Raw genomic sequence first — 225,423 nt, 5'->3', positions numbered from 1 at the left:
GCTTGGGGTTGATCACCGTCGAGTGGCCCTCGGGAGTAGGGGCCGACTCCGGGGGCGGGAGTTGGGCGGGAGCCTGGCGGACCGGGGGCGGCTGCGGCGCCGCCATGGCGGACACCCGGACCACCGTGGTGACCCCCCAGGCGACGACACCGAGGCTCACCACGAGCGCCGTCACGGACAGCGGCCAGAGGAGGAAGTTGCGGCCGGACTCACCGACGGGAAGGAGGACCAGCCCCACGAGCAGCAGCGCGCTCACGTGGACCACCGCGGAGGCCACCAGGACGACCGCGAGGAGACGCCTCACGAACCGGGTGTCGCGCATGGTTCCTCCAGACGGCTGCGGACGGGTTAGGCGTATTCTGCCCCAACGCGGGTTCGCACCAGCTCGACCAGTTCACGGATCCGCTCGGAATCTTCGAGGCTGGCCACCAACGTGGCAGTCCCGGTGGCCACCACGAGACAGTTCTTCAGGCCCAGCGCGGCCACCACATGGTCCGGTCCCGCGGCGTTGACCAGCACCGATCCGGACGAATCCAGGGTCACCGTCCGGCCGTCGACGGCGTTGCCGTGCTCGTCGCGCGTGAACAACTCCGCGAGCGACAGGAAACCGCCCACGTCCTTCCATTGGATGTGCAGCCCGACGCTGACCACCTCCGCGTCGGTCCTCCCCACGGAGGCGGGCTCCATCACCGCGTAGTCCACGGAGATCTTCTGGAGGGTGGGGAACAGCTCATCCAGACGCTCGGGATGCGCCACGATCTCGCGCACGGTCCGGGCCGTGTCCGGCAGTAGTTGGTCCAGTTGGCTGAGGAGGGTGTTGGCCCGCCAGACGAACATGCCGGCGTTCCACCAGTACTCCCCCGAGTTCACGTAGGCGACGGCGACGTCCCGGCTGGGCTTCTCCTTGAACTCCGCGACGCGGTGGACGCCGCTGAAGCCCTCGAGTTCGTCGGCGCGGTGCAGGTAGCCGTAGCCGGTGTGCGGCGAGGTGGGCACGACGCCGAGGGTGACCAGCGCGTTGGGGCGGGCCTCCGCGACGTCGAAGGCGAGCGACAAGGACCGTTGGAACTCGTCGACGGGTTCGATGATCTGGTCAGCCGTCACCATGGCGACCACCCCGTCGGGATCACGGTCCGCGACAACGGCCGCGGACCAGGCCACCGCGTTGAGGGAGTCGCGGCCCTCGGGCTCCCCCAGGATGTTGCCGGGCGCGAGTTCCGGAAGCTGGCGTGCCACGTCGTCGGCGTAGCTTCGGCCGGTGCAGACCAGGATGCGGTTCTTGTCGACGAGTCCGTCCAGTCGTTCGTAGGCCAGCCGGAGCAGGGACTTCCCGCCCACCATCTCCAGCAACTGCTTCGGCCTGCCCTTGCGCGAGAGCGGCCACAGGCGCGTGCCGGACCCACCGGCCATGATGACGACGTAACGCATGGAAAGACCCTAGCCGTCTAGGCTGCACCCATGCTCGTTTCCGCCCTCCAGAAGCGCGTCGCCCGGCAGGGCGCGCAGCCGCTGCTCACCTACTACGACGGAGCGGAAGGCTCGCGCATCGAACTGTCTGCGGTCACGTTCGCCAACTGGGTGGACAAGACCGCCAACCTCATCGCGGACCTCGGGCACGACGACGGCGAGCCCATCGATGTGGCGCTGGCCTCGTCGCATCCCGGCCACTGGGTGACGATGGTGTGGATCGCGGCCGCCTGGCAGCGGGGCTGCCCCGTCAACAGCGACGCGACGGGCGCGGATTTCCTGGTGGTGGGGCCCGGCGATGACCGCCGCGCGGAGATCACGGTGGCCTGCTCGCTGCATCCGCTGGGCCTGGGGTTCACCACCCCGCCCGTGGACGCCGTCGACTACCGCGAGGTGTTCGGGCAGCCGGACCTCCACGACGTGGCGCTCGACGGCAAGGCCTTCTCCTGGGACGGCGCCGCCGCCCCGGAAGTGGGCGCGAGCGACAGGCGCGTGCTGCTGCGTGACCCGGCGCCCGGGTGGGAGACGGTGGCGCGTGCGTTGGTTGCGCCGGTGCTGGGCACCGGCTCAACCGTCGTGGCCGTCAACACCTCAGACGACGAAGCCGCCCGGATCGGTGCCGACGAGCGCGTCACTCACTGAATGTCTTCGGCGCCCTCTGCCGGGTCCTGATCGTGGACGCGGTTGTCAGGATGGGTCTCGCCTTCGTTCTTCGCGCCTTCGGATGCCTCCTGGGCGTGGACGCGATCATCGTCGTCGTGCTGATGATCCACGTTCGCCGGATCTGCCTGGTTCTGTGACATGGCTGCCTCCTGGTTGTCGACCACCGCGAGCGCGGCGCCTCCACCCAGTGTGGCAAGCATCTGGCGCACATTGGACAGTTGCGCCGTAATCGAATCGCGACGCTGGGTCAGCGCCGACAGTTCGCGGTCCGAGTCGCGGCGGATCCGGTCTGCCTGCGTGCGGGCCTCCCCGATCAGCTCGTCGGCCTCGGCCTGCGCCTTGTTGCGGATGGATTCGGCCTGCGTGTTGGCGTCGGCGATCACGCGCAGCGCGTCGTTCTCGGCGCCGCGCAGGTTCTCCTCGGCGGCACTGAGCTGCTCCTCGCGCTGGCCCATGGCCAGGTTGAAGTCTGCGGTGGCGGCGTTGCGGCGTTCGGACAGCGTCCGCTCGAAGTCCGCGGCGGCCTGGGCGGCGCGGGCCTGCTGGGACTCGTAGACGGCCTCGGCCTCTTCGCGACGTGCCGCGGCCTCGCGGTCCGCGTTGTCGAGGATCTCGTCGGCCCGGCGCTGGGCGCCGGTGAGCTTCGCCTCGGCGTCGGCGTCTGCGGAGCTGCGCGTGTCGACGGCGTACCGGTCGGCCTCGGTCAGCGCGGCCTGGGCCCTCTTCTGCGCGTCCTCGACGAGCTGGTTGGCCTTCTCCTTCGCCGCCCGTTTCATCTCCTCTGCCTCTTCCTCGGCCAGGGTGAGGATGCGGCCGACGCGCTCGCCGAGATCGGTGAAGGCCGGGCGCGACACCATGGACGCGGCGCGGGACTGCTCCTCGGAGCGGCTCTTGGCGGCGGCCAGTTCCTGGGCCAGTTGCTCGCGCTCCGCGGCGGCCTCCTTGAGGCGGATGGTGAACTCACCCAGCTCTGCGCGGGCGGAATCCAGCGCCTGCTGCAGCGTGGCGATCTCGGCGTCGACCTGGGCCGGCTCGTAGCCACGAAGCACGGTGCGGAAAGTGGAGCTCATGAGTTTTCCTCGTCTTGAGTGGTGGTACCTGGTACTGACAGCGCTTCGATCACGCCGGAGAGCGAATTGAGTTGCAGGGTGATGTCGTCGCGGCGCTTCGTCAGCCCCGCGACTTCCTGCCGGGCAGCGGCCAGCATCTCGCGGGCCTGCGTGCGGATGGTCTCGGCCTCGACCCGCGCGTCGGACAGGAGGCGGACGGCCTCCTCGCGGGTGGCGCGGGTGCGTTCGTAGGACGCCTTCTGGGTGCGCTCGAGCTCTGCCGTGAGCTGCTCGCGGAGCATCTCGGAGCTGGCTTCAGCCTCCGTCATGCGCTGATCCGCCCGCTGCACGATCGCCTCCGCTTCGCGCTTCGCCCGTTCCACGGTGTCGGCAGCCTGCTGGTCCGCCTCCGCCCGGGTGCGCTGGGCGTGCTGTGCGGCGGCGGCGAGTTCGGCGTCGGCCCTGCCGCGGGTGTCGTGCGCCTCCACGTCTGCCGCGCGCAGCCGCTGGCGGGCTGCGTCCACGGAACGCTGGGTGGTGGCCGACAGCTTGGCTCTCAGCTCCGCCGTGCGGCGGGCCTGGTCGAGGTGCGCCTGCTGCTTGCGGCGCGCCACGTCCACGCGCGCGCCGTCGAGCAGCGCCGCGACGGTGGTCTGGGCCCACTCCATCTGGCTGGAGGCCGCCGCGAGTTGCGCGTCGGCCTGCCGCTGCGCCTCGGACGTCAGCCGGGCCACCTGGTCCGCCGTCTCCTCGCGCAGCTGCGTCATCTCCCGCTCCACGGCTTCGCGCTCGGCGGCGAGCCGCGCTGCGGCCTCGTCCTCCAGCCGCTGCATCTCTTCCCGGCGGGCGGCGAGTTCCTGGTCCGCTTCGCCCTGTTCCCTGGCGATGCGCTCGTCGTGCGCTGCGCGCTGGGCTGTGAGTTCGTCGTCGACGAGGGCGCGGGCGGCGTGCCCCTCCACCTCGACCTTCTCGCGCCAGGCCGACACCTCCGCCCTGATGCGTGCGGCCTCCGCGGTTGCGTCCTCGAGCTGGCGCGCAGCCCGGCTCTGGGCTTCGGCGACGATGCGCTCCGCATCGGCACGCGCTTCAGCGACGACCTCGTCGGCACCTTCCTGGGCACGTCCGCTGATGGCGCCGGCCTGCGCGACGGCGTCTGACAGCGTGCGCTGGGCGTCCGCCTTCGCCTCCTCCAGCCGACGGCGGGCGAAGGTGACCTCGCCCGCCAGTTCATCGCGCTGCTGGGTGAGTTCGACGGTTTCGGTGCGGATGCGGTCTGCCTCTGACTGGGCCTCTTCGCGCAGCCTGTCTGCCAGTCGTTGGGCTTGCAGGAGTACTTCGGTGGCAGCCCGGGAATCAGTCCCGCGCGATGCGGGCTCCGGGGTCTGCCAACTCATGGGATCCATCTTGGCACGTTCCTGCGGGGCACTCATCCCAGGGTGTCAGCGCGATCCGGCAGACCACGGACGAAGCCCGCGCCCCACGCCACGTGCATGATCGCGAGCACGAGCGGCAGGCGGGTGCGGGCCCGCGCCGTGGTCTCCATCGTTGCGGTGGCCACCGTCAGGAACGACAGGTAGACCAGCGGCGCCACGAGGAGCGCGGTGAGCAGCCGGTTGCGCAGCACGAGGCCGAGCAGACCCCCGAGGAGACCGCCGCCCATGCCCAGCACCGCGAACGGCGGGGCGAGATAGCGCAGCGAGGCGGTCTCCGGATGGCGGCGGATCACTTCGCGGCGCCACTGGCCGGTGGTGAAGAACTGCTTGGCGAGCGCCTTGTAGCTGTTGCGGGGGCGGTAGACGACGCGCAGGTCCGGGGAGAAGTAGACGAGGTGGCCCGCGGTGCGGAGCCGGTAGTTCAGCTCCCAGTCCTGAGCGCGGTGGAGCGTCTCGTCGAAACCGCCGATCTCCTCCAGCACGTCGCGGCGGAACACGCCGAGGAACACGGTGTCGGCCGGCCCGGGCGGAGTGTCGGCGAGGTGGAACCCACCGCCACCGAGGCCCAGGCGGGAGTTGTACGCGGCGGCGATGGCCTCGGAGAGGGCGGAGGTGCCCTGGGCGTCCATGAGGCCGCCCACGTTGGCGGCGCCCGTCTCCTCGAGCAGGCGCACCGCGGTGGCGATGTAGCCGGGGCTCAGTTCACCGTGCCCGTCGACGCGCACGATGACGGGGTGCCGTGCCGCGTGGATGGCGATGTTGAGCCCGACGGGGGTGTAACCCTCCGGGTTGTCCAGCACCCGGATGCGCGGGTCAGCGGCCGCCAGGTCGTCGGCGATCTCCCTGGTGCGGTCTGTGCTGGGAGCCACTGCCAGCAGGATCTCCAGTTCACCGGGATAGCCCTGGCTGAGGACCCGCTCGACGGCCGCCTCGAGGTGTGATTCCTCATTGCGGATCGGCATCACGACGCTGACGCTCTGCTGCACGCTGCGGACTCCCTTCTCCGGGGGCCACTTTAGTGGGCGCGGCTCACGGAACCGAGCAGACCAGCTCAAGGTCGCCAGCGGCACTGACCGGTTCGTCCTCCTCGCTCTCCGCTTCCGCGGCGGCGACCTCCACCGGGGCGGGATCCGCACTCTCGGTGGCCGGTTCGGCGGTGTCGGCGGCCGGCGCCTCGGAGGACGCCTCCGGAGACACCGCAACAGGGACGGCCTGCGTGGTGGCGGCGTCCGGGGACGCTGCCGGGGCAGGCGACCCCGTCGCCTCGTCGAGCGCTTCGGACGCTTGGATCTTGTCGCGGACGGTGCTGCGGATCAGGTCGAAATCCGGGTCCCCCGTGACGATCAGCGGGGGCGTGAAGTTGACCGAGACGATGCTGAGTTCCTTGGCCTGCAGGGCCAACTCGGCCAGGCGGGTGATCTCGCCCGTGCCGACGTCGGTGCGCAGCACGTCGCCGCCCGCCTTGGACAGTTCGACGAACTTCGTGGCCACCGTCATGGGGTCCAGCTGGTTCGCCATCGCCGACATCACGCACTTCTGGCGCACCATGCGCTCGTAGTCGCTGCTCTCCGCCCGGGAGCGGGCGAACCAGAGCGCCTGGTAGCCGTCGAGCCGGACGTCGTCGCCGGGCTCGATGTAGCCGTGGATGTTGCTGCCACCGCCGCCCATCGGGATGGGCTTGGCGATGTTGAGCCGGATGCCGCCCATGGCGTTGATGAGGTTCTGGAAACCGGCCATGTCGATCATCGCGAAGTAGTTCAGGTCGAGGCCGAGTGTCTCGCTGATGGCCTCCTTCATCGCCTGGAGGCCCGGGTCCGCCTCACCGGGGTAGAGATCGGCGTGCTGCTCACCCAGGGTGTAGACCCCGTTGAGCAGACAGGCGTTGTCGGGGCAGACGTAGCCCTCGGAGTAGAGGGCCCGCAGCGGGGAGGATTCCGGGAAGCGCACTTTCTGCAGGTTGCGCGGCAGCCCGAACAGGACGGTGCGCCCGGTCTCCGCGTCCACGGAGGCCACATTGATCGAATCCGGCCGCAGGCCGTCGCGGCCCTCCGCCGCGTCGACCCCCAGCAACAGCACGTTGTAGCGGCCGGCCTTCTCGTCGGTGTCGCCGCCGCCCTGCAGCACGACGCCGACGTTCCCAGCGGCCTGGAAGCCGCTGGCGGCGACGGTGGTGATGCCGCCCACGCCCAGCGCGAGCGCCAGGGTGGTGACGGTGAGGGTCAGCCGGGTGCGCTGCCCGAGGCGCAGCGGCGCGGCGAGCCGCCACGCGTCCACCAGGAGCAGCACCCAGCCAGCGAAGAGGATCCAGAGGGCCACGCGCACGACGGCGGTCGCTGCGGGGTTGAGCAGCAGCCCGACGGTGGGGCCACGGAAGAGGAGGAGGCCCAGCACCATCAGCAGCAGCAGGGCCAGGGCGGCGCCGTAGACGCGGCCGGCGACGCGACCCACCGCGCGGTTGCCGGCGAACCACTGCACCGAGCCAGGGAACAGTGCGGACATCAGGACGAAGCCGAAGGCGCGGCGGGCCTGCACGCTCTTGGCGGCTGCGGTCTTGGTGGACGGCACTGGTGATCTCCTCGGGGAAGGCTGATTTCCATCCTCACCCGCAGGTTCCCCTCAGCCCGGTAGCGCCACGCCGCGATGCCGTCGTTGGCGCACTAATGGGTACCCTTGGGCACGCTGAAAGGGGATGGCGAGTGCCACGAGGAGACGACGACATGAACTGGCTCTACCGGGACGAGAAGGACGAGGAGACCTCCGTGCTCCGTCCTGACGAGGTGGAGAGCATGCGCCGCAACGATGCCCGTCGCGAGCGCGGCGCGGGCTATCCGCAGGGCACCGCCCGGCCGCAGCCGGCCACCAAGGCCGGCCCGCCGTCGCAACCGCCCACAGCTCCGCCCGCCGCTCCCCCGGCCGGCAGGGCAAGGAAGCGCCGTCGTTTCCGGCCACTCCGTCTCCTGGGCTTCGCTCTCATCCTGTGGCTGGCCTTCCTGATCGGCACCCCGCTCTACGCCTGGACGGCCGGCACCACGGTGGACACGGCGGCGGCCGGCGAACGCCCCGCGGAGCAGCCGGGCAGCACCATCCTCCTGGTGGGCTCCGACGCCCGCGATGACCTGAGCGCCGAGGACCGGTCGAGGCTGCGCACCGGCACCACCGACGGTCGCCGAACGGACACCATGATGCTGCTGCACACCCCCGCCGAGGGTGAGCCGGTGCTGCTGAGCCTCCCGCGCGACTCCATCGTCCAGATCCCCGGCCGCAAGAAGAACAAGCTCAACGCCGCCTACGCCTTCGGCGGCGCTCCCCTTCTCATCGAGACCATCGAGCTGAACACCGGCGTGCGCATCGACGGTTACCTCGAGGTGGGCATGTTGGGCGTCGTGGACGTGGTGGACGCGGTCGGGGGGATCGAGGTGTGCCCGAAGTTCGACATCGACGACGAGGACGCCCACATCACGCTGTCGAAGGGGTGCCAGACGGTCGACGGCGTCACCGCGCTGGGCTACGTGCGGATGCGCAAGGCGGACCCGAACGGCGACTTCGGCCGGGTCGAGCGTCAGCGCGAGACCATCGGCGCCATCATGAAGAAGGTCGCCAACCCCCTCACCGTGCTCAATCCGATGCGGTACTGGAAGGTCAACATGGCGGCCTCGAAGTCGCTCGCGCGCGGCGAGGACACCGGCCTGGGATCCATGGCGCAGGTGGGAACGGGCTTCTTCAGTGTGATGACCGGTTCCGGGCTCAGCCTGACCGTCCCCGGCAGCGTGGCGAACACCAGCGTCGGCTCCTCCGTCATCTGGGACGAAACAGCTGCTGACGAGATCTTCGGGGCGATGGCTGTCGGCAATACGGCCGACTTGGAGAAGTACCGGCAGTAGCGGTCACTGGTCTGCGGTGGACCTATCCTCGAAGCACACCCCTCGACTGCGCGCAGGAGAACACCGTGACCCAGAACCCACCGCCCGGCTGGCAGCAGAACGGCCCACAGCCTCCGCAGCCGCAGTGGGGTCCCGCCCCGCAACAGCCGCCACAGCAGGGTCCGCAGGCTCCGCCCCGGCCTCCGTCCTTCCAGCAGCCCCGCCCGCAGCAGCCGGCGCCGTGGGGCACTCCTCCGCCGCAGCAGGGGCAGTGGGGCACGCCCTCACCACCGCAGGGCCAGTGGGGCACTCCCCCGCAACAGGGCCCGGGCCAGTACCAGCCGTACGCGGCTGCCCCGGTGAAGAAGAAGTCGAAGGCCCCCGCGATCGTCGCCGGAGCCCTCGCACTCGCGTTGGTGATCGGTGGCGTGGCCTTCGGGCTGACGTTCTTCCGGGGCGCCACGCCCGCCGCGGCCAAGGGCCTCCCCTCCACCGTGGTGATGGCCGTCGAGCTGAACCTGGCACCGGCTCCGGCAGACCAGTTGAAGCTCGCGCGCATCATCAACAAGTTCCCGGTGGGCGAGGAGATGTCGGAGACCACAGATTACAAGCGGGCGCTGTGGGATCTCATCCCGGACGATTCCGGGGACAAGCCGGCCTATGAGGAGGTCGAGCCGTGGCTGGGCGACTCCGTCGCCCTCGGGTTCCTGGGCTCGGCACCGGACCGCGCCTCGGGCTTCGGCGACCAGGTCGTGGTGGCCGTCGAGACCACCGACAAGGAGAAGGCCGAGGCGTTCGCTGCGGCTCAGGCCGCCGCCGAGAACGAGTACTTCTTCGTCGACGATGTGCTGGTGATCACCAGCGCGGACCTCGGCCTGGACGCCGCGGCGATCAGCGAGTCGTCGCTGGCGGATGACGAGGACTACAAGGCCGACATGGCCAAGCTCGGCACGGGCAGCCTGGCCACCTTCTGGGCAGGCTCCGAGGCCATGGACATGCTCATCAGCCAGAGCGGGCCCGGCCTCTACCCCATGAGCGACGTCGAGGCCCTCCGCGGCTCCCACGGTGCGGCAGGCCTCAAGGTGGACGATGACCGTGTCATCCTCGACGGGCAGTTCTCGGCGCCCAACTACCCGCAACCGGAACTCGACGACATGCGCGCCTTCGCGAGTGGACTTCCCGGAGACGTGCTCGCCGCCGTGGCGGGCGCCGGCTCCACCGAGGCGTATGAGCAGTCCTGGCGGTCCTTCGAGGCAGCCGGCCTGACCCCGGACCTCGAGTCGCTCGGCATCATGTCAGCCGCAGACCTGCAGGCCCTCCTGGGCCGCCAGATCGGCGTGACCGTCGGCACGGACGCCCAGGGCCAGCCCGTGGTGGGAGCCAAGTTCATCAGCGATGATCCTGCCCGCCAGCTCGAGCTGCTGGACAGCGTCAAGCAGGTCCTGATGCCCGAGGGGAGCTTCGAGGGGCTCACCGCCGAGCAGGACGGCGACACCGTCTACCTCGCGTACGGCCAGGGCATCGACGACATCCGCAGCCCTGCCACCACCCTGGGGGATTCCGCCGGCTTCAAGGACGTGATCCGTCAGGACGCCAGCAGCCTGAGCTTCGTGGACCTCAACGCCGTGAAGAGCATGCCGCTCTACCAGGAGATGGCGGCCAGCGAATACTCTGCCGGCTTCACCCAGTGGCTCGAGCCTGTCAGTGCCCTCGGCATGGCGGTTGAAGCCGCAGACGACGGCGACAGCACCGTCCGGCTCGAGGTGGTGTTCAACTAGGAACCGCTGGCTTCGCGGACGACGGCGCCCTTCGCGTGCGCCGCGTCCCGGAGCTGGTCCTGGAAGTCGAGCATCCGCTCGAGCAGGGCATCGTCACCGACGGTGAGCATCCGCACCGCCAGCAGGCCGGCGTTGCGGGCGTTGCCGATGGCGACGGTGGCGACGGGGACCCCCGCCGGCATCTGCACGATCGAGAGCAGCGAATCCATGCCGTCGAGGTACTTCAGGGCAACCGGTACGCCGATCACCGGCAGCGGCGTCAGCGACGCGAGCATGCCCGGCAGATGCGCCGCCCCGCCCGCGCCGGCGATGATCACCTTGATGCCGCGCTCGTGCGCCTCGCGGCCGAAGCGCACCATGTCCTCCGGCATCCGGTGGGCGGACACGACATCCGCCTCGTAGGCGACGCCGAACTCGGCCAGCGCGTCGGCCGCGGCCGACATCGTGGGCCAGTCCGAATCAGATCCCATCACGATCGAGACGAGCGGCTCAGGCATCGGGGTCTCCCATCAGGTAGTGAGCGGCGTGCCGGGCGCGACGACGCACGTCGTCGAGCGAGGCGCCGAAGCAGGTGACGTGCCCCACCTTACGGCCGGGCATGACCTCCTTGCCGTAGAGGTGCACGCGCACCTCGCGGTCACGGGCGAACACGTGCTGCAGCGCTCCGGTGAGGTCATCCTCGGCGCCGCCGAGCACGTTGGTCATCACGACGACGTCTGAGCGCATGGCGGGTGAGCCGAGCGGCAGGTCGAGGGCGGCGCGGATGTGGTTCTCGAACTGGCTCGTGAGCGCCCCGTCGATGGTCCAGTGCCCGGTGTTGTGCGGCCGCATCGCCAGCTCGTTGACGACGATGCGGCCGTCGCGGGCCTCCATGAGTTCGACGGCGAGGACGCCCACGACGCCGAGTTCGGTGGCGATGCGCACGGCCATCTGCTGGAGCCCCGCCGCGACCTCGTCGCTCATGCCGGGCGCGGGGGTGACGGTCTCGACGCAGATGCCCTGTTCCTGCAGTGTCTCGCTGATGGGATAGGCCACCACCTGTCCGGATGGGGAGCGCACGACGATGGCGGACAGCTCCCTGGCGAAGTCGATGAACTCCTCCGCCACGATCCTGACCCGCTCCCCCGCGGACGTCTCGGGCAGGTTCGCGAACGGTTCGCCGGCATCTTCGGGTCCGTCCAGCTTCCAGACGCCCTTGCCGTCGTAGCCGCCGCGGGAGGCCTTGGCGATCACCGGCCAGCCCTGGCTGTCGCCGAACGCGATGAGGCCCTGCGGCGAGTCTGCGACGGCGAACGCGGGGCAGGCGATCCCCAGCTCCGCCATCTTCTCGCGCATCTCCGCCTTGTCCTGCGCGAACCGCAGCGCGGCGGAGCCGGGCCGCACGGCGACGTGCTCGGCCAGGACGTCGAGGTGTCTGGTGGGCACGTGCTCGTGGTCGAAGGTCAGCACGTCCGCGCCGTCGACGAACTCCAGGAGGGTGTCGAGGCTGCGGTAGTCGCCGACGGTGTGGGCGGGTACCACCTGGGCCGCGGAAACGGCCGGCCCCTCGGCGAGCAGCCGCACGTCGATCCCCAGCGGAATGGCCGCCTGCTGCATCATGCGGGCCAGCTGCCCGCCTCCGGCGATGGCCAGTGAGTAGCGTCGAGTCACCCGCGAAGACTACTCGTCGGAGGTGTCCGGCGCCCCATGCATGTCGTAGAGCAGGTCGTTGATGGTCACGTGGACGCGCTCCACGTGCGGCACGTCAGGCAGTGCCAGGGGCTGCCCGGCGGCCGTCTCCAGGATGAGCGTGCCGCAGCCGAGCATGCGGTCTGTCAGCGAGCGCTCGTAGTTGACGTTGTTGATGCGGCGTAGCGGCAGGTCATGTCCGGTCTTGTTGATGATGCCGCGCCGCGTGACGATGCGGCGGTCCGTGATGGTGTACGTGGAGGTGAGCCAGCGCAGGAACGGCAGGACGACCGCACCGACCACGACGACCAGGAACAACGCGATCACCGCGTAGGTGCCCCAGGGTTCCCAGTCCGGCGGGAGGAGTGCGATGGCGAAGCCGAGGAGGGAGCCCATCACGATCAGCACCAACGCCGGAACGATCAGCACTTTGCCGTGCGTGCGCATGGAGGCGACGATGTGCTCGTCGCGGCCCAGTTGGTCTCTCTTGATCGCCATGGCCACAGTCTGGCATGCGCCGCCGACTATCCGAGGCGGGCGTGGATGACGTCGCCCACCGCGAACGTCTGGAGGCCCGACGAGGTGGCCACCTGGAGCCTGCCGAAGACGTCGACCCCCCTTCCGGTCCCCTCCACGGTGCGCTGGCCGTCGACCACCACCTTCAACTGCGAGCCGATGGACGAGCAGCGCGACTCGTATTCCTCCCGCAGCGAGCCGCGCAACTGCCAGGCGGTGTAGTAGCGGGCGAAGTGGTTCAGGACACCCGCTACGACGCGGCTCTGGTCTGTGGGGATGCCTTCAAGGCTCAGCGACGTGGCGTTGGGCACCGGCAGTTGCTCCTCGGTGAGCGTCACGTTGATGCCGAGGCCGACGACGGCGCGTGCCCCGTCGGGCTGCTCGACGCGTTCCGACAGGATGCCGCAGACCTTCCGGCCCCCGATGAGCACGTCGTTGGGCCACTTGAGTGTGACGCGGGAGGGGTCCGGCGCGAGTTCGGCCAGCGCCGACGACACCGCCATGCCCGCCAGCAGCGAGAGCCAGCCCCAGTGCTGGAACTCCGGCCTGGGCTTGAGGAGCACGGAGAGCGAGATGGACGAGCCGTGCGGTGAGACCCACTGCCTGTCGAGCCGCCCCCTCCCCGCCCTCTGTTCCATGGAGATGAGCGCGGCGCCTTCAGCCTCGCCGCTGTGCGCGCGCTTCGAGAGGTCGGCGTTCGTGGAGCCGGTGCTGTCGACCACCTCGACGCGGGTGAACGGGGTACCCGGTTCGAGGAGGCTGCGGATGGATTCGGCGTCAGGCAGTTCGGCGGTCACGAACTCATCGTAGGCTCGGTGTCAGCGCCTGCCCGTTCCAAAGTTGAGCAAGGGAATTGAGCGAAGTTCAATCCCGCTATGGTGAAGGCCATGGAGATCGACATCCACACCACCGCCGGTAGGATTGCCAATCTCGGAGTGCGCATCGATGAGGCCGTGCACGCCGGGTCCGCCGCAGCCGTGGAAAAGCAGCATGCCAAGGGCAAGATGACTGCCCGCGAACGGGTCATGGCCCTCCTCGATGAGGGTTCCTTCGCGGAATTCGACCAGTTCTCTCGCCACCGTACTAGCGCATTCGGTATGGATGCCCGCCGCCCCTTCGGCGACGGCGTCATCACCGGAACCGGGTCCATCCATGGCCGCCCGGTGTGCATCTTCAGCCAGGACGTCACCATCTTCGGTGGCGCGCTCGGCCAGGTGTACGGCGAAAAGATTGTCAAGATCCAGGACTTCGCCATGAAGACCGGGGTGCCACTCATCGGGATCAACGAGGGCGGTGGCGCACGCATCCAGGAGGGTGTCGTCTCGCTGGCGCTCTACGGGGAGATCTTCAAGCGCAACACCGTCGCCTCCGGGGTGATCCCCCAGATCTCGCTGATCATGGGCGCCGCCGCCGGTGGCCACGTCTACGGCCCGGCGCTGACGGATTTCGTCGTGATGGTGGACCAGACGTCGCAGATGTTCATCACCGGCCCAGAGGTCATCAAGACCGTCACCGGCGAGGACGTCTCGATGGAGGAGTTGGGCGGCGGACGCACGCACAACACGAAGTCGGGCAACGCCCACTACCTGGCCGCCGACGAGAACGACGCCATCGAGTACGTGCGTGACCTCATCAGCTACCTCCCCCAGAACAACCTGGAGGATCCGCCGGTCTGGGACGACGACGAGGTCGACCTGACCATCACGGACCACGACCGCGAGCTCGACCTGCTCATCCCGGACGCCGCGAACCAGCCCTACGACATGCGCGAGGTGATCCGCAACGTCCTAGACGACGAGGAGTTCCTCGAGGTCATGCCGCTGTTCGCGGGGTCGATCATCGTCGGCTTCGGCCGGATCGAGGGCCGCTCGATCGGCATCGTCGCGAACCAGCCGACGGTGTTCGCCGGCTGCCTCGACATCGACTCCGCCGAGAAGGCCGCCCGGTTCGTGCGCACCTGCGACGCGTTCAACATCCCGGTGCTGACCTTCGTCGACGTGCCCGGCTTCCTGCCGGGCGTCGGCCAGGAACACAACGGCATCATCCGCCGCGGCGCGAAGCTCATCTACGCCTACGCCGAGGCAACCGTCCCGTTGCTGACCGTCATCACCCGCAAGGCCTACGGCGGCGCGTACGTCGTCATGGGCTCCAAGCACCTGGGTGCCGACATCAACCTGGCGTGGCCGACGGCGCAGATCGCGGTGATGGGCGCCCAGGGCGCCGTCAACATCCTCTACCGCAAGCAACTCACCAACTCGGAGAACCCCGAGGAGGAGCGCGCGCGGCTGATCCAGGAGTACGACGACGAGCTGACCAACCCGTATGTCGCGGCGGACCGCGGCTACGTCGACCAGGTGATCTACCCGCACGAGACCAGGGCCCAGGTCATCAGGGCGCTGCGCCTGCTGCGTTCCAAGCGCGAGGTGTTGCCGCCGAAGAAGCATGGGAACATCCCGCTGTGACCGGCTCGCTCGAATTCGGTAAGGCCACTCTCACCGAGGAGGAGATGGCCGCGGTCACCGCCGTGCTCGTGGCCTCCGCCCGGCGTGAGCCGTTGCGCTCGGCGGAGGACCGGCCGCTGGCCGGCGGCTGGAAGTCCTACTACCGCACCGTCCGCGGCCCGTTGATCACGGGCCGCGAGGCGTGGCGTACGTTCAACCGCATGTGATCAGATGCGGGTGATTCTGGCTTCGAAGTCGCCGGCGCGACTGCAGGTCCTGCGCAACGCGGGCCTGGATCCCGAGGTGGTGGTGTCCGGTTTCGACGAGAGTCAGATCGTTGATCCGGTCCCCACCCGCCTGGCGGCCAGGCTCGCGGAGGCCAAGGGCAGCACCGTCGTCCCGCAGCTCGTGGGCGACTTCGTGCTCTTCGCGTGTGACACGGTCCTCGAGTTCGAGGGCCGGGCGCACGGCAAGCCCGGTACGGAGGAGGCTGCCATCGACCGATGGCAGCGGATGCGCGGGCATGAGGGCCTGTTGCACACGGGCCACCACATCGTCGTGCACCAGGGTGAGCGGTATTCGGAGCAGACGCGGGTCGGCTCCACCATGGTGCGCTTCGCGGACCTGTCCGATGAGGAGATCCGGGCCTACGCGGCCACCGGGGAGCCCCAGCGGGTGGCCGGGGCCTTCACGATCGACGGCCTGGGCGGTGCCTTCGTGACGTCCATCGAGGGCGACCCGTTCAACGTCACCGGCATCTCGCTGCCGCTGGTCCGGCAGATGGTGATCGACTCCGGCGTGCCGTGGCACTCGCTGTGGGTGGACCAGCGTTCCTAGGACGCGGTCCAGGGTTGGGGCGTGGCCTAGGATCGTCCCCGTGCAACGGATCGGAATCGCCCTGGTGGCAGCGCTCGCCCTGGTGGGATGCTCCTCCGCACCGGAACCCACCCCTTCCGCCCCGGAGTCGTCACCACTCGTGAGCGACGCGCCGGAGGGTGGCGTCCTGCTCAGCTCGCTGGGCTACGTCAACGCGCCGGAGATGTTCTCCGTCCCGCTCCACGCGTCGATCACGGACCGCATCGATTCCTACAACAACGTCACCGCGGTGTTCTCCTCCCCCTCCGGGCAGGACATCGCCGCGTACCTCCGCGAGAACCTCGCGGGCATGGGCTTCACGATCACGGCGGACAAGAACCAGTCGATGCTCTTCACCAACGGCCACTGGCAGGGGGCCTTCACCACGTCGGATTCCTTCGCCGCCCTCTCGCTGCGCACGGATCGCGAGACCCCGGAGGAGTCCGGCGACTAGGCTCTCACCATGACTCCCGACACGCTCGACCTGCTGACGGTGCTGCTCTGGGCAGGGCTCGGACTCCTCGCAGGTTTCATCGTGTCGCTCATCCTGACGGCCCTGCTGAGGCTCATCGTCAAACGCCGCACCCGCAAGTTCGTCATCCGGCGCATGAGGCTGCCGCAACGGATCTTCTTCATCCTGCTCGGCGCTGGGCTCGCTGTGGCGTTCGTCACCCGCCCGCGCGCACTGCAGGCCGCGCCCGAGTGGCGGCCGATCTTCCTCCAGGTGTTCCTCATCCTGATGATCTTCGCCGCCGCCTTCCTGCTCACCGGTGTGATCAGGGCCATCGGGGAGACGCTCCTCAGCCGTGAGGACGACGCCGAGGAGACGCCCCACTTCCGCCGGGTCCGCACCCAGTTGCAGATCGTCATGCGGGTGGGCCTGGCGGTGATCTGGATCTGTGCCCTGGCCGGCGCGCTCCTGACGTTCCCGCAGTTCCGGGCGATCGGCGCGTCATTGATGGCTTCGGCGGGCGTGCTGTCGATCGTCGCGGGCCTCGCCGCGCAGTCGTCGCTGGCCAACATCTTCGCGGGCATGCAGATCGCGTTCTCGGACGCGCTGCGCGTCGGCGACCTCGTGGTCTTCGACGAGCAGATGGGTTCCGTCGAGGAGATCACGCTGACCTACGTGGTCGTCCGGGCGTGGGACGACCGCCGCTGGATCGTGCCCAGCACCTACTTCACCAGCAAGCCGTTCGAGAACTGGACGCGACGCGAGCCCAAGCTGCTCGGCACCGTCGAGTTCGACCTCGACTGGTTGGCGCCGGTGGAGGCCATGCGGGTCGAACTGACCCGCATCGTGCGTTCCAGCGAACTGTGGGACGGCCGCACGGCCTCCATGCAGGTGACCGACGCCACGGGCGGCCATGTCAGGATCCGCGCCGTGGTCTCCGCGGCAACGTCTGGCCAACTGTGGGATCTGCGCTGCCTGGTGCGGGAGGACCTCATCGCCTGGGTGCAGCACCAGGCCGTGTACGCCCTGCCCCGCACCCGCCTGGAGCCCGACACGACGACGGCCCCGCCCGTTGAGGAACGCGAGGATTTCGTGGACCGGGTCGTCACCGAGTGGGAGGCGGAGCAGGCCCTGGAGGAGACCGACGTGATGCCGGCGGTCACCGGCAGTCTCGAGGACACGGAGGAGGACCCGGCCCTGCCGAAGTGGCTCCATTCGTGGCTGTCGCATCGCCGCAAGCCCTCCGAGATCCGGAGCAAGGAGGAGTCCCCTCTGGAGACCACACTGTCGTCGCGCAGCCCCGAGGCCCGCCTCTACTCCGGCTCCCCCGACGCGGAGGAACGCGACCGCAAGATGTCTGGCCCAAGCGCCGCCGACATGGCCGAACGGGAGCAGACGGCGGAGCGCCGCGACACCCCCTCGTGACCGCACATCCGCGCTGAATCCACAAGGTTATGGACAATCCAACCGCGCGAAGCGCCGCCCACTAGACTCCGAGGCACAAACGAATGCAGGAGGAGAAGTGGGCAACGACGCCGTCTCGAAGGTTCTGATTGCAAACCGCGGAGAAATCGCTGTACGAGTCATTCGTGCCGCGCGGGATGCTGGAATCGGTTCCGTAGCCGTCTACGCAGATTCCGACGCAGAATCACTGTTCGTCAAGCTGGCCGACGAGGCGTACGCCCTCAACGGCGCGACCCCTGCGGACACCTACCTCAACATCCCCAAGCTGCTCGGGATCGCCGAGCGCGCGGGCGCCAACGCCATCCACCCCGGATACGGCTTCCTCGCCGAGAACGCCCAGTTCGCCCAGGCCGTCATCGACGCCGGCCTGATCTGGATCGGGCCCCCGCCGGCCGCCATCGAGTCGCTGGGCGACAAGGTCAGGGCACGGCACATCGCCCAGAAGGTGGGCGCTCCCCAGGTTCCGGGCACGGCGGATCCCGTCGCCGACGCAGGCGAAGTGGTCGCGTTCGCCGAGGAGTTCGGCCTCCCTGTGGCCATCAAGGCGGCCTTCGGCGGCGGCGGACGCGGCCTGAAGGTGGCGCGCACCCTTGAGGAGATCCCGGACCTGTTCGAGTCCGCCACCCGCGAAGCCGTCACCGCCTTCGGACGCGGCGAGTGCTTCGTCGAGCGGTACCTCGACAAGCCGCGTCACGTGGAGACCCAGTGCCTGGCGGACACCCACGGCAACGTCGTGGTGGTCTCCACCCGAGACTGCTCGCTGCAGCGCCGCCACCAGAAGCTCGTCGAGGAGGCCCCCGCACCGTTCCTCACCGAGGAACAGGTCACGCTGCTCTACGAATCCTCCAAGGCCATCCTCAAGGAGGCCGGTTACGTCGGCGCCGGCACCTGCGAATTCCTCGTGGGTACAGACGGCACCATCTCGTTCCTCGAGGTCAATACCCGCCTCCAGGTGGAGCACCCCGTCTCCGAGGAGGTCACCGGCATCGACCTGGTGCGCGAGATGTTCCGCATCGCCGCCGGCGAGGAACTGGGCTACGGCGACCCCCAGGTGCGCGGCCACTCCATCGAGTTCCGCATCAACGCTGAAGACGCCGGCCGCAACTTCATGCCCGCCCCCGGCACGCTGGTGAAGTGGCATGCGCCGTCGGGCCCGGGCGTCCGCGTCGACGAGGGGTACCACGTCGGCATGACCGTCCCGGGTGCGTTCGACTCCCTCGTGGCCAAGCTCATCGTCACCGGCGCGGACCGGAAGCAGGCCATCGCCCGCTCCCGCCGCGCCCTGGCCGAACTGCAGATCGAGGGCATGCCCACCGTCGTGCCGTTCCACCAGGTGGTGCTGGCAGATCCCGCCTACACCGCGGCGGACGGGCACTTCAGAGTGCACACCCGCTGGATCGAGACGGATTTCGCCACCGAGATCCCGCCCTACACCGGCCTCCTCGGCGAAGAGGATGACCACGAAGAGCCGGAGGTCATCACGGTCGAGGTCAACGGCAAGCGCGTCGAGGTCAAGCTACCCGGCGGCTTCGGCGGCGGCAGGCCCGCGGCCGGCAAGGCCATGAAGAAGCCCACGAAGCGCGACCGGGGTGGCTCGAAGGTCGCGGCAGCCAGCGGCAACGCCATGACGTCGCCCATGCAGGGCACCATCGTCAAGGTGGCCGTCGAGGAGGGCCAGCAGGTGGCCGAGGGCGACACCGTCGCCGTGATCGAAGCCATGAAGATGGAACAGCCGCTCAAGGCCCACCGCGACGGCGTGGTGGTGGACCTGAAGGTCGAGGCCGGTCAGGCCGTGACGGCCGGCCAGGTCCTCTGCGAGATCGTCGAGCCCGAGTGACGGGGGTACCCCACTGAGCTGTCTCACCGGTGCCGGTGGCGTTGACCGCCACCGGCACCGCCGTCGTTCCACTCCTTGGAGGCCGCGCCTATTCTGGAGAGACTGACGACTGGAGGACGCGTGTTCGGCAGCATTTTCACGATCATGTTCATCATGGTGGCGGTGTCCATCGTGCTCGGCATCGGCCGCTCGGTGCGAGGCAGCGGATACGACCAGCTCGATCAGCAGCAGCAGCCCCGGCAACCGCAGCTCGGTTGGGGCCAGCCGCAACAGTTCTTCCGGCCGCCCATGGGCTACGGGCCGCCCACGCGTTACGGGCAGCAGCAGCAGGGCTACGCTCAGCACTTCGGCTTCGGGCAGCAGTTGGGCTACGGCCAGGGTTACGACCCCTCGGCGGCCCAGCCCCTCTCCCCCGCCTCGCGGGACGCAGTCAACGCCGACATCACCACGTTCGGTGAGCAGCTCCGAGACCTCGACCTCGACGTGGTGGGCCGCACCCTCGACGCGGACGCTCAAGCTGATTACGGCAAGGCCCTCGACTCCTACGACGGCGCCAAGCAGCAGCTCGAGTACGCCCGCAGTAACGCCGACGTGAAGCGCATCACGGAGATCCTCGACGAGGGTCGCTACGCGATCGCCTGTGTGAAGGCACGCGCCAACGGCGCACCGGTCCCGGAGCACCGCCCGCCCTGCTTCTTCGACCCGGCGCACGGCACCTCCGTCGCCAACGTCCAGTGGGCGCCGCCCGGCGGAGCGATGCGTGAGGTCCCCGCGTGCGCCGCCGACGCCCAGCGCGTCCGCACCGGCAACGACCCCTCCATCCGCATGGTGCACGCGGGCCCGCAGCTGATGCCGGTGCCCTACTGGGAAGACCCACGCCACGCCGCCTGGGCGCAGGGCTACTACGGCCGTTACGGGTCAGATCCCGTGATCCGCCAGATCACGACGGGGGCCATGATGATCGGCGGCTTCTCACTGTTGATGGGTCTGCTCGACGACTGACAGGGGCCCGGCAATTGTGGGAGTCCCACAAGTGCGGCCAGCCCTTTACTGACGGAGTCACCAGAGTCGAGGGACAACGCCCGGAGTAATCTCGGAACCAACCTACGCAACCGTAGGTAACGTCCCGAGGAGCCCCATGTCCGACGCCACCGCCAAGATCCGCGCCGCCCGCGATCTCCTCCTCCAGCTTGTGGGGCAGGGTGACGAGGCCCGCGCCCGGTTCGAGTGGCCGGACATCACCGGTAACTTCAACTGGGCCATCGACTGGTTCGACGCCATCGGGCGCGACCGCGATGACCTTGCGCTCTGGATCCGCGACGAGGACGGAGCGGACGAGCGCTACACGTACGCCGAACTGGTTGAGCGCTCGGACCGGCTGGCCGGCTGGCTGCAGACGACGGCCGGCGTGCGCAAGGGCGACGCCGTCATGCTGATGCTCGCCAATCAGGTGGAGTTGTGGGACGCCATGCTCGCTGTGATGAAGATCGGCGGCATCATCCTGCCCACTGCGCAGGCGTTGCAGGACTTCGACGTGGTGGACCGCATCGAGCGCGCCGATGTCCGCGCCGTCATCGCCAACCCCGTCGACGAGGACAAGTTCGACCTCATCGACGGCGCCACCCTCATCACCACGGGGCAGGCCCACGGCCGGTGGCTCAGCATGGCGGAGTCTGCGGACTCCCCCGCCACGCCATGCGAGGTGGTCACCGACGTCAACGACCCGGTGCTCTACTACTTCACCTCCGGCACCACGAAAGACCCCAAGCTCGTGGCCCACACCCAGCTGAGCTACCCCGTCGGCCACCTGTCGACGATGTACTTCATCGGCGTGCGACCCGGCGATGTGCACCTCAACGTCTCCTCTCCCGGCTGGGGCAAGCACGCCTGGTCGAGTTTCTTCTCCCCGTGGTTGGCCGAGGCGACGGTGTTCTCCTACAACTACGGGCGCTTCGATGCCGCGAAGATGCTGAAGGAACTGGAGGACGCGAAGGTCACCACGTTCTGTGCCCCGCCCACCGTGTGGCGGATGATGATCCAGGCGGACCTGGGGTCGAAGCCGTCGGCCCTGCGCGACATCGTCGGCGCGGGCGAACCGCTGAACCCCGAAGTGATTTCGACGGTCGAACGCGCCTGGGGCCTCACGATCCGCGACGGCTACGGCCAGACCGAGACGACCTGCACCATCGGCAACGCGCCGGGCGAGAAGGTCAAGCCTGGGGCCATGGGCAAGATCCTGCCGGGCGTGGGCATCCAGATCGTCGATCCGGACACCGGCGAGGTGGCGAGCCAGGGCGAGATCACGCTGCCGCTCGACCCGTGGCCGTACAACCAGATGTCGGGCTACCTCGGCGGTGCGCCAACTGCGCAGGAGGACGGCCGCTACCACTCGGGCGACTTGGTGACGGTCGACGACGAGGGCTACCTGACGTACGTCGGGCGCACCGACGACGTGTTCAAGGCGTCGGATTACAAGATCTCGCCGTTCGAACTGGAATCGGTGCTGATCGAGCACCCCGCCGTCGTCGAGGCCGCGATCGTGCCGGCGCCGGATCCCATCCGCGCCGCCGTGCCGAAGGCGTATGTGTCGCTGGCGGCCGGCTTCGAGCCGTCCCGCGAGACTGCGTTGTCCATCCTGCAGCACGCGAAGGAACGCCTTGCCCCGTACCTGCGGATCCGGCGGCTGGAGTTCTCGACGCTCCCCAAGACCCTCAGCGGCAAGGTGCGCAGGGTGGTGCTCCGGGCCCGCGAGCACGACACCGCGGTCCGCATCGAGGACTTCCGCTACGAGGAGTTCCCCGAGCTGCGCGGCTGACGGGCACCACTGCGTGCTGCTGGGTTTGTACCCGTCCATGGCACCACACCCAGCACTGAGACGCAGCTGGCCGTTGAGGGCTAGACCAGAGCGAACCGCAGCCGGGGGCCTGCTGCGACTACTGCGTCATCAGGGGGTCGTCGCGGTTGTGCAGACGACGGGCCGCCTCCGCGATGGAGCCGGACATCGACGGGTAGACGGTGAAGGCGTGGCTGAACTCGTCGACGGTGATCTTCTGCGCGACGGCCAGCGAGACGGCGTGAATCAACTCCGAGGCCCGGGGTGCCACCACGACGCCACCGATGATGATGCCGGTGGTCGGCAGGCAGAACAGCTTCACGAACCCGTCGGTGAAACCCATCATCTTCGAGCGGGCGTTGGGGGCCAACGGCAGCAGGACGGAGGCGACGCGGACCTCACCGGCGTCCACCGCCTTCTGGGTCACCCCCACCGTCGCGATCTCCGGGGTGGTGAACACGTTCGACGACACCGTGCGCATGTCCAACGGCGCCACGGCGTCGCCCAGCGAGTGCCACATGGCGATGCGGCCCTGCATGGCCGCCACCGATGCCAGGGCGAACACCCCGGTCACGTCGCCGGCGGCGTAGATGTTGCGGTGTGAGGTGCGCGAGACGCGGTCCACGGGGATGTGTCCCCACTTGCCCAGTTCGACGCCCACCTCCTCGAGGCCCAGACCGGCCGAGTTCGGGATGGCGCCCACTGCCATCAGGCAGTGCGAACCCTCCACCTCGCGGCCGTCCTCCAGCGTCACGACGACGCCGTCACCCTGCCGCCGGGCGGCGACCGCACGGCTCTCCGACAGGATCTGCATGCCGCGGCGCTCGAACGCGCGTTGCAGCACGGCGGCGGCGTCCTGGTCCTCGCCGGGGAGCACCTGTTTGCGGGACGACACCAGGACAACCTCGCAGCCCAGGCCGTCGTAGGCGGAGGCGAACTCCGCGCCGGTCACACCGGAGCCGACGACGATCAGCCGCTCCGGGACCTCCGTGAGGTTGTAGACCTGCTTCCAGTTCAGGATGCGCTCGCCGTCGCACCTGGCCTCGGGCAGTTCACGCGGCGTGGTGCCCGTGGCCACCAGCACGATGTCGGCCTCGAAGCTCTCTTCGCCGGCCTCGGTGGTGGCGACGACGCGGTTCGCGCCGTCCAGGCGTGCCTGGCCGGTCACCAGTTGCACGCCGTCGCGACGCAGCTTGGCCGCGATGTCGTCGGACTGGGCCTGGGCGAGTGCCAGGACCCGCTCGTTGACCTCGGCCAGGTCCACCTTGACCACTTCGCGGAGGTTCCCGGCCTGGATGTGCAGCCCGAGTTGGTTCGCGTTCTTGATGCGGACCATCACCTCTGCCGTGGCGATGAGCGTCTTCGACGGCACACAGTCACTCAGCACCGCGGCTCCGCCGAGCCCGTCGCGTTCGATCAGGGTGACCTCACCGCCCAGCTGATTTCCGACGAGAGCGGCCTCATAGCCGCCGGGTCCACCACCGATGATCACAACCTTGGTCACGGCCCCCATCCTTCCATAGCCGCGCCGCACGTGAGGCGGCTCACTTATGCTGATGGGCGTGAGTGAAGCATTTGAGCTGGCCGCCGAGGCCGCAACGTATCTACGTGACCGTCTGGGCGAACAGGCGATCGACATCGCCCTCGTGCTGGGTTCCGGCTGGGCGTCCGGGGCTGATTCCCTCGGCGAACCCGTGGGCGAACTCGAACTGGGCGACGTGCCCGGCTTCAGCAGGCCCGTGGTCAGCGGCCACGGCGGCAAACTGCTCCTCGTCCGCACCGCGGGTGGCAAGCTGGCCGCGATCTTCACCGGCCGCACGCACTACTACGAAGGGCGCGGCGTCGCGCCCGTCGCCCACGGCGTGCGCACCGCTGCGGCCTGGGGCGCCACCACCATGGTGCTGACCAACGGCTGCGGCGGCCTCAACCCGGACTGGGCGCCCGGCACCGTCGTCCTGATCAAGGACCACATCAACCTGACCGGCGACACCCCGCTCGAGGGCGCCAACTTCGTCGACCTCTCCGAGGCCTATTCCACGCGTCTGCGCGCCGTGGCCCAGGAAGCCGCCGGCAGCCTGCCGGAGGGCGTGTACGTCCAGTTCCGCGGGCCGCAGTACGAAACGCCGGCGGAGGTCCGCATGGCCGGCATCCTCGGCGGCGACCTCGTCGGCATGTCCACCACGCTGGAGACCATCGCCGCCCGCGAGGCAGGCCTCGAGGTCCTTGGCCTGTCGCTCGTCACCAACGCCGCCGCCGGGCTCAGCGACAGCAACCTCGACCATGCCGAGGTGCTCCAGGCCGGGCGCGATGCGGGCCCGCGGCTCGCGGCGCTGCTGTCTGCCATCGTGGGGAGGCTGTGATGCAGGACCTGCTGAACGCTGCCATCCGCTGGCGCGACATGGACCCGGATCCGGAGACCCGTGAACAGCTCGACCACCTCGTTGTCCAGGCCCAGGCCAACGACCCGACGTTCCGCGAGGCCGCTGAGAGGGAACTGAAGCTGGCCTTCGCCGGCCCGCTCGAGTTCGGCACCGCGGGTCTGCGAGGAGCGCTCGGGCCCGGCCCCGCACGGATGAACCGCTCGGTCGTCACCCAGGCCGCCGCAGGCTTCGCCGCGTGGCTCAAGGCCCAGGGGCACGACGGTGGCAAGGTCATCGTCGGCTATGACGCGCGCCACAAGTCGACGGACTTCGCCGAGGACACCGCCCGCGTCATGGCCGGCGCCGGCTTCGAGGTGCTGTGGGTCACCGAACCGACGCCCACCCCGGTGATCGCCTTCGGCATCCAGCATTTCGGCTGCGTCGCCGGCGTCGTGGTGACCGCCAGCCACAACCCCCCGCAGGACAACGGCTACAAGGTGTACCTGGGCGACGGTTCCCAGATCGTGCCGCCCACGGACGCGGAGATCGCGGCCGAGATCGCCAAGGTCGCCTCCCGCGACTGGACGGACCTCCCCCGCGGAACTGAGCGCACCGACATCACCGCCGAACTGCGCCGGGCCTACGTCTCCCGCGCGGTCACGCTGTACCCCGCCGACGCCCCGCGCGACGTCGTCTGGGTGCACACCGCCATGCACGGGGTGGGCACCGCCACCGTCCGCGCCGTGGCCGAGGCGGTCGGCCTCCCGGCCGCCAATGAGGTCGGCGAGCAGTCGCAGCCAGACCCGAACTTCCCCACCGTCGCGTTCCCCAACCCCGAGGAGAAGGGCGCCATCGACCTGGCGGTCGCCCTGGCGGCCGACAAGGGTGCCGACGTCGTGATCGCCAACGACCCCGACGCGGACCGCTGCGCCGTGGCCGCCGTCGTGGACGGACAGTGGCGCATGCTGACCGGCGATGAACTGGGCTCGCTCCTCGGTGACGACGCCATCCGTCGCGGCGTCCCCGGTCGGTTCGCGAACTCCGTGGTGAGTTCCACCGAGCTCGGCCGCATGGCGCGCGCCGCCGGCAGGCCGCACGTCACGACGCTCACCGGCTTCAAGTGGATCGGCCGGGTGGCAGACCTGGCGTTCGGCTACGAAGAGGCCATCGGCTACTGCTGCGATTCCCGTGCGGTGCCGGACAAGGACGGCATCACCGCGGCCCTGTCCGTGCTGCGGATCGTCGCCGGGCTCAAGGCGGAAGGCCGCACGCTGGCGGACCGGCTCGCCGAGATCTCCCGGACGCACGGGCTCACGGCCACGTCGCAACTGTCGGTGCGGGTGGCGGACCTGTCCCTCATCGCCGACGCCATGGCGCGGCTCCGCGCGAACCCGCCGGCCGAGTTGCTGGGCGAGCCCGTCGTCGTGGCAGACCTCGCCGAGGGCTCCGAGACGCTACCGCCCACGGACGCCGTCGAGCTGACCGGGGAATCCGTGCACGTGGTGGCCAGGCCCTCCGGCACCGAGCCGAAGCTCAAGTGCTACCTGGAGGTGCGCCTGGGCGTCGACGAATCCCAGGACGTGCCCGCCGCGCGAGTCCATGCGGCCGAGAAGCTCGTCACGCTGAGGCGTGAGATGGCGGCCGCTCTGGGCGTGGAGGCCTAGAGTTCCCTGCGCTGGCGGCGTGGGAGCATCCCGTTCTCCACGCCCCAGAGCACGGCCTGGCTACGGCGTTCGACGCCCATCTTGCGGTAGGCGGAGCGGATGTAGCTCTTGACGGAGTTGATGCTGAGGTAGCTGGCCTTGGCGATCTCATCGTTGGTGATGCCCTGGGTGATCATGGCGATCACCTCGGCCTCACGCGCGGAGAGGCCGTGACGACGGCCCGGCCAGTCGCCGGATTCGATCTCGTGCGGCACCGGTTTGGGCTCGACCACCCGCTCACCACCGTGGACGCGCACCAGCGCGTCACACAACGTGTTGCCGTCGGCCACCTTGGACACGTAGCCGTGGACGCCGATCTCGAGCGCCTTCGCCACCTGCTCCGGCCTGATGTTCCAGGTGTAGACGACCACTCGGCCGTACTTCGGGTTGGCCAGCAATTGCCGGATGTCGTCTTCGAGATGCAACTGGCCGAACGCATCGAACAGGACGATGTCGACGGCCTGCCGCGGGTGGGTCATGGTGTCCAGCTCGACGAGCTGCAGGCGGGTGTCATGCGCCAACAACTGCGCCACGCCTTCCACGACTACGGGGTAGTCGTTGACGATCGCCACCGTGATGCGCGCCGGGGTTTCATTCACACCTGAACCGTACCCTCTCCACGCGTAATCAGCCGGGTTCGCGGATCGGGAGGTATCCCTCCAGGTGCCCGGCCCACGCTCCCCCGGCCTGGGTACTCTGGAACCATGCTCAAGCTGCGCGCCGCTTTCACGGCCCTTCTGCTCGTCCTGTTCACCGCCTGGGCCGTGGTACCCGCCGCCGCGGACGACTCGGCGCCGATCACGCGCTACTACGTCGACGTCAACCTCACCGAGGACGGGATCGCCCAGGTGGAGGTCGACTTCACGATGGACTTCGCGGCGTTCAACGGGCGGGGGCCCTACTTCCTGTTCCCCACCCAGCAGGAGGGCGACGGCAAGCGCTACATCTTCGAGTACGACAACATCAGCGTCTCCTCCCCCACCGGTGCCCGCACCGACGTGCAGCGTGAGAGCAGCTCCGACGGTTTCCGGCTGCGCATCGGCAACGCCAACGTGGTCAACACCACGCCCCAGGACTACGTCGTCTCCTACGACGTGAAGGGCCTCATCGCCTCTGACCATCCCGAGTCTGGCCTCGACGAGTTCAACTGGGACGTCATCGGCCCCGCGTGGGAGTCGCGGTTCAGCGACGTGCGGGTCACCGTAACGGGCCCCGCGGGCGTGGAGAAGACGGCCTGTTTCTACGGCCCCTACGACAACCAGACCCCGTGTGAGACGTCCTACAGCGGCAACAGCGCCACGTTCGCCGTCCCCGCCGTCAACCCGAAGACCCCGGTGCAGGTGGTCGCAGGGTTCCCCGCCGGCACCTTCGGCGGCGCCACGCAGACCATCGAGGAGATCGTCAGCCCCTTCGAGCTGACCCCCGCCACCGGCGCGGTCACCGGTGCCGGCCTCATCGCGGCCATCGCAGGGCTGCTGATCGTGCGCCGCAGGCACACCCGCGACGAGGTCTTCCTGGGCCTGACCCCTGGCCTCACGCCCACAGCGGGCGAGCAGGGACGCGTCGGCACCAAGGCGGGCAAGACCCCCGTGACCGTCCAGTTCCACCCGCCGAAGGGCGCCACCCCCGGCGAGATCGGCACCCTGATCGACGCGACGGCCGACAACGTCGACGTGTCCGCGACCATCATCGACCTGGCCGTGCGCGGTTTCCTGCAAATCGAATCCGACGGGCGCAAGGACTTCACCCTCTACGCCACCAACCCGCCGACGGGCGAGACCCTGTTGCCCTATGAGCGCAAGCTGCTCGGCGACATCTTCAAGGGCCAGGCAGTGCGTCGCTCCCGCGAACTGAGCAAGGCGAAGTTCCAGAACGTGCTGCCCGACGCGCGGCAGGGCCTGTACAACGCCGTCGTCCAGAAGGGTTGGTTCAAGAGCAATCCCCAGGTGGCGCAGATGGTGCCCATCGGCATGGGTGTGCTCCTCCTGCTGGTGGCCGTCGGGATCGGGTTCGTCTTCGGCGCCTTCGGTTGGGGCCTGCTCGCCATCCCCGTGGCGCTGTTCGGCATCGGCCTGATCCTGCTGTCCGGCGGCTTCCGCAAGCGCACGGCCACCGGCTCGGCCTACCTGGCGCAGGCCAAGGGCTTCGAGCTCTACCTGCGCACCGCCGAGAAGGAGACCCTCCGCTTCGAGGAGGGCGAGGACATCTTCTCCAAGTACCTCCCCTACGCCATCGTGTTCGGCGTGGCCGACCGCTGGTCGAAGCTGTTCGCGCAGCTCGGCGCCGAAGGCATCTACCAGGCCGACACCTCGTGGTACATCGGAGCAGACCTCATGCACGGCTACTACTTCGCCAGCGCGATGAACAACCTCACCAGCTCGTTCAACAGCGTCATGAACGAGGCCCGGATGGACGGCATGAGCCAGGCCACGGGCGGCTCGTCCGGCTTCTCCGGCTTCAGCGGCGGGGGCGGCTTCGGCGGCGGTGGCGGCGGAAGCTGGTAAACCTCAGCCAAGCGCAACGAGGGGCGACTCCGGTGGAGTCGCCCCTCGTAAGTTGAGTGGGATCAGTGGCGATGGTCGTCGCGCCGGTGGTCGTCGGTGACGCCGCGGTGGTCGTCCGTGTCACGCAACTCGTGCGCATCGTGGCGGATCGAACCGTCGTCGCGACGGTCCGGATCGAGCTTCTCAGCCTCGCGGGTGCGCCTGTCGATGTCCTCCTGGCTCTCGGCGAGGCTCTCGCGGCGCTGGCTGGCTTCCCGCTCGATCCGCTCGGCCTCGATGCGGGCCTTCTCGGCGTTGACGCGGGCCTGCTCCGCCTCGAGTTCCTGCTTACGCACGCCCAGCTCCTGCTCGCGGAGGGCCACCCGGTCGCGGTCCGTGTCCCGCCGCAGTTCCTCCGCATGGCGCCGATCCTCGACGAGCTGCTCCGTCCTGCGCTTGCCCGCGGCGCGGACGATGAGCACGATCACAACGATGACAATGATGATGGCGGCGATGATCACCGCGATCAGGGTGGGCGACAGGTCGTTCATGTTGCGTCCCTTCCGGTCTCGCGCTGCTGGCGCAGCGGGATATCCGTCCAGCACACCAGAGGCGCCCCACCTCCGCCACACCCCTTGGTGTCGGGTGCCCACGTCGGCCGGGCCCGAGCACGGTGGCCGATGCTGATCGACGCGGGTCTTTGCCCTACGATTCTGTCCCATGGTTCGAACGCTGGTGCTGATCGCGGGTCCCTCCGGCAGCGGAAAATCGCGGATCACCAGCCTGGCAGCCGACGGTGAGCACGTCGTCGCGCTGTCCCTCGACGACTTCTACCGCGACCTTGGCCATCCGGGCCTCCCCATGACGCCCATGGGCATCCCGGACTGGGACGATGTCGCCTGCTGGGACATGGAACTGGCCGTAGACACGCTGCGCACCCTCCTGCGGGACGGGCGGGCGGAGTTGCCTGTCTACGACATCTCCCTGTCCCGACGGGTCGGGACCCGCACCGTCGACCTGGGCACCGCGCAGATCGTGCTGGCCGAGGGCATCTTCGCCATCCAGGCGCTGGCCGCCGCCCGCGCCGAAGGTCTGACGGTGGAGGCCCTGTGGCTGGACAGGCGACGGGCGGCCAACTTCCTGCGCCGCCTGGCCCGCGACCTCAAGGAACACCGGAAACCACCGGCGGTGTTGCTCCACCGAGGGTGGGCCCTGTACCGCTCCGAACCGGCGCTGCGGCGCGCGGCGCTGAGTGCCGGCTTCCGAGGAATGTCGATGCGCAGGGCCCTCGCCTCCGTGAAGCGCCGGTGACTCACCCCGGCCGCTGAGCCCCAAGGGAGCTGGGCTACGGTCGAGGCATGACCGCCGTTCTGCAACGACCGGCCGCGACGAGGCACCGGCCCAGCACCTTCGCACTGAAGCAGGTGATGGCCGTCACCGGCGTGGTCTTCGTGGGTTTCGTGTTCATCCACATGGTCGGCAACCTCAAGGTCTACGGAGGTCGGGCATCCCTGGACGGTTACGCGACGTGGCTGCGTGAGGTGGGCTATCCCCTCATCCCGAAGAAGGGCGTGCTCTGGGCCCTGCGCCTGACCCTCGCCGTGAGCCTGGTCGCCCACGTGTGGGCTGCGCTGGCCCTGTGGCTACGGGGGCGTGCCGCGCGCGGCGCACACCGCCGTCGCTCCATGCCCCGCGCCACCGCCTGGGGCGCCCGCACCATGCTGCCCGGCGGGGTGGTCATCCTCGTGTTCGTGGTGGTGCACCTACTGGACCTCACCATTGGCGCCCTGGTCGCCCCCAGCTCCTACGCCCACGCCGCCCCCGACGGGGTGATCCCCGCCTACGCGAACCTGGTGGCGAGCTTCTCCCGGCCGTGGATGGCGGCCTTCTACACCTTCACCATGGTGGTCATCGGCGCGCACATCTGGCACGGTTGGCGCGCGCTGCTGCAGGACTGGGGCGTGACCGGGCGGCGGTTCCGCGCAGTCTGGGCCGCCGGCGGGGCGGTGCTGGCGTTGGCCGTCGTAGCCGGGAACGCCGCCATTCCCGTGCTGGTCCTGGCCGGGGTGATCGCATGATGCTCGACGCGCACGTGCCGGCCGGTAACCCCGCCACCGCGTGGGCGCGACGCACCTCGGAATACCGCCTCGTCAGCCCCGCGAACCGGCGAAAGATGACCGTGGTCGTGGTAGGCACCGGCCTGGCCGGGGCCGGCGCAGCGGCGGCGTTGGGAGAGTTGGGTTACCACGTCGAGTGCTTCACGTTCCACGATGCGCCACGGCGGGCCCACAGCGTCGCGGCCCAGGGCGGCATCAACGCGGCCCGGGCCCGGAAGGTCGACGGCGACTCCCTGGCACGGTTCATCAGCGACACCGTCAAGGGCGGCGACTTCCGCGGGCGCGAGGCCGACGTCGTGCGGCTGGCCACCGAGTCGGTCCGCGTCATCGACCATCTCCAGGCCATCGGTGCCCCCTTCGCCCGCGAGTACGGCGGGCAGTTGGCGACGCGCTCGTTCGGCGGCGTGCAGGTGTCGCGGACCTACTACACGCGCGGCCAGACGGGCCAGCAGTTGCAGGTCGCCGCCGCGCAGGCGCTGCTCCGGCAGGTGTCGCGCGGCACTGTGCGGCTGCACACGCGCACCGAGATGCTGGACCTCGTCGTCGCTGAGGGCCGCGCCCAGGGCATCGTGACCCGTGACCTGGTCACCGGCGCGGTCAGCTTCACACCCGGTCACGCCGTCGTGCTGGCCACCGGTGGCTACGGCTCCGTCTACTTCCATTCCACGTTGGCGATGAACTCCAACGCGACGGCCACCTGGCGGGCCCACCGGCGCGGGGCCCTGTTCGCCAGCCCGTCGTTCGTGCAGTTCCACCCCACAGCCCTGCCGGTGAGTTCGCACTGGCAGTCCAAGACGACGCTGATGAGCGAGTCGCTCCGCAACGACGGCCGCATCTGGGTGCCCGTGCGGCCGGGAGATGACCGACCGGCGGGAGACATCCCCGAGGCGGAGCGCGACTACTACCTGGAGCGCCGCTACCCCGCCTTCGGCAACCTCACGCCTCGCGACATCGCCTCACGCGCCGCCAGGGACGAGATCGAGACAGGCCGGGGCGTCGGGCCGTTGCGGAACTCGGTGTACCTCGACTTCCGTGACGCGATCGCACGGCTGGGACGGCCCGCGATCGCCGAGCGGTACGGCAACCTGTTCGAGATGTACCACGACGCCACGGGCGAGGATCCGTACGCCGTTCCGATGCGGATCGCGCCGGGCGCGCACTTCACCATGGGCGGTCTGTGGAGCGACTACGACCAGATGACGACGGTGCCCGGCCTGTTCGTCGGCGGCGAGGCGGGCAGCAACTACCACGGCGCCAACCGGCTGGGCGCGAACTCGCTGCTGAGCGCCTGCGTCGACGGCTGGTTCACGCTGCCACTGTCGGTGCCGAACCACCTGGCGCCGCTCGTCGGCACTCCCCTCCTCGAAGCGGGCTCGGCTGAGGCCGCCGAGTCGCTGGCCTGGGTGCAGGACCGCACCCGGAGGCTGGTGGACAACGACGGCGTGGCCCGCCCCGCCGCCTTCCACCGCCGCCTCGGCGAGATCCTGTACCGCGGCTGCGGCGTGTCACGCAGCGAGCAGGGCCTGCGGGGGGCGCTCGACGAGGTGCGGGCGCTGCGCGAAGAGTTCTGGCGCGACGTGCGGGTCGCCGGGCCGGCCGACCGGCTGAACCAGGAGTTGGAGCGCGCCGCGAGAGTCGCCGATTTCCTTGAATTGGCGGAGCTGATGGTCCTCGACGCCCTGGACCGCACCGAATCCTGCGGGGCTCATTTCCGCGAGGAGTTCGCGACGGCCGACGGCGAGGCTGCCCGCGACGACGGGCGCTGGTGCAACGTCTCCGCCTGGGAGACCACACCGGAGGGCAGGCACACCCGGCACTTGGAGGAGCTCAGCTTCGACCTGGTGCCCCTGGCGGTGAGGAACTACCGATGAGAGTCGAGATAGAGGTCTGGCGACAGGATTCGCCCGCGGCCGAGGGTCGTTTCGAGACGCATGTCGTCGACGATGCGACGCCGGAGATGAGCCTGCTCGAGTTGTTGGACAGGCTCAACGACCAACTGGCGGACTCGGGCGTGGAGCCGATCCAGTTCGAATCCGACTGCCGGGAGGGGGTCTGCGGTGCGTGCGGTGTGACGGTCAACGACCGCCCCCACGGCCCGGTGCCGAAGACGCCGTCCTGTCGACAGCACCTGCGCGCCTTCGGGGGCATCTCGACGTTGCGCATCGAGCCGTTGCGCTCGGCTGCGTTCCCCGTCGTGCGGGATCTGGTGGTGGGCCGTTCGTCGCTGGACCGGCTGATCGAGGCCGGGGGGCACGTCGACGTCATGGCCGGCACCGCGCCGGACGCCGACGACCTGCTCGTCGGCCACGGCGACGCCGAACTGGCCCTGGACTTCGCGGCGTGCATCGGCTGCGGCGCGTGCGTCGCCGCCTGCCCCAACGGCGCCGCCCACCTGTTCGCCGGCGCCAAGCTCGCCCATCTCGCGTTGATCCCGCACGGGAAGTTGGAGCGCGGCAAGCGCGCCCGGGCCGTGGGAGAGGCGCTGGACGCCCAGTTCGGCCCGTGCTCCAGCTTCGGCGAATGCGTCGAGGTGTGCCCGGCCGGGATCCCGCTCACGGCGGTGGCGGCCGTCCACCGGGAGCAGCTCCGCGCCGCCTTCCGCGGGCGCGACAGCTGACGACCGAGCGGGCTACTCCGGGATGGGCGCGAATGCCGGGCCGGTCTGGCCCAGCTTCTCGTCCAGCTTCGTGAACAGCGGCGAGGGCTTCTGCAACGGCGTGCCGGCGACGATCGGGCGCGACTCCCACACCGCCAGCTGCGACGCGTAGTCGCCCTGCAGGGTGGGGTAGGTCAGGTCGCCGTCGGTCACGTCGACGATCTGCGGCTGCGCGGCCCACACACCCTCGTTGCCGAGCGCCTCGAAGATCTGCTGGGCGGCGTGCGGGAGGTACGGGGTGAGGAGCGTGTTGCAGTCCGAAATCACCTGGAGCGCAACGTGCAGGACGGTGTCGCGGCGGGCCGGGTCGTCCTTCAGCTTCCACGGCTCCATGTCGGAGATGTACTTGTTGGCGAGGCCGACGACACGCATGGCCTCGGTGATACCGGCCTTGAACCGGCGGGCGGCGATGTGGTCCCCGACGGTGTGGAAGGCCTCCCGAGACGCGTCGAGCAGCGCCCGGTCCTCGTCGCTGAGCTCGCCCATGGCCGGGATGGCTCCGTTGTTCTTGTGCGCCATGGAGATCGAGCGGTTGACGAGGTTGCCCCACTCGTTGGCCAACTCGAAGTTGGTCCGGCGGACGAATTCCTCCCACGTGAAGTCCGTGTCCTGGTTCTCGGGGCCGGCCACGGCGATGTAGTAGCGCAGCGCATCGGGGCCGAACTCGTTGAGGAAGTCGCCGACGAAGATGGAGGCGCCGCGCGAGCTGGAGACCTTCGAGCCGCGCATGGTCATGAACTCGGAGCTGACCACTTCCGTGGGGAGCCGCAGCTCGCCGAGCTCGGGACGGATGGTGCCGCCCATCGTGCCCTGGCCGTTGGCGCCCAGCAGGATGCCCGGCCAGATGACGGAGTGGAAGACGATGTTGTCCTTGCCCATGAAGTAGTAGGAGGAGGCCCGGTCGTCGTTCCACCACTTGCGCCACGCGTCCGGGTCGCCGGTGCGCTTGGCCCATTCGATGGATGCCGAAAGATAGCCGATGACGGCGTCGAACCACACGTAGATGCGCTTCATCGGGGCGTCGCGCCAGCCGTCGAGCGGGACGGGCACGCCCCAGTCGAGGTCACGCGTGATGGCGCGCTCACGGATCTCCTTGAGCAGGTTGTGCGAGAACTTCAGCACGTTGGGGCGCCAGTCTTCCCGCGAATCGATCCACTCGGCCAGCTGCGGTGCGAGCTTCGGCAGATCGAGGAAGAAGTGTTCGGTCTCCACGAAGTTGGGGGTCTCGCCGTTGACCTTGGACTTCGGGTCGATGAGGTCTGCCGGGTCCAGCTGGTTGCCACACTTGTCGCACTGGTCACCGCGGGCGTTGTCGTACCCGCAGATGGGACACGTGCCCTCGATGAAGCGGTCCGGCAGGGTGCGACCCGTCGACGGCGAGATGGCGCCCATCTGCGTCTTCGCGACGATGTAGCCGTTCTCGTAGAGGGCGGTGAAGATCTCCTGCACCACGTGATAGTGGTTCGGCGTGGTGGTGCGCGTGTACAGGTCGTAGCTGAGGCCGAGCCCCTGCAGGTCCGAGACGATCTGGCCGTGGTACTTGTCCGCCGTCTGGCGAGCCGTGAGGCCCTCTGAATCGGCCTTCACCTGGATGGCGGTGCCGTGCTCGTCCGAGCCGGAGACCATGAGCACGTCGTGGCCCGCCATGCGCATGTACCGGGAGAACACATCGGAGGGAACCCCGAAGCCCGAGACATGACCGATATGGCGGGGGCCGTTGGCGTAGGGCCAGGCAACGGCAGCAAGAACGTGACTCATGCGCGTCATCCTATCGTCGCCGCCACATGGCGGCGATGTCGCCGAAACCCGCTGATGTCGGCGCCCCGGCAAACGCTCGTTCCGTCTGACCACTGGAACCCGACCTCCGGGTTCCATGCCGTGTCGTGGGAGTTTGTCCAAACCCTGCGCCCCCATACGGGGCCCCAACGCTCAGCCACCATGCCCGAATCGCTTAGTCCTACAAATCGTCGTAAACTGTTCCCTCGTGACGTTGAACGTAGCCGAAGACACATTGGTAAACGACCCCACCGAGTGGGACGGATTCACAGAGGGCCCCTGGCGGACCCAGATCGAGGTGCGGGACTTTGTCCAACGCAACTACACCCCGTATGACGGGGATGCCTCCTTCCTCGCCGGCCCCACCGAGAAGACGACTGCCACCTGGCAGCGCCTCGAAGACAACTACCTCTCCGTCGAGCGCCGCAACCGCGTGTTCGCCGTCGACGCCGAGATCCCGGCCGACATCGACGCCTTCCCGGCGGGTTACATCTGGAAGGGCGATGACGTGGTCGTCGGCCTGCAGACCGACACCCCGCTGAAGCGCGCCATGATGCCGTTCGGCGGCTGGCGCATGGTCGAGACCGCGCTGCGCGAGGCCGGCGCCAAGCCGGACGAGCACGTCAAGGAGATCTTCACCAAGTACCGCAAGACGCACAACGAGGCGGTCTTCGACATCTACACGCCGCGCATCCGCGCCGCGCGCTCCTCGCACATCATCACGGGCCTGCCGGATGCCTACGGACGTGGTCGCATCATCGGCGACTACCGCCGCGTCGCCCTCTACGGCGTCGACGCCCTCATCGAGGACAAGAAGCGCGCCAAGGACGCGGTCGCCGACGAGGGCTTCAGCGAGCACTGGGCCCGCTACCGCGAGGAGCATTCCGAGCAGATCAAGGCCCTGCAGAAGCTGAAGCACCTGGGCGAGATCTACGGCTTCGACATCTCGCGTCCGGCCAGCACCGCCAAGGAGGCCGTGCAGTGGACGTACTTCGGCTACCTCGCCTCCATCAAGAGCCAGGACGGCGCGGCCATGTCGATCGGCCGGCTGTCGGCCTTCCTCGACGTCTACTTCGAGCGTGACCTGGCCGCTGGCCTCATCACCGAGACCGACGCGCAGGAGATGATCGACGCACTGGTCATCAAGCTGCGCATCGTGCGCTTCCTGCGCACCATCGACTACGACCAGATCTTCTCCGGCGACCCCTACTGGGCCACCTGGTCCGACGCGGGCCTCGGTGAGGACGGCCGCTCGATGGTCACCAAGACCTCGTTCCGTCTGCTCCAGACGCTGCGCAACCTGGGCCCCGCCCCCGAGCCGAACATCACCGTCTTCTGGGATCCGGCCCTCCCCCAGTGTTACAAGGATTTCTGCGCGGCGATCTCGATCGAGACCAGCTCGCTGCAGTACGAGGCGGACGACCGCATCCGCGACTACTGGGGCGACGACGCGGCCATCGCGTGCTGCGTGTCGCCCATGCGGGTGGGCAAGCAGATGCAGTTCTTCGGCGCCCGCATGAACGCCGCCAAGGCGCTCCTCTACGCCATCAACGGTGGCCGCGATGAGATGAGCGGCAAGCAGATCGTGGAGGGCTACGAACCCGTCACGGGCGACGGCCCCCTGGACTTCGACGACGTGTGGCACCGCTACGAGCAGGTGCTGGACTGGGTGGTGGCCACCTACGTGGAGGCGCTCAACATCATCCACTACAGCCACGACAAGTACGCCTACGAGTCGATCGAGATGGCGCTGCACGATTCCGAGATCCTGCGCACGCTGGGCTGCGGCATCGCCGGCCTGTCGATCGTGGCGGACTCGCTGTCGGCCATCCGCTACGCCACCGTCACCCCGGTGCGCGACGAGACGGGCCTCGTGATCGACTACCGGACCGAGGGCGACTTCCCCCGCTACGGCAACGACGATGACCGTGCCGACGAGATCGCCGCCGTCGTGGTGCACACGATCATGCAGAAGATCCGCGCGCAGCACCTCTACCGCGACGCGCTGCCCACGCAGTCGGTGCTCACGATCACCTCGAACGTGGTGTACGGCCGCAACACCGGCGCCTTCCCGTCGGGCCACAAGGCCGGCGCCCCGTTCGCGCCCGGCGCCAACCCGGAGAACGGCGCCGACTCGCACGGCATGCTCGCGTCCATGCTGTCGGTGGGCAAGCTCGACTACCACGATGCCCTCGACGGCATCTCGCTGACCAACACCATCACCCCGTCGGGCCTCGGCCGCGACAAGACCGAACAGGTGAGCAACCTCGTCGGCCTGCTCGACGCCGGCTTCGTGCCCGAGAACTAAGGAGAACCCCCAGATGTCAGTCAAGACCTTCGATGAGCGCCTGGCCACGATGAAGGCGTCGCGCGACGAGCGCTCGCACCAGCCCGGCCTCTTCCACGCCAACATCAACGTGCTCAACCGCGAAACCCTCGAGGACGCGATGGAGAACCCGGACAACTACCCGAACCTGACCATCCGCGTCTCGGGTTATGCCGTGAACTTCGTGAAGCTCACCAAGGACCAGCAGCGCGACGTCCTGGCCCGCACGTTCCACGGGAACGCGTGACCACAGAAGAGCTACCGGTGCTCGACGTCCCGCGCCTGCGCGCGACGTCGGGCACGGCCGGTATCGCGTCGGCCGGCGAGATGACGCACGCCGAGCACATCGCTGCTGTCCGCAGCGGTGAGCTCGGCTCCGTGCATTCCTGGGAGCTCGTCACCGCGGTCGACGGGCCGGGCACCCGGCTGACGGTCTTCCTGGCAGGCTGCCCGCTGCGCTGCCTCTACTGCCACAACCCGGACACGTATTTCACGAACAAGGGCGAGCCCGTCCTGCTCGACGACATCGTGGCCAGGGTGCGCCGGTACCGCGGGGTCTTCCGCGCCACGGGCGGCGGGTTGACGCTGTCCGGCGGCGAACCCCTCTTCCAGCCCGTCTTCGCAGGACGCCTGTTGCGTGCCGCGAAGGAGATGGGCCTGCACACCGCGCTCGACACCTCAGGCTTCCTCGGGCGCAACGCGTCCGACGAGTTGCTCGACGACGTCGACCTCGTGCTGCTGGACATCAAATCGGGTGACCCGGACACCTACGTGCGCACCACCGGGCGCGAACTGCAGCCCACGCTCGACTTCTCCCGCCGCCTTGCGGAGCGGGGCAACCGGATGTGGATCCGCTTCGTGCTCGTCCCCGGCCTGACCGACGACGTGGCCAACGTCGACGCGGTCGCCGCGCATGTCGCGACGTTGGGTGACGCCGTCGAACGGGTCGAGGTGCTGCCGTTCCACCAGATGGGCCGCGACAAGTGGGCATCCCTCGGCATCCCCTACGAACTCGCGGACACCGAGCCCCCGTCGAAGGACCTCATCGAGCGGGTGATGGGCCAGTTCCGGGCCCACGACCTCCCCACGTTCCGGGGCTAGCGTCGGTGACCCCTGCCCTGCATAGGGTCAGGGGCATGGGTGAGGGCTACAAAGTCGACTACGGCGCGCTGGAGCAGACCGCCGACGACGCGCATGCGCTCGCGTCGGATGCGCCCGGCGCCACGAAGGGCATGCGCCTCAACCGGGTGGTGGCTGCGCTGCCCGGCAGCCTGAGCGCCGGCCGGGCCGCCGAGACCGACGCCGAGTGGGTGACGTCGGCGGAACAGTTGACGACAGACCTCCACGGGTTCGCCACCGCGCTCGAAACCACCGCCCGCAACTACCGAGCCGCCGAGGATGCCGCCACCGAGTCGGCGACGGGCTTCTTCGGATGCCTGCCGTGAGGTGGTCCGACGGCCTCGCCCTGCAGCCCGTCGAACTGCGGGCCCAGGCCCAGGGCCTGCTCAACAGCCACTCGGCCCTGACGCGAATACACGGGCAGCTGGAGTCCCACGACTTCTCCACCTGGGACGGCGACGCCGCCGCCCGGGGTCGCGAGGCCCACCGCACACTCACCAGGTCCGTGCGGCGCCGCGTCGACGAACTGCCGCCCGTCGCGAGCGCGCTGGACAGCGCCGCCGGCACCTTCGACGACATCCAGCACGCGCAACACAGCACCCTCGACAAGGCCCACCGGTGGGGTTTCTCCATCGGCGACAGCGGCGGGATCACCAACGAACAGGGCTTCAACCTCGACCCGCGTCGCCCGGTGGTCAGGATGCAGCTCAGCGCCTCCGTCGTCTCGCTGCTGTTCCGGCTGAACGCCTGCGACGCCTCCCTCGCGGCGAAGCTGTGGGTGGCCGATGCGCGGAGCACGATGGTCGGCTGGGGCGATGCCGCCGTCGACGGCGGGCGCTGGATCGGAAACCGGGTCGGCGAAGGCATGGAGTGGGCGGTGGACACCGCCACCAACGCGGCCGTCAGCGTCCAGGAGTTCTTCGACCGCCGTGCACTGGCGGTGGGCTCTGCCTGGGATCGCTGGGCGGAGCTGGGAGACAACCCGCCGCAGTGGCTGGTGGACTGGCGCCAGAACGGAGAGGTGCCCTACCTCTCGCAACTCGGCGCCTACGCCATCACGCGGCTGGGGCAGGGCGCAGGCCTCGTCGGCAACGCCGTGGTGGGCCGGGACCTGCAGATCTTCGAGGACGGCACGCCCTACGTCGGGCCGGTGCAGCGCAATCCCCACGAGAGCAGCTACGCGGGCCTGTCAGATGTCATGGAGACCATGATGAAGGCCTATGACACTGGGGGCGCCGAGCGCACTTCGGTCACCGTCACCGCCGTCGTGGACGGGAACGGCAACGTGCGCTACGTGGCGGCCATCTCCGGCACCGCGCACGCGATGACGACCATGGAGGGGTGGGCCGGGCAGCCGTCAGGGCTGGACTGGGCCGCCAACTTCCTCCACCACGGCGTGGGCCCCACCTCTGCCACGCATGCCGCGTCACAGGCCATCCAGGACGCCATCGCCGAGGACCTGGCCCACCGCAGCGCCAACGGGTTGCCGGTACCGAGCGGCCGGCCGGAACTGCTGCTGACGGGGCACTCGCAGGGCGGGATCGTGGCCGGGCAGTTGATCACGGACGACCAGTTCCTCAGCGGCGTGGACGTGAAGGGCATCATCAGCGCGGGCGCGCCGACGGAGTCGCTGAACATGCGGCCGGACGTGCCGGTCTACAACTTCCAGACCCAGTACGACCCCGTCCCCCGAACAGACGTCAACGGATACCGGCTCGACGGCACGAGGGATGTGCCCGGCAACGTGACCAACATCACCCTCGACCACTCCGGCTCCGGTCCGGCGGACTACCTGCCCACGTACACCCACCTGCAGGACACCTACCGGCAGGACGTGGCCGCGTTGGGCCCGGTCCAGGCCCTGGAGGAGAGCTACGGCAGCTTCTTCAACGGCACGACCACCACCTATTCCGTAGAGTTCGGGCGAGAGGTGAAGTGATGACCGACGAGACGATGGTGACCCAGGACGGAATCCGCGTGGGCCTGGTGGGGTTCGAGACCTGGGCCGCGGCCATGGAGCAGATCCGCGACGACACGCTCCCCCATGCAGACGAGGACACCCTCGCCGGCTGGGAGGCCGCGGGCATCGTCACCCCGCGCGGCCTGGCCGCCGACTGGGGCCTGGCGTTGCGCGTCGCGCAGCGGGCGCGCGCCGGGATGGAACTCGTCTCCGTGTTCCAGGGCGTCGCCTTCGACGCGATGGTCTTCGTGCTGGGCGACGACATGGTGACGGTCACGTCGCGAGCTGCGGTGGCGCCCGCCGAGAACGGGTGGCAGGCCACAGGCGTGGATCCCATGCTCGAGGTGGCGTTGGCGCCGTCGTCGGATCCGTGGCTGTTGCTGCGCCGCGCCCTTCCGCCGCTGGATCTCGCGCGCGCCCAGCCCCGGCTGCCCCGCGGCGACGAGGCCGTGCCGTTGATGTTGAAGCTGGAGGAGGTCCCCACCGCCTGGGAGTACGAGCGGAACCTGTTCGCCCAGCGCCTCCTACAACTTCCCACCCTGCCCGCGGACGTCCGCGACGCCCTCGAGCCTGAGGCCAGCGTCTTCGCCTACGCGGTGGGCGAGCCGAGCACCGGCCCCTCCGCGTCCAGCGACGCCTGGGCCGTCGGGCGCAACCTCTACTACATGGTGCCGGGACGCACGGGCATCACCCAGGTGCCGCCCGGCCAGTTGGGGGCGCAACTCGTCTCCAGGCTTGCTGCCGCGGCCGGAGGACGTTGATGCAGCGACGGGCACTGTTGATGGGAGTCGGTGTGGGGGTTTTGGGACTGTTCGGATGCGGATCCAAGGACGCGGACGTCACAGACGAGGAGTGGAATCGACGCCTGGTCGAGGCGCTGGAGCCGCTGGACCACGTCGAGGAGTTGACGGACTTCAGCTACTCCATGCAGGGGGCGTTCGGCGGGAGGGACTCGGCCTGGGTCTCCGGCACCGTCCGCTCGGACACCAACGACCCCGCCACGAACGAGGCGCTGCTGGAGGAGATCGGCCGGCAGATCGCCACCGTCCACCGCGATAACGGTGCCAGGCGCTCGTCGATCATGGTTCACGTCCTCAGCCCGAACCTCACGAAGTACAAGTTCGAAACGATGTTGGACGTCGATCTTGCCACGCTCGACGCCCTCGCTGCGCACTACGGCATCGCGCGTCGCTGAGCGACGTCCATCCGTGGTCCCAGCCCGGATCCTCCTTCGGTCCAGCGCAACGGCTCGTGGGTACCGCAGTGCTGACGTCCACAGAAGCCACCGGGGATCAGCCCCTAGGGTCGGGGCATGAGGTTCCTGACATTTCTTGTGCTGTCGCTACTGCTGGGCGGCTGTGGCGTCGCGACCCAGCGGGCCGAGCCGGCCGTCGAGGCACCGCCGGAACTGCCGCCCGAGGTCCGTCTCCCGGAGCCCGAGCCATCCCCCCGGGGCGTGGAACCCCTGGACCAGGACCCGCCCGTCGAGAAGAAGCCCCAGATCGTCTACGTCGACGAGGAGCCGCCCTGCTCTGAAGGTCAGGCGTTGTCCGTTGCCTTCGTCGGCTACGACGCGGCGCTGGGCAGCCGCTTCCACTGGGCGCGCGTGCGCAACTGCACCGACGAGACGCTCACCCTGCCAGAACCCGTCCTCCGCGGCCGGGACCTGGGCAACAGCTGGGGCGACATGATCACCGCACCAGCCTCCGGCCTTGAGCCCAGCCCGCTCCTCGAGCCAGGCGCCTCCGCGCTACTGACCCTCAAGTGGCTCAGCAACGGTCGCTGCGAGCGAGGAATCCAGGATCTGCGGCTCGTGCTCGGCGGGGAGTCCTTCGACTCGCCGGAGAACTGCCTTCAGCTAGGTGGTAGCTTCGCCCCTGAACGCGAGGCCGACATCACCTGGACCTGGGGAGACAACCTATGAGCGCACCGCTGCCGTGCCCCTGCGACACCGGCAAGGTCTACCCGGCCTGCTGCGGCCGCTTCCACGACGGCCGCCCGGCCCCCACGGCCGTCGCGCTCATGCGGTCGCGCTACTCCGCGTTCGTGTTCGGCCTGAGTGACCACCTCATGGAGACCTGGCACCCGACGACGCGCCCACCGTCGATCAGCCTCGACGACGGCACCCAGTGGTCCGGCCTCGTGATCGAGCGGACCGAGCGGGGCAATGCCTGGGACGACGAGGGCACCGTGCAGTTCACGGCCACGTTCCTTTCGCCCGATGGCATGGGCGTGTTGCAGGAGCGCAGCCGCTTCACCCAGGTGGACGGCCGCTGGTATTACGTCGACGGCACGCTGGGCTGACCCGAGCGCCGCCCGGCCCGCCTCCGGTCCGGACGCCCCTTCGCCGGGGGCAGATTTTTCGCGCACGCCGCCGCTGTCAGTAAAGTGCTGCCCGAACTCCTCATCCCCCAGGTGCCGTTCACGCTCGAGACGCTGCGCATCATCGCGCCGTACGCGCTGGGCATGGCGCTGGTGGGCCTGATGGAGTCGCTGATGACCGCCAAGCTCGTCGACGACATCACCGACACACACTCCACCAAGACCCGCGAGGGCTGGGGGCAGGGTGTCAAGCCCTCCACCCTGCGCCGCATGCCGCACAGCGAGAACATCGGGATGTTCGTCACCGTCATCGTCACGGTGCTGACCAGCAACCTCGCCATCGGCGTGCTGGTGGGCGTCAACGCGGCCATCATCGTCTTCGCCCGCCGCGTGGCTCGCTTCGCGAAGGTGCAGCGCATCGACGGCGAGGGCGGCCCCGTCTACAAGGTGACCGGTGAGCTCTTCTTCGCCACCAGCAACGACCTCGTCTACCAGTTCGAGTCGAAGTACGAGCGCTACGGCAAGAACGTCGAGATCGTCGGCCTGAATGCGTCGTCGGCGGCCCGCCACCAGCGGCCCTCGGGGCAACTCGGCGCCCACTGACGCCGTAGGGGCCGGGCAGAGAGCCGGGGTAGTGCGGCCGGACCCGCTGGTGTGCGCCGACAATGTGGCTAGGATCGCAAGCATGGCGGTGGCCGCGTGATCGAATTCGAGCAGGTCTCGAAGCTGTACGGCGGCCAGACGCCCGCCGTGGCAGAGTTCAGCGCGCGCATCCCCTCCCACACCACCACCGTGTTGGTCGGCTCGTCCGGATGCGGCAAGACCACCCTGTTGCGGATGGTGAATCGCATGGTGGAACCCACTGCGGGGCGGGTGCTGATCGACGACGAGGACATCGCCGGCCAGGACCCGGTCGCCCTGCGCCGACGCATCGGCTACGTGATGCAGAGCGCGGGTCTCATGCCGCACCGCACCGTCGTCGACAACATCTCGACCGTGCCCCGCCTGCTGGGCACGACGCGGCGCGACTCCCATCGACGTTCGGCAGAACTGATGGAACTGGTCGGCCTCGACGCCGGCCTGGCTGGTCGCTACCCCGCGCAACTCTCGGGCGGGCAACAGCAACGCGTCGGCGTGGCCCGCGCCCTGGCCGCTGACCCCAACATCCTCCTCATGGACGAGCCGTTCGCGGCCGTCGACCCCATAGTGCGCGCGGACCTGCAGAACGAACTGCTGCGCCTTCAGGCCGAGTTGGGCAAGACCATCGTGTTCGTCACCCACGACATCGACGAGGCACTCCTGCTGGGTGACCAGATCATCATCCTCGAGCAGGGCGGCCACGTCGCCCAGCGGGGCACCGGCCCGGACATCCTGGCGGCGCCGGCGAACGCGTTCGTCGCCGACTTCCTCGGCCTGGGCAGGGACGCTCGGGCGCTGCACATCGTGGATTCCGCGGAGGGCCGCATCGTCGTCGACGGGCGTGGCCGCGCCGCGGGGAGACTCGCGGAGCCGTCGTGACCTGGATCGCCGCGAACCTCGACCTCATCTGGGAGCGCACGCTCGCCCACCTCGCCCTCGCGGTGCCCGCCATCGCCGCCAGCTTCCTGGTGGCGCTGGTCATCGGCGGCTTCGCGGCGGGACGGCGGCGGCTCCGCGCCCCGCTGGTCACTGGCGCTGCGCTCCTGTACGCCATCCCCTCGCTGCCGCTCTTCATCGTGCTGCCTGCCCTGATCGGCACCGGCGTCCGCGACAGCCTCAACGTCATCGTCGCGCTCACGCTGTACGGGCTGGCGTTGATGGTCCCGGCCGTGGTCGACGCGCTGCGCGCCAACGAGAAGGGCCCGGTCGACGCGGCGAGGGCGCTCGGTTACACCCGGGCGGCGCGGTTCCTGACCGTCGAGTTGCCGCTGGCCGGGCCCACGCTGCTGGCCGGCCTGCGCGTCACCTCCGTCAGCACGGTGTCGCTGGTGACCGTCGGTGCCGTGCTGGGCGTCCCCAGCCTCGGCATGCTGTTCACCGACGGGTTCCAGCGCGGGATCACCGCGGAGATCCTCACCGGCCTCGTCATGACGGCCGTCGTGGCGCTGGTCCTCGACGCGGCCTGGGTGCTGCTCGGACGCTGGCTGATGCCGTGGCGGCGCGCATGAGACACCTCATCGACGCCGTCGTCTGGCTCACCGACCCCGCCCACCTGCTGGGCGACGGCGGGGTGCTGCACCGGGCCGTGGAGCACCTGGCCTACTCGGTGGTGGCCGTGGCGATCGCGTGCCTGATCGCGGTGCCGGTCGGCTGGTTGGTCGGGCACAGCGGCCGGTTCGACGGCCTGACCGTCGCGACGACGGGGACAGCCCGCGCCCTGCCCACGCTCGGGGTCCTCACCCTGGCGGGCCTGGCCTTCGGGGTGGGCCTGGTCGGGCCCATGGTGGCCTTCGTGATCCTCTCCGTCCCGTCCATCCTGGCCGGCGCCTACGCCGGGATCCGCGCCATCGAGCCCGCCACCATCGACGCGGCACGTGCCACCGGGCTCAGCCCGAGTCAGGTGCTGTGGCGGGTGGAGGTGCCGCTGGGCCTGCCCCTGCTCACCGGCGGCATCCGCTCGGCGATGCTGCAGGTGATCGCCACGGCGACCCTCGCCGCCTACGTCGGGGCAGGAGGTCTGGGGCGGCAACTCTTCCTCGGCCTACGCACCCAGGACTACCCTCAGATGCTCGGGGCCGCGCTCGCCGTGATGACCATCGCGCTGATCGTCGACCTCGTGTTCGCCTGGCTGCAACGCCGGGTGACGCCCGCTGGTATCAGGACCCCCTGACCACCTCCCGGAAGGAACCACCATGACCGCCCTCCGCCTGACCATCCTCGCGGCAGCCACCGCCCTCGCCCTGGCCGGCTGCGCATCCACAGACCCACTCGGCGAGCCCTCCGCCGACGCCACCTCGGCTCAGCCGGAGGGCGGGCAGACGCTCGTCGTCGGCTCCCAGCAGTACTACTCCAACGAGATCATCGCCGAGCTGTACGCCCAGGCGCTCGAGGCCGAGGGGTACACGGTCGACAGGCAGTTCCAGATCGGGCAGCGCGAGACCTACCTGCCGGAACTGGAGGCGGGCAAGATCGACGTCTTCCCTGAATACACCGGCAACCTGCTGCAGTACGTCGACGCCGAGACCACGGCCCGCACCGCCGATGAGGTGAACGCCGCCCTGGCTGAGGCACTCCCGGACGGGCTGCGCGTGCTGGACCCGGCCGAGGCCACGGATCAGGACTCGTACACCGTGACGGCGGCCTTCGCCGAGGAGCATGGCCTGACGGCGATCGCCGACCTGGCTGGCGTCGGGGAGCCGCTGAAGATGGCCGCGAACTCCGAGTTCGCCACCCGCCCCTACGGCCCGGAGGGGGCGAAGGAGATCTACGGCGTCGACATCGAGGTGCTCCCGGTGGAGGATTCCGGTGGCCCGCTGACGGTTCGGGCGCTGACCGACGGGACGGTGCAGGTGGCCGACATCTACACCGCAGACCCGGCCATCGCCGCCAACGACCTGGTCGTACTGGAAGACCCCGAGGGCCTGATCCTGCCGCAGCAGGTGGTTCCGCTGGTCTCCGACAAGGTCGATGAGGCCGCCGAGCAGGCCATCGCATCGGTGAACGAGAAGCTCACCCCGGAGGCGCTGCGCGAACTCAACGCCCGCAGCGTCGACGAGCAGCTGGGCTCAGAGGAGATCGCCGGCGACTGGCTCGAGGAGAACGGCCTGCTCTGAAGCTGAGACGCCAAGAATGCTCCCTCGCGGGGACTGCCCAGCGTGACCCCACGCAGGGCGCCCTCCGCGAGGGAGCTTTTTCTCTTGAGCGAGGCGCCGCCCGGTCAGCCGACGGCGTCGGCGAGCGTGACCTGGGCGAACCGCATCAGCCAGCCGTCGGGGGTCTGCTGCCACAGCGAGAAGCGCAGGCGGCTGAGGTCGTCGCCCTGGCGCCAGCGCACGCCCGCAACTCCGTCGGCGTAGGTGTCGACGGCGAGCACCTCGAAGCGCGACGACGTGGGCTGCCACGCCCCGTGCGCCTTGTGGACGATCTGGCCGTCGAGCGCATGGGCGACGAAATGGGGGTGGAGCAGCGCGCCGAGCGCCCGGGAGTCGCCTCTCACCTCGTCGTCGAGGAGTTCACGCGTGAGTTGCAGGAGCTTGGCCTTGACCCGCGGTGAAGCGGTGCCGGGGCATCCGCCGGCCGGGCCAGAGGGCGCCGGCTCGGGCTCGCCGAGGGAGAACAGGTCCGGCTCCGGATCTGTGGACCCGATGGCGAACTCCTGCTCCCTCGATTTGGGGGCGGCGGCCGACGGGAAGCCCGGGCCGGGATCGAAGGCGACACCCTGCTGGAACGCGAACGCGGCGGCCCTGGCCCGCTCGTCGGCCGCTTCGTTCATTGCGTGCCCTGCATGACCCTTGACCCACTCGAAGTGCAGGTTGCGCCCCTGCATCGCCACGTCGAGTTCCTTCATCAGTTCGACGTTGAGGACCGGCTTGCCATCGCCCTTCTTCCAGCCCCGGCGCTTCCACCCCGGCAGCCATTTGGTCAGCGAGTTGATCACGTACTGCGAGTCGCAGAGGATGCGCATGGGCTCGTCGACGTGCGCCGTGGACTGCAGCAGGTCCAGCACCGCCATGAGTTCACCCATGTTGTTGGTGCCGTGCGGCCAGCCCCCGGAGGCCCACGCGTCGTCGCTGATGTACCAGGCCCAGCCTGCCGGGCCTGGGTTGGAGAGGGAGGAACCGTCTGCGGCAGCAACAATCACGCCCGACACCCTACCGCCGCCCCGAGAGTTGGCGAGCGCGGGCGAACGCTACGAAGGACTCATCCGGCGGTGGGCGGGAAGAGGTAGGCGTAGGTGTGGTGCTCCACGAAGCCCTCCTTGGCGTACAGCGAGCGGGCGGCGGTGTTCTCCTCCCCCACCTGAAGGGCGACGAAGCGGCACTCCACCGAATCCACCAACGCCCGCGTCATCGCCCGCCCCCAACCGGTGCCCCGCAGTGCGGGAGCGACCTCGACCGACGAGATGACCGCCCACGAACCCCACAGGGCGACGCGCCCCACGGCGATGCCCGGGATCTGCGCATAGGTGGCCGGGGCGCTGGTCATCTCCGCCACCAGGTCGGCGTCCGTGCGGCCGCCACGCCAGATGGAGAGCCACCCCTCGTCGGGCTCAGACGACTTCTTGACCTCGACGTGGTCATACGGCAGGTCATCAGCCCGGGCCACCATCACGACGGTGGGGCCACGCAACTCGTAGCCCGCGGCCTTGGCCAGGTCGATGACGGGATCACCCATGACCACCTGCAGGATGGTGGGCCGGCCGCGCCACTCGTCGGCCAGTGTGAGCGCCTCGTTCCACGGCATCCCGGGGTCGCCGCCCACCAGGGTGGAGTTCGCCCGGGTGGTGCGCCGGTTGCCGTCGCGGAGGACCCAGCCGCCCAACCGCGCGCGACGCAGCCCGGGCCAGGTACGGTCCAGCATCCGCTGCATAGCGTCGGGGGGCGAGGCCGGCAGCACAGTGCGTTCGGGGACCCGTTTCAGGTTCTTCACCATCGAGCGTTGCAGCCACACGGCCGGCTTGTCCTCCGGGAGCACCACCAGGCGGTCGTCGTCGGCGGCGATGAGGTGGCCGACCAGATCTGAGGCGCGCCCGTCCGCGTCGAGATGCCGCAGCGTGATGCGCGGCGCTCCGGCGGGGACCTCGATGATCATTGCGCCAGATTACTTCACCGCCCCCGCCCCCTCGGGCCCCCGTCGACCCCGTGAAACTCGGGTGGGGTGGCCAAGGGGTCTGGCCGGGGCCACTCCTGCGGGGGCATACTTACCCGGTGGCAGAGCATGATCGGATCAAGGTCCGCGGCGCGCGCGTCAACAACCTCAAGGACGTCTCCGTCGACGTCCCGAAGCGGCAGTTGACCGTCTTCACCGGAGTGTCCGGTTCGGGCAAGTCGTCCCTGGTGTTCGGCACCATCGCGGCGGAGTCGCAGCGGCTCATCAACGAGACCTACCCCGCGTTCGTGCAGAGCTTCATGGCCTCCCCCGCCCGGCCCGACGTGGACCGGCTGGAGAACCTGTCGGCCGCCATCGTCGTCGACCAGGAAAGGATGGGAGCCAACAGCCGGAGCACCGTCGGCACCGCCACCGACGTCAACTCGTTGCTGCGGCTGGTCTGGTCCCGCCTGGGCACGCCCCACGTGGGGCCCAGCTTCCACTTCTCCTTCAACACGCCGCAGGGCATGTGCCCGGCATGCGAGGGCAACGGCAAGGTGTCGGCCGTCGACGAGACGCTCATCGTCAACACCGAGCTCTCCCTCAACGACGGTGCCATCACCGTCCCCGGCTACGGGGTGGGGACCTGGCAGTGGAAGATGTACGGCGAGGACCCCGAGCTGGACCCGGATAAACCAGTCAAGGACTACACGCCGACGGAACTCGAGCGGTTGATGTACGACCCCGGCACCCGGGTGAAGTTCCTGGGCATGAACACCACGCACGAGGGCATCGTCGTGCGCGTGAAGCGCCAGTTCCTCAACCCGGAGAAGGAGGCCGGCCAAAAGCACATCCGCGAATTCGCGGAGCGGATCGGCACCTTCGCCGCGTGCCGCGAGTGCGGTGGCACGCGGCTCAACGAGGCGTCGCGCTCCGCTGAGGTCGACGGCGTGACGCTGCCCAGCGCGCTGGCGTGGCAGGTCTCTGACCTGCGCGAATGGGTCCTGGAACTGGCAGGCCACACCACCTCCGCCAAGGCGCTTCCCGTCCTCACCGCGCTGGCGGACCAACTCGGCTCGCTGGTGGAGGTGGGGCTGGGCTACCTGTCGCTCGACCGCGAATCCGGCACGCTGTCCGGCGGCGAGGCCCAGCGGGTCAAGATGGTGGGCCACCTCGGATCCGCGCTGACGGACGTGACCTACGTGTTCGATGAGCCCACCGTCGGCCTCCACCCGCACGACATCAACCGGATGATCGACCTCCTGCAGTCGCTGCGCGACAAGGGCAACACCGTGCTCGTCGTGGAACACAAGCCGCAGGTCATCGAGCGGGCGGACCACATCGTCGACATCGGCCCCGGCGCCGGCTCCGACGGCGGCGAGATCGTCTACGTCGGCGACCTTGAGGGCCTCAGGAGGTCCGGCTCCATCACCGGCGAACTGATGGACCACAAGCCCACGCTGCGCACCCACCGGCGCACGCCGTCGGGCGCGATGGAGATCCGCGGGGCCACCACGCACAACCTCAAGGGCGTCGACGTCGACGTGCCGCTCGGCGTGCTGACGGTGGTCACGGGCGTGGCGGGCTCAGGCAAGTCGTCGCTGATCCACGGCTCGATCCAATCGGGCGCGCTGAAGAAGGCCGGCGAGATCCGCGTGGTCGACCAGGGCGCCATCCGCGGCTCCATCCGCTCGAACCCCGCCACCTACACCGGTCTGTTGGACCCCATCAGGTCGGCGTTCGCGAAGGAGAACAAGGTCAAGCCAGCGCTCTTCTCCGCCAACTCGGCCGGTGCCTGCGAGAACTGCAAGGGCCTGGGCATCGTGTACACGGATCTGGGCATGATGGCCGGAGTGGCCAACACCTGCGAGGTGTGCGAGGGCCGACGGTTCACCGACGAGGTGCTGCAGTACCGGCTCCACGGGCTCAACATCGCCGAGGTGCTGGCGCTGCCGATCGGGAGGGCCGCCGAGGTGTTCACCGCCGGCACCCCGAAGAAGATCCTGGACCGCCTCCTGGCGGTGGGCCTGGGCTACCTCAGGCTCGGGCAGCCGCTCTCCACCCTGTCCGGCGGCGAGCGCCAGCGCATCAAGCTCGCGATCCGCATGGCCGAGGGTGCCGGCGTCTACGTGCTGGACGAGCCCACCACGGGGCTGCACCTCGCCGACATCGAGGCGATGCTGGAGATGCTCCACGGCCTCGTGGACCGCGGCAACTCCGTCATCGTGATCGAGCATTCGCTGGCCGTGATGTCGCACGCCGACTGGATCATCGACGTGGGCCCGGGCGCCGGCCACGACGGTGGCCGCATCGTCTACGAGGGTACGCCCGAAGGCCTGATGGATGCGGGCACCCTGACCGGCGACCACCTGAAGCAGGGACTGCTGACGGTTTGGTTGACTCCAAGACCGCATGATTCCTGAGAGGGGGGCGTGCTGAAAGGATGGCAACCATGCCGAAGATCACCTACACCGACGAGTTCAAGCGCGACGCGGTCGCGTTGGTCGAGTCGGGTATCCCGCAAAAGCAGGTCGTCAAGGACCTCGGAGTGGCGAAGACCACGCTGCAAGCCTGGCTCCGTGATGCCAGGTTCAAGTCCCATGGGATGACCCCGACCACCGATCCAGAGGCCCGCAAGGACATGTCGCAGGCACTGCGTCGGATCCGGGAGTTGGAGAGGGAAAACGAGGTGCTGCGGCGCGCGGCGGCGTATCTGTCGCAGGCTCACATCACGCCCCCAAAATGATCTATCCGCTCGTGAAGGAGATGGCCGCGGTCGGTGCCCGGGTGAGGGTGCCGGTGGCGGTCGCGTGCCGGATACTGGGATTCTCCAAACAGGGCTACTACAAATGGCTCAAGCAACCGGTGTCAGCCCGTGAGGCCGAGGAGCAAGAACTCATCTCGGTGCTGCATCAGCTGCACACCGACGACCCGGAGGGCGGCTACCGGGTACTGGCAGACGACCTCGCTGAGTTGGGCTACGAGTTGTCGGAGCGCAGAGTGTGGCGGTTGTGCCGGGTCGCCGGGATCCAGTCGGTGTTCACCAGGCGCAAGACCCGCTACAAGAAGGCCGGCGCGCCGGTTCACGATGACCTGGTCAACAGGCAGTTCAGCGCTGACGGACCCAACCAGGTGTGGCTGACCGACATCACCGAACACCGCACCCGCGAGGGCAAGGTGTATCTGTGTGCGATCAAGGACGTGTTCTCCAACCGGATCGTGGGCTACTCGATCGATTCACGGATGAAGGCCCGTATCGCCGTCAACGCGCTCGAGATGGCGGTGGCCCACCGAGGCGGGCCCGCTGGGGTGATCGTCCATTCCGATAGAGGCTCCCAATTCCGGTCGCGCCGCTTCCGCAAGGCGCTGAAGCGTCACAGGCTACGTGGCTCGATGGGCAGGGTCGGGGCATGTGGCGATAACGCCGCGATAGAGTCGTTCTTCGCGCTACTCCAGAAAAACGTCCTCGACCGTCGATCCTGGGGCACACGAGAGGAACTGCGCCTGGCTATCGTGTCCTGGATCGAGGGGAAGTACCACCGCAAACGCCGTCAACGCCGCCTCGGAAAACTCACCCCCATCGAGTTCGAACTCATCATGAACCCAGCCGCTAAACTGGCGGCATAACCCCGGAGGTCAACCAAACCTTCGGCAGTCCCGCAGTACCTGGCTCCCTGACCGCGAATCGGCAGGGTTCGAACCACCCGCAGGCGACTCAGCCGGCGACGTCGTGCAGGTGGTGGATCAGGTCGTGCGCGAAGTACAGGCCCAGTGACTGCGCCGTGAACTCGGAGCCGTTACCCCGCAGCCCCGCCCAGGACCACTGCTCCCCGACGGGCTCGGCCCACGCCTTCGCCGCGGCTTCGGCCCGTTCCTTGATGAGGACGGCCGTGGCGTGGCCGTTGGCCTTCCAGTACTCCTTCTCGACGGCGGCGGCGTCCTGGTCCCAGTCCTCGAACTCGGTGCCCGCTCCGTCGCTGTCGAGGATCAGGCCCAGGCGTTGCGTCATGACCGCCATGACGTCCGCCACGTGCTGCCCGTATTCGATGGGCGACCACGTCTCCGGCCACGGACGCTCCTCCGCGCCCTTCCGCTCGACGGCGACCTCGAACCGCTCGGCCGCGCCCAGGATGAGCGTGGGCAGGTCCTCCGTCGACACCGTGGCGGGGTCGAAGCCGCACTCAGGACAGGCCCGGGAGGTGACCCAGGTCCAGTCCTTGACGTCGGCAACAGGTGCAACGGGGGCGTTCGGCTCAGTCATGGCACGACATTAGCGCCAGTGGCATTCAGGAGTTCGGCATCCACCGTCGCGCGCAGCACGGAGGTGCGCTCCTGAGAGGGAACTGGGCAGCGATCATCCGGCGAGGACACCAGCGGTCAGCTCAGAAGGCCGTGCCGGCGCGCCGCGGCGACCGCAGCGGTACGCGAATCAGCGTCCAACTTTCCGAACGCATGCACCAGATGGGTCTTGACGGTGCCCTCGGAGATGAACAACTGCCTGGCGATCTCCCGGTTGGTGCTCCCCTCGGCAACCAGCCGCAGCACGTCGAGTTCCCGCGCACTCACGGCGGGCACGCCCTGCGACATCCGTTCGACGACGCGCACCTCGAGGTCGCGCGAGAGCACCAGCCGCCCGGCGGCCGCGTCGGCGATGCCCTCGATGATGTCTTCGGGCTGCGCATCCTTGAGCAGGTACCCCGCGGCCCCGGCCAGGACGGCCCTGGCGATGTCGGAGTCGTTGTCGTAGGTGGTGAGGATCAGCACCGCCGGCGGGCGGGGCCGGCGTCTGACCGCCTCGGTGACGCCCACGCCGTCGAGTCCCTCTCCCAGCCTCAGGTCGCAGAGGACCACGTCGGGCGACAGCTCGTCCACCAGCCGCAGTGCCTCCTCGCCCGTGGCGGCGGACCCGATCACCTCGATGGCGGCGGCCCCGCTCAGCAGCGCCGCGACGCCGGACCGCACCACCGGATGGTCGTCCACCAGCAGTACCCGGATCATGGCAACACCTCGTCCGCCCGCACGAGCGGCAGGCGGGCGGTGACGGCCGTGCCACCTCCCGGCTCCGATTCGACGGTGAGCTCACCGCCCAGGTCTGCGAGGCGCTCGCGGAGAGCGCGCAGCCCGTAGCCCCCGTTCATGGTGCGCTCCACCGTGACGGCCGGGTCGAATCCGACACCGTCGTCGACGACATCAAGGTGGACGTGGTCCCCTGCGCGGGCCAACTCGACGCCGACGCGGCCGGCCCGCGAGTGCTGGCGCACGTTGGCCAACGCGTTCTGCGCCGCGCGCAGCAGCGCCACTTCAGTGGACGTGGCGAGCCGGGGCAGCTCGGGGTCGACGGTGACGTCCCACTGCGCTCCGAGCGCTTCGGCCACCTCCGCCGTCAGGCGGCGCAGCGGTGCAGCGAGGCCACCCGCGCCGGCCTCCTCAGGCGCCAAGGCGTAGACGACGCGGCGTGACTCTGCGAGGTTCTCCCTCGCCGTGGCCTCGATCTGGGCGATGAGGTCCCGCGCCGGGTGGTCGGCTGCTTTACGGCCCGCAGCCCGGGCAAGGAGCACGATGGAGGAGAAGCCCTGCGCCAAGGTGTCGTGGATATCATGGGCGAGCCGGGTGCGCTCAGCCAACTGACCGGCCTCACGCTGCAGGCGCGCGGTCTCGTCATGGGCCCGCAGCACCTCGTCCAGCAGGCGACGGTGCTCAGAGACCTCGTGCTCGAACTTGAGCACACCGCGCGACAGCCCCACCGCGATCAGTGCGCCCGAGAGTGGTCCCAGAATGGAGCCGACGCCGCCGTCTCCGCCCATGCTCAGCACCGTCACGATCACGGCGAGAGTGACGGCGGTGAGCAGCAAGGACGTCAGTAGCGGCAGCACCGCCGCGCCCATCAGCCACAGCGGAAAGGCGATCCACAGGTAATTCGGTGAGATCCACATCAGCGTTGTGGACAACGTGAACAGGACGCTCATCCACACCGTGCGGCCCAGCGCGCCCATCCTGTCGACGCTCTGGAGGACCAACACGAACACCAGCAGGGTCACGGCGGCCACGGGCCAGGCCCAGAAAGCTGCCCAACCGAGTTCAGGCAGGACGCTGGCGATGATCAGCAACCCGACGAACATCACCGCCTGCCCGGCCCTCAACCACCAGGAGGCCGACCACCTGGGCGCGCGAGCGACGCCCAGTTGGGCTCGCGGGGAAGGGGTCGTCACGCCTCCACGGTAGCGGTCTCCAGCGGCTGGCGGGCGTCGGCCTTCAGCGCCTTGCCGAGGATGACGAAGAAGTACACCCAGGTGCCGGTCAGGATCATGTGACCGAGGCCCGCGAAGCCGGGCCACATGGCGGAGGTGGCGATGGGAGCCTCGAGCACCTGGAGGGTGCCCTTCACCACCATGGAACCGAACGTGAAGGCGAGGCCGATGTTGTAGAGCAGGGTGAAGAGCTTGGCGCTCTTCTCCGCGATGGGGAAGACCTTGGCCAGCGCCAGGATGGCGAGGAACACCAGGGTCCCGAGCGCCAGTGCGTGCGTGTGGGCGGTCGAGAGCATGGTGTCGCCGGTGAACTCGTTGATCTTGGTCATTTCGCGCCAGTAGAGGCCCGAGGCGAGTCCGAGGGCGGTCCAGGTTCCGGCGGAGAGGAGGAGTCGATTCAGCATGCATCCATCGTCGCGATTCCGCTCACAGGGTTCACCCGGCAGGCATCCATCCTTCGGTGGATACAGCCTCCCCGGCCTTCCGGACGTCAGCGGGCGGCGGCGAAGGCGGGGAGGATGACCTCGCGGATCATCGATTCGCGCTGGTCGTGCGGCAGGAACGCCGCGCGCATCGCACCCACAGTGGTCCGCTCGACGTCGTCGTGGTCCCAGCGGAACGTCTCCACCAGCTTGAGGTACTCGCGCGACATCGTGGTGTCGCTCATCAACCTGTTGTCACAGTTGACGGTCACGTTGAACTGGAGGCCCTTCAGCAGGTCGATGGGATGGTCCTTCATCTGCCCCGCGATGCCGGTCTGGAGGTTCGACGACGGCGCCACCTCGAGCGGGATCTGGGCATCGCGCACGTACGCGGCCAGCCGGCCGAACCGCACGCGGTCCTCCTCGATGGTCAGGTCCTCGACGATCCGCACGCCGTGGCCCAGACGGTTGCCGCCGCACAGCTGCACGGCCTCCCAGATCGAGGGCGGCCCGAATGCCTCGCCCGCGTGGATGGTGAAGAACATGTTGTGCTTCTTGAGCAGGCGGAACGCACCCTCGAAGCGCGACGGGGGGAAGCCGTCCTCCGCCCCCGCAATGTCGAACCCGCAGACGGAGTCGTCGCGGTTGTCGATGGCCAGTTGCGCGATCTCGACGGTGGGGTCGTCCTGGCGCAGCGAGGTGAGGATCTGCCGCGCGACGATGGCGTGGCCCGACGCCGCGGCCGCCCTCATGCCGGAGGCCAAGCCGTCGCGCACCGCCTCCACCGACTGCTGCAGCGTCAGCCCCTTGGCCACGTGCTGCGCTGGGGCCCAGCGCGCCTCGGCGTAGACGACGCCGTCCTCGGCCTGGTCGACGACGAACTCGTGCGCCACCCGCTCGAGCTGCTCGGCGGTCTGCATCGCGGCGACCGTGTGCGCGAACGTCTCCAGGTAGCGCACCAGCGAGCCGGAGTCTGCGGCTTCGAAGAACCACCGGCGCAGAGCCTCCGGATCCGTGGTCGGCAGCTCGTGGCCGTTGGCAGCGCAGTGCTCGATGACGGTTTCGGGGCGCAGCCCTCCGTCGAGGTGGTCGTGGAGTGCAACTTTGGGCAGTGCGCGCAGGTCGTCGAGGCTCAGCATGGGCTCAGGCTACCGGGCAGGCCGGGGAGCTGCCCCCGATCCGTGGCAGGCTGTTGCAATGGCTGAGCTGAACAGAAGAGCACTGATCGCGGGAACCGCAGCAGGCGGCTTCGCCCTGGCGACCGGTTGCACCGACGCGGGATCCCCGGTGGCGCCCCCCTCCGAGAACCCGACGTCGGCCTCGCCGACCACCGCTTCCCGCAGCCCAGCGGCGTCGGCGTCGGCCAGCCAGTCGCCGGAGCCCAGCAGCCCCTCCCCCGAGCCCTCGCCCACCCCGCAGGTGGCCGAGTTGCCCGGCGGCGGCACCACCCCGTTCCCGGACCGACGCATGGTCGCCCTGTACGGACACCCCACGGCGCCGGTGCTCGGCATGCTGGGCGAGCAGCCGCCCGCCCAGGCGGTCACCCGGGTCAACGCGCTCGTCGCGGAGTACCAGAAGCTCCTGCCCGACGAGAAGGTCATCGGGGCGTTCGAGATCATCGTCACGGTGGCCTCGGCGTCGAGGACGGCCGACGGTTCCTACTCGAATCGCACCCCGATCGAGACGATCATGCCGTGGATCGAGGCGGCCGAAGCCAACGACATCTACGTCATCATCGACCTCCAGCCCGGCCGCGTCGACTTCCTCACGCAGGCCAAGCTGTACGAGGAACTGCTCCGCCGCCCGTCGGTGGGTCTCGCGCTCGATCCGGAATGGCGCCTCAAGCCCAACCAGGTGCACCTGCGCCAGATCGGGCAGGTGGCCATCGAAGAGGTCAACGCCGTGGGCACCTGGCTGGCAGACCTGGTGCGTGACAACAACCTGCCGTCGAAGGTGCTCGTCCTGCACCAGTTCCAGCCCCGGATGGTCATCGGCAGGGAGCGGCTCGACACCAGCCGCCCGGAGATCCAATACCTCATGCACGCCGACGGGCAGGGCGGCCAGCCGGCGAAGCAGGCCACCTGGCAGGCGCTGCTGAAGGACCTGCCCCAGAACGTGTTCCTCGGCTGGAAGAACTTCGAGGACGAGGACCTGCCCATGCTGACGCCTGAGCAGACGGTGGCGCAGGTCAAGCCGTTGCCCCACCTCGTGTCCTACCAGTAGACGCGTCGGCCATCCACTTGCTCATCGCACCCCAGGCGCCGCGCCGCGGGAGGCGTGCGGTCAGGTGAGGTTGCCGGGGCCGAAGGCCTGCGGCAGCATCTCAGCCAACGTCACGATGCCCGCCGGGGTCTCCATCAACAGGTCTGCGCCGCCGTGCTCGAAGAGCAACTGGCGACACCGTCCGCACGGCGTGATCACCTCACCCCGCGTCTCACCACCGACGCAGGTGAACGCCACCAGGCGCCCACCCCCACCGGCGACAAGGTCCGAGATCAGCCCACACTCGGCGCACAGCGTGACGCCGTAGCCGGCGTTCTCCACGTTGCAGCCGCTCACCACGCGCCCGTCGTCCACCAGCGCCGCCGCCCCCACCCGGAACTTCGAGTAGGGGGCGTAGGCGCGGGTCATCACGCTGAGCGCGGTGGCCCGCAGCGACTCCCAGTCGATGCTCGTCATCAGTGGCTCTTGATGAAGTGCGCGCCATCTGCGGCAGGGGCCCGCACGCGTCCGACGAGGCCCGCCACCGCGATGATGGTGGCCAGGTAGGGCAGCATCTCGATGAAGTCGCTGGGGATGGGCAGCTGCATGAGCTTCGTGTTCTGGGCCAGCGCCCGGGCGAAGCCGAAGAACAGCGCCACGAGCGCGCCGAGGACGGGGTGCCAGCGGCCCATGATCACCGCGGCCAGAGCGATGAAGCCGTTGCCCGCCGTCGGGTTGTTGTCCTGGAACGACCCCACCGAGCCGATGGTGAAGTACGCGCCACCGATGCCGGCGAACACGCCGCCGAGCAGCACGGCCGAGGCCTTGGTCCAGAGCACGTTGATGCCGACGGTGTCTGCAGCGTGCGGGTGTTCGCCCACCGAGCGGACCCGGAGGCCCCACTTGGTGCGGAACAGCAGGAACCACACCAGCGGCACCGCGACGAACGCGATGTAGGTGAGGGGCCGCTGCGTGAACAGGATGGGCCCGAGGAAGGGGACGTCCGCCAGGCCCGGGATCCGGATGGGCAGCATGGGCCGCACGTTGCTGTAGGTGGCGATGTCCTTGGCCACCAACTGCTGGTAGATGAAGCCCGTGAGGCCCGTGGCCAGCACGTTGATGACGACGCCGATGATGACGTGGTCCACCAGGTAGCGCAGCGTGAACAGCGCCAGGATCCCGGCCATCATGACGCCGGCCAAAGCGGCCGCGAACAGCGCCGCGACGAACGACTGCGTCAGGCTGTAGGTCAGCGAGGCCGAGAACGCCGCGGTGAGGAACATGCCCTCGATGGCGATGTTCACGACGCCCGCCCGCTCCGCCAGTACGCCGCCCAGCACGCCGAAGAACAGCGGCGTGGCGTATTCGAGCGTGAGGTTCAGCTGGCTGGTGAGCGTGAAGGGCAGCGGCGAGCTGGCCGCGGCCCACACGAGGAAGCCGACGACGATGCCCAGGCCGGCGACCACGGCCGCCAGCGTGCGCATCCTGCCCCTGAGCTTCCCGCTGAGGTAGCCGATACCGGCGCCGAGTACCAGCAGTGCCGCGATGAGGACCGTGGCGGTGCCGGGCAGTTCCAGCGTGGGCAACTGCACCTCGGAGAAGGCATCGGACAGGGCGATCCGCCCGGACTTGTTGACGGTGAACGCCATGAGCAGCAGCGCGACGCCCATGACGGCGATCAGGGTGCCGGTGGAGAGGCGCTGGGCCTTCGCCTCCGGCGACTCGACCTTCTTGACGAGGCGCAGGTCGCTGTCCGGGATGGGCAGGGTCTGGGTGCTCATGCTTCAGCCACCTTCGCGACAGGAACGGAACGACGCTTGGTCTTGCGCTCGTTGAGGAACGGCAGCAGCCACGCGACGAACGCGGGCGCGGCCACGAACAGCACGACGAGGGCCTGGATGAGGTCTGTCAGTTTGTCCGGCGTGTTGGCCATCGTGACCATCGTGCGGCGCGACGCCTTGAGCGCGCCGAACAACAGGCCGGCGAGCACCACTCCCAGTGGTCTCGATCTACCGAGCAGCGCCACCGTGATGGCGTCGAAGCCCAGCGTGCCGATGATCGTGCCGGTCATCTGGGTGGGCGTGCCGGTGAGCAGTTCGGGGGCGGTCACTGCCTGCACCCCGGCCAGGCCCGCGAGGCCACCGGCGAGGGCCATGGTGAGGATGGTCACGTTGGCCACGCTGGCGCCGGAGGTGGCGGCGGCGTTCGGGTTCAGGCCCACCGCCTTCAGATGGATGCCGAACTTGGTGCGCTCCAACAGCCACCAGCAGACGATCGCCGCGGCGATGGCCAGGAAGAAGCCGAGGTGCAGCCGCGTGCCTGCAAGGCGCGGGAGCGTGGCGGTCCACTCGAGGACCGGCGAGATGGGATCTGCGCGGCCAGGGGTCTGGAACGCCGGCTGCAGCATGAGGAACGCCAGGAACGAACCGGCGATGTAGTTCATCATGATGGTCACGATGACCTCATGCGCGCCGGTCTTCGCCTTCAACAGCCCGACGATGCCGCCCCAGACGGCGCCGGCGACGATGCCCACGACGATGGCCAACGGCAGATGGATGAAGATCGGCAGGCCCTTGATGCTGAAGCCGATGAACGCGGCCGTCAGGCCACCCAGCATCGCCTGGCCCTGGGCGCCGATGTTGAACAGCCCGGCGCGGAACGCCACGGCTACACCGAGGCCCGCGCAGATCAGGGGCGCCGCCTCCGCCGTCGTGTTGGTGATGGCCACCCAGGAGCCCATGGACCCGACCCACATGGCGTAGAACGTGGCTGAGATCTTGTCCCACGAGGCGACGAGCGCGTCGCTGGGACGCGAGAAGAAGTAGCCCCACGTGGAGGCGACCTCCGCGTCCGTGAACACCATGACGAACGAGCCGACGATGAACGCGAGGATCAACGAGGCCACCGTGATGATGGTGGAGGTGACCCACGACGGACGGGGTGCCTTCACTTTGTCACTCATTGCCGGCCTCCTTGATCGTGGCGAGTGCGTCCTCGTGGCTGATACCGGCCATCATGAGGCCGAGCACATTGCGCGGGGTGTCAGGCGGAACGATGCCGACGATCTTGCCGCGGTACATGACGGCGATCCGGTCTGCGAGGGACTCGACCTCCTCCAGCTCCGTGGACACGAGCAGCACAGCGGTGCCGCGGTCGCGTTCCTCGACGATGCGGGTGTGGAGGAACTCGATGGCGCCCACGTCCACGCCGCGGGTGGGCTGGTTGGCGACGAGCAGTGACAGGTCGCGCGACAGTTCGCGGGCGAGCACCACCTTCTGCTGGTTGCCGCCGGAGAGCGAGCGCACGGGTTGTGTGTGTGAGCCGGCGCGGATGTCGAACTCCTCGATGCGGGCCACCGCGTTGTCCGCGATCTTCTTCAGCTGCAGCGAACCGCCGCGCGAGAACTCGTCGAGGTTGTTGAGCACGAGGTTCTCCGCAATGGAGAACTCACCGATGAAGCCGTCGCGGTGCCGGTCCTCCGGCACGTAGCCGAGGCCGGCTTTGATGGTCTTCGCCGGCTTGGCGCGGGTGATGTCCACCCCGTCGAGGGTGGCGGTGCCGCTGAGCGCCGTCCGGGTGCCGAGCAGGGTTTCGACGAGTTCGGTCTGGCCGTTGCCCTGCACGCCGGCGATGCACACGATCTCGCCGCCGCGCACATCCAGGCTGAGGTGGTCGACAGCGACCTGACCCGACGGGGCGGCCACCGTCAGTTCACTGATCGTGAGGCGGGGTTCGCCGGGCTCCGCCGGCTTCTTGTCCACCTTCAGTGACACCGAGCGGCCCACCATCATGGTGGCCAGCTCGGCCTCGGAGGCGCCCGGCTCCGCCTTGCCGACGACCTTGCCGCGGCGGATGACCGTAATGTCATCGGCGACCTGGCGCACCTCGCGCAACTTGTGCGTGATGAAGACGATCGCCCTGCCTTCGTCGCGGAGGGCCTTCATCACGAGCATCAGCTCGTCGATCTCCTGCGGAGTGAGCACCGCCGTCGGCTCGTCGAAGATGAGGTACTGCGCGCCGCCCGCGAGGGCCTTGAGGATCTCCACGCGCTGCTGGATGCCCACCGGCAGGTCTTCGACCAGCGCGTCGGGGTCCACAAACATGTTGTAGCGCTCGCTCAGTTCGCGCACCGCCTTGCGGGCGGAGTTGATGTCGAGGAGGCCGCCGCTCCCGGGTTCGCGGCCGAGCACCATGTTCTCCGCGACGGTGAACACCGGGATCAGCATGAAGTGCTGGTGCACCATGCCGATGCCCTTGGCCATTGCGTGCTTCGGGTTCGTGAGGTTGAGCACCTCATCACCCATCCGGATCTCACCCTCGTCCGGCTGCAGGAGCCCGAAGAGGATGTTCATCAACGTCGATTTGCCGGCGCCGTTCTCGCCGAGAAGGCAATGGATGCGCCCCGGCGTGATGTCGACCGTGATGGCGTCATTGGCCGTCAGCGATCCGAATCGCTTGGTGATGTGGTCCAGCGTCAGCGTCGGTGCCTGCGCGGTGGTTACTGTCACGTCGGAGTTCCTCCCCTCGCCTGGTGCGGCGTGGTTCGTAGCGTAGCGGGTCGACGACGGCGCGGCCTGAGGGCGGCGCCGAAACCCTGTGGGATGGTGCGAAGAGAAGGGGAGGGACGCGCCGTTGCGCCCCTCCCCTGGGTCAGCTCAGCGAAGCTCAGGGCTGGCTGGGCGACGTGATTTCGATGGTGCCGGCAATGATGTCTTCCTTGACCTGCTCGACCTCGGCCTTGAGTTCCTCCGGGATCTTGCTGTCGAAGTCGTGGTAATCGGACAGCAGAACGCCACCGTTCTCCAGGGTGCCGACGTACGGCTCCGAGGAGAAGTTGCCTTCGAGGGCCGCCTTGATGGCCTCGAACACGGCAACGTCCATGCCCTTCTCGACGGACGTCATGATCTGCGCACCGTACTCGGGAGCGGACTCGTAGCCGTCGGTGTCAACCCAGATGGCGTTGACCTTGCCACCGGATTCCTGGGCGGCCTGGAGAGCGCCGATACCGGCGGGGCCGGCCACGGGGAGGAGCACGTCAGCGCCCTGAGCGATCAGGGTGTTGGCGGTGTTCTTGCCACCGGGGATGTCACCGAACGGGTTGTTGCCGCCGATGAACTGGCCGTCCTGCTTGGCCTCGTCCCAACCGATGACCTTGACGGAAGCGCCCTTGGCCTCGTTGTAGTGGTTGACGCCCTCGTGGAAGCCGTCCATGAAGATGGAAACGGTCGGGTAGTTGGCGCCACCGAAGGTGCCGACGGTGCCGGTCTGGCTCATGCCCGCGGCGAGGTAGCCGGCCATGAACGCGGGCTCAGCAGCGTTGAACAGCAGGCCCTTGGCGTTGTCGACGCCTTCGAACGAGCCGAAGTCGACGATCGCGAAGTTCGTCTCGGGGTTCTGCTTGGCGGCGGCCTCAGTGGCGTTGGCGAGAGCGAAGCCGACCGTGACGATGATGTTGCAGTTGGCGTCGATCATGGCCTGCACGTTGCCGGCGTACTCGGCTTCCGCGTTGGACTCGATCTGGTTGGTGGCGATGCCGAGTTCCTCCTTGGCGCGCATGAGGCCGTTGTGCGCCGTCTCGTTGAAGGACTTGTCATCGAAGCCACCGGCGTCGGAGACCATGCAGGCGGTGAAGTCAGCGGCATCCACGCTGCCGGACGCGCTGGCCGAGGCGGACGCGTCGGTCGAGGGCTCCGTCGAGGGGCTCTCTTCCGTGCCAGGGCTTTCCTGGGCGCTGGTCTCAACGGCTGCGGAAGTTTCCGTGCCGGGTTCGGTGGTGGCGGGCGGTTCGGCGCAACCGGCGAGCGCGAGGGCGCTGGCCGCGGCGACCGAAACGAGGCTGAGCAGGGACTTCTTCACGAAGATCCTCCTTGTTGGTCCAGTTTCAGTGGGGCAACCCGACAATACCGCCGCTTGGCTGGGACTTTTGTTGCGCCGCAGTTGATCGTTATAGATACGCAACAATCGCGGGAGCGATCACACCACCTGACGCACCAGAGCGGCCGCGGAGCGGATCATCTGCAGCGTCTGCTGCCGCCAGTCCACCTCCTGGCTGCGGTACGGACCCGTCGCCAGGGAGATGATCACGGCCGCGGCCCGCAGCCTCAGTTCGACGGGGTCCACGCGTCGGTCGAACACGGGCACCCAGCGCGCCAACAGGTCGCGTACCTTGGCCTCCTGTTCCGGGTTCATCCGTTGGATAGTGGAAAGGTGCCCGATGAGGCACGCCAGGTCGTCGGCGCGTCTGCCGGGGCCGATGGTGTCGACGTCGAGCATGCCGACGATCCGGCCCTCCGAGACGCGCAGCTGACCCTCGTGGAAGTCGCCGTGGGTGGCCTCGTCGCCGGGCGGGAAGACGGCGAGCCGCCTGGTGATCTCGTCGGTCATCCACGCCAGTTCATCGGCCGCGTCGGGCAGCGTGGCCGACACCATCCGCGAATAGTGGCCGACGGCCTCGGCCCAGGGGGCGCGACGCTCCAACCGGGCGACGGCGGGCGGCATCGCGTCGAGGATCCCGACGAGGTCCTCCGCGGTGCAGGGGTCGCCGGGTTCGAACAGCGCCCTGGCCAGCGCCGTGCCCGGCAGTTCGCGGGTCACGAGGAGGTGGTCAGGGGTGGCCAGTGCCACTTCAGGCGCGGGGATGCCGGCATCGCGGAGCATCGTGTGCTTGGCCAGCACGTCCGCGAACAGCCTCTCGCGCAACACCTTGACGTAGAAGACCTCGTGCGGGTCGTTCACGACCACCTTCACCACCGCGCGTCGACGGGGCCGGTAGCCGATCATCGCCAACGACAGCTGGCCGCCCGTCACCGGACGCGCCAGCACTCCCCCGGCGTTGAGGGCCTCTGCCATCTTCTCCGGGAAGGCCGCCGTCGGGAGCCCGAGCAGGTCCGGGTCGTTGGGGTAGAGCCACACGGCGACCCGGCGGTTGCCGTCGTCGAAGATCTCCGCGCGCGCATCAGAGGCGGACAGCTCGCCGGTGCGGGCGCTCACCCCGAGCAGTTCTGTGCGTTCACCGTGGGGCCAGCGGATCTGCGCCAGGTAGGTGGCGGTGGTGGAATGCTCCGGCGCGGCGTCGACGTGGTCGAGCGACCAGCTCACCAGATTCCCGCCCTGGTGCTCGACGGCGGCGCGCAGCAGCGGCTCGACGCGCGGGCCCGTCAGCAGCCTCATGCCGTCGTCAGGCATCCGCGTCCCCCTCTTCCTGCAAATCAGACGCGGCCTCGCGGCGCAACGTGAACCAGGCGGCGCGCTTGCCGTCCAGTTCTCGGACCTCCAGCGTGTACCAGGCCGCGCGTCCCCCCGCGGAGTGCGAGACCGGCTCCAGCATGACGTTGATCAGGCCGCCCGGAACCGGCAGCGCGCCGACCACGGACATGTAATAGCCGGCGACCGTGTCGTAGGGGCCCTCCGGGATGACGTGGCCCGTCAACTCCGCGAACTCCTCGATGGTGGTGAGCCCGTCCACCTCGTTGACCTCGCGCATCGCATCGCCGTTGGCCACGTCGTACTCGTCGGTGATGTCGCCGATGAGTTCCTCGAACAGGTCCTCCAGCGTGACGATGCCCGCGGTGCCGCCGTACTCGTCGCGCACGATGGCGAGGTGGGCCCCGCGGCTGCGCATCGCGGTCATGGCCGTGAGGATCTTGACGGTCTCGGGCAGGAAGAGCACGTCACGGGCCAGCGAGCGGACGTCGCCGGAGCGGGCGGCGCCCTCCACGTCCATGAGGTCGCGCACGTGGATGAAGCCGACGATGCGGTCAGAGGAACCGTCGGTGACCGGGTAGCGGGAATGGGGGGCGCCGCGCACCTCCCGGTAGGCCAGCGAGATGGGCATGTCGGCCGGCAGGAAGTCCACCTCGGTGCGCGGCACCATCACCTCGCGGAGGCTGAGCTCGCCGGCGTCGAAGAGTTCGTCGACGATGCTGCGTTCCTCCACCCCGAGAGTGGTGGAGCTGATGACCATGGCCCTCAGCTCCTCGTCGGTGACGGCATCCTTCGACTGCGTGGGGTCGCCGCCTAGGACCCGCACCAGGAAGTTGGTGCTGATGTCGAGCATCCAGATGAGCGGCCGGGCCAGCGTCGCGATGCCGGAGACCAGCGGCGCCAGCGCCAGCGAGAACGTCTCCGGGCGCTGCATGGCGAGGCGCTTGGCGGTGAGCTCGCCCGCCACGATGGAGAAGTACGCGATCACCACGGTGGTGAGCACCAGCGACAGCGGTGCGGCAACATTCTCCGCCATCCCCCATCCCACCAGGACCGGGACGAGGCGGGCGCCGATGGTGGCGCCACCGAAGGCGGCCGAGAGCATGCCGGAGATGGTCACACCGATCTGCACGGCGGATAGGAAGAGGTTGGGGTTGCTGGTGAGCCGCTCGACGGCGTGACCGCGGCTGCCCTTCAGCGAGAGGCGCCGGATCTGTGACTCCCGCAGGGTGACCAGAGCCATCTCGGCGGCCGCAAAGACCCCGCCGATGATGATGAACAGCCCGATGAGGGCGATCTCTCCTAGCAACAGGAGGCCTGGTCAGCGGAAGATGACCGTGCGGTCACCGTCGGTCAGTACACGGTGCTCAGCGAACAGGCGCACGGCCTCGGCCAGCGTCTGCGACTCCTGGGCCTGACCCTTGCGGACCAGCTTGGCCACGTCCATCGTGTGGTCGACGCGGACGACGTTCTGCTCGATGATGGGGCCCTCGTCGAGGTCGCCGGTGACGAAGTGGGCGGTGGCACCGATGAGCTTGACGCCGCGGGTGTGTGCCTGGCGGTAGGGGTTGGCGCCCTTGAAGCCGGGCAGGAACGAGTGGTGGATGTTGATGGCCCGGCCGGCGAGGAACTCGCACAGCTCCGGGCTGAGGATCTGCATGTAACGCGCGAGCACCACCAGCTCCACATCCTCCTCCTCGACGACCCTGCGGATCTCGGCCTCGAAGGCCGGCTTGGTCTCGGGGGTGACGAAGCGGTGCTTGAAGGGCACGTCGTAGAACGCGGCCATGGGCGCGAGGACGGCGTGGTTCGCCATGATGCCCACGACGTCGATGGGCAGGTCGCCGCCCTTCCACCGGAACAACAGGTCATTGAGCGCGTGACCGGCCTTGGAGGCGAGCAGCAGGGTCCGCACCGGACGCGTCGCGTCGTCCACCTGCAGCCGTGCTTCGAACCCCTGGGTGGCCGTGTCGATGGAGGTGTGCAGCGCCTCGGGATCTGCGTCCTCGACGTGGATGCGGGTGAAGAACCGGCCGGTGTCCGGGGAGGAGAACTGCTGGAGTTCTGTGATGTTCCCGCCTGCCTGGACGATGCCTCCGGTGATCGCGTGGACGATGCCGGGGCGATCAGGGCAGTCGAGAGTGACGACGAGCTGATGCATGGCGCTCAGCCTAGCGGTATGCGGTGCGGTGCCCCGCGGGCGAGGTCACCCATGCCCGGTGCTGCCCCCTGGACAAAACCGCTCCGGGTGATGGGATAAATCACAGATTCGCGCAAACGAACTGCCCGATTGCTAGCATGCAGGCGCGCAACGATGCGCCACGCCTGAGGAGAATCCGTCATGGATGACGTCACATCGCCCCACCGGGGCATCATTCCCCCAGAAGAGTTCCACCGGGTCCAGCAGTCGGAGAACTTCCAACACCTCAAGAAGGTGTTCCGCTCGTTCGCCTTCCCCATGACGGTGGTGTTCCTCGTCTGGTACCTCGCCTACGTCCTGAGCTCGATCTTCGCGAAGGACCTGATGATGACGCCGGTGTTCGGCAACGTCTCGGTGGGCTTCCTGTTCGGCATCGGCCAGTTCATCAGCACCTTCCTGATCACCTGGCTGTACATCCGTTACATGACCCGCAAGGTCGACCCCATCGCAGGCGAACTGCGCACTGAACTGGAGGGCCACTCACGATGACCATCCTCGAAACCCAGTTGCTGGGCAACCCGCTGATCAACATCGGCATCTTCGCCGGGTTCGTCGTCATCACCATGTTCGTGGTGATCCGCGTGAGCCAGGGCGGCAAGAAGCGCGCCAGCGACTTCTACACCGGCGGCGCCCAGTTCGACGGCCGCCAGAACGGCTTCGCGATCGCGGGCGACTACCTCTCCGCCGCGTCGTTCCTCGGCATCGTCGGCGCCGTGGCGCTCTACGGCTACGACGGCCTCCTCTACTCGGTCGGCTTCCTCGTCGCCTGGCTGGTCGCGCTGCTGCTGGTGGCCGAACCCCTGCGCAACACCGGCAAGTACACGATGGCCGACGTGCTGAGCTTCCGCATGCGTCAGAAGCCTGTCCGCACCGCCGCTGCCACGTCGACGCTCGTCATCTCCTTCTTCTACCTGCTGGCCCAGATGGCCGGCGCAGGTGCGCTGGTGTCGCTGCTGCTGGGCATCAGTTCCGGCTGGGGCCAGAACCTGGTCATCGGCATCGTGGGCGCACTGATGGTGGGCTACGTGCTCATCGGCGGCATGAAGGGCACCACGTGGGTGCAGATGATCAAGGCCGTGCTGCTCATCACGGGCGCGCTGATCATGACCATCTGGGTGCTGGCGTTCAAGGGCTTCAACATGTCGGCCCTCATCGGTGCGGCGATCGACAAGACCGCGACCGATGCCGCGGCCAACCCCGAACTGCCCACCTTCGACCTCCTCGCCCCCATGGAGCGCTACACCGATCCGATCGGCCTGATCTCGATGGGCATGGCGCTGGTGCTGGGCGCCTCCGGCCTCCCCCACGTGCTGATGCGCTTCTACACGGTGCCCACCGCCAAGGAGGCGCGTCGCTCCGTGACCTGGGCCATCGGCCTCATCGGTGCGTTCTACCTGTTCACGATGGTGCTCGGCTACGGCGCCGCGTGGCTGGTCGGCCCCGAGGCCATCCGCGGCATGCCCGGCGGCGCCAACGCTGCTGCCCCGGCGCTCGCCTACCACCTGGGCGGTGCCGTCCTGATGGCGGTCATCGCGGGTGTCGCGTTCGCGACCATCCTCGCCGTCGTGGCGGGCCTGGCCATCACCGCCTCCGCGTCGTTCGCGCATGACATCTACAACAACGTGCTCAAGGACGGCAAGGCGGACCCGGCCAAGGAGGTCAGGGTGGCCCGCTGGACGTCGGTGATCATCGGGGCGGTCGCCGTGTTGGGCGGCATCCTCGCAAAGGAGCAGAACGTCGCCTTCCTGGTGTCGCTGGCGTTCGCCATCGCCGCCTCGGCGAACCTGCCGTCCATCCTGTACTCGCTGTACTGGAAGAAGTTCTCGACGGCGGGCGCGGTGTGGTCCATCAGCGGTGGTCTGGCGACCGCCATCGTGCTGATCGCCTTCTCCCCCGCGGTGTCCGGCAGCCCCGGATCGATGTTCCCCACCGTGGACTTCTCCTGGTTCCCGTGGGATTCGCCGGCCATCTTCTCCGTGCCGGCTGGCTTCTTCCTCGGTTGGTTGGGCTCCGTCCTGAAGCCGGACCACAACCAGTTCGCGGATCAGGCCGCCGAGATGGAGGTCCGCTCCATGACCGGTGCCGGCGCGGCAGGGGCGCTGGACCACTGACCGACAGGCTGAACGCACACCGGCCCGCCCCCGAATCGGGGGCGGGCCGGTGTGTTGTTGGTCAGATCAGATGAGGCCGAGCGCCGTGACGGCCTCGCGCTCGTCCACGAGTTCGGCGACCGAGGCGTCGATCTTGGCGCGGGAGAACTCGTTGATCTCGAGGCCCTGGACGATCTCGTACCTGCCGTCCTTCACGGTGCACGGGAACGACGAGATGATGCCCTCGGGCACGCCGTAGGAACCGTCGGACGGGACGGCCATGGACACCCAGTCGCCGTCCGGGGTGCCCAGCACCCAGTCGCGCATGTGCTCGACAGTGGCGTTGGCGGCCGAGGCTGCCGACGACAGGCCGCGGGCCTCGATGATGGCCGCGCCGCGCTTGGCGACCGTCGGGATGAAGGTGCTCTCCAGCCAGGCCTGGTCGTTGACCAGTTCAGCGGCGCTCTGGCCGTTGACCTTCGCGTTGAAGATGTCGGGGTACTGGGTGGCCGAGTGGTTGCCCCAGATGGTCATGTTCGTGATCTCGGTGACCGGCACACCCAGCTTGGCGGCCAGCTGCGACAGCGCACGGTTGTGGTCGAGGCGGGTCAGCGCGTTGAACTGCTCGGCCGGGATGTCGGGAGCGTTCTTCATGGCGATCAGCGCGTTGGTGTTGGCGGGGTTGCCGGTGACGAGCACCTTGACGTCGTCCGCGGCCACGTCGTTGAGGGCCTTGCCCTGCGCGGTGAAGATGGCGCCGTTGGCGGACAGCAGGTCGCCTCGCTCCATGCCGGCCTTGCGCGGCATTGCACCGACCAGCATGGCCAGGTTGACGCCGTCGAACACCTTGGCGGGGTCGTCGCCGATCTCGATGTTGACCACGTTGCCGAAGGCGCAGTCGTCGAGTTCCATGACGACGCCCTCGAGGGCCTTCAACGCCGGGGTGATTTCAAGCAGGCGCAGCTCGATGGGGGTGTCCCCCAGCAGCGAGCCGCTCGCGATGCGAAACAGGAGGCTGTAACAAATCTGACCAGCGGCGCCGGTGACGGCGATCTTGACGGGAGCTGCAGTGCTCACTTCTCATTCCTCTCTTGGAACGGTAGGTCCTACCAGGGAGACTCTACCGCCCCGTCGGAGGCCGGTGCGCACGGGCTCAGTTGAGCTGGGCTCAGATGAACTTGGGCGCGAACTTCAGGATTTCGATGACCACGATGAGCGCGAGCCACGCCATGAACGAGATGGTCAACCAGCCGTTGCGGTGGAACCGCTCGAGCTTCTCGGCGGTCTTCGCGGAGAAGTAGTGGTTGCGTTCCTGGATGTTCCAGGCGGTCATGGACCAGAAAACGAACGTCGTGGCGACGGTGACCGTGAGGCACCAGGGGCACAGCGCGCCGATCTCGAAGGACGACTGGTAGAGGAGCCAGTAGGCGAAGACGACGCCGAGGAAGTAGACCGCGTTGGCGGTGAACATGAACCAGCGCGGGAACCGCACGCCGAACAGCGATGCGACGGCGATCGTCATGACGACGGGTTCGGCGATCATGCCCAGGAAGGCGTTGGGGAAGCCGAAGATGTTGGCCTGCCAGGTGGCACCCACCTTCGCGCAGTCGAAGACCTCGTTGATGGAACAGGCCAGCTCCGCGTCGGGATTGGCGGCCAGCAGGATGGCGTCGTAGCTCAGCACCCAGGACGCGATGAGACTGACGATGGCGAAGGCGAGCATCTCGCCGAAGAGGATGTAGCGCTGGCGCTTGCTCGGTACCGGTCGCGGGTCGCCGCCCGGGTTGGCGGGGTCGAGGATCTCCGACGACGAGGTCATGGTCTCTTGCACGCGTACATCGTAACTGCGCGACGCAAGCCGGGGTTCGCGGCCTGCGTGAGGAGGGCGAAGTGGTGAACGACGCCGAGCCCGGCGTCGACCCGCGGGCCGGCCGGCCGCCCCGCCCCGGCAGAGTGAAGTTGTGCACCAACTCCGCTGCACAACTCAACAACGCCCGACCCGCCGTCGGGGCCCCCGGCCCGGCAGAGTGAAGTTGTGCACCAACTCCGCCGCGCAACTCAACAACGATTGACGCACGGTCAGCCTGGGTTGTGCACAGATGTGCGACGGCATGGGAAGCGGGACTGTCTGCTGACCATAAGTGGTGGGCATGAACAAGATCGTCATGCCTGCCCACCTCATCGCCACCGCTCGCACGCAGGGCGGTGTCTTCACGACGAAACAGGCCGCCGCAGCCGGCATCACCCGCGCCGTCACGCAGCGCTTCCTGGACGACCATGTCTGGTGGTCCCTCGCCCGGGGGCTCTATTCCCTCTCCCCCGACCCGCCCTGGGACGGCCTCGCGTGGGGCGGCGTCCTGCTCGGCGGGCCGGACGCTGCGCTGGGGTTCGAGGCGGCAGGTCACAAGCTCGGGCTGTGCGCCCCGCCGTCGACCATCGACGTGCTCACCCCGCATCAACGGATCAACCGGGGCTCGTGGCGCTTTCACCGGATGCCGGGGTTCGAGGCCAGCGGAGAGCCACCGGTAGCGAGGATCGAGCAGACAGCCCTGCGCATGTGCGCCGACGCCGAGCCCGAGGCGCTGTTCAGCCAACTCGCCCGAGCGGTGACCTCGCGACGGACCACGCCAGGCCGGCTGCTCGACGCCGCGCTGGCCACTCCCAATGTGCGGCACAGGGCGCTGATCGTCGAGGCGCTGGGAGACATCGCCGGCGGTGTGCACAGCGCACTGGAGCGCCGCTACTTCCGAGATGTCGAGCAGCGCCACGGTTTGCCCGACGGCGTGCGCCAGGTGAGTCTGCAGCCCAGCCGCTACAGCGACGTGGCCTACGTCGAGGTCGCCGTCGTCATCGAACTCGACGGACGGCTCGGCCACTCCGGAGACGGCGTCTTCCGCGACTTCGAGCGCGACAACAAGAACTCCATACGTGGCTACGTCACGCTGCGGTTCGGATGGAACGACATCGTCAACCACCCGTGCAAGGTGGCGCGTGCCGTCGCGCAACTGCTTGTCTCTCGCGGTTGGTCCGGCACGGTGACCCCCTGCCGAGGCTGTCCCGACGGCCAAGCAGAGTGAAGTTGTGCAGGAAGTCCGCTGCACAACTTCATTCTGGTCGGGTGCGGCCACAGCGCACGGGCGCCACGGCACGCACAGGCAATACGGTGGGTCCATGAGCTACCCCACCTATCAACAGGCGGCGCGGCACAAGAAGCAGGCGGTCGTGCTACCGCTGCTCTTCCTCGTCGTCGGCGGCGCCGGCACCCTGCTGGGCCTGCTCGTCTTCCTCGACCGGCCGGCCACCCAGTCGGTCGTCGCGGTATTCGCGTTCACCCTCGTGCTGGCCCTCGGGGTGGCCTTCGTGCGCTGGCTCGACAAATGGGAGCCCGAGCCGCCGCTCTTCATCATCGGCGCCTTCGTGTGGGGAGCGGGCGTCTCCGCCCTGGTCAGCGGCATCGTGAACACGGTCGTGGCCTATTCGCTCCAGTCCGAGAACGCGGCCGTCATGGTGTCCGCCCCGCTCATCGAGGAGTCCACCAAGGGCCTCTTCCTCGTGATCGTCCTGCTCAGCACACGACGGGGGCGCGCCGAGTTCAACAGCCTCACCGACGCCATCGTGTACGGCGCCATGGTTGGGCTCGGCTTCTCGTGGATCGAACACATCACCTACGCGCTCAGGCCCGAGACCATGTACGACTCCGTGGAGGTCATCCTCCTCAGGCTCCTCCTGGTGGCCTACCTGCATCCCATGCTGACCATCATCGTCTCGATCGGCATCTGGGCCGGCGTCAACGCCCGGGGTCTCATGCGGGTGGGGTGGCCGTTCCTGGCGTGGTGCCTGGCCGTCGCGCTGCACGCCATGCACAACTCCTCCATGGACCTCCTCGGCATGCGCGGCCTCCTGATCGCTGCGGGCATCGAGCTGCTGGTCTTCGTCGGCCTGCTGATCGTCGGCATGGTGGCCAGGCAGCGGGAGCGCGCCACCGTCGTGCGCCAACTCCCCGCGCTCGTGCACTTCGGCTGGATCACGCCGCTGGAGGCGGGATGGCTCGACGACCTCGGCGCCCGCCGTCGCATGGTGGCCGCAGCTGGGCGGGAGAAGCGGCTGCTGAAGGACTTCATCCAGAACGTCACGGAACTCGCCCTGCTTCGCGGGAGGCTCGAGACGCTCCAGGAAGGGCCGCCGCCGCAGGCGTGGTTGGCGGTCCACCGTGAACTGGCCGAACTGGTGTTCCATCAGCGGCCGGAGGTGCACCGCATCCTCAGCGGCGGAGGCGGCTGGGCGCCCGTCCAGGGCAGGCCCGGCGAGCTGTGGGGCGCGCGCCCCGAGAGTTAGGGGGCAGACGGCGGCACGATGAAGGCGAGGGCCACGACGGCGGCGCCGAGCGCGGCCAACACGCTCACGTCGATCCAGCGTCGGCGCACCACCAACAGGCCCGCCACCATGCGCGGGAGGATGAGACGCAGCCCGGCGCCGAACAGCAGCGCCGCGCCGATGACCAGGGATGCCAGCCGCCACCGGCCCAGCGCGGCGAACACGACGCCCACGCCCAGCACGGCCACCGTCAGCGACAGGGCCCACGGGCTGTCGGGGTAGGAATCTGCGGGCCGGTCCCTGGCCCGTCGTTTCAGCCGGCCTTCGAGCCTATCGCCGAAGATCATTCAGTTGCTCCGCGCGGTCCACGACGTTGCTGAGCAACATGGCGCGGGTCATCGGCCCGACGCCGCCAGGGTTCGGCGTGACGAAGCCGGCCTTGTCCCACACGTCGGGGGCGAAGTCGCCGACCGTCTTGCCATCGACGCGGCTGACGCCCACGTCCACCAGCGCGGCACCCTCGCGGATCATGTCGGCCGTGATCATGCCCGGCACGCCCGCAGCAGCCACCACGATGTCGGCGAGCCGTGTGTGGGCCGCCAGGTCCCGGGTGCCGGTGTGGCAGAGGGTCACGGTGGCGTTCTCGCTGCGGCGGGTCAGGATGAGGCCCAGCGGGCGGCCGACGGTGATGCCGCGGCCCACCACGCAGACCTCGGCACCCTTGATCTCGACGCCGTGGCGGCGCAGCAGTTCGACGATGCCGCGCGGGGTGCAGGGCAGGGTCGCCGGCTCGTTCAGCACAAGGCGGCCGAGGTTGATGGGGTGGAGGCCGTCCGCGTCCTTGTCAGGGTCGATCAGCGACAGCGCCCAGTTCTCGTCGAGGTGCTTCGGGATGGGCAGCTGCACGATGTAGCCGGTGCAGGCCGGGTCGTTGTTGAGCCCCTCGATGGCCTCGCGGAGCTGCTCAGCCGTGGCGTCCTCAGGCAGTTCAACCCGGATGGAGGCGATGCCCACCTCGTCGCAGTCGCGGTGCTTCATCCGCACGTAGCTCTGGCTGGCGGGGTCTGCGCCCACGAGCACAGTGGCCAGGCCGGGAACCACGCCCTGCTCGCGCAGCGCCGCCACGCGGACCTTGAGTTCGGCTTTGATCGCGGCGGCCGTGGCCTTGCCGTCGAGCTTGACTGCGGTCATGGGGTGAGCCTCCGTCAGTGGAAGAAGTGGCGGGTACCGGTGAAGTACATCGTGACGCCGGCCGCGGTCACCGCGTCGATGACCTCCTGGTCACGCACCGAGCCGCCGGGCTGGATGATGGCGCGGATTCCGGCATCGAGCAGCACCTGGGGGCCGTCGGCGAACGGGAAGAACGCGTCCGAGGCCGCAACCGAACCGCGCGCCCGGTCACCGGCGCGGTCCACCGCGAGGTGGCAGGAATCCACGCGGTTGACCTGCCCCATGCCGACGCCGACGGAGGCGCCGTCGCTGGCGAGCAGGATGGCGTTGGACTTGACGGCGCGCACGGCGCGCCACGCGAACAGCAGGTCCGCGAGGGTGGCCTCGTCGGCCGCCTCGCCCGCGGCGAGCGTCCAGTTGGCGGGGTCGTCGCCGTCAGCATCGATCGCGTCAGCCTGCTGCACGAGCAGCCCGCCGTCGATCTCGCGGATGGCCATGCCCTCATTGGTGGAGCCTTCGGCGATCAGGATGCGCAGGTTCTTCTTGCCGGACAGCACCTCGACGGCGCCCTCCTCGTACCCGGGCGCGACGATGACCTCGGTGAATATTTCCGCGACCTGCTGCGCCATCTCCACCGACACCAGACGGTTCGCGGCGATCACGCCGCCGAACGCGGAGACCGGGTCGCAGGCGTGGGCCTTGCGGTGGGCGTCCGCGATGTTGCTGCCGGTGGCGATGCCGCAGGGGTTGGCGTGCTTGATGATGGCGACGGCGGGCTCTTCGAAGTCGTAGGCGGCGCGGCGGGCGGCGTCGGCGTCGACGTAGTTGTTGTAGCTCATCTCCTTGCCGTGGAGCTGAGTGGCGTCGGCCAGGCCGGCGGTGCCGTTGCTGTTGCGGTAGACGGCCGCCTTCTGGTGCGAGTTCTCGCCGTAGCGCAGATCCGCGACCTTGTGCCATGTGGCGCCGTACCAGGAGGGGAACCCGCCGTCGGACTGCCCGACGTCGCCGCACATCCAGGAGGCGACTGCGACGTCGTAGCTGGCGGTGTGCACGAACGCGGCGGCGGCGAGTTCCTTGCGCTGCGCCAGCGTGAAGCCGCCGGCCGCGATGGCGGCGCGCAGCATGTGGTACTGCTCCGCGGAGGTGATGATGGCGACGGAGGCGTGGTTCTTGGCGGCCGCGCGCACCATGGTGGGCCCGCCGATGTCGATCTGCTCGATGCACTCATCCTGGGAGGCGCCGGAGGCGACCGTGGCGGCGAACGGGTAGAGGTTCGTGATGACGAGGTCGAAGGGGGCGATGCCCAGGTCGTCGAGCTGTTCGCGGTGCGTGGAGAGGCGACGGTCCGCGAGGATGCCGGCGTGCACGTGCGGGTGGAGCGTCTTCACCCGGCCGTCGAGGCACTCGGGGAAGCCGGTGACCTCTTCCACGCCGGTGACGTCGATGCCGGCGGCGGCCAGTTTGGCGGCCGTGGATCCGGTGGACACGATCTCGATGCCTGCGGCCGCAAGGTCACGGCCGAGTTCGATCAGGCCCGACTTGTCGTATACCGAGACGAGGGCTCGGCGCAGCGGGGTCAGCTCGGTCACGGGTGTTCCTTCTTCCACTCGGAGACGGCTCGGATCAATAGGCGGCGTTCCACCGTCTTGATGCGTTCATGCAGGGACTCGACGTCGTCGTCGTCCAGAACGTCGACGGCCCCCTGCAGCAGGATCCTACCGGTGTCGACACCGGCATCGACGAGGAATACGGTGGCCCCCGCCACTTTGACACCGGCGGCGAGCGCATCGCGCGGACCGTGCATCCCGGGGAAGCTCGGCAGCAGTGCCGGGTGGGTGTTGATGGTGCGGCCACCGAAGCGCGCGAGGAACTCGGGCCCCAGCAGTTTCATGAAACCGGCGGAGGCGACCAGGTCGGGTTCGAACCCGGAGACGACCCTCGTCAGCTCGGCGTCCCAGGCGGCGCGGTCGCCGCCCTTGGCCAGCGGATGGGCGACGGCGGGGATGCCTGCGGCGCGTGCCCGCTCCAGACCGACGGCTGAGGGCTGGTCCGAAACGACCGCCACGACCCGGGCGTCGACCCCGCCCGCGTCGATGGCGTCCAGCAGCGCCTGGCACAGGGTGCCCGAGCCGGACAGCAGAACGACAACACGGGTGGTCACCCGCACACCCTACGCCGTGGGCTCGCCGGGTGTCTCGTCGGACGTCTTGTCGGCCGGCTTTTCTGCGTGCGGCCGGCGCCGGACGAGGCCGACGACGAGGCCGGCCACCACTCCGGACAGTCCCAGGATGGTGGGCGCGAAGACCAGCAGCTCGGGCATCCGGGCACCGACGTGGCTGAGGCGGTCGTCACCCAGGGCTCCGGAGCCCATGCTGCACGCGGTGGCGATGAGCACCCCTGCGGCCACTCCGGAGAGCCCTCCCACCAGCGCGGTCTCGTCGAAGCGGGCGCGCGGCCGGGCGAATGCGACAACCAGGGCCGCGACGGCGCCCGCAATAACGCCGACGGCGAGCCACCACAGGTGCGACGTGGGCGCGGTCCCGCTTGCGGGCACGGCGCCGAAGATGGGGATGGCCGGCAGCAGCCCGACGTCGGTGACCGTCATCGTCACCACGGAGCCGTCGCCCAGCGTGAGGCCCGCGCCGAGGAGCCAGGAGGCGCCCGCCAGCACGATGTTGGGCAGGTAGAGGAGGTGCAGCACCACCAGCAGGACCAACCCGCTCGTGCCGCCGTCGAGAGCATCGACGATGCCGCCCATCCGGTCCCACCCCGAATAGACGGCCAGGCCCGTCACGACGACGGCTCCCACGAGCACCGCGAGGATGGCGGCCCCCATGGCCTTGGGGACCGAACGGAGCCAGACGGGCCAGGTCTCCGTCGGGGAGTAGCCGATGCCGCGGGCTGCTCCCCAGAATCCGGCCACGCCGCCCACGACCAGCCCGCCGACCACCGCACGCCAGGAGGCGACCTCCAGCGTGGCGGCCAGGACCACCACGGCTGCTCCGTACGTGAGCGCGAAGGTGCCGGCCACCTTGGCGACGAGGCGTTCGCCGTCGACCCAGAGGCCACCGGTGTCGTCTTTCTGGGCACCCTGGGCCGCGGCCTGTTTGGCCGAGTGGGAGGCCATCGGCAACGCGAGGAAGAGGAGCAGGAGCGTCAATCCGAGCGGGGCGATCGAGACCGCCTGCTCCGCGATCTGCACGGGCGCGCCGTGGGCGAGGACGAGCATCTCGGCCGCGATCCGGAGCGCCGGGGTGAGCTGGGCGTCGGGAGAGGTGAGCCACGCCACCACACCGAAGCCGGAGAGGAGGAGCCACCCGGCCAACAGCACCGCCAGCGGGCCGACGATGGCAGGCAGGTACCAGGACCACGGCCAGTGCCGCGGCTCGGGGGTCGGCGTCGGATCGACGTCGACCGCCACAGTGCGGTGTTGGAACCCGTCCACCATCACCCTTCCGTTGAGGTTCTCGCGCGGCCTTCAGCCACCCCGGTAGTCTGGCCCAACGTAACTCGGCCAATCAGCGCTCCGGAGGAGGTGAGCCCCTGTGTCTGACGAGACCTTCCGTGCCCGCCGGGCCTTGCAGCCCGACGAGGAACTTCAGGCGCCATTGGTTCCGGACGATACCGCAGCAGACGACGCGGCCCGGCCCCGACGCGGCGCGGCAGCCGCAGAAGAATCGACGCCCGCCGCCGGCCTGGGCGACGACCCGGTCGAACCTGGTGAACCGGTTGAACCGGTTGCACCCACCGAGGCCAGTGAACCGGTCGAGCCCGTCGAGCCCACCGCGCCGGCCCCGCCGGCCAAGGGCCAAGGGGACAGCCCCTTCGCCCGCCCCGGCAGCACCCCCTTCAGGCAGACCCCTCCCCCGGCGCCCATCGCCCCAGAGCCCGAGCCGATGATCCCCGCCCCCGTCTTCCCGCGCTCCGCCGGGGAGTACGCCGACGGGCCTGGCCCGGCCCCCCGTCGCTCCGCAATGTCGAGCGACACCCCGGTGGAGGCCGAACGCACCGCGGCCCCCGCCGCGGCTCCCTCCTGGGTCTCCGCGCACAAGATGACGTTGGGCACCTGGGCCCTGGCCGGGCTGGTGGGCGCGCTGGTGGTGGGCCTCATCGCGTTCTTCGTGGTGCGCGGCATGCAGGACGAGCCGACGGGCGTTCCCAGCGGGCCCGAGTCGCCCACCTCCGGTAGCCCCTCGGTGACGGACCAACCCGCTGATGTCGCCGATCTGGTGGAGGCGGACGACCTGGCCCCCATCGCCCCGGCCGCGGACTGGTCAGTGATCTCCACCACGGAGACCCAGTCGGACCACACCATGCGGGCGATCTGCCTGAGCACTGCCCAGCCGACGGTCAATCCCACCCATTCCTTCCAGCGCACGCTGGGCACCAGCGGCGACGACAAGCTGGCCACGCTGCACCGCATCGACGTGTACGCCAACGTCGACGCCGCCAGCAGCGTCATGAGCGAGCGCATCGCCTCCCTGACCACGTGCGGCGAGGTACCCGCCCGACTGGTCCGCGCCACCACCATTGAGGGCCTGGCCGAGGAGACCTTCCAGGTGACGATCGTCCAGGAGGAGGCGGTGGCGAAGTACCACACCGTCCTCCTGACGCGCGACGGCGCCGCCCTTCAGATGGTCGACGTGGCGCGCGACGCGCAGCCCGTCGAGGAGAACGTGGTCGCGGATTCGCTGCTGCGGTCGCAGGCGGACCTGGCGGAGGCCCAGGACGCACCCGGCCCCACCGACGTGACGGCTGCCCCCGCGATCGTGCCTCCTGCGCCGCCCGAGGGCTGGCTCGTCCCCGTCGACCTGCCGCGTATCCATCCGGGGGCCGGACGCTGGACGATGACCGGCCCGCACCCCGTCGACGGCACCAACATGGGCTGCGAGAACATGGAACTGGCCACCGAGGCCGGCCCCACCGAGCGGCAGCGCACGGCCTACGCCCTGACGCGTGACGAGAAGATCCCGGAGCGCTTCGGCATCGACGAGTTGCTGTTCACCTTCCCCTCCTCGGAGGAGGCCGCGGTCTTCGTCACCAAGCTCGGCACGAACCTGCGCACCTGCGGCCAGCGGGTCCTGACGGCCGAGATCGCGGAGCACGCTCCCGTGCCGGCGAAGGACGCCGAAGGCAACGCACTGTCGTCGCTGGTGTTCACCGCCACGCAGGCGATCTCGGACACCGAGAAGGTCACCTACCAGCTCATCGTCAGCGTGGCCACGAACAAGGTGGCCTACACCATCGTCTCCGCCACCCCCGAGGTGCAGTTCACCCAGGAGCAGCTGACCGAGCTGGCCGCCCGGATCGCCGTCCGGGCCAGCCAGCTCAACTGATCAGACCAGCTGCCCGGCGCGCAGCTTGGCGATGGCGTCGCGGGCGAGCTGCGCGGTCTGCGACGGGGTCTCCCCCACCTGCACACCCGCGGCCTCCAGCGCCTCCTTCTTGGCGCGGGCGGTGCCGCTCGAGCCGGTGATGATGGCGCCCGCGTGGCCCATGGTGCGGCCGGGCGGTGCCGTGAAGCCTGCCACGTAGCCGACGACGGGCTTGGTGATGTTGGCCTTGATGTAGTCGGCAGCGCGTTCCTCCGCGTCGCCTCCGATCTCGCCGATCATCACGATCACGTCGGTCTCGTCGTCCTCCTCGAAGGCCTGCAGCACGTCGATGTGCTTGAGCCCGACGACGGGGTCACCCCCGATGCCGACGGCCGTGGAGAAGCCGTGGTCGCGCAGTTCGTACATCATCTGGTAGGTCAGCGTGCCGGATTTCGACACCAGGCCGATGCGGCCGGGACCCGAGATGTGCGCCGGGATGATGCCGACGTTGGACCGGCCTGGAGAGATGAGACCCGGGCAGTTCGGGCCGATGATGCGGGTCCCGGCCTCGGCGGCCGCGGCCTGGAACTCGACGCTGTCGCGCACGGGGATGCCCTCGGTGATGACCACGCACAGGCCGATCTCGGCCTCCACGGCCTCCATGACGGCGGCCTTGGCGAACTTCGGCGGCACGAACACCACCGACACGTCTGCGTTGGTGGCGGCCACACCCTCCACCATCGAGCCGAACACCGGTACGGGGTCCTCCTCGAAGAGCACGGATTCGCCGGCCTTGCCCGGGGTCACGCCCCCGACGACGCGGGTGCCGGACATGACCATGCGCTGGGTGTGCTTGCGGCCCTCGCGGCCGGTCATGCCCTGGACGAGGACGCGCGATGAGGCGTTGATGTAGATCGCCATGTCAGTTTCCTTCCGAGGCGAGCTTGGCCGCGGTGCGGGCCGCCTCATCCATCGTGTTCTTGACGGTGATGAGCGGGTGGTTGGCCTCCTCGAGGATGGCCTTGCCGACGTCGACGGAGTTGCCGTCGAGCCGGACGACGATGGGCAGACGCGCCTCGTCGCCCAGCATCTCCAGCGCGTGGACGATGCCGTTGGCCACGTCGCTGCAGGCCGTGATGCCGCCGAAGACGTTGACGAACACCGACTTCACCTGGGGGTCGCTCATGATGATGCGCAGCCCGTTGGCCATCACCTGGGCCGACGCGCCGCCGCCGATGTCGAGGAAGTTGGCGGGCTTGGGTTTGCCGGGCAGCTCTTCGCCGGCGGCGGCCACCACGTCGAGGGTGCTCATCACGAGGCCAGCCCCGTTGCCGATCACGCCGACGGAGCCGTCGAGCTTCACGTAGTTGAGGTCGAGCTCGCGGGCCTGACGTTCGAGGTCGACGTCCGCGGTGTTCTCCTCGTACTGCTCCCACTCCGGGTGCCGGAAATCTGCGTTGGCGTCGAGGGTGACCTTGCCGTCGAGGGCGAGGATGGTGCCGTCGGCCGTCTTCACGAGGGGGTTGACCTCGACGAGCGTGGCGTCTGATTCCACGAACACGGTCCACAGCTTCTGGAGCACGGGGCTGACGGCCGCGTGGATCTCCTGGGGGAAGCCTGCCTCGGTGAGGATGCGCTCCGCCGCCTCAGCGGTGATGCCGTCGACGGGGTCCAACTCGACCTTGGCGAGGGCCTCGGGCCGCTCTTCGGCCAGGGTCTCGATGTCGACGCCGCCCTCCACGCTGCACATCGCGAGATAGCCGCGGGAGGCGCGGTCGAGGAGGATCGAGAAGTAGTACTCCTCCGCGATGTCGGCTCCGGGGCTGAGCATCACGACCTTGACCGGGTGGCCCTTGATCTCCAGGTTGAGGATCTGCTGGGCCGTCTCGACGGCGGCCTCCTCGTCGTGGGCCAGCTTGACGCCGCCCGCCTTGCCGCGGCCGCCGGTGCGAACCTGGGCCTTGACGACGACCGTCCCCGAGCCGAGGGACCGGTAGGCCTCACGTGCTTCTTCGGGGGTGGTGGCCGTGCGTCCGGCGAGCACTGGTACGTCGAACCGCTCAAAGAGGTCGCGCGCTTGGTATTCGAGGAGATCCACAGTGATTCCTGTTCAATTGAGATGATCAAGCGTCGCCAGCGTATCGGGACAAGGGCCGATACGGTAGCCCTTCCCACGAACGAGGACGCGGGCCCCGCAGGTCCCCCGACCCAGGCACGTCCGACGCCAAAAAGATCTGTGGACAATATGTTGGTTTAATTTTGAGAGGTTCCTGAGAACTGTTAAGGTTCCGATCGGAATGACCCACAGAACCCCCTCTTGACGTCAGGAACCAGGTGAACCACAGCCCGTTGCGCAACGCCCGTCGCGCCGCTGACCCTGTAACCGACGAAATCCTCGAAGTAGAGGTCGTCACCCCCGCCGCATCGCCCGCACGCCGCGCCTCCCGCGCGCTGGGCATCTCCCGCCGAATGGTCGCCATGGGCGTCGCCGGCGCCGTCGGGGCCTCCGCACTTTTCGCCTTCGCCTTCACGGCCCGTGGCAATGACCTCGACAGCGGCGTGGACGTCTCCGCCGCCATCCCCGCCGCCGCGATGTCGGCAGCAGCTGAGAGCTTCGAAGACCGCAGCGAGGACGTGAGCCGCAACGCGGTACGCAGCGGCCTCACGGACGTCGTCGCGGACAAGGCAGCGCAGGAGCGCCAGGAGCAGCTGGGCGCCGCGAACCAGTCCGCCACGCAGGCGCAGGCAGATCTCTCCATGGGCGAGCGCGACAAGTTGATGGACGCCGACATGGAACTCGTCGCCGCCCAGTCGCAGAAGCTGAAGGAAGAGGCCGAAAAGGCCGCGGAGCTGCTCGAACGGGCCCGCAAGGCCGCCATCGCAGCGAAGGCCCAGGGCATCACCGTCGGCGACGTCGAGTCGATGACCGCCGAGGACGTGGACAACCTCACGAGCAAGGGCGGCTCAATGCCGGTCAAGTCCGGCTACCGCGTCGGCGCCGGCTTCGGTCAGCGCGGCAAGTGGTCGCGCTACCACACCGGCCAGGACTTCCCGGCCCCCACCGGCACCCCCATCTACGCTGCCGCCTCCGGCGTCGTGCTCAGCCCCACCGCAGGCGGCTGGGCGGGCACCAACGTCGTGATCCAGCACAACAACGGTGGATCCACGCTCTACGCGCACATGAGCCGCAAGGCTGTGCGCACCGGCCAGACCGTCAAGGCGGGCCAGCTCATCGGCTACGTCGGCAACACCGGCCGCTCATTCGGCTCGCACCTGCACTTCGAGTACTACAAGCCGGGCGTCACGCCGGGCGATGTGTACAGCGCGTCGAACCCGATGGTGTTCCTGCGCTCGCTGGGCGTTTCCAAGTAGTCGTCAGCACTCCTTGAACCCGTAGCTCACACCAGGACAGCTGTTCACTGCTCGGTTTGGGACCGTAGACGGTGACAAACCCAGCACTGTCTTTCGCGCGGTGCGCTACAGCTTCTCCATCGGCGCGTGCTTCACGCTCAACCGCTTCGTGCCCGCCGAGCCGAAGTCGACGTCGGCCCTGAGGTTGTCGCCGGCTCCTGCCACGGCCACCACGGTGCCCATGCCGAAGCTGGCGTGCAGCACCCTGTCCCCCACGCTCACGCTCAGCACGGTCTTCAGCGGGCCGTTGCCTGAGCCGAAGCTCTGGATCGACGCGGAGGTCTGGCGGTTGCGCGCGGCGGCGGTGCTCGCCCACTGCGTGGTGGCTGCGCCGGTGCGGCGCCAGTCCAGGACGTGGGCCGGCATCTCTTCCAGGAACCGCGACGCCGGGTTGTAGGCCGGCTGCCCGAAGGTGACGCGCACGGCGGCGCGGGTCACGTAGAGCCGTTTCCGGGCGCGCGTGATGCCGACGTAGGCCAGCCGTCGCTCCTCCTCCAGCTCGTTCGGGTCTGTGAGGGCCCGCATGTGCGGGAACATGCCCTCCTCCATGCCCGTGAGGAACACGGTGTCGAACTCCAGGCCCTTGGCGGTGTGCAGGGTCATCAACGTGACGACACCCTTACCCTCGTCGTGGTCCGGCACCTGGTCAGAGTCCGCCACCAGCGCGATGCGCTCCAGGAACGCGGCGAGTGAGTCGTCGGGCTCCGGCATGCCGGCCACGAGGCCGGATTCGACGGCCTCCTCGTCGTCGAGGTCGATGGTGTTCGCGGCAGCGACGAACTCCGCCGCCACCGACACGAGCTCGACGAGGTTCTCGATGCGGGTCTCGTCCTGCGGGTCTGTCGACGCCTGCAACTCAGGGAGGTAGTGCGATTCCTTCAGGATGGAGGTGAGCACCTCGTCGGCGGGTTTGCCGGCGGCCACCATGGCACGGTGGATGTTCATCACGTCGACGAAGCCCTGGATCAGCTTGACGGAGCGGCTGGCGAGGCCCGGCGCCTCCTCGGCGCGCTGGAGCGCGTCGAAGAAGGTGATGCGCTGAGCGCTGGCCAGCGTCGAGATGGCGGCCTCCGCCCTGTCGCCGATGCCGCGCTTGGGCACGTTCAGGATGCGGCGCACGGAGACGTCGTCTGCGGGGTTCACGATGGCGCGCAGGTACGCGATGGCGTCTCGGATCTCGCGGCGCTCGTAGAACCGAACCCCACCGACGACCTTGTACGGCATGCCGACGCGGATGAACACTTCTTCGAATGCGCGGGACTGGGCGTTGGTGCGGTAGAACACGGCGGTGTCGCCGTACTGGCTCTCGCCCGCGTCGGAGAGCCTGTCGATCTCGTCGGCGATGAACTGTGCCTCGTCGCGCTCCGTGTCGGCGACCCAGCCGACGATGAGGTCGCCCTCCCCCAAGTCGGACCACAGGTGCTTGTCGCGGCGGCCCTGGTTGCGCGAGATCACCGCGTTGGCGGCGGTGAGGACGTTCTGGGTGGAGCGGTAGTTCTGGTCCAGGACGATGGTGCCGGCGCCCGGGAAGTCCGACTCGAAGTCGAGGATGTTGCGGATGGTGGCGCCGCGGAAGGCGTAGATGGACTGGTCCGAGTCGCCGACGACCATCACCTCCGCCGGCTCCACCGTCGGGGATCCCTCCACCACGCCGGTGACCTCGCCCGCGCACAACTCGCGGATGAGCGAGTACTGGGCATGGTTGGTGTCCTGGTACTCGTCCACCAGCACGTGCCGGAAGCGGCGACGGTACTTCTCGCGGATGTCCGGGAACGCCTGGAACAGGTGGACGGCGGTCATGATGAGGTCGTCGAAGTCCAGCGCGTTGGCGGCGACGAGCCGGCCCTGGTAATCGGCGTAGGCCCGGGCGATCGTCTCCTGCCGGGAATTCTCCGCCTCTGCGGCGGCGCGCTCGTGGTCGACCAGTTCGTTCTTGTAGTTGCTCACCGCGTTCATCACGGCGCGCACCGGGTAACGCTTGGGGTCCAGCTCCATGTCGCGCACCACCAGCGACATGAGCCGCTTGGAGTCTGCGTCGTCGTAGATGGAGAACGACTTGGCGATGCCGAAGCGGTCGATGTCGGCCCGCAGGATGCGCACACACGCGGAGTGGAAGGTGGAGACCCACATGAGCTTGGCGCGGTTGCCCACCAGTTCGATGACGCGCTGACGCATCTCCGCAGCGGCCTTGTTGGTGAACGTGATGGCCAAGATGGAGCCGGGATGGACGTCACGCTGGCTGACCAGATGCGCGATGCGCCGGGTCAACACCCGCGTCTTGCCGGAGCCTGCACCGGCCACCACCAGCACGGGGCTGCCCGCATGCACGACGGCCTGGCGCTGCGGCGGGTTGAGACCCTCCAGCAGTTCATCCTCGCTGACCTGCTTCGCCTTGGCCTTCCGCGGGGTCACCAGTGCCTCCGCGCGCGGCGGAGCGGGCTCGTCGGGCTGGAAGACGGCAAAAAGATCCGGGAAAAGGGAGTCACTCATGTCGGCTGCCCAGCCTACCGGCTCGCGCCGACGACTCCGTAGGTACGCTATCCCCATGCAGACCACCTGGAGCCGCGCACGACGGTTCTTCAACCGCCTCACCGCCGCGGTGCTGATCGGTCAGATCCTCTCCATGATCGCCTTGACCGTCGTCGAGTCCTTCCGGAAGAAGAAGCGCAAGCTGCGCAAGTTCCCCGTGACGCGGCCGGAACCGCTGCCCGTGGCGGAGGACGAGATCACCGTCTACACCTACGGCGAGTACCTGTACGACGCGATGATCGAGGCCATCGACGCGGCCGAGCACACCATCTACTTTGAGACCTACATCTGGAAGGGCGACGCCACGGGCCACCGGTTCCGCGACGCGCTGGGCCGCGCTGCGGACCGGGGCGTGAAGGTGCACGCCATCTGGGACGAGTTCGCCAACCTGGTGGTGCCACGGGCGTTCTTCAAGTCGATCCCGAAGAACATCGCGACGATGCCGCACCCCGCGATTCCCATCCCGTGGTCGCCGCGCCACTGGGGTCGAGACCACCGCAAGTTGCTCACCGTCGACGGCCGGGTCGGCTTCATCGGTGGCTACAACATCGGCTCGCTGTACGCCACCGGCTGGCGCGACACCCACGCCCGCGTCGTGGGCCCCGGGGTCGCCGAGCTGGACAACGCGTTCATCGACTTCTGGAACCTCCACGTCCGCAAGGAGCACGACCGGATCGAGGACAACCCGGAGCGCGACTGGCTCCCCACCGTGCGCGTGCACCGCAACATGCCGCGCCTTCAGGTGTACCCCATCCGCAACATGTACCTGGAGGCCATCGACAGGGCCACCTCACACATCTGGCTCACCCACGCATACCTCATCCCCGACGACGACCTGATCGCCGGCCTCCGTGCCGCCGTCAACCGGGGTGTCGACGTGCGGATCATCGTGCCGGGCCGCTCCAACCACGTGGTGGCCGACTGGCTGTCGCGCGGCTACTACACGAACCTGCTGCGCTCCGGCGTGAAGCTGTACCTGTACCAGGGGGCGATGGTGCACGCGAAGACCGCCACCATGGACGGCGTGTGGTCAACGATCGGCACGGCCAACCTGGACAGGCTGAGCCTGTGGGGCAACTACGAGGTGAACCTCGAGGTGACCGACGAGAGCGTCGCCAAGCACATGGAGGACGTGTTCCGCACGGACCAGTCCAACAGCATCGAGCTGAACGAACAGCGCTGGGCGAGCCGCTCCGTGGTGGCCAAGGTGACGGAGTTGTTCCTGTCGCCCTGGCGCCCGTTCTTCTGATCACCCTGCGACCGGTGCCGGTTGCAGCAGGCAGAACAAGGGGCGCCCGGCAGCAGCCGGGCGCCCCTTCGGGGTCAGAGGGAGGGATCAGGCCTTGCGGCGCTGAGCCCAACCGTAGATGGCGAGCACGATGAGGGCACCAATGATGGAGGTGATGACACCGCCGATGGAGAAGTTGGGGCCGGTCAGATTGAACTCCTGGTCGATGAGGAGCGACCCGATGAGACCACCAACGAATGCACCGATGATGCCCAGGATGATGGTGGCCAGCCAGCCCCCACCCTGACGCCCAGGCATGATGGCCTTTGCGATAGCGCCTCCGATGAGGCCGACGATAATCCAAACGATGATTGTCCATAACATGCCTCAAGCATGGCAGTAGGCAGGGTCACTGTAAATGCTTTCGAACCCTGAACTGTCCCTGAGGTGCGTGGAATTGGGCTGGGTTCCCCCCTTAAGGGTAGAGTCTGGAGCCATGGAAATCGTGCATGGAATCTTCTTTCTGCTCCACCTCATCGGCTTCGCGGCGCTCTTCGGAGGCGCTTTTGTTCAGCTGAAGGGGCCCCACCGAATCGTCAATCCGGCCATGTTCCACGGTGCTCTCACGATGCTGATCTCCGGCCTCGCTCTGGTGGGCATTCTGGAGATGGGTGACGGGCACGTCAACAACATCAAGATCGGCATCAAGCTGCTCGTGCTGATCGCGATCTTCGTGCTGGTGCTGATCAACCGCAAGAAGGATCAGGTGGCGCCCGGGCAGTTCTGGGGCATCTTCGCCCTCACGCTGCTCAACGCCGGCATCGCCGTCTTCTGGTGAGCCTCAGGCGCTGATCGCGATGGCCGCCGCGGCCCCTGCGATCAGCGCCGGGCCCATCGGCACGTCGGCCTTCCTGTCGCGCGTGACGATGAGCACCACCACGGCGAAGAGGCCGTGCAGGACGATCCCGAAGAACAGGCCGCGGCCCACCGCCATCCAGCTGTACCAGCCGAGCACGGCGCCCAGGAGCGCCGACAGCTTCACATCCCCGAACCCGAGCATCCCCTTCGCCAGCAATGCCGCGACGAAGAAGCCGCCGAACATCGCGAGCATGGCCAGGATGGCGCGGAGCAGCGCACCCCAGTCCCCCGTCGTGGCGGCCATGACGACGGCGCCAACTGCCCAGGCGATGAGCGCGGTGAGGATCACGGTGTCGGGGAGCCGGTGTTCCTTGAGGTCGACGACGAACAGGACGCCCGCCAAACCTGCGATGACCGCCAGGGTTGCGGCCTCCAGAAGGTCCGAGGTGATGAGGCCTACCCCAGCCCCCAGAATCGCTGCACGAGGTACCGTCCCGATGAGCTTCGTGGTCGCCTCTAGCGCCACTCTGGGGAGGAACCTCGACGCCAGTCCGGCCACCGCAGCGGCCACGAGCGCCGTCCAGATCCAGGTCATTGAGAGAAGGCCTCAATGATGCCGAGGGCTGCTGGCGTCATGATGACAATCATCAGGGCCGGCATGAGAAGGAGAATCAGGGGAAAGACCACCTTGACGGGGATCTCCATGGCCTTATGTTCCGCGCGCTGGCGGCGAGCGATCCTCTGTTCCTTTGCCTGGCTGTGAAGAACCTCGCTCAAGGCGATGCCGTGTTCCTCAGCTTGGATGATGGATCGGATGAACCGGCGCAACTCGGGGACTGCCAGCCGGTCGGACAACGCCTGATAGGCCAGACGTCGCTGCTGGCCGAGTTGGATGTCCTGCAGCGTTCGGATGAGCTCGGGAGCAAGTACCCCCCGCCCGTTCCTGGCCACCCGGACAAGGGCAGCGTCGAACCCAAGGCCAGCCTCAACGGCGATGCTCATCTGATCGAGCACATCGGGCAGCTCCAACTGCACCGCCTCGCGACGCTTGATACCCGTGTTCCACAAGAGAAGTTCTGGGAGAAAGAAGATGAAGAGGACAAAGAACGTTCCAAGCGCGAAGGAGCCAAGCGAAGGGTCCTTCCTAATAATCAGCAGGGCGAGCGCGACGGCCACCAGTGTGGACATCATCTTCACGCTGATGACCCGTTCCAGGGGCCAAGCCGCCGGCCGCCCTGCCCGCATCAGGAGCTTGTCGAGAGACCCAGCACCCCGCGAGCCAATGAGCTTGAGGCCAAGAGATGGAGCCGCGACAACTCTCGTCACTCCGGAGGACTGGGAATTCAAACCCCGTTGGAGATTCTCTCGAACGCCTCGCTGCAGGCGCCCCTCCCCGACCAAAAGGAGGTGGAGGAGGTACGCACCTCCTACCACAAGCAGCGCTAAGGCGACGTAGACCGACTGCGGCATAGGCTCACCTCAAAACTTGATCTTGACAACGCGACTGAGCCAGAAACTGCCGACTGCCAGGAGTATTCCGGCAAGGACCAATGCACCGATCCCGAGAATCGACTCCCCGAACTTGGCGACGTATGTGGGGTTACCTATCGCCAGCAGGAGGAACACACCGGGCGGCAGAGCAATCAGAATGAGCGCAGACAGCTTTCCCTCTGCCGCGAGGGCTGCAACTTGACGCTTCAGCTGTACCCGCTCCCGAATGGTGGCTCCGACTCCGTTCAACACGTCGGCCAAGTTGCCACCTACCTCCCGGTTGATGGCGATGGCCTGGACAACCCAATCGAAGTCTTCATTCTCGTTGCGCTGTGCCACATCAGCCAACGCCTCCACGAAAGGTCTACCAAGTCGCGTCTCATTCACCACTCGGGAAAACTCGGACGAGGTGGGCTCATCGAGTTCGCTCGCCACTGTGGCGCAGGCCTGGGGGAGGCTGAAGCCTGCTCGGAGACTGCCAGACAGGGTGCTGAGCGTCTCTTCCAACTGATTCCCGAAGAGCTGACGCCGTTTGCCCGCTTTGAAACGCACTATCAGGACAGCGGCGAGCGGGACGAGGATCAGTGCCAACAAGGCCAAGACCGGTCCACCGAGCACCAGTCCAAGAGCGAAGCCGGCCACCGTTCCAGACGCAACCAATACCAGGAAGTCCTGCGGACGCATCCGGATTCCAGCCGCGGAGAGCGACTCCTCGACGACGCCTGCTCTCCCGCCGAGAGCGTACCCCGCGACAGCCGACGCGGCGGTCGCCGCCTGTGGCAACAGACCAACGGGCAATGCGTCCGCGGGGCGCCGCCGCGATATCGGCACCGTGCGTCCAGCAGTGAAGTAGAGCACCAGCCAGGTCAACGCTGCGGCTGACACCAAGCCGCCACCGATGTATGCGAGCGCGTCACCGCTCATCGCAAGCCGCCCCAGCCGGGACCGCCGAACACGGATGGAGACAGTTCGATGCCCAGATCCTGGAAGCGGTCCGTGAACATGGGGCGCACACCGGTAGGGATCGTCCGGCCCCTGAACCGACCATTTGGATCGACTCCGGCGGAGTAGTCGAAGAGGAACACATCCTGCAAGGTAATGATCTGCCCCTCCATGCCACTCACTTCGGTGACGGCAGTGATCCGTCGAGTGCCGTCCCTGAGACGGGTGAGTTGCACGATCAGGTTGATGGCCGAGGAGACCTGCTCTCTGATGGCGCGCAGCGGGAGCTCGAAGCCTGACATCATGACCAGGGTCTCCAGCCTGGCCAGGCAGTCGCGCGGAGAGTTGGCGTGAACTGTGGAAAGCGAGCCGTCGTGACCCGTATTCATAGCTTGAAGCATGTCCAGCGCCTCCGCGCCACGGACCTCGCCCACCACGATGCGGTCGGGCCGCATGCGCAGCGAGTTGCGCACCAGGTCACGGATCGTGATCTCGCCCCTTCCTTCGATGTTGGCCGGCCGAGACTCCAGCTGAATCACGTGGTCCTGCTGGAGTTGGAGCTCCACCGAATCCTCGATGGAGATGATCCGTTCGTTTGACGGGATGAACGAGCTGAGTACGTTGAGCAACGTGGTCTTGCCGGTGCCAGTACCACCGGAAACCAGAATGTTGAGCCTCGCCTCCACACAGGCCTTGAGCAATTCCGCCATCTCGGGCGTCATGGTGCCGAAGCGTTCCAGATCCAGGACAGAAAGTGCGTCCCTGGAGAACTTACGGACCGTCAAGGTGGAGCCGCTCACCGCGAGCGGGGGAATGATGGCATTGACTCGCGAGCCATCCTCGAGACGAGCATCCACCAACGGGGATGACTCGTCGATGCGCCGACCCACCCTGGTGACGATGCGTTCGATGATTCGCCGCAGATGTGGTTCGCCGTCGAAGAAGACCTCGGTGCGTGTCAATTGGCCCTTGCGTTCGACATATACGGACTCCGGACCGTTGACCATGATCTCGGTGACCGTGGAGTCATTCAGAAGCGGCTCCAGGGGGCCCAAGCCTAGAACGTCGGCCTCTACTTCACGCATCAATCGCTGGCGCTCCGCAGTGGTGAGAGGCACCTTCGCCGCTTCCACAACTGAGTTCAGCTCGTCCATCACCATGCTCCGCAGGCTGGACTCGTCCATATCGGGGTCGTTCACTCGAGTGCCAAGTCGAGCGAACAGGGTGTCCACGGCCGAAGCCTTCAACGCGCTGAGCGCGTCACTCCTGGCAGGCGGAGCCGTTGTCGCGACGGGTGCCCGTTCCGACAGCCGCGCCGTGACTCGTGCCGCGGGGGCGGGCACAGCGTGCAACTCGGCCTCCGGAGCAGGCTCGGGAGAGTCCGCCGACCGAGCTCCCAGCGGCTGCGGCTCCGAGCGCCCCCATGGGCTCTGCCCCGTGGGATCAGGCGGTGACCACACGGGAGCGGCAGGCGCTTCCACTGACCTCTCCCTGGCCCCCTCCAGACGTTCCCTCAGACTCATGGATTCCTCCGGAACAGCCGCCCTCTAGTGCTCGTCGGAGTCTGTGGCGCAACGGCATCCACCAGCGACAGGAGCCCCTTGCTCACCGGGTCTCGGCCGCCGCTTTGCAGGAGTGGAATGCCCTGATTGGTTGACAGTGGCACTCCATTGGACTGGGGCAGCGCTACATCGACGCCGGCGCGGATGGTGGCCTCAACATCTGCGATCGTCATACCGCGTGAGCGCTCGTTGAAATTCACGACGATGGTGCGTTTCCCCGTGATCATCTTGAGGTCATTGAGCGTGTCGATCTCCTTACGCAGACCCCGCACACCGGGTACATCGAGGCTGGTCACGAGCACCAGATGGTCCGTGTGGTCCAGTGCCGCGAGCGTGTGGTCGGTGAGTCCCGGTGCGGTGTCGATGACCACGTAGGCGAATTGGCCACGCAGCAGCGAGACCAGTTGGGCCAGATCGTCGCCAGTGACTGTATCGGCATCAGCGGGAGAATCCGAGCCTGGGACCACGAAGAGTCCGGTCACGTGCTGTGTCACGTAGCTCTTCACTGCGATGCTGTCTCTGGCGGCGGGACCGCGCGCGATGTCCGGCAGCGAGTGCTGTGCCTGCAGGTTGAGCGCACTGGCGACGTCCCCGAAGTGCACGTCGGCGTCGATGAGAACTACCTGCTGCGGAAAGCGTTGAGCGAGGCCGACTGCAAGATTGGTGGCCACGGTTGTCTTGCCGACGCCGCCCTTGGGGGAAGTGACTGTCACGACGACCCCGGTGCGACCACTGACAGGGGGCGGGAGCATCCCGGGCATGTCCTGGGCCGCGCGCGATGCGAACACACGATCGGCTGCGCGATCCAGCGCGGCGCGCAATTCGTGCGGCTCTGCAGTGGCCTGGATGATGTCTCGCACGCCTGCCCGGACGGCGGCTACTCCGATGAGGCCCGGATCGGCATGCACCAACAGCACGTCTGCTCGCTGCCCAAGATCCGAAGCGATCCGCATCGCTGCGTCTTCCATTCCGGTGGCATCGAGCACCACGACGTCTGGAATTGCAGCCCTGCCGAACAATGACGCCACCGGGTCACCCTCACCCGCCAATTGCGGCGGGGGTACCCGGGTGAATCCATCACCGATGGCTTGGTGGAGTCTCTCCTCGAGCGAATCATCGGCGGTGCTCAGCAGAAGTTGGATCATTCGAACACCATCCAGGCACCCACGATGTCTATCTTCGAGAAATCGGTTGTCGGCGTCTGGCGAGAAAGCCACACAGAGCCGAATTCCTTGGTGAAGACGAGCTTCGCAGCCAGTTTTGCGTCCACGGCCAGCGTCACGATGACCTCGGATCCGGGCAGTGTCTCGCTCCCCGGCGTCTGCTCTGCCGTAGACTGCGCGGCGGGGGCACCCTGGATGCGCGCAACCAGCACGTCGTTGGCGATCATGGCCGTGAGGGAATGCTCCTTCTCCATACCATCTGTAGTTGGAGTCGCGGATGGCGTTGGCGCCGCGGCTGGGAATGGACTCAAACCACCCTCTACCTCGACCGTCATGGAGGCGAAGATTCCCACCTTGTCCCCTGCGTTCAACTGCGCGCCCGTGACACGCTCCGGCGAGAGTTGAATGGAGACAAGCTGCAGGCCCTCGGGAATGGGGACCGAGGCTGCGATCTGGTTGTCGTCCGGGCTCACGAATCGCGCTGGGATGACCTGCTCCCCGGCGATGAGAGTTGTGACGGCCACCTGATCTTCAGGCAGTTCCTCCAGGGAGGTAAGGGCGCCTGGGACAATGACGTGCCGGGGGATCTGCTGAACCTCGAGGTACTCCTCCAGGTCCCCAGTCCTCGTACCGGCGGGGATGTCCTGGCTCACCACCAGCACAGGACTCGGGTCCATCGACGCGAGGGCGCGTTGGTCCGCGCCGCTGACGTAAACGAAGAGGAGCGCTCCTCCGATGAGGGCTAAGAGCGCGGCGAGCGCTCCGAAAAGACCGCGTTTGTTCATGATCCCTGTTCCGGTGGAGGAAGTGTCAGCCTGACACTGGTTACGCCATAGTCCGTTCCCCCGCCACCGCTTGGGAGGTCGCCCAGCGCTGAGAAGCCAACGAACGAGCCCTCGATACGGGCGTCACTGCCGGTGCAGGAGATCCCGGTGGGCATGCCGAAGTTGCCTCCTTTGGAAAGACCGACGCAGTAGGCCTTGATGTTGATGGCTGCGAATCCGCTGATTGTGAATTCAGCGTTGGCCCCTTCTTCACGATTGTGATCATTGAAAATGGGGATTAGCACCGTCTTGCCTGGCTCTTTGCCCAGGATCCGCTGCACTTCTTCCTTGGTGCAACCCGTGTCGAAGCCGTTGCCTGGCGAGCTCTTCACAATTCCGCCCACGGTGGTAACGGCTTCGCAGCCGGAGGTGGTGGTCTTGATGTACCCGAAGCCGCCGCCCGCTTCGTTGTGGGCCGCGTTGCTCTTCATACACGTCCCCTCGTCGGTGTCCGCAACCGGAAAATCCTTCGGCTTGCTCATGAACTTGATGATCACATCGCCATCGATGGGTGTACCGCTGAAGGCGCCATTCTGCCAACGAAACTGACAGTAACTGACGGTGAACGGGATTGTGGACATGCTAGAAGGAGCTCCGCTCCACACAGCAGCCGATGTTGCATCAACGCCGCTCTGGTCCACGCCGAAGACGGCGGAGAGGAGTGCCCGTCTTGAATTCTCCGCTCTCACCACTGCCTGGCCGGACCTGTCTTTGACGTCCATCTCGACGATCACGAGGTCCTCAACGGCGCCAGAATTGTTGTTCTTATCGGCGAAGTCCTTGCCATAGCTCTTAGGATCAGTGCAACCAACACTGCTTGCATCGGAGGCACATGCTTGGGCGATCGCGAGGGCAGCCGCGTCGGCTCCGTTCTGAAGAAGTTTGCGCTCCACCCACAACCCGCCGACGTCGACAGCCAGCGCTCCGAAGCCTAGGAGCACGACAAGGACGAGCGCAACGACGACAGCCGTCGCGCCGCGCTCATTCGCTCGCCTCAACCATTGCATCGCATTGTCCCCTGACCGTGCAGTTCCTTCAACGTGGGAAAAAAGCCGGTAAGACCGCCGTAGTCATGGTCGATGGTCACCGTTACGGAACCCCCGACGCCCCCTACCGGGCAGGCGCCGTCCGGGATGTTGACCTCAATGGCCTTTAGGCTGATGGCACTGCCAGCGTCGACTGCTGCGGCTTTCGCAGCGGCCTTGTCCCCTCCGATGGCATAGACGCGTGCCGCCTCTCGAGCTGCTCCCGCAATGTTGCCTTGAACGAAAAAAGCGTATCCAAACTCCATGATGCCCATGAGCAGCGTCACCAACAGCATGGAGACGAGGGCGAACTCAACGGCAGCCGCTCCCCGCTCACCTCGGTTCCCGATCATCAATCCCCCACTGCTTGTCGGATACTAGATGCGTGGGGCCCAGAGGCAGCTCCCTGGGCCCCACGCATCGAAGGCGATGTTACGCGTTCGCCCTTAAGCGCCCTTAAGCTTCGTCTCGACCGTGGTGAAGAGCCTGAAAAGCTCGTCCCCCACAGAGAACACGACGACGATGATCGCGATCGCGATGGCGGCGACCATGATGCCGTACTCAACGGCGGTGGCGCCCTTCTCGGACTTCATCCTGGACGCGATGACGCCCCGGAGGACGGTCTCCATGTAGTTGAACATGAATCTTCCTTTCGACGGGGGAGAATTCGGCGGCCCGGCAGAGCTGACGGACTTCGGGCGACCAGTCCCCCAACGGGTCGCAAGCAGGACAATACATGATTTGCAGGAAAGTACGAGTCCAAACATCCAAACTGAACCTTGGGCATGATAGAGGGGTGCATGCAGACCTCACCACCCGCCCAACGGCGCGTGACGCTAGGGTGAGCAGCACGTGACCATCTGGGGGGAGGGCACCATGCGACGCCTGTCAGCCGTGCTCGTAAGTTTGTTGCTTTGTTCGACACAAATCGGGGCGGCGTTCGCCGCGCCGCCGGCCGCAACCATCGACGATGTCCTCGAGGCCCTCCAGGTCCGTCCACAGGAATCCGACTACGTGATCGTCGTCGATACGTCGCTGTCGATGCGGGCGGAGGAACGCTACGTGAGGGTCGCGGAAGCGCTCGGCGTGACGCTCACGCAGTTGCAGCCCACCGACCACGTGGCGCTCATCACCTTCGACGACGGCGCCCGAGTCGCCTACCGCGGACCCCGCGGAGACGACCCCCAGGCAGTACTGAACGAGCTCCCCGCGCAGCCATCCGGTGATCAAACCGACATCGGGGCCGGCCTCGAACTTGGCCTTGAGGAGCTTGAACGCCCCGACGCCAAGGCTGCCGGCGCTCTGGTGTTGATCACTGACGGCGACCTCGACACCAAGCCGGACTCGCCGTTCGCTGAGCCCACCTCCGAGGGGTGGGCAGATCTCAAGGCGCGGGCCGCGGCCCTGAGCGGCAGGGACATCGCCACCTACGCCCTGTCAGTGGGGGAAGAAACCGACGCCGGCCTGATGACCGGGGTGTTCCCGGATACGCAGGAGATCCCCGTCGCCCAGTTCGCCGACGTGCTGAGCGACCTGCGCATGCAGCTGCTCACATTCCAGGCCAAGCAGAAGCTGGATCCCGACCTGGAGGCCGGCGCCCTCACGGCGAAATTCACTGACACCAAGGCCCTCGGCTCCGGCGAGCACGCCACAACTCTGCAGGTCTCGTCCACCTACGGCCTCCTTCCCACACACCTCACGGGCCTCGCGGCGGAAGTTACCGGCTCAGCTCCGGTCACCGTCGAAGGGCTGCCGGACGAAGTGGTTCTGGCCCCCGGCCAAACCGTCGACCTTCCCTTGACCTTGACCGTCGGCGAGTGGGACGGCAGCCAATCTGACCTCCTCGTCACTGCCGTGGCGGACAGCTCTTGGAGCGAGGTGGTGCGCACGGAGCTGCGGACCCCCGTGGAACTGACTCTGACGGCCGCCCCGCTCCAGCTGGTCGACGAGCCGGTGCCCGCCGCGTCAGAAGACGCAGTCGCCGGAGAGACACCACAGCCGAGTCCCTCCCCCACGCCACTGGCACCCCCTCCGGCCGAGACTGAGCAGGCTGCACTCGACCCGCTCCCGCTGATCATCGGCGGCGCGGTGCTCGTCCTCCTGGCCCTAACGGCGCTCTTCTACCTCAGCCGCCCCAAGCTCGAGGGAGCCCTCACCGTGCTGCGCGACGGGCAACTGGTGCAGGAACTGCTGCTCACCGGAAGGTCTGTGTCGTTGACTCCCCCGCAGCCGGGAACAGGACCCTCCGGTGCGGTGTCGGCGGCCGGCAAGCGCGAACAGGTGATCGTGAAGGCCTCCGTTGACGGCGAGAAGCCGGTCAAGGCCAAGCTGGCCGACGGCGAAAGCGTTCGCGTGGGCGAGTACGAACTCGTCTACACCGGCACCCGAAGCCGGGTGTTGGCGAAGATCAGCTGAACAGCGGGAGAGGCTAGACCAGGTGGCGGTCGGTGGCCCACTTCGTGAGCTGGTGCCGGTTCGACAGCTGCAGCTTCCGCAGCACCGACGACACGTGGGTCTCCACCGTCTTGATCGAGATGAACAGCTCCTTCGCGACCTCCTTGTAGGAGTAGCCGCGGGCGATGAGCTTCATCACCTCACGCTCGCGGGCGCTCAGCTTGTCCAGTTCCTCGTCCACCTGCGCGATGTCGATGGCGCCGCTGAAGGCGTCCAGCACGAAGCCCGCCAGCCGCGGGGAGAACACCGCGTCACCGGCGGCCACGCGCGCCATCCCCTCGATCAGTTCCTCCGAGCTGATCGACTTGGTCACGTAGCCGCGGGCGCCGGCGCGGATGACGCCGATCACGTCCTGCGCCGCGTCGGAAACCGACAGCGCCAGGAACTTCACATCTGGCTTCGTGGGCAGCACCTGCTTGATCACTTCAGCACCGCCGCCACCGGGGAGGTGCACGTCGAGCAGCACGACGTCGGGTTCGGTCTCGAGGATTGCCTTCACCGCGGTCTCGACATCCTCACCCTCACCCACGATGCTGACGTGCTGGCCGATCTCGTGGTTGACGCCCGCCCGGAACATCGCGTGGTCATCAACTATGACAACCCGCAACCCGGCCACATCATGGGCCTGATCCTCACTCATCCGCTCATCTCCAGTTTCACTTCAGTGCCGTCCCCGGGCTCCGAGCGGATCGTCGCGCTACCCCCGTAACGTTCCATGCGAGCCCGGATCGATTCTCTCACGCCCATGCGTCCCTCGGGCAATTGCTCGGTATCGAACCCCTTGCCACGGTCCCGAATGAACACCTCGATCTGTCCATCATCCACTTCGGCGTACACGTCGATGCGTGGCGCGCCCGAATGCTTGGCCGCATTCGTGACGGCTTCACCGGTGGCGAGGATGAGGGCCTCAACCTTGTCGTCGACGGTGGCGTCACCCACACAGACCAGTTCGACGTCGACCGGGAACCGGCCCTCCACGTCGGTGGCCATCTCCTGCAGGGCGGAACGCAGCGACGCGGCGCGGGCGGTTTCGCCGTAGAGCCAGGTGCGCAGTTCACGCTCCTGACGGCGGGCCAGTTGGGCGACGGTGGCGGAATCGTCGGCCTGGCGCTGGATGAGGGCAAGAGTCTGGAGGACGGAATCATGCAGGTGCGCAGCCATGTCGGCGCGCGCCTCGGCGCGGTGGCGCTCCGCGTCGGCACGACGCACCCGGTTGCGGTGCTGGTACAGCCACGGGGCCGCCACGATGAACAGGCCGGCCAAGAGCAGCGCGGAGGCGCCGAGCACTCCGGGGAGTTGGGCGAGGCCAATCTGCGTGGCCAGAGTCCACGAGATGCCGGCGCCCACGAGCACCAGCCCGCCGACCAGGCGCACGATGCTCATCGTGCCGCCGCCGCGGGTGACGCGGGCCCACAACCGCGTGTCGGTGCTGCGGGTGGTGACCACGCGCTCGTCGACCTGCAGCCAGATCACGATGATGCCCACACCGCCGATGACCATCGGCCAGAACAGCGCCGTCGGGACCACACCGCCCGAGACGAAGAGCCACAGCAGACCGACGACGACCAGGCCTCCGGCCACGAGCACACCGTGGTCCGGGCGCGATGCGGGCAGCAGCGTGGGGCGCATGCCGCGTCGGGTGGCGGCCTCGAGGCCAGCGGCCTCCTCGAGCCGGCCGCTGGGCAGCAGCACCCACAGGGCGCCGTAGGCGAGGAGCCCCAGGCCGGAGAGCAGGGCGCCGATCACGAAGGCCAACCGCACCATCCGCACATTGATGCCCAGGTGGGCGGCCAGACCGGCCGCGACACCGGCGATCACCCCGGACTCGACGCGGCGTTGCAGCGGCGCGCGCGTGGGCGCGCTGGGCACCACCGGTAGCTGAGTCATGACCCCAGATTGTCACGGGCATCCCCCTCAGGCCAGACCGGAGAGCCCTTTCCAGGGGCGCTTCAGGGGCTCACCCGATGCTCTTTCGGCTCGGGTCAGAGCAGACTGGAGCCATGACCACAGAACTCGACCTCGGATGGTTCGACCCGAGCCTCGGCGCCCTGCAGCGCCCGGAGGCCGCCGGCGTCTCCACCGGCCTCAGCCGCGCCATCGCCCAGCGGCTGGGCGTCGACGTGGTCCTCGTGCGCGTCGTGTTCATCGTGCTGGCCTTCTGCGCCGGCCTCGGCCTGGCCCTCTACGGCTGGGGCACCGTCCTGACCCGCGGTCCGCAAGGCACCCGCCCCATCGACCAGGTGCTGCCCGGCTTCCGGGACTGGTCCCCGTTCATGCAGAAGGCCGCCGTCGTGATCTCCACCGTCATCGTGGTGGCCACCCTCGACGCCGCCCTCCCCCTCCCCTGGGGCGCCGGCGTCCTGGTGCTCATCGCGCTGGTGCTGGTTCGCCGTCGTGCGCGGAATTCCGGAGCGTTCCCGCCGGCCCACTACCCGCTGCCCTCCGGCCCCTCCGCCCCGGGTTCGACCCGCTATGTCCCCGGCGCCCCGCGCCTCTTCCCCCCGGCCGCGCCCGCCGTCGCCCCGCTCGACGACCAGACCCTGGTGGAGCACTGGCGTCGCAGCATCAACGAGGCGGTGGGCTCGCATCGCGCGGCGGTGCCGTCGAGGCAGTTGCCCACCGTCGACCTCTACGCCCCGGAGGAGCCGCCGGCGCCGCGCATGCTGGTGCCGCAGGCCAAGAACGGTTGGTGGATGGGCGTCGCGGTCATCGTGGCGATGATGGCAGCGTCGTTCGTCTCGGCCGGGCTGCTCGGCTACGACCTGAGCACCACGCTCGCCGCGACCACCGCCACCGGTGGCGTGGTCACCGTGATCTGCGCCCTGGCCGCCCGCGACCGCCGGATCCCCCGCGTGGTGCTGGCCGCTCTGGCCGCCTCGATCGTCGTGACGGGGTGGCTCGCCACCCAGACCGCCGTCGGCCCCGCCCCTGCCCCCGCCGACGACACCCACGTGGTGCGGCTCGTCAGCAGGGAGGGCGTCGTGGACCTGAGCGGCATGGAGCTCGACGACCAGACGGTACTGCGGCTTGAGGTGATCGCCTCCGACGTCGAGCTGATCCTGCCCGGGCCCGTCGAGGAGATGACCACCACCTCGTGGCTGGCCGACGTGACCGTGGCGCCGGGAAGCGCCGCAGACGCGGGCACGGCGACCGGTGGTCTCCACATCGACGTCCATGCCCAACTGTCCGACGTGCTCATCAAGGAGTCCGCATGAACCGCCCATCGCTCGACATCGCCGCGCTGGCCATCGGCCTCGTGGCCGTCGGCTTCGCCGTCGTACTCCTCCTCGCGGGGCACATCGCCTCGCCCCTCATTCAGCCCATCCTCGCCGTCACCCTGGCCGCAGCAGGCACGATCGGGCTCCTCGCAACACGTGGCCGCACCACCCACCGGAAGGAACAATCATGAAACTCACCCGCTCCCGTAACGGCATGATCGGTGGCGTCGCCGCCGGCGTCGCCAAGGCCATCAACGTCGACGTCACCATCGTGCGCGTCGCCTTCATCCTCATCTCGATCTTCGCCGGCAGCGGCCTGCTCGTGTACCTCATCCTGTGGGCGGTCATCCCCCGCGAAGACGGCGGCACCATCGCCGAGGAGGGGTTCGACAAGGCACGCACCTGGTACGACGACCGGAAGAACCAGGGCCCCAAGGGACCCAACTACGACATCTGACCGCACAGAAAAACCCCCAAGCTGCAACGCAGCTTGGGGGTTTTCGTCACTCCCACTCGATGGTGCCCGGCGGCTTGCTCGTGATGTCGAGCGCCACGCGGTTGACCTCAGGGCATTCGTTGGTGATGCGGCTGGAGATCTTCTCCAGCAGCTCGTAGGGCAGACGGGCCCAGTCGGCCGTCATCGCGTCGTCGGACACGACGGGGCGCAGCACGATGGGGTGGCCGTAGGTGCGGCCGTCACCCTGCACGCCCACCGAGCGGACATCCGCCAACAGCACGACGGGGAACTGCCAGATCTCGCGCTCCAGCTTGGCGTTGGCCAGTTCCTCGCGCGCGATGGCGTCAGCCTGGCGGAGGATCGCGAGGCGGTCCTCGGTGATCTCGCCGACGATGCGGATGGCCAGGCCGGGGCCGGGGAACGGATGGCGCCACACCATGGCCTCAGGAAGGCCGAGCTGCTCGCCCACGGCGCGCACCTCGTCCTTGAACATCTGGCGCAGCGGCTCGATCAGCGTGAACTGCAGGTCGTCCGGCAGGCCGCCGACGTTGTGGTGGCTCTTGATGTTGGCCGCACCCTCGCCGCCGCCCGACTCGACGACGTCCGGGTACAGCGTGCCCTGGACGAGGAAGTCGATGCCACGGTCTCCTGCGATCTCGCGCGCCTTCTCCTCGAAGGTGCGGATGAACTCGCGGCCGATGATCTTGCGCTTCTCCTCCGGGTCGCTGACGCCTGCCAGCGCGGTGAGGAAGCGCTCACGCTCGTCGGCGAAGACCAGGTCGACGCCGGTGGCCGCCACGAAGTCGGTGCGGACCTGCTCCACCTCGCCCTCACGCAGGAGGCCGTGGTCGACGAACACGCAGGTGAGCTGCGAGCCGATGGCCTGCTGCACGAGCGCGGCGGCGACGGCGGAGTCAACGCCGCCGGACAGCGCGCAGAGGACGTGCTTGTCGCCCACCTGGCTGCGGACCGCGTTGATGGACTCCGTGACCATGTTCTCCGGGGTCCAGTCGGCAGTCAGCTTCGCGATGTTGAACAGGAAGTGCTCAATGACCTGCTGGCCCCACTGGGTGTGGTTGACCTCGGGGTGCCACTGCACGCCGGCGAGCCCGCGCTCTCTGTCCTCGAACGCCGCCACCGGCGCACCGGCGGTACGGGCGAGGACCTTGAAACCCTTGGGGGCCTTGCTGACGGAGTCGCCGTGCGACATCCAGACGTTGAGGGTGTTGGGCAGCGAGCCGAGCAGGCAGCCACCCTCGGCGATCGACAGGGACGTGCGGCCGTACTCGCGCTGGCCGGTCTTCGCGACCGTGCCGCCGAGGGCCTGCGCCATCGCCTGGAAGCCGTAGCAGATGCCCAGGACCGGGACCCCTGCGCTGAAGATGCCGGGATCAACAGAGGGCGCGTCGTCGGCGTACACCGAGGACGGTCCACCGGAGAGGATGATCGCGGCGGGCTTCTGGGCCATCATCTCCTCGACGCTCAGCCTGTGGCTGACGATCTCCGAGTACACGTTGGCCTCGCGCACACGGCGCGCGATCAGTTGGGCGTACTGGGCGCCGAAGTCGACGACCAGCACCTTCTCGTGGGCAGTCATGGTGAGGAGTCTAATGTCGCGGGGCAGCTCCGCCCTAACGGGGAGAGCCTCGCTCACCGACCCTGGACACGTCGCCAGCTCGTCGGGATCAAGGCACGTCAGCCGTGCCCTGGAAAAATTCGTGGAGCCGAATTCCCGCGCCGGGGAATAATCCCCCTGTCAGGGCGGTTGGCGGTGGCATGAGCATTTACTCTGACGTCACGGCCCTCGTCGGTCGCACCCCCCTCGTAAAGCTGAACCGGGTCGCCGGCGACAACGCCATCGTCGCCGCGAAGCTCGAGTTCTACAACCCCGCCAACTCCGTCAAGGACCGCATCGGCGTGGCCATCGTCGACGCAGCTGAGGCCTCCGGCGAACTGCAGCCCGGCGGCACCATCGTCGAGGGCACCTCGGGCAACACCGGTATCGCTCTGGCCATGGTGGGCGCCGCCCGCGGCTACAAGGTGGTCCTGACCATGCCCGAGACCATGTCGCTGGAGCGCCGCGCACTGCTGCGCGCCTACGGTGCCGAGCTCGTGCTGACACCCGGCCCCGCCGGCATGCGCGGCGCCGTCGAGCGCGCCGAGGAGATCGCAGCTGAGCGCGGCGGCATCCTCGCCCGCCAGTTCGCCAACCCCGCCAACGTGGAGATCCACCGCACCACCACCGCCGAGGAGATCTGGAACGACACCGACGGCGCCGTGGACATCGTCGTGGCGGGAATCGGCACCGGCGGCACCATCTCCGGTGTCGGCCAGGTCCTGAAGGAGCGCAAGCCCAGCGTGCAGATCGTCGCGGTGGAACCGCAGGAATCGGCGATCCTCTCCGGCGGCCAGCCCGGCCCGCACAAGATCCAGGGCATCGGCGCCAACTTCATCCCCGAGATCCTGGACCGCTCCGTCATCGACGAGGTCCTGCCCCGCAACATCGACCAGGCCGTCGACTTCGCCCGCCGGGCCGCACGCGAGGAGGGCCTCCTGGTCGGCCTGTCCTCCGGCGCCGCACTGTCGGCCGCAGCCGAGGTGGCGGCCCGCCCGGAGAATGCCGGCAAGACCATCGTGGTCATCGTCCCGTCGTTCGGCGAGCGCTACCTCTCCACCGTCCTGTTCGAGGGCTTGATCGACAACTGATCGGCCAACTTTCCGCTTGAGACTAGGGCGGCCGCTGCCGACAGGCAGCGGCCGCCCTAGTCTGAAGGCATGAGAATCGTCATCACGGGCGCCAGCGGCAAGGCCGGGCAGGCCACCCTGCGCCACTTCACCGACAACACGGACCACGACGTCGTGGCCACCGATCTCGCACCCCGCCCCGCCTGGTACGACGGCCGCTTCTTCAAGGCGGACCTGACGCAGGTGGGCGAGGCCATGGACCTCCTCGTCGACGCCGACGCGGTCATCCACCTGGCCAACATCCCGGCCGACAACATCCACACCGACACCCACACGCTCAACCAGAACCTGCTGATGAACACCAACGTGTTCATGGCGGCCTGGAAGCTGCGGTTGAAGCGCATCGTGTGGGCCTCGAGCGAAACCACCCTCGGGCTGCCGTTCGACGAGGTGCGCTACGTCCCCGTCGACGAGGACCACTACCCGCTGCCGAACTCGACGTACTCGCTCAGCAAGGTGATGACCGAGACGATGGCCGCCGAGGTGGCCCGGTGGGCCGGCATCCCGGTGATCGCGCTGCGGTTGTCGAACATCTTCACGGTGGACGACTACGCCATCCAGCCGTCGTTCGCGAAGGATCCAGAGGCGCGACGGTGGAACCTGTTCGGCTACATCGACGCCCGCGACGTCGCCCAGTCCTGTGAGGACGCGCTCACCGCAGACCTCACCGGCGCGCACTCCTTCGTGATCGCCGCTGACGACATCATCCTCGACATGCCCACGCGCGACGCCCTCAAGGCGATCCACCCGGGCCTGACGGTGCCGGACGAGGTGGCGGAGTTCGGCACGTTGCTCAGCAACCGGGCCGCCGCCGAGAAGCTGGGGTGGCGTCCGCGGCACTCTTGGCGCGACGTCGTGGCCTGAGCCATCGGCGGCTACTTCTCGATGGCCAGCTTCTCGTCGACGGCGGGGAGGTAGTACAGCGCCAGCGAGTCGAGGATGCGCTTGACCTGCGCGAGCGATGCCTGGCGTTCCCCCTCCGTGGTGGCTCCGGCGGCGAGCCTGGCAGCCTTGCCCGCGCGGCGCGCATCCGCGCGGGCGTGTTCCGGGAAGTGGCTGAGCCCCAGACGTTCGGCGTTGGCCTGTGCCACGTTGAACGTCAGTTCCACCTCGGTGGCGCGTTCGTCCAGTTCGTCGGTGGAGGTGAGATCCGTGACGTCGTCGAACGCCACCAACGCCGCCTCGAACTCGGCCGTGGCCGGCACCTTCGGGTCGAAGAGCGCCGGCGACTCGATGCGGTAGGCGATGTCGCCGCGCAGGCCCAGGTAGGCGTCGCGGATCGCGTCGACGCGTTGGTAGGCGAGGCCGCGCCGGTCCGAGCCGGGCGTCGGCGGAACCCACAACTTGCCCGCCTCGCGCGTCAGCGCATAGGCGTGGATCGTCCCCGTCGTCAGGCCCAGACGGTCCGGCGCCAGGAAGGTGAGCCGGCCGCCCTTCCAGAGCCGCCGCACGCCCATGGCGGCCGCGCCGGCGATCATGAACGACAGGTACAGAAACGACATCGGGTTCGAGTTCAGGCTGGTCAGGACCATGAACACGGTGGTCACGAGGGCGCTGGCCAGCAGGGCGGCGATGTTGCGCGGCGAGAACAGCTGGTCCTCGTGCCAGATCACGGCAGGCAGCACCATCGCCCGGGCACCGGAGCCCTCCAGGAGGGAGGCCGCCTGGGCCCCCAGGGACTCGCCGGGCTTCACGTCACGCTCGAACCGCTCGCCGTTGGGCCGCTGGATGCGCAGCTTGATCTTGTCTTTCTGTCCCCGCCGCGCGTCGACGACGACGGCCTCGTCGTCGTTGTAGAGCAGCACCGCGCCGGGCGCGAAGCCGGCCCACGTGGTGTCGGGCGGGACCTGCTGCCAGGTGGCGTACATCAGGAGGCCCGCCTTCCGGGGAGCTGCGGCGGGGTGCTGCCGGTGATGGCCCTGCGCGCTTCCGTCCCGGTGGGCAGGTAGTAGAGCGCCAAGTCGTCGAGGATCTCGACGGCTCGGCGCAGCGCTGTCTCCCGCTCCGGCGCGGGTGCCGCTTCATCGACGGCGAGCCTGGCGGCCTTGAGCGCCGTGGTCGCTCGGAACTGGGCCGCCTGCGGCAGGTGCGCCATCCCGATCCGCTCGGCGTTCGCCCGTGCGGCGGCGAAGGTTGCCCGCACGCGGCGGGCGAGCTCGCGCCGCTCGTCATCGCCGGCCACGCCGTCGTTGTTGTCCCATTGCAGCAGTGCGAGGGTGAACTCCTTCGACGTGGGCTCGTGGGGGTCGAACAGTGCGGGGAACTCGATGCGGTAGACGATGTCACTGAGCAGCCGTCCGTACTCCTCCTTGACGTCGTCGACCTCGATCTCCTCGGGCAGCGCCGGCAGGGGGAAGTCGATGGCCCTGACGTCGCCGTCGCCGGTCTCCACGGCCCAGTCGCGATACCGGCGGCCCTTCTTGAAGGCGTCCTGGGCCACGAGGATGATGGTGACGCCGAGCGCGAGGAACACGAAGCGGAAAATGCCGAACCCGTCACCGACGCCGCCCAGGCTGGCCAGTGCGATCCCCACCACCCACGGCAGGTAGGACAGGAAGGTCTGCGCCGGCCGCAGTTTGGCCGTGACCTCGCCGCCCTCCACCTGGAAGGCCCGGAGCGGGCGGGCGGCCGACACGGTGGCCACGGCCTGCCTCAGGGTGCGCTCCCCGCGCACGCCCTCGAAGTCTGTCTTGCGGCCGTCCGGCAGGTACGCGGTGAGCGTGTGGGTGCCGCCCTGGGAGGTCCTGCGGATGATGCTCCGGCCGGCCTCCGTCTCGACGAGGAGGAGGCGGCCCAGCGCTGAAACGGGGCTGTCGAGGGAGATCTCCACCATGTCCACCCCTCGACGATACCGGTGCGGCAAGGCACGCCCGGCTGGAGGGCTCAACCTGCCGACGACGGGCGGCCCAGCCACTTGAGGCCCTCCCGCACCGAGAGCGGCGAGAGCCTGTCCGCATTGGCCGCGATGTAGGTGCGCACCCATGGGCCGTCGGTTTTGGAGTACTCGCGCAGCGCCCAGCCGATGGCCTTGCGCGCGAAGAAGTCGCCGTCGCTGATGCTGTGCTCGATCGCGTGCGTCAGCAGCTCACGATCGGTGGCCTCCCGGAACAACCGCTGGCAGATGATCGCGGTGCGCCGCAGCCAGAGGTCCTCCTCCTCCGCCCAGCCGCGCAGGAGCGGTGTCATGAGGGCGGGCTGGGCCCGGAGGAGCTCCCCCACGGTGCGGGCGGAGATCTCGTCGACGACGTCCCACCACGCCCCGGTCACGATGAGGTGGCGGAGCATGGCGATGTTCTCCGGTGAGGGCTCGAGGGCGAAGGCCCGGTAGCGACCGTGGCGCAGAACTGCGATGGCGGCGTACCACTCCTCGCGGTGGGTGGCGTGGTCCCAGAGATCGACGACGGCGGCGCGCCACCCGTCGGCCGACGCCAGCCGGGACCGGGACAGGACCGGCTTCAGGGTCGCCCTCAATGCAGGTGACGTCAGGCCGTAGTACGGCAGCACCGATTTCATGTACCGCTGCTGGCCGGCGGCGCGTGCCGGGTCGGCCTGGGCACGCAGCGCGGCGCGGATCTCGTCGGTCAGCATCGTCAGCGGAGGTCCCGGCGCGCGAAGAGCGGTAGCCCGGCGAGGATCAGCACGACCGCCATCGCGAGGAGCCACGCGGGCTGCCACCACTGCATGCCCACCTCGATCGGGGCGCCGTACAGGTAGGCGCGGAACGGCGACCACCATCCCCACTCCTCCCTGCCCGCCGCCATGAGGAGCGTGTAGCCGAAGTACGTCGCGATGGCCACGCCCGTGGTGCCCCAGACGACGAGGCCCGGGCGGCCGGTGGCAGCGGACAACACCAGGGCGAAGCCGCCGAAGGCCCAGCCGAGGCAGGCCATCAGGAAGCAGGCGGTCGCGACGTTCGCGAGTTCCACCTCGAGCCCGCCCAGCGCGTTGCCCGCCCACAGGCCGAGGAACAGCCCGACGCTGACCACCAGCACGTAGCCCGCCATGACCGCAGCGGTGGTCCAGTAGACGCGGGAGCGCGAGACGGGGGTGGCGAGCACTCCCGCGAGCCGCCCGGCGTGCTCCTCGCCCGCGATGCCGGCCGAGGCGGCTGCCGTGGCCAGCAGGATCACGGCAATGGGGGCCATCATGCCCATCGTTTCGATGTGGAGGAACCCGGCGGGGGTGGACATGTTGCCACCGCCGAACATCGCCACCATTGCCTCGGGGAAGCTCGCGGCGAACTGGTTGAGGTCGGCCTCCATCGACGAGTACAACGGGCCCATCAGGAGGCCCATCAGCGCGCCCATGATGAACGTCACCGTGATCAGCAGCGTGCGCTGGGAGGCGAAGCGCAGACCCAGGAGTGACTGGCCCCGACCGGTGGGGCGAACCAGTTTCCCGACGACAGGGAGCGCGTGGAGCCGCTCCTTCAGCGTCGCGCCGCCCTCATGCAGGCGGATCTCACGACCCGCGAATCCGATCACCCCCACCGCGATCAGCACCGCGGCGCCGGCCAGCAGCAGCGCGAGGTGGCCGCCGTCGACGCCGTTGACAAGGGGCTTCGACCCGTTGAACCAGGTCCACGGCACCCAATCGGCCCAGCCCTCACGCCACAGCGGCAACAGCCCGGCGCCGAGCCACCCCAGCACCATGACGCCGGCAGCTACCGCGGCCGCCAGAGACTTGCGGCCCGTCAGCGCGCCGACGGCGAACGCGACGGCCGCGTGGAACACGGTGTTGGCCCCGAGGTGGGTCATGAGGGCACCGAGATCGGATTGGCCGATGTCGATGCCGAGGGCCAGCGGCGCCAGCGCGCCGGCCGCCCAGATCACGACCGTCGCGGCCACGAGGAGCAGCACCATGGCCACCGCCCTGCTCAGGGCGTAGGCCGTGCGCGACACGGGCGCGGCCAGCACCAGGGGCAGCGTCCGGTTGCCCTCTTCGCCGGCCACGGCCTGGGCCCCGATCGCGATGCCGACGCCTGCCAGTGCCATCGCGCCGATGGCCCCGAGCATCTCGTTGTAGGCGAGCACGGACGCGTCCGCCTCCGCGGGGACACCCATCACGCTGCGGACGGCTTCCGGGAGCGCCTCGTAGATGCTCAAGTCGATGTCCTGGTAGACGATCAGCCCGAACACCAGCATCGCGGCGACGACTGCGGAGGCGGTCGTCAGGCCCCGCCACCCGTCGGCCAGGCCCTTGCGGAGGACCGCGGTGCTCACTTCGCGTCCTTGTAGTAGGCCAGGAAGATCTCCTCGAGGTCGGCATCGTTGGTGCGGAGGTCGCGCAGGGTGGTGAGGCCGGTGACAGCCCCCAGCAGCGCAGACATGTCGCCGTTGAAATCGACGAGGGCGCGCCCCGGCGTGAGTTCCACGTCGCGCACGCCGTCGATCCTGCGGAGGAAGCCTTCGTCGAGCTCGCCGTCGAAATCCAGCTCGATACGGCGCATCTGCATGGCGCGCAGCGCGGCGACCTCCTCCACCGCGACGAGGCGACCTTGACGGATGATGCCCACCCGGTCCGCCACGCGCTCCACCTCTGACAGGGTGTGCGACGACAGGAAGACGCTGCGGCCGTCGTCGGCGACCTCGCGCATCATGGCCCAGAACTCGTGCTGCACGAGGGGGTCGAGGCCTGCGTTGGGTTCGTCGAGCAGGAGCAGTTCGGGCTTGTGCATGAACGTGGCGATCAGGCCGATCTTCTGCCGGTTGCCGCTGGAGAGTTCACCGACGCGCTTGTCGAGGTTCGCCTTGAGGCGCTCCACGAGTTGGTCGACGTAGCGCCAGTCGACTCCCCCGCGGAGATTGGCGAAGAACTTCAGGGTGTCCCGTCCTGTCATCGCCGGCCACAGCGCCAGGTCCGCCGGGAGATAACCCAGCCGGTTGCGGTGGGCCACCTCGCGCGGTGCGGCACCCAGCACCGTGGCCGAGCCCGACGTCGCGTTGAGCTCGCCCATCAGCACGCGGATGGTGGTGGACTTCCCGGCTCCGTTCGGGCCGAGGAAGCCGAAGACCTCCCCCTGCCGCACGTCGAGATCGAGGTCCACCAGCGCGGGGAAGGACCCGTAGTGCTTGGTGAGCTGCCGCGTCTGGATGGGGATCATGCGTCCTCCTCGGACAGTTGATCGATGGCCGCGAGGTACTGCTCACGGACCGCGGGTTGCAGGAGGCCGCCGAAGACCTCCAGGTGGACGCGCAGGTAGCGCGCGAAGCCGGGCTGGGTGGAGGGGTCTGCGCTGCGCAGGTCGATGCCGAAGTGCCTGCTCAGGTGGTTGTGCAGGCTGAGCGAGCCCAACCCGAACATCGTCAGCAGGACGGCCCGGGACCGCTCATCGTCGGTGGGCGTGAGCAGCCCGGCCTGAACGCCTGCCGCGAGGTAGTCCTCGGCGTCGTCGATCATCGCGTCGACGAGGTGGTTGATGCCCTCGGAATTGTCGGTGAGGCGCATGGCGAGGTAGCCCATGACGTGCTCGGAGCCGGTGGCCCGGAGCGCGGCCAGCGCGTCGAACCCGGCGCCCTGGGCGATGGCGTCCTCTTTGCCGTTGCGCACGAGATCCGCGACGTGTTGGTCACAGGCGTGCAGGAGCTGCCCCATGGAGCCGAAGTGGTGGCGGATGAGGCCCAGCGACACCCCGGCCAGGTCGGCGACGGCCCGCGCCGTCGCGGCCTTCACCCCCGATTCCGCGACGATCTCGATACACGCGTCGCGCAGCTTGGCGCTCGTCGTCCGGTCATCCATCACGATACAAGCGTATAACTACCTATACATCTGTACAAGGTGGCGCCCGGGATCACTGAACCAGGATGCGGGTCACCTCCCGTGCGACGAGGCCCGGGACGGCCAGCGGGATGCCGTGATCCTCGCCCTCCAGGAAGACCTCCCGGACCTCTCCCCCGTTCGCGCGGTACCGCTCAAGCACCGCCCGGGTCTGATCGACCATCGGCTGGGGAGGCAGCACGTCCTCGCCGGGCCAGCCGGGGATGGCGCCGAGCTGGCCGAGCGTGGCCAGATCGAACAACGAACCGTTGGCCACCACCTTGTCCTCCGAGGCGTGGATCCACAGCACCGGCGGCTTGCGTTCGAGGTCCACGATGCCCGCGGTGTTGTACCACCTGGGGCTCATGGTGTTGAGTACGCCGCGATCCCCTGTCGCCGAGCCGGGCCAGTTCTCCGAGGCCACCGCGTTGCCCGGGTAGAAGTCGTCTCCCGTGCGGATCTTGACCAGTTCCTGCGTGAGGAAATCCTCGTCCAGGTTGGCGTGGTTGGCACCTCCCCCGAAGTACGTGCGCATGATCACGCGGGGACTGGTCTGCGGGTCGCCCTCGCTGGTGTCGTGGGCCGCGAGCCGCGCGACGAACGCGGGGTTGGCCCCGCCGGCACCCGCACCGGCGTGATCGGCCGTCGCCGGTTCGCCGTCGGTTCCCTTCGTGCCGCCGTAGCCGTACGGCGACAGCGGTGCGATGAGGGTGACCGACGCCAGGTCGTCGCGGTATTCGAGCATCAGTTGCTGGAGGACCCCGGCGCCCATGGACCACCCGACGGCGTTGACCCTGCGCTGCCCCGCGAGACCCAGGTACGAGAGAAGGTCATGGAGGTCGTCGACCATGTCGCCCAGCCCGTGCCGGGCGTCGATGGGGAGGGGGTCGGTGTCGCCGAAGCCGCGGAGATCCGGCGCGATGACCCTCACGTCGGCGGCGAGGTGCTCGACGACGTACCGCCAGAAGCCGCCGCTGCTGAGGTTGCCGTGCACCAGCAGCAGCGGCGTACCGTCCATCGGACCGGCCGTCCACACGTTCTGGGTGAGGCGGTTGGTCCGGATCCGCTGCGGGGTCAGTTCGTTCATGGCGGGGCTCCTCGTCGTTGGGGGTGGGCCGCTGCCGCCAATCCTGACACCGCGTTCAGGTTGCTGTAAAGGGTGCGTTGCCGGCTCCTGACACAATGGGTCCGTGACCGACAAGAGCTTCTACGACCGCGTGGGCGGCTACGGAACCTTCCAACAACTCGTGCATGAGTTCTACAAGGGTGTCGCCGATGACGCCCCGCTGCGGGAGCTCTATCCCGAGGAGGACCTGGGCCCGGCGGAGGACCGGTTGAGGATGTTCCTCGAGCAGTACTGGGGCGGCCCGAAGACCTACCAGGAACAGCGCGGCCACCCCAGGCTGCGGATGCGGCACCTGGAATTCGCCGTCACTCCGCTGCAGCGCGACCGGTGGGTGCACCACATGATGAACGCCTGCGACACGCTGGATCTCGCTCCGGAGGACGACGCGGCCCTGCGCGACTACCTGGTGCGGGCGGCGGAGTTCATGATCAACTCCCACGACTGAGCCGGCAACCTCCCCCGAGGCCGCCGGCTCAGGGCGTCAGTCTGCCTGCTCCGCGGCGATCCGCTCGTGGTGGCGCACCACCTCGCTGACGATGAACGTCAGGAACTTCTCCGCCAGCTCAGGATCCAGCTCCGCGCTCTCCGCGAGCGCACGAAGCCGGGCGATCTGCTGGGCCTCGCGGCCCGGGTCTGCCGGCGGCAGCCCCGCCCTCGCCTTGAGCTCCCCCACCCGCTGGGTCACCTTGAAGCGCTCAGCCAGCAGGTGGATGAGGGCGGAGTCCATGTTGTCGATGCTGCCGCGCAGGCGCTTCAGCTCGTGGAGTGCTTCGTCCATGGGGATCCCCATCGTCAGAGCAGGATGAGTTCGATGCGCTGGAACGACTTGAGGTCGGTGTAACCGGTCAGCGCCATGGCCTTGCGGAGACCGCCAGCCAGGTTCATCGTGCCGTCCGGAACCCGCGACGGGCCGAGCACGACCTCTTCGAGGGTGCCCACCTGCTCGAAGAAGGAGCGCTCGCCCCGCGGCAACGAGGCGTGCCACGCCTCGGAACCCCAGTGCCAGCCGCGGCCGGGGGCCTCGGTGGCGCGGGCCAGAGGTGAGCCGACCATCACGGCGTCGGCACCACAGGCGACGGCCTTGGCGATGTCGCCGGAACGCCCGACGGCGCCGTCGGCGATGATGTGCACGTAGCGGCCGCCCGACTCCTCGAGGTAGTCACGGCGGGCCTCCGCCACGTCCGTCACCGCAGAGGCCATGGGCACCTGGATGCCCAGCACCGACGCGGTGGTGTGCGTGGCGCCACCGCCGAAACCGACGAGGACGCCGGCCGCACCGGAGCGCATGAGGTGCAGACCGGCACGGTAGGTGGCCACGCCGCCGACGAGCACGGGGGTGTCGAAGCGGTAGATGAAGTCCTTGAGGTTGAGGGTGTCCTCGCCGCCGACGTGCTCCGCCGAGACGGTGGTGCCGCGGATGACGAAGAAGTCCATGCCGGCCTTCTCGATGATGGGCGCGAACTCCTGCGTGCGGGCGGGCGACAGCGACCCGGCCACCGGGACCCCGGCCTCGCGGATCTCGGCCAGGCGATCACGGATGAGCTCCGCCTTCACAGGCTCTGCGTAGATCTCCTGCAGCCGCTTGGTGGCGGTGACCTGATCCGACTGCTGGGTGATCAGTTCGTACTGGGCCTGCGGATCCTCATAGCGGGTCCAGAGACCCTCCAGGTTCAGCACGCCCAGGCCGCCGAGCTGGCCCATGCGGATGGCCGCTGCCGGCGACATGACCGAGTCCATGGGGGCGGCCACGATGGGCACGTCGAAGCTGACGGCGTCGATCTTCCAGGAGAGGTCCACCTCCTCGTCGCTGCGGGTGCGACGCGTGGGCGCGATGGCGACGTCGTCGAAGCTGTAGGCGCGGGAGGCGCGCTTGGAACGCTCAAGCTCGTACATGTGGTTGTTTATACCTGTTCTCTTCCTAGCGCGACGAGTAGTTCGGCGCTTCGGCGGTCATCTGGATGTCATGCGGGTGCGATTCGCGCAGACCGGCGGCCGTGATCCGCACGAAGCGGCCCCTGTCCTGGAGCTCGGCGATGGTGCCCGCGCCCGAGTAGAACATGGACTGCCGCAGGCCACCCACCAACTGGTAGGCGACGGCGGCCAGCGGGCCGCGGTAGGCGACCTGACCCTCGATGCCTTCGGGGATGAGCTTGTCGTCGGCCGTGACGTCGCCCTGGAAGTAGCGGTCCTTCGAGTAGGAGGCCTTGCGCCCGCGAGCAGCCATGGCGCCCAGCGAGCCCATGCCGCGGTAGCTCTTGTACTGCTTGCCGTTGATGAAGACCAGCTCGCCGGGGCTCTCGGCGCAGCCGGCCAGGAGTGAGCCGAGCATGACGCTGGAGGCGCCGGCCACGATGGCCTTGGCGATGTCGCCGGAGTACTGGAGGCCGCCGTCGCCGATGACAGGGACGCCGGCCGGCCGGGCGGCACGGGCCGCGTCGTAGATGGCGGTGACCTGGGGCACGCCCACGCCTGCCACCACGCGGGTGGTGCAGATGGAGCCGGGGCCCACGCCCACCTTCACGGCGTCTGCGCCGGCCTCGACGAGCGCCTTGGCGCCGGCGTAGGTGGCGACGTTGCCGCCGATGATGTCGACGTCAGCCGCGAGGGGTTCTGCCTTGAGTCGCTTGATCATGTCCACGACGCCGCGGCTGTGGCCGTGCGCGGTGTCCACGACGATGGCGTCGACGCCCTTCTCCACCAGCGCCATGGCGCGGTCCCAGGAGTCGCCAAAGAAGCCGACGGCGGCGCCGACGCGCAGGCGGCCGGAGTCGTCCTTGGCGGCATGGGGGTATTTGTCGGCCTTGACGAAGTCCTTGAGGGTGATGAGCCCCTTGAGCTTGCCCTGGCCGTCGACGATGGGCAGCTTCTCGATCTTGTGCTTGGCCATGAGGCCGATGGCCTCGTCGTTGGTCACGCCGACGTGGGCGGTGACCAGCGGCATCTTCGTCATGACCTCGCCCACCTTGCGGGAGGCGTCGTCCTCGAAGCGCATGTCGCGGTTGGTGATGATGCCCAGGAGCGTGCCGTCGGAATCCACCACGGGCGTGCCGGAGATGCGGAACTGCGCGCAGAGGTCGTCGACCTCCCCGAGCGTGGCGTCGGGACCGACGGTGATGGGTTCAGACACCATGCCGGCCTCCGAGCGCTTCACCTGGTCAACCATGTGCGCCTGGTCCTCGATGCTGAGGTTGCGGTGCAGGATGCCGATGCCACCCTCGCGCGCCATGGCGATGGCCAGACGGGATTCCGTGACGGTGTCCATCGCGGCGGAGGCGAGCGGAACGTTGAGCCTGATGCGACGGGTCAGCTGGGTGCCGGTGTCCACCTGCGAGGGAATGATGTCTGATTGGTTGGGCTGAAGGAGCACATCGTCATAGGTGAGCCCCAGCACGCCGAACGGCGCGGGCACCCCCGATCCAGTCAGTTCCTCGGACACTTGGTCACCCTTCGGTCGCGGCCATTCGAGGCCTCAGTCTACGCCGCCGCCTGAGGCTGGGCTAACCGGTGGCCGAGCGGCGGACTGCTCCGGAAATGACGAACCCCGCCAGACAGGGGGACGCCTGGCGGGGTTCTCAGTGTGCTGTGGGTCAGGCCCGCTCGGCTTTCAGCCGACCGAACTCGGTCCAGATCTCAGCACAGTCTTCACGGCCCTCTTCGAGATGCTCGAGGTCGAAGAGGGTGGGGTCGGTCTTGTCGAGGAAGTCGCGCAGGTGCTGGTCCGAGAACCCGGCCTCCGCAGCGTCGGTGCGGGTGGAGGCGTAGTAGCACTTCTCCACGCCGGCCCACATCATCACGGCCACGCACATGGGGCAGGGCTCGCACGTGGCGTACATGGTCGAGCCGCTGAGGTCGAGCGTGTTCAACTTGGCGCAGGCCTCGCGGACCGCGACGAGCTCGGCGTGGCCCGACGGGTCCATCTCCTTGAGCACGGTGTTGCCGACGGCGGCGATGACTTCGCCGTTCTTGTCGACGAGGGTGGCGCCGAACGGTCCGCCGGTGCCCTCACGCATGCCTTCCATGGTGGCGTCGACTGCGAGCTTGAAGTATTCGTCCATGAGTAACTCCTTTGTCTGTGTGGACGATCAGTTGGTGGTGGTGCGGGGACGGACGAGCAGGTAGCCCACGAACCCGATGATGAGGCCGCAGAAGAAGGCCCAGTTGTTGATGGTGGCCAGCAGTTCGACGCCGCTGAAGAGCTTCCCGGACATGGTCACGACGAAGCTGACGACCAGCACGCCGATCGCGCGCCAGTTGACGCCGCCCGGGTACCCGCCGTCCGCACCGGGGGCGGTGTAGATGTGGTCGAGGTTCAGGACGCGCTTGCGCTCGAGGTAGTAGCTGGCGAGCATGATGCCGGCGATGGGGCCGAACATCGAGCCGATGAAGCTGTAGAAGAGGTACAGCATGGTGGTGTTCTCGACGAACTGCCAGGGCAGGATCAGCGTGCCGACGACGGCGGCGAGGAGGCCGCCGGTCTTCACGGTGAACCACTTGGGCAGCTGGGCCGTCATCTGCAGCCCGGAGGGCAGCATGTTGCCGAACACGACGAAGGCGGTGGCGCCGACGTTCATGGCCAGGATCAGCAGGATGACGATGAAGGGGTTGCCGATCGAGTTGATGGCGTCGACGAAGACCGTGGGCTTGTTGACGTCGATCTCACCGCCGCTGACGGCGTACAGGCTGGCCATGAACGACACCGTCACGATGGCGAACAGGATGTAGGACACGATCATGCCGATGGGGAACCCCAGGCGCGGCGCGCGCTGGTTGGCGGCGGTGCGCGAGATGTCGGCGATGTTCACGATCGGGCCGGCCCAGTTGGATACGAGCATCGAGACGCAGGTGACGAAGCCGACGACGGTGACCGGTTCGGTGATCGGGTCGAGCGCGAGCACCTCGCCGACGCCGCCGGCGTTGCTGATCGCGATGATGACACCGACGACCATCAGGATCCAGACGGCGGGCGAGGCCCAGTCGGAGAACTTGCCGATGAACTTCTGGCCGGCGAGGTAGAGCACCACGGTGACGACCCACATCACCACGTAGCTGATCAGCGTCGGGATGGGGAGGCCGAGCACGTCCGCTCCCCCACCGAGGTTCAGGAAGCCCGGGAAGAGCCGTTCGAACACGACGTCGAGGGCCTGGGCCGAGGACACCGTGGTGAGGCCGAAGAACACGCAGCCGGCGATGAGGCCACGCAGCAGGGCCGGGAACACGGCGCCCTTGACGCCGAAGGTGTCGCGGATGAGCATCGCGAACGGCACACCGTACTTGGCGGCCGCGTGGCCGTTGAGGACGTAGCCGATCGACACGATGACCGCCGCCGTCATGATGGCCCCGATGACCTGCCAGGCGGACAGGCCGAAGGCGAAGAAGCCGACGACGGTGAAGTAGCTGAGGATGTTGTGGATGGGCCCCATCCACACCGTCGCGAAGTTGCGGATGCCCCAGGTGCGGTCCTTGCGGCGCACCGGCAGCACCTCCTCGGAGTAGCCGCGCGACGCGTACTCGGCGAAGGTCTCGTCCGATATGTCCACTGCGTCGGCAGCGTCAACAGAGAGCGTTGACATGGTGTTTCCCCTTTCAAGGGTTACCGGGAGGGCAACACTGCCCACCCATTGTGATGAGGATCAGAACTTCTCGGCCAGTGCGAGAGTTGCTGTGTGGAACGCCTCCAGGGGCGGGTAAGTGATGCCAGCGCCGATCATGCCGATGCCGGCGTCCCTGTGCGCGATGGCGGTGTTGATGACGGGCAGGATGCCCGTGTCCTCCACCTTGCGCACGTCGATGGCGCTGGCGATCCCACGGAAGTCCAGCAGCGGGATCGTGATGTTCGGGTTGGTCCCGGTGGTGATGTCCATCATGGTCTTCGAGTAGCCGATGGCCTCGGAGACGGTGCCGCCCACCAGCGGGACGATCGCCGGGGCTGCGGCCATGGCGAAGCCGCCGATGCCGTAGGTCTCGGTGATCGCGGAATCGCCGATGTCGAGGCCGGAGTCCTCCGCCGTGTAACCGGCGAACAGCGGGCCGACGACACGCTGGGCGGGTCCGGTGAACCAGGTGTTGCCGCCGATGCCGGAGACCCGGATGCCGAACTCCACGCCGTTGCGGCACATCGTGGTCACGACGGTGGAGTCCGGAATGTTGTGCGCCGCGTCCATGGCGGCCTTGGAGGTGGCCATCCAGGTGGGGCCCGAGAAGTAGTCGGAGCTGAGCACGAAGTTGAAGACGTCCTGCTTGTCCTTCGTCGAGAAGCCCGACTCGAGGATGTGCGGCGTCAGGGCCTGGATGAGCAGCGCGGTCCCGGCGTTGTTGCGGTTGTGGGCCTCGTCGCCCATGTGGATGGCCTGGGCCAGCATCATGCGCAGGTCGATCTCCTTGGCCGACACCATGGCGTCGCGGAGGATCGGGCCGAACACGTCACGCATCCAGTTGAGGCGGTCGATGACGCTCTGGTCGTTGGCGCCCATCCGCAGGATCTTGGCGAGTTGCTCGGACAGGTTGGTGTAGGCGTAGTTGCCGTAGGGGCGGTTCTCCACCACGTGCATGAACATCGATGCGGAGGTGACGCCGGCCATGGAACCCACCGCGTTGTGCTCGTGGCAGGGGCTGAAGTCGATCTCGCCCGACAGCGCCAACTCATAGGCCTCGTCGAGGTCCTTGGCGAGGCCCTCGAACACCAGCGCGCCGGTGACGGCGCCCTTCATGGCGCCGGCCATGCGCTGGAACTCGATGGGCGGGCCGGCGTGCAGGATGGTCTTCTTCGTCATGCCGGGCACCACGTCGAGGGCCTGGCCGAAGCCCACCAGCATGGGCTGGGAGGTGACGATGCGTTCCAGCGCGATGGCGTTGGCGGCCTCGATGCGCTCGGCGTTGGCGGGATCAGCCAGCTTGGTCAGCGCGGCGATCACGTCGGGCTGGCCGCCACCGGGCGGGGTCCAGTCGAGGTGCGTGACGCGGGCGCCCTGGGTGGCGATGTCGTCGGCGAACATCTCGGCCCCGACGTTGACGGCCGACAGCGGGTTGGTCAGGAGGTCTGCGATGCTCATCAGTTGTTGCCCTTCTTGACGAATTCGCGGGCGAGGAGCCCGGTGTTGGTGGAAGACGATGCCCACGTGACGCCCGCGTCGGTGAGCTGGTTCACCTGCGAGTCGAAGTCCTGTGGGTCGCCGTCGGTGCCGAGCACGAAGGCGAGGACCTCGAGGTGGCGCCCTTCAGCGGCAGCCTGCTGCTTGGCCTGCTTGATGGCGGGCAGCATCACGCCGACGGGGTCGGGGTTGGCCCCGTAGCCCAGCACGAAGTCGAGCACGATGACGCCGGTCTCCGGGTCGGCGGCCTCCTCCAGGAAGCGCTGGATGCGGTTGGACGGGTCGATCATGGGGTGCGGTTTGCCGTTGGTGAACTCGTCCGAGCCGAAGTCGAGGAAGGTGTGGCCCTTCGACGTGTCGCCGGCCCCGAGGTGGAACTCACCGGAGCGCAGGTTGGAGTAGACGTCGTCGAAGTCCTCCAGGGCGAGGAACATGGTCTCGTCGCAGAGGGTGCCGCCGGCGAAGATGCCGCGGATGTAGCGCTGCTCGGGAGCGAGCTTGCCGCGGACCTCCTCGATGAGGGGCCAGTTGAGGGGGTGGAGGTTCATGGTGCTGGTGTCGACGCCGCTGGCCTCGAGGGCGGCGATGACGGCGGGCTTGGTGCGGTTGAACGCCTTGACGCCCTTGGCCTCGGCCTCGTCCAGGAGCTCCTGCGGGGCGCCGAGGAAGCAGACGACGGCGGGCTTCTCCGAGGCGGCGAGCGCGTCGATGACCTTGCTCGCCACGGAGTGCGCCGGGGGCTTGGACACGACGACGAGCACGTCGGTGCCCGGGTCCGTGTCCAGCGCGGCGATGCCGTCGAGCATCATGATGCCGCCGATCTCCTCCGAGAGGTCCCGGCCGCCGGTGCCGATGAGGTGGCTGATGCCGCCGCCGAAGGCGTGCAGACGCACGCTCATCTCCTGGCTGCCGGTGCCGGAGGCGCCGACGATGCCGATGCGGCCGCGGCGTACCTCGTTGGCGAAGCAGAGACCGACGCCGCCGAGGATGGCGGTGCCACAGTCCGGACCCATCATGAGCAGGCCCTTGTCGTGCGCCTTGCGCTTGAGGGACAGTTCGTCCTCGATGGAGACGTTGTCGGAGAACATCAGCACGCTGAGCCCGGCGTCGAGCGCTGCGTGCGCCTGGTTCGCGGCGAACGCCCCGTTCACGGAGATCACTGCGAGGTTGGCGTCCTTGCGGCCACCGACGGCGCCCTTCAGGGTGCGGTAGGTGACCTCGGTCTCCTCGTCGCCGCGGGGTTTGCGGACGAGCAGCTCCTGGACCTGGCCCATGACCTCATCGGTGTCGACGCCGTCGTCGGTGACGGCGATGAGGATGAGGTCGCCGGGAGTGGCTTCGGCGACCTCCCCGCTCAGCAGACCGAGTCCCTCCAGCACCTCCTTGTTCATGGGGGTGCCCATGGCGGTGAAGGCCTGCTGCACACCCGGCAGCGCGTTCGCCTTCGTGGAGACCGACATCAGCGAGACCGAGTCGATGTAGGTGTTCTTCTTGATGAGCGTCGTTGTTGTCGTCATCGATGACCTCTTTCAGTGAGTTCCAGGGCGGCGACGAGTCCGCCCACAATGTGCAGTCCTGAGGTGTGCCCGACCGCGAGGCATTGGTCGGTGGCCGCGATGATGCGGTCGGTGTCGCCTGCGCCGAGCGCATCGACGAGGTGGTGGAGGACGCTGGTCGCGCGGCCGTCGAGGGCCGCGGTCAGCATCGTGAGGCTGATGTCGTTGGTGGCCGCAGCGTGCTCTGCGACGGCGGAGCGCAGCCACCGCAGGGCCGCGTTGCGACCCGTCACGTGGCAGCCGATGATGAAGCCCGCGAGGAGGTCGTCACCGGCCGGGGTGAGACCGGGGCCGAGGCCGATGAGGCGCGCTGCCGCGATCTTGGTGGTGGTGAAGTCGCCGCCGCGCACCGCGGTCTGGAGGCGCACCGTGTGGGTGGCGATCCGTCCCTCTGCGGCACGCTCGAACGGGTCCGTCGCGTCGGTGACCGGGAGGTGCGCCCGCACCACGTCGAGCGCCTCGCGCGTGATCCACAGCGGCCAGTGGGCGGGATTCCAGGTGGTGGCGTTCCTGAGGTCGACGGAGGCGAGATCCACCTCATCGCCGACGGCGAGCCTGAGAGTTGCTGCGGACGGCACGTCGAGGACGGCGGTGCGCGGGCCCACCGGCACCGTCGCGGCGGCGAGGGTCCAGAGGCCGGATGCGTCGACCATGTTGATGGTGCGCCCGAAGACCGAGTGGACTCGCGCGCGCGGGCGGGTGGCGGCCCAGGAGGTGAACTCCCGGTCAGCCACGAGCGCCCTCATCACGGTCATGTCAGGCGCCTGCTGCTACGAGGAGCTCGGCGATCTCGGTGAAGCCCAACTTCTCGGCGTGCTGCAGCGGGGTCACACCCCACTGGTCGACCATCCTCGGGTCGGCGCCCGCGTCGAGGAGGATCTTCACGATCTCCTGCTGCGCCGGGCCGCCGTCGCGGAGGATGATCGCCTCCAGCAGCGGGGTCCAGCCACAGATGTTGGTGTGGTTGACGTTGACGTCGGTCTCCTCGGCCAGGTAGCGCGTGAGTTCCACGAACCCCTTCTCCGCGGAGGGGTGGATGCCCACTCCCCCGAACCGGGTGACCAGCTCGAGGTCGGTCCCGGCCTCCACCATGCGACGCGCCAGGGTCAGGTCGTTGTTGATGCAGGCCCACAGGAACGGGTTGAGCGAGATGCGGTTCTGGGCGTTGATGTCGGCGCCGGCCTCGACCAGCACCTCGAGCGCCTCGGTGTTGCCGGCGCTCGCCGCGATCAGCACCGCGGAGGAACGGGTCTGCGCCTGGGTCGCCGTCGCGTTGGGGTCAGCCCCGCCTGCGAGTTGTGCGCGAACCTCGTCGGCGGCGGCGCCGGCCACCATGTCCGGCCATGCGGTGTGAGTCATCTTTCCTGCCTGTTCTCCGGGCGTCTCTGCCTTCTTAAACCCTCTGGCATATGGTATACCATATACATGAGGATCTTGGTAGCCCTGGGGGGCAACGCAATGACCGGCCCCGGAGAATCCGTACGGGCCGATCACCAGATAGCCGCCGTTGAGGCGGCGGCAGAACAGATCGCAGCTCTGGCCAACGACGGCCACCAGGTGCTGATCTCCCACGGAAACGGCCCGCAGGTGGGCAACATCCTGGCCAAGAACGACCTGGCCGCCTACGTGCTGACTCCGGTTCCGCTGGACTGGTGCGTGGCCAACACGCAGGGGTCGATCGGCTTCATCCTGCTCAACGCTCTGGACCGCGCACTGGGGCGCCGTCAGATCGCCATGAAGCCCGCCGTCGTCGTCACCCGCGCGCTCGTCGCTGCGGATGACCCGGCGTTCGACAAGCCCACCAAGCCCGTCGGGCGTTACGTGGACGAGGCGACGGCCCAGCGGCTGAGCCACTTCGGTCAGATGCTCAGCGAGATCGAGCCCGGCCGCTGGCGCCGGCTCGTGCCCAGCCCCGAACCGCTCGAGATCCTTGACGCGCCGGCGATCGACGCGCTGCTGAAGGCCGGCTTGCTCGTCGTGGCCGGCGGCGGTGGCGGAATCCCCGTCACACGCGACTCCGAAGGCGTGCTGCACGGCGTCGAGGCCGTCATCGACAAGGACCTGGCCAGCGTGCTGCTGGCCCGCCGGCTGGGCGCCGATGCCCTCGTGCTGGCCACCAACGTGGACAATGCCTGGGTCAACTGGGGCAGGGACGACGCGGCCCCGCTCGGCGAGGTGAGCCTGGCGGAGATCCGCCGCCACGAGGCCGAGGGCCAGTTCGGCGCCGGTTCCATGGGCCCGAAGGTCGCGGCGATCCGCCGCTTCGTCGAACAGGGTGGGCCCATGGGCGTCATCACCGCGCTGGACAAGATCGGCGCTGCCCTCGAGGGCAAGGCCGGAACCGTCCTCCGCTCCTGACCCGCGTCAGGCTTCTGTGTCGCCGAAGAGGAGCGTGTGGGCGAGCCGGAGTGAGGTCTCCACATGCACTTCGGCGAGAGCACGCGCCTTGGCCCTGTCCCCCGACACGATGGCCTGGGCGATCTCGAAGTGCTCGCCGCAGATGGCGGCCGGGTCGTCATTCTGCTTGAACAGCCAGTTCAACCGGTTGCGCAGCGGTTCCAGCATCGACGCCATGAGCGAGTTGTGCGTCATCTGGACCAGCACCTCGTGGAATTCCGCGTTGTACCGGCGCACCAGGTCACGGTTTCCAGATTTCAGGGCGGACTGTTCCTTCTCGACGACGCGCAGCAGCCGGGCGCGTTCCGCTTCGCTGCCGTGCTTGAGTGCGAGCTCGACCTCCTGCACCTCGAGGGCCTCGCGCAGCTCGAAGATCTCCCGCAGGTCCTCCGGGACCAGTTCGGTGACCACCGCGCCGCGGCGGGGCTGCAGGGTGATGAAGCCCTCCGTCGACAGCCCGGCCAGCGCCTCGCGCACCGGGATGCGCGAAATGCCCAGCTCCTCGGAGAGGTCTCGCTCCTTGATCCGGTACCCGGGCTGGTAGGCGCCGGTGGTGATGCGGTCCCGGATGACGTCGCGCGCGCGCTCGGCCAGGGAGCGTTGCGTCTGGCCGAGATTGTCGTCGCGCGTGCTGGTCATCGCCCGATTATGGCACTACCTTTTCCGTTTGCGCGGTTTGAGGATGAGCGAATAGCGGCAGCTCGAGCGCCGCCTCCCGCCACCCGAGATCGGCGAGCGTCGCTTGGGCGGGGGCCGGGCCGGCCGTGAGGTAGTCGTAGAGGCCCCGTTCCACCGGCTCGTCGAGGCGCAGGTGCATCGTGACGACGGACATCGTGTCGTCCATGGGCATCGTCTCCTGCCGCGCGTTGTGCGGGCTCACTGTGCCGAGGTACACGAAGTCGCGACCCTCGGCGTCGTCACGCTTGACGAACAGGTGCAGGTCCACGCTGTGCTCGACGATGCGGCGCACCTCCCGGCTGCCCAGATGCAGCCTGCTGCGGGTGAACCATCGCATCGTGGATTCGTCGAGGAACTCGTCGCCGTAGGCCACGGAGGACTCCACCTCGTCGCCCTTGTGGTAGGTCACGAAGATGGGGCAGGTGCGGGAGAACTCGTCCACCTTGTAGCCGTAGAGCGTGGCCGTCTCGTCGCCGCGGAAGTTGAGCAGCCGGCAGGCGTCCTTGCGCGAGTAGCGCCCGCCCGGGCGCAGCGTCTGCGCCCAGCCGTGCCGGTGACGGGCGAGGAAGAGGCCCGTGTCGATGACGTCGGTGGCCTGCGCCCGGAAATCGGGGTTGGCCCATTCGTCGCGGAATTCGGGGCTCAGTTCCAGTCCGCCGTCGCTCTCGACCGCGAGCGGATGGTAGCTGGGCTTCGTCTTGGCCGGGAAGAACCCGAGAGTCAACATGCTGACGGCGCTGCGCACCACCTCGGGCGTGCTGGTGCAGTCTCGTGCGCGCAAGCGCTCGACGATGTCGGCCCCGGCGAGCCGGCCCTCCTCCAGCAGCGCCCGGAGCACCACAAGTTCGTGGGGCCGCTTCCCATTGAGCAGCTCGACCGTGAGCAGGTTGAGCAGTCTGGTCTGGCGGGGCGTGGGGCCCTGCACGTTGGCGAACTTGGCCGACAGCTGCCAGTAGTTCTTCTCCTTTGTGCCCAGCACCACCGGATCCGCAGTGTCGAACCGCGCGAAGTCCAGGAGCTTCGGCTCTCCCCCGACCCTGTTGCGCATCTCTGTGTAGGCCTTCTTCAGTGCCACCATCGAATCAAGCTTGACCTGGGCGATGGCCTTGAAGACCTGATCGCGGGCGATGGCGTCGAAGTTGACGCTGGACAGCCCGGCGATGGAGCCGGCCTCCTCAGCCTCGATGAGATTCTGCCGCACCGAATCCTTCGACAGGCTGGAGTCGCCGAACAACGCCACCGGTACCAGGTAGTTGTTGGCGTAGTTGCCGATGAAATCGATGACGACGAGGTAGTCCTTGCCGGCGGCCTTGCGCAGGCCACGACCCAATTGCTGGGTGAACACGATGGCCGACTGGGTCTGGCGCAGCATCACCACCTGATTGATGGCAGGGATGTCGATGCCCTCGTTGAAGATGTCGACGGTGAGGAGGTAGTCGAGGTCGCCCCGTTCCAACCGTGCGACCGCGTCCTCCCTGGCCCGCACCGAGTCCATGCCGGACAGGGACATCGTGCGCAGTCTGCGGCCTCGCAGGGTGCGCCCGTTGAGGACCTGGGACAGCTGCCTGGCCTCCTCGTTGCGGGAGCAGAAGATGAGGCCGCGTACCGGGATCCCCGCCTGCCCGTAGCGCTCCACTGCGGCGAGCACGTGGTCGACGCGTTCGCGGTCCACGAGGCGGGCGAGGCTGGTCGTGTCGTCGATGACCTCACCGTCGCCGGTGACGTAGTCTGTGACCCCGTAGTAGTGGAACGGGGCCAGCATGTCGGCCTCCAGCGCCTTCTGCAGCCTGATCTCGTAGGCCACGTTGTAGTGGAACAGCTCGAAGATGTTGAAACCGTCGGTGCGCTCCGGGGTGGCGGTCATGCCCAGCAGGAAGGCCGGGGTGAGATGCTCGATGATGCGGCGGTAGCTGTCGGCGCCCGCCCGGTGCACCTCGTCGATGAGGACGTAGTCGAAGGCATCCGGGGCGATGACACCCAGGGCGTTGGACAGCGACTGGACGGTGGCGAACACGTAGCGGCGATCCACTTCGCGGCGGCCGCCGGCCAACTTGCCGATGTCGCTGGCGGGGGCGCCCAGGACCCGACGGAATTCAGCGATGGCCTTGTCCAGGATCTGTTCCCGGTGCACCACGAACAGCATGCGTTGCGGTTGGGCCGTTCGCACATCGAGGGCCGCGAGGATCGTCTTGCCCGTGCCGGTGGCGGACACGACGAGGCCGCGCTTCTCCCCCCTGGCCCGCACCAGATCGATCTCGGCCAGCGCCTCCACCTGCATGGAGTTGGCGACGACCTTGCCGGCCGCGCCGGCCCCCACCTCCGGGACCTGGTGCGGGGCGCTCGGAGCGGCGGGCGGCCGCCAGGTCTTACGGTAAGCCTCCACCCAGGCGCGGCTGAGGGGCACCGCGCGGGCACGCTGCCTGTCGACGGCGGCTTCGAGCTGGTGCACGATGTCACCGTCCGCCAACGCTGAGAAGCGCAGGTTCCACTCGTGGTTGCGCAGCAGGGCTGACTCAGTGAGGTTGGAGCTGCCCACGATGGCCGTCGAGCTGTGCTCCTGACGGAACACATATCCCTTCGCATGGAATCCCTCCGAGGCACCGTCCAGCAGCAGCACTTCGATGCGCGGCAGGTTGAGCAGTTCGTCGAAGGCGGCCGGCGAGTTGAAGCCCAGGTACGTCGAGGTGATGATCGTGCCCTCGCCCCGGAAGTCGAGCAGCGCCTGTTTCAGCACGGCGATGGCACCCGGGGTGACGAAAGCGACGGAGAACACGAAGCTGTCGGCGCGGCGCAGCTCGTGGCGGATCGTCCGCAGCATGGTGTCGCGGCCCTCGTTCACGATCAGCCGGGGGTGGTGGAGGCGGGGTGAGGTCTGCGTGCGATCGACGAAACCGAACGTCAGGTCGCGGCCAAAGCCCGCTGTCAGCTCCATTGCCCGCGGGCCGCGAAGATCAGTTCGACGGCCGGGACGTCAGCCGGTGCCCACTCCAGCTCGGCCAGCTCATGGGCGTCCACCCAGCGCAGCTCGGAGTGCTCGGCCGGCTCAGGTTCACCGTCGACGATCCGGCACCAGTAGGTGCTCAGGTCCACGAGCCCGAACGTGTAGTGGTATTCGGTGCGGGTGAGGAAGTCGCCCACCTCGACGGTGCAGCCCAGCTCCTCGTCGATCTCGCGGCGCAGCGTCTCCTGCGGCGTCTCGCCGGGCTCGATCTTCCCACCGGGGAACTCCCAGAGCCCGGGCAGTGACATGGAGTCGCTCCGGCGGGCCGCCAGAATGCGTCCGTCCCGCACCGAAACCGCGCCAACCACAGTGATCCGCTTGCCCACTTCGCCGCCCTCCCAGGTCGGGGACCAGGCTATCGCCGGCGCCGGCAGCTGGCCAGCTCGACGCCCGGGCAATGCAGGAGGCCCCGCCCGGGCGAACCGGGCGGGGCCTTGCAGCGACTGATGTCAGATCAGGCGTCTTCGTCTTCGCGCTTGTCGACGACGAGGGTTTCCGTGGTGAGCAGCAGCGACGCGATGGACGCGGCGTTGGCCAGCGCGGAGCGCGTGACCTTGACCGGGTCGATCACGCCGTTGGCAACGAGATCCTGGTACTCGCCGATCTTGGCGTTGTAGCCGTGACCGACCTCCATCTCGGCAACCTTGGAGGTGATGACGTAGCCGGCTTCGCCACCGTTCTCAGCGATCCAGCGCAGCGGCTCGGCGAGCGACTTGGCCACGACGTTCACGCCGGCGAGCTCGTCGCCTTCGAGGCCGAGGCCGTCAGCAAGCACCGCGCCGGCGTGGATGAGGGCGGAGCCGCCACCGGCGACGATGCCCTCCTCGATGGCCGCACGGGTAGCCGAGACGGCGTCCTCGATGCGGTGCTTCTTCTCCTTGAGCTCCACCTCGGTGGCAGCGCCGACCTGGATCACGCACACGCCACCGGCGAGCTTGGCGACCCGCTCCTGCAGCTTCTCGCGGTCCCAGTCGGAATCCGTGCGCTCGATCTCGGCGCGCAGCTGGGCCACGCGGCCGTCGACCTCGGAGGATTCGCCAGCGCCATCGACGATGGTGGTGGCGTCCTTGGTGACGACGATGCGGCGGGCGCGGCCGAGCACCTCGAGGCCAACCTGGTCGAGCTTGAGGCCGACCTCGGGCGCGACGACCTGGCCACCGGTGAGGATGGCGATGTCTTCGAGCATGGCCTTGCGGCGGTCACCGAAGGCGGGGGCCTTGACGGCCACGGAGGTGAAGGTGCCGCGGATCTTGTTGACCACGAGGGTCGAGAGCGCTTCGCCGTCGACGTCCTCAGCCACGATGAACAGCGTGCCCTTGGCGGCGATGACCTTCTCCAGCAGCGGGAGCAGCTCGTTCATCGACGAGATCTTGCCGCTGTTGATCAGGATGTACGGATCATCCAGCACGGCTTCCATGCGGTCCGTGTCAGTGACCATGTACGGCGACAGGTAGCCCTTGTCGAACTGCATGCCCTCGGTGAACTCGAGCTCGGTGCCGAAGGTCTGCGACTCGTCGACGGTGATGACGCCGTCCTTGCCGACCTTGTCGAACGCCTCGGCGATGAGCTCGCCGATCTGCTCGTCACGCGAGGAGATGGTGGCGACCGACGCCATGTCGGCGGTGGTGTCGACCACGCGGGCGTTCTCACGCAGGCGCTCGACGACGGCCTCAACGGCCTTGTCGATGCCGCGCTTGAGGCCGACCGGGTTGATGCCGGCGGTCACGGCGCGCAGGCCGGCGTGGACCATGGCCTGGGCGAGCACGGTGGCGGTGGTGGTGCCGTCACCTGCGACGTCGTTGGTCTTGGTGGCGACCTCCTTGGCCAGCTGGGCGCCGAGATCCTCGTAAGGATCGTCGAGCTCGACCTCCTTGGCGACGGTGACGCCGTCGTTGGTGATGGTCGGGGCGCCCCACTTCTGGTCGAGGACGACGTAGCGGCCCTTGGGGCCGAGCGTCACCTTGACGGTGTCGGCGAGGGCGTCAACGCCACGCTCGAGAGCGCGGCGGGCTTCCTCGTTGAAAGCGAGAATCTTTGCCATGGGTGAAATCAGCCCTTACTTGGAGACGACGGCGAGGATGTCCCGCGCGTTGAGCAGGAGGTATTCGTTGCCGTCGTACTTGACCTCGGTGCCGCCGTACTTCGAGAAGATGACGACGTCGCCCTCAGCGACATCGAGGGGGATGCGGTTGCCCTTGTCGTCGATGCGGCCGGGGCCGGTGGCGATGACCTTGCCCTCCTGGGGCTTTTCCTTGGCGGTGTCGGGGATGAAGAGGCCCGACTGGGTCTGCTGGGTGGCCTCGAGGGGCTGGATCAGAATGCGGTCCTCGAGAGGCTTGATCGTGGTTGCCACGTCAAACACCTTCCTTTGTGTCTTCCGGCCGAAACCGGCTGAGATGTCTTCTTCTGTTGGACCCGGGCGTCGTCGCGGTGCCGCCTAGGCAGTTAGCACCCGAGGGTGTCGAGTGCCAGTCCCCAAACTATCGCGGCTTTAGCACTCAATCAAGCCGAGTGCCAGGTTTTGTGGTGGCACTGTGCCCCGTGAGCCCGGATCCCCGGGTCACCGCGGATTTGAACACTGTTAAGCTCCTTATCTGAACAGTGTTCAAACGCGAAGGAACGAGCCCGTGGATCTGTACTCCCTTGCCGACAAGGCGATCGCCGACGGCACCATCTCCCCCGACGAGGCCCTGGCCGTCCTGCAGCTTCCGGACGCCCGCACCTATGAGCTCGTCGCCGCGGCCGGGCGTGTGCGCCGCCATTTCCACGGTGTTGCCACGAAGGTCAACTACCTCGTCAACCTCAAGTCGGGCAAGTGCCCCGAGGACTGCTTCTACTGCTCGCAGCGCCTCGGCTCCGACGCCGAGATCCTCCGCTACACCTGGCTCACCCACGAGGACGCGCTGGCCGCGGCGAAGGCCGGCATCCAGGCCGGGGCCGGCCGCGTGTGCCTGGTCGCCTCAGGCCGCGGCCCGTCGAACCGCGACGTGGACCGCGTGTCCAAGATCGTCGAAGACCTCAAGGACGAGAACCCCGACGTCGAGGTGTGCGCCTGCCTGGGCATCCTCAAGGACGGGCAGGCGGAGAAGCTCGCCGCCGTCGGGACGGACGCCTACAACCACAACCTCAACACCGCCGAGTCCCACTACGACAACATCTGCAGCACCCACGACTTCGACGACCGCAAGCAGACCGTCCAGCACGCCCGCGAGCACGGCCTCTCCGCCTGCTCCGGCCTCATCGCCGGCATGGGTGAGACCGACGAGCAGCTCGTCGAGGTGACGTTCCAACTCAAGGAGATCGGCGCGGATTCCGTGCCGGTGAACTTCCTCATGCCGTTCGACGGCACCCCGCTGCAGGGCCACCACGAGCTCACCCCGCACCAGTGCCTGCGCATCCTCGCCATGATCCGCTTCGTGCACGGGGCGGCCGACGTGCGCGTCTCCGCCGGGCGCGAGCAGCACCTGCGCTCGCTCCAGCCGCTCGGCATGGAGATCTGCAACTCGCTGTTCCTCGGCGACTACCTCACCTCCGAGGGCCAGGCCGGCAAGGCCGACCTCCAGATGCTCGCCGACGGCGGCTACACCGTCCACGGCTCCGACGAGCGGCTCGCGGCAGCCCTCCCCCAGACGTCGGTACGTCGTCGGGGCGCCGGAACCCAGGTCGCTGCCAACGCCTGAGCAACCGCGCACTCCGAGTGCTCGCTACCATCGGGCGCATGACAACCGTCCGAACGATCCCGCAGGTGGACCGGAAAGCACGCTTCGCGGTCAACGCCATGTTCTTCACCAACGGCGCGATCGTGGCCAACGTGCTGCCCCGCTACCCCGAGATCAAGGCGGCGTTGGGCCTGGGCAACACTGTCTACGGCTTCGCGGTGGCCGCCATGCCGGTGGGCGCCATCGTGGCGGGGTTGACGGCTGCCTGGTTCATCCGACGCTTCACCTCCGCCCGCGTGGCGACCTACGGCACCATGCTCGCGAGCCTCTTCGTGCTGGCGGCCGGGGTGTCGCCGTCGCTGGCGCTGTTCGCCGGGGCCCTGTTCGCCGTCGGCGCCGCTGACGCCATCATCGACGTGGCCCAGAACGCGCACGGGCTGCGCGTGCAGCGGCGCTACGGCTCGTCGATCATCAACTCGTTCCACGCCTTCTGGTCCATGGGTGCCGTGGCGGGAGGGATGATGGCCGCGGCCGCGATCGCGCTGCGGCTCCCGCTCGCGGTGCACCTGAGCATCTCCGCGGTGCTCTTCACCGTCGTCGCCGTCGTGGCGCAGCGCAACGCCCTGCCCGGTCACGACGGTGACGAGCGCGCCGTCGCCGACCCCCACGAGGTCGCCGACAAGGGCCGACGCGGCATCAGCCCGCGCATCATCGCGCTGCTGGGCGCCCTTTCGCTGATCTCGATCTCCGGCAGCGTCGTGGAGGATCTCGGCAACTCGTGGGCCACCCTCTACCTCCAGACGCTGGGCGCCCCGGCCGCTCTCGCCGCCTTCGGTTTCGTGTCATTGGTGGGTGCCCAGTTCGTGGGCCGGATCCTGGGAGATCGCCTGGTCGATCACTGGGGTGAGCGCGCCGTCGCCCGCTTCGGAGGTTTGCTGATCGCCGTGGGCATGGGCCTCGCCCTCGCCTGGCCGAGCGTGCCCGGCACGGTGCTGGGCTTCGCCGCGGCCGGCTTCGGCTGCGCCACGTTCGTGCCCGCCGCCATGCACGCCGGAGACAACCTGCCGGGCCTCCGCGCGGGCACCGGGCTCACGATCGTCTCGTGGCTGCTGCGCGTGGGCTTCCTGGTGTCGCCGCCCATCGTGGGCGCGGTGGCGGACAACGTCTCGCTGCGGATGGGTCTCCTGATCGTCCCGGTGGCAGGCATCTTCGTGGTGTTCCTGTCAGCGGTGCTGCAGGGGCGCAGACTCGCGCGCTGAGCCCGGGGCTACCTGCGGGCCGTGATGGTGTACGTCAACGGCACCAGGAACCTCTGGTGTTCGGGCAGTTCATACGAGCCACCGTCCGCGGTCAACGTCATCTGCGGCAACGCGTCCCAGGGGAGGGTCTGTCCCTCGTCCATCCCCGTGATGGTCAGCCCGGCCCCAATGAGGGCGCTGACGATCTCCGAGAGGGAATGCGGCCAGTCATAGGTGCGCACGTTGGTGAGCTTGTCGTCGCTGCCGTAAGTCTCCTCGTCGTCCCACACCTCGGAGGTGCCGTCGGCCATGCCGCGGTACCGGACGACGAGTTCGCCGTCGGTGCGTTCGTCGTCCAGGGAGAACATGACGGGGTGCCCGTCGCGGATGTAGAACGTGCCGCCGGGCCGCAGGAGCTTGGCGATGCCGGCCGCCCAGGCATCGAGGTCGCGGAACCAGGTCACGGTGCCGATGGAGGTGTAGATGACGTCGAAGCTGCCCGGCACGTTGTCGCCGGCGTGCTGCACATCGGTCTCGACGAAGGTGCCCGGAGTGCCGGAGGCGGCGAAGAGCCGACGCGCCGCCTCGAGGCTGGCCGGTGAGAAATCTGCGCCCGCGACGCGCGCGCCCAGCCGGGCCAGCGACAGGGTGTCCGTGCCGATGTGGCACTGGAGGTGCAGCAGGTCGAGGCCTTCGAGCGGTCTGGCGGCCAGCGGGTCACGGCCGAGGGCCCGCGCCAGGGGTGCCCGGTCGTCGGTCACCACGCTGGAGATCTGCTCAGGGTCTTCGGCGTAGCGAGACACCTCGTAGGACCCCGCCTCGTGGAGCGTGGCCCGCTCGTCCCAGTTCGCACGGTTGGCCTCGCGGACGTCGTCGTCCGTCACCTGCTGGTCACCGAGTTTGCCCATGGCGGTGAGCTTAGGCGCTCAACGGGCGCCGCGCGACACCTTCCAGCCGACGCTGTGCCCACCGTCGTAGGGGATGACGCCGTGGAACTGGGGCCCGTCGTCGAAGACGAGCGGGAGGAAATGGCGGTCGCCGTCCCACATGGGCAGCTCCATCATGGTGGCCACGTCATGCCAGCCCAGGTCACCCTCGACGTTGCTGTCCGGGATGCTTCCGGTGAAACCGGTGATGAGGAACACGAAGCCGAACACGTCGCGGCCGTTGAAGCCCGGCCACGCCACCGTGCCGCGCAGCTCCATCTCCGTGACCTCGATGTTGGCCTCTTCCCGCAACTCGCGGCGCATCGCCTCTGCGACGTCCTCGCCGCGCTCCACCTTGCCGCCCAGGCCGTTGTACTTGCCCAGTTGCTCGTCGTGCGACCTGGCCACCCGGTGGCAGAGCAGCACCTGCGTGCGATCGGGCGAGGTGACGTAGCCGAGCGTGGTCAACTCTGGGGCGAAGGGCATGGCTAGATTCTCCTACAGACCAACGCGCGCGTGCCCTCGCTCGTGCGCGAGAGGATGAGGGTCGCCTGATTGGGCCCCTTCGGCTTCAGCTGTTTCCGCAGCACCGCCGGGTCCACTTCAATGCCGCGCTTCTTGATCTCCAGCGTGCCCACGGCGTGGTCACGAACCCAGGCACGCAGCCGCTTGAGGTCGTAGTCGAGCACTTGCACCACCTCGAAACACGTGGCGAACGGCGACTCCACAGCTTGGTCAGAAGACAGGTACGCGAGGTGCGGATCGAGCAGCCAGAGGTCGAGGGCAGGTTCGACGGCGTCCATCAGCCCGGCACGAATCACCGCGCCGTCGGGCTCGATGAGGTACCGGCCGACGGGCCGCACCGGCAGGTCACGCCGGGCCTGCGGGCCCAGTTCATGCACGTCCCGCGACGTCAGCACCACAGCACGCGGTTCCCTCGGGAAGCCATTCCACAGCGATGCCTCCACCACGTCACTGCGGTGGCTCACGAAACAGGGCTGCACGTCGCCCGGGATCAGTTCCTTGGGCACTCCCGGGCCGAGCTTCACGCAGGCGAACCGCTCCCCCGCCAGGTGCGCGAGCACGAAGTCCCACGACGGCGTGAAATCGGCGACATGCCAGGTTCGGCCCCGCGCGGTTCGCCGGGCAGGGTCGAGGAACACGGCCGCCCCCGCAGGCACGTCGACGTCCTCAGCGGCTGCGACGATGACCTCGCCGCCGCCCACCAGATCGAGGTTGTGCCGGGCCACGGCCGCGGTCTCGGGGTCCAGTTCCACGGCGACGACGCGCAGCCCCGCGGCCGCGAACGCCATCGCGTCCGCGCCAATTCCGCAGCCCAGGTCCCACACCTCCGTGACGCCCGCTGCCACGAAGCGCTCGGCCCTCCAGCGCGCAACTGGTTCGCGGGAGGCCTGCTCCAGCCCGGTCGGAGTGAACAACATCTCCGACGCCCGGGAGAACTTCGCCACGCCCTTACGCCGCAACGCCGCCTGGGTGAGCGCCCAGGCGACCTCGTCGGCCGTGAAACGAGCACGAAGCCGCTCCCCCGCCTTCAGCGACGAGGGATCGGCTTCGTGCATCGCCGCGTCGAGTGCGGCCGTGCGCGTCACTTCTCGAAGTCGAGTTCCCGGGCGTCGAACTCCACGATCTCGTCGCCGAGTTCCTTCAGCAACGCGTGGCGGGCGGCGCGACGATCGCGCTGCTCGAGGGGGTCCGGAACGGGCGCTGCGGCGAGGAGTCGCTTGGTGTACTCCTCCTGCGGGTTCAGCAGCACCTGCTCGCGGCTCCCGGCCTCGACGATCTTGCCGTACTGCATCACGACGACGCGGTGCGCCAGCGAGTCGATGACGGCGAGGTCGTGCGAGATGAACAGGCACGCGAAGCCGAATTCCTTCTGCAGCGTGGTGAACATCGCCAGCACCGAGGCCTGCACCGACACGTCGAGCGCCGAGGTGGGCTCGTCCGCGATCAGGAGGTCCGGGTTCAGGGCCAGGGCGCGGGCGATGGACACGCGTTGGCGCTGACCGCCGGAGAGCTCGTGCGGGTAGCGGTTGAACGCGGAGCGCGGCAGCTGGACGGCCTCGAGCAGCTCGTGCACGCGGTTCTCGCGCGACTTGCGGTCGCCCACCTTGTGCACCTCGAGCGGCTCGGAGATCACATCGCCGACGGGGAACCGGGGGTTGAGCGAAGCGGCCGGGTCCTGGAAGATGACGCCGATCCGCTTGCGGAGCCGGCGCAGTTCCTTGCCGTGCAGGGAGAGGAGGTCCTCGCCCAGCACCTGCACCTCGCCCGAATGGGACGGGATGAGCCCCAGCAGCGCCCGGCCGATCGTCGACTTACCAGAGCCGGATTCGCCCACCAGCCCGACGATCTCGCCGCGGCGCACGTCGAACGACACGTCGTCGACGGCGCGGAACGGCTTCTTGCCCGCGCGGTGGTACTCGACGACGAGGTTGCGCACGTCGAGGGCCGCCTCGGCCTCCTCCGCGACCGGGTTGGGCGCCTCGCCGAACTGGCCGGGGCCGTCGCCCAGGTGCGGCACGGCGGCCAGCAGCTTCTTGGTGTACGGGTGTTGCGGGTTGAGGAGCACCTGCTCGACGGGGCCCCGCTCCACGATGTTGCCCTTGAACATCACGGCCACGTTGTCGGCCATGTCCGCCACGACGCCCATGTTGTGCGTGATGAGCAGGATGCCGGTGTTGAGCTTGTCCTTCAGCGAGCGCAGCAGGTCGAGGATCTCGGCCTGCACCGTCACGTCGAGGGCTGTGGTGGGTTCGTCGGCGACGATGACCTCGGGGTCACAGGCCAGCGCCATGGCGATCACGACGCGCTGGCGCATACCGCCTGAGAGTTCATGGGGGAACTGGTTCACGCGCCGCTCGGCGCCGGGGATGCCGACGGCCTTGAGCAGGTCGATGGCCCGGTTCCACGCCTGGCGCCCGTAGGCGACACCGTGCACCTCCATCGACTCGATGAGCTGGTCACCGATCTTGATGACGGGGTTGAGCGCCGTCATGGGCTCCTGGAACACCATCGCGACGCTCTTGCCGCGCACCTTGCGCAGCTCGCGGGGGCTGAGGTGGTTGATGGTCTTGTCGCCGACGCGGGTCTCACCCTGGATGCGGGCGGTCTTCGGCAGCAGGCCGAGCGCAGTCGTGGCGGAGACGGACTTGCCGGAGCCGGACTCGCCGACCAGCGCCATCACTTCGCCGGGCTCCACCGAGAGGGTGAGGCCCTTGACGGCGTGGACGGTGCCGAACTCGGTGCGGAACCGCACGTCGAGTTCGTCGAACTTCAGCACCGGGTTCTCGCCGGTGAACCGCGGGCCGCTGTACTGGTTGTCAGTTGTCGTCATGATCAGTCCATCTGCTGGCGGGGATCGAAGGCATCGCGCAGGCCGTCACCGATGAAGTTGACGCACAGCGCGATGATGAGGATGAAGATGCCGGGCCACCAGAACAGCCACGGCCGGGTGGTCAGGGCGTTCTGGAACTCGCTGACCAGCAGACCGAGCGAGGTGTTGGGCGCCTTGACGCCGAACCCGAGGAACGACAGCGCCGTCTCCAGCAGGATCGCCGACGAGATGAGCAGGGTTGCGTTGACGACGATGGTGCCCAGCGCGTTGGGGAGGATGTGGCGCACGATGATGCGCGGCGCAGACGTGCCGACGGCGCGGGCGGCCGCCACGAACTCGCGCTCGCGCAGCGACAGCACCTCACCGCGCACCAGGCGCGCGAGGCCGGTCCAGGAGACCAGTCCCAGCACCAGTGCCAGCAGGGGGATGCTCGATCCGGCCATCCGGCCCAGCACTGCGGCGAGCACCAGGGTGGGGATGATGATGAACAGGTCGGTGACCCGCATGAGCAGGCTTTCGGCGATGCCGCGGTAGTAGCCGGCGATGGCGCCGATGCTGGTGCCGATGAAGGTGGCCAGCAGGCCCACCATGAAGGCGATGAACAGCGACTGCTGGGCGCCCTTCATGACCAGAGCGAAGTAGTCCTTGCCGATGGTGTTCTGCCCGAACGGGTGCTCACCGATCTGGAAGGGCCACAACTGCAGCGTCGGCTGCCCGCTGTTGACCGGCGGGTAGGCGTTGATGAAGTCCTTGTCCCACCATCCGGGCAGGGGTCCCACGCCGATGGACGTGAACGCCAACAGGATGAGGAGGATCAGGACGGTCAGGGCGACCATGGCGCCCTTGTGCCTGAAGAAGCGCCTGCGAACCAGCTGGCCCTGCGAGTACGACTTCGTGTTGCTGGTTTCGACGTCGTCCTCGATGGAGAAGGCGTCGCCCTCTATTTGCAGAGGGGTGCGGTTCGGATCCTGAGTCATGATTCGTCAATCTCCTTAGCGCGCGATCCGCGGGTCGAGGAAGGCATAGGCAATGTCCGCCAGCATGTTCATCAGCACGGCTGCCGTGCCGGTGACCAGGAAGAAGGCCATGACGGGTGCCGGGTCAACCTGGTTGAGGCCGACGTTGAACAACTGGCCCATGCCCTGCCAGCCGAACACCGTCTCGGTGATGACCGCGCCGCCGATCAGGCCGGCGAAGTCGAACGCGACGATCGTGGCGAGCGGGATCAGCGAGTTGCGGAACGCGTGGCGGGTGATCACCTTGCGCTCCGAGATGCCCTTGGAACGGGCGGTGCGGATGTAGTCCTGGTTGAGCACGTCCAGCATCGACGCGCGGGTGTAACGGGTGTAGGCCGCGATCGAGATCAGGGTCAGCACCACCGTCGGCAGCGCGATGTGCGTCAGCGAGTCGATGGCGTGGTTCCAGAACGTCGAATCGTAGTTGGGGGTCTCCGAGCCGATGGTGGGCACGGGCCGCGGGATCTCCTTGAGGTACTTGGACCAGTTGCTCAGCAACAGGTCTCCGGCCGCCACCAGCGTGGCGATGAGGGACCAGATGAAGGACGAGATCATCGCCTGCTTGCGGGAGAAGCCTCCCCAGAACCAGCCGCTGATCAGTGCGATGGCCACAGCACCGAGGAAGCACAGCGCCAACAGCAGCCAGGAGGGGTTGGTCATCAGGGTGCCGCGCATCAGCGCGTAGCCGATGATCCCCGCCACTGCGGTGGTGGCCACGGCGTTGCGGACGTTCTTGTTCGCGAAACCGGAGGTCATGCCGACGATCAGGGCGGCCAGCGCCAGCGCGACGATGGCGAAGATGGGCAGGCCGATCGAGGGCCGGCGGAACCAGGTGACGGCGTCGAAGTAGAACAGTGCGCCCGCGAAGACGACGAAGGCGACAGCGAAGTTGATGAGCCGACGCTTCCATTCACCGCCGATGGCGGCCATCAGAACAAATGCCAGTAACGCCGCGATGATCACTATTGACTGTGGACTGAAGCTGGCCTCTTTTATCCAGTTGTTGAACTCGATTGCGGCGTAATGCTTGAGCAGCACGGCGAACCAGAAGACCGGCAGGGAGAAGAACACAAAGGCCATGAAGGTGACGGCGTAGTCGAAGCCCGAGTACTGCCGGATGGCGGTCACGATACCCAGCGTCACACCGATGATGATGGCGAGGATGGTTGCGAAGACGACGAGGCGCAGCGTCGAGCCTGCCGCCGTGACGACCATGGCGTTGACCGACTGGCCCTTGCGGTCCAGCCCGAGGTCGCACTGGCCCACGAGACACTTGGACGCTCCCGAAAGCCAGTCCCAGTAGCGCTCGTACCAGGGCTGGTCCAACCCCATGTAGTTGATGCGCTGCGCGATGAGGTTGGCGCGGTTGGGGGCGTTGGATTCACGTAGGTCTTCGAGCGGGTCGCCGGAGTTGATCGTCAACACGAACAGCAACAGCGAGCCGAGCAGCAGAACGAGGACGGAAATCCCCAAGCGCTTGGCGATGTATCTGATCACAGGTATGCGTTCCTTACAGGTTTCTTGAGCTGAACCCGCGCTTGTCCAACTCTGGCGCTGGCTGAGTCTACGCCACTTGGCATGGTTGGCAACGAAAGGGGGGCAGGTGACTCCGGGAAGTCACCTGCCCCCTGTTCGGTTTCAGCGGCTAGGCACTGACCTCAGGAGGTCAGCTGTTCAGCCACTGCGGCGCGTTCCAGGAAACCTGGTCCTGCGTCGAGGTGGCGCGAACGTTCTGCAGCCCTGCGTCGTAGGCGGCGATGCCGGGGTGGGCGTACAGCGGAATGCCGTGCAGCGTCTCCCAGAGGCCCGTCTCGATCTTCTCGATGGCGGCGAGCTGCTCTTCGCGGTCCAGCGTCTTGGTCAGCTCGGCCCATGCGGCGTCGACGTCCTCGTTGCTGTACTCGCCGTAGTTCTGGCCCTTGCCCGTGGCGTAGATGTTCTCGCCCGAGGTGATCTGGCCGGAACCGGCCCAGGCGAACAGAGCGACTTCGTAGTCACCGTTGGGCAGCGCGACGTCGAAGAAGTCAGCCGCGTTGGTGTCGATGATGTTGAAGCCGGCCTGGTCACAGGAGGCCTTGATGGCGGCGACGGTATCGGTACGGCGCTGGTTACCGGCGCGGTAGCCGATCCGCACGTCCACCGGAGCGGTGACGCCGGAAGCCGCCAGGAGTTCCTTGGACTTCTCGATGTCGACGGTGTCGTACTCGCCACCGTAGGCGGCGTCAACGACACCCTGGTACTCGTCCTGGAAGGGGAAGACCTCGCGGGCGTTCATGAGAACGGTGTCGGGGCTGATCGGCTTGATCAGCTGGTCGACGATCTGCTGACGCGGGACGCAGTAGGCGAAGGCCTGGCGCAGCTCGAGACCACCGTTGGCATCAGCGAAGGCGCTGGTGTCGCGGAAGTTGAAGTCGAGGTGCTCCCACGTCAGGGAGGAGAACTTGTCCACCTTGACGGCGTCGCCGATGGCGTCGAGCTGGCCGACGAGATCGACGGTGCCCTGGGGCTGGATGACCTGAACGTCACCGTTCTGCAGCGACTGCACCTGCTGGGCGTCGTCGATGAAGCGGAAGATGAGGTTCTTCGTGGCGGCGGGGGTACCGAAGTACTCTTCGTTCGCCTCGAGCGTCAGCGACTGACCAGCGGTCCAGCCGCCTTCCTTCAGCTTGTACGGGCCGGAGGAGGGGACGTCAGCCAGATCTGCCGGGAGTTCGCCCGGGTTGTACATCCAGCCGGTGTTCCAGAACTCAGCGGCCTTCTTCACCGTCTCGGCATCGCGGTCGAGCACGGCCTGGGCCAGTGCCTCGGGCGTGAGGCCGGACTTCTCAGCGATGACGTGCGCCGGCAGCGCCGAGCCCACGGTCAGCTTGTAGTCGGGGTAGGGGTTGGTGTACTTGACCGTGAAGGTCTTCGAACCGACCTCGCCCTGCGGGCCCTCGGGCACGTACTGGGCGAAGGAGCTGGAGACGTGCTCGAACACGACCGGAGCCTCGGGGTTCTCGCCGCTGGCGTAGCCGGGGACGAGGAACTCGGGGTTCTGGGCGGCCCAGTCCATCAGGTAGTCGTTGATGGTGACCGGGGTGCCGTCGGACCACACGGCGTCATCGTTGATCGTGTACTCGATCTCCAGCGGATCCTCGGACAGCACCTCGTACGAGCCGAAGTCCTTGTTGTCACAGATGGTGCCATCGGTGCCGAAGTAGATGAAGCTCGAGAACATGTGCGCGGCAACGGCCGAGTTGTACGTCGAGTACGTCTTGTAGGTGATGGAGTTGTAACCGCTCCAGTCGCCGGGGCCTGCGGTGTAGCGGACCTCGCCGTCCTGGGTTTCGGTGATGCCCACGTCCTGGAGGCAGGCCGCGGGGTTCTCACCCTCGGACGCCGAGGGGTCCGTGGACGCCGAGGGATCGGCGCTGGCGGTGTCGTCAGTACCGGGGCTTTCCGAACCCGTGGCCGCGGTGGTTTCGCCGGCCGGCGGGGTTTCGGTCTCGTCGGGGCTGGTGCAAGCGCTCAGCAGCAGCGCGCCGCTCAGCATCACTGCCAGCGAGGCGGATGTTCGCCTGAACTTCATTGATTCTCCTTGTCGTAGGACGACACTCGTGGGCCCCACGCAGTGGGCCCAACTTAGTGTTGGCGACCTTATCGACAATTAAGTGCGTCGTGGAAGAATCACAGGTTCTTTGACACCAGATCGTTACCTTGTTGTGTCTTTGACCCCGCCGTGCTACCGCGGCCCTATTTGAACGAGCACATCCGATTCTCAGACGGAGATGGTCCCGACGGGGAGGCCGGAGTGGGCCGAGATGTCCAGCCCGGACGGTGCGATGCCCGCCCGGATGACCTCGCTGGCCACGGCCGCGATCATCGCGCCGTTGTCGGTGCAGAGGGCCGGCCTGGGCCGACGCAGTTCGATGCCGACGGCGTTGGCGCGCTCCTCGAGCAGCGTGCGCAGGCGCGAGTTGGCCGCCACTCCCCCGCCCAGCAGGATGGTGTCCACGCCGTACTCCTGCGCCGCGGCGACCGCCTTGGCCGTGAGCACGTCGCACACCGCCTCCTGGAACGAGGCGGCGACGTCTGCGACGGGGATCTCCCCACCGTCGAGGCGCCGCTGCTCCACCCAGCGGGCGACCGCTGTCTTGAGGCCGGAGAACGAGAAGTCGTAGCGGTGCTTCTCGAGGTCGTGCCGCGCCGTGAGGCCGCGCGGGAAGCGGATGGCCGTGGGGTTACCCTCCTGCGCGAGTTTGTCGATGACAGGGCCGCCCGGATAGGACAGCCCGAGGATGCGGGCCACCTTGTCGTAGGCCTCACCGGCCGCGTCGTCGATGGTGGCGCCGATCTCCGTGATCTTCGTGGCGATGTCCTCGACGTGCAGCAGCGACGTGTGGCCGCCGGAGACCAGCAGCGCGACGGCGGGCGTGGGCAGCTGGCCGTGGTCCAACAGGTCGACGGCGACGTGGCCGACGAGGTGGTTGACGCCGTAGAGCGGCTTGCCGAGGTAGGCGGCGAGCGCCTTGGCGGACGCCAGCCCGACGACCAGGGCGCCCATCAGGCCCGGGCCTGCGGTGACGGCGATGGCGTCGACGTCGGCGAGCTTGATCCCCGCCTTCTCGGCGGCGCGCTCGATGGTGGGGATCAGCGCGGAAAGATGCGCGCGGCTGGCGACCTCGGGGACGACGCCGCCGAAGCGGACGTGCAGGTCCACCGAGCTGGCGACCTCGTTGGCCAGCAGCGTGCGGCCGCGGACGATGCCGACACCGGTCTCGTCACAGGACGACTCGAGGCCCAGCACCAGCGGGCCCTGAGCGTCGTCGAGGGGTTCAGTCATCGAGTGCCTCCATGTCCCACATGCCGACGGAATCCGCGTCGACGCCTTCCAGTTGCCGCTCCAGGACGAGCGCGTCGCGGTCCGGCGCGTAGTAGCCACGGCGGACGGCCACCTGCCGGAACCCGTAGCCGCGGTACAGAGCGATGGCCGGCACGTTGGTGTGGTCGACCTCCAGCAGCATGCGGCTGGCGCCCTGGGCGATGGCCCACTGCAGGCCGGCGACGAGCATGACCCGGGCGAAGCCGAGCCGCCGCTCTTCCGGTGCCACCACGATGCGGTGCAGGTCGACCACCTCGTCCACGTGCTGGAAACAGGCGACCCCGATGACGTTGCCCGCCGTCTTCCGGGCGATCAGCACGAGCCGGCCGAGGCCGACGAGTTCGTCGTGCCAGGACCGTTCGGACCAGACGCGGCGCTCGAAGTTGGCTTCGAGCGCGAGGATGGCGGGGAGGTCGTCGAGAGTGGCGATGTCGACGTTCATCGGCGCGCTCGCAGGCGCGGAAGCGCAGACTTGGGCTTGCCCGGCACCGTCGCGTCGGCCGGGCGCAGGTAGTAGGGCTCGTCCCCGGCAGGGGCAAGGGTGGCCCAGCGCGCCGCGAGGACGGCCGGGTCCAGCGCCTGCGGGCCCTGGATGTCGAGGAACTCGTGGTACTCCACGGGGACCGCGCCCGCCACCGGCAGTGTGGGAAGTTCCGTGGGGGCGCTCACCTGGGGGTCCCCAGTGCGGGTGCCGTCCGCGTCGTAGGTGGCCCAGTACAACTCCTTGCGCCGGGCGTCGGCGGCGACGATGAAGCCTCCCCCGAGGCGGCCGTCAACGGCCGGCGAGCGGTCCGCGGTTTCAACCCACTGACGTGCGACGACATCGAGCGAACACACCCCGTGCACCGGCTTGTTGCCGGCCAGGGCCAGGGTCCAGGCGGTGGCGATGCCCACCCGGAGCCCAGTGAAGGGCCCGGGACCCATCCCGACGGCGAACTCGTCCACTTCGGTCAGCGCGATGCCGGCCTGCGCACAGACCTCCAGCACCGACGGCATGAGGGCCTCGGCATGGGCACGGGTGTCGTCGACGATCACCCTCGCGACGGGTTCACCGTCGCGGGCGATGCCCACGGCCACCACGTGGCTCGTGTCGATTCCCACGGTCCAGGTCATAGCTGCTCCCTGAGCGGTTCCAGGGCCCCGGCCCAGCGCGGGCCGATGCCGGTGAGGTGAACGGTGCGCTGGTCCGAGTTGAGACCGCGCTCGATGTCGATCTCGAGGCGGGAATCGGCCAGCCATTCGGCCAGGCCCGAGCCCCATTCGACGATGGTGACGGCCTCGGAGAGCGACGCGTCGAGGTCGATGTCGGCGAGCTCCGCGGAACCCCCCAGCCGGTACGCATCGACATGCACCAGGGCCGGGCCCTCACCCGGATGCGGATGGACGCGCGAGATCACGAAAGTGGGAGAGATGATCGGGCCGGTGACGCCTAGGCCCTCTCCGATGCCCTGCGTGAGCGTCGTCTTGCCGGCGCCGAGGTCGCCCGTGGCGACGATGACGTCGCCCTTGCGCAGCAGCCCCGCAAGCCTGCGGCCGAGCGAGTGCATGTCTTCTGCTGTGGGCACGTCGATGATCACGGGCAGTTCCCGGCCCATCATGTGGCCGTTGGGCACGCCCCCCAGCACCTCGAAGCCATGGTCCCGCCACCACTGGACGATCTCCGGGAACTCCTGGCGCGCCACGAGTTCGACGCGACGGGCGCCCAGGTCGACGGCGAGCGTCAGGGCGCTCTGCACCAGCATGCGCGCCAGCCCCTTGCCGGCCCATGCGGGCAGCACGGAGACCCGGCGCAACGTCGCCACGTCGCCGTCGAGCTCGATGAGCAGGCCGGCGACGAGGTGACCCTCATTCACCAGCACGACGCCGGAGCCGACGGTGAGCGCATGCTCGATGTCGGCTACGGCGTCTGTGAGGGCCTCTGCGGGTGGGTCCACCGGGCGGCGGGCCGAGAATGCTGCGCGGATGACCTGCAGCAGTTCGGCGGCGTCGGCCGGTTCGGCCACCCGCACTTCGAGATCAGATGTCATAGCGGGGAAATAGTACGCCTCACCAACGGTTGCGGCTACGGCCTCCGCTGCGGTACCCACCGCGGCCACCGCCACGCGGGCCGTCAGGACGACGACGCGGCTGCTGCTTCGGTGCGATGAGCGCCAGGTAATCAGATTCCTGGATCGGCACACCGCTGACCGGGCGGGCACCGGTGGCATCGCGCAGTTCGGGCGAACCCGGCTCCACGGTGAGGCCCTCGGCCTGTACGCCGGCCTGGCTCAGCAGACGCTGGGCCACCTTGCGCTGGTGCGGAAGCACGATCGTCGCGACGACGCCCTCGTTACCGGCGCGGGCGGTACGCCCGGCGCGGTGGAGGTAGTCCTTCGAGTCGTGCGGCGGATCGACCTGCAGGACGAGCGACACATCGTCGACGTGGATGCCACGGGCCGCGACATCGGTGGCGACCAGGACCGGCACGAGGCCTTCCCGGAACGCCGCCAGGATGCGGGCGCGGGCGCCCTGGGTGAGACCGCCGTGCAGCGAGCCGGCCATGACGCCGGCGTCGCGGAGCTGGGCGGCGATACGGTCCGTGCCCATCTGCGTACGGGCGAACAGCACGGTGCGGCCGTCACGGTTGGCGATCTCCGCGGTGACCTGGTTCTTGTGGTGCGGGCGAACCAGCATGGGGCGGTGCACCATGGTGCTGACCGACGCCTTCTCGGAGTCCACCTCGTGGGTGACCGGGTTGGACAGGTACTTGCGCACCAGCGAACCGACGGCGTTGTCCAGGGTGGCGGAGAACAGCAGACGCTGGCCGCCTTCCGGGGTGGCGTCGAGGATGGTGCGAACTTCGGTGAGGAAGCCCATGTCCGCCATGTGGTCTGCCTCGTCGAGGACGGTGACCTGGACCTGGCTGAGGTCCGCGGCGCCCTGCTCGATGAGGTCGATGAGGCGGCCGGGGGTGGCCACGACGACGTCGACGCCGCGGGCGAAGGCCTTCAGCTGCGGCGCGTAGCTCATGCCACCGGTGATCAGCGTGAGGTCGATGCCGACCTTGGAGGCCAGGGGCGACAGGACGTCGGCGATCTGCAGCGCGAGTTCACGCGTGGGCGTCAGGATGATGGCGCGCGGGGAACCGACGGGGGTACCGGCGGCGAGGCGGCTCAGCATCGGCAGGCCGAAGGCGAGCGTCTTGCCGGAGCCGGTACGGCCACGGCCGAGGACGTCGCGGCCCGCGATCGCGTCGGCGATGGTCGCCTGCTGGATCGGGAAGGGCTCGGTGATGCCCTGCGCGGCCAGCACGCGGACGAGCTGCTCGTGCACACCCAACTCGAGGAAGCCGGACGAGATCTCGCCCTGCACACCCTCGGCCGTGGTGGCCTCCCAGCTCATCTGATCCGCCTCGGCCTCGAACTCTTCAAGGCTGGGGCGCTCCGGACGGTCGAAACCGTTGCGGCGATCGCGGTCGAACGGACGGCGACGATCCTCGTGACCGCGCGGCTCGTGCGTGTGGCGCTGCTCGAACGGCTTGCGGGCCGGACGCTCGCCCCACGAGTCGCTGCGGCGTTCGCGGCGCTCGGGGCCGGCGCCGTTGCGGTCGTCACGGTCGAAGCGGGGGCGACGGTCGTCGCGGTCGAAGCGGTCATTGCGGCCGCGGTCGTCGCGGTCGTCACGACGGGGACGGTCATCGCGCTGGAACGACGGACGGCGGTCATCGCGCTGGAACGACGGACGGCGATCGTCGCGCTCGAAGCGGGGACGACGGTCGTCACGGTCGAAGCGGGGGCCGCGGTCGTCACGGTCGTCGCGACGGGGACGGTCATCGCGCTGGAATGAGGGACGGCGATCGTCGCGCTCAGAACCACGGTCGTCCCGACGACGGTCGTCGCGCTCGAAACGGGGGCGACGGTCGTCACGGTCATCGCGACGGGGACGGTCGCCCCAGTTGCCGGCGGGACGCGAGGTGGCGGGACGGGTGTCGCGACGGGTCTCGTCGTTGCCCTGGCTCTCGCGGTTCTCGGAACCCGGTTCGCGGTCTGCGAACTGGAGCGCGCGGCGCTGCTTGCGGTTCAGAGGTGCGGAATCATCGCGACGGTCGGTGCGGCCGACGCCACGACGCTGAGGATTGAGGCCCTTGGTGGCGCGCTTGTCAGCGGACCACCGAGCCTTACGGTTCGGTGAAGTCATTGTGTTGTTGCCCTTCGAGGGGTATGCGCTCAGGGAATAGGTCCACCTGAGACTGGACTGCCCGCTCAAATAGGAAATTTGACGCTTGGGCGTCAAGTTGGCGCGATTGGGCGCCGCATCGGGCCTGTCGAGCTTACACCAGATTGGCCGCATCCCCTATTTGAGGGGTCTGTGCCCCCTCTTTCCGCACCCACCGGCAGCGGGGATCACCCTCAGCCGACGAGGTGGCCGCCGCGCACCGACATGCGGATGGCTTTGGTGTAATGCCCCATCAATTCGGCACAGACCTTCTCCCACGTGCGCCCCAACACCGACTCGCGGGCGGCCGCGCCGAACGCCTGGCGCTTCGCATCGTCACCGATCAGATCCACGACGTGGCCGCGCATGGCCTCCAGGTCGCCGGGGCGGTACAGCCATCCGGTGCGCGACTGGTCCACCAGGTCGATGGGGCCGCCGCGGTGCGGTGCGACGATGGGCAGGCCGGAGGACTTGGCCTCCTGGATGGCCTGGCAGAACGTCTCGAGGTCTCCGGTGTGGACGAACAGGTCCAGGCTGGCCAACGCGGTGGGCAGGTCCTCGCCCGTGAGCAGGCCGGTGAACACGGCGTTGGGCAGCGTCGCCTCGAGCTGGCCGCGCAGCGGGCCGTCACCGATGATCACGATGCGGGTGTCGGGTACGGCCGCGACGGCCGCCAGGTCCTCCACGCGCTTCTCCGAGGCCAACCGCCCCATGAAACCGATGAGCCGCTCCCCATTGGGGGCGTAGCGTGCGCGGAAGGCCTCGCTGCGCTTGGACGGGTCGAAACGCACGGAATCCACGCCCCGGCCCCAGACACCCACGCGGGGAACGCCCTGCTCGATCAGCTGGTCGCGCGCGAAGGTGGACGGAGCGAAGTTCAGCGAGGCCAGTGAGTGCACCTGACGCAGGTGGTGCCAGAAGACGGGCTCCAGCGACGGCACGCCGTAGCGGGCAGCGTAGGTGGGGATCTCCGTCTGATAGATGCCCACCATGGGGATGCCCAGCTTGGCGGCCACCGAGGCCGCCTTGTAGCCGACGATGAACGGCGCGGCCAGGTGCACCACGTCAGGGCGGAAGTTGGTGAGGATGCGCTCGATGTTGAAGCTGGTGGTGGTCACCACGCGCACCACGTCGTAGCCCGGCAGGCCGATCGAATTGACCGGCACGATGGGGAAGCCCAGGTAGTCCTTGGGTGTCCTGCCACCGTCGGACGGGGCGATGACCATCGCCTCGTGACCGTGGGCCTTGAGGTGTTCGAGCACGCGGAGCACGGAGTTGGTCACCCCGTTGACATTGGGAAGAAAAGATTCTGCGACGATCGCGACTCTCACAGTTCCACAATACTCACGAGGGTGAACCACACCCGGTAGCCAGGGGAACACGAAGTGAACGGTTCATGAAGCCCACGCTCGTCATGCGCCCGGAGTGACCTCGCTGCCGTCCTCAGCGTGCTCGTGATAGCTGTCCTGCTCCTCGGTGAACTGCTTGACGGGCGCGAGGATCTCGATGGTCTGCCCGTCGTCGAACGTGAGGGTGCAGGTGAGCTCCTCCGAGCCGGCCGGGAGTTCGCGGGTGAGACCCATCAGCATGATGTGCGGACCGCCGGGCGCCAGGTGCCAGTGCTTGCCGGCGGGCACGGTCATGCCGCCCTCGGCCTTGACCATCACCATCTTCCCGTCCTGGTCCTCCATGACGTGGAGCTCGGTCTGCTGGGCGACATCGCCGCAATTGGCCTCTACCAGCACCCGGTCCTCGTTCGACGGGTTGGTCAGGTTGACGAAGACGGCGGTCATGTCCGGACGCTCGGCACCGTCGGTGGTGCGGGCCCAGGGGTCTGCGGCGAGGATGCCCGGGGTGGCGGTCTGCGCCGACGTGCAGCCGGCGACGATGAGGGCGGAAACGGCAAGAGCGAGGGGACGCAGCGTCATGGTCGCCAGCCTACACAGGCAATACCCCGTGGGGTACTCGTCTCGCGGGCGATACGGTGCCGAAGACACGTACACTGAGCGCTATGTCCAAGGTCAGCCGTCGAGGCGTGTTCGGTTACGCCGGCGCCGCCGGCATCGCCGGCGCTGCCGGAGTCGTCGCCGGGCGCGCCACCGCCCCGCACTCCCCGGACCCGGGAACCGACGGCGGCGTCGTCGGACAGACCTACTCCCCCTACGGCGCGCAGCAGGCCGGCATCTTCACGCCGAAGACCCAGGTGAGCGAGTTGGTCGCCTTCGACCTGCTCCCCCAGACCGACAAGGCTGCGCTCGGCCGGCTGCTGCGGGCCTGGACGGGCGATGTGGTGGCGCTCACCGAGGGCCGCCCCGCGGCGGGCGACTTCGCTCCCGACATGGCCCAACCCGGCGTCTCACTGACCGCGCTGGTGGGCCTCGGCCCCCGCGTCTTCGAACTGGACGGCTTGCAGGCGAAGCGCCCGGCCGGGTTCCAGGAGATCCCGCCCATGCAGCACGACGCGCTCGACCAGCGCTGGACCGGCGGCGACCTCCTCGTCTGGGTGTCCGCCGACGACGCCACCAGCGTCGCCCACGCCGTGCGCCGGTTCGTGACCGACGCCGCCCCGTTCGCCACCCGACGATGGGCCCAGCGCGGCTCCTGGCGCTCCGTCGACGCCACGGGTGCCGCGGTCACCGGGCGCAACCTGTTCGGCCAGGTGGACGGCTCGGCGAACCCCACGGGCGACTCCCTCAGCGCCGCCGTCGTCTCCACCGACGAGTGGCTCACCGGCGGCACCCAACTGGTGGTGCGGCGCATCGAGATGGACCTGGTGGGGTGGGACGAAGCCGTGCGGGACCGGCAGGAGGCGTCGGTGGGTCGACGGCTCGACACGGGCGCGCCCCTCACCGGCGGCGGGGAACGCGACGACGTCGACCTCGGGGCCACGCAGGACGGGGCGCCGGTCATCGCGCTCGACGCCCACTCCCGGCGGAGCCACCCGTCGCAGAACAACGGCCGCAGGATGCTGCGGCGGGGCCTCAACTACACCCACGACGACTGGGTCGACGGCACGCCGGTCGAGACGTCGGGCCTGATCTTCTGCGCCTTCCAGGCGGACATCGCCGACCAGTTCATCCCCGTGCAGCGGATGCTGGATCAGGGCGACGCGCTCAACGAGTGGACCACGGCCATCGGCTCGGCCGTGTTCGTGATCCCGCCGGGCTTCCAGGAGGGCGGCTGGATCGGCGAAGGACTTTTCACCGGGGAGTGATCGAGGCGATCACCTCGGGCAGCCGCCCGGCAAGCACGTCCGGCGGGTAGGGCCCGGGATGGCCCCATGCGGTCATCGCCTGGATGCTCGCCCCCAGCACACCGGCCTTCCACGCGGGCAGACCTGCCGCCAACAACGTGCCGCAGATACCCGCGAGCACGTCACCCGAACCTGCCTGCGCCGTCCAACTGGGCCCGGGGACCGCGATCGTCACGCGCCCGGACGGTTCAGCGACGTACTGCGTGGCCCCCTTGAGGAGGACGGCCGCCCCCGTGCTGCGGGCCACCTCCCGCGCGCAACTGACGGGCTCGTTCTCCACGTGCGACCGCGAGCAACCGAGCATCCGGGACAACTCACCGGCGTGCGGCGTCAACAGCCAGCCGTCGAGCCGACCCTGGGGCAGTGCGTACAGCGCGTTGGCGTCCACGACGGCGGGCAGGCCGTGCAGTTTGGCGTTGGCGACGCGTCCTTCGGCGCCGTCGGTGTCGCCCCAACCTGACCCCAGCACCATGGCCTGGGCCCTGCCCTCGCCCATCACCACACTCGGGAACCGGGTGAGGACCAGGCCGGAGTGCACGCGGCCCGTGTAGCGCACCATGCCGGCGCCGGCGTTGACGGCTCCGGCGATGCTGAGGAGGGCAGCTCCCTGGTAATGCTCGGACCCGGTGTCCACCATCACGACGCCGCGCGAATACTTGTCGGAGGTGGCATCCGGCACCGGCCACCAGAGGGCCACGTCAGCCTCCTCGGCCTGGCGCACCTCCTCGACGCCCGAGCCCTTCGACGCGCCCCGCTGCCCGTCCCTCGGGGCGCCCTCAGGGAGCGCGACCCCGATGTCCGCGACGTGTACCTCGCCACAGCGCGACGCCGCTGGCTGCTGCACGTGGCAGGCCTTCAGTGCGGCGAAGGTGATGGTGTGTTCGGCGCGGAAGCTGTTGTGTGGGTGCCCGGAGTCGGCGTCGAGACCGCTGGGGAGGTCCACGGAGAGCACGGGGACGGCGGCAGCGTCGCACGCCTCCGCGAAGGTCGCCGTCGTGGTGGGCAGGTCCGGGCGCGAGCCGAGGCCCGTCACCGCGTCGATCACGAGGGCCGCATCAGCCAGTCCGGCGGCGGCGCCCACGGCGTCGACCACGTGGCAGCCCGCCCCACGGGCGGCGGCCAGGCCTGCTTCATGGCATTTCCCCATGGCCGGCCACACGGTGACGGGCCGGTGGTCCGCCAGGCGGGCGGCTGCGAAGAGCCCGTCTCCCCCGTTGTTGCCGGGGCCCACGGCCACGAGGACCGGGCCGTTGGGCGCGATCGCCTCGGCGAGTTGAGCGACGGCCAGGGCCGCCCTCCCCATGAGGTCGACGTCGGGTTCGGCGTCGAAGACCCGCTGCTCCGCGTCGCGCATCTGTTGCGCGCTGATGACCTGCTTCATGCCTCACACACCACCATGGTCGTCGCGAAGCCACCGTCGTGGCTGATGGACAAATGGATGCGCCTCACACCCAGCGCCTCGATCCGGGCCGCGACCGAGCCGGTCGTCACGAACGACGGGACGCCCTCGTCGGAGCGGACCACCTCGCAGTCGAGCCACCGCATGCCGCCCGGCGACCCGAGCGCCTTGGCCAGAGCCTCTTTGGCCGAGAACCGCGCTGCCTGGGATTCGACGGAGAGCTTGCGCTCACCGTCGGTGAGGAGGCGCTCGCCCAGTTTGGGCCGTTCATCGAGCATCCGCTTGAAACGCTCGATGACCACTAGGTCCGTCCCGATGCCCACGATCATGGAAGCACCCTAACGCTGGTTGAGCCGGACGCGTCCGAGGCACGAGGGCCGTAGCCGTGACGGACCGGCCACCTACTCGACGGTGACCGACTTCGCCAGGTTGCGCGGCTGGTCGACGTCGTGGCCCTTCACCGTCGCCAACTCGCAGGCGAACAGCTGCAGCGGGACCACCGCGACAAGGGGCTGCAGCAGCGTGGACACCTTGGGCAGTTCGATGAAGTTCGACGCGACAGCGCGCGCCTCCTCGTCGTCGGCGTCGGCCAGGACGATCGTGCGGGCGCCGCGGGCACGCACCTCGGCGATGTTGGAGATGACCTTGTCGCGCAACTGGTCGCGGCCGCGGGGCGGGACGATCACGAACATCGGCAGGCCTTCGGAGACGAGCGCGATGGGGCCGTGCTTCAGCTCTCCGGCGGCGAACCCCTCGGCGTGGATGTAGGCCAGTTCCTTCAGCTTCAGCGCGCCCTCCAGCGCCACCGGGTAGCCGGCGTGCCGGCCGAGGAACAACACCGACGTGGCGTCGACGAGTTCGGCGGCGAGGTCCAGCACCGGCTGCTTGTTGTCCAGCACCTGCTGGATGGCGGCCGGCATCCGCTCGAGCTCTGCCAGCAGCGCGGCGATCTCGTCGCCGTACTTCATGCCGCGGACCTGGGCCAGGTACAGCCCGAGCAGGTAGCAGGCCACCAGTTGCGTGGTGAAGCCCTTGGTGGACGCGACGCCGATCTCCGGCCCCGCGTGGGTGTAGATCACGGCGTCGGATTCGCGCGGGATGGTGGAGCCGTTGGTGTTGCAGATGGCCACCACCTTGGCGTGCTGCTCGCGGGCGTGGCGGATGGCCATCAGGGTGTCGGCGGTCTCGCCGGACTGGGAGATGGTGACCACCAGCGTCATGGGGTCGACGATGGGGTCGCGGTAGCGGAACTCGGAGGCCAGCTCCACCTCGCAGGGGATGCGGGTCCAGTGCTCGATGGCGTACTTGGCCACCAGGCCGGCGTAGAAGGAGGTGCCTGCGGCGACGATCACGATCTTGTTGATCCGGCGCAGGGTCTCCGGGCTGATCCGCAGTTCGTCGAGGACGAGTTCGCCGCGCTCGTTGAGGCGGCCGAGCAGCGTATCGGCGACCGCGGTGGGCTGCTCGAAGATCTCCTTGCGCATGAACCAGTCGTAGCCCTGCTTCTGCGCGGCCTCCAGGTCCCAGTCGACGTGGAAGTCCTTGGTCTCGGCGGGGCCGCCGTCGAACGTGGTGACGTTGACGCCCTCAGGCGTGATCTCCACGATCTGGTCCTGGCCGAGTTCGACGGCGTCACGGGTGTGCGCGATGAACGCGGCGACGTCTGAGGCGAGGAAGTACTCGCCGTCGCCCCTGCCCACCACGAGCGGGGAGTTGCGCCGGGCCGCCACGATCCGGTCAGGGTCCTGCGCGTCGACGGCGACGAGGGTGAAGGCCCCTTCAAGCTTGGCCGCGACGGTGCGCATGGCCTCCACGAGGCTGGCTCCCCCGTGCACTTCCTTGTTCAGCAGGTGCGCGGCGACCTCGGAATCGGTCTCCGAGGTGAACGTGGCGCCGTTGAGTTCCGCGCGCAGCTTGTCGTGGTTCTCGATGATGCCGTTGTGCACGATGGCGATGCGCTCTGCGACGTGGGGGTGCGAGTTGGCATCGTTGGGCGCGCCGTGGGTGGCCCACCGGGTGTGGCCGATCGCGACGGCGCTGCGGGGCAGGGGGTCCTCATCGATGGCCGCTGACAGGTTGGCGATCTTGCCAGCACGCTTGCGCCAGGCGATCTGCCCGTCATGCGGCATGGCGATGCCGGCCGAGTCATAGCCGCGGTACTCGAGGCGGCGCAGGCCGCTCAGTACAACGTCGAGTCCGTCACGGGTTCCGAGGTATCCAACGATTCCACACACGTCGAAAACCGTACAGCACCCTTGTCCACTTCTTGACATTGACACTTCGAAGTGCTGAATACCGCCGCCCGTGGTGGGCACTTCCGCTGGGCGCGCCTGCCCCGGAGACACGCCGGGCGTATGCTTGCTGGCTGCACACCCAGCAACCGAGGAGCGCTGTGCCCGAACCGTACGTCACGCTGCAACGCCGCGCGTGGGCCGAGAAGTCGAACGCCACCCAGATCAATCTCGACGAAGAGACGCTGAACAGGTTGAGGGGCCTCGGCGACCCGACGAGCCAGCTGGACATCGCGGAGGTCTACCGGCCACTCACGCAGTTGCTGCACCTGCACATGGTCAACACCGGCCGGCTCTACGCCCAGTCCAACGACTTCCTCGGCCTCAACGTGCAGCGCACACCGTTCGTGATCGGCGTGGCCGGCTCCGTGGCGGTGGGGAAATCGACGGTGGCGCGCCTGTTGCAGGAACTCCTGCGCCGCGCCCCCGGCACCCCCAAGGTGGACCTCATCACCACCGACGGTTTCCTCTATCCCAACGCAGAGCTCCAGCGTCGAGGGCTCCTGGACCGCAAGGGCTTCCCCGAGTCCTACAACCGGCGGGCGCTCCTCCAGTTCGTGATGGGCGTCAAGTCCGGCGAACCCCGTGTGCTGGCCCCCGTCTATTCGCATCTCGTCTACGACATCGTGGAGGGCGAGCACATCGTCGTGGAGAGCCCGGACATCCTCATCGTCGAGGGTCTCAACGTGCTGCAGCCCGCCCGGATCGAGGCCGACGGCCACCCGGGCCTGGCGGTGAGCGACTTCTTCGACTTCACGGTCTACGTGGACGCCAAGGAGGAACACATCAAGGAATGGTTCCTGGACCGCTTCCTCACCCTCCGGGAGACGGCCTTCCAGGACCAGCGCAGCTTCTTCCGCCGTTTCATGGACCTGTCCGACGCCGAATCGGTCGAGCTCGCCGGCCAGATCTGGGACACCATCAACGGCCCCAACCTGCGGCAGAACATCACGCCCACGCGGGAGCGCGCCACGGCCATCCTGGTCAAGGACCGCGACCACACGATCAAGGCCATCCGCATCCGCAAGGTCTAGCGGTTCCCCAGGATCGCCTGCTGTGGGTCTGCGCCAGCAGCGTAAAGTGGCGGCCATGATCGCACCCTCTGACCCATCCGAGAACCGCCGGGACCCCTATTCCGAGGCGTTCAAGAAGTTCATCGTCCAGGATTGGGAGCCCTACTCCGACGTCCTGCCGGAGAAGCTGCCCGCCAGCGAGTGGACGGCCGCGCGCCGCGAGACGTTGGCGGCGGAGTACGCCGGCCAGACGCTCGTCATCCCCGCGGGCCCGCTCAAGGTGCGTTCCAACGACACCGACTACCGGTTCCGCCCGCACACCGCGTTCACCTACTACAGCGGCTTGGGCGAGGACCGCGAGCCCGACGCCGTCCTCGTCATCCGCGACGACGAGGCCACCCTCTTCTTCAAGCCCCGCGCCCCGCGCACGGACCGTGAGTTCTATGCGGATTCGCGCTACGGCGAAGTGTGGGTGGGCAAGCGTGATTCCCTCGAAGAGATGGCCGCGGCCACCCAGCTGAACTGCCGCGCCATCGCCGACCTCCCCGAGGTGCTGCGCGAGGCCGGGAACCGCACGCTCGTCATCCGCGACGCGGACCCGGCGATCACCGAGATGGTCGACCAGGCGCGCGGAGACCTGGCCACCGCGCTCGACGCCGACCTGGCCCGCTCCGTCTCCGAGGCCCGGTTCGTCAAGGACGAGTTCGAGGTGGGCGAGATGAAACGCGCGATCGACGCCACCCGCGTCGGGTTCGAGGCCGTGGCCCGCGAGCTGCCCGCCGCAGTCAGGAACGGCCGGGGCGAGCGCTGGGTGGAGGGCATCTTCGGCCTGCACGCCCGGCATCTGGGCAACGCCGTCGGGTATGACACGATCTCCGCCGGCGGCGACCATGCCAACACGCTGCACTGGATCCGCAACGACGGCGACCTCGTCGACGGCGACCTCCTCCTGCTCGACGCGGGCGTCGAGGTCAACACCCTCTACACCGCCGACGTGACCCGCACCATGCCCGTCAACGGCACCTTCACCGAGCCGCAGCGCCGCGTCTACGAGGCAGTGCTGGCCGCGCAGACGGCGGGCATCGAGGCGTGCCGCAAGGGCAACCTGTTCGCCGACGTGCACCAGGCCGCCATCACGGTGTTGGCCCAGTTCTTCGAGGAACTGGGCATCCTCCCGGTGTCCGCCGAGGAGTCGCTGTCCGAGGAGGGCGGCTTCCACCGTCGCTGGATGGTGCACGGCACCAGCCACCACCTCGGCCTCGACGTGCACGACTGCGCCAGCGCCCGCGCGGAGCTGTACCGCGGCGGAACGCTGAAGGCCGGCATGATCATCACGGTGGAGCCGGGCATCTACTTCAAGCAGGGCGACCTGTTGGTGCCCGAGGAGTACCGCGGCATCGGCATCCGGATCGAGGACGACATCCTGATCACTGACGGCGACCCGGTCAACCTGTCCCAGTCGCTGCCCCGTGAGGCTGACGCCGTCGAGAAGTGGATGAAGAAACTCCGCGACGCCGGGTGACGGTTCCCTGAGCCGGGCGCCCAGCGCCCGGCCGAGGGGTTCCCGTCCGCCGGCTCAGCAGACCTCAGTCTTCGGACTCGCTCACGACGCGGCTGGCGAGCGGGCGCTCCAGGAGCCCGCGCAGCAGCTCAGCGACCTGCACCGGATGCGACACCGGCACCATGTGTGCCGCGCCGTCGACGACGTGCAGCGCCCCCCGCAGCACACCCTCAGCGACAGCCTCGACGTTCGCCATCGGCGTCGACGAGTCGCGCTCGCCGGCGATCATCATCACGGGGATGCGGATCAGGCTGAGGTCGTCGCGCACGTCGTGCTCGGCCAGGGCCCGGCACAGCTGGGCGTAGGAGTGGTCGTCCGCCGAAGCCAGACCCTCCATGATCGTGTTGACGGCTGCGGGCTGCTCGGCCCGGAACGCCGGGGTGAACCACCGCTTCGTGGTCTCCTCCACGAGCTGCTGCGTGCCCCGCTCCTCCACGGCTTCAGCGCGCGCGAGCCAACGGTCCGGCTCCCCCACCTTGGCCGAGGACGCCACCACGGCGACGGCCGCGAAAGTCTTGTCGTAGTCGCGTGCCAGGTGCAGCGCGGTGGCTCCGGAGAGCGACAGCCCGGCGAAGTAGACGGGCACGTCCTCACCGAGATCCGCGCGGACCTCCTTGGCCACCTCGGCGATCGCTGCCGCGACGGTGTCGAGCGACGGCGTGTCGGCGTCGTCCCAGGCCATGGCCACGGCGGTGCCCGGCAGGTCCACGAACACGACGCGCACGTCGTCGATCAACTCAGCGGCCACCTTGGTCCACTGATGCACGGCGTTGCCGCCGAGACTCGGTCCGACTATCAGTACCCGCTCTGCGGGCGAGTTGGGGTTGTAGTAGCTCCAGTTGAGATCCATGCGGCACTCCTCACGACTCGGTGGCTTTAACCTACCGGAGTCCCCCGCAGGCCTGAAGGGTGGCTCCGGTTGCCTCAGCCGACGCGGAGGCCGAGCGCCTGGACGACGGAACCCAGGCCCTGGTGCCCCATACCCTCGAAGATCCGTCGCTCGAGTAGGCGCACGTCGAGGTGCCAGCCCTGCCAGTCCGCCGCCACGTCGTCGCGCTTCAGCAGGAGGTCCACGTCCTTCGGCCCGCCCGTGCCGAGCGAGAGCTGGGCCGGCGTGTACGCCTCCAGGATCAGCTTGGCGCCCGGCGCCGACTGGCGCGTGACCACCTCGGCCACGCGTCGGCGCAGATCAGGCGGCAGGTGCACGAAGATCGACACCACGGCATCCCACTGCTCGAGCGGGTCCGGGTTGTGCACCCAGTCGGCCAGGTCCACGTGCCACGTCTCGAGTTCGACGCCCTTCTCCGCAGCTAGCGCCGCCGCCTTGTCGAGGGCGACACGGGAAAAGTCGAGGCTCACGACGCGGTGCCCCAACCCGGCGAGGTGGACGCCGTTGTGGCCCTCGCCGTCGCCCAGGCACAGCACCCGTGAGTTGGGCTTGAGCAGGAAGGACTGCTGCTTCAGGAAATCGTTGGGGCGGTACCCGTAGAAGTAGTTCGGATGCGAGTAACGGTTGTCCCAGAACTCCGCCGTCACTCGAAGAGCGCCGCTCGTGCGCCGGGGCGCTGCATCAGCAGGTCCCGCGCTGACTGGGCAACGCGGTGTTCGGCGAGCACCTCGTAGCTGGCCGCCACCGTGACGCGCTGCGAGTTGAAATCGCGCTTGCCGCCGCTCATGGCGTACGTGAGGCCCTGGGCGATGATGCCGAACAGGATGCCCATGGCCAGGCCCACCCACAGCATGGTGGCGTTGCCGCCGCCCACGAAGAACATCAGCATGAGGCCCACGAGCAGGCCGGTCATGACGCCCGACGCGGCGCCGGCGGCGATCACGCCGCCCCAAGTGCGACGACCCGTGACGCGTTCCAGCAACTTGAGGTTGGTGCCGACGATCATGATGTTCTCGACGGGGAACTTGTTGTCGGCCAGGTAGTCGACGGCGGACTGAGCCTCTTCATACGTCGAGTACTCGACGACGTGCTGCGGGTAGTTGAGCTTCATCAACTTCCCCATGGGCGATGCGGGCTCGGCCATTGTGTCCTCCTTGAACCACTTTCAAGCCTACGCGACCCCGCAGACGGCGCTCACCGGGTTTCAGCGATGCGGGCGAGGAGGGTCCGGGCCAGTTTCACGCCGGCCTCGTCGACCATCTCGTCGCCGAGCAGCACCGCGCCGACGCCGCGCTCCGCGGCCCGGTCCGCCGCGTCCACCATCGCCCGGGCGCGCTCGATCGCCTCTTCCGACGGGGTGAAGACCTCGGTCCCCGCCGCCACCTGCGTGGGGTGCAACACCCATTTGCCGTCGTAGCCCAGGGCCGCGACCCTCCTGGCGGCGGCCCGGAAGCCGTCGAGGTCGTGGATGGCGACGAAGGGCCCGTCGACCGCCTGCAGCCCGTTCGCCCGGGCGGCGACGAGGATCTGGGCGAACACGTGGTGCAGCGGATCCCCCGGGTAGCCGTCGACCAGGGCGCCGACGCCGAGGCCGGGCATGCCCAGTGAGGCCATCATGTCGCCGGGGCCCATCGTCAATGACTCCAGCCGGGGGCTGGCCGCTGCGATGGAATGTACGGCGGCGAGGCCGCGCGCGTCCTCGATGATCGCCTCGATCCCGATGTGCCCGACCGCCAGACCGTGCTCGCGCTCGACCTGGGTGAGCAGCAGGTCGAGGGCCTCGACGTGCCCCGGGGTCGAGACCTTCGGCAGGATCACGCTGTCCACGGCGGCCCCTGCCCCACCGATCACCTCGAGCACATCCCCATAGGTCCACGGCGTCATCCAGTCGTTGACACGCACCGACACCGTCGACGCCTTCCACGTCAATGTGCGCAGGGACTCGACGATCAACCCGCGAGCCTCCCTCTTCGCGCCCACCGCCACGCCGTCCTCGAGATCGAGGAACACCTCGTCGACGTCGAGCCCGGTGGACTTCGCGATGAACCGCTCACTCGAACCGGGCACTGCGAGGATGGTGCGCCTGGCGCGCTGGTGCCTACCGGTCATTTCCGCTCCGTTCCCAGTACATTTACCCCCATGGTCAGCAAAGATACGCAGGTCTTCATCTCGCGTGTGCTGGGCATGCCCATCGTCGACGCGGCCGGTGACCAGGTGGGGCGCGTGAAGGATGTGGTGTGTTTCCTCCGCGCCGACGGCCGCGCGCCGCGGGTGAAGGGCCTCGTGGCCGAACTGTTCGCCAGGGCCCGCATCTTCGTGCCGATGATCCGCGTGCACGACATCAGCCCCAACCAGGTGGCCATCCTCGGCCAGGTGGACACCCGTCGTTTCCAGCGACGCGAGGCCGAGGTCCTCGTGGCCGCGGACCTGCTCGACCGCAACATCCACCGCGACCGCCCCACGCGCATCGAGGACATCTCCATGGCCCAGGTACGCAACCGCGAATGGGAACTCGCCACGGTGGCCTTGCGTGCGTCCACCGGCGTCGGCCGCTTCGGGTTCGGTGGCCGCGGCAAGCCCGAGGTGGTCTCCTGGAAGGAGATCCCGGACCTCATCCTGTCCACCGGCCGCACCGCCGCTCACCTCATCGCCGAGTTCACCGACATGAAGGCCGCCGACATCGCGCAGGAACTCCACGATCTGGAGCCGGAGTCGCGGGCCGAGGTCATCGACGCGCTCGACGACGACGTCCTCGCCGAGGCCATCGAGGAACTCCCCGAGGACGAGCAGATCGAGCTCATCTCGCAGCTCGACATGGAGCGCGCCGCAGACGTCCTGTCCGAGATGGACCCCGACGACGCGGCAGACCTCATGCGCGACCTGCCGGCCGATGTCGCCGAGGACCTCCTCCAGCGCATGGAGCCCGAGGAGCAGGCCGACGTGCGCCGCCTCATGGCCTACGAGGAGTTCACCGCCGGCGGCATGATGACGCCGGAGCCGATCATCCTCGACACCGACGCCACCGTCGCGCAGGCCTTGGCCCACGCCCGCGTCGAGGCGCTCACCCCCGCGTTGGCCTCGATGGTGTTCATCACGCGCCCGCCGCTGGAGACGCCGTCGGGCCGCTACGTCGGGGCGGTCCACATCCAGCGACTGCTCCGCGAACCCCCCACCATCATGGTGACCACGCTCATCGACGACAACCTGGAGCCGCTGCGCCCCCACACCCCCCTCGCGCAGGTCAGCCGCTTCTTCGCGACGTACAACCTCGTCGTGGCCCCCGTGGTCAACGAGGAGGGGCACCTGGTGGGCGCCGTGACGGTCGACGACGTGCTCGACCACATGCTCCCCGACGACTGGCGAGGTGACCTCATGGACGAGGTGGACGCCAGCGAGGTGAGCGAGGTTGCCGATGTCTGAGCGCAATCCCCTCTCGACGCCGGGCCGGCGTTCGTGGCTACCCAAGGTCGCCGTCGACTCCGAGACGTTCGGCATCTTCGCGGAGAGCTTCGCGCGCTTCATGGGCACCGCGAAGTTCCTCGTCTACATGACGGTCTTCGTCATCGTCTGGGTGATGATCAACCTCATCGGGCTGTTCGGGCTGAAGTGGGACCCGTACCCCTTCATCCTGCTGAACCTGTTCTTCTCGACGCAGGCCTCGTACTCCGCGCCACTGATCCTGCTGGCCCAGAACCGTCAGGAGGTGCGCGACAAGTTGAGCCTCGACGAGGACCGCCGGGTGGCGCAGCAGTCGCGGGCCGACATGGACTTCCTGGCGCGCGAGATCGCCGCGATCCGCATGCATCTGGGCGACCTGGCCACGCGCGACTTCGTGCGTGGTGAACTACGTGTCGAACTGCGTGAGCTGGCGGAACGGCTGGAACGCGCAGATGACAAGACGGATAAGAAGGAGGCTCGGTGACGGGACGGCGAGACACGCGCAACGAGGTGCACCCCGACGAGGTCTCCGAGGTGGTCGAATCGGCCACGGAGGTGCGCTGGTTCGGCGTCGTCCTGCTGATCGGCCATCTGGCACTCATCGTGGTGGGCGCCATCTCCCTGTGGCGGATCGCCGGCGGATGGTGGCTGGGGGCCGTGGTGGCCGCGCTGTTCGTGTTGGGCTACTTCGCCCTGTGGCGCTACCTGCTGGCCCCGGGTTCGCGGACCCGCCTGGGCTACCGCGAGCGGTTGACGGTGAGCGTGGTACTTGGCCCCGCCGTCGTCGTGGTGGCCAGCCTGGCCGGGCTCTGGGTGCCTGCACTCGTGGCCACCTGCGTGATGATCCTCGGCGACGCCCTCAACTCCCGGCGCTGACCACCAGCTTGACGAGCGTCAATCCCCACGGCGGACCCGATACCCCGGGGCGGTACACCCCGGGTACCGTGGAGGACACAAGCACCTCCAGATATGAAGGACACCGTGACTGAACACCCGCTGCTCCCGCACGTCCGCGCCGCACTCCACACCGTGGAGGATCCCGAGATCCGGCGCCCCATCACCGACCTGGGCATGGTCGACGACATCCAGGCGAGCGACGACGGCACCGTGTTCGTCCGCGTCCTCCTGACGGTCTCCGGCTGCCCCATGCGCAGCGAGATCACCGGCCGGGTCACGAAGGCAGTTGAGGCCGTCGAGGGCGTCTCCGCCGTCAACGTCGAACTCGGCGTGATGAACGACGAGCAGCGTCAGGCGATGCGCTCGATGCTGCGCGGCGGCGCCGTCGAACGGAAAATCCAGTTCTCGGAGCCCGGCAACCTCACGCGCGTCATCGCGGTGGCCTCCGGCAAGGGCGGCGTCGGCAAGTCGTCGGTCACGGTCAACCTCGGCCTGGCGCTGGCCAGGCAGGGTCGCTCCGTCGGCATCCTCGACGCGGACATCTACGGCCACTCCATCCCGGACCTCCTCGGCCTGGGCGACGCGCGCCCCACCGTCGTCGACGACATGATCATGCCGGTGCCCGCCATCGGGGGTCTCAAGGTGATCTCCGTGGGCATGCTGAAGCCCTCGCGTGACCAGGTGGTCGCCTGGCGCGGGCCCATCCTGGACCGGGCGCTCACCCAGCTGCTGGCGGACGTGTACTGGGGCGACCTCGACTACCTGCTTCTCGACCTGCCGCCCGGCACCGGCGATGTCGCCATGTCGTTGGGCCAGAAGATCCCGAGCTCCGAGGTGCTCGTCGTGACCACCCCGCAGTCGGCAGCCTCGGAGGTCGCCGAACGTGCCGGCACCATGGCGCACATCCTCGAGCAGCGTGTGATCGGCGTCGTGGAGAACATGAGCTGGCTCGAGAGCACCTGTCCCCACTGCACCGAGACCCACCGGATCGAGCTGTTCGGCTCCGGCGGCGGCACGCTCGTTGCCGAGGCGCTCACGGACCGCGTCGTCTACGACGTGCCGATGCTCGCCCAGATCCCGTTCGACGAGCAGCTGCTCGCCGGCGGAGACCGTGGCCTGCCCATCGTGGAGAGCCACCCGGAGCACCCGTCGGCCACCGCCATCATCGACCTGGCCAACCAGATCGCGGCCTCCAGGCGCGGGCTCGTCGGGCACCGGCTACCGCTGTCCACCAACGCCTGAGGCAGCCGTGATCGTCATCGTCTGTTTCGCCCCGCTCTCCCACGCCGACGCCGTACGCGCCGCGCTGGCCGAGGGCGGGGCGGGACAGTTCGGTGCATACTCGGCCTGCAGCTTCAGCGCCCTGGGCGAGGGCCGGTTCCGCCCCACTGACGAGGCGGATCCGTTCATCGGCACCAGCGGTGAGCTCACCGTGGTGGAGGAGGTGCGGATCGAGGCCGTGTGCACGCGCGAGCAGGCGAGGCCTGCCATCGACGCCATGCTGTCCGTCCACCCCTACGAGGTGCCGGCCTGGCACGCGTATGAGGCACTGGACCCGGAGCTGATCTAGGTCGCCTCGGGATCGAAGGGCGAGGCGACGGGGCCGGCGAGTGCCAGGGCGTCCGCAGGAGGCTCGTCCAGCGCCGACCCATCCGCCGCGGCGTTCTTCAGCGCGTTCACGTTCGCCGCGCTCTTCACCTCTGAGGCTGTCGACTTCAACGTGTCCTGTGCCTCGAGCAGTTCGCGCTTGGCGTCTTCGATGAGGGCCACCTCCTCGCGCAACTGCTTGGCGATGAAGGCCTTCGGGTGCAGGTCACGCAGCTCGAGGTCTGCGTACTCGGGGCCCAGTTCGGTTGCCAGCGTGGTCTTGGCGTTGTTCGCCACATCGCGGAAGAAGACGAAGAGCCGGGCCGCCTTGCGCGAATACTCGGGGAGCTTCTCGGGGCCGAACATGAGCACGGCCAGCACGAGGATGATGACGAGATCCGTCGCACTGATGCCAAACACGGCTATAGGCTACCCGGCCGCAGCCGGATCAGCGCACCCTGGTCAAACGAACGAGCCCGCCTGCGATTTTCTCGGCGATCGTCTCGCGGTACGCCTCGGGCTCCGGGAGCTCTCCAGCGATGGCCTTCATCATGGCCGGGGAGCAGTCGCAGGCCACCGAGAGCACCCCGTCGCCCGCCTGCCAGACCTCCACCGTCATGTCCGCCGCGCGGTCACTCTCGGTGAGGGCGCCGTCGCCGAGCACGCCGATGGTCCAGTCCACGACGGCGGTGTGGTAGCCGTCGGAGTAGACCAGGCTCATCGACGGCGACTCATCCTTCTCCGCCGACGAGTAGGCCACCAGCGACATGCCGCCGACCTCGTGGGGGCAGACCTCCAGACCGACGCACCAGTTGACAGCCTCCGACGATGAGGCGGGCTGGAGTGAGATCAACTGGGTTGAGTCGTCCGGCTCGAACGACGCATCGTCCAGGGAGAGTTGCTTGTAACCGACGGCCAGGTTGACCCGTCCGAGGGCGTCGTAGCGTTCGGCCCAGAGCATGATGCCGGTGGCGGCGTCCACCCACCACCTGGCGGCCGGGAGTTCCCCGGCGTTGGCCTGGATGCGCACTGCGTTGCGTCCCACCACCTGCTCCGTGGTGCCGCTGCGGGAGTATTCCCAGCCCCAGGGCGCCTCGACGGGGCTGGCGCCCACCTCGGGGAGGAAGGCCGAGCCGAACAGGTCGCCGCGCACGTCGAGCACTTCCAGTTGGGCGCCGAAGCCGGCCATCTTCGTGATGCGGACGTCTGCGGTGCGGTAGCGGCCTTCGCCGTCGCTGGCCCACACCCGCTGCGTTCCGGTGAGGCTGTAATCAGCGTCTGCGGCGCGGCGCAGGAGGTTGGCGGCCAGTTCACGGGTGATGGGCAGCGATTCCGTCTCCGAGGTGAGCGGCACGTAGCTCTCCGGGGCGCCGAAATCTGCGCCGCGCTCGTTGGCGAGGAGCATGGCGCCGACGGCCTCGTTGACGCTGATGGCGGTCAGCGACCGGGAGTACTGCTCGCGTGCGGACTTGACCGGATCCGACACCTTCACGGGCGTGGGTGCAACCAGCACCGCGATCACGACGGCGGACACCATCACGGCGAGCAGCGCGACGCCGCCCTGGTAGGCCAGCTGGGCCCTGCGTCGGCGTTGGGAGGGCAGGTCACCGGCCCCGTGGGCCATGTAGAGCGGGGTGGCGGCGTGTTCGCCGGCGATGTTCTCGAGCCGGGCGGCCAGCGAATCAGGGGTGCCGGTGGAGCGGTAGGTGCTCAGCTTCGAGCACACGTCGCTGATGGCCCGCACTTCCTCGCAGCAACTGTCACAGCCGGCGAGGTGGTAGGTCACCTGCTCCCAGCGTTTGGGCGGCAGCGTCCCGTCGGCGTAGGCCGACAGATCTGGGTGGAATTTCTCGCAGGGGCCTTTGGCCATTCAGGACACTCCGGCATAGCGCGTTCGTCCCCCGGTGGGCGCACGGTGCGCGAGTGCTTCGCGCAGTGCTGCCCTGCCGCGGGCGATCCGGGAACGCACCGTGCCGAGCTTCACGTCGAGAACCTTGGCGATCTCTTCGTAGCTCAGCCCCTCAATGTCGCACAGGACCACCGCGACGCGCTGCTCAGGGCTGAGCGCGCGCAGGGCGGCCGAGACGTCGGCGTCAAGCTCGGCGTCGTCGTGCAGTTCCTCGGGACCGGTGCTTTCGCCCCACACATGGTCTGGGGCCACAGACAGGGCGTCCATGCGGATGCGCTGCTTGCGGCGGGCCTGGTCGAGGAAGAGGTTTGTCGTGATTCGGTGCAACCAGCCCTCGAGAGTCCCGGGCTGGAAATTGTGGATCGACTTGAACACGCGCACGAACACGTCCTGGGTAAGGTCTTCCGCGTCGTGCTGATTGCCGGTGAGGCGGTAGGCGAGGCGATACACCTGTGCGGAATGGTCGCGGACCAACTCCTGCCAGGTGGGCGCGACCCAAGTGTGCGCGACGGCCTTAGCCGTCTTGCTTCCTCGGAACATAGGGGGCCTCTCCATACCCGGATACCTTGCCAGAGCAACCTGTGAACAAGCTGTGACTCTCTAGGTATAACGCTCCGCGCTCCCGGATAGTTCCCTGCAGGCTGAATCGCCCGGGCGAGGCGGCGGGACGGTGGACGTGCTCACCCTCGGCTCGCGTCCTGTCTTGGGGGACAGAGCCGATGACAACACCGACCTGAAGGAGTGGCCGGTGACGCGGCGGCAACGGCGGCGACTCAGTCCTTGACCGCCACCAGCAGGCCGTTGCCCACCGGAAGCAGCGCCTGGGTGTAGGACTCAGACTGGGTGATCGCCTCGAGGGCTTCACGGATGATGATGACCTCGTCGGACTCGTCCGAATCATCGGCGACCTTGTTGTGCCACAGCACGTCCCGCACGATCAACAGCCCACCGTGGCGGAGCAGGCGCAACGCACCGGCGACGTACTCGACGTACTCCAGCTTGTCGCCGGAGATGTAGACGATGTCGTAGGCCCCGTCGCGCAACTTCGGCATCACCTCGATGGGCGAGCCGGCGATCAGGCGGAACCGCGACGTCGGGAACCCCGCCTTCAGGAAGAACTCGCGTGCCGGGATCTGGTTGTCCGCCTCCACGTCGATCGACGTCAGGATGCCGTCGGAGCCCATGCCCTCGAGGAACGTCAGCCCGGTGGCGCCCATCATCGTGCCGATCTCGACGACGTGGCCGGCCCCGATGGCCCGCGTCAGCACCTTCAGGAGGGCGATCTCGCCCGTGGTCACCGGCGTGACGCCGGACACGGTTGCTTCATCACGCGCCTCGGCGACGACTTCGGACGGCGACACATGGTCCTCCGCAAAGGTCCAGCTGGCTGCGGTGGGGTTCTCGACAGGAGTGCTCACGGCCACAGCCTACTAAGGCACGGCGCGTCTTGACCTAAGATGTGGCGCATGAGTCCAGACGACGACATGATGCCGGTGTTCGGCCGGGTTCTCACCGCGATGGTGACGCCCATGACCCCCGATGGTCGGGAGGTCGATTATGCGCAGTGCGCGCGCTTGGCCGCTCATCTGGTGGACGATCTGGGCCACGACGGTCTCGTCGTGAACGGCACCACCGGCGAGTCGCCCACCACCACGGATGTCGAGAAGCGCCAGATCCTCGACGCGGTCATCACCGCCGTCGGCGACCGCGCGAGCATCGTGGCCGGCGTGGGCACCTTCAGCACCGCGCACACCGTCGACCTGGCGCAGCAGGCCGCGTCGATGGGCGCCGACGGGCTGCTCGTCGTCACCCCCTACTACTCCCGTCCGCCGGCCGACGCGCTGGAGGCGCACTTCGTCACCGTCGCCGATTCCACGGACCTTCCCGTGATGCTCTACGACATCCCCCACCGCTCGGGTATCCCCATTCCGGAAGACATGCTGATCCGCCTGGACGGGCATCCCCGGATCCGGGCGGTCAAGGACGCCAAGGCCAACATCGTGTCCACCTCGACGGTGCTGTCCCGCACCAACCTGGCGTACTACGCAGGCGACGACGCGTACCTGCTGCCACTGCTGGCTGTGGGCGGCGTGGGCGTTGTGGGCACGTCCACCCACTTCACGGCCCCTGCGGCGCGCGAGGTCATCGAGCATTTCCTCGCCGGCCGGGTGGCCCAGGCCATCGCCGCGAACCAGCATGCGCTGCCCGCCTTCCAGGGCGTCTTCGCGACGCAGGGCTGCATGATGGTCAAGGCCGCACTCGGCCTGCGGGGCTTCGACGTCGGCCCGTGCCGCGCGCCGATGGGCCGCGTCGCGGACGGCGTGGCTGAGGCGTACGTCGGCCTGTTGGAAAACCTCGGCTTCGCAGCCTGATCCCCACCTGCACAGAGAATCGGGCCCGGCGCCGTGCCGGGCCCGATTCGCGCGTGTGGGGTCAGTCGCGTGGAACGGTGACGTTCTTGCCGATGGTCACGACACCGCCTGCGGAGACGTCGAAACCGCGGGCCTTGTCGTGCTCAGGGTCCACACCGATCTGCACGCCGTCGGGCACGACCACGTTCTTGTCGAGGATGGCGTGGCGCACCACCGCGTCGCGGCCGATCTTCACGTTCTCCATCAGCACCGAATCCGAGACCTGCGCCCACTTGTCCACGCGGACGTTGGGGCTCAGCACCGTGCGCTCCACCTCGCCGCCGGAGATGATGCAACCCGGCGTCACGATGGAGTCCTCGGCGCGGCCGCGGATCACGAACTTGGCGCCCGGGGCCTGCACCTGGTCTGTCCAGATGGGCCAGTCCTCGTTGTACAGGTTGAACTCCGGGTCGACGCTGACGAGATCCATGTGCGCCTCGTGGAAGGCATCGATGGTGCCCACGTCGCGCCAGTAGTTGACGTCCTTCTCCGTGGCTCCGGGGACGATGTTGTCCTTGAAGTCGTACACCTGGGCCTCGCCCTGCTCGGTGAACCACGGGATGATGTCACCGCCCATGTCGTGGCGGGCCGTCGGGTTCTCGGCGTCCGCCTTCAGCGCCTCGATGAGGGCCTTGGTGGAGAACACGTAGTTGCCCATGGACGCGAACGATTCGTGCGGCGAATCCGGCAGGCCGGGCGGGTCTGCGGGCTTCTCCAGGAAGTTCTTGATGCGGTTGTCCGCCGCTGCGTCGATGATGCCGAAGGCGGAGGCTTCCTTCCGCGGCACGCGGATGCCGGCGACGGTGGCGCCGAGTCCGGAGTCGATGTGCGCGTCGAGCATCTGCTCGATGTCCATGCGGTAGATGTTGTCGGCGCCGAAGACCACGATGTAGTCGGCGTCCGCGTCGAGGATCAGGTTCAGCGACTGGTAGATGGCGTCTGCGGAGCCCTGGTACCACCGGGGCCCCAGTCGCTGCTGTGCCGGCACCGGCGCGACATAGTTGCCCAACATGGTGGAAAACCGCCACGTCTTGGCGATGTGGCGGTCGAGGGAGTGGGACTTGTACTGGGTGAGCACTGCGATCTGCCGCAGGCCCGAGTTCGCGAGGTTCGACAGCACAAAATCGATGAGGCGGTATGTGCCGCCGAAGGGCACCGCGGGCTTGGCCCGATCGGCCGTCAACGGCATGAGCCGCTTCCCCTCACCACCAGCAAGAACGATTGACAAGACTCTGGGGCGTGCGACCATGCCCTGAACCTATTGCCTTTCCAGCCCATTTGCGTTCGTTTCCATGAATTTGCACCTCTTGTCTCGGGCACTGAGACAGAACCGATATGCAACGATGTTCGCATGACGATGAAGCTGTCCCTGCTGACCCGGGAGTACCCCCCGTCGATCTACGGCGGAGCGGGGGTTCACGTCGCCCAACTGGTGCCCCAACTCCGCGCCCTCATCGACGTGGAAGTCCATTGCATGGGCGAGCCACGCGACGGCGCCACCGCCCACGCCGAGAGCTTTCCGCCGGGCGCGAACGCGGCGCTGCGGGTGCTCGGGGCGGACCTGTCGATGGCCGCGGCGGTGGGTGACGTGGACATCGTCCACTCCCACACCTGGTACGCCAACATGGGCGGTCACCTGGCCGCGCTGATGCGCGACATCCCGCACGTGGTGACGTCCCACTCGCTCGAGCCCCACCGTCCCTGGAAGGCCGAGCAGTTGGCGGGGGGCTACCGCGTCTCGTCGTGGGCCGAGAAGACCGCCTACGAGGCCGCCGACGCGGTCATCTCAGTCAGCGCCGGGATGCGCCGCGACGTGCTCGAGTCCTACCCCAACCTTGACCCCGCCAGGACACACGTCGTGAAGAACGGCATCGACACCGACGAGTTCCGGCCGGATCACGACACCACGGTCCTGCGGGAACTCGGCGTGGACCTGGACCGCCCGTCGGTCGCCTTCGTGGGCCGCATCACCCGGCAGAAGGGCCTGGTGCACCTCGTGCGGGCGGCCACCCAGTTCGACCCGGACACCCAGGTGGTGCTGCTGGCCGGCGCCCCGGACACCCCGGAGATCGCGGCCGAGTTCGACGCGGCGTTCGTCGAGCTCCAGAAACAGCGCACCGCGCCCGTCATCTGGGTGCAGGAGATGCTCCCCCGCGCCTCCGTGCGCCAGGTGCTGACCAACGCGACGGTGTTCGCGTGCCCCTCCATCTACGAGCCCCTCGGCATCGTCAACCTCGAGGCGATGGCCTGTGAGACCCCCGTGGTGGCCAGCGCCGTGGGCGGCATCCCGGAGGTCGTGGTCGACGGGGAGACGGGCCTGCTGGTCGCCTACGACCCCGCCCAGGCGGACGACCCCCGCTACGTCGCCGACTTCGAGGCGGGCTTCGCCGAGTCCATCAACCGCGTCACCCGCGACCAGGGCCTGGCAGAGCGGTTCGGGAAGGCCGGCCGGCAACGCTGCATCGACGAATTCTCCTGGGCGAAGATCGCCCAGGAGACCGTCGACGTCTACCAGAGGGCGATCGAGGCGCATCGCTCCCGCTGAGGGAGCACCGTTGAACCAACCTGCAAGGGCCGCCCCGAGGGGCGGCCCTTGTCATGTTTCGGCGGGAACTCAGCCGACGACACCCTTGAGTGCATCGAGCAGCGAGGTGGCTTCCTGAGCGTTCATCTCAACGACCAGACGCCCACCTCCGTCAACGGGGACGCGCATGACGATGCCGCGGCCTTCCTTCGTGACTTCCATCGGACCGTCGCCGGTGCGGGGCTTCATCGCTGCCATCTGCAACCCTCATTCTTGTGACTAGACGAACTGCGTTGCGGTCCATTATTCCGCATCGGGCAGGTTCGTGCCCGCTTGGGCCACCAAAACCGGCTCTGCAGTGGGCGGCCGGAACGCGGCCTGGTCGTCTTCCACGACGCTGTCGTCGGCCATTTCCGGGAGTTGGGAGGGGCGGGGACGCTCGATCAGGTCGTCGACCACCTGCATGTCGTAACCGCGCCTGACGACGTCGAACGACTGCGTGCCGGCCGGTGCAGCACGGCCTGATGCGATGGCGGCGAGATAGGGGTCCACCTGCTCAGGGCGGTAGCCGGTGAATGCCCTGGGCACCCGCAACACCTCCAGGAATTCCGGGGTGACAGGGCCTGCCGGGACGTTGCCCTTCGGCCTGTCGTTGACCGCTTCCTGCGGCATGGCGCCCAACTTGCCCGATCCGGCATAGACGGCGGCCCCCATCACGGCGAGGGCTACCACGGAGATGGCGATCCACATGGGCTAAACAGTACCGAACTGCCCGGGCTCCCCCATCGCCTCGACCGCCTCGTCGACATCGTCGGTGAGCGTGATCAGGTCGAGGTCGCCGTCGGAGATGTAGCCGCCGCCCAGCACGGTGCCGCGCACCCAGTCGACCAGCGGCGTCCAGTACTCGGTGCCGAACAGGATCATGGGGAAGTGCGTGACCTTGCCGGTCTGGATGAGCGTGAGCGCTTCGAAAAGTTCGTCGAGGGTGCCGAAGCCGCCCGGCATGGTGATGAAGCCCTGGCTGTACTTGAGGAACATCGTCTTGCGGACGAAGAAGTAGCGGAAGTTGATCCCGAGCGTGATGTAGTCGTTGAGGCCCTGCTCGTGCGGCAGTTCGATACCGAGCCCCACGGAGCAGCCGTCGGCGTCCATGGCGCCCTTGTTGCCGGCCTCCATGATGCCCGGGCCGCCGCCGGTGATGATGGCGAAGCCCTTCTCCACCAGTTTCCTGCCGAGCTCTTCGCCGGCTTCGTACATGGGCGAACCGGGCTTGGTGCGCGCCGAGCCGAAGATGCTGACGGCGGGGGGAAGGCTGGCGAGGGCGTCGAAGCCGTCGACGAACTCCGACTGGATCCGCAGCACCCGCCACGGGTCCCAGTGGGTCCACCCCTGCTTGCCCTCCTTCTCCAGCAGCGCGCTGTCGGCCATGGGCTGGTTGAGCTCCTGGCCGCGCAACACGACGGGGCCCTGGCGCCGACGGCGTCCGGGGTCAAGGTCCTGGGGGCGGGGTTCGGTCATGAGTGGGCCTCCTCAGCGGCGGTGAGCCAGCGGGTGAGCCCCGCGGCGCATTTCTCCAGGTCGGACACGGGGCAGAACTCGTCGTCGCGATGTGCATAGGCCGGGTCCCCGGGACCGTAATTGACGGCCGGTACACCGAGCGCGCTGAAGCGGGCGACGTCGGTCCAGCCGTACTTGGGGCCCGCAGGCTCGCCGATGGCGTCGACGAATTCGCGCGCGAGCGGCAGGGTGAGCCCGGGACGGGCAGCGGGTGACAGGTCGGTGACTTCCATCTCGTACCCGGTGAACCACCGCCCCAGCAGCGCGAGCGCCTCGTCGCCGGACTTGTCCGGCGCGTAACGGTAGTTGATCGTGAGAGTGGCCCGGGGCGGGATGACGTTGGAGGCCATGCCACCGGAAATGGCCACGGCGTTGAGCCCCTCGCGGTAGACGAGCCCGTCCACCTCGATCTCCTCGCCCCGGTACTGCGCCAGCGTCTGCAGGGCGGGGGCCAGATCGTGGATCGCGTTGTGACCCATCCAGGACCTGGCGCTGTGGGCTGCGGTGCCGGTCGTCGAGAGTTCGACGCGGATGGTGCCCTGGCAGCCGCCCTCGATGTGGGCGGAGGTGGGCTCCATCAGCACGGCGAAATCCGCCTCGATGAGGTCTGGCCGGTTACGCGCCAGGCGACCCAGCCCGTTGCGGGTGGCCTCCACCTCTTCGTGGTCGTAGAAGATCCAGGTGACGTCGCGGTTGGGGGCCGTCAGGGTTTCCGCCAGGTGCAGCATGACGGCGACGCCGCCCTTCATGTCGCAGGCGCCCCTGCCCCAGACGCGGTCACCGTCGGCGTGTTCGATCCGCCGCGACGGCAGGTTGCCCGCCACCGGAACCGTGTCGAGGTGTCCGGCCACGACCACCCGCTCACCCCGGCCGAGGGCGGTGCGGGCGACGACACAGTCGCCGTCGCGGAAGACCGTCAGATGAGGCAATCGTTGGAGGCGGCGCTCGACGAGGTCTGCCAGTTCGCGTTCGTTCCCCGACACGGACTCGACGTCCATGATCTCCTGCAACAACCGGGGCAGATCAGAAACCATGGTGACGAGACTATCCACTCTGCTCACCCACCCGAAGGGCCACTTCCAGATTCGGGTCAGGCAGCGACGGGGTGCGCGAAGCAACCGACCGGTTGCGCCGAACAGCTGGGGCAGGTCACCAGCCGGACGCGGCACGCCAGGTCCGCGCAGTTCACCAGCTGCGAGGTGGCCGTGCCGCACCGGTGGCACGCGCCGATGGGCTCGGCTCCTTCGGGCGCCACGGTCTCCCGCGCGTCGAAGACGGTGAGCGCGCCCTTCCACCTCGACGTCGACCCGAAGCGCTCCAGGTAGCGCACGATGCCACCGTCGAGCTGGTAGACCTCCTCGAACCCGCGGTCCTTCATGAGGGCACTGAGGATCTCGCAGCGGACGCCTCCGGTGCAGTAGGTGATGACAGGGCGGGTCTTGAGGTGGTCGTACTTGCCGGAGTCCAGTTCGGCCACGAAATCAGGGGTGGTGACCACATCGGGGACGACGGCGCCGTCGAAGCGGCCCACCTCCGCCTCAATCCTGTTGCGGCCGTCGAAGAAGACGACGTCCGGCCGGTCCGCCGCGAGCGCGTCCACCTCGTCGGGCGTCAGCCGCACTCCCCCGCCGACCACACCGTCGGTGGTGACTTCGAGGTCCGGTACGCCGAAGGCGACCAGTTCCGGCCGGGTCCTGACCGACAGCCGAGGGAAGTCGAGCGAGGCGCCCCGGTCATCGAGACCCGTGCCGGGCGACCACTTCTCATCGAGTTCCCTGAACGGCGCGAACTGCTTCGTCGCGCGGAGGTAGGCCTTGCAGGCGGCGAGTTCCCCGCCGAGCGTGCCGTTGATGCCGTGGGGCGACACGATGATGCGGCCACGCAGCCCCAGGCGGGTACACAGCTCGAGTTGCCACAGCTTCACCGCCTCGGGGTCCGCCAGCGGCACGAACCGGTAGAACAGCAGGATCTTCGGCACGGACATGGCTGGGAGTGTACCGACGCACCACGGGGCCGCTCCCCAAGGAGCGGCCCCGTGTGTGCTGAGGGATGGATCAGTGGCTGTCGAGGACCTGACCGGAGCGGTCACGCGTCATCAGGACGGCGACGAACGAGATCGCGGCGCATGCGGCCACGAAGACACCCACGAGCCACCAGTTGTTGGTCGTGCCGACGAGAGCCGTGGCGATCAGCGGGGCCGGGCCGCCGACGATGGCGGCGCCCACCTGGTAGCCGAGCGAGATGCCGGTGTAGCGGACATCGGCGGTGAACGACTCTGCCAGGAAGGTGCCCATGAGGGCTCCGTAGATGGACCAGATGGCGCCGAAGCCGACGACGGTGGCCAGCGTGAGGAGGAGGACCGACTTCTGGTTGATCATCCAGAAGTAGGGGAAGATGTACGCCACAGCCAGCGCCGTGCCGATCAAGTACATCGGCTTGCGGCCGACCCGGTCCGACAGCGCACCGAGGGCGAGCATGCAGGGCACCGCCACGACGGCGGCGAAGAGCACGGCGCCGAGGGCCTGACCACGGGTGAAGCCCAGGCCCACCGCGTAGCTGACGGAGTACGTCGCGAAGATGAAGAACGTGGAGGTCTCGATGAACTTGGCGCCGATGGCCTTGAGCACCGAGGGCCACTGGGTCTTGAAGATCTCGACGATCGGGACCTTGACCTCTTTGCGCTCAGACTTGATCTTGCGGAACGCGGGGGTCTCGTCGACCTTGGCGCGGATCCAGAGGCCGAACATGACCAGCAGTGCCGACAGGAGGAACGGGATGCGCCAGCCCCAGCTGAGGAAGGCGTCCTCGGGCAGGAGCCAGTCGAGGAACCAGAGGGTCAGGTTGCCCAGGGCGAGGCCGAGGAGCGCGCCGGTCTGAGGGACCGCGCCGTAGAAGCCGCGCTTCTTGCGCGGGGAGTATTCGACCGCCAGCAGCACGCCGCCGCCCCATTCGCCGCCCAGCGCAAGGCCCTGCACGAGGCGCAGCAGCGTGAGCAGGACGCCTGCCCAGGCGCCGATGGCGGCGTGGGTGGGCAGCAGGCCCATCAGGGCCGTCGAGACGCCCATGAGGGAGAGCGTGAAGACGAGCGTCTTCTTGCGGCCGATGCGGTCGCCGATGTGGCTGAAGATGACGCCGCCGATGGGGCGCACCAGGAAGGCCAGCGCGAACGAGGCCAGTGAGAGCAGCGTCGAGGTGAGTTGGTCCTCCGAGGGGAAGAACAGGGGGCCGAACACGACCGAGGCCATGGTGCCGTAGAGGAAGAAGTCGTACCACTCCACGGTGGATCCGACCGCGGAGCCCATGAGGGCCTTGATCCGCGTTCCCCTGTCGATGTTCTCGACGTCGAATGAGTCTTCGTTGTTCTCATTGATGGGCTTGACGATATCGCCTTGTGCCAGTTTGCTCATGATGTGCTTCCTCCTTGAAGCAGGCGGGTCATTGGGGGGTGGTGAGTTTCAGCTGGCCGCGCGCGACTTGGCGAGGTCCAGGGCGACGTCGACGATCATGTCCTCCTGGCCGCCGACCATGTTGCGGCGACCGAGTTCCATGAGGATCTGCGGCGTGGGGATGCCGTAGCGCTCCGAGGCCCGACGGGCGTGCAGGAGGAAGCTGCCGTACACCCCGGCGTAACCGATGGAGAGAGTGTCGCGGTCGACGCGGACCGGCTGGTGCATGAGGGGGCGCACCAGGTCGTCGGCGGCGTCGGCGAGCTTGAACACGTCGCAGCCCGTCTCCCAGCCCATGCGGTCGGCGACCGCGATGAAGGCCTCGAGGGGTGTGTTGCCGGCAGCGGCGCCGAGACCGGCGAGGCTGGCGTCGACGCGGTAGGCGCCGTTCTGCACGGCGGCCACGGAGTTCGCGACGGAGACCGACAGGTTCTCGTGGGCGTGCACGCCCACCTCGGTCTCGGGCTTGAGGGCTGCGCGCACGGCCTTGATCTTGGCGGCGTACTGCTCGGGCACCATGGCGCCCGCGGAGTCCGTGACGTAGACGCACTGCGCGCCGTAGCTCTCCATGAGGAGGGCCTGCTCGACGAGCTTGTCCTCATCGGCCATGTGGCTCATCATCAGGAAGCCGGCGGTGTTGAAGCCGATCTCGCGGGCCGTGGCGATGTGCTGGGCGGAGGTGTCGGCCTCGGTGCAGTGGGTGGCGACGCGGACGTAGCGCGCCCCTGCGTCGTAGGCCTCGCGGAGGTTCGGGATGACGCCGACGCCGGGCAGCAGCAGGATGGCGATCTTGGCGCGCTTGACCACGGCGGCGGCCGCCTCGATCTTCTCCAGGTCGGAGTGCGTGGCGAAGCCGTAGTTGACGGTGGAGCCGCCCATGCCGTCGCCGTGGGCGACCTCGATGGAGTCGACGCCGGCCTCGTCGAGAGCGGCGGCGACGGAGGCCACCTGCTCAGGCGTGAACGTGTGGCGCACGGCGTGCGAGCCGTCGCGCAGTGTCACGTCGGAGATGAAGAGCTTGCCTTCGGGGGTGCTCATGCGACGGCCTCCTCAGCCTTGTCGTTCAGGTGGGCGGCGATCTCGACGCCGGTGCGCAGCGCCGCGGCGGTCATGATGTCGAGGTTGCCGGAGTAGGCGGGGAGGTAGTCGCCAACACCCTCCACCTCGAGGAACACGGACACCTTGAGGCCGTGGAAGCGGCCGACGCCCGGGATGGTGACGCTCTGGTCCTCGGGGATCTCCTCGAACTGCACGTCCTGCTTGAGGCGGTAGCCCGGCACGTACTCGGCGACCTCGCCGATGCGGGCGTTGACCGCGGCGCGGATCAGGTCGCGGTCGCCGTCGGAGGTGAGGACGAACACGGTGTCGCGCATCAGGACGGGGGGCTCGGCGGGGTTCAGGATGATGATGGCCCTGCCCTTCTTGGCGCCGCCGATCTTCTCCAGCGCGTGGGCGGTGGTCTCCGTGAACTCGTCGATGTTGGCGCGGGTGCCGGGTCCGGCCGACTTCGAGCTGATCGACGCGACGATCTCGGCGTACTCGACGGTGGCACCGGTCGAGGAGATCGCGTGCACGATCGGCGCGGTGGCCTGGCCGCCGCAGGTGACCATGTTGACGTTCATGTCTGTGGTGATGGTGTCGAGGTTGGCCACCGGCACGCAGAACGGACCGATCGCTGCAGGGGTCAGGTCGACGAGGCGGATCTCGGGTTTGGCGGTCCGGAGCACCTTCTCGTCGTAAAGGTGCGCCTTGGCCGACGTGGCGTCGAACACGATCTCGACGTCGGCGAACACCTCGTCGGCGACCAGACCGTCGACACCGGTGGCGATGGGCTTCACGCCCAGCCGTTCGGCGCGCTTCAGGCCGTCGGACTCGGGATCGATGCCGACCATGGCGACGATCTCCAGCGCGGTCTGCTGCGGCTTCAGGATCTTCATCATCAGGTCGGTACCGATGTTTCCGGAACCGATGATGGCGACTTTCGTGGTCACTAGGCTTCCTCCTCACACGTCTTCGTGTTCGAGATGTCGAAATCCTGTTCGAGATTTCGTTAAGATTTACTAAGTATCGAATACGTCTGACGTCGTGTCAAGACATATGCAAGAATCGATTTCGGAAGACCTGAGACGGTGAGACATGGCCCGATTGACCCCCGCGCTGATGCGCGCGCTCGACATCATGGAGTTGTTCGTCGAGCGCGGAGCGCGCTGGAACGCCGCCCAGATCGCCGAGGCCACCGGCCTCCCGCGCACCACGGTGCATGAACTGCTCACCACGCTGACCCACCGCGGTTACCTCACGCGCGACGAGATCGGTAACTTCGAACTGGGGGTCCGCACCGTCCAACTCGGCAACGCCTACGCGGCGCGCTTCGATCTGCTGGGCGCGGCCACGGAGGTGGCCCGCGACGTCGGGCAGGCCACGGGCCACACCTGCTCGGTGGCCATCCGGGAGGGCGCGGAAGTGTTCTACCTGGCGAAGGTGGAGGGCAGCGAGTCCCTCTCGCTGATCTCCAGCGTCGGCAAACGCGCCCCCGCCAGCTGCACGGGGCTGGGCAAGGCCCTGCTGTCGGAACTCGAACCGGCGGAGGTGGACCGCCTCTACCCCACCGGTCACCTCCCGGCCCTGTCAGAACACTCGATCACAGACCTGGGCCAGCTCAAGAAGGCGCTGGCCAAGTCACGGCTGCGCGGCTACGCGATCGAGCGGGAGGAATCGGGCCCGGGGGTGGCCTGTGCCGCCGCCGTCATCCGCGACGCGGCGGGCGCCGCCGTCGCAGCCCTCTCCATCTCCGTGCCCCTGGCCCGCTGGGACCAGTTGCCCGAGAAGCACTGGGCGGACATCGCGCTGGAGGGGTCAGGTCGCCTGAGCGAACAGTTGGGTTGGATCGACCGCAACGCGGGTTGACCGCACGGCGACCGACACCGGTCGCTCCGGCACGCCGATAGACTGGCGCGCATGACCAATGAGACCCGCACCGCCTGGGCCTGGGGCCTGGCCAGCGTCCACACCACCGGCGCCGTCCTCGACGCCTGGTACCCGGAGCCCAAGCTCGGCTCGGACCACACCGACGAGCCCAACTCGTTGCTGGCTGATGCCCAGTTCGTTGACGAGATCCGTCAGGTGGAGACCAAGGTGGTGCGCACCAGCATCAATCTGGACGAGGCGCCGGAGACGGTGGAGGATGCCTACCTGCGCCTCCACCTCCTGAGCGCCCGCCTCGTGCAGCCGCACCAGGTCAACCTGAACGGCATCTTCGGCGTGCTGCCCAACAACGCCTGGACGACGATGGGCCCCGTGCGCGTGGGCGACGTCGCCCGCGTGCGGGTCCTGCTGCGGGCCCGCGGTGAGCAGCTGACGGTCTACGGCATCGACAAGTTCCCCCGCATGGTGGACTACATCGTCCCCAACGGCGTGCGGATCGCAGACGCAGACCGCGTCCGCCTCGGCGCCCACCTCGCTGAGGGCACCACCGTGATGCACGAGGGCTTCGTGAACTTCAACGCCGGCACGCTCGGCACCTCCATGGTCGAAGGACGCATCTCTTCCGGCGTCGTGGTGGCCGACGGCACCGACGTCGGTGGCGGCGCGTCGATCATGGGCACCCTCTCGGGCGGTGGCCAGGAGGTCATCCGGCTCGGCGAGCGGTGCCTGCTGGGCGCGAACTCCGGTGTGGGCATCTCCCTGGGTGACGACTGCGTGGTGGAGGCCGGCCTGTACATCACCGCCGGCACCAAGGTCACGCTCGAAGACGGCGCCGTGGTGAAGGCCCGCGAACTCAGCGGCCAGAACGACCTGCTGTTCCTCCGCGACTCGGTGCAGGGCAAGGTGATCGCCCGCCACCGCCGCGGCCAGAAGGTCGAGCTGAACTCGGCCCTCCACGCCAACGACTGATGAGGCGACCACTGATCGTGGCGCTCGTCACGATCCTCGTGGTCGGTGGCCTCGCCCTGGCCGGGTGGATGGGCTTCCGCTACCTCCAGAAGCGCATCACCCCGGAGGTCTGCCACGTGCAGGTGACCGACGGCTCGCTCACCTTGTCCCCTGCCCAGGCACGCAACGCCTCGATCATCGTGGCGGCCTCCGTGGAGCGCGACCTTCCTGAGCAGGCCGCCGTGATCGCCATCGCCACCGCCTACCAGGAATCCGGTTTGCGCAACCTCGATTACGGCGACCGGGACTCCCTCGGCCTGTTCCAGCAGCGCCCCTCCTTCGGGTGGGGCACGGAGGAGCAGATCATGGACCCGTGGTACTCGTCGGCCCGCTTCTACGAGGAGCTGGTGAAGTTCACCAACTGGGACACCACCGACGTCAACGACATCGCCCAGAAGGTGCAGCGCAGCGGCCATCCCGACGCGTACCGCAAGCACGTCGAGAACTCGCAGGCCGTCGTGGGGGCGCTGCGCGGCTCCGTGCCGGCATCGCTGGGATGCATCAGCTTCGAGCCGGACCCCAGCCCCGCGCGCGAGGGTCTCGACAGGGTGTTGGAGGCCTTCGGGTCTGCGCTCACCGTCGAGGAGACCGACGACGGCCTGAGCATCACCGCCACGGACGGGACCACCGCGTGGGCCGCTGCCCAGCATGCTGTGGCCAACTCCTACGACGCCGCCGTCACCGGCGTGGCGCTGGGAGACCGGCAATGGCGGGCCGCGAGCCGGCAGTGGGAAACCCTGCAGACTCCCGGCCCCGAGCTCACCGTGGTGGTCACCCTCGCCGGGTGACCCCTCAGCTGCGCCAGGTCCGCCACAGGTGGGCGTACTGGCCGTCGAGGCCCATCAGTTCGTCGTGCGAGCCGAGTTCCACGATGCGCCCGTTGTCCACCACCGCGATGCGGTCCGCGTCGTGCGCCGTGTGCAGCCGGTGGGCGATCGCGATCACCGCGCGGCCGTCGAGCAGCGCCGACATCGAGTCCTCCAGGTGGCGGGCCGACGACGGGTCGATCAGCGAGGTCGCCTCGTCGAGCACCAGCGTGTGCGGGTCCGCGACGATCAGCCGCGCGAGCGCAACCTGCTGCGCCTGGGCGGGCGTCAGGTTGTTCTTGCCGTGACCGAGTTGCGCGTTGATGCCTCCCGGCAGCCGCGACACCCAGCCCCAGGCATCGACCGCCCGCAGCGCCTCCTCCACCTCGGCGTCCGAGGCCGTGGTCTCGCGAGCCAGCACGATGTTGTCGCGCACCGACCCCACGAACACGTGGTGCTCCTGCGTCACCAGCGCCACCTCCGTGCGGAGGCGGTCCAGCGGCAGGTCCATCACGTCGACACCACCGACGGTGACCTCACCCTCGCGCGGCCGGTTGACGCCGGCCACGAGCCGGGCCAGCGTCGACTTGCCGGAGCCCGAGGGCCCCACCACGGCCAGCCGCTCCCCCGGCACCAGGTCGACGTCGACGCCGTGCAGCACGTCGACGTCCGGCCGGTACCCGAAGCGCAGTTCGGAGCCGGTCAGCTTGACGCCGTCGGGCACCGCGTGGCCCGGGGTGCGGTCGTCGTCCACTTGCGCGACACCGATCAGCCTGGCGGTGGAGACCAGCCCGAGCTGCAGGTGGTCCAGCACCGCGATGACGCGGTCGAGCGGCCCCTGCAACTGCGACACGTACAGGGCGGCGGTGGTGATCTGGCCGATCGTCACCCAGCCCGACGTGTAACCCCAGGTGCCGAGCAGCACGATACCCACCAGCGGCAGCTGGAACGAGACGTCCACCATCCCGAAGAGGATGTTGCGCAGCGTCATCGTGTAGCGCTCCACCTGGGCCGACGCCTCGGTGTCCTCATCGAGCTGGCCCACCCGCAGGTCGCCCAGGCCGAGGGCCTCGACCGTGCGCGCGCTCTCCACCGTCTCGGTCGTCGTGGTGTTGATGACCGAGTACGACCGGGATTCAGCGATGTAGCCCGCTGGCGCCCGCGCGAGGTAGTAGCGCCCACCGAACCACATGATCAGGGCCGTCACGATCATGGGCAGGGTGAGCAGCCACGAGTTCAGCAGCATCGCGATCAGGGTGGCGCCGATGAGCACCACCGACACGATGAGGGTGGGGATGGCCCAGCGCGCCGCGACTCCCATCTTCGCGACGTCGGAGGTGATGCGGGTGAGCAGGTCCCCCGAGCCGGACGACTCGACGTGGCTCAACGGCAGGCGCAGCACGATCCGCACCACCTCTTCGCGGGCGGCGGCGAGCAGGTCGTAGCCGAGCACCGCGGACACGCGACGCGCCGCGAAGGTGAACAGCGACTGCAGCACCACCACGCCGGCCACGATCATCACCAGCATGGTGAGTCCCTCGAGGCCAAGCCAGCCGCCCGTGACGCGGTCCATCAGGACGCCGAGCAGGTACGGGGCGATGAGCCCCGCCCCCGCCGCAGCCAGGTTGCCTGCGATCGCCCAGCCGAGGAGCGCCCGGCGGTTCCTCATGAGGTCGCCGATGAAGCCGAAGGCGACCTTCGAGGAGGCCACCGGGAAGCCGTGCGCCGGGGCGCGCGAATCGAGGTACACCGCCTTCGCGGTCGCGGTGCGGGCGTGGTGCCGGGCGACCAGCGCCTCCAGCCGACGCCGCGGCCCGACGCCCCGTGGCGGATGCATCTCCGGTGCGACGCGCGGCGCCGGCGCCTCAGCGCGCCAGGTACGGGCTGATCCCGGAAGTAGTTCACTCATGGTTGTCCTCCATGCCGCGCGCGATGATGCGGCGGTAGTGGGTGTTGTCATGCAGGTCGTCGTGGCTGCCGCGGGCGACTTCGCGCCCGTCGACCAGGACGGCGATTTCGTCGGCGTGGCGCAGCATCAGCGGCGAGGCGGTCACCACGACGGTGGTGCGGCCACGCCGCAGCTCCGCCAACCGCTCGGCGATGCGGGCTTCGGTGTGGGCGTCGACGGCCGACGTGGGCTCCACCAGCACCAGGACGTCCGGGTCCAGGAGCAGCGCCCGCGCCAGGACGAGTCGCTGTCGCTGCCCGCCCGACAGGCCGCGGCCCTTCTCGTCGATGCGCCCCTGCCATCCGCCGGGCAACGACTCGAAGATGTCCTCGGCCGAGGCCGCCACCAGCGCCGCATCCGCGGCCTCCCTGGAATGCGTGCCCCACGGGTCGACAGCGGTCTGCAGCGTGCCCGCGAAGAGGCCGGCCCCGGTGTGGGACACGACGATCCGGCGGCGCAGGTCGGCCACGTTGAGGTCGCGGTAGTCGACGCCGTCGGCCGTCACACCCCAGGTTTGCTGGGCGACGGTGGCGTCGACGGCGGCCTGACGGCGCCGGGCCTCGAACCTCTCCCTGCGGGCGCGGCGCAGCGCACGGCCGGAGAGTCCCTCGTCGTCGTCCTCCTCCTTGACCTCGTCAGGGAGGTAACGGCCCAGGCGGTCGGCCAGCGCGGCGGAGTCGTCCGGATCTGCGGACACGATGCCCAGCATCCGGCCGGGTTCGACCGTGACGCCCGAGGCCTCGTCGTGGAGGACAGGGTTGCTGCCGAGGCGGCTGTCCCCGTCGCGCCAGGGCACGTCGGTGCCCAGCAGCGCGCCGGTCTTCTGCGCGCTGACCAGGCCCTGCACCCACTTCTGGGCGAAGTCGAAGGCCATCTGCATGGGGGTCATCAGGAAGACGGCGTAGCCGAAGAAGCTGATCAACTGGCCGACGCTGAGCGTGCCCTCGAGGAGTTGACGGGAGCCGAGGTAGACCAGCACCACGAGCAGCAGGCCGGACAGGAGCACGCTGATGGCCTCGACGACCGCCTGCCAGGTGCCGAGCCGCACGCCGAGCCCACGGACCTTCTGCGACTGGCGCGCGTAGTTGTCCGCGAACGTCTTCTCGCCGCCGATCCCGCGCAGGATCCGCAGCCCGGTGGCGATGTCCGTGGCCATGGAGGTCAGCGTGGAGTTCTCGGTCCGCTCAGCAGCCTGCGCGGCGGTCAGCGGACGCAGCACCGGGGTGGAGGCCGCCAGCAGCAGCGGCGTGGCCACGAGGACGAGCAGGCCCAGCGGAACCGACGTGGTGAGCATGAGCGCGGTGGCCACGAGGAAGCTGATGAGCGCGGCCAGCGCGCCGCCGAAGGCTTCGACGGTGGCACCGAACTGGTTGCTGTCCGACGAGGCGACGCTCAGCACCTCGCCCGTCGGCACGCGGCGGTTGAGGACGTGCCCCAGCCGCACGGCCTTCCGCGAGACGCGGCGCTGCGTGCCGTAGATCCCGAGCAGCCACATGCGTACCGCGTAGGTGTGGAACAGGATGCCGCCCACGACGCCGAAGGCGATGACGCCCAGCAGCAGCGCCACCCAGCCGACCGTCGCTGGCAGGTCCTGACGCAGGACGCCGGCGTCGATGGCCCGTCCCAACAGCCAGGGGGTGAGCGCGCCCGGCACCATCCAGGACGAGGCCGCCAATGTCATGGCGGGAACGACCCAGCCGAAGGAGCGGATGAGCCAGAAGAGGAACCGGCTGGGCGAGCGGGTGTCGGGCGCGTCGCTGGCGGAAATGGGCGGAGGGAAGTCGAAACGGCCGCGATGGGGCGAGAGCATGGGAGTTCCTTGACGCGTCAGGGCGACGCAAAAAACGATCCGAAAGGAGGGGTGGACGCAGAGCGTCAGAGGGCGCAGTGGTGGCTCAGGCGGCAGCAGCGCGCGGACGGCCGAGGAGCGCGACGAACGCTGCCAGCACGGTTGTGTTCAACATTGCGGCACCTCCTATCGACGTCGCTGGCAACGCTACGCGCCGGTCTGAGAGTCTGTCAACCCGCCACGGAGATCACGCCGGGCAGGGCTCTTCGCTCAGGCGCTCAGACGCCCTGCGGCAGCGTTGATCCGCTCATCCGTGGCTGTCAGCGCGACGCGGACGTGCTTGGCCGCGGCGGTGCCGTAGAAGTCTCCGGGGGCGGCGAGGATGCCGCGCTCCGCCAACCAGTCGATGGTGACGCGGCAGTTCTCGCCGCGCGTGGCCCACAGGTACAGCGAGCCCTCGGAGTGGTCGATGCGGAAGCCGGCCGCCTCGAGGGCGGGCTTCAACACAGCCCTCCGCGCCAGGTACCGCTGACGCTGCGCCTCGACGTGGCCCTGATCCCCCAACATCGCGGCCATCGCGGCCTGGATGGGCGCCGGCACCATCATGCCGAGGTGCTTGCGCACGCCGATCAACGGCTGGACGACGGCGGGATCGCCCGCGAGGAAACCGCCGCGGTAGCCGGCGGCGTTGGACCGCTTGGAGACGGAGTGCACGGCCAGGAGACCGCCGAGGTCACCGTCGTTGACCCGCGGGTCGAGCACCGAGATGGCCTCGGCGTCCCAGGCGAACTCGCCGTAGCACTCGTCGCTGGCGAGCACGGCGCCCACCCTGCGGGCCGCGGCGACGAAGGCCCGGAGCTCCTCGAGCGACAGGATGCGGCCCGTCGGGTTGGCCGGGGAATTGATCCAGATCACCCGCGCGTTGGCCGGGACGGCCTCAGGATCGTCCAGCGGCACCGTTTGGGCGTTCGCTACCAGCGCACCCACTTCGTACGTCGGATAGGCGCATTCGGGGAAAACGACGGCGTCTGACGGCCCCAGCCCCAGGAGGAGGGGCAGCCAGGCGACGAGTTCCTTGGTGCCGACGACGGGCAGGATGCCCTCGTCGACGAGTGGGACGGAGGCCCAGCGCCGCTGCAGGTAGGCCCGGATGGACGAGCGGGTCTCCGCCGCGCCCCACACCGTCGGGTAGCCGTGCGCGTCACCGGCCGCGGTCAACGCATCGATGGCAAGCTGCGGGGTGGGGTCGACGGGCGTGCCGACCGACAGGTCGACCAGGCCGCCCGGGTGGGCGCTGGCGACGCGCTTCGCGTCAGCCAGCGTGTCCCAGGGGAAATCCGGCAGCCGGGCCCCCAGGCCCATCAGTTGGCCTGCGGCGGCAGCGCCTCAACTACCGGGTGGTCCTTGTCGATGGTGCCGAGCTTGGCGGCGCCACCGGGTGAGCCGATCTCGTCGAAGAACTGGACGTTGACGTCGTAGAACTCCGCCTGCTCTTCCGGCACGTCGTCTTCGTAGTAGATGGCCTCGACGGGGCACACCGGCTCGCAGGCGCCGCAGTCGACACACTCTTCCGGGTGGATGTAGAGCATCCGGTTGCCCTCGTAGATGCAGTCGACGGGGCACTCTTCAACGCAGGCGCGATCCTTCACATCAACACACGGCAATCCGATGATGTACGTCACAGTTTCTCCTCACAAGCGGGCGTGCCCCAGCTTAGCGCTACCTGGCAGGAGGGCCCACCCGTCAGGGCTCGCAGATGATGCGATCGCCCGCGCTGTACTTCCAGCTGTAGGGCTCCCTCTTGACAACCTTGCCGTCCTTGTGGAAGAGGCGTTCCCAGTTCACGGTGAAGCCCTGGATGGGCGCCTGCGGCTCACAGGCCGGGTCACCCGTGACGGTGCGTTCCTTGCCGGTGTAGAAGCCGGACTTCGTCAGCTCCGTGGAGGTGACCTTGTCCCAGGTGGGCTTGGACCAGATCTTGAAGGTGATCGAGCCGCGCTTCGACGACGAGGAGGGGTTGATGTAGCCCTGGATGATCGCCGGGTACTCGGTGTTGTTCTGGAAACGCATGTCCAGGGAGCCGTAGTAGACCGTGGCCTCACGGCCGGCCGGGTAGCGGTCGAAGTAGAGGCTGTGCGGTTTGTGCTCGACGTCCTTGAAACCGGCGAAGAAGCTGGCGTTGAAGAGGGTGGTGGCTGCCTGCGAGATGCCCCCGCCGGATTCCTTCACGAGGCGGCCCTTGTTGATCACGTAGCCGTCCACGTAGCCGTTGGCGGTCGTCCGCTCGCCCAGGGTGTCGTTGAGCGAGAAGGTCTCGCCCGGCATCAGGACGGTGCCGTTGACGCTCTTGGCGGCCTGTCCCAGGTTGTTGTTGCGGTAGTCCGCGTGCGGGTAGTTGGTGGTGAATTCGCCGATCACGGTGAACGCCCCGAGTGCGGTGGCCTTCGCCGTCGGGTACTCGGGCTCCACAGTCTCCACCTCGACGGGCACCGTGCGGGCCTCGCCGGTGGCCGTGGCGGCCTTCTCGACGGCGGCTGCAAAGGCCTCCTCCGTGAGCTCCTTGCCGGTGACTGCGGGCACGACGACGACCTTGCCCCCCTCGAACGTGAAGCTGGCGTCCTTGGCCTCGGTGAGCTTCAACGCTCGCCGCGCCTCAGCGGTCTGTTCGAACAATGTGGCCGTGTCGAGGGTGCCCACGATCTTGTCGTCCTGCACCTCGAGCGTGGCGGCCTCCGCCAGCGAGCCCGGGGCGATCTCCATCTGCACGCCGCCGTGGGTGAGGATGACCGGTCCGCTGATGAGCGGCTCCGCGAAGTTCTTCACCACGTCGTCGACCATGGCGTCGGTGACCTTCGCCGGGGTGTTGACGAGGGTGACCGCCACGTTGCCCTTGCCCTCTTCGAACGCGGCACGGGCGGTCTCCACGGTGGCGTCGACGTCCATGGCCTGCGCGTCCGTGGCAGGAGTGCGCACGATCTTGCCCCCGTCGAATGCGACGGTGGCGTCGACGCCCTCGACGGCGAACTCAGGCGCCTTGGCCTCGATCGCCGAGCGGAGCGCGGCCTCGTCCACGGTGCGCTGCACGGCGACCTCACGGCCGCCGGTGAGGGTCTCGTAGATGTCCGCCGGGTTCCAGCTGTGGCCGCCCCCCGCCGCTTGGACGGTGGCCTCGTAGTCGAAGCCCAGCCCGGCCTCCGAGGGGACGATCTCCGTCGACACGCTGCCCGCGCTGAGGGTGACCGGTTCAGTGAGCTTGGGCGCGATCTCGGTCTCGAGCTTCGCCCGGGCCTGCTCGGGTGACATCCCCCCGATGGGCACGCCGTCGACGGCGGCCTGCGCCGGTACCTGGTTGCCCGCCACGAAATAGGCGGCCACATAGGCGCCGCCCACGAGGATCAGTACCCCGATGATGCAACCGATGACAATCTTGCTGGCTCTACTCACGTCCACCCCTCGTGTACCGCGGCGGTACAAGCGGGTCCATCGTACGTTTAAAGGTCAACCGCTCCCAAACAACGTCACGAGATCCGCAGGTTCCAGGGCATGCTCAGTGCGCCCTGACTACGGATGCCGAGGCTGCCGGCCAAGGAGACCAGCATCTGCTCGGGCCCGGCGAGGGTCGCTCCCCCTGCAACCGCCTCCGAGGAGGTGGCCGGTTTGATGAGGTCGAAGAGCCCGGAGTCCCCCACGTGGCTGATCTTCACGGCCTCCGGATCGAGGCCGGCGAGGTCACAGGCACGTTCGACGGCCAGCCGCTGCCCACCGAGATGGTCCACCAGGCCACGCTCCTTCGCGTCGGCGCCCGTCCAGACGCGGCCCCGGGCGAGGCGCTCGAGGTCGTCGTAGGCCATGCCGCGGTCTGCCGCCGCGAAGGTGGTGAAGTCCAGGTAGATGCGGTCCAGCCAGCGGTCGAGCCGCTCCCAGTCCTCCTGCGAGAACTCGTGCGCGCTGGAGAACGTGCCGGCCGCAGCCCCGACCGGGATGGTCTCGCGCACCAGGCCGAGCTTGTCGTAGAGCCTCTCGGTCACCATCTTGCCGGCGAGCACGCCGATGGAACCCGTCAAGGTGGACGACTGCGCCACGATCTCGTTGCAGGGCATCGACACGTAGTAGCCGCCCGAGGCCGCATACGCGCCCATGTGGGCGACGACCGGCTTGTCGGCCTCCCGCAGGCGCAGGACAGAGCGCCGGATGAAGTCTGAGGCGACGGCTGAGCCACCTGGCGAGTCCACCGCGAAGACGACGGCCTTCACCTCGTCGTCTCGCAGCGCGGCCCGGAAGTGCTCGTCGACGACGTCTGCCCCGGCCTGTTCGCCGCCCATCGGAGAGCGAACGCCGCGGCCGGTGACGATGGAGCCGCGGAGGCTGACGACGGCGACCTTCGGCTGCTTGGGGCGCAGCTTCTTCATCAGGGCGGCGCGCGACGTGTAGCGGTGCGCGAACAGCAGGTTCTCAGGCTCGGCACCCCATTCCTTGAGGGTGTGGGCGTAGGCCTCGTCGCGGTACCCGACGTGGTCGATGAGACCGAGGGTGAGGGCCCGCTGTGGCTCGACGGGCGAGGAGTTCACTGCCTCCCACACTGTGTCGGCGGTGAGCCCACGGAGCCGGGCGACGTCGTCGACCACCCTGTCGACGATGGACTGGCCGATGCGCTGCATCATCTCGCGGTGCGGTTCGGTGACCGTGTCCGCGGCGAAGGTGTTCGCGGCGCTCTTGTACTCGTGGCGCTGGCCGAACTGCGGCTCGACGCCCACCTTGTTCAGGAGGCCCTTGAGCAGGGTGATCGACAACTCCACGCCCTCGATCGAGAGCATCCCGGTGGGCTGCACCCAGACCTTCTGCGCGGCCGCGGCCAGGCGGTAGCCGCCCAGGCCCTGCACCAGCTCGCCGAAGGACTCGGCCCAGGCCATCGTCTTCTTCTTCTCCCCGAACTTCTCGATCAGCCCCGCGACCTCCTCGAGGTTCGCGAGCTGGAGTTGCGTCGGGTTGGCGTGCACGATCAGCCCCAGCACGCGGTCATCGTCTGCCGCGGAGTGGAGGTGTTCACGTAGGGCGGAGATGGTGGGGCTGTTGATCAGTTGGATGGCCTGCAGCGGATTGGTCGGCTTCGCGACCAGCACCCCCCGCGCCATGTCCAGTTCGAGTACCACCGGCTTGTCGCCGACGATCTTGCCAAGCACGTCCTTGAGGCTCATGGGCCAAGGATACTTGCGACCTCCAGCCGCAACCGTGGATCCGGCGAGGCCCACGACGCGACCGGAAATGCAGCAGCCCCGCCCACTTCCGTGGACGGGGCTGCCGCGTACCCCTGCCGGGGGTGCGGGTCAGAGTGGGCTGGGCGTCAGAGGATGCCCTTGGCGGTGGCGGCCACGTTCTCGGCGGTGAAGCCGAACTCCTCGAAGCACTTGGCACCCGACGCCGAGGCGCCGTAATGCTCGATGCTCACCGAGGCGCCCTTGGCGCCGACGTACTTGCCCCAGCCCATCTCGATGCCGGCCTCGACGCTCACGCGTGCGGTGACCGACGCGGGCAGCACCGATTCCTTGTACTCGTCGGACTGCTCCTCGAACCATTCCTGGCACGGCATCGACACGACCCGGGTGGGCACGCCGTCGGCCTCGAGGAGGTCCTGCGCATCGAGCGCCACGGCGACCTCGGAGCCGGTGGCGATGAGGATCAGCTTCGGCTCTGCGGAGGCCTCGCTCAGCACGTAGGCACCGTTGGCCACTCCCTCGGCCGAGGCGTACTTGTCCCCGCGGGCGACGGTGCGCAGGTCCTGACGCGACAGGATGAGGCCGGCCGGACGGTCCGTGCGACGCAGCAGCTCACCCCAGGCGACGGACGTCTCGTTCGCGTCTGCCGGGCGCACGACGTCGAGCTTCGGGATGGCCCGCAGCGCGGCGAGGTGCTCGATGGGCTGGTGGGTGGGGCCGTCCTCGCCGACACCGACGGAATCGTGCGTCCAGACGAACACCGAGGGCAGGTTCATGATGGCGGCCAGCCTGACGGCGGGGCGCATGTAATCCGAGAAGACCAGGAACGTGCCCCCGTAGGCCCGCGTGAGGCCCGAAAGGTTGATGCCGTTGACGATGCCACCCATGGCGTGCTCGCGGATGCCGAAGTGCAGGGTGCGGCCGTACTGGTTGCCGGCCCATTCCTTGGTGGTGCGTTCCTTGGGCAGGAACGAGGGCTCGCCCTTCATGGTGGTGTTGTTGGAGCCAGCGAGATCGGCGGAACCGCCCCACAGCTCCGGCAGCTGGTCTGCCAACGCGGCGAGCACCTCACCGGAGGCGGCGCGGGTGGACTTCTTGCCCTCCTCGAACACCGGCAGGGAGAAGTCCTCGGGCAGCTTGCGTGCCGAGACCCGCTCCAGCAGCGCGTTGCGCTCCGGGTTGGCCTGCTTCCAGGCCTCGAACTTGGCGTCCCACGCCTCGCGGGCGGCCTTGCCGCGTGCAGCCGCGTTCTCGCGGGCATGCTTGACAGCGTCGAGATCCACGGCGAAGGGCTCCTGCTCGAAGCCGAGCACGTCCTTGAGCGCCTTGATCTCCTCGCCACCGATCTTGGATCCATGGACTGCGGCCATGCCCTGCTTGGTGGGCATGGGCCAGCCGATGACGGTGGTCAGCTTGATGAACGACGGCTTGTCCGTGACCGCCTTGGCGGCCTCGATGGCGTCGTACAGCGCCTCGACGTCCTCGGTGTACTCGGTGCCCCCGTTGGTCCAGTCGACGTGCTGCACGTGCCAGCCGTAGGCCGCGTAGCGGGCGCTGACGTCCTCGCTGAAGGCGATGTCCGTCTGGCCTTCGATGGTGATGCGGTTGTCGTCGTAGATCAGGACGAGGTTGCCCAGGTTCTGGGTGGCGGCCAGCGACGAGGCCTCCGACGCGACACCCTCCTGGAGGCAGCCGTCACCCGCGATCGTGTAGATCATGCGGTCGAACACCGATTCGCCCTCAGGGGCATCCGGGTCGAACAGGCCACGCTCACGGCGGGCGGCCATGGCCATGCCGACGGCGTTGGAGATGCCGGCGCCCAGCGGCCCGGTGGTGCACTCCACGAACTTCGTGTGCATGTACTCCGGGTGACCTGGCGTCTTGGCACCCCAGGTGCGCAGTGCGGCGACGTCGTCGAGTTCCATGTCCATGCCGGCCAGGTACAGCTGGGTGTACTGGGTCAGCGACGCGTGGCCGGCCGACAGGATGAAGCGGTCACGGCCCAGCCACAGGTGATCCGTGGGGTCGCTGTTCATCACCTTCTGGTACAGCAGGTAGGCAGCAGGGGCGAGGGACACTGGCGTCCCGGGGTGGCCGTTGCCGACCTTCTCGACGGCGTCGACGGCGAGGATGCGGGCCGTATCGACGGCGCGGGCATCCTTCTCGGTCCACTCAAGAGTCACAGTTGTTCCTAACTCGTAGCTGTGCAGCGCAGCGCATGCTTCCTTGCTGCGGCGTTCATGCGCGCAAGCCTATCTTGCGCTTCCCCGTAACCACGGTGTCGGGTGGGGCAATCGGTGCAACATTGGGCAACTGCCCAACTTCACCAGGAGCCGCCGCCTCCGCCGGTGCTGCCTGAATCCGGGAAGAACAGGTGACCCGGCACGCGGGCCGCGTCGAGGGCCTCCTGGTCCGGGGCCTCCTGCTCCTTCTCCTCGGTTTCCCGGGGCTGGCCGGGCGCGACGGGGCGGACAGTCTCGCCCAGCGCTTCGCGCACCAGCTTCTGGATCCCCTCGCCGCTGGAGGGATCGAACTTGCGGATCTCAGCCATTCATCGCTCCTCAGTGACAGGCGCCTCAGCCGACCAGGGGAACACGATCCACTTGTCGGTGGCCTTCCAGACGTAGTCCGGCTCCACAATCGTACGTGGCTTGGAGAACAACACCGCCGAGCGGACGTCGGCGCCGAAGCCGCGCAGCAGCTTGATGACGAGCTGCAGGGTGCGGCCGGAATCAGCCACGTCGTCGACGACGAGGATCTTGCGCTCCGCGATGGATTCGGTGTCCAGCATGGGCGCCAGCAGGATGGGATCCGGCAGCGTCTCGTTCACATCGGTGTAGAACTCGACGTTGATCGCATCCGAAAGTTTGACGCCCAGGGAGTAGCTCATGGCACCGGCCAAGGTGAGGCCGCCCCGTGCGACGGCGATGATGATCTCGGGGAGAAACTGCGATGCGGCCACGGCGGACGACAACTCGCGCTGGGCGTCACCGAAACCTTCCCAGGTGAGAACTTCCTTGTCAGTGAGATCCCGAGCGTCCGCGTGATAAGCCATGGGGCAATGTTAGTGGGTAGGACTCGCGGCCCGTCCCCACCCACTAGTACCTGTGGTCGGCGGAACCGGACAGGCCCCTGAGACGTGCGAGGCGCAGTTCCTGGGCCGTGCGCACAAGCGCCACGGAGGTTTCGAGACCGACGCGCAGGCCGAGCAGGAGCAGGAGGCCGCCCGGGATGGAGAGGAGCCCCCACACCAGCAACGGGCTGAGGATGGCTGAATCCTGGCTGAGTCCCCAGAGCCCGAGCGTGATCGACGCGACGACACCCAGCGCGACGAGGACAACCGCCAACCCGTAGGTCAACCGGGCGGCGTTGGGCGTCGCGTACTTCTCGAAAGCCATGTCGAACATGGCCTCCCCGAGGCCGGCGTCCTCCAACTCGATGGGGACCCGCGGCCCGGTGCCGTAGCCGATCGGCGGGCCCTGAGGGGGCGCGTCGGGCGAGGCTCCGTAGGGGGTCTGACTGAAGCGCGGAGCCTGCGACATGGCGTTTTCCTCTCGTCGGCCCGGGCTCACCGTAGCGGCTTCCGCTCAGCTCGGCTCGTTGCTCTCGAAGATCATCGTCATGAACACCACGTCGAGCCAGCGGCCGAACTTGCGGCCCACCTGCGGGAGCCGCCCGGCCACCTCGAAGCCCAGCCTGCGGTGGAACGAGATCGAATCCTCGTTCGAGCCGTCCACGACGCCCAGCATGACGTGCACGCCGCGGCCCTGCGCGTAGTCGATGAGTGCCGTCATCAACATGCGCCCGGCCCCCGCCGTCCGGTGCCCGGAGCGGATGTAGACGCTGTGCTCGACGGTGTGGCGGTAGCCCTCCAGTGGGCGGAACTGGCCGTAGCTGGCGTACCCGATGATGAGCCCGTCGGGGTCCTCCATGACGAGCACCGGGTAACCGGTGGCGGTGAGCCGTTCGAACCACTTCTGGCGGTCGGCGACCGACACGGGCTCGAGCGCATAGGACGCCGTCGTACCCACTCCGGCCTCGTTGTAGATGTCGGTGATAGCCGGGATGTCGCGGATATGGGCAGGGCGAATGGTCGGCATGGCTCCATCGTAGGGCGCTCGCCCGGTGGGCTACTACGCTCGACGCCATGAGGATCCACGAACTGAGCGGAGCCTGGGGCACCGCGCGTGTCGCAGAGTTGGGTGGCTGCGTCCTGTCCTGGCGCCCGAGGGGCGGAGACGACGTGCTCTTCCTGTCGAAGGACGCCCAACTGGTCCCGGGCACCATGTGGCACGGCGGCATCCCGGTCTGCGCGCCGTGGTTCGGCACCGGGCAGGGCGACTGGGACGTGCCCCACGGCCACGGGCTCGTCAGCCGGGTGCCGTGGCGGACGGATCTCCTCGAGCAGAACGACGACGGAGCCAAGCTGGTGCTGACGCTCACCTCGGCAGACGTCGCCCACCTGCCGGGCGCCCAGCGTTACCCCGACGACCTCACCTACCGCCTCGACATCACCATCGACGTTGCCGCGCTCACCGTCGCGCTCACGATCGGCTCCCCCACCCGCGAGGTCTCCGTCGACCAGGCCTTCCACCCCTACCTGCGCATCGACGCCACGGCGGCCACGGTGACCGGGCTCGAGGACGTGGACTTCCAGGACGTCCCGCACGGGTGGCGGCCCGGGCGCGACGCGGATCCGCTCACTTTCGGAGAACACACCGATCGTGTCTATGCCGAGGCCCCGCCCCTGTTCCTCAGCGACGTCCGGCGTACCCGCCGGCTCAGCAATCACGGCGCGAGCCGCACCGTGGTGTGGAATCCGGGCCCGGCGAACACCGACGTGGGCGAGGAATGGCGCGAATTCGTCTGCCTCGAGTACGGCACTGTGCGCGACGGCGCAGTCACCATCCCGGCCGGCGGGGACCACCGGTTGGCGATGACGATCGAGGTGTGATTCAGCCCCGGTAGACGGTGGTTTCGGCGGGCAGACCCATGCCTCCCTCCAGGGGTGCATCGCCCGTGAAGACGCAGCCCAGCGTGGGCGAGTACAAGCAGACACCGGCATGACCGTTCGGCGCCCGGACCGCCTGCAGCGTCACCGCCCCGACGGTGAACTCCTGGCCGACGTGGGGCGTGGCCCAGACGGGCGCACCGGTGCGCTCCTCCAGCCTGCGCACCGCGTCGCTGCCGGCGGGGTCCGTGGTGTACACGACGGCGACCACGCGCCGCCCGTCGACCATGTCGAGAATCGTGTCGGGATCAGCCACGGCATTGACGGCGATCACCTCACGCTCGTCGCCGACCAGCCACGTGTTCCGTCCACCCTCGGTGGCCGCCAACATGACTGGAGGCATACTGTCGTCCCCCATATTTGACTGCATACGGGTCAGAGTAACCCCGGCCCCCACCCTGGGGGGAGGGTTTGGCAGGTCCCGCAATGCGAATCCGCATCCCTGGCCCCCGGGCCGCCCTACAGTGGAATCCACAGTCAGGGAGGGGTCTCGAGATGGCATGTGCATTGATAGTCGTCGACTGCCAGGTCGACTTCTGCGAGGGCGGCGCGCTGGGCGTCGAGGGCGGCAACGCGGTGGCGGAGGGGGTTGCGGAACTCCTGGCGTTGCGACACGGCTACGACTACGTCGTGGCCACCCGGGACCACCACATCGACCCCGGCGCGCACTTCTCGCCCACGCCGGACTTCGTCGACTCCTGGCCCCCGCACTGCGTCGTCGGGACGGCGGGGCAGCAGCTCCACGAGGCGCTGCGCACCTATCCTTTCGACGCCGTCTTCGACAAGGGCTCGTACCGCGCCGCCTACTCCGGCTTCGAGGGCACGATCGGCGCGCACGACGACGGCGTCGGGCTGGCGCAGTGGCTCGGCGAGCAGGGTGTCACCCGGGTGGACGTGGTGGGCATCGCCACGGATTACTGCGTGCGCGCCACGGCCCTCGACGCCGCTCGCGAAGGTTTCGACACCACGGTGCTCAGCCGGCTCACGGCCGCGGTGCACCCGGCGAACGTCCCGGCGGTTGCGGAAGAGGCCGCCGGGGAACGCATCACCTGGGCCTGAACGGTTCGACGGGGTGCCCGGCCTCTGACCATGCGCTGAACCCGCCGTCGAGATGGGTCACGTCCGTGCGGCCCATCTCGTGCAGGGCCGCCGCGGCCAGCGCTGAGCGCCAGGCCGAGCCGCAGTAGAGGACGAGCCTGCGCCCGTCGTCGAGGGACTTCCGGTAGTAGGGCGACGCCGGATCCACCCAGAATTCGAGCATCCCGCGCGGCGCCCGGTAGGCACCGGGGATGACGCCGAGCTTCTCCAGTTCGCCCTGCTCGCGGATGTCGACGAACAGCACCGAGGTGTCGTCGAGCAGGGGGAGGGCGTCGTCGATCGCCACGGGTGGCACGACGCTGTTGGCTTCGGCCACGAGGTCCTGCGCCGTGCGGCGCAGCGGTTGTCCGGGGGCCCGCGTCATCCGTGCAGGTATTTGACGAGGTGTTCCTGCTCCGTCTGCAGTTGGTCGATCCTGCTCTTGACGATGTCGCCGATGGAGACGATCGCGGCGAGGTGCCCGTCGACCATGACCGGCAGGTGCCGCGCGCGGAACCTGGTCATGTCCGTGGCCACGGCGGCCAGTTCGTCGTCCATGCCGCAGGTGTGCACGTCGGAATCCATGACGTCGGAGATGGGCCTGTCGAGAAGGTCCGGACCGAATCTGCGGAGGCCCTGCACGATGTCGCGCTCGCCGACGATGCCGGTGACCGTGTCGTCGTCGTCCGTGATGACCACGGCGCCGATGCGATGTTCGGCCAGGAGGTCGACGAGGTGCCGCACATCCTGGTCAGCACGCGCGGTGATGACCGAGCTGCCCTTGGTGTGAATGACTTCATTGATCCGCATGCCCCAAACTAACGCGTCCGTGGGGGCGTGCGCAGCACTTCGCCGGTGTTACTCGCAGACTTCCCCGGTGGCCGACGGCTTTGCGTCGCCGTTGCCATTCCCATTGCCATTCCCGTTGCCGTTCCCGTTGCCCAGGGTCTGGATCATGTCGAACGCCGGGAGCGACGCCGGCGGCACATTGACCACCTTCGCGGGCACACCGGCGACGGTGGTGTGGGGCTCGACGTCCTTCAGCACCACTGATCCGGCACCGATCTTGGCGCACTCCCCCACCCGGATGTTGCCCAGCACCTTCGCGCCGGCGCCGATCATCACGCCGCGGCCGATCTTGGGGTGGCGGTCGCCACCCTCCTTGCCGGAGCCGCCCAGGGTCACCTCGTGCAGCATGGAGAAGTCGTCCTCCACGACGGCGGTCTCGCCGATGACGACCGACGTGGCGTGGTCGAACATGATCGATTTGCCGATCCGGGCGCCGGGGTGGATGTCGACGGCGAACGCCTCGGAGATGCGGCTCTGGAGGTACAGCGCCAGGGGCTTGCGGTCATGGGTCCAGTAGAAGTGGGCCACGCGGTAGGCCTGGATGGACTGGAAGCCCTTGAAGTACAGCAGCGGGTTGGCGTAGCCGGGGCAGGCCGGGTCCCGCGTCACGACGGCCTGCAGGTCTGCCCGGATGGCCTCCTGGATGCACTCCTGCTCGTGCAGCACGTCGTGGAAGATGTCGCGCAGGCCCAGCGCGGGCAGCGTGGGGCTGTCGAGCTTGCTGGCCAGGATGTAGGCCAGCGACTCCTCGACGTCCGGCTGGCTGAGGATGGTGGCGTGCAGGAACCCGGCCAGCAGCGGCTCGTTGTCCGCGGCCTCGCGGCATTCGCGCTTGATCGCGTCCCAGATCTGGTCATCGGGCACGAGGCGGGCGGGATCCATGACGGCCTCCTGAAGTCGGGTCGTCCCACAGGTTACCCGCAGCGCAGGCTCCGCTGAGCGTTGTTCGCCGTGGGCAATGGCTACAGGAGGCCGCGGTCGAAGGCGACCCGCACCGCCGCGGCGCGGTCCCCCACCCCGAGTTTGCCGAACACCCGCGAGAGGTGGGTCTTCAACGTCGCCTCACTGATGAACAGCCGGGCGGCCGCCTCCCTGTTCGTGCCCCCTGCCGCGACCTCCCGCAAAACCTCCAGTTCGCGCTCCGTCAACGACGTCCCGCCGCCCCTGCCGCTGAGCACGCTCAGGGCACGCGGCGTCAGCACCGGACGGCCGGCAGCTAGCTGGCGCACGGCGTCGACGAGGTCGTCGCGCGGGGTGTCCTTGAGGAGGTACCCGTCGGCGCCGGCCTCCAACGCATGCCGGATGTCCTGGTCCGTGTCGTAGGTGGTCAGCACGAGGATGCGCGGCCGGCTGGGGTGCCTGGCGCGCAGGGCGGTGATCGCGGGGACGCCGTCGCCGGCGGGCATCCTGAGGTCCATCAGCACGACGTCGGGATCGAGCTGCGCCACCAGCGCCACCGCTTCGTGACCGCCACCGGCCTGGCCGACCACCTCGATGTCGGCCGCGTGCTCGAGGATCGCCACGATGCCGTCGCGGACGATGGGATGGTCATCGGCGATCACGACGCGGATCATCGCCACCTCCCAGGGAGGGTCGCCGTCACGATGGTGCCCCGCCCGGGCGCCGAATCGACGGTGAGCTCACCGTCGGCCTCCGTGGCCCGGCCCCGCATGCCCGGCAACCCGACGCCGGAGCGCGTCGACGAGGGCTCGAAGCCGGCGCCGTCGTCGGCGATGGTGACCCGCACGTGGTCGTCCTCGTAGCCCAGCTCGATCTGCACGTTGCCGGCGTGGGCATGCTTCCGGGCGTTGGAGAGCGCCTCCTGCGTGATGCGCAGCAGCGCCGGGTCATTGGCGCTGGGGCGGGCGTCACCGTCGACGATCAGCCTGGCCTCGCCGCCCTCGGCCTGGCGCCAGGCCATCAGGAGGTCGCCCAGGGCGGAGGGCAGATCGGCCTCGTCGAGGCGCGGCGACGACAGCGCCCGCACAGCGCGGCGAGCCTCGGCCAAGGCCTTGCGTGCCGTCTCGTCGACCAGTTCGAGCCTCCGTTCCCGCTCGCCCCCGTCGTCGGTGCTGGAGAACGCCGCGAGCTGCGCGATGATCGCCACCAGGTCCTGGGCGACGGTGTCGTGGATCTCTCGGGCCAACCGAGCACGCTCCTGCGCCACGCCGGTGTCGCGGGCCTGGTGCACCAGTTCGGCCTGCAGTGCGGCGTTGGCCTCCTGCGACCGCACCAGCTCGTCGTTGGTGCGCTGCAGTTCGTCGGCGCGCTGCCGGCGGGCCTTGTCGGCGCACCCCATCGTGACGGCGATGGTGAGGTTCACCGTCAGGAACAGGGCCAGGAACAAGGGGGTGAACAGCGCCGACGGCGGCCCGCCCGTCTGGGAGACGGCGCAGACGACGGCCGTGGCCACCACCCCGGCGGTCGCCTCCCTGCCGCGGAGATGGCGCTGGGAATCCTCGTAGCCGTAGAAGGCGTACAGGCCGAACAGCGGGTTGAGCAGCACCAGCGGCACCACGACTGCGGCGTTGCCCCAGAAGGCGAACCGGGACCGCGCGGAGCGTGGCGTCTGGCTCGCCAGCAGCCAGCGGGCGGCGGCGGCCACCAGCGTCAGCGCCACGAACCAGGGCACCGTCTCCGGCCGGAAGAGCCCCGGCGCGAGGTTGACCAGCACGAGCGCCCCGGCCAGCGAGAAGCCGAGCAGGATCAGCGGGGCCACCGGCCAGTCGCGCTTGAGCATGCCTCTATCCTCCACCACCCCCTCCTCTCGTCTGCGTCACTCCCAGCGGAAAGTCTTCAGCGCCACCGCGATGCCGATCACGGCCCACACCAGGCAGACGATCACGCTGGTCGCCGGGGAGGCGACCCAGCCGGTGGCGGGGCTTGTCGAGACGCCGAACATGGCGTCGGTCATCAACTGCGTGGCGGCACCGCCAGGCATCAGGTTCGAGACGGTGGTCAGCCAGTCCGGGAACAGGGCGCGGGGGAACCACATGCCGGCGGCGAACCACTGGGTGGCGGCGACGGCGGTGCCGATGCCGCTGGCCGCCTTGGGGCTGGGGATCAGCGCGCAGAGCACCGTGCCGAGAGCGAGGAACGCCGCCGTCGACAGGACCACCGCCAGCGCGTAGCGCACCGGTTGGACGGCGCCGCCGACCCCGAAGAACAGCGGCGTCACGGCGATGATCAGGGCGGCGCCCAGGCTGAGCACCACCATCACGGCGAGGAACGCCTTGAGCAGGTTCCCCACTGTGGCGGGCGTCGTGCGCAGCCTGCGCAGGAAGCCGAGCTCGCGGTAGTCGCCCAGCACCTGCGGGAGCAGGACGAGGCCGGTCATGGAGATCACGAACATGGTCAGGGTGGGCGTGTAGGCCTGGCTGACGCTCAACCCGCCGAAGGCCTCGTTCGGCTGACGGGCGGCGGGAATGGCGGCGATCACGATGGCCGCCAGGATGGGCAGGGCCATCCAGACGACGACACCGGGGGTGCGGGCGAACATGCGCACCTCGTTGCGGAACAGGGCGACGGTGGCGTTCATGCGGCTGGTTCCTTCCAGGTCAGTTCGAGGTAGGCCTCTTCGAGGGAGCGGTGGCCCTCGGCGAGCACCGACGGAGGGGCGTCGGCGACGACCACGCCGTCGTCGATCACGAGTACGCGGTCGCAGAGGTAGCTGGCCTCCTCCATGGAGTGCGTGACCAGGATGATGGTCACGCCGGTGTCGCGCAGGGCGGTGAGATAGCGCCAGATCTCCCGGCGGGCCGACGGGTCGAGACCGGTGGTCAGTTCGTCGAGGATCGCGATGCGGGGGCGGCCGATGAGGGCCAGCGCCACCGAGAGCCGCTGCTGCTGGCCGCCGGAGAGCTGCTCGAAGCGCTTGTTGGCGTGGTCTGCGAGGCCGAAGCGGCGCAGGAGTTCGTCAGAGGGCACCGGGTCCGCGTAGAACGAGCCGAAGAGGTCGAGGGCCTCGCGCGCCCTGATCTTGGGCGGCAACTGGCACTGCTGGAGTTGCATGCCGACGAGGCTGCGGAATCCCCGGGGGTCGTCCGCGGGGTCCATGCCGTCGACTGAGATGGACCCGCCGTCGCGGCTGCGGAGGCCGCCGATGCATTCGACGGTGGTGGTCTTGCCGGCGCCGTTGGGGCCGAGGATGCCCAGGATCTCACCCTCGTCCACGCTGAGGTTGATGCCGTTCATTACGCGGTGAGGGCCGTAACTCTTGGTCAATTCGGAGACATGGATCAGTGCCATGTCTCCATCATTCCGCGGCCGGAGCCCCGGCGGATCAGCCAGGAGGATCGACGCGGGGTCATCCGATCGGATGATTCGCTGCCGCCCGGGAGTCAGTCTTCGGAGCTCGGGCCGTAGCGGCTGTCGCGCTCCTCGTCCAGGGACTCCTTGAACTCGGTTTCGACGTCGAGTTCCACCCCGTCGAGCGCGGCCATGTGGTCCATGTCGGGATCCGGGATGTCCTCGCCGTCCATGAATCCGATCACGTCTAGGTGCCAGGACAGGTCGCGTCGCTCGTCGCCCTTGATGGGCTCGGTGTCGACGTCCGGGACACCGTCGAGGTTCATGTCCGCCCGGCGCGCCATCCGGGCGTCCCGCGACAGCGCGATGGCGCCCGCGATGGCCGAGACCGCGGTGCCCAGCAGCACGCCGATCTTGGCGCCGGCGGTGTGGGTGCCGTCGGCGAACGAGAGATCCGCGATCAGCAGCGACACCGTGAAGCCCATGCCGCAGACCAGGCCGATGGGCAGGAGGTCCCTCAGCCCGATGGCGTCCGGGAGGCGCAGCGGGGTCAGCTTCGTCACCAGGGTGGTGGTGAGCAGGACGCCGGTGATCTTGCCGATGAACAGGCCCGCGACGATGGCCAGCACCACCGGCTGCAGGAGGATGTCGCCGATGCCCTCGCCTGTGATGAACGTCACGCCGGCCGCGAAGAAGGCGAAGATCGGCAGTACGAGGCCGGCGGAGTACGGCTGGAGCGCGTTGTTGATCGTGTGCGTGCGCGCCTCCTCCTCGCCGTGGATGGGGCGGGCCGGCACGCAGAAGCCGAGGATGACCCCGGCGATGGTGGCGTGCACGCCGGAGGAGTGCATGAACCACCAGGCGGCCAGGCCCAGCAGCACCAGCACCCAGCGCGGCCAGCGCCGGGTGCGCACCACGAACCAGAAGGCGACGGCGGTGGCGGCGGTGCCCAGCAGCATCAGGATGTTGAGGTCGCTGGTGTAGAACACGGCGATCACGATGATGGCCAGCAGGTCGTCCACCACCGCCAACGTCATCAGGAACATGCGCAGCGCGCGCGGCAGGCCCCGTCCGAAGACGGCCAGCACCGCGAGCGCGAAGGCGATGTCGGTGGCGGTGGGGATGGCCCAACCGTGCGCGGCGCTGGAGTCCCCGGTCAGGAGGATGACCAGCAAGAAGATGATGGCGGGCATCGCCATGCCGCCCACCGCCGCGAGGACGGGGACGGCCGCTTCCTTGAGGTTGCGGAGAGAGCCCACCACGAGGTCGTGCTTGAGTTCGACGCCGACGAGGAAGAAGAAGAGGGCGAGCAGCCCGTCAGAGGCCCAGGCCGCGAGGGGCAGGTCGAGGTGCCAGGCTTCGGGGCCGACGCGGTACTGCGACAACGCGTGATAGGCATCGGCCCACGGGGTGTTGGCCCAGATGAGCGCCACCATCGCCGCGGCGAGGAGCAGCGCTCCGCCGGTGGTCTCCCGGGTCACCCAGAGGCGGAGCCTCTCGGCCGTGGAGGGCCGTTCCATCACGTCGGTCGTCATTGATTCTCCAGTCCGTGGCGCTGGGTGATGTGCGCCAAATTACGCTTCTCACCCCGGCGGCCCTCCGGGTTGCCAATTGTTGCAGGGCACTGCAACGGTGAGAATCTACCGTCCACGCCAGATGGGGCGACGGGTGCCCCCGACGACGGAACACCCGGCGCGCCAACGCACACCGGGTGTTCTGGTTGTCGAGCTGAGGCTCGGCTGAGCCTCAGGCTGCGAGCAGCTCCTCAGCGCCGCTGAAGGTGATGAAGGCCCCGGCAAAGCCCTCGATGATCGCGCGGAGGTTCTCCGACTGGATGGTGCCGTCCTCGCGCAGGTCGCCGTCGCGGAACTGGACGAACGCCTCGGGCTGGCCCATGACCTGCATGTCGAGGTGGGCGAGCACGTTGCGCAGGTGCTGCTGAGCCATGGCGGTACCGGCGCCGCCGGGCGAGGTGCCGATGACGGCGGCGGGCTTGCCGCCCCACACCGAGGTGCCCCAGGGACGGCCGCCCCATTCAAGGGCGTTCTTCAGCGCGGCCGGCACGGTGCGGGAGTACTCGGGGGTGACGAAGATCACAGCGTCGACGTCGGCGACGGCGGCCTTGAAGTCGAGGGCGACCTGGGGGTAGTCGACATCCGCGTCACGGTTGTACAACGGCAGGTCCGCGATGTTGACCTCGACGTATTCGACACCGGTCGGCAGCACGGTGCCGATCGCCTTGGCGAGGGAGCGGTTGATGGAGGTCGACGAGAGAGAGCCGACGATGTAGCCGATGCGCATGGAAAACCTTTCGAAGTTCATTGCTAGTTGAAAGGTTAACCACTTGGCGGAGGTATGCCAAATCGGCTCAAAGGCGCGCGGTTCAGGCCTCGTCGAAGGCGTCGGGTTCCTCCGCGTACTTCGCCTCGAGCGCCTCCTGGAGCGCGGCGTCGTCGGGGATGAGGGCGTAGTAGTCGTCGTCCGCGCTCTGTTCCAGGTCCTCGAGGGCTTCCACGTCGCCGACGACCTCGGCGGACTCGGCCTCGATGCGCTTGATGAGTTCAGCCACCTGGTCCAGCCCCAGCCAGCGGTAGCCCTCCTTGGCTTCAGAGAGTTCCTCGGGGTCGATCGTCTCCACGGCGTGGAGGGCGCCCCCGTTCATCACCAGGCCGTGGAAGACCAGGGCTGCGGCGAGCGCGATGTCGCCGTCCCCCTCTCCCCCGCCGTCGAGTGCGCGGTTCCAGATTCCGTCCAGGTTGCTCATGCGCGGAATTCTAGGCGGTTGCTCCGTGGTGTCCAGTTCCGCAGTCGGCCACGAAGACTGGCCCGGGTGCTGACTACGCTTGATTCATGACGGCGATCGAGTTGACCGAGCACGACCTCCCCACCAGGGAGGAGCTCGTGACGCTCTACGACAGCGTCGGCTGGAGTGTGTACACCACAGATCCCGAACGCCTGTACGACGCGGTGAGCCGCTCGCTGCGGGTCGTGTGCGCCCGCGAGGACGGCCACCTCGTCGGCCTTGCTCGCGTCGTCGGCGACGGCCTGACCATCGTCTACCTGCAGGACATCCTCGTCGATCCCGCGCACCAGCGCAGGGGCATCGGCCGGCACCTGTTCGAGCGCGTCCTGGAACCGTTCAGCGACGTGCGCCGGCAGGTGCTCATCACCGACGACGAGCCGGGGCAACGGAACTTCTACGAGTCGCTCGGCCTCACTGAGATCGCGGAAATGGCGCACCCGATCAAGGCCTTCGTCCGCTTCGCGTGAGTCATGAGCACCTTCCCCGGGCGTGCCGTGCACCCCGGGACGGAGCTAGTCAAACCCTTCTGCCGGGCCTGGATCGGTGTTAGTTTGAGCGCATCGCCGGCCCCGCCGGCCGGCGTCGACGCCCTCCGGAAGGAACGCTCATGACCAGCATCTCCATCATCGGCACCGGCAGCATGGGACAGGCTCTCGCGAGCATGGCGAAACGGGGCGGGAACAACGTCCAGTCCATCGGCAGCGACGACACCTCCGAGGCCACCGGCGACATCGTGGTGCTCGCCGTCCCCTACCCCGCGGTCGACCAGGTCCTCACCCAGCGGGGCGCCAGTTTCGCCGGCAAGATCGTCGTCGACATCACCAACCCGGTGGACTTCGAGACCTTCGATTCCCTCACCGTGCCGGCGGACGGCTCCGCGGCGGCGGAGATCGCCCGCAAGCTGCCGGAATCGCGGGTGCTCAAGGCGTTCAACACCACCTTCGCCGCCACCTTGGCCAAGGGAAAGGTGGGCGACCTCACCACCACGGTGCTGATCGCCGGCGACGATGCCGATGCCAAGGCCAAGCTCGCAGAGGTGGTGAGATCCGGTGGGCTCAACGCGATCGACGCGGGCAGCCTGAAGCGCGCCCGCGAACTCGAGTCGATGGGCTTCCTCCAGATCACCCTCGCTGCCGCCGAGAAGTTGCCGTGGACCGCGGGCTTCGCCGTCGTCTCCTGAGGGTGGGTGACGCCGCAAGATGAAGTTACTGATCCTGGGAGGCACCGGATTCCTCGGCCGCGCCGTCGTGGCGGAAGCGCTACTGAAGGGCTGCGACGTGACCTGCCTGGCCCGCGGCAACGGACCGGTGCCTCGCGGGGCCGAACTGGTGCGTGCGGATCGGAACGACGACGACGCGCTGTCGGTCGTTTCCTCCGCGGGTTGGGACGCCGCGATTGACCTGTCGAGCCATCCGGGCCACGCCCGCCGGGCCGCCCGCGACCTGGACGCGCGCAGGTGGGTGTTCGTTTCGACGGGCAGTGTCTACACGCGGTTCGATTCGCCTGAGCAGGACGAGGCTGCGGAGGTCCACGCGCCCCTCGAGGCGGACAGGATGACGGAGATGACGGAGTACGGGCCGGCGAAGGTCGCCTGCGAGGAGGCCTACCGACGGCGCTCCCCCAACCACACCATCATCAGGGCCGGCCTGATCGGCGGCGAGGGTGACTGGTCCGGCCGCTCCGGCTACTACCCGTGGCGCTTCGCCCATCCCACCGGCCCTGACGTGCTCGTGCCGGATCCCACTTTCCCGACAGCACTCATGGACGTGCGCGACCTGGCGGACTGGATCGTGCACTGCACCGCCCACCCGGTGAACGGCACTTTCAACGCCGCAGGGGTGAGCACGACGCTGGCGGAGGTGTACGAACTGTCCCGCGACATCTCTGGCAGCCCCGCGGTCCCGCGGGTGGTGGACGACGCCACCCTCGTCGAAGCCGGCATCGCGCCGTGGGCCGGGCCCCGATCACTCCCCCTCTGGGTGGACGACCCGGCCTGGCGCTACGCGGCGACACTCGACAGCCAGAAGGCCCGTGGCCACGGCCTGCGCACACGGCCCCTCCGCGAGACGCTCGCGGCCGCCCTCGCTTATGAGGACATCCGCACCGAGCCCCGACGCGCCGGCTTGACCGACGAGGAGGAGCTCGCGCTGCGCGAGTTCCTCGACGGGACATCTCAGGACGCCGCCCACCGGTACCGCGAAGGAACGCAGCCATGAGTGGCCGCCTGCCGGACAAGCCCCTCCACGCCCCCGTGAACCTCCAGGACTGGCAGGACACGACGTTCCTGCACTGGGCCTATCCGCCGGATCTGGTGCAGCGGCTCCTGCCCCAGGGCCTGCGCGTCCAGCAGTGGGGCGGCATCACCTGGATAGGCGTCATCCCGTTCCGGATGGCCAACGTGCGCGGCCCGGGCATGCCGGTGGTCCCCGGCTGGAAGGCCTTCGCCGAACTCAACGTCCGCGCCTACGTGACGGCGCCCGACGGCAGCGAAGGCATCTGGTTCCTGGGGATGCTGGTGGCACGTTCCTCGTTCGCGTTGGCGCTGCGGACGATCGGCCTGCCCTACTGGGTCTCGAACTCGGAGGTACGGACGGCGTGGCCCCGGATCGACTACCGCTTCGGCGCCCCGGGGCTCCTCGGCCCGCGGGTCAAGGACTGGTTCACCGCCACCGTCGAGGTGGGAGCACCGCTGACGGAGAAGGAGCGCACCCCGCTGGTGGACACCCTCACGGGGCGGTTCACCGCGTTCCACCGCCGCGGCATCATGTGGCAGACGCCCGTGGAGCACCAGCCGTGGCCGCTGCACCACGCATCCGTCGACGGCGAGCTCACCGCGCCACTGCGCTGGGTGGGGCTGCCGGAGCCGGACAGCCCGCCCATGATCCAGTCGTCGCCGGGCGTCAACGTGAAGCTGGCGAGCCTGCGGCCCGCTCCCATGCTTCGACTCCCCCATGCACCACCCGGAAGAGCCTATGCACCGTCGGCTGCACGCCAGTGAGGCTGCGGTGCACCTCGGGGCTGCGGGCCGCGAGCTTCGCCAGTAGGTGCTCCCATTCGAACGCCACCTGGCCGTCGGTGACGTCGATCACGTCAGCCGTGCGGGGCACGTCGAGGATCCGCGTGCGGTCAAAGGTGTAGCCGCGCTCAGTGGCGGCGTCGGCGATGCCGTCGAGAAAGGCCGCCATCGCCGACAACGGTTCGGCGGTGGACCGGAACCGCACGAGTTGTGGATGGTGCACGTAGCCCTTAGTGCCGCCGGCCAGCACCTTCTGCGCGAGGAGCGCCTCCCGCCACGCGGCGGTGAGGCCCTGCCTGTCGAGCAGCGAGGGGGTGAGGGACCAGAGTCGCATGCGTCAGGCGCGCCAGTTGGCCAGCGTGGCCGCCGACTGCTCGGCCAACGACAGCTGCCACAACGGCCCGAAGGTGACGCGTCGGACGCCGAGCCGCGTGAGCGCCGCGAGGTCGCCCGCGCCGTGCCCCTTCACCGGATGGGCGGTCACGTTGACCGGCACCCGGACGGCCCGGACCAGGCGGGTGACCTGGTCTGCGGTGGTCAGCCCGACGGGATACACGGCCCGCGCGCCGGCCTGTTCGAGCAGCCTGACGCGCTCGACGGCCTCCTCGATGGGATCCTCGAAGCGGTCACCCAGCTTCGCGGCATCGGTGCGACCGTTGATGACGAAGGCGACCCCGGCCTCGTCCGCGGCCGCGCGGGCAGCGGCGATGTAGTCGGCGTGTTCCTGGCGGTCCCGGAGGCGCTTGCCCTCCGAATGCACCACGTCCTCGATGTTGGCCCCCACCGCGCCCACCTCGAGGAGCCGCGTGATGAGCTCCGCGGGATCCAGCCCGTAGCCGGATTCCACATCGGCGCTGACGGGCACGTCGACCTTGTCGACGATGCGCTTGACCACGGCCAGGTACTCGGCGAAGGACATCTGCTCACCGTCGGCGCTCCCGATCGCGTAGGAGACGGGGTGGCTTCCGACGGTCAGCGCCTCGAAACCGGCGTCGACGGCGACGCGGGCGCTCCAGGTGTCCCACACCGTGGGCAGGACAAGGGTGCGGCCGGATTCGTGGGCGTCGGCCAGTTGCTGGGCTAGGACGGTGACGTCGGGCATGGTGAACCTCCTGAGTTCTCGTGTCCACCCTATGCGGGGGCTACACCGGCCGGGTGCTTTCCGGTTCAGGCCCGCCGACGCAGCCCGAGGAACGCTGCGGCCACGAGGACTGCGAGGGCTGCGGCCACCGCCGCGACGTTCCGCAGGGTGTGGTCCGCCGGGGCCTCCACCATGGCGGCGCGCACGGCGTCGTCGAAGTCGGTGAGGCCGCCGTCGGGTGCGGGCACGTAGCTGTCGATGTCGTTCTCCCGGCAGAAGACCTCATGGACGAGACTGCCGATCAGGGGCTTGGCCACCCCCACATCGAGGGGGGTCACCAGTCCGATCCAGAGGCTGGCGAGGTGCGGGGTCAGGACCGGCAGCGTCACGATGAGTCGGTGCCGGAGGCCCGTCACCGCCGAGAACCGCTGCAGCATGTCGGCGTAGGTGAGTACCTCGGGGCCGCCGACGTCGAAGGTGCGGTTCACGTCATCGGGCAGGTCGGCGGCGCCCACGAGGTAGTGGAGGACGTCGTCGATGGCGATCGGCTGGATGCGGTTGTTCAGCCACTTCGGAGCCACCATCACCGGGAGGCGTTCCGCGAGATAGCGGAGCATGTCGAAGGACACCGACCCGTTGCCGACGACGACGGCGGCCTGGATGACGGCCGTGGGCACTCCGGACGCCAGGAGGATGTCGCCCACCTCCACGCGGGACGCGAGGTGCGGTGACAGTTCACCGTCGGGGTGGAGACCGCTGAGGTAGACGATGCGGCGCACGCCCGCCCGGGCCGCCGCGTCGCCGAACGTCTGGGCCAGGGCCCGGTCGCGCGCCGCGAAGTCATCGGCCTGACCCATCGAGTGGATGAGGTAGTAGGCCGTCTGCACTCCCTCGAACGCGGTGGCGAGGTCGTCGGCGGAGTCCGCGTCACCTTCGATGACCTCCACGCGTTGTCCCCAGCCCCGCTGTTCGATGCCTTCCTTGTGGCGGGTGAGCACGCGCACCCGCCACCCCTCGTCGAGGAGGCGTTGGGTGAGGAGGCCGCCGATGTAGCCGGTGGCGCCGGTCACGAGCGCGGTGCGGTCTGCGGGTGGGGACGCTTCGGTGGTCATGTCGGTTACCTCGAGATCTGTAGGACGGTGGGGAGCAGCAGGAGCATGCCGGTGGACCAGGTGATGTGCGTGATGATGGGCGCGAGCACGCCGCCGGTGACGCGGCGCTGCAGCGCGGTCACGAACCCCAGCACGGCGGCTGCCAGCACGAGCAACGGCACGCCGGAGCCGATGGTGGTCAGGGTGTAGAGCACGGTTGTGCCCGCGACGGCATGGCGCGGGGCGAAGGCCGAGAAGAGGGCGCCGCGGAAGTACAACTCCTCCACGACCCCGTTGAGCAGCGTGAGGGCGAGCACGATGGGCAGCGACCCGTAGCGGGCGTGGTCGAGCAGGTCGTCCACGGGCTCCCGCAGTAGGGGGATGCCCGCGACGACCGCTGCGCCGGCGAGGAAGAGGACCACGAGCAGTGCCCCGAGCGCGAAGGGTTGGATGACGGGGGTGGTCACGCCGCCGGCGCGGGTGCGGGCCGAACCCAGGCGCAGCGGCCCCGCCAACAACGCCCCGACGCCCCAGATCGCCGCGAGCCCGAGCGCCGCCGGGTAGAAGAGCTCGTCGCCGGCCTCAATGCGCAGGGTCGCCGCCAGCGCGATGGTGCCGACCGCGTAGCCGAGCCCCGCGACGACGCGGCGGCGCCGCAGCACCTGGGGTTCTTCCACGACGTGGGCCGTGACCGGCTCCGCCAGGGAGGCGCGCAGGAAGTCGCGCAGTTCGGTGATGACTGCCGCGTGCCACATGAGCGCCAGTCTGCCACCCGTCGGTGCGTCGGTCAGGTGGCCGCAGTCAATTCCCGCCGGCGGCCGCCAGGGTGAGCGTGAATGTGCACCCCTGTCCCGGCCCGGGGCTGGTCGCGGTCAGCGACCCGCCGTGGGCAAGCGCGAGGCTCCGGGCGATGGTGAGCCCGATGCCGGAACCAGCCGCATCGCGGCCCCGGGCCGTGTCCGTCCGGTAGAAACGGTCGAACACCTTGGCCAACTGGTCGGGCGTGAGCCCGTCTCCGGTGTCGGTGACCCGGATCTGGACATTGCCGGGGAGCACGGCCGTCGAGATGGTGACGTGCCCGCCGGCTGCGGTGTGTCGCAGTGCGTTGCCCAGCAGGTTGGCGAGGATCTGTCCCACCCTCTGCGCATCGGCCAGGACGACGGCGGTGGTGTCGTCAGCGACCAAGGCGACTCCCTTCTCCTCGAACCTGTGCGCCAGTGAAACGACGGCGGCGGCCACCAGGTCCCGGACCGCCTGGGGCTGCGTTTCGAGGGTGAAGCGGCCCTCCTCGGCACGGGACACATCGTCGAGATCGGCTGCGATCTGCCGCAGGCGCGACGCCTGCAGCGCGAGGAGGTCCTGGCTCGCGCCGTCCCACGGGACCACGCCGTCGCTGAGCGCCTCCAACTCGGCCGTCAGCGTCGCCAGCGGCGTCCGGAGTTCGTGGGCGACATCGGAGAGGAGCCGTCGACGGCTGGCCTCGACGGAATCCAGGCGTCCGGCCATCGCGTTGAAGGCCTCAGCCACGGCGTCGAACTCGCGGCTGGTGCCGCCGATGGGGACCCGGGCCTGGTAATCCCCCACCTCCAGGCGTTCGCTGGCCGCGGTGAGTTCGTCGAGGGGCCGCCGCAGCCTGCGGGTCTCCAGCCAGGCCAGACCGGTCGCCACGCCCAGCGCAACCAGGAACCCTGCTCCCAGGGACGCCAGCCCGGCTTCCATGAACGCCTGCTCGACGTGCCTCATCTCGGGGACCCCCTCGGTGTGTCCGAGTTGGAGGAGGTGTCCGTGGAAGAGGGGCGGCCCGACGACCGCGGCCACGAGTGCCGCGGCGAGGAGCCCCGCTGTGACCACCATCGCCTGGGTGAGGAAAGCACGGGTTCCCCACCGCAGACGTCCGAGCACCGCGGCCCTGCTCATCCCTGCCCCATCCGGTAGCCGACGCCGCGGATGGTGAGGAGGTATCGGGGCTCGCCCGGTGGATCAGCGAGCTTCTTGCGCAGGTTCGCCACGTGGACGTCGACCACATGCTCATCACCCACCCACGAGGGGCCCCACACCTCATCGATGATCTGCCGGCGACTCATGGCCAGGTGGGGTCGCGCCGAAAGGGCATCGAGGATGTCGAATTCTGTGCGGGTCAGGGGCACCTCCTCACCCGCCACCGACGCCTCCCGGCCGTCACTGTCGATTCGGAGCGCACCGAAGGTCCGGGTCTCGGATGCTTCCGCCGTCGGCACCGGGGCACGGCGCGGTCTGCGGAGCACTGCGTTGACCCTGGCCACCACTTCGCGGGGGCTGAACGGCTTGGTGACGTAGTCGTCGGCACCTACCGAAAGACCGATCAACTTGTCCACCTCGTCGGTGCGGGCCGTGAGCATCAGGATGTAGCAGTCAGAGAAGGTACGTACCTCGCGGCACACCTCGATGCCGTCCAGCCCGGGCAGCCCGAGGTCGAGGATGATGACGTCCGGGTCCAGCGCCCGCGCCCTCGACACCGCCTCCGGCCCGGTGTGGGCGAGAAACGTCGCGAAGCCGGCACGGTCGAGGTAGGACGCGACGATGCCGGCGAGCGCACGTTCGTCGTCCACGATCAGGATCTGCGGGGTTCCCGGGTTCGTCATGCGGCCATTATCCGGGTCATGATCCTCCCGCCATGTAATTGAGCGCACCCACCAGTTTCCTTGATCGGACCTTGACCTCTCCTGAGCCGATTCCTGACCTCGTGAGGCGACTCTGGAGGGGTGAGAGAGACAGCACTGACCGCAGCGCCGCGAGCCGGCACCGAACCGGCCGAGGTGATCCTGGTCACGGCCCCCGCCTGCCACTTCTGCGACGACGCCCACGCGCGGCTCCGGGACCTGCAGGATGTGGGCCTCTTGCGCCTCAGGACGGTGGCCGCCGATTCCGACGAAGGTGCCGCGCTCATCGCCGCGCACAGGCCCGCCATGTTCCCGCTCACGCTGGTAGAGGGACGGCGGTTCCACGACGGGCGGATCCCGCGCGGCAAACTGGCGCGCCTCGTCACCGAACTGGAGGCCCGCTGATGGGCGCCGATCTCCTGGGTGCAGGGGGCATCCTGGCAGCATTCCTCGCCGGGGGTGTGGCTCTGTTCGCTCCCTGCTGCATCGTCTTCCTCGCCCCCAGTTACCTCGCCGCCGCGGCGAAGAACCGACGGTGGCGTCTACTCCCCCTCACGTTCGTGTTCGCGGCCGGACTGGCCGCCGTGTTGGTGCCCATCACGATGGGCGTCAGCATCATCGCCGGCGCCATCGCGAAATACCACGTGGTGCTCTACTGGGCGGGCGGCCTCCTGATGATCGGGCTGGGCGCGCTGGCCCTGTCGGGTGCCATGTGGTCGATGCCCTCGTTCCTGCGGGCGCCGGACACCGCACGCGGCGACACCGGCACCTTCTTCAGTCTCGGCGTCTTCTCCGGAATCGCCTCGAGTTGTTGTGCCCCGGTTCTCGCCGGCGTCATGACGCTGTCGGCCCTCTCCGGCTCGGCTGCCGGGGGGCTCCTGCTGGGCGCCGCCTACGTGTTCGGCATGGTCATCCCCCTCTTCGTCATGGCGTTGCTCTGGGACAAGCGACCGGAGGGCATGCGTCGCCTCAGGGCGCGGCCGGTGAAGCTGTCGCTGGGTCGGCTCAGCTACTCCACGAACACGGTGAATCTGCTCGTGGCGACCGGTTTCGTCATCATGGGCGTCCTGGTCATCGGGCAGGCCGGCGCGGACGACATGACCGGGGGCGATGCGCCCCTGCTCGGGTTCGGCGCCTGGCTGAGCGACAGCTTCGCGTGGCTCGTTGCAGTCACCGCGCCCGTTCCGGAGGCGATCCTCGGACTGGGCCTGCTCGCGCTCGTGTCCCTCTTCGTGGTCGCCACTCTGCGCGACCGCACCCGGCGCCGCGACACCGTCGCGGCGGCCCATGACTGCTGCCCGGCCGAACCGGCCACGTCTTCGAAGGAGCTCCGATGAAGGACCCCAGGCTCGTCTGGATCAGGGCGCTCGGCGCGCTGACCACCGTCGTCATCCTCGCCGTCACCGGCTACGGCCTGTGGACCGCCGTCCCGGAATCCGGCGACACGGAGCACCGGGCGCCGGACTTCACCCTCGCCACGACGGCGGGCGAGAGCGTCACGCTCAGCGAACTGCGCCCCAGCCCCGTGATCCTGTACTTCAACGAGGGGGCAGGCTGCGCGTCCTGCACGATGCAGATGGCGGAGATCGAGAAGCACGCGGGCTTCGCCGAGGCCGGCATCAGGGTGCTGCCCATCGTGATGAACACGGCTGAGCAGATCCAGGCCGACATGGACCAGTTCGGTGTCACAACGCCGTTCCTCCTGGATGACGGGAAGGTGTCGAAGGCCTACGACGTCCTCGACAAGGGCATGCACCCGGGCCTGCCCGGCCACGGCTTCGTGCTCATCGACGGCGACGGGGTACAGCGGTGGTACGGCAACTACCCGTCGATGTGGCTCGCTCCCCAGGACCTCCTCGACGAAGCGGTCAGCCGTCTCAAGAGCTGAACCGTCCGAACAGCGGGCCGGTCACGAACCGCGCGTCGCCCGCTCCGTCTTGGCCTGCAGGAACGCGTTGATCCGGTCCCGCGCCTCGTCCGTACCGAAGCTGGCCGCTATGGTGCGGGCCTCCTCGTCCAGTTGATCCGCGAAGGACCGCGAGCACGATGACCGGATGAGGCGCTTCGCCTCGCCGTAGGCACTGGCCGCGCCGTCCAGCCAGCTCCGGGCGACGGCGTGGGCGCGGGTGGCGTATCCCTCGCCCCGCACCACTTCTGCAACCAGGCCCCAGCACTGCGCTTCTTCGGCGGTGAGCATGCGGTCTGACAACACGAGTTGCAGCGCGCGACGGGTGCCGACGGCGCGGGACAACTGCGCGGTGACGGAAAGGTCAGGGGTGAGGCCGATGTTCGCGTAGCGGCTTCCAATCCGGGCTCCGGCGGCGGCCACCACGTAGTCGGAGCTGAGCAGCACGCCCAGTCCGCCTCCGGCCGTCACGCCGTGGACCGCAGCCACCACAGGGATGCTCGACTCGGTCAGGGCCCTGATCCCCCGGTTGATGGTGTGCGCCAACTCCTCCAGATCCGACGGCGAGCCCATGGTCGTGGCCATGTCGATGACGTCCCCGCCCGCGCAGAAGCCGGGACCGGCCCCGTCGATCAGGATGGCCCCGACGTCGCTGCGTGAGGTTATGTCGACCGTCGCCTTCTCCCAGGCGCGGGCGAGATCAGCGTTGAAGGCGTTGAGCCGCTCAGGGCGGTTGAGGGTGAGATGGGCCAGGCCATCGTCGATTGAGACCAGGAGAGGATCTGTCACGGCACGCTCCTTTGCGTCGGATCCTGGATCAACCCTAGACCCACGTGGGTCAAGGGACTTTGAGGCGGTGTCGCAACCTTCCGGTGGGGAGACGGATGGAATAACAAAGGGCCGCTGCCTCCATTTCTGGAGGCAACGGCCCTTTGAGCTCTAAGCGTCAGCGAAGGACGGTGACGTTCGAGGCCTGGAGACCCTTGGGACCCTGCTCGACGTCGTACTCGACCTTCTCTCCTTCTTCTACCGACCGGTAGCCCGTGGACTTGATGGCCGAGAAGTGCACGAATACATCTTCCGACTTGTCGTCGGGTGCAATGAACCCGAAGCCCTTCTCACCGTTGAACCACTTGACCGTACCTGTAGCCATGACTTAAGCCCTTCTGGCTTTGTGTGGCCGACTTTCGACCACAACTGGTGTCTGCTCGTCACACTTCTCAGAGGGAACCGCGTGGCCTGACGACCATTGCCTAATGGCTGTACAACACCTACTGCCGAGCAGGTCTCCAGCTTAGCCTCATTCGGGCCCAAACTGCGAGTCAGGCGTCAAATTCGAGGATTTTGATTCCTGGCACTTCTCTGCATAGCCACCTCACGGCCCGCCGGAACGGGTCAGGACGCGCCCTCCGCCCGGGCCTGCCCGGCGTCGAGGCCTGCGGTTTCGTCGGGCTGGTGGACGCCGAAGACGTTGCCCTCCGTGTCCACGAAGTAGCCCTGCCAGGCCATTCCCGGCAGCGCGTACTTCGGCATGGCGACCGTGCCACCCGCGCTGACGATCCGGTCGCCGGCCGCGTCGAAGTCGTCCACCTCGACGGTGATCACGGAGCCGGCGACAGGGCTGCCCGGGGCCGGGTTGTCACCCATCCTCTTCATGATCGCGCCGTTGATGCCCGGGGTGCCCTCCTCCCTGGTGACGACGCCCATGTAGGGCATCCCTGCAAACTCGGACCAGTCCTCGATGGCCCAGCCGAAGACGCTGCGGTAGAAGTCGACAGCCCGCTGGACGTCTCCCGCGTGGATCTCGAAGTGCGTTACCCGGTTCATCGCTGCTCCTCGTGCACGTGTGACACACGCCGCGTGTGCCAATCACAATTCTCCTCGGCGAACGTGGCTTAGCGTGTGCGTATGGAGAACAAGACCCGACCCACCGCCACTCCGGTGCCGGACTTCCTCGACGGCTTGGACGCGCGTCGTCGCGGGGAGGCGGAGGAGCTCATCGTCATGATGCGGGAGGTCTCCGGGGAGGAACCGGTGATGTGGGGACCCACCATCATCGGCTTCGGCAGCACCTCCTACCGGCTCGCGTCCGGGCGCGAGGGCGAGATGGGGCTGCTGTCCTTCAGCCCGCGGCGATCCGCCATCACGGTCTACATCCCCGAGGGTTTCGAGCGGCACGGCGACCTGCTCGACCGCCTGGGCAAGCACCGTACCGGCGTCAGTTGCCTGTACCTCAACAAGCTCGCCGATGTCGACGCGGAGGTCCTGCGCGAGTTGGTGCAACGCTCATTCCAGCACCACGCCGAACCCCCGCCGGCCAAACCCGCCACCGTCGACGAATACCTGGCCTCGGTGCCGCAAGCCGCCCGTCCCCATCTGGATGAGTTGAGGGCACTGGTCCGCGAGGTGGCCCCTGAGGCGCAGGAGGTGTTCAGCTACGACATCATCGGCTACCGCCCGGCGGGCACGAAACGGGCCCACGGATTCATCTCGGGGTGGCGCGATCACATCGGCGTCTACCCCGTGCCGAAGGACAGCGCCCTGGAGGGGGAACTGAAGCCCTACCGACGCGGCAAGGGGACGCTGTGGTTCCCGCTGGACGAGCCCCTTCCCCGGGAGTTGCTGGCCCGGGTCTTCGCGGCGCTGCTGACGACGGGAGGCTGAGCCCGGTTCAACCCGGTCAGCGGCGACGGACGTGTCCCTGCAGCGTGCGCACGAGCAGCACGGCGCCGATGACGACGGTGATGAGTCCCAGCCCACCCAGGCCCGGTGAGTCGTCGGCCTGTCCAGCCATGACCACGAGACCGCCGAAGGCCACGAGGAACACCCCTGCCGCAATCGAGAGAACCATCCACCAGCGATCCACGCCGCACCTCCGAGGACGAAATCTACTCCCCGTTCCCGCAGCGCCGCGGCCGGGAGCCGAACGGCAATCCCCCGCCCCGGGTGGTGAGTTGGCAGCGCCAGCCACAGGTTGCCAATTCTGCCAACGCGAGAGACGCGGGACGCTAGCGTGTCGACATGGAGAAGGTGTTCGGTGGTGCACGCCTGAGGAGACTGCGCGAGGAGCGCGGGCTGTCCCAGGTGGAGCTCGCGCGCGTGCTGGTGATCTCCCCCAGCTACCTCAACCAGATCGAGCACGACACCCGGCCGCTGACCGTCACCGTCCTCGTCCGTCTGACGGAACTCTTCGGCATCGATCCGTCGTACTTCTCCCCGCGTGACACCGCCCGCCAGTTGGCCCAGCTGCGTGAGGCGCTGCGCGAATCCTCCGACGACGAGGCGCGCACCCTCCCCTTGAGCGACCTGCAGCAGATCGCCCGCACCATGCCTGAGGTCACCGAGGCCATCGTCCGTCTCCACCGGGGGTACCGCGACGCCGTCACCCTCGTGGAATCGGACACGGCGCGCGCCGGCGGGCGGTTGGCGCTGATGCCGCACGAGCGGGTGTTGGAGTTCTTCGACAAGCACCTCAACTACTTCAACGCGCTCGACCGTACCGCCGAGCGACTCGCGAAGGCTGTGGGGCACCGCGGCGGCGACCTGATGCACCAACTCCGCTCCCACCTGGAGGCGGTCCATGGGGTGCAGGTCACCATCGACCGCGGCGGGCTCGCCCAGGACATGCACGCCTATGACGAGCGGCACCGCACGCTCGTCCTGGCCCCGGATCTGCGCGAAGGGCAACAGGCCTTCCGGATGGCGACGCAACTGGCCTACCTCGAGGCCGAGCACCTGCTCGACGAGGCGCTGGCCACCGTCGAATGGCCCGACGAAACGAGCCGGACCCTCGCGCGGATCGGTCTGGCGCACTACTTCGCGGCGGCACTGGTGCTGCCGTACACGGAGTTCTTCAGGCGTGCGGAGAGGCTCCGCTACGACGTCGAGGAACTGGCCGAGCACTTCGACGTGGGGTACGAGACCGCCGCGCACCGTCTCAGCACGCTGCAGCGACCTGGGATGCGCGGCGTCCCCCTGATCTTCATCCGGGTCGACCGGGCCGGAAACGTCTCCAAGCGCCAGTCGGCCACGGGTTTCCATTTCTCGCGCGACGGCGGCACCTGCCCGCTGTGGAACATCTACGAGGCGTTCAGTTCGCCGGGCCAGGTCAAGGTGCAGGTGGCGGAGATGCCCGACGGTCAGCGCTACCTGTGGATCGCCCGTACGGTCACCCACCGTCGGGGCGGCTACGGTAGCCCCGCCAAGACCTTCGTGATCGGGCTCGGCTGCGAACTGCGGCAGGCGGGCAGGCTCATCTACAGCCTCGGCCTCGACCTCATCGAGCCGGACGTGGTGCCCATCGGCCCCGGCTGCCGGACGTGCGACCGGCCCCGCTGCATCCAGCGGGCCACCCCTCCCGTCGGGCTGGCGCTGCGCGTCGACGAGTCACGCAGTAGCTTCGCTCCGTACCCACTGTCAACCTGAGGCGTCGCTTCCCGCTTGGCGGTTCTTTGCACTTGAAGGTGTCGGAAGCACCTAGTCAGCTCCTGATTGCGCAGGCGGTGTGAGCGTTCACAACAACGACGGCAACGGTGCGAGTTTTCACTGACTTCGCTGAAGTGCCGTTTGTGGTTTTCCATACTTGGCAAATCGGCACCCTTGTGGCCTCCTCAGGGCGCAACGGATGCTTATCGACATGTTCACGAACCCATCCCAGACAAACCGTCTCCAGGCAACGACGCCCTCCGCGGGATACCACCTGTCGGTGGTCGGGGATCCGGTCCCCGGAGACGAAACCCTTCTCACCCCCGAGGCGCTGGAATTCATCCGCGCCCTCCACCGCAAGTTCAGCAAGCGCCGCCTTGCTCTGCTGGATGCCCGCTTCCGCCGCACCACCCGCCGCGACACCCTCGGCTTCCTGCCCGAGACCACCGCGATCCGCAACGACGACTGGTCGGTCCCGGCGCCGGCCCCCGGCCTCGAGCGTCGCGTCGTCGAGTTGAGCGGCCCGGTCGACGCAGCCTCCTGCATCGAGGCGCTCAACTCGGACGCCGACGTCTGGATCGCCGACTTCGAGGATTCCACGAGCCCCACCTGGGCCAACATCATCACCGGCCACCTCAACGTCAAGGCCACGGTGGCGGGCGGCCTGCCCGGGATCCGGGCCGAGGGTGGCCCCACCGTCGTCCTGCGCCCGCGGGGCTGGCACCTCCTCGAGCGCCACATCAAGGTCGACTCCGAGCCCGTCCCCGCCAGCCTCGTGGACTTCGCACTGCACTGCTTCCACAACGCGGCCCCGCTGCTCGAGCAGGACCGCGGCCCGTACTTCTACCTGCCGAAGCTCGAAACCCACCAGGAGGCCCGCCTCTGGAACGACGTCTTCGACTTCGCCGAGGCCTCACTGGGGCTGCCGGCCAACTGCATCCGCGCGACAGTCCTCATCGAGACCATCACCGCAGCCTTCGAGATGGACGAGATCCTCTTCGAACTGCGCGGGCACGCGGCGGGCCTCGCAGCGGGTCGCTGGGATTACATCTTCAGCATCATCAAGCAACTCGGCGGGGATGCCAGCTTCCAGCTGCCGGACCGCCGGGACATCACCTTCGACGCCGGTCACCTGCAGGCCTTCTTCGACCTGCTGGTCCACACGGCGCACCGACGCGGGGCCCATGCCCTCGGCGGCCTCACCGCCACGACCACGGACGAGGTGGATTCCTCGGAGCAGGTCCGAGCTGCCAAGGAGAGCGACGCCCGCCGCGGTTTCGACGGCTCCTGGGTCGCGCAGGTGGACCTGATCGGCACGTGCCGCGAGGCCTACGCCGGCGTCCTGGCCAGCCAACCCCACCAGCTCGAGGCCAAGCTCGACGACCCCGGCGTCACCACGGAGCACCTGCTCACCCTGGAGGAGCCCGGCCCCGTCACGGCCGATGGGATCGCGGCGAACATGGCCGTTCTGGTCCGGTTCCTCGACGCCTGGCTCGACGGCCGCGGTGAGATCGCCGTCGACGGCCTGCTGCAGGAGACCTCCACCACAGAGATCGCGCGGGCCCAGCTGTGGCAGTGGTCCCGGACCGGGGTCACCAGCGACGACGGACGACCCGTCACCCGGCACGTGCTGGCCGACGCGCTGGACCGGGAACTCGAGGCGCTCAGCACCGACGACGGGTCCCGCGACGACGGCCGGCTCGCGGCGATCCGCCACCTCGTCGAGTTCGGAGCCCTGGGCGAGGTCCTGCCCCCGTCGGTCACCGAACACGCCTACCGGCGCTACCTCCTCGACGCCTGACCTCCCCCCCCATCACACCGTTCAGAAAAGAAGGAGCATCTGTCAATGTCGACCGTGCAGACCACCATTCGCATCAACCCCGCGGCTCTTGCCGCCTACCCGGACGTCTACACCCCGGAAACCGTGGCCGCCCTCGAGGCGCTCGCCGGGTTGGACACCCAGCGCGCGGAGCTCATGGACCGCCGCATCCGACGCCGGACCACACGCGCCAACGAGCGGCAACCCCTCGATTTCCTTGCCGAGGACTCCGTCATCGAGGGCACCGGGATCACCGTCGCCGATGCGCGCGCCGGCCGCTTCACCGGTCCGGTGATTCCCGCGGACCTGCGTCGGCAGTGGATCCAAGGCACAGGGCCAAGCACGAAGCCGCAGGCGAGCGTCGCGTCCGGGCTGCGCAACGTCGCCTACGCCCTGCTGTCCGGCGCCGACGGCTGGATGTTCGACGGCGAGGACGCCCTCGGCCAGACCGGGTTCATGTCTCTCGACGCCCAGCGCAACCTGCGCCTCATGGTCGCCAACGATCCGCAGTTCCTCGACGTGGCCGAGCAGGTCGCCGGCGAGATGAACGAGTGGGCCCGCGGCTTCCTCGGCCGGGAGATCATCGGCGACTGGCGCGAACAGTTGGGGTTCACCACGCGGATCTTCCGCTGCCGCGGACTCCACCTCGACGACCGCCACCTCACGCACGACGACGGCCGGGGCTTCTCTGCCAGCATCACCGACCTGGTGCTCTACGTCGTGCACAACCACCGCAAGCTGGCCGAGCAGGGTCGCTCGATCGTGCTGTACCTGCCCAAGATCCAGACCGCGGCCGAGGCCGCTCACTGGGGCCGGTTGATGGACGCGCTGGAGGACCATCTCGGCCTCACGCGGGGCACCATCCTCGGCTACGTGCTGGTGGAGCAGGTGGAGGCCTCCTTCCAGCTCATGGAGATCCGGGCGGCGCTCGGCCTCCACTTCGTCGGCTTCAACACCGGCCGCTGGGACTACATCAACTCAGTCTCTGACGCCATGGCCTGGGACCCCGGGTTCACCAACCCCAACATCGACGCCATCACCATGACGTACGCCTACATGCGGGCCTACGAGGACCGCGTCCGCCGGGCCGTCAACACGCCGGACGCGGCGGGCAACTTCGCGCTCTGGCAGGGCGGGATGGAGCCCAACATCCCCGTCGGCAGCGAGGAGGGGGTGGCCACGGCCATGACCAGGGCGGTGGGCGGCGGCGAGCGCGAGCAGCGCGAGGGCGCCTCGGGCAAATGGGTGGCCCACTGGAAGATGGTGCACATCATGCGGCCCGTCTGGGAGCGCGTCGGCGACGACAACCAGCTCGGGCGTGAGTTCCCGGCGCTGACCTACACCGCCGAGGACGCCCGTGCCCTGACCCAGCTGGAGGACGCGCCCCGCACCGTCCGCGGCGCCCGCGACCTCCTGAGCGTGGGGCTCCAGTACGGCAACGCGTTCGGCCAGGGGTTCCAGGCCACGGCGCTCAAGCCTGCGGATTTCTTCGGCGACGACAGCGTGCTCTACCTGATGGAGGACGCGGCCACGGGCGAGATCCGCCTCTCAGTGCTGTGGGAGTGGCTGCACAAGAGCGCCACGTTCACCGCCGCCGACGACGAGACCGGCGTCAGGGCCGGGGATCCGATGACCGCGGAACTGTTCGAACGGCTCCTCGACGAGGAGTATCACAAGCTCGTCGCCGCGGATGGCAAGGACGTCCACGAGGTGTCGAAGACCACGACCCTGCCCATCGCGCGGGAGATCGTGCGGGCCTACGTCACATACCCGGTCAAGGCGCCCTGGTACATCGATCTGCTCAACCTCAACCTCAACAACCACGACCTGCGCGAGGCCGAGGCCCGGATCGAGCGGTACCTCAACGCGTTCGCCGACGACGGCACCCGCATCACCTGGAACCTCGATCTGGCCGCAGCTCCGACGCCCACCGACCATCCCATCACGTCAACCAACGAGGGACCTGACATGACCATCAATCAGACCGCCACCGACATCCAGCAGTACATGGACGGCGACCGCTTCGCCGGAATCAAGCGGCTCTACTCGGCCCGCCAGGTGGCGGAGCAGCGAGGCACCATCCCCACGGCGTACCCGATCGCCCGCGACAACGCCGCAGCCTTCCACACGCGGCTGCGCGAGCTGTTCTCGGAGAGGAAGTCGATCACCACGTTCGGCCCCTACTCCCCCAGCCAGGCCGTGACCATGAAGCGCATGGGCATGGAGGGTATCTACCTGGGCGGTTGGGCCACCTCGGCCAAGGGATCGGTCACCGAGGACCCGGGCGCGGACCTGGCCAGCTACCCCCTCTCGCAGGTTCCCGACGAGGCGGCCGGCATCGTGCGCGCGCTGCTGACCGCTGACCGCAACCAGACCTACCTGCGGGCCCGCATGCGCCCGGAGGACCTCGCGGAGGCCCCCGCCCCCGTCGACTACCGGCCGTTCATCATCGCCGATGCCGACACCGGCCACGGTGGCGACGCCCACGTGCGCAACCTCATCCGCCGCTTCGTCGAGGTCGGCGTGACGGGCTACCACATCGAGGACCAGCGCCCCGGCACGAAGAAGTGCGGCCATCAGGGCGGCAAGGTGCTCGTGGGGGTCGACGAGCAGATCAAGCGTCTCAACGCGGCCCGGTTCCAGCTCGACATCATGGGCGTGCCGGGCCTCATCGTCGCCCGCACCGACGCCGAAGCGGCCACCCTCCTCGACAACAACGGTGACGAGCGCGACCACCCCTTCGTCCTGGGCGCGACCAATCCGTCCATCCCGTCGTACAAGCTCGTCACCCTGGCGCTCATGCGCGCCATGCACAAGGCGGGCACGAAGGTGTTGTCGGGCTTCCAGCTCTACACGATCACCGACGAGGAGTACGCCGCGGCCGACGCCTGGTTGGAGCGCAACGGCCTCATGGCCAAGGCCGGGCAGGCGGCCACCCGGCTCGTGGGCGCGGCCGAACCCATCGTCGATGAGACCTACGACGGCCTGGTCAACGACATGGTGGGCCTGTGGGAGGCCGCAGCCGGCCTGATGACCATCGGAGAGGCCGTGGCGAACCGGCTCCAACTGCTGGCCGCCGACGACGCCGACCTGCCGATCAGCGAGGAGGAGTGGCGCGAGTTCGCGGCGGATGCCTCCTTCTGGATGGTGCGTGACAAGGCGCGCGAGCTGGGCATCGACTTCTACTGGAACGCCGACGTCGCCCGCACCCCGGAAGGCTTCTACCAGGTGCGCGGGGGCATCGAGTACGCCATCCGCAAGTCGCTGAGCGTCGCGCCGTACGCGGATCTCATCTGGATGGAGACCGCTTCGGCCGACATCGAGGAGGCTGAGCACTTCGCCAGGGCGATGCACGAGGTGTTCCCGGACAAGATGCTCGCCTACAACCTGTCGCCGTCGTTCAACTGGGACTCCACGGGGATGACCGACGACGAGATGCGCGAGTTCCCGGCGAAGCTGGGGGCTGCGGGCTTCGTGTTCAACTTCATCACCTACGGCGGGCACCAGATCGACGGTGTGGCCGGCGAGGAGTTCGCCTCAGCGCTCATGCACGACGGCATGCTGGCCCTCGCCAAGGTGCAGCGCCGGATCAGGTTGCTGGAGTCGCCGTACCGGACGCCGCAGACCCATGTCGGCGGCCCGCGTCTCGACGCGGCGCTGGCCGCCTGCTCGGCACGCACCGCCACCACCAAGGCGATGGGCAAGGGCTCCACCCAGACCCAGCACCTGGTGCAGACCGAACTGCCGAAGAAGGTCCTCGAAGACTGGCTGGCCGAGTGGGCTGAGTTCAACGGGCTCGGGGCACCGCTGCAGGCGAGCCTGCGGCCCAGCCGGGAGGCGCCCGAACTGCTGGAACTGGCGGTCTACCGCGGGCCGGACGACAAGGTGCACAACATCGTGTTCGCCCCCATCAACGACCGCCACGGACGCACCTTCATCTCGGTGCGCGACCAGAACACCTTCGACGACAACCTCCGCAAGAAGCGCCTCTCGATGCTGGTGCACCTGTACATGATCCAGCGCTTCAAGGCCGACGCTGTGCACTACGTCTCGCCCACGGAAGCCAACGCCGCCCAGTGCGAGCGGATGAAGGCCCAGGGCCTGTACTCCGACGTCGCCACTGAGCTGGGCAACATCATCGTGGCGCGGGTCAGCAAGGATCGGATGGCTGACCTGACCGCGCCGAACAGCGGCGAGATGTCGGACCTGATCTCCCGGGCCGACGTGAACGCCTGATTGCCCGTTCCAACGGGGAGGGCCGTGCGGCAGGTGTCGCACGGCCCCTCCTGTGGATAACTTTGACGGCCTGGCCCCGCCCGCAGCGAAGATCAGGGCATGTCGATGAGCAATCTGCATCCAGTCCCTCAATCATCCGCACCCGACCGCCGGGGTGAGCCCTGGACCGACGACGACTACCGCACCATGGTCACGCTCTGCCGACAGGGCGCCGTGATCGACGAGCTCTGCGAGGCACTCGGGCGAACGAGTCAGGCCGTCCTGGGCAGGGCCAAACGGCTGCTCCCCATGGCGGAGCGTGGCGCCCCCGGCGAGCGCGTGCTCGCGCAACTGCACAAGCACCTCGTCTCAGACGACCATTACGACTGGGAATCTCACCTGGCCGCACTCCCACCTCCGCGTCCCGTGATCAACCACGTCCACCCGCCGGCCCAGCTCACGGGCATTTCGGGACTCCACGACAATGAGCTGCTCCTGGTGGCCGCCGCCCTTTTCCAGGCCGGGAAACATACACCGACCGGTCGGCTGATGGATGAGTGCGCCAGCGCTATCCGGCGAAGGGATCTCGTGGACCGCTTCATCCAGGAGACGGTGGATCAGGCCCACGATGTCGTGAACCGCTCCGGCTACGGTTTCTACCCGGGATACCGCTGATCGGCGGCGCCTTGTCCTGAGCGGGTCGCTCTGGGGCCGGCCGTAGGGCCGACGACCCAATTTCGCGCCCAGGTCAGGATGGAACGGGAAGCGGGTCGCTCCGGTCTCGGTGCCAGACGGCCGCGCTGCGTTCGAGGAGTTCGTCGAGCCGGCGGAAGTCAGGTTCCTCCACATCAGCTTGGGTGCTGACCTGTTCAGCGATTCCGGACTCATCTGGGCGGGGTGGTGCCTTGACTGACGGGGTGAGTTCGCGCATCAGGTGTCTGCGGTGTTGCCTGGGTCTGCGGGCGGGGTCGACATGTCTCGGTGGGGTGAACCACGGCAGCCCGGTGACCGGATCCAGGTGGACCTGCCATTGTGATTCGGCTGATTGGTGTGGGTCTGGCTCGACCAGCCGGTGGTGGTGCGGGCAGAGGAGAACGCCGTTGGCGAGTGAGGATCCTCCGCCTGCCCACCAGGGGACGATGTGGTGCGCCTCACACGAGGCCGGCCTGGCGGTGCAGTGGGGGAACGCGCAGCCCCCGTCACGGAAGATCAGGGCGGCGCGGATGGCGGGGGTGAACAGCCGATGCTCGCGGCCGACGTCGAGGGGCTGGGAGTCGCTGCCGAGCACCATGGGGATCACGCCCGCGTCGCACGCCATTCTGCGGGCCGCTCCTGGGGCGAGGCCGTCGACGTCGAGGCCCGGCAACCCGACCGCTCCCAGCCCGGTGGTGAGGGTGTCGAGTTTCATGGTGATGTGGACCCGGGGCCGGTCCCCGCCATGAGCAGGCAGGTCACCGGCAGCGGCGGCGGCCTGAGCCAGCAGCACCAGGGCGTCGGCGCGTCGAACGTCCGGCCCCGGAGTTTCGCCCGCGTCCGCGTAGGAGGAGGCCGACGGCAGCAACGCCTCCAGCTGCGCGGCCAACAACGCGGCATCTGCCACCGGTAGCAGGCCGGTGATCCGGATCGAGCCGTGATGGTCCGGCGACAGACGCAGGAACCTTCCCCTGCGCGCGGCCCGCTCTTCGGCTGCCAGACGCTTCGCGTCGTCAGCCTCCGCCAGGTCAGGATCGATCACCTCGGCCAGCCGCGACGCCAACTCCCGCAACTCCGAAGGCCCCAGGGTGTCCACGTGTTCAAGGACCGACTTCTGGCACTCCACCAGATCTGCGCGGGTCAACCGGCCGGGCAGCTTCCGCAGCCCCGAGACGATCGCCTCGGCCTGCGCCAGCGAAATTTCCCCGTCGTTCAACGCCGCAGCGATCAGCGAGAACCGCTCCCCGAGATCCAGCGCCAGTTTCAACGACGCGGTGGCCTGGGAGGTGGTGGTGCGCACCGATTGACGGACCTCGTCGACGACACTGTCGGCGGCGGAGAGGCGGGCTTCGTGCAGGAGGTGGAGACGCAGGGCGACCAGTTGGGCCTCGGCCTCGGTGACGGTGTGCACCATGGTGGCCAACCGTTCTGCGGCCGGTGAATCAGTGCGGAGTGAGCCTGCGGCGTCCCAGAGCGCAGCGATACCCTGCTGCATCAGTTCCCGCGCTTCGCTCATGTGAACTATTCTAAAGGAACGCACGGTCTAAAACAAGGGAAAACACCTTGTCAGAAGCAACTTGTGCTAGCAGGTACCCCTGACAATTCGCCGTCAACACATCGCCGATGAGCGGGGTGGGCGTCACGACCGGCGTCGATCCTTCGACCACAGGCCGCTGGCTCAGGAAACCGCGGAGCAGCCGCAGGGGGTAGCCCAGGAATCGCGCTCGACCGGCCGCCAGCCGCGCACGATTGATATGGAGAGTTATCCACAGCCCGCCAACGGAGCCGCTAGTGCCACGGGTACTCCCACACGATGGACCCATGAGCTTTCACGATCTCCCCCAAGAATGGTCCGCGCTTCCGCTGACGGACACCACCCTCGCCGTCGACGTTGTCGACCTTTTCCTCAAGGATTCCGACCGGCGGCAGAACTCCGCATTGCTCCTCATCTGCGATGACGAGGGGCATGCCCTGCAACCCGTGGTGATAAGCGACATCGACTGGTACATGACTGCCGATGAACGGGTAGGGCTGTTCCGTCTGTTCGAGCACCTGGCGGTGCCGGGCGTGGTGGTGGCCGTATCTGCGGGCAGACCCATCGAACCCGAGGTCGCCGACCGGTGGCTCCAGACCGCACGCGCCGAACTGGCGAAGCATCACGTTCAACTGTTCGGCTTCTACAGTGCAGACCTGCGCGAGGTCTGGGAGCACCGGCCGGCGGCCTGAGCCGCCTCGCCGGGCCTCAGGCGAGGGTTGCTTCGAGGGTGATCTCAACGGCCTTCAGCGCCTGGCTGATGGGGCAGTTCTCCTTCGCGCCGTTCGCGATCGTCTGGAAGGTCTCCTCATCCAGACCTTCGGCCTGCACGTTCGTGATGAGGTGAATCCCGGTGACGCCGGTGCCGGCCACGAAGCTGACTTCGGCGTTCGTCGTGATCTCCGTGGGCGGGGTGCCGTTCTTCTTCAGTTCGTTGGAGAACGCCATGGAGAAACAGGTGGCGTGCGCTGCGGCCAGGAGTTCCTCGGGCGTCGTGGTGACATCCGAACCTTCGGCGCGGGCGTTCCACTCCACCGGGAAGCTGCCGGAGCCGGAGCTGTCCAGGGTGGTGGTTCCCTTGCCGGTGAACAGGTCACCGTTCCAGACGGTGCTGGCCTTGCTGACGACGGGGTTGGGCATGATCGCTCCTCTTTCGTTGATCGGCGGCCGGTTGACCCGGTTTGCCTGCCACGCTACCCCGTCGATGCGCTCACTGTGGCGGTCCGGCTGATGCCACTAGTCAGGCTGATCTGCCCCCAGCAGGATCAGGCAGTGGCGCATCATCCGACGCCGGACCGGGACCGCCAGGGTGAGCACGAGGCCGTCGTCCTGCCATTGCCAGGCCTCGAGGAGTACGGAGCGT

The 225,423-nt window shown here is 68.5% G+C and carries 224 protein-coding genes (2 of these 224 only partly in view); 82 read left to right on the top strand and 142 right to left on the bottom strand.

Annotation, left to right across the window (positions count from 1 at the left end; translation table 11 throughout):
- Together ACZK4S_RS05670 and ACZK4S_RS05665 are read right to left on the bottom strand one after the other, a co-directional pair.
- Positions 1-322 carry the 5' portion of a hypothetical protein gene (locus ACZK4S_RS05670; protein WP_463643649.1) on the bottom strand. Its footprint begins 161 nt before the window's first position, so 322 of the gene's 483 nt are visible here — the first part of the coding sequence; the start codon lies at positions 320-322; its stop codon lies off the left edge, out of view.
- A 26-nt stretch (positions 323-348) separates the two neighbouring features.
- The gene (locus tag ACZK4S_RS05665) at positions 349-1,428 is read right to left on the bottom strand and encodes a mannose-1-phosphate guanylyltransferase (protein WP_463643648.1); all 1,080 of its coding nucleotides are present in this window, start codon (positions 1,426-1,428) and stop codon (positions 349-351) included.
- A gap of 30 nt (positions 1,429-1,458) precedes the next feature.
- On the opposite strand from ACZK4S_RS05665, the gene ACZK4S_RS05660 reads away from it, so the two are divergent.
- Complete coding sequence (locus ACZK4S_RS05660; RefSeq protein ID WP_463643647.1) at positions 1,459-2,109, top strand: TIGR03089 family protein; 651 nt, start codon at positions 1,459-1,461, stop codon at positions 2,107-2,109.
- On the opposite strand, the gene ACZK4S_RS05655 is transcribed toward ACZK4S_RS05660, so the two are convergent.
- From ACZK4S_RS05655 to ACZK4S_RS05640, 4 genes are read right to left on the bottom strand one after another with little or no spacing between them, the layout of a single operon-like run.
- Positions 2,103-3,200, bottom strand: coding sequence for a coiled-coil domain-containing protein (locus ACZK4S_RS05655; protein ID WP_463643646.1), 1,098 nt, complete (start codon positions 3,198-3,200; stop codon positions 2,103-2,105). The two genes, ACZK4S_RS05660 and ACZK4S_RS05655, sit on opposite strands and share 7 nt — an antisense overlap.
- Positions 3,197-4,573 carry a coiled-coil domain-containing protein gene (locus ACZK4S_RS05650; RefSeq protein ID WP_463643645.1) on the bottom strand — a complete coding sequence of 459 codons (1,377 nt, stop codon included), beginning with the start codon at positions 4,571-4,573 and terminating at the stop codon, positions 3,197-3,199. The genes ACZK4S_RS05655 and ACZK4S_RS05650 overlap by 4 nt, the downstream gene beginning before the upstream one ends.
- Before the next feature lie 32 nt (positions 4,574-4,605).
- A complete protein-coding gene (locus tag ACZK4S_RS05645; protein ID WP_463643644.1) occupies positions 4,606-5,598 on the bottom strand; it encodes a glycosyltransferase family 2 protein in 993 nt (330 codons plus the stop codon).
- 43 nt (positions 5,599-5,641) lie between these two features.
- Positions 5,642-7,177: an LCP family protein gene (locus ACZK4S_RS05640; RefSeq protein WP_463643643.1), complete on the bottom strand. Its 1,536-nt coding sequence runs from the start codon at positions 7,175-7,177 to the stop codon at positions 5,642-5,644.
- Positions 7,178-7,329: 152 nt separating this feature from the next.
- Here ACZK4S_RS05640 and ACZK4S_RS05635 point away from each other — a divergent pair, with 152 nt between their 5' ends.
- Entirely contained in the window at positions 7,330-8,493 is a 1,164-nt protein-coding gene (locus ACZK4S_RS05635; RefSeq protein WP_463643642.1) for an LCP family protein, read from the top strand.
- 65 nt (positions 8,494-8,558) lie between these two features.
- Positions 8,559-10,250: a DUF3352 domain-containing protein gene (locus tag ACZK4S_RS05630; protein ID WP_463643641.1), complete on the top strand. Its 1,692-nt coding sequence runs from the start codon at positions 8,559-8,561 to the stop codon at positions 10,248-10,250.
- Here the strand turns inward: ACZK4S_RS05630 and purE are convergent.
- The 4 genes from purE to ACZK4S_RS05610 are packed head-to-tail and all read right to left on the bottom strand — an operon-like array spanning position 10,247 to position 13,231.
- The gene (purE, locus tag ACZK4S_RS05625; RefSeq protein ID WP_076060293.1) at positions 10,247-10,747 is read right to left on the bottom strand and encodes a 5-(carboxyamino)imidazole ribonucleotide mutase; all 501 of its coding nucleotides are present in this window, start codon (positions 10,745-10,747) and stop codon (positions 10,247-10,249) included. The genes ACZK4S_RS05630 and purE overlap by 4 nt on opposite strands.
- The gene (locus ACZK4S_RS05620; protein WP_463643640.1) at positions 10,740-11,900 is read right to left on the bottom strand and encodes a 5-(carboxyamino)imidazole ribonucleotide synthase; all 1,161 of its coding nucleotides are present in this window, start codon (positions 11,898-11,900) and stop codon (positions 10,740-10,742) included. The genes purE and ACZK4S_RS05620 overlap by 8 nt, the downstream gene beginning before the upstream one ends.
- A 9-nt stretch (positions 11,901-11,909) precedes the next feature.
- Positions 11,910-12,416, bottom strand: coding sequence for a PH domain-containing protein (locus ACZK4S_RS05615; RefSeq protein WP_076060288.1), 507 nt, complete (start codon positions 12,414-12,416; stop codon positions 11,910-11,912).
- Between the two features lie 26 nt (positions 12,417-12,442).
- Positions 12,443-13,231: a biotin--[acetyl-CoA-carboxylase] ligase gene (locus ACZK4S_RS05610; protein WP_463643639.1), complete on the bottom strand. Its 789-nt coding sequence runs from the start codon at positions 13,229-13,231 to the stop codon at positions 12,443-12,445.
- A gap of 90 nt (positions 13,232-13,321) precedes the next feature.
- On the opposite strand from ACZK4S_RS05610, the gene ACZK4S_RS05605 reads away from it, so the two are divergent.
- The 8 genes from ACZK4S_RS05605 (at position 13,322) to ACZK4S_RS05570 (ending at position 22,297) form a co-directional block, all read left to right on the top strand.
- On the top strand, positions 13,322-14,896 hold the full coding sequence (locus tag ACZK4S_RS05605; protein WP_463643638.1) for an acyl-CoA carboxylase subunit beta: 1,575 nt from the start codon (positions 13,322-13,324) through the stop codon (positions 14,894-14,896).
- Positions 14,893-15,102: an acyl-CoA carboxylase subunit epsilon gene (locus tag ACZK4S_RS05600; protein WP_076060286.1), complete on the top strand. Its 210-nt coding sequence runs from the start codon at positions 14,893-14,895 to the stop codon at positions 15,100-15,102. The genes ACZK4S_RS05605 and ACZK4S_RS05600 overlap by 4 nt, the downstream gene beginning before the upstream one ends.
- Positions 15,103-15,106: 4 nt before the next feature.
- A complete protein-coding gene (locus tag ACZK4S_RS05595) occupies positions 15,107-15,712 on the top strand; it encodes a Maf family protein (protein ID WP_076060284.1) in 606 nt (201 codons plus the stop codon).
- Between the two features lie 40 nt (positions 15,713-15,752).
- Positions 15,753-16,184: a YajG family lipoprotein gene (locus tag ACZK4S_RS05590; protein WP_463643637.1), complete on the top strand. Its 432-nt coding sequence runs from the start codon at positions 15,753-15,755 to the stop codon at positions 16,182-16,184.
- Between the two features lie 9 nt (positions 16,185-16,193).
- Positions 16,194-17,606 (top strand): mechanosensitive ion channel family protein, encoded by a 1,413-nt coding sequence (locus ACZK4S_RS05585; RefSeq protein ID WP_463643636.1) that lies wholly within the window; start codon positions 16,194-16,196, stop codon positions 17,604-17,606.
- 97 nt (positions 17,607-17,703) lie between these two features.
- Positions 17,704-19,482 (top strand): ATP-binding protein, encoded by a 1,779-nt coding sequence (locus tag ACZK4S_RS05580; RefSeq protein ID WP_076060277.1) that lies wholly within the window; start codon positions 17,704-17,706, stop codon positions 19,480-19,482.
- 120 nt (positions 19,483-19,602) lie between these two features.
- The gene (locus tag ACZK4S_RS05575) at positions 19,603-20,484 is read left to right on the top strand and encodes a hypothetical protein (protein WP_463643635.1); all 882 of its coding nucleotides are present in this window, start codon (positions 19,603-19,605) and stop codon (positions 20,482-20,484) included.
- Between the two features lie 136 nt (positions 20,485-20,620).
- Complete coding sequence (locus ACZK4S_RS05570) at positions 20,621-22,297, top strand: AMP-binding protein (protein ID WP_463643634.1); 1,677 nt, start codon at positions 20,621-20,623, stop codon at positions 22,295-22,297.
- Positions 22,298-22,415: 118 nt separating this feature from the next.
- Here ACZK4S_RS05570 and ACZK4S_RS05565 read toward each other — a convergent pair whose 3' ends face one another.
- Positions 22,416-23,819, bottom strand: coding sequence for an NAD(P)H-quinone dehydrogenase (locus ACZK4S_RS05565; RefSeq protein WP_463643633.1), 1,404 nt, complete (start codon positions 23,817-23,819; stop codon positions 22,416-22,418).
- Positions 23,820-23,877: 58 nt separating this feature from the next.
- Between ACZK4S_RS05565 and ACZK4S_RS05560 the strand changes: the two genes are divergently transcribed.
- Positions 23,878-24,675, top strand: coding sequence for a purine-nucleoside phosphorylase (locus tag ACZK4S_RS05560; RefSeq protein ID WP_233120719.1), 798 nt, complete (start codon positions 23,878-23,880; stop codon positions 24,673-24,675).
- The gene (locus ACZK4S_RS05555; protein ID WP_463643632.1) at positions 24,675-26,339 is read left to right on the top strand and encodes a phospho-sugar mutase; all 1,665 of its coding nucleotides are present in this window, start codon (positions 24,675-24,677) and stop codon (positions 26,337-26,339) included. The genes ACZK4S_RS05560 and ACZK4S_RS05555 overlap by 1 nt, the downstream gene beginning before the upstream one ends.
- Here the strand turns inward: ACZK4S_RS05555 and ACZK4S_RS05550 are convergent.
- Entirely contained in the window at positions 26,336-26,977 is a 642-nt protein-coding gene (locus ACZK4S_RS05550; RefSeq protein WP_076060265.1) for a response regulator transcription factor, read from the bottom strand. The genes ACZK4S_RS05555 and ACZK4S_RS05550 overlap by 4 nt on opposite strands.
- A 105-nt stretch (positions 26,978-27,082) precedes the next feature.
- On the opposite strand from ACZK4S_RS05550, the gene ACZK4S_RS05545 reads away from it, so the two are divergent.
- Positions 27,083-28,882: a DUF2207 domain-containing protein gene (locus tag ACZK4S_RS05545; protein WP_463643631.1), complete on the top strand. Its 1,800-nt coding sequence runs from the start codon at positions 27,083-27,085 to the stop codon at positions 28,880-28,882.
- 62 nt (positions 28,883-28,944) lie between these two features.
- Here the strand turns inward: ACZK4S_RS05545 and ACZK4S_RS05540 are convergent, their stop codons facing one another.
- On the bottom strand, positions 28,945-29,412 hold the full coding sequence (locus tag ACZK4S_RS05540; protein ID WP_076060261.1) for a hypothetical protein: 468 nt from the start codon (positions 29,410-29,412) through the stop codon (positions 28,945-28,947).
- A 169-nt stretch (positions 29,413-29,581) separates the two neighbouring features.
- On the opposite strand from ACZK4S_RS05540, the gene ACZK4S_RS05535 reads away from it, so the two are divergent.
- The 4 genes from ACZK4S_RS05535 (at position 29,582) to ACZK4S_RS05520 (ending at position 33,595) form a co-directional block, all read left to right on the top strand.
- Positions 29,582-30,172 carry a uridine kinase family protein gene (locus ACZK4S_RS05535; protein WP_463643630.1) on the top strand — a complete coding sequence of 197 codons (591 nt, stop codon included), beginning with the start codon at positions 29,582-29,584 and terminating at the stop codon, positions 30,170-30,172.
- Between the two features lie 116 nt (positions 30,173-30,288).
- Positions 30,289-30,939 (top strand): succinate dehydrogenase/fumarate reductase transmembrane subunit, encoded by a 651-nt coding sequence (locus ACZK4S_RS05530; protein ID WP_463643831.1) that lies wholly within the window; start codon positions 30,289-30,291, stop codon positions 30,937-30,939.
- A complete protein-coding gene (locus tag ACZK4S_RS05525) occupies positions 30,936-32,849 on the top strand; it encodes a fumarate reductase/succinate dehydrogenase flavoprotein subunit (RefSeq protein WP_463643629.1) in 1,914 nt (637 codons plus the stop codon). Before ACZK4S_RS05530 ends, ACZK4S_RS05525 begins: the two co-directional genes overlap by 4 nt.
- Positions 32,846-33,595, top strand: a complete 750-nt coding sequence (locus tag ACZK4S_RS05520) for a succinate dehydrogenase/fumarate reductase iron-sulfur subunit (RefSeq protein WP_463643628.1) — start codon at positions 32,846-32,848, stop codon at positions 33,593-33,595. The genes ACZK4S_RS05525 and ACZK4S_RS05520 overlap by 4 nt, the downstream gene beginning before the upstream one ends.
- A gap of 12 nt (positions 33,596-33,607) precedes the next feature.
- Here the strand turns inward: ACZK4S_RS05520 and metG are convergent, their stop codons facing one another.
- Positions 33,608-35,392: a methionine--tRNA ligase gene (gene metG / locus ACZK4S_RS05515; protein ID WP_463643627.1), complete on the bottom strand. Its 1,785-nt coding sequence runs from the start codon at positions 35,390-35,392 to the stop codon at positions 33,608-33,610.
- Between the two features lie 226 nt (positions 35,393-35,618).
- Here metG and ACZK4S_RS05510 point away from each other — a divergent pair, with 226 nt between their 5' ends.
- The 14 genes from ACZK4S_RS05510 to ACZK4S_RS05445 all read left to right on the top strand — a co-directional run bounded on the left by ACZK4S_RS05510 (position 35,619) and on the right by ACZK4S_RS05445 (position 46,889).
- Entirely contained in the window at positions 35,619-37,718 is a 2,100-nt protein-coding gene (locus ACZK4S_RS05510; protein ID WP_463643626.1) for a pyruvate formate lyase family protein, read from the top strand.
- Between the two features lie 13 nt (positions 37,719-37,731).
- On the top strand, positions 37,732-37,983 hold the full coding sequence (gene grcA2, locus ACZK4S_RS05505) for an autonomous glycyl radical cofactor GrcA2 (protein WP_076060246.1): 252 nt from the start codon (positions 37,732-37,734) through the stop codon (positions 37,981-37,983).
- On the top strand, positions 37,980-38,837 hold the full coding sequence (gene pflA / locus ACZK4S_RS05500) for a pyruvate formate-lyase-activating protein (RefSeq protein WP_463643625.1): 858 nt from the start codon (positions 37,980-37,982) through the stop codon (positions 38,835-38,837). Before grcA2 ends, pflA begins: the two co-directional genes overlap by 4 nt.
- Positions 38,838-38,872: 35 nt before the next feature.
- Positions 38,873-39,181 (top strand): WXG100 family type VII secretion target, encoded by a 309-nt coding sequence (locus ACZK4S_RS05495; protein WP_463643624.1) that lies wholly within the window; start codon positions 38,873-38,875, stop codon positions 39,179-39,181.
- Positions 39,178-40,794 carry an alpha/beta hydrolase family protein gene (locus tag ACZK4S_RS05490; protein WP_463643623.1) on the top strand — a complete coding sequence of 539 codons (1,617 nt, stop codon included), beginning with the start codon at positions 39,178-39,180 and terminating at the stop codon, positions 40,792-40,794. The genes ACZK4S_RS05495 and ACZK4S_RS05490 overlap by 4 nt, the downstream gene beginning before the upstream one ends.
- Positions 40,794-41,576, top strand: coding sequence for a hypothetical protein (locus ACZK4S_RS05485; RefSeq protein WP_076060237.1), 783 nt, complete (start codon positions 40,794-40,796; stop codon positions 41,574-41,576). Before ACZK4S_RS05490 ends, ACZK4S_RS05485 begins: the two co-directional genes overlap by 1 nt.
- Positions 41,576-42,010 carry a hypothetical protein gene (locus ACZK4S_RS05480; RefSeq protein WP_463643622.1) on the top strand — a complete coding sequence of 145 codons (435 nt, stop codon included), beginning with the start codon at positions 41,576-41,578 and terminating at the stop codon, positions 42,008-42,010. Before ACZK4S_RS05485 ends, ACZK4S_RS05480 begins: the two co-directional genes overlap by 1 nt.
- A gap of 117 nt (positions 42,011-42,127) precedes the next feature.
- Positions 42,128-42,739: a hypothetical protein gene (locus tag ACZK4S_RS05475; RefSeq protein WP_463643621.1), complete on the top strand. Its 612-nt coding sequence runs from the start codon at positions 42,128-42,130 to the stop codon at positions 42,737-42,739.
- On the top strand, positions 42,736-43,119 hold the full coding sequence (locus ACZK4S_RS05470; protein ID WP_463643620.1) for a YchJ family protein: 384 nt from the start codon (positions 42,736-42,738) through the stop codon (positions 43,117-43,119). Before ACZK4S_RS05475 ends, ACZK4S_RS05470 begins: the two co-directional genes overlap by 4 nt.
- 84 nt (positions 43,120-43,203) lie before the next feature.
- Positions 43,204-43,740: a SulP family inorganic anion transporter gene (locus ACZK4S_RS05465; protein WP_463643619.1), complete on the top strand. Its 537-nt coding sequence runs from the start codon at positions 43,204-43,206 to the stop codon at positions 43,738-43,740.
- 96 nt (positions 43,741-43,836) lie between these two features.
- A complete protein-coding gene (locus tag ACZK4S_RS05460; protein WP_463643618.1) occupies positions 43,837-44,655 on the top strand; it encodes an ABC transporter ATP-binding protein in 819 nt (272 codons plus the stop codon).
- On the top strand, positions 44,652-45,284 hold the full coding sequence (locus ACZK4S_RS05455) for an ABC transporter permease (RefSeq protein ID WP_463643617.1): 633 nt from the start codon (positions 44,652-44,654) through the stop codon (positions 45,282-45,284). Before ACZK4S_RS05460 ends, ACZK4S_RS05455 begins: the two co-directional genes overlap by 4 nt.
- Positions 45,281-45,946, top strand: coding sequence for an ABC transporter permease (locus tag ACZK4S_RS05450; protein WP_463643616.1), 666 nt, complete (start codon positions 45,281-45,283; stop codon positions 45,944-45,946). Before ACZK4S_RS05455 ends, ACZK4S_RS05450 begins: the two co-directional genes overlap by 4 nt.
- A gap of 22 nt (positions 45,947-45,968) precedes the next feature.
- Entirely contained in the window at positions 45,969-46,889 is a 921-nt protein-coding gene (locus tag ACZK4S_RS05445) for an ABC transporter substrate-binding protein (RefSeq protein ID WP_463643615.1), read from the top strand.
- A 104-nt stretch (positions 46,890-46,993) separates the two neighbouring features.
- Here ACZK4S_RS05445 and ACZK4S_RS05440 read toward each other — a convergent pair whose 3' ends face one another.
- Together ACZK4S_RS05440 and ACZK4S_RS05435 are read right to left on the bottom strand one after the other, a co-directional pair.
- A complete protein-coding gene (locus ACZK4S_RS05440; protein WP_076060223.1) occupies positions 46,994-47,917 on the bottom strand; it encodes a ribonuclease HI family protein in 924 nt (307 codons plus the stop codon).
- Between the two features lie 59 nt (positions 47,918-47,976).
- Positions 47,977-48,867, bottom strand: a complete 891-nt coding sequence (locus ACZK4S_RS05435) for a GNAT family N-acetyltransferase (RefSeq protein ID WP_182764518.1) — start codon at positions 48,865-48,867, stop codon at positions 47,977-47,979.
- Positions 48,868-48,983: 116 nt separating this feature from the next.
- On the opposite strand from ACZK4S_RS05435, the gene ACZK4S_RS05430 reads away from it, so the two are divergent.
- Positions 48,984-51,287 (top strand): ATP-binding cassette domain-containing protein, encoded by a 2,304-nt coding sequence (locus ACZK4S_RS05430; protein ID WP_463643614.1) that lies wholly within the window; start codon positions 48,984-48,986, stop codon positions 51,285-51,287.
- 29 nt (positions 51,288-51,316) lie between these two features.
- Positions 51,317-52,491, top strand: a protein-coding gene (locus ACZK4S_RS05425) for an IS3 family transposase (RefSeq protein ID WP_463643613.1) whose coding sequence is annotated in 2 segments (ribosomal slippage) — positions 51,317-51,596 and positions 51,596-52,491 — 1,176 coding nt in all. Because the reading frame shifts where the segments join, the coding sequence is not laid out codon by codon here.
- Between the two features lie 88 nt (positions 52,492-52,579).
- Here the strand turns inward: ACZK4S_RS05425 and ACZK4S_RS05420 are convergent.
- The 5 genes from ACZK4S_RS05420 to ACZK4S_RS05400 all read right to left on the bottom strand — a co-directional run bounded on the left by ACZK4S_RS05420 (position 52,580) and on the right by ACZK4S_RS05400 (position 56,673).
- On the bottom strand, positions 52,580-53,125 hold the full coding sequence (locus ACZK4S_RS05420; protein WP_463643612.1) for a DinB family protein: 546 nt from the start codon (positions 53,123-53,125) through the stop codon (positions 52,580-52,582).
- Between the two features lie 116 nt (positions 53,126-53,241).
- Entirely contained in the window at positions 53,242-53,862 is a 621-nt protein-coding gene (locus ACZK4S_RS05415) for a response regulator (RefSeq protein ID WP_463643611.1), read from the bottom strand.
- A complete protein-coding gene (locus ACZK4S_RS05410) occupies positions 53,859-55,073 on the bottom strand; it encodes a sensor histidine kinase (RefSeq protein WP_463643610.1) in 1,215 nt (404 codons plus the stop codon). Before ACZK4S_RS05410 ends, ACZK4S_RS05415 begins: the two co-directional genes overlap by 4 nt.
- A complete protein-coding gene (locus ACZK4S_RS05405; protein ID WP_463643609.1) occupies positions 55,070-55,516 on the bottom strand; it encodes a DUF2871 domain-containing protein in 447 nt (148 codons plus the stop codon). The genes ACZK4S_RS05410 and ACZK4S_RS05405 overlap by 4 nt, the downstream gene beginning before the upstream one ends.
- A gap of 86 nt (positions 55,517-55,602) precedes the next feature.
- The gene (locus ACZK4S_RS05400; protein WP_463643608.1) at positions 55,603-56,673 is read right to left on the bottom strand and encodes an adenosine deaminase; all 1,071 of its coding nucleotides are present in this window, start codon (positions 56,671-56,673) and stop codon (positions 55,603-55,605) included.
- 58 nt (positions 56,674-56,731) lie between these two features.
- On the opposite strand from ACZK4S_RS05400, the gene ACZK4S_RS05395 reads away from it, so the two are divergent.
- Entirely contained in the window at positions 56,732-57,757 is a 1,026-nt protein-coding gene (locus tag ACZK4S_RS05395) for a hypothetical protein (protein ID WP_463643607.1), read from the top strand.
- A 60-nt stretch (positions 57,758-57,817) separates the two neighbouring features.
- On the opposite strand, the gene ACZK4S_RS05390 is transcribed toward ACZK4S_RS05395, so the two are convergent.
- From ACZK4S_RS05390 to ACZK4S_RS05355, 8 genes are all read right to left on the bottom strand, one after another.
- Positions 57,818-58,213 (bottom strand): cytidine deaminase, encoded by a 396-nt coding sequence (locus tag ACZK4S_RS05390; protein WP_076064055.1) that lies wholly within the window; start codon positions 58,211-58,213, stop codon positions 57,818-57,820.
- The gene (locus ACZK4S_RS05385; RefSeq protein ID WP_463643606.1) at positions 58,213-59,517 is read right to left on the bottom strand and encodes an ABC transporter permease; all 1,305 of its coding nucleotides are present in this window, start codon (positions 59,515-59,517) and stop codon (positions 58,213-58,215) included. The genes ACZK4S_RS05390 and ACZK4S_RS05385 overlap by 1 nt, the downstream gene beginning before the upstream one ends.
- On the bottom strand, positions 59,514-60,698 hold the full coding sequence (locus tag ACZK4S_RS05380) for an ABC transporter permease (protein ID WP_463643605.1): 1,185 nt from the start codon (positions 60,696-60,698) through the stop codon (positions 59,514-59,516). The genes ACZK4S_RS05385 and ACZK4S_RS05380 overlap by 4 nt, the downstream gene beginning before the upstream one ends.
- Positions 60,691-62,244, bottom strand: a complete 1,554-nt coding sequence (locus tag ACZK4S_RS05375) for an ABC transporter ATP-binding protein (RefSeq protein ID WP_463643604.1) — start codon at positions 62,242-62,244, stop codon at positions 60,691-60,693. Before ACZK4S_RS05375 ends, ACZK4S_RS05380 begins: the two co-directional genes overlap by 8 nt.
- Before the next feature lie 157 nt (positions 62,245-62,401).
- Positions 62,402-63,592, bottom strand: coding sequence for a BMP family lipoprotein (locus ACZK4S_RS05370; protein ID WP_463643603.1), 1,191 nt, complete (start codon positions 63,590-63,592; stop codon positions 62,402-62,404).
- A gap of 117 nt (positions 63,593-63,709) precedes the next feature.
- The gene (locus tag ACZK4S_RS05365; RefSeq protein ID WP_463643602.1) at positions 63,710-64,921 is read right to left on the bottom strand and encodes a phosphotransferase; all 1,212 of its coding nucleotides are present in this window, start codon (positions 64,919-64,921) and stop codon (positions 63,710-63,712) included.
- Positions 64,914-66,248 carry a hemolysin family protein gene (locus ACZK4S_RS05360; protein WP_463643601.1) on the bottom strand — a complete coding sequence of 445 codons (1,335 nt, stop codon included), beginning with the start codon at positions 66,246-66,248 and terminating at the stop codon, positions 64,914-64,916. The genes ACZK4S_RS05365 and ACZK4S_RS05360 overlap by 8 nt, the downstream gene beginning before the upstream one ends.
- Positions 66,249-66,260: 12 nt before the next feature.
- Positions 66,261-67,109, bottom strand: a complete 849-nt coding sequence (locus tag ACZK4S_RS05355; protein ID WP_198928327.1) for a formyltetrahydrofolate deformylase — start codon at positions 67,107-67,109, stop codon at positions 66,261-66,263.
- 171 nt (positions 67,110-67,280) lie between these two features.
- Between ACZK4S_RS05355 and ACZK4S_RS05350 the strand changes: the two genes are divergently transcribed.
- Complete coding sequence (locus tag ACZK4S_RS05350; protein ID WP_076064067.1) at positions 67,281-67,628, top strand: DUF485 domain-containing protein; 348 nt, start codon at positions 67,281-67,283, stop codon at positions 67,626-67,628.
- The gene (locus ACZK4S_RS05345) at positions 67,625-69,250 is read left to right on the top strand and encodes a monocarboxylic acid transporter (protein WP_076064069.1); all 1,626 of its coding nucleotides are present in this window, start codon (positions 67,625-67,627) and stop codon (positions 69,248-69,250) included. Before ACZK4S_RS05350 ends, ACZK4S_RS05345 begins: the two co-directional genes overlap by 4 nt.
- A 66-nt stretch (positions 69,251-69,316) precedes the next feature.
- Here the strand turns inward: ACZK4S_RS05345 and ACZK4S_RS05340 are convergent, their stop codons facing one another.
- Together ACZK4S_RS05340 and ACZK4S_RS05335 are read right to left on the bottom strand one after the other, a co-directional pair.
- Positions 69,317-70,306 (bottom strand): malate dehydrogenase, encoded by a 990-nt coding sequence (locus ACZK4S_RS05340; RefSeq protein WP_076064072.1) that lies wholly within the window; start codon positions 70,304-70,306, stop codon positions 69,317-69,319.
- A 91-nt stretch (positions 70,307-70,397) separates the two neighbouring features.
- Positions 70,398-71,060 (bottom strand): vitamin K epoxide reductase family protein, encoded by a 663-nt coding sequence (locus ACZK4S_RS05335; protein WP_463643600.1) that lies wholly within the window; start codon positions 71,058-71,060, stop codon positions 70,398-70,400.
- A 59-nt stretch (positions 71,061-71,119) separates the two neighbouring features.
- On the opposite strand from ACZK4S_RS05335, the gene ACZK4S_RS05330 reads away from it, so the two are divergent.
- The 3 genes from ACZK4S_RS05330 to ACZK4S_RS05320 all read left to right on the top strand — a co-directional run bounded on the left by ACZK4S_RS05330 (position 71,120) and on the right by ACZK4S_RS05320 (position 73,564).
- A complete protein-coding gene (locus ACZK4S_RS05330; protein ID WP_158069096.1) occupies positions 71,120-71,260 on the top strand; it encodes a hypothetical protein in 141 nt (46 codons plus the stop codon).
- A 119-nt stretch (positions 71,261-71,379) separates the two neighbouring features.
- Positions 71,380-72,306: a hypothetical protein gene (locus ACZK4S_RS05325; protein ID WP_463643599.1), complete on the top strand. Its 927-nt coding sequence runs from the start codon at positions 71,380-71,382 to the stop codon at positions 72,304-72,306.
- A 94-nt stretch (positions 72,307-72,400) separates the two neighbouring features.
- Positions 72,401-73,564 (top strand): PrsW family intramembrane metalloprotease, encoded by a 1,164-nt coding sequence (locus tag ACZK4S_RS05320; protein ID WP_463643598.1) that lies wholly within the window; start codon positions 72,401-72,403, stop codon positions 73,562-73,564.
- Here the strand turns inward: ACZK4S_RS05320 and ACZK4S_RS05315 are convergent.
- The 5 genes from ACZK4S_RS05315 to ACZK4S_RS05295 are packed head-to-tail and all read right to left on the bottom strand — an operon-like array spanning position 73,561 to position 78,161.
- Entirely contained in the window at positions 73,561-73,890 is a 330-nt protein-coding gene (locus ACZK4S_RS05315) for a DUF3017 domain-containing protein (RefSeq protein WP_463643597.1), read from the bottom strand. The genes ACZK4S_RS05320 and ACZK4S_RS05315 overlap by 4 nt on opposite strands.
- Complete coding sequence (locus tag ACZK4S_RS05310; protein ID WP_076064080.1) at positions 73,874-74,734, bottom strand: bifunctional methylenetetrahydrofolate dehydrogenase/methenyltetrahydrofolate cyclohydrolase; 861 nt, start codon at positions 74,732-74,734, stop codon at positions 73,874-73,876. Before ACZK4S_RS05310 ends, ACZK4S_RS05315 begins: the two co-directional genes overlap by 17 nt.
- Before the next feature lie 14 nt (positions 74,735-74,748).
- On the bottom strand, positions 74,749-76,302 hold the full coding sequence (gene purH, locus ACZK4S_RS05305; RefSeq protein ID WP_463643596.1) for a bifunctional phosphoribosylaminoimidazolecarboxamide formyltransferase/IMP cyclohydrolase: 1,554 nt from the start codon (positions 76,300-76,302) through the stop codon (positions 74,749-74,751).
- Positions 76,299-76,874, bottom strand: coding sequence for a phosphoribosylglycinamide formyltransferase (purN, locus tag ACZK4S_RS05300; protein WP_463643595.1), 576 nt, complete (start codon positions 76,872-76,874; stop codon positions 76,299-76,301). The genes purH and purN overlap by 4 nt, the downstream gene beginning before the upstream one ends.
- A 9-nt stretch (positions 76,875-76,883) precedes the next feature.
- On the bottom strand, positions 76,884-78,161 hold the full coding sequence (locus ACZK4S_RS05295; protein ID WP_463643594.1) for a cell division protein PerM: 1,278 nt from the start codon (positions 78,159-78,161) through the stop codon (positions 76,884-76,886).
- A gap of 97 nt (positions 78,162-78,258) precedes the next feature.
- Here ACZK4S_RS05295 and ACZK4S_RS05290 point away from each other — a divergent pair, with 97 nt between their 5' ends.
- Positions 78,259-80,049: a hypothetical protein gene (locus ACZK4S_RS05290; protein WP_463643593.1), complete on the top strand. Its 1,791-nt coding sequence runs from the start codon at positions 78,259-78,261 to the stop codon at positions 80,047-80,049.
- Here the strand turns inward: ACZK4S_RS05290 and sucD are convergent, their stop codons facing one another.
- Together sucD and sucC are read right to left on the bottom strand one after the other, a co-directional pair.
- A complete protein-coding gene (gene sucD, locus ACZK4S_RS05285; RefSeq protein WP_182764544.1) occupies positions 80,050-80,949 on the bottom strand; it encodes a succinate--CoA ligase subunit alpha in 900 nt (299 codons plus the stop codon).
- 1 nt (position 80,950) lies between these two features.
- A complete protein-coding gene (gene sucC / locus ACZK4S_RS05280; RefSeq protein WP_463643592.1) occupies positions 80,951-82,126 on the bottom strand; it encodes an ADP-forming succinate--CoA ligase subunit beta in 1,176 nt (391 codons plus the stop codon).
- A gap of 236 nt (positions 82,127-82,362) precedes the next feature.
- Here sucC and ACZK4S_RS05275 point away from each other — a divergent pair, with 236 nt between their 5' ends.
- The gene (locus ACZK4S_RS05275; protein ID WP_463643591.1) at positions 82,363-83,400 is read left to right on the top strand and encodes a M23 family metallopeptidase; all 1,038 of its coding nucleotides are present in this window, start codon (positions 82,363-82,365) and stop codon (positions 83,398-83,400) included.
- 105 nt (positions 83,401-83,505) lie between these two features.
- Here the strand turns inward: ACZK4S_RS05275 and pcrA are convergent, their stop codons facing one another.
- Complete coding sequence (gene pcrA / locus ACZK4S_RS05270; protein WP_463643590.1) at positions 83,506-85,929, bottom strand: DNA helicase PcrA; 2,424 nt, start codon at positions 85,927-85,929, stop codon at positions 83,506-83,508.
- 55 nt (positions 85,930-85,984) lie between these two features.
- On the opposite strand from pcrA, the gene ACZK4S_RS05265 reads away from it, so the two are divergent.
- Positions 85,985-87,217 carry a phospholipase D-like domain-containing protein gene (locus tag ACZK4S_RS05265; RefSeq protein WP_463643589.1) on the top strand — a complete coding sequence of 411 codons (1,233 nt, stop codon included), beginning with the start codon at positions 85,985-85,987 and terminating at the stop codon, positions 87,215-87,217.
- Between the two features lie 87 nt (positions 87,218-87,304).
- Here ACZK4S_RS05265 and ACZK4S_RS05260 read toward each other — a convergent pair whose 3' ends face one another.
- Positions 87,305-87,580 carry a GlsB/YeaQ/YmgE family stress response membrane protein gene (locus tag ACZK4S_RS05260; RefSeq protein ID WP_463643588.1) on the bottom strand — a complete coding sequence of 92 codons (276 nt, stop codon included), beginning with the start codon at positions 87,578-87,580 and terminating at the stop codon, positions 87,305-87,307.
- A gap of 112 nt (positions 87,581-87,692) precedes the next feature.
- Here ACZK4S_RS05260 and ACZK4S_RS05255 point away from each other — a divergent pair, with 112 nt between their 5' ends.
- Positions 87,693-88,034 carry a hypothetical protein gene (locus ACZK4S_RS05255; RefSeq protein ID WP_182764550.1) on the top strand — a complete coding sequence of 114 codons (342 nt, stop codon included), beginning with the start codon at positions 87,693-87,695 and terminating at the stop codon, positions 88,032-88,034.
- 3 nt (positions 88,035-88,037) lie between these two features.
- On the opposite strand, the gene ACZK4S_RS05250 is transcribed toward ACZK4S_RS05255, so the two are convergent.
- The 9 genes from ACZK4S_RS05250 to ACZK4S_RS05210 form a co-directional block, all read right to left on the bottom strand.
- Positions 88,038-88,649: a prepilin peptidase gene (locus tag ACZK4S_RS05250; RefSeq protein WP_463643587.1), complete on the bottom strand. Its 612-nt coding sequence runs from the start codon at positions 88,647-88,649 to the stop codon at positions 88,038-88,040.
- Complete coding sequence (locus ACZK4S_RS05245; RefSeq protein ID WP_463643586.1) at positions 88,646-89,524, bottom strand: type II secretion system F family protein; 879 nt, start codon at positions 89,522-89,524, stop codon at positions 88,646-88,648. The genes ACZK4S_RS05250 and ACZK4S_RS05245 overlap by 4 nt, the downstream gene beginning before the upstream one ends.
- A gap of 9 nt (positions 89,525-89,533) precedes the next feature.
- Positions 89,534-90,469, bottom strand: coding sequence for a type II secretion system F family protein (locus tag ACZK4S_RS05240; RefSeq protein WP_463643585.1), 936 nt, complete (start codon positions 90,467-90,469; stop codon positions 89,534-89,536).
- Positions 90,466-91,719, bottom strand: coding sequence for a TadA family conjugal transfer-associated ATPase (locus ACZK4S_RS05235; RefSeq protein ID WP_463643584.1), 1,254 nt, complete (start codon positions 91,717-91,719; stop codon positions 90,466-90,468). Before ACZK4S_RS05235 ends, ACZK4S_RS05240 begins: the two co-directional genes overlap by 4 nt.
- A 287-nt stretch (positions 91,720-92,006) precedes the next feature.
- Positions 92,007-93,194, bottom strand: coding sequence for a CpaE/TadZ family protein (locus ACZK4S_RS05230; RefSeq protein WP_463643583.1), 1,188 nt, complete (start codon positions 93,192-93,194; stop codon positions 92,007-92,009).
- Positions 93,191-93,997, bottom strand: coding sequence for a Flp pilus assembly protein CpaB (locus ACZK4S_RS05225; protein ID WP_463643582.1), 807 nt, complete (start codon positions 93,995-93,997; stop codon positions 93,191-93,193). The genes ACZK4S_RS05230 and ACZK4S_RS05225 overlap by 4 nt, the downstream gene beginning before the upstream one ends.
- Complete coding sequence (locus tag ACZK4S_RS05220; RefSeq protein WP_463643581.1) at positions 93,994-95,043, bottom strand: pilus assembly protein TadG-related protein; 1,050 nt, start codon at positions 95,041-95,043, stop codon at positions 93,994-93,996. The genes ACZK4S_RS05225 and ACZK4S_RS05220 overlap by 4 nt, the downstream gene beginning before the upstream one ends.
- Entirely contained in the window at positions 95,031-95,414 is a 384-nt protein-coding gene (locus tag ACZK4S_RS05215) for a TadE family protein (RefSeq protein WP_463643830.1), read from the bottom strand. Before ACZK4S_RS05215 ends, ACZK4S_RS05220 begins: the two co-directional genes overlap by 13 nt.
- Positions 95,415-95,507: 93 nt before the next feature.
- Entirely contained in the window at positions 95,508-95,702 is a 195-nt protein-coding gene (locus tag ACZK4S_RS05210) for a Flp family type IVb pilin (protein ID WP_463643580.1), read from the bottom strand.
- Between the two features lie 211 nt (positions 95,703-95,913).
- Here ACZK4S_RS05210 and ACZK4S_RS05205 point away from each other — a divergent pair, with 211 nt between their 5' ends.
- Positions 95,914-97,476: a VWA domain-containing protein gene (locus tag ACZK4S_RS05205; protein WP_463643579.1), complete on the top strand. Its 1,563-nt coding sequence runs from the start codon at positions 95,914-95,916 to the stop codon at positions 97,474-97,476.
- Positions 97,477-97,489: 13 nt separating this feature from the next.
- Here the strand turns inward: ACZK4S_RS05205 and ACZK4S_RS05200 are convergent, their stop codons facing one another.
- The gene (locus ACZK4S_RS05200; RefSeq protein ID WP_463643578.1) at positions 97,490-98,155 is read right to left on the bottom strand and encodes a response regulator; all 666 of its coding nucleotides are present in this window, start codon (positions 98,153-98,155) and stop codon (positions 97,490-97,492) included.
- Complete coding sequence (locus ACZK4S_RS05195; protein ID WP_463643577.1) at positions 98,152-99,402, bottom strand: PspC domain-containing protein; 1,251 nt, start codon at positions 99,400-99,402, stop codon at positions 98,152-98,154. Before ACZK4S_RS05195 ends, ACZK4S_RS05200 begins: the two co-directional genes overlap by 4 nt.
- A gap of 113 nt (positions 99,403-99,515) precedes the next feature.
- On the opposite strand from ACZK4S_RS05195, the gene ACZK4S_RS05190 reads away from it, so the two are divergent.
- From ACZK4S_RS05190 to ACZK4S_RS05180, 3 genes are read left to right on the top strand one after another with little or no spacing between them, the layout of a single operon-like run.
- A complete protein-coding gene (locus ACZK4S_RS05190) occupies positions 99,516-100,730 on the top strand; it encodes a PspC domain-containing protein (RefSeq protein WP_463643576.1) in 1,215 nt (404 codons plus the stop codon).
- Positions 100,727-100,924 carry a hypothetical protein gene (locus tag ACZK4S_RS05185; RefSeq protein ID WP_083665385.1) on the top strand — a complete coding sequence of 66 codons (198 nt, stop codon included), beginning with the start codon at positions 100,727-100,729 and terminating at the stop codon, positions 100,922-100,924. The genes ACZK4S_RS05190 and ACZK4S_RS05185 overlap by 4 nt, the downstream gene beginning before the upstream one ends.
- Positions 100,921-101,190 (top strand): PspC domain-containing protein, encoded by a 270-nt coding sequence (locus tag ACZK4S_RS05180; protein WP_463643575.1) that lies wholly within the window; start codon positions 100,921-100,923, stop codon positions 101,188-101,190. The genes ACZK4S_RS05185 and ACZK4S_RS05180 overlap by 4 nt, the downstream gene beginning before the upstream one ends.
- A gap of 46 nt (positions 101,191-101,236) precedes the next feature.
- Here the strand turns inward: ACZK4S_RS05180 and guaA are convergent, their stop codons facing one another.
- Complete coding sequence (guaA, locus tag ACZK4S_RS05175) at positions 101,237-102,787, bottom strand: glutamine-hydrolyzing GMP synthase (RefSeq protein ID WP_463643574.1); 1,551 nt, start codon at positions 102,785-102,787, stop codon at positions 101,237-101,239.
- A gap of 179 nt (positions 102,788-102,966) precedes the next feature.
- Here guaA and cysK point away from each other — a divergent pair, with 179 nt between their 5' ends.
- Complete coding sequence (gene cysK / locus ACZK4S_RS05170; RefSeq protein WP_076059578.1) at positions 102,967-103,896, top strand: cysteine synthase A; 930 nt, start codon at positions 102,967-102,969, stop codon at positions 103,894-103,896.
- 69 nt (positions 103,897-103,965) lie between these two features.
- Positions 103,966-104,799, top strand: coding sequence for an NAD-dependent epimerase/dehydratase family protein (locus tag ACZK4S_RS05165; RefSeq protein WP_463643573.1), 834 nt, complete (start codon positions 103,966-103,968; stop codon positions 104,797-104,799).
- A gap of 11 nt (positions 104,800-104,810) precedes the next feature.
- On the opposite strand, the gene ACZK4S_RS05160 is transcribed toward ACZK4S_RS05165, so the two are convergent.
- The 7 genes from ACZK4S_RS05160 to ACZK4S_RS05130 are packed head-to-tail and all read right to left on the bottom strand — an operon-like array spanning position 104,811 to position 111,778.
- Positions 104,811-105,803, bottom strand: coding sequence for a hypothetical protein (locus tag ACZK4S_RS05160; protein WP_463643572.1), 993 nt, complete (start codon positions 105,801-105,803; stop codon positions 104,811-104,813).
- Complete coding sequence (locus ACZK4S_RS05155; RefSeq protein ID WP_463643571.1) at positions 105,803-106,768, bottom strand: hypothetical protein; 966 nt, start codon at positions 106,766-106,768, stop codon at positions 105,803-105,805. Before ACZK4S_RS05155 ends, ACZK4S_RS05160 begins: the two co-directional genes overlap by 1 nt.
- 50 nt (positions 106,769-106,818) lie before the next feature.
- Positions 106,819-107,523 (bottom strand): DNA alkylation repair protein, encoded by a 705-nt coding sequence (locus ACZK4S_RS05150; RefSeq protein WP_463643570.1) that lies wholly within the window; start codon positions 107,521-107,523, stop codon positions 106,819-106,821.
- 2 nt (positions 107,524-107,525) lie between these two features.
- Positions 107,526-109,157, bottom strand: coding sequence for an efflux permease Rv1217c-related protein (locus tag ACZK4S_RS05145; RefSeq protein ID WP_463643569.1), 1,632 nt, complete (start codon positions 109,155-109,157; stop codon positions 107,526-107,528).
- Positions 109,154-110,038: an ABC transporter ATP-binding protein gene (locus tag ACZK4S_RS05140; protein WP_076059590.1), complete on the bottom strand. Its 885-nt coding sequence runs from the start codon at positions 110,036-110,038 to the stop codon at positions 109,154-109,156. The genes ACZK4S_RS05145 and ACZK4S_RS05140 overlap by 4 nt, the downstream gene beginning before the upstream one ends.
- Positions 110,035-110,673 (bottom strand): TetR/AcrR family transcriptional regulator, encoded by a 639-nt coding sequence (locus tag ACZK4S_RS05135; protein WP_463643829.1) that lies wholly within the window; start codon positions 110,671-110,673, stop codon positions 110,035-110,037. The genes ACZK4S_RS05140 and ACZK4S_RS05135 overlap by 4 nt, the downstream gene beginning before the upstream one ends.
- 52 nt (positions 110,674-110,725) lie before the next feature.
- Positions 110,726-111,778, bottom strand: a complete 1,053-nt coding sequence (locus tag ACZK4S_RS05130; RefSeq protein WP_463643568.1) for an alpha/beta hydrolase — start codon at positions 111,776-111,778, stop codon at positions 110,726-110,728.
- Positions 111,779-111,881: 103 nt separating this feature from the next.
- Here ACZK4S_RS05130 and ACZK4S_RS05125 point away from each other — a divergent pair, with 103 nt between their 5' ends.
- Entirely contained in the window at positions 111,882-112,262 is a 381-nt protein-coding gene (locus tag ACZK4S_RS05125) for a globin (RefSeq protein ID WP_076059596.1), read from the top strand.
- 36 nt (positions 112,263-112,298) lie between these two features.
- On the opposite strand, the gene ACZK4S_RS05120 is transcribed toward ACZK4S_RS05125, so the two are convergent.
- From ACZK4S_RS05120 to ACZK4S_RS05080, 9 genes are all read right to left on the bottom strand, one after another.
- The gene (locus ACZK4S_RS05120) at positions 112,299-112,595 is read right to left on the bottom strand and encodes a chorismate mutase (RefSeq protein WP_076060148.1); all 297 of its coding nucleotides are present in this window, start codon (positions 112,593-112,595) and stop codon (positions 112,299-112,301) included.
- Between the two features lie 14 nt (positions 112,596-112,609).
- Positions 112,610-113,710 (bottom strand): GuaB3 family IMP dehydrogenase-related protein, encoded by a 1,101-nt coding sequence (locus ACZK4S_RS05115; protein ID WP_076059598.1) that lies wholly within the window; start codon positions 113,708-113,710, stop codon positions 112,610-112,612.
- A 25-nt stretch (positions 113,711-113,735) separates the two neighbouring features.
- Positions 113,736-115,241: an IMP dehydrogenase gene (gene guaB / locus ACZK4S_RS05110; RefSeq protein ID WP_076060150.1), complete on the bottom strand. Its 1,506-nt coding sequence runs from the start codon at positions 115,239-115,241 to the stop codon at positions 113,736-113,738.
- A 163-nt stretch (positions 115,242-115,404) separates the two neighbouring features.
- A complete protein-coding gene (locus tag ACZK4S_RS05105) occupies positions 115,405-115,872 on the bottom strand; it encodes a nucleoside deaminase (RefSeq protein ID WP_076059600.1) in 468 nt (155 codons plus the stop codon).
- A gap of 27 nt (positions 115,873-115,899) precedes the next feature.
- The gene (locus tag ACZK4S_RS05100) at positions 115,900-117,387 is read right to left on the bottom strand and encodes a cytosine permease (RefSeq protein ID WP_463643567.1); all 1,488 of its coding nucleotides are present in this window, start codon (positions 117,385-117,387) and stop codon (positions 115,900-115,902) included.
- A 60-nt stretch (positions 117,388-117,447) separates the two neighbouring features.
- Positions 117,448-118,866, bottom strand: coding sequence for a YlbE family protein (locus ACZK4S_RS05095; RefSeq protein WP_463643566.1), 1,419 nt, complete (start codon positions 118,864-118,866; stop codon positions 117,448-117,450).
- Complete coding sequence (gene fdrA, locus ACZK4S_RS05090) at positions 118,866-120,422, bottom strand: acyl-CoA synthetase FdrA (protein ID WP_463643565.1); 1,557 nt, start codon at positions 120,420-120,422, stop codon at positions 118,866-118,868. The genes ACZK4S_RS05095 and fdrA overlap by 1 nt, the downstream gene beginning before the upstream one ends.
- Entirely contained in the window at positions 120,419-121,216 is a 798-nt protein-coding gene (locus ACZK4S_RS05085; protein WP_076059608.1) for an oxamate carbamoyltransferase subunit AllH family protein, read from the bottom strand. Before ACZK4S_RS05085 ends, fdrA begins: the two co-directional genes overlap by 4 nt.
- 1 nt (position 121,217) lies before the next feature.
- Positions 121,218-121,820, bottom strand: a complete 603-nt coding sequence (locus ACZK4S_RS05080; protein ID WP_463643564.1) for an ankyrin repeat domain-containing protein — start codon at positions 121,818-121,820, stop codon at positions 121,218-121,220.
- Between the two features lie 66 nt (positions 121,821-121,886).
- On the opposite strand from ACZK4S_RS05080, the gene ACZK4S_RS05075 reads away from it, so the two are divergent.
- Complete coding sequence (locus tag ACZK4S_RS05075) at positions 121,887-122,819, top strand: carbamate kinase (protein WP_463643563.1); 933 nt, start codon at positions 121,887-121,889, stop codon at positions 122,817-122,819.
- 6 nt (positions 122,820-122,825) lie between these two features.
- Here ACZK4S_RS05075 and ACZK4S_RS05070 read toward each other — a convergent pair whose 3' ends face one another.
- The 5 genes from ACZK4S_RS05070 to groES all read right to left on the bottom strand — a co-directional run bounded on the left by ACZK4S_RS05070 (position 122,826) and on the right by groES (position 128,890).
- Positions 122,826-123,497 carry a GntR family transcriptional regulator gene (locus ACZK4S_RS05070; RefSeq protein ID WP_463643562.1) on the bottom strand — a complete coding sequence of 224 codons (672 nt, stop codon included), beginning with the start codon at positions 123,495-123,497 and terminating at the stop codon, positions 122,826-122,828.
- Between the two features lie 7 nt (positions 123,498-123,504).
- Positions 123,505-126,468 (bottom strand): DEAD/DEAH box helicase, encoded by a 2,964-nt coding sequence (locus ACZK4S_RS05065; RefSeq protein WP_463643561.1) that lies wholly within the window; start codon positions 126,466-126,468, stop codon positions 123,505-123,507.
- Positions 126,459-126,845 (bottom strand): (deoxy)nucleoside triphosphate pyrophosphohydrolase, encoded by a 387-nt coding sequence (locus ACZK4S_RS05060; protein WP_463643560.1) that lies wholly within the window; start codon positions 126,843-126,845, stop codon positions 126,459-126,461. Before ACZK4S_RS05060 ends, ACZK4S_RS05065 begins: the two co-directional genes overlap by 10 nt.
- 146 nt (positions 126,846-126,991) lie before the next feature.
- Positions 126,992-128,578: a chaperonin GroEL gene (gene groL / locus ACZK4S_RS05055; RefSeq protein ID WP_076059621.1), complete on the bottom strand. Its 1,587-nt coding sequence runs from the start codon at positions 128,576-128,578 to the stop codon at positions 126,992-126,994.
- A 15-nt stretch (positions 128,579-128,593) separates the two neighbouring features.
- Positions 128,594-128,890 (bottom strand): co-chaperone GroES, encoded by a 297-nt coding sequence (gene groES, locus ACZK4S_RS05050; protein ID WP_076059623.1) that lies wholly within the window; start codon positions 128,888-128,890, stop codon positions 128,594-128,596.
- A 274-nt stretch (positions 128,891-129,164) separates the two neighbouring features.
- Here groES and bioB point away from each other — a divergent pair, with 274 nt between their 5' ends.
- On the top strand, positions 129,165-130,217 hold the full coding sequence (gene bioB / locus ACZK4S_RS05045; protein ID WP_463643559.1) for a biotin synthase BioB: 1,053 nt from the start codon (positions 129,165-129,167) through the stop codon (positions 130,215-130,217).
- Positions 130,218-130,255: 38 nt separating this feature from the next.
- The gene (locus tag ACZK4S_RS05040) at positions 130,256-131,455 is read left to right on the top strand and encodes an MFS transporter (RefSeq protein ID WP_463643558.1); all 1,200 of its coding nucleotides are present in this window, start codon (positions 130,256-130,258) and stop codon (positions 131,453-131,455) included.
- Positions 131,456-131,463: 8 nt separating this feature from the next.
- Here ACZK4S_RS05040 and ACZK4S_RS05035 read toward each other — a convergent pair whose 3' ends face one another.
- The 14 genes from ACZK4S_RS05035 to ACZK4S_RS04970 all read right to left on the bottom strand — a co-directional run bounded on the left by ACZK4S_RS05035 (position 131,464) and on the right by ACZK4S_RS04970 (position 147,717).
- Positions 131,464-132,342, bottom strand: coding sequence for a class I SAM-dependent methyltransferase (locus tag ACZK4S_RS05035; RefSeq protein WP_463643557.1), 879 nt, complete (start codon positions 132,340-132,342; stop codon positions 131,464-131,466).
- Positions 132,343-132,360: 18 nt separating this feature from the next.
- Positions 132,361-132,846 (bottom strand): NUDIX hydrolase, encoded by a 486-nt coding sequence (locus ACZK4S_RS05030; RefSeq protein WP_076059634.1) that lies wholly within the window; start codon positions 132,844-132,846, stop codon positions 132,361-132,363.
- Positions 132,847-132,848: 2 nt separating this feature from the next.
- The gene (locus tag ACZK4S_RS05025; protein ID WP_463643556.1) at positions 132,849-133,970 is read right to left on the bottom strand and encodes a class I SAM-dependent methyltransferase; all 1,122 of its coding nucleotides are present in this window, start codon (positions 133,968-133,970) and stop codon (positions 132,849-132,851) included.
- Positions 133,967-135,715 carry an ABC transporter ATP-binding protein gene (locus ACZK4S_RS05020; protein ID WP_463643555.1) on the bottom strand — a complete coding sequence of 583 codons (1,749 nt, stop codon included), beginning with the start codon at positions 135,713-135,715 and terminating at the stop codon, positions 133,967-133,969. Before ACZK4S_RS05020 ends, ACZK4S_RS05025 begins: the two co-directional genes overlap by 4 nt.
- 2 nt (positions 135,716-135,717) lie before the next feature.
- The gene (locus tag ACZK4S_RS05015) at positions 135,718-136,692 is read right to left on the bottom strand and encodes an ABC transporter permease (RefSeq protein ID WP_076059640.1); all 975 of its coding nucleotides are present in this window, start codon (positions 136,690-136,692) and stop codon (positions 135,718-135,720) included.
- Positions 136,693-136,707: 15 nt separating this feature from the next.
- Positions 136,708-138,228: an ABC transporter permease gene (locus ACZK4S_RS05010; RefSeq protein ID WP_076059642.1), complete on the bottom strand. Its 1,521-nt coding sequence runs from the start codon at positions 138,226-138,228 to the stop codon at positions 136,708-136,710.
- Positions 138,229-138,397: 169 nt separating this feature from the next.
- Positions 138,398-140,302: an ABC transporter substrate-binding protein gene (locus ACZK4S_RS05005; protein WP_076059644.1), complete on the bottom strand. Its 1,905-nt coding sequence runs from the start codon at positions 140,300-140,302 to the stop codon at positions 138,398-138,400.
- A 189-nt stretch (positions 140,303-140,491) separates the two neighbouring features.
- Entirely contained in the window at positions 140,492-141,556 is a 1,065-nt protein-coding gene (tsaD, locus tag ACZK4S_RS05000; protein WP_463643554.1) for a tRNA (adenosine(37)-N6)-threonylcarbamoyltransferase complex transferase subunit TsaD, read from the bottom strand.
- The gene (locus ACZK4S_RS04995) at positions 141,549-142,037 is read right to left on the bottom strand and encodes a GNAT family N-acetyltransferase (RefSeq protein ID WP_463643553.1); all 489 of its coding nucleotides are present in this window, start codon (positions 142,035-142,037) and stop codon (positions 141,549-141,551) included. The genes tsaD and ACZK4S_RS04995 overlap by 8 nt, the downstream gene beginning before the upstream one ends.
- On the bottom strand, positions 142,034-142,708 hold the full coding sequence (gene tsaB / locus ACZK4S_RS04990; RefSeq protein ID WP_463643552.1) for a tRNA (adenosine(37)-N6)-threonylcarbamoyltransferase complex dimerization subunit type 1 TsaB: 675 nt from the start codon (positions 142,706-142,708) through the stop codon (positions 142,034-142,036). The genes ACZK4S_RS04995 and tsaB overlap by 4 nt, the downstream gene beginning before the upstream one ends.
- Entirely contained in the window at positions 142,705-143,622 is a 918-nt protein-coding gene (gene tsaE, locus ACZK4S_RS04985) for a tRNA (adenosine(37)-N6)-threonylcarbamoyltransferase complex ATPase subunit type 1 TsaE (RefSeq protein WP_463643551.1), read from the bottom strand. The genes tsaB and tsaE overlap by 4 nt, the downstream gene beginning before the upstream one ends.
- A gap of 19 nt (positions 143,623-143,641) precedes the next feature.
- On the bottom strand, positions 143,642-145,771 hold the full coding sequence (locus tag ACZK4S_RS04980; protein WP_463643550.1) for a DEAD/DEAH box helicase: 2,130 nt from the start codon (positions 145,769-145,771) through the stop codon (positions 143,642-143,644).
- Positions 145,772-145,983: 212 nt separating this feature from the next.
- Positions 145,984-147,120 (bottom strand): glycosyltransferase family 4 protein, encoded by a 1,137-nt coding sequence (locus ACZK4S_RS04975; RefSeq protein ID WP_463643549.1) that lies wholly within the window; start codon positions 147,118-147,120, stop codon positions 145,984-145,986.
- An 81-nt stretch (positions 147,121-147,201) separates the two neighbouring features.
- On the bottom strand, positions 147,202-147,717 hold the full coding sequence (locus ACZK4S_RS04970; protein WP_463643548.1) for a copper chaperone PCu(A)C: 516 nt from the start codon (positions 147,715-147,717) through the stop codon (positions 147,202-147,204).
- 83 nt (positions 147,718-147,800) lie between these two features.
- Between ACZK4S_RS04970 and ACZK4S_RS04965 the strand changes: the two genes are divergently transcribed.
- A complete protein-coding gene (locus ACZK4S_RS04965; protein ID WP_463643547.1) occupies positions 147,801-149,003 on the top strand; it encodes a Dyp-type peroxidase in 1,203 nt (400 codons plus the stop codon).
- Here the strand turns inward: ACZK4S_RS04965 and ACZK4S_RS04960 are convergent.
- The 3 genes from ACZK4S_RS04960 to glmS form a co-directional block, all read right to left on the bottom strand.
- Positions 148,990-150,423: an NAD(P)H-hydrate epimerase gene (locus ACZK4S_RS04960; protein WP_463643546.1), complete on the bottom strand. Its 1,434-nt coding sequence runs from the start codon at positions 150,421-150,423 to the stop codon at positions 148,990-148,992. The genes ACZK4S_RS04965 and ACZK4S_RS04960 overlap by 14 nt on opposite strands.
- Entirely contained in the window at positions 150,420-150,770 is a 351-nt protein-coding gene (locus tag ACZK4S_RS04955; RefSeq protein ID WP_076059669.1) for a holo-ACP synthase, read from the bottom strand. The genes ACZK4S_RS04960 and ACZK4S_RS04955 overlap by 4 nt, the downstream gene beginning before the upstream one ends.
- Before the next feature lie 72 nt (positions 150,771-150,842).
- Positions 150,843-152,675: a glutamine--fructose-6-phosphate transaminase (isomerizing) gene (gene glmS, locus ACZK4S_RS04950; protein ID WP_076059672.1), complete on the bottom strand. Its 1,833-nt coding sequence runs from the start codon at positions 152,673-152,675 to the stop codon at positions 150,843-150,845.
- Positions 152,676-152,806: 131 nt separating this feature from the next.
- Between glmS and coaA the strand changes: the two genes are divergently transcribed.
- Positions 152,807-153,766: a type I pantothenate kinase gene (coaA, locus tag ACZK4S_RS04945; protein ID WP_076060152.1), complete on the top strand. Its 960-nt coding sequence runs from the start codon at positions 152,807-152,809 to the stop codon at positions 153,764-153,766.
- Positions 153,767-153,821: 55 nt separating this feature from the next.
- On the top strand, positions 153,822-155,267 hold the full coding sequence (locus ACZK4S_RS04940; protein ID WP_076060154.1) for an aminopeptidase P family protein: 1,446 nt from the start codon (positions 153,822-153,824) through the stop codon (positions 155,265-155,267).
- Between the two features lie 64 nt (positions 155,268-155,331).
- Here ACZK4S_RS04940 and ACZK4S_RS04935 read toward each other — a convergent pair whose 3' ends face one another.
- The 4 genes from ACZK4S_RS04935 to ACZK4S_RS04920 all read right to left on the bottom strand — a co-directional run bounded on the left by ACZK4S_RS04935 (position 155,332) and on the right by ACZK4S_RS04920 (position 158,304).
- Positions 155,332-156,156 (bottom strand): alpha/beta fold hydrolase, encoded by an 825-nt coding sequence (locus ACZK4S_RS04935; RefSeq protein WP_076059674.1) that lies wholly within the window; start codon positions 156,154-156,156, stop codon positions 155,332-155,334.
- Between the two features lie 74 nt (positions 156,157-156,230).
- The gene (locus ACZK4S_RS04930) at positions 156,231-156,842 is read right to left on the bottom strand and encodes a class I SAM-dependent methyltransferase (RefSeq protein ID WP_463643545.1); all 612 of its coding nucleotides are present in this window, start codon (positions 156,840-156,842) and stop codon (positions 156,231-156,233) included.
- Positions 156,839-157,339 carry a general stress protein gene (locus ACZK4S_RS04925; protein WP_076059679.1) on the bottom strand — a complete coding sequence of 167 codons (501 nt, stop codon included), beginning with the start codon at positions 157,337-157,339 and terminating at the stop codon, positions 156,839-156,841. Before ACZK4S_RS04925 ends, ACZK4S_RS04930 begins: the two co-directional genes overlap by 4 nt.
- A gap of 50 nt (positions 157,340-157,389) precedes the next feature.
- Entirely contained in the window at positions 157,390-158,304 is a 915-nt protein-coding gene (locus tag ACZK4S_RS04920) for an HpcH/HpaI aldolase/citrate lyase family protein (protein WP_463643544.1), read from the bottom strand.
- A 30-nt stretch (positions 158,305-158,334) separates the two neighbouring features.
- Between ACZK4S_RS04920 and ACZK4S_RS04915 the strand changes: the two genes are divergently transcribed.
- From ACZK4S_RS04915 to ACZK4S_RS04895, 5 genes are all read left to right on the top strand, one after another.
- Complete coding sequence (locus tag ACZK4S_RS04915; protein WP_076059684.1) at positions 158,335-159,615, top strand: magnesium transporter MgtE N-terminal domain-containing protein; 1,281 nt, start codon at positions 158,335-158,337, stop codon at positions 159,613-159,615.
- Positions 159,608-160,117 (top strand): DUF1003 domain-containing protein, encoded by a 510-nt coding sequence (locus ACZK4S_RS04910; RefSeq protein WP_076059687.1) that lies wholly within the window; start codon positions 159,608-159,610, stop codon positions 160,115-160,117. The genes ACZK4S_RS04915 and ACZK4S_RS04910 overlap by 8 nt, the downstream gene beginning before the upstream one ends.
- Positions 160,114-160,509 (top strand): DUF4381 domain-containing protein, encoded by a 396-nt coding sequence (locus tag ACZK4S_RS04905; RefSeq protein ID WP_463643543.1) that lies wholly within the window; start codon positions 160,114-160,116, stop codon positions 160,507-160,509. The genes ACZK4S_RS04910 and ACZK4S_RS04905 overlap by 4 nt, the downstream gene beginning before the upstream one ends.
- Before the next feature lie 105 nt (positions 160,510-160,614).
- Positions 160,615-161,772 (top strand): Mrp/NBP35 family ATP-binding protein, encoded by a 1,158-nt coding sequence (locus ACZK4S_RS04900; RefSeq protein ID WP_463643542.1) that lies wholly within the window; start codon positions 160,615-160,617, stop codon positions 161,770-161,772.
- A gap of 7 nt (positions 161,773-161,779) precedes the next feature.
- Complete coding sequence (locus tag ACZK4S_RS04895; RefSeq protein WP_463643541.1) at positions 161,780-162,100, top strand: YqfO family protein; 321 nt, start codon at positions 161,780-161,782, stop codon at positions 162,098-162,100.
- On the opposite strand, the gene ACZK4S_RS04890 is transcribed toward ACZK4S_RS04895, so the two are convergent.
- From ACZK4S_RS04890 to ACZK4S_RS04875, 4 genes are all read right to left on the bottom strand, one after another.
- Positions 162,097-162,537 (bottom strand): sec-independent translocase, encoded by a 441-nt coding sequence (locus ACZK4S_RS04890; protein ID WP_463643540.1) that lies wholly within the window; start codon positions 162,535-162,537, stop codon positions 162,097-162,099. The two genes, ACZK4S_RS04895 and ACZK4S_RS04890, sit on opposite strands and share 4 nt — an antisense overlap.
- 28 nt (positions 162,538-162,565) lie before the next feature.
- Entirely contained in the window at positions 162,566-163,987 is a 1,422-nt protein-coding gene (locus ACZK4S_RS04885) for a zf-HC2 domain-containing protein (protein ID WP_463643539.1), read from the bottom strand.
- Positions 163,988-164,566 carry an RNA polymerase sigma factor SigE gene (gene sigE / locus ACZK4S_RS04880; RefSeq protein WP_076059700.1) on the bottom strand — a complete coding sequence of 193 codons (579 nt, stop codon included), beginning with the start codon at positions 164,564-164,566 and terminating at the stop codon, positions 163,988-163,990. It lies immediately after the preceding gene.
- Between the two features lie 233 nt (positions 164,567-164,799).
- Entirely contained in the window at positions 164,800-165,444 is a 645-nt protein-coding gene (locus tag ACZK4S_RS04875) for an O-methyltransferase (protein WP_233120695.1), read from the bottom strand.
- A gap of 48 nt (positions 165,445-165,492) precedes the next feature.
- On the opposite strand from ACZK4S_RS04875, the gene dapA reads away from it, so the two are divergent.
- A complete protein-coding gene (gene dapA / locus ACZK4S_RS04870; RefSeq protein WP_463643538.1) occupies positions 165,493-166,398 on the top strand; it encodes a 4-hydroxy-tetrahydrodipicolinate synthase in 906 nt (301 codons plus the stop codon).
- Between the two features lie 61 nt (positions 166,399-166,459).
- On the opposite strand, the gene glgC is transcribed toward dapA, so the two are convergent.
- Complete coding sequence (gene glgC, locus ACZK4S_RS04865; protein ID WP_076059705.1) at positions 166,460-167,686, bottom strand: glucose-1-phosphate adenylyltransferase; 1,227 nt, start codon at positions 167,684-167,686, stop codon at positions 166,460-166,462.
- A 108-nt stretch (positions 167,687-167,794) separates the two neighbouring features.
- On the opposite strand from glgC, the gene glgA reads away from it, so the two are divergent.
- Positions 167,795-168,982 (top strand): glycogen synthase, encoded by a 1,188-nt coding sequence (gene glgA, locus ACZK4S_RS04860; RefSeq protein ID WP_463643828.1) that lies wholly within the window; start codon positions 167,795-167,797, stop codon positions 168,980-168,982.
- Positions 168,983-169,051: 69 nt separating this feature from the next.
- On the opposite strand, the gene ACZK4S_RS04855 is transcribed toward glgA, so the two are convergent.
- From ACZK4S_RS04855 to ACZK4S_RS04820, 8 genes are all read right to left on the bottom strand, one after another.
- Positions 169,052-169,219 (bottom strand): DUF3117 domain-containing protein, encoded by a 168-nt coding sequence (locus ACZK4S_RS04855; protein WP_076059707.1) that lies wholly within the window; start codon positions 169,217-169,219, stop codon positions 169,052-169,054.
- Positions 169,220-169,264: 45 nt separating this feature from the next.
- Positions 169,265-169,711 (bottom strand): hypothetical protein, encoded by a 447-nt coding sequence (locus ACZK4S_RS04850; RefSeq protein ID WP_463643537.1) that lies wholly within the window; start codon positions 169,709-169,711, stop codon positions 169,265-169,267.
- Between the two features lie 3 nt (positions 169,712-169,714).
- The gene (locus tag ACZK4S_RS04845; RefSeq protein ID WP_463643536.1) at positions 169,715-170,479 is read right to left on the bottom strand and encodes an LOG family protein; all 765 of its coding nucleotides are present in this window, start codon (positions 170,477-170,479) and stop codon (positions 169,715-169,717) included.
- Entirely contained in the window at positions 170,476-171,552 is a 1,077-nt protein-coding gene (dapE, locus tag ACZK4S_RS04840) for a succinyl-diaminopimelate desuccinylase (protein ID WP_463643535.1), read from the bottom strand. Before dapE ends, ACZK4S_RS04845 begins: the two co-directional genes overlap by 4 nt.
- A 56-nt stretch (positions 171,553-171,608) precedes the next feature.
- On the bottom strand, positions 171,609-172,502 hold the full coding sequence (gene trhO, locus ACZK4S_RS04835; protein ID WP_463643534.1) for an oxygen-dependent tRNA uridine(34) hydroxylase TrhO: 894 nt from the start codon (positions 172,500-172,502) through the stop codon (positions 171,609-171,611).
- A gap of 70 nt (positions 172,503-172,572) precedes the next feature.
- Complete coding sequence (locus ACZK4S_RS04830; protein WP_083665392.1) at positions 172,573-173,925, bottom strand: MFS transporter; 1,353 nt, start codon at positions 173,923-173,925, stop codon at positions 172,573-172,575.
- A gap of 48 nt (positions 173,926-173,973) precedes the next feature.
- The gene (dmpG, locus tag ACZK4S_RS04825) at positions 173,974-175,002 is read right to left on the bottom strand and encodes a 4-hydroxy-2-oxovalerate aldolase (protein ID WP_076059718.1); all 1,029 of its coding nucleotides are present in this window, start codon (positions 175,000-175,002) and stop codon (positions 173,974-173,976) included.
- Positions 174,999-175,955: an acetaldehyde dehydrogenase (acetylating) gene (locus ACZK4S_RS04820; protein WP_463643533.1), complete on the bottom strand. Its 957-nt coding sequence runs from the start codon at positions 175,953-175,955 to the stop codon at positions 174,999-175,001. The genes dmpG and ACZK4S_RS04820 overlap by 4 nt, the downstream gene beginning before the upstream one ends.
- A 145-nt stretch (positions 175,956-176,100) precedes the next feature.
- On the opposite strand from ACZK4S_RS04820, the gene ACZK4S_RS04815 reads away from it, so the two are divergent.
- From ACZK4S_RS04815 to ACZK4S_RS04805, 3 genes are read left to right on the top strand one after another with little or no spacing between them, the layout of a single operon-like run.
- Positions 176,101-176,871, top strand: coding sequence for an IclR family transcriptional regulator (locus tag ACZK4S_RS04815; RefSeq protein ID WP_076059722.1), 771 nt, complete (start codon positions 176,101-176,103; stop codon positions 176,869-176,871).
- Between the two features lie 51 nt (positions 176,872-176,922).
- Positions 176,923-177,858 (top strand): 2,3,4,5-tetrahydropyridine-2,6-dicarboxylate N-succinyltransferase, encoded by a 936-nt coding sequence (dapD, locus tag ACZK4S_RS04810; RefSeq protein ID WP_463643532.1) that lies wholly within the window; start codon positions 176,923-176,925, stop codon positions 177,856-177,858.
- Entirely contained in the window at positions 177,858-178,685 is an 828-nt protein-coding gene (locus tag ACZK4S_RS04805; protein ID WP_463643531.1) for a hypothetical protein, read from the top strand. The genes dapD and ACZK4S_RS04805 overlap by 1 nt, the downstream gene beginning before the upstream one ends.
- 4 nt (positions 178,686-178,689) lie before the next feature.
- On the opposite strand, the gene ACZK4S_RS04800 is transcribed toward ACZK4S_RS04805, so the two are convergent.
- The 11 genes from ACZK4S_RS04800 to ACZK4S_RS04750 form a co-directional block, all read right to left on the bottom strand.
- A complete protein-coding gene (locus ACZK4S_RS04800) occupies positions 178,690-180,612 on the bottom strand; it encodes an ABC transporter ATP-binding protein (RefSeq protein WP_463643530.1) in 1,923 nt (640 codons plus the stop codon).
- A complete protein-coding gene (locus ACZK4S_RS04795; protein ID WP_076059732.1) occupies positions 180,605-182,461 on the bottom strand; it encodes an ABC transporter transmembrane domain-containing protein in 1,857 nt (618 codons plus the stop codon). The genes ACZK4S_RS04800 and ACZK4S_RS04795 overlap by 8 nt, the downstream gene beginning before the upstream one ends.
- Before the next feature lie 249 nt (positions 182,462-182,710).
- Positions 182,711-183,802: a succinyldiaminopimelate transaminase gene (dapC, locus tag ACZK4S_RS04790; protein ID WP_076059735.1), complete on the bottom strand. Its 1,092-nt coding sequence runs from the start codon at positions 183,800-183,802 to the stop codon at positions 182,711-182,713.
- The gene (gene fdxA, locus ACZK4S_RS04785) at positions 183,802-184,122 is read right to left on the bottom strand and encodes a ferredoxin (protein ID WP_076059738.1); all 321 of its coding nucleotides are present in this window, start codon (positions 184,120-184,122) and stop codon (positions 183,802-183,804) included. The genes dapC and fdxA overlap by 1 nt, the downstream gene beginning before the upstream one ends.
- Positions 184,123-184,183: 61 nt before the next feature.
- The gene (locus ACZK4S_RS04780; RefSeq protein WP_463643529.1) at positions 184,184-185,884 is read right to left on the bottom strand and encodes a VanW family protein; all 1,701 of its coding nucleotides are present in this window, start codon (positions 185,882-185,884) and stop codon (positions 184,184-184,186) included.
- Between the two features lie 74 nt (positions 185,885-185,958).
- Entirely contained in the window at positions 185,959-187,635 is a 1,677-nt protein-coding gene (gene sppA, locus ACZK4S_RS04775; protein ID WP_463643528.1) for a signal peptide peptidase SppA, read from the bottom strand.
- 146 nt (positions 187,636-187,781) lie between these two features.
- Positions 187,782-189,836 (bottom strand): transketolase, encoded by a 2,055-nt coding sequence (gene tkt / locus ACZK4S_RS04770; RefSeq protein ID WP_076059745.1) that lies wholly within the window; start codon positions 189,834-189,836, stop codon positions 187,782-187,784.
- A gap of 140 nt (positions 189,837-189,976) precedes the next feature.
- Positions 189,977-190,204, bottom strand: a complete 228-nt coding sequence (locus ACZK4S_RS04765; protein WP_076059748.1) for a hypothetical protein — start codon at positions 190,202-190,204, stop codon at positions 189,977-189,979.
- Positions 190,205-190,708, bottom strand: a complete 504-nt coding sequence (locus ACZK4S_RS04760) for a phosphoribosyltransferase (protein ID WP_463643527.1) — start codon at positions 190,706-190,708, stop codon at positions 190,205-190,207.
- A 43-nt stretch (positions 190,709-190,751) separates the two neighbouring features.
- Positions 190,752-191,195, bottom strand: a complete 444-nt coding sequence (locus tag ACZK4S_RS04755) for a DUF4282 domain-containing protein (RefSeq protein WP_463643526.1) — start codon at positions 191,193-191,195, stop codon at positions 190,752-190,754.
- Positions 191,196-191,240: 45 nt separating this feature from the next.
- On the bottom strand, positions 191,241-191,753 hold the full coding sequence (locus ACZK4S_RS04750) for a GNAT family N-acetyltransferase (protein WP_463643525.1): 513 nt from the start codon (positions 191,751-191,753) through the stop codon (positions 191,241-191,243).
- Between the two features lie 47 nt (positions 191,754-191,800).
- On the opposite strand from ACZK4S_RS04750, the gene ACZK4S_RS04745 reads away from it, so the two are divergent.
- Positions 191,801-192,607, top strand: coding sequence for an aldose epimerase family protein (locus ACZK4S_RS04745; RefSeq protein WP_076059755.1), 807 nt, complete (start codon positions 191,801-191,803; stop codon positions 192,605-192,607).
- 1 nt (position 192,608) lies between these two features.
- Here ACZK4S_RS04745 and ACZK4S_RS04740 read toward each other — a convergent pair whose 3' ends face one another.
- Entirely contained in the window at positions 192,609-192,995 is a 387-nt protein-coding gene (locus tag ACZK4S_RS04740) for an MBL fold metallo-hydrolase (RefSeq protein ID WP_182766024.1), read from the bottom strand.
- 164 nt (positions 192,996-193,159) lie between these two features.
- Between ACZK4S_RS04740 and ACZK4S_RS04735 the strand changes: the two genes are divergently transcribed.
- Positions 193,160-193,723, top strand: coding sequence for an isochorismatase family protein (locus tag ACZK4S_RS04735; protein ID WP_463643524.1), 564 nt, complete (start codon positions 193,160-193,162; stop codon positions 193,721-193,723).
- On the opposite strand, the gene ACZK4S_RS04730 is transcribed toward ACZK4S_RS04735, so the two are convergent.
- The 10 genes from ACZK4S_RS04730 to ACZK4S_RS04685 form a co-directional block, all read right to left on the bottom strand.
- The gene (locus ACZK4S_RS04730) at positions 193,710-194,126 is read right to left on the bottom strand and encodes a rhodanese-like domain-containing protein (protein WP_459397165.1); all 417 of its coding nucleotides are present in this window, start codon (positions 194,124-194,126) and stop codon (positions 193,710-193,712) included. The genes ACZK4S_RS04735 and ACZK4S_RS04730 overlap by 14 nt on opposite strands.
- On the bottom strand, positions 194,123-194,551 hold the full coding sequence (locus ACZK4S_RS04725) for a CBS domain-containing protein (RefSeq protein ID WP_463643523.1): 429 nt from the start codon (positions 194,549-194,551) through the stop codon (positions 194,123-194,125). Before ACZK4S_RS04725 ends, ACZK4S_RS04730 begins: the two co-directional genes overlap by 4 nt.
- A 48-nt stretch (positions 194,552-194,599) precedes the next feature.
- A complete protein-coding gene (gene cysE, locus ACZK4S_RS04720) occupies positions 194,600-195,472 on the bottom strand; it encodes a serine O-acetyltransferase (RefSeq protein WP_463643522.1) in 873 nt (290 codons plus the stop codon).
- An 80-nt stretch (positions 195,473-195,552) separates the two neighbouring features.
- Complete coding sequence (locus ACZK4S_RS04715; RefSeq protein WP_463643521.1) at positions 195,553-196,164, bottom strand: response regulator; 612 nt, start codon at positions 196,162-196,164, stop codon at positions 195,553-195,555.
- Positions 196,161-197,330, bottom strand: a complete 1,170-nt coding sequence (locus ACZK4S_RS04710; RefSeq protein ID WP_459397162.1) for a sensor histidine kinase — start codon at positions 197,328-197,330, stop codon at positions 196,161-196,163. The genes ACZK4S_RS04715 and ACZK4S_RS04710 overlap by 4 nt, the downstream gene beginning before the upstream one ends.
- 36 nt (positions 197,331-197,366) lie before the next feature.
- Positions 197,367-198,128, bottom strand: a complete 762-nt coding sequence (locus tag ACZK4S_RS04705) for an ABC transporter permease (protein WP_459397161.1) — start codon at positions 198,126-198,128, stop codon at positions 197,367-197,369.
- Positions 198,125-198,838 (bottom strand): ABC transporter ATP-binding protein, encoded by a 714-nt coding sequence (locus ACZK4S_RS04700; RefSeq protein WP_463643520.1) that lies wholly within the window; start codon positions 198,836-198,838, stop codon positions 198,125-198,127. Before ACZK4S_RS04700 ends, ACZK4S_RS04705 begins: the two co-directional genes overlap by 4 nt.
- Positions 198,839-198,930: 92 nt before the next feature.
- The gene (nhaA, locus tag ACZK4S_RS04695) at positions 198,931-200,373 is read right to left on the bottom strand and encodes a Na+/H+ antiporter NhaA (protein ID WP_463643519.1); all 1,443 of its coding nucleotides are present in this window, start codon (positions 200,371-200,373) and stop codon (positions 198,931-198,933) included.
- Positions 200,374-200,584: 211 nt separating this feature from the next.
- Positions 200,585-201,139: an NADPH-dependent FMN reductase gene (locus ACZK4S_RS04690; protein WP_463643518.1), complete on the bottom strand. Its 555-nt coding sequence runs from the start codon at positions 201,137-201,139 to the stop codon at positions 200,585-200,587.
- An 82-nt stretch (positions 201,140-201,221) separates the two neighbouring features.
- The gene (locus ACZK4S_RS04685; protein WP_463643517.1) at positions 201,222-201,602 is read right to left on the bottom strand and encodes a DMP19 family protein; all 381 of its coding nucleotides are present in this window, start codon (positions 201,600-201,602) and stop codon (positions 201,222-201,224) included.
- An 86-nt stretch (positions 201,603-201,688) separates the two neighbouring features.
- Here ACZK4S_RS04685 and ACZK4S_RS04680 point away from each other — a divergent pair, with 86 nt between their 5' ends.
- The 4 genes from ACZK4S_RS04680 to ACZK4S_RS04665 all read left to right on the top strand — a co-directional run bounded on the left by ACZK4S_RS04680 (position 201,689) and on the right by ACZK4S_RS04665 (position 204,639).
- Positions 201,689-202,108, top strand: coding sequence for a GNAT family N-acetyltransferase (locus tag ACZK4S_RS04680; RefSeq protein WP_459397156.1), 420 nt, complete (start codon positions 201,689-201,691; stop codon positions 202,106-202,108).
- A 140-nt stretch (positions 202,109-202,248) separates the two neighbouring features.
- Positions 202,249-202,821, top strand: a complete 573-nt coding sequence (locus ACZK4S_RS04675) for an NADPH-dependent F420 reductase (RefSeq protein WP_463643516.1) — start codon at positions 202,249-202,251, stop codon at positions 202,819-202,821.
- 19 nt (positions 202,822-202,840) lie between these two features.
- Positions 202,841-203,857 carry an NAD-dependent epimerase/dehydratase family protein gene (locus ACZK4S_RS04670; protein WP_463643515.1) on the top strand — a complete coding sequence of 339 codons (1,017 nt, stop codon included), beginning with the start codon at positions 202,841-202,843 and terminating at the stop codon, positions 203,855-203,857.
- Entirely contained in the window at positions 203,854-204,639 is a 786-nt protein-coding gene (locus ACZK4S_RS04665) for a YqjF family protein (RefSeq protein WP_463643514.1), read from the top strand. Before ACZK4S_RS04670 ends, ACZK4S_RS04665 begins: the two co-directional genes overlap by 4 nt.
- Here ACZK4S_RS04665 and ACZK4S_RS04660 read toward each other — a convergent pair.
- The 6 genes from ACZK4S_RS04660 to ACZK4S_RS04635 all read right to left on the bottom strand — a co-directional run bounded on the left by ACZK4S_RS04660 (position 204,542) and on the right by ACZK4S_RS04635 (position 209,450).
- The gene (locus ACZK4S_RS04660) at positions 204,542-204,991 is read right to left on the bottom strand and encodes a pyrimidine dimer DNA glycosylase/endonuclease V (protein ID WP_076059793.1); all 450 of its coding nucleotides are present in this window, start codon (positions 204,989-204,991) and stop codon (positions 204,542-204,544) included. The genes ACZK4S_RS04665 and ACZK4S_RS04660 overlap by 98 nt on opposite strands.
- Before the next feature lie 3 nt (positions 204,992-204,994).
- Entirely contained in the window at positions 204,995-205,759 is a 765-nt protein-coding gene (locus ACZK4S_RS04655) for an isocitrate lyase/PEP mutase family protein (RefSeq protein WP_463643513.1), read from the bottom strand.
- A 65-nt stretch (positions 205,760-205,824) separates the two neighbouring features.
- Positions 205,825-206,850 (bottom strand): NmrA family NAD(P)-binding protein, encoded by a 1,026-nt coding sequence (locus ACZK4S_RS04650; protein ID WP_463643512.1) that lies wholly within the window; start codon positions 206,848-206,850, stop codon positions 205,825-205,827.
- Between the two features lie 5 nt (positions 206,851-206,855).
- On the bottom strand, positions 206,856-207,584 hold the full coding sequence (locus ACZK4S_RS04645) for a CPBP family intramembrane glutamic endopeptidase (RefSeq protein ID WP_076059801.1): 729 nt from the start codon (positions 207,582-207,584) through the stop codon (positions 206,856-206,858).
- A 46-nt stretch (positions 207,585-207,630) separates the two neighbouring features.
- Positions 207,631-208,746 carry a sensor histidine kinase gene (locus ACZK4S_RS04640; protein ID WP_463643511.1) on the bottom strand — a complete coding sequence of 372 codons (1,116 nt, stop codon included), beginning with the start codon at positions 208,744-208,746 and terminating at the stop codon, positions 207,631-207,633.
- A complete protein-coding gene (locus ACZK4S_RS04635) occupies positions 208,743-209,450 on the bottom strand; it encodes a response regulator (RefSeq protein WP_463643510.1) in 708 nt (235 codons plus the stop codon). Before ACZK4S_RS04635 ends, ACZK4S_RS04640 begins: the two co-directional genes overlap by 4 nt.
- Positions 209,451-209,570: 120 nt before the next feature.
- Between ACZK4S_RS04635 and ACZK4S_RS04630 the strand changes: the two genes are divergently transcribed.
- The 3 genes from ACZK4S_RS04630 to ACZK4S_RS04620 are packed head-to-tail and all read left to right on the top strand — an operon-like array spanning position 209,571 to position 211,356.
- Positions 209,571-209,873, top strand: coding sequence for a thioredoxin domain-containing protein (locus ACZK4S_RS04630; RefSeq protein WP_463643509.1), 303 nt, complete (start codon positions 209,571-209,573; stop codon positions 209,871-209,873).
- A complete protein-coding gene (locus tag ACZK4S_RS04625; RefSeq protein ID WP_076059807.1) occupies positions 209,873-210,805 on the top strand; it encodes a cytochrome c biogenesis CcdA family protein in 933 nt (310 codons plus the stop codon). The genes ACZK4S_RS04630 and ACZK4S_RS04625 overlap by 1 nt, the downstream gene beginning before the upstream one ends.
- Positions 210,802-211,356, top strand: a complete 555-nt coding sequence (locus ACZK4S_RS04620; RefSeq protein WP_076059809.1) for a peroxiredoxin family protein — start codon at positions 210,802-210,804, stop codon at positions 211,354-211,356. Before ACZK4S_RS04625 ends, ACZK4S_RS04620 begins: the two co-directional genes overlap by 4 nt.
- A gap of 21 nt (positions 211,357-211,377) precedes the next feature.
- Here the strand turns inward: ACZK4S_RS04620 and ACZK4S_RS04615 are convergent, their stop codons facing one another.
- The 3 genes from ACZK4S_RS04615 to ACZK4S_RS04605 form a co-directional block, all read right to left on the bottom strand.
- Positions 211,378-212,163: an enoyl-CoA hydratase/isomerase family protein gene (locus ACZK4S_RS04615; protein WP_076059811.1), complete on the bottom strand. Its 786-nt coding sequence runs from the start codon at positions 212,161-212,163 to the stop codon at positions 211,378-211,380.
- A 157-nt stretch (positions 212,164-212,320) separates the two neighbouring features.
- Positions 212,321-212,527: a cold-shock protein gene (locus tag ACZK4S_RS04610; protein ID WP_076059814.1), complete on the bottom strand. Its 207-nt coding sequence runs from the start codon at positions 212,525-212,527 to the stop codon at positions 212,321-212,323.
- Between the two features lie 242 nt (positions 212,528-212,769).
- Positions 212,770-213,201: a VOC family protein gene (locus tag ACZK4S_RS04605; RefSeq protein WP_076059816.1), complete on the bottom strand. Its 432-nt coding sequence runs from the start codon at positions 213,199-213,201 to the stop codon at positions 212,770-212,772.
- 81 nt (positions 213,202-213,282) lie between these two features.
- On the opposite strand from ACZK4S_RS04605, the gene ACZK4S_RS04600 reads away from it, so the two are divergent.
- Positions 213,283-214,038: a DUF1801 domain-containing protein gene (locus ACZK4S_RS04600; RefSeq protein WP_076059818.1), complete on the top strand. Its 756-nt coding sequence runs from the start codon at positions 213,283-213,285 to the stop codon at positions 214,036-214,038.
- Positions 214,039-214,054: 16 nt separating this feature from the next.
- Here ACZK4S_RS04600 and ACZK4S_RS04595 read toward each other — a convergent pair whose 3' ends face one another.
- Complete coding sequence (locus ACZK4S_RS04595; RefSeq protein WP_198928198.1) at positions 214,055-214,225, bottom strand: hypothetical protein; 171 nt, start codon at positions 214,223-214,225, stop codon at positions 214,055-214,057.
- A 170-nt stretch (positions 214,226-214,395) separates the two neighbouring features.
- Between ACZK4S_RS04595 and ACZK4S_RS04590 the strand changes: the two genes are divergently transcribed.
- The 4 genes from ACZK4S_RS04590 (at position 214,396) to ACZK4S_RS04575 (ending at position 222,508) form a co-directional block, all read left to right on the top strand.
- The gene (locus tag ACZK4S_RS04590; protein ID WP_463643508.1) at positions 214,396-215,799 is read left to right on the top strand and encodes a short-chain fatty acyl-CoA regulator family protein; all 1,404 of its coding nucleotides are present in this window, start codon (positions 214,396-214,398) and stop codon (positions 215,797-215,799) included.
- A 211-nt stretch (positions 215,800-216,010) separates the two neighbouring features.
- Positions 216,011-217,600 (top strand): malate synthase, encoded by a 1,590-nt coding sequence (locus tag ACZK4S_RS04585; RefSeq protein ID WP_463643507.1) that lies wholly within the window; start codon positions 216,011-216,013, stop codon positions 217,598-217,600.
- Positions 217,601-217,645: 45 nt separating this feature from the next.
- The gene (locus tag ACZK4S_RS04580; RefSeq protein ID WP_463643506.1) at positions 217,646-221,854 is read left to right on the top strand and encodes an isocitrate lyase/phosphoenolpyruvate mutase family protein; all 4,209 of its coding nucleotides are present in this window, start codon (positions 217,646-217,648) and stop codon (positions 221,852-221,854) included.
- Between the two features lie 99 nt (positions 221,855-221,953).
- Positions 221,954-222,508, top strand: a complete 555-nt coding sequence (locus ACZK4S_RS04575) for a hypothetical protein (RefSeq protein WP_076059822.1) — start codon at positions 221,954-221,956, stop codon at positions 222,506-222,508.
- A gap of 73 nt (positions 222,509-222,581) precedes the next feature.
- On the opposite strand, the gene ACZK4S_RS04570 is transcribed toward ACZK4S_RS04575, so the two are convergent.
- A complete protein-coding gene (locus tag ACZK4S_RS04570; RefSeq protein ID WP_463643505.1) occupies positions 222,582-224,042 on the bottom strand; it encodes an HNH endonuclease signature motif containing protein in 1,461 nt (486 codons plus the stop codon).
- Between the two features lie 305 nt (positions 224,043-224,347).
- On the opposite strand from ACZK4S_RS04570, the gene ACZK4S_RS04565 reads away from it, so the two are divergent.
- The gene (locus ACZK4S_RS04565; protein WP_463643504.1) at positions 224,348-224,752 is read left to right on the top strand and encodes a hypothetical protein; all 405 of its coding nucleotides are present in this window, start codon (positions 224,348-224,350) and stop codon (positions 224,750-224,752) included.
- A 16-nt stretch (positions 224,753-224,768) separates the two neighbouring features.
- Here ACZK4S_RS04565 and ACZK4S_RS04560 read toward each other — a convergent pair whose 3' ends face one another.
- Both ACZK4S_RS04560 and ACZK4S_RS04555 read right to left on the bottom strand, forming a co-directional pair.
- Positions 224,769-225,200, bottom strand: a complete 432-nt coding sequence (locus tag ACZK4S_RS04560) for an OsmC family peroxiredoxin (RefSeq protein ID WP_182762063.1) — start codon at positions 225,198-225,200, stop codon at positions 224,769-224,771.
- A 96-nt stretch (positions 225,201-225,296) separates the two neighbouring features.
- Positions 225,297-225,423, bottom strand: the end of a protein-coding gene (locus ACZK4S_RS04555; RefSeq protein WP_463643503.1) for a hypothetical protein. The gene runs 215 nt beyond the window's last position; only the last 127 of its 342 coding nucleotides appear in the window; the start codon falls outside the window, past its right edge — the gene reads right to left on this strand; its stop codon occupies positions 225,297-225,299.

This window comes from Tessaracoccus zhenghani (assembly GCF_055326325.1).
Note: the sequence above shows the minus strand (reverse complement) of the source record. Positions and strands in the feature narration are given on the sequence as shown.

Coding starts and splice junctions, on each gene's coding strand:
- ACZK4S_RS05665 (WP_463643648.1), bottom strand. CDS start 1,428: ATGCGTTACGTCGTCATCATGGCCGGTGGGTCCGGCACGCGCCTGTGG.
- ACZK4S_RS05660 (WP_463643647.1), top strand. CDS start 1,459: ATGCTCGTTTCCGCCCTCCAGAAGCGCGTCGCCCGGCAGGGCGCGCAG.
- ACZK4S_RS05655 (WP_463643646.1), bottom strand. CDS start 3,200: ATGAGCTCCACTTTCCGCACCGTGCTTCGTGGCTACGAGCCGGCCCAG.
- ACZK4S_RS05650 (WP_463643645.1), bottom strand. CDS start 4,573: ATGAGTTGGCAGACCCCGGAGCCCGCATCGCGCGGGACTGATTCCCGG.
- ACZK4S_RS05635 (WP_463643642.1), top strand. CDS start 7,330: ATGAACTGGCTCTACCGGGACGAGAAGGACGAGGAGACCTCCGTGCTC.
- purE (WP_076060293.1), bottom strand. CDS start 10,747: ATGCCTGAGCCGCTCGTCTCGATCGTGATGGGATCTGATTCGGACTGG.
- ACZK4S_RS05615 (WP_076060288.1), bottom strand. CDS start 12,416: ATGGCGATCAAGAGAGACCAACTGGGCCGCGACGAGCACATCGTCGCC.
- ACZK4S_RS05605 (WP_463643638.1), top strand. CDS start 13,322: ATGGAGATCGACATCCACACCACCGCCGGTAGGATTGCCAATCTCGGA.
- ACZK4S_RS05595 (WP_076060284.1), top strand. CDS start 15,107: ATGCGGGTGATTCTGGCTTCGAAGTCGCCGGCGCGACTGCAGGTCCTG.
- ACZK4S_RS05585 (WP_463643636.1), top strand. CDS start 16,194: ATGACTCCCGACACGCTCGACCTGCTGACGGTGCTGCTCTGGGCAGGG.
- ACZK4S_RS05570 (WP_463643634.1), top strand. CDS start 20,621: ATGTCCGACGCCACCGCCAAGATCCGCGCCGCCCGCGATCTCCTCCTC.
- ACZK4S_RS05555 (WP_463643632.1), top strand. CDS start 24,675: ATGCAGGACCTGCTGAACGCTGCCATCCGCTGGCGCGACATGGACCCG.
- ACZK4S_RS05545 (WP_463643631.1), top strand. CDS start 27,083: ATGCTCAAGCTGCGCGCCGCTTTCACGGCCCTTCTGCTCGTCCTGTTC.
- ACZK4S_RS05540 (WP_076060261.1), bottom strand. CDS start 29,412: ATGAACGACCTGTCGCCCACCCTGATCGCGGTGATCATCGCCGCCATC.
- ACZK4S_RS05535 (WP_463643630.1), top strand. CDS start 29,582: ATGGTTCGAACGCTGGTGCTGATCGCGGGTCCCTCCGGCAGCGGAAAA.
- ACZK4S_RS05530 (WP_463643831.1), top strand. CDS start 30,289: ATGGCCGTCACCGGCGTGGTCTTCGTGGGTTTCGTGTTCATCCACATG.
- ACZK4S_RS05525 (WP_463643629.1), top strand. CDS start 30,936: ATGATGCTCGACGCGCACGTGCCGGCCGGTAACCCCGCCACCGCGTGG.
- ACZK4S_RS05520 (WP_463643628.1), top strand. CDS start 32,846: ATGAGAGTCGAGATAGAGGTCTGGCGACAGGATTCGCCCGCGGCCGAG.
- metG (WP_463643627.1), bottom strand. CDS start 35,392: ATGAGTCACGTTCTTGCTGCCGTTGCCTGGCCCTACGCCAACGGCCCC.
- grcA2 (WP_076060246.1), top strand. CDS start 37,732: ATGTCAGTCAAGACCTTCGATGAGCGCCTGGCCACGATGAAGGCGTCG.
- ACZK4S_RS05495 (WP_463643624.1), top strand. CDS start 38,873: ATGGGTGAGGGCTACAAAGTCGACTACGGCGCGCTGGAGCAGACCGCC.
- ACZK4S_RS05485 (WP_076060237.1), top strand. CDS start 40,794: ATGACCGACGAGACGATGGTGACCCAGGACGGAATCCGCGTGGGCCTG.
- ACZK4S_RS05480 (WP_463643622.1), top strand. CDS start 41,576: ATGCAGCGACGGGCACTGTTGATGGGAGTCGGTGTGGGGGTTTTGGGA.
- ACZK4S_RS05475 (WP_463643621.1), top strand. CDS start 42,128: ATGAGGTTCCTGACATTTCTTGTGCTGTCGCTACTGCTGGGCGGCTGT.
- ACZK4S_RS05470 (WP_463643620.1), top strand. CDS start 42,736: ATGAGCGCACCGCTGCCGTGCCCCTGCGACACCGGCAAGGTCTACCCG.
- ACZK4S_RS05450 (WP_463643616.1), top strand. CDS start 45,281: ATGAGACACCTCATCGACGCCGTCGTCTGGCTCACCGACCCCGCCCAC.
- ACZK4S_RS05445 (WP_463643615.1), top strand. CDS start 45,969: ATGACCGCCCTCCGCCTGACCATCCTCGCGGCAGCCACCGCCCTCGCC.
- ACZK4S_RS05435 (WP_182764518.1), bottom strand. CDS start 48,867: ATGATCATCGAGGTCCCCGCCGGAGCGCCGCGCATCACGCTGCGGCAT.
- ACZK4S_RS05420 (WP_463643612.1), bottom strand. CDS start 53,125: ATGACTGAGCCGAACGCCCCCGTTGCACCTGTTGCCGACGTCAAGGAC.
- ACZK4S_RS05415 (WP_463643611.1), bottom strand. CDS start 53,862: ATGATCCGGGTACTGCTGGTGGACGACCATCCGGTGGTGCGGTCCGGC.
- ACZK4S_RS05405 (WP_463643609.1), bottom strand. CDS start 55,516: ATGCTGAATCGACTCCTCCTCTCCGCCGGAACCTGGACCGCCCTCGGA.
- ACZK4S_RS05400 (WP_463643608.1), bottom strand. CDS start 56,673: ATGCTGAGCCTCGACGACCTGCGCGCACTGCCCAAAGTTGCACTCCAC.
- ACZK4S_RS05395 (WP_463643607.1), top strand. CDS start 56,732: ATGGCTGAGCTGAACAGAAGAGCACTGATCGCGGGAACCGCAGCAGGC.
- ACZK4S_RS05390 (WP_076064055.1), bottom strand. CDS start 58,213: ATGACGAGCATCGACTGGGAGTCGCTGCGGGCCACCGCGCTCAGCGTG.
- ACZK4S_RS05385 (WP_463643606.1), bottom strand. CDS start 59,517: ATGAGCACCCAGACCCTGCCCATCCCGGACAGCGACCTGCGCCTCGTC.
- ACZK4S_RS05380 (WP_463643605.1), bottom strand. CDS start 60,698: ATGAGTGACAAAGTGAAGGCACCCCGTCCGTCGTGGGTCACCTCCACC.
- ACZK4S_RS05365 (WP_463643602.1), bottom strand. CDS start 64,921: ATGCCTGACGACGGCATGAGGCTGCTGACGGGCCCGCGCGTCGAGCCG.
- ACZK4S_RS05350 (WP_076064067.1), top strand. CDS start 67,281: ATGGATGACGTCACATCGCCCCACCGGGGCATCATTCCCCCAGAAGAG.
- ACZK4S_RS05345 (WP_076064069.1), top strand. CDS start 67,625: ATGACCATCCTCGAAACCCAGTTGCTGGGCAACCCGCTGATCAACATC.
- ACZK4S_RS05325 (WP_463643599.1), top strand. CDS start 71,380: ATGAACAAGATCGTCATGCCTGCCCACCTCATCGCCACCGCTCGCACG.
- ACZK4S_RS05320 (WP_463643598.1), top strand. CDS start 72,401: ATGAGCTACCCCACCTATCAACAGGCGGCGCGGCACAAGAAGCAGGCG.
- ACZK4S_RS05315 (WP_463643597.1), bottom strand. CDS start 73,890: ATGATCTTCGGCGATAGGCTCGAAGGCCGGCTGAAACGACGGGCCAGG.
- ACZK4S_RS05310 (WP_076064080.1), bottom strand. CDS start 74,734: ATGACCGCAGTCAAGCTCGACGGCAAGGCCACGGCCGCCGCGATCAAA.
- ACZK4S_RS05295 (WP_463643594.1), bottom strand. CDS start 78,161: ATGGTGGACGGGTTCCAACACCGCACTGTGGCGGTCGACGTCGATCCG.
- sucD (WP_182764544.1), bottom strand. CDS start 80,949: ATGGCGATCTACATCAACGCCTCATCGCGCGTCCTCGTCCAGGGCATG.
- pcrA (WP_463643590.1), bottom strand. CDS start 85,929: ATGAGTGACTCCCTTTTCCCGGATCTTTTTGCCGTCTTCCAGCCCGAC.
- ACZK4S_RS05265 (WP_463643589.1), top strand. CDS start 85,985: ATGCAGACCACCTGGAGCCGCGCACGACGGTTCTTCAACCGCCTCACC.
- ACZK4S_RS05260 (WP_463643588.1), bottom strand. CDS start 87,580: ATGTTATGGACAATCATCGTTTGGATTATCGTCGGCCTCATCGGAGGC.
- ACZK4S_RS05255 (WP_182764550.1), top strand. CDS start 87,693: ATGGAAATCGTGCATGGAATCTTCTTTCTGCTCCACCTCATCGGCTTC.
- ACZK4S_RS05250 (WP_463643587.1), bottom strand. CDS start 88,649: ATGACCTGGATCTGGACGGCGCTCGTGGCCGCTGCGGTGGCCGGACTG.
- ACZK4S_RS05245 (WP_463643586.1), bottom strand. CDS start 89,524: ATGCCGCAGTCGGTCTACGTCGCCTTAGCGCTGCTTGTGGTAGGAGGT.
- ACZK4S_RS05240 (WP_463643585.1), bottom strand. CDS start 90,469: ATGAGCGGTGACGCGCTCGCATACATCGGTGGCGGCTTGGTGTCAGCC.
- ACZK4S_RS05230 (WP_463643583.1), bottom strand. CDS start 93,194: ATGATCCAACTTCTGCTGAGCACCGCCGATGATTCGCTCGAGGAGAGA.
- ACZK4S_RS05225 (WP_463643582.1), bottom strand. CDS start 93,997: ATGAACAAACGCGGTCTTTTCGGAGCGCTCGCCGCGCTCTTAGCCCTC.
- ACZK4S_RS05220 (WP_463643581.1), bottom strand. CDS start 95,043: ATGCAATGGTTGAGGCGAGCGAATGAGCGCGGCGCGACGGCTGTCGTC.
- ACZK4S_RS05215 (WP_463643830.1), bottom strand. CDS start 95,414: ATGATCGGGAACCGAGGTGAGCGGGGAGCGGCTGCCGTTGAGTTCGCC.
- ACZK4S_RS05210 (WP_463643580.1), bottom strand. CDS start 95,702: ATGTTCAACTACATGGAGACCGTCCTCCGGGGCGTCATCGCGTCCAGG.
- ACZK4S_RS05200 (WP_463643578.1), bottom strand. CDS start 98,155: ATGAGTGAGGATCAGGCCCATGATGTGGCCGGGTTGCGGGTTGTCATA.
- ACZK4S_RS05195 (WP_463643577.1), bottom strand. CDS start 99,402: ATGACTCAGCTACCGGTGGTGCCCAGCGCGCCCACGCGCGCGCCGCTG.
- ACZK4S_RS05190 (WP_463643576.1), top strand. CDS start 99,516: ATGACCACAGAACTCGACCTCGGATGGTTCGACCCGAGCCTCGGCGCC.
- ACZK4S_RS05185 (WP_083665385.1), top strand. CDS start 100,727: ATGAACCGCCCATCGCTCGACATCGCCGCGCTGGCCATCGGCCTCGTG.
- ACZK4S_RS05180 (WP_463643575.1), top strand. CDS start 100,921: ATGAAACTCACCCGCTCCCGTAACGGCATGATCGGTGGCGTCGCCGCC.
- guaA (WP_463643574.1), bottom strand. CDS start 102,787: ATGACTGCCCACGAGAAGGTGCTGGTCGTCGACTTCGGCGCCCAGTAC.
- cysK (WP_076059578.1), top strand. CDS start 102,967: ATGAGCATTTACTCTGACGTCACGGCCCTCGTCGGTCGCACCCCCCTC.
- ACZK4S_RS05165 (WP_463643573.1), top strand. CDS start 103,966: ATGAGAATCGTCATCACGGGCGCCAGCGGCAAGGCCGGGCAGGCCACC.
- ACZK4S_RS05160 (WP_463643572.1), bottom strand. CDS start 105,803: ATGTACGCCACCTGGCAGCAGGTCCCGCCCGACACCACGTGGGCCGGC.
- ACZK4S_RS05155 (WP_463643571.1), bottom strand. CDS start 106,768: ATGGTGGAGATCTCCCTCGACAGCCCCGTTTCAGCGCTGGGCCGCCTC.
- ACZK4S_RS05150 (WP_463643570.1), bottom strand. CDS start 107,523: ATGCTGACCGACGAGATCCGCGCCGCGCTGCGTGCCCAGGCCGACCCG.
- ACZK4S_RS05140 (WP_076059590.1), bottom strand. CDS start 110,038: ATGATCCCCATCCAGACGCGGCAGCTCACCAAGCACTACGGGTCCTTC.
- ACZK4S_RS05135 (WP_463643829.1), bottom strand. CDS start 110,673: ATGGATGACCGGACGACGAGCGCCAAGCTGCGCGACGCGTGTATCGAG.
- ACZK4S_RS05130 (WP_463643568.1), bottom strand. CDS start 111,778: ATGAACGAACTGACCCCGCAGCGGATCCGGACCAACCGCCTCACCCAG.
- ACZK4S_RS05120 (WP_076060148.1), bottom strand. CDS start 112,595: ATGGACGAAGCACTCCACGAGCTGAAGCGCCTGCGCGGCAGCATCGAC.
- ACZK4S_RS05115 (WP_076059598.1), bottom strand. CDS start 113,710: ATGTACGAGCTTGAGCGTTCCAAGCGCGCCTCCCGCGCCTACAGCTTC.
- ACZK4S_RS05105 (WP_076059600.1), bottom strand. CDS start 115,872: ATGGACGAATACTTCAAGCTCGCAGTCGACGCCACCATGGAAGGCATG.
- ACZK4S_RS05100 (WP_463643567.1), bottom strand. CDS start 117,387: ATGTCAACGCTCTCTGTTGACGCTGCCGACGCAGTGGACATATCGGAC.
- ACZK4S_RS05095 (WP_463643566.1), bottom strand. CDS start 118,866: ATGAGCATCGCAGACCTCCTGACCAACCCGCTGTCGGCCGTCAACGTC.
- fdrA (WP_463643565.1), bottom strand. CDS start 120,422: ATGACGACAACAACGACGCTCATCAAGAAGAACACCTACATCGACTCG.
- ACZK4S_RS05085 (WP_076059608.1), bottom strand. CDS start 121,216: ATGACCGTGATGAGGGCGCTCGTGGCTGACCGGGAGTTCACCTCCTGG.
- ACZK4S_RS05080 (WP_463643564.1), bottom strand. CDS start 121,820: ATGACTCACACCGCATGGCCGGACATGGTGGCCGGCGCCGCCGCCGAC.
- ACZK4S_RS05075 (WP_463643563.1), top strand. CDS start 121,887: ATGAGGATCTTGGTAGCCCTGGGGGGCAACGCAATGACCGGCCCCGGA.
- ACZK4S_RS05070 (WP_463643562.1), bottom strand. CDS start 123,497: ATGACCAGCACGCGCGACGACAATCTCGGCCAGACGCAACGCTCCCTG.
- ACZK4S_RS05065 (WP_463643561.1), bottom strand. CDS start 126,468: ATGGAGCTGACAGCGGGCTTTGGCCGCGACCTGACGTTCGGTTTCGTC.
- groL (WP_076059621.1), bottom strand. CDS start 128,578: ATGGCAAAGATTCTCGCTTTCAACGAGGAAGCCCGCCGCGCTCTCGAG.
- ACZK4S_RS05040 (WP_463643558.1), top strand. CDS start 130,256: ATGACAACCGTCCGAACGATCCCGCAGGTGGACCGGAAAGCACGCTTC.
- ACZK4S_RS05035 (WP_463643557.1), bottom strand. CDS start 132,342: ATGGGCAAACTCGGTGACCAGCAGGTGACGGACGACGACGTCCGCGAG.
- ACZK4S_RS05030 (WP_076059634.1), bottom strand. CDS start 132,846: ATGCCCTTCGCCCCAGAGTTGACCACGCTCGGCTACGTCACCTCGCCC.
- ACZK4S_RS05020 (WP_463643555.1), bottom strand. CDS start 135,715: ATGACGACAACTGACAACCAGTACAGCGGCCCGCGGTTCACCGGCGAG.
- ACZK4S_RS05015 (WP_076059640.1), bottom strand. CDS start 136,692: ATGACTCAGGATCCGAACCGCACCCCTCTGCAAATAGAGGGCGACGCC.
- ACZK4S_RS05005 (WP_076059644.1), bottom strand. CDS start 140,302: ATGAAGTTCAGGCGAACATCCGCCTCGCTGGCAGTGATGCTGAGCGGC.
- tsaD (WP_463643554.1), bottom strand. CDS start 141,556: ATGACTGAACCCCTCGACGACGCTCAGGGCCCGCTGGTGCTGGGCCTC.
- ACZK4S_RS04995 (WP_463643553.1), bottom strand. CDS start 142,037: ATGAACGTCGACATCGCCACTCTCGACGACCTCCCCGCCATCCTCGCG.
- tsaB (WP_463643552.1), bottom strand. CDS start 142,708: ATGACCTGGACCGTGGGAATCGACACGAGCCACGTGGTGGCCGTGGGC.
- tsaE (WP_463643551.1), bottom strand. CDS start 143,622: ATGACATCTGATCTCGAAGTGCGGGTGGCCGAACCGGCCGACGCCGCC.
- ACZK4S_RS04980 (WP_463643550.1), bottom strand. CDS start 145,771: ATGACTTCACCGAACCGTAAGGCTCGGTGGTCCGCTGACAAGCGCGCC.
- ACZK4S_RS04970 (WP_463643548.1), bottom strand. CDS start 147,717: ATGACGCTGCGTCCCCTCGCTCTTGCCGTTTCCGCCCTCATCGTCGCC.
- ACZK4S_RS04965 (WP_463643547.1), top strand. CDS start 147,801: ATGTCCAAGGTCAGCCGTCGAGGCGTGTTCGGTTACGCCGGCGCCGCC.
- ACZK4S_RS04960 (WP_463643546.1), bottom strand. CDS start 150,423: ATGAAGCAGGTCATCAGCGCGCAACAGATGCGCGACGCGGAGCAGCGG.
- ACZK4S_RS04955 (WP_076059669.1), bottom strand. CDS start 150,770: ATGATCGTGGGCATCGGGACGGACCTAGTGGTCATCGAGCGTTTCAAG.
- ACZK4S_RS04940 (WP_076060154.1), top strand. CDS start 153,822: ATGATCGCACCCTCTGACCCATCCGAGAACCGCCGGGACCCCTATTCC.
- ACZK4S_RS04935 (WP_076059674.1), bottom strand. CDS start 156,156: ATGGATCTCAACTGGAGCTACTACAACCCCAACTCGCCCGCAGAGCGG.
- ACZK4S_RS04925 (WP_076059679.1), bottom strand. CDS start 157,339: ATGGCCGAGCCCGCATCGCCCATGGGGAAGTTGATGAAGCTCAACTAC.
- ACZK4S_RS04920 (WP_463643544.1), bottom strand. CDS start 158,304: ATGACCGGTAGGCACCAGCGCGCCAGGCGCACCATCCTCGCAGTGCCC.
- ACZK4S_RS04915 (WP_076059684.1), top strand. CDS start 158,335: ATGGTCAGCAAAGATACGCAGGTCTTCATCTCGCGTGTGCTGGGCATG.
- ACZK4S_RS04910 (WP_076059687.1), top strand. CDS start 159,608: ATGTCTGAGCGCAATCCCCTCTCGACGCCGGGCCGGCGTTCGTGGCTA.
- ACZK4S_RS04885 (WP_463643539.1), bottom strand. CDS start 163,987: ATGGCCAAAGGCCCCTGCGAGAAATTCCACCCAGATCTGTCGGCCTAC.
- sigE (WP_076059700.1), bottom strand. CDS start 164,566: ATGTTCCGAGGAAGCAAGACGGCTAAGGCCGTCGCGCACACTTGGGTC.
- dapA (WP_463643538.1), top strand. CDS start 165,493: ATGAGTCCAGACGACGACATGATGCCGGTGTTCGGCCGGGTTCTCACC.
- glgC (WP_076059705.1), bottom strand. CDS start 167,686: ATGGTCGCACGCCCCAGAGTCTTGTCAATCGTTCTTGCTGGTGGTGAG.
- glgA (WP_463643828.1), top strand. CDS start 167,795: ATGAAGCTGTCCCTGCTGACCCGGGAGTACCCCCCGTCGATCTACGGC.
- ACZK4S_RS04855 (WP_076059707.1), bottom strand. CDS start 169,219: ATGGCAGCGATGAAGCCCCGCACCGGCGACGGTCCGATGGAAGTCACG.
- ACZK4S_RS04850 (WP_463643537.1), bottom strand. CDS start 169,711: ATGTGGATCGCCATCTCCGTGGTAGCCCTCGCCGTGATGGGGGCCGCC.
- ACZK4S_RS04845 (WP_463643536.1), bottom strand. CDS start 170,479: ATGACCGAACCCCGCCCCCAGGACCTTGACCCCGGACGCCGTCGGCGC.
- dapE (WP_463643535.1), bottom strand. CDS start 171,552: ATGGTTTCTGATCTGCCCCGGTTGTTGCAGGAGATCATGGACGTCGAG.
- trhO (WP_463643534.1), bottom strand. CDS start 172,502: ATGTCCGTGCCGAAGATCCTGCTGTTCTACCGGTTCGTGCCGCTGGCG.
- ACZK4S_RS04830 (WP_083665392.1), bottom strand. CDS start 173,925: ATGAGCAAACTGGCACAAGGCGATATCGTCAAGCCCATCAATGAGAAC.
- dmpG (WP_076059718.1), bottom strand. CDS start 175,002: ATGAGCACCCCCGAAGGCAAGCTCTTCATCTCCGACGTGACACTGCGC.
- ACZK4S_RS04815 (WP_076059722.1), top strand. CDS start 176,101: ATGGCCCGATTGACCCCCGCGCTGATGCGCGCGCTCGACATCATGGAG.
- dapD (WP_463643532.1), top strand. CDS start 176,923: ATGACCAATGAGACCCGCACCGCCTGGGCCTGGGGCCTGGCCAGCGTC.
- ACZK4S_RS04805 (WP_463643531.1), top strand. CDS start 177,858: ATGAGGCGACCACTGATCGTGGCGCTCGTCACGATCCTCGTGGTCGGT.
- ACZK4S_RS04800 (WP_463643530.1), bottom strand. CDS start 180,612: ATGAGTGAACTACTTCCGGGATCAGCCCGTACCTGGCGCGCTGAGGCG.
- ACZK4S_RS04795 (WP_076059732.1), bottom strand. CDS start 182,461: ATGCTCTCGCCCCATCGCGGCCGTTTCGACTTCCCTCCGCCCATTTCC.
- dapC (WP_076059735.1), bottom strand. CDS start 183,802: ATGGGCCTGGGGGCCCGGCTGCCGGATTTCCCCTGGGACACGCTGGCT.
- sppA (WP_463643528.1), bottom strand. CDS start 187,635: ATGAGCCTCAAGGACGTGCTTGGCAAGATCGTCGGCGACAAGCCGGTG.
- ACZK4S_RS04765 (WP_076059748.1), bottom strand. CDS start 190,204: ATGGCTGAGATCCGCAAGTTCGATCCCTCCAGCGGCGAGGGGATCCAG.
- ACZK4S_RS04760 (WP_463643527.1), bottom strand. CDS start 190,708: ATGGCTTATCACGCGGACGCTCGGGATCTCACTGACAAGGAAGTTCTC.
- ACZK4S_RS04755 (WP_463643526.1), bottom strand. CDS start 191,195: ATGTCGCAGGCTCCGCGCTTCAGTCAGACCCCCTACGGAGCCTCGCCC.
- ACZK4S_RS04750 (WP_463643525.1), bottom strand. CDS start 191,753: ATGCCGACCATTCGCCCTGCCCATATCCGCGACATCCCGGCTATCACC.
- ACZK4S_RS04745 (WP_076059755.1), top strand. CDS start 191,801: ATGAGGATCCACGAACTGAGCGGAGCCTGGGGCACCGCGCGTGTCGCA.
- ACZK4S_RS04740 (WP_182766024.1), bottom strand. CDS start 192,995: ATGTTGGCGGCCACCGAGGGTGGACGGAACACGTGGCTGGTCGGCGAC.
- ACZK4S_RS04735 (WP_463643524.1), top strand. CDS start 193,160: ATGGCATGTGCATTGATAGTCGTCGACTGCCAGGTCGACTTCTGCGAG.
- ACZK4S_RS04730 (WP_459397165.1), bottom strand. CDS start 194,126: ATGACGCGGGCCCCCGGACAACCGCTGCGCCGCACGGCGCAGGACCTC.
- ACZK4S_RS04725 (WP_463643523.1), bottom strand. CDS start 194,551: ATGCGGATCAATGAAGTCATTCACACCAAGGGCAGCTCGGTCATCACC.
- cysE (WP_463643522.1), bottom strand. CDS start 195,472: ATGGATCCCGCCCGCCTCGTGCCCGATGACCAGATCTGGGACGCGATC.
- ACZK4S_RS04715 (WP_463643521.1), bottom strand. CDS start 196,164: ATGATCCGCGTCGTGATCGCCGATGACCATCCCATCGTCCGCGACGGC.
- ACZK4S_RS04710 (WP_459397162.1), bottom strand. CDS start 197,330: ATGCTCAAGCGCGACTGGCCGGTGGCCCCGCTGATCCTGCTCGGCTTC.
- ACZK4S_RS04705 (WP_459397161.1), bottom strand. CDS start 198,128: ATGAACGCCACCGTCGCCCTGTTCCGCAACGAGGTGCGCATGTTCGCC.
- ACZK4S_RS04700 (WP_463643520.1), bottom strand. CDS start 198,838: ATGGCACTGATCCATGTCTCCGAATTGACCAAGAGTTACGGCCCTCAC.
- nhaA (WP_463643519.1), bottom strand. CDS start 200,373: ATGACGACCGACGTGATGGAACGGCCCTCCACGGCCGAGAGGCTCCGC.
- ACZK4S_RS04690 (WP_463643518.1), bottom strand. CDS start 201,139: ATGCGCATCGGCTACATCGTCGGCTCTCTCTCGTCGACCTCCATCAAC.
- ACZK4S_RS04685 (WP_463643517.1), bottom strand. CDS start 201,602: ATGAGCAACCTGGACGGAATCTGGAACCGCGCACTCGACGGCGGGGGA.
- ACZK4S_RS04680 (WP_459397156.1), top strand. CDS start 201,689: ATGACGGCGATCGAGTTGACCGAGCACGACCTCCCCACCAGGGAGGAG.
- ACZK4S_RS04675 (WP_463643516.1), top strand. CDS start 202,249: ATGACCAGCATCTCCATCATCGGCACCGGCAGCATGGGACAGGCTCTC.
- ACZK4S_RS04670 (WP_463643515.1), top strand. CDS start 202,841: ATGAAGTTACTGATCCTGGGAGGCACCGGATTCCTCGGCCGCGCCGTC.
- ACZK4S_RS04665 (WP_463643514.1), top strand. CDS start 203,854: ATGAGTGGCCGCCTGCCGGACAAGCCCCTCCACGCCCCCGTGAACCTC.
- ACZK4S_RS04660 (WP_076059793.1), bottom strand. CDS start 204,991: ATGCGACTCTGGTCCCTCACCCCCTCGCTGCTCGACAGGCAGGGCCTC.
- ACZK4S_RS04655 (WP_463643513.1), bottom strand. CDS start 205,759: ATGCCCGACGTCACCGTCCTAGCCCAGCAACTGGCCGACGCCCACGAA.
- ACZK4S_RS04650 (WP_463643512.1), bottom strand. CDS start 206,850: ATGACCACCGAAGCGTCCCCACCCGCAGACCGCACCGCGCTCGTGACC.
- ACZK4S_RS04645 (WP_076059801.1), bottom strand. CDS start 207,584: ATGTGGCACGCGGCAGTCATCACCGAACTGCGCGACTTCCTGCGCGCC.
- ACZK4S_RS04640 (WP_463643511.1), bottom strand. CDS start 208,746: ATGAGCAGGGCCGCGGTGCTCGGACGTCTGCGGTGGGGAACCCGTGCT.
- ACZK4S_RS04635 (WP_463643510.1), bottom strand. CDS start 209,450: ATGACGAACCCGGGAACCCCGCAGATCCTGATCGTGGACGACGAACGT.
- ACZK4S_RS04625 (WP_076059807.1), top strand. CDS start 209,873: ATGGGCGCCGATCTCCTGGGTGCAGGGGGCATCCTGGCAGCATTCCTC.
- ACZK4S_RS04620 (WP_076059809.1), top strand. CDS start 210,802: ATGAAGGACCCCAGGCTCGTCTGGATCAGGGCGCTCGGCGCGCTGACC.
- ACZK4S_RS04610 (WP_076059814.1), bottom strand. CDS start 212,527: ATGGCTACAGGTACGGTCAAGTGGTTCAACGGTGAGAAGGGCTTCGGG.
- ACZK4S_RS04605 (WP_076059816.1), bottom strand. CDS start 213,201: ATGAACCGGGTAACGCACTTCGAGATCCACGCGGGAGACGTCCAGCGG.
- ACZK4S_RS04600 (WP_076059818.1), top strand. CDS start 213,283: ATGGAGAACAAGACCCGACCCACCGCCACTCCGGTGCCGGACTTCCTC.
- ACZK4S_RS04595 (WP_198928198.1), bottom strand. CDS start 214,225: ATGGTTCTCTCGATTGCGGCAGGGGTGTTCCTCGTGGCCTTCGGCGGT.
- ACZK4S_RS04590 (WP_463643508.1), top strand. CDS start 214,396: ATGGAGAAGGTGTTCGGTGGTGCACGCCTGAGGAGACTGCGCGAGGAG.
- ACZK4S_RS04585 (WP_463643507.1), top strand. CDS start 216,011: ATGTTCACGAACCCATCCCAGACAAACCGTCTCCAGGCAACGACGCCC.
- ACZK4S_RS04580 (WP_463643506.1), top strand. CDS start 217,646: ATGTCGACCGTGCAGACCACCATTCGCATCAACCCCGCGGCTCTTGCC.
- ACZK4S_RS04575 (WP_076059822.1), top strand. CDS start 221,954: ATGTCGATGAGCAATCTGCATCCAGTCCCTCAATCATCCGCACCCGAC.
- ACZK4S_RS04570 (WP_463643505.1), bottom strand. CDS start 224,042: ATGAGCGAAGCGCGGGAACTGATGCAGCAGGGTATCGCTGCGCTCTGG.
- ACZK4S_RS04565 (WP_463643504.1), top strand. CDS start 224,348: ATGAGCTTTCACGATCTCCCCCAAGAATGGTCCGCGCTTCCGCTGACG.
- ACZK4S_RS04560 (WP_182762063.1), bottom strand. CDS start 225,200: ATGCCCAACCCCGTCGTCAGCAAGGCCAGCACCGTCTGGAACGGTGAC.